Origin of the sequence: Variovorax guangxiensis, from assembly GCF_003952165.1 — a bacterium.
Lineage (GTDB): Bacteria > Pseudomonadota > Gammaproteobacteria > Burkholderiales > Burkholderiaceae_C > Variovorax > Variovorax guangxiensis.
This window is the reverse complement of record NZ_RXFT01000006.1, coordinates 224,115-405,226: the sequence shown is the minus strand read 5'-3', so window position 1 is coordinate 405,226 and position 181,112 is coordinate 224,115. Positions and strand designations below refer to the sequence as shown.

The 181,112-nt window shown below is 66.9% G+C and carries 178 protein-coding genes, 4 tRNA genes, 1 other RNA gene and 1 pseudogene (1 of these 184 only partly in view); 73 read left to right on the top strand and 111 right to left on the bottom strand.

Annotation, left to right across the window (positions count from 1 at the left end; genetic code table 11):
* From EJP67_RS33960 to ompA, 7 genes and pseudogenes are all read right to left on the bottom strand, one after another.
* Positions 1-436 (bottom strand): tyrosine-type recombinase/integrase (locus EJP67_RS33960; protein ID WP_240650686.1); only part of this gene is annotated, 436 nt, incomplete at its 3' end.
* Positions 437-555: 119 nt separating this feature from the next.
* On the bottom strand, positions 556-834 hold the full coding sequence (locus tag EJP67_RS34225; protein ID WP_420824271.1) for a tyrosine-type recombinase/integrase: 279 nt from the start codon (positions 832-834) through the stop codon (positions 556-558).
* Positions 835-944: 110 nt separating this feature from the next.
* Positions 945-1,148, bottom strand: a pseudogene (locus EJP67_RS34220) (Arm DNA-binding domain-containing protein); the annotation flags it as partial.
* A gap of 203 nt (positions 1,149-1,351) precedes the next feature.
* Positions 1,352-1,736, bottom strand: a transfer-messenger RNA (tmRNA) gene (gene ssrA / locus EJP67_RS17185).
* A gap of 14 nt (positions 1,737-1,750) precedes the next feature.
* Entirely contained in the window at positions 1,751-2,419 is a 669-nt protein-coding gene (locus tag EJP67_RS17180; protein ID WP_206169511.1) for an HAD family hydrolase, read from the bottom strand.
* Positions 2,416-3,135, bottom strand: a complete 720-nt coding sequence (gene ubiG / locus EJP67_RS17175) for a bifunctional 2-polyprenyl-6-hydroxyphenol methylase/3-demethylubiquinol 3-O-methyltransferase UbiG (RefSeq protein WP_126022923.1) — start codon at positions 3,133-3,135, stop codon at positions 2,416-2,418. The genes EJP67_RS17180 and ubiG overlap by 4 nt, the downstream gene beginning before the upstream one ends.
* Positions 3,136-3,263: 128 nt before the next feature.
* Positions 3,264-3,914: an outer membrane protein OmpA gene (ompA, locus tag EJP67_RS17170; protein ID WP_126022922.1), complete on the bottom strand. Its 651-nt coding sequence runs from the start codon at positions 3,912-3,914 to the stop codon at positions 3,264-3,266.
* A 224-nt stretch (positions 3,915-4,138) separates the two neighbouring features.
* Here ompA and gyrA point away from each other — a divergent pair, with 224 nt between their 5' ends.
* The 21 genes from gyrA (at position 4,139) to mnhG (ending at position 26,549) form a co-directional block, all read left to right on the top strand.
* Positions 4,139-6,784, top strand: a complete 2,646-nt coding sequence (gene gyrA / locus EJP67_RS17165; protein WP_126022921.1) for a DNA gyrase subunit A — start codon at positions 4,139-4,141, stop codon at positions 6,782-6,784.
* Positions 6,781-7,362: a DUF2059 domain-containing protein gene (locus EJP67_RS17160; protein ID WP_126022920.1), complete on the top strand. Its 582-nt coding sequence runs from the start codon at positions 6,781-6,783 to the stop codon at positions 7,360-7,362. The genes gyrA and EJP67_RS17160 overlap by 4 nt, the downstream gene beginning before the upstream one ends.
* Before the next feature lie 70 nt (positions 7,363-7,432).
* On the top strand, positions 7,433-8,500 hold the full coding sequence (serC, locus tag EJP67_RS17155) for a 3-phosphoserine/phosphohydroxythreonine transaminase (protein ID WP_240650693.1): 1,068 nt from the start codon (positions 7,433-7,435) through the stop codon (positions 8,498-8,500).
* A 24-nt stretch (positions 8,501-8,524) separates the two neighbouring features.
* Positions 8,525-9,649, top strand: coding sequence for a prephenate dehydratase (pheA, locus tag EJP67_RS17150; protein ID WP_126022918.1), 1,125 nt, complete (start codon positions 8,525-8,527; stop codon positions 9,647-9,649).
* Positions 9,650-9,675: 26 nt separating this feature from the next.
* A complete protein-coding gene (locus tag EJP67_RS17145) occupies positions 9,676-10,566 on the top strand; it encodes a prephenate dehydrogenase (protein WP_126022917.1) in 891 nt (296 codons plus the stop codon).
* A 1-nt stretch (position 10,567) separates the two neighbouring features.
* The gene (locus EJP67_RS17140) at positions 10,568-12,580 is read left to right on the top strand and encodes a bifunctional 3-phosphoshikimate 1-carboxyvinyltransferase/cytidylate kinase (RefSeq protein ID WP_126022916.1); all 2,013 of its coding nucleotides are present in this window, start codon (positions 10,568-10,570) and stop codon (positions 12,578-12,580) included.
* 229 nt (positions 12,581-12,809) lie between these two features.
* A complete protein-coding gene (gene rpsA / locus EJP67_RS17135) occupies positions 12,810-14,498 on the top strand; it encodes a 30S ribosomal protein S1 (RefSeq protein WP_019654767.1) in 1,689 nt (562 codons plus the stop codon).
* Between the two features lie 78 nt (positions 14,499-14,576).
* Complete coding sequence (locus EJP67_RS17130) at positions 14,577-14,903, top strand: integration host factor subunit beta (RefSeq protein WP_126022915.1); 327 nt, start codon at positions 14,577-14,579, stop codon at positions 14,901-14,903.
* 57 nt (positions 14,904-14,960) lie between these two features.
* A complete protein-coding gene (locus EJP67_RS17125) occupies positions 14,961-15,314 on the top strand; it encodes a LapA family protein (protein WP_126022914.1) in 354 nt (117 codons plus the stop codon).
* Complete coding sequence (gene lapB / locus EJP67_RS17120; protein WP_126022913.1) at positions 15,304-16,473, top strand: lipopolysaccharide assembly protein LapB; 1,170 nt, start codon at positions 15,304-15,306, stop codon at positions 16,471-16,473. The genes EJP67_RS17125 and lapB overlap by 11 nt, the downstream gene beginning before the upstream one ends.
* A 137-nt stretch (positions 16,474-16,610) precedes the next feature.
* On the top strand, positions 16,611-16,934 hold the full coding sequence (locus EJP67_RS17115; RefSeq protein ID WP_126022912.1) for a ComEA family DNA-binding protein: 324 nt from the start codon (positions 16,611-16,613) through the stop codon (positions 16,932-16,934).
* Between the two features lie 152 nt (positions 16,935-17,086).
* Positions 17,087-18,055 carry a TRAP transporter substrate-binding protein gene (locus tag EJP67_RS17110; protein WP_126022911.1) on the top strand — a complete coding sequence of 323 codons (969 nt, stop codon included), beginning with the start codon at positions 17,087-17,089 and terminating at the stop codon, positions 18,053-18,055.
* Between the two features lie 25 nt (positions 18,056-18,080).
* On the top strand, positions 18,081-18,590 hold the full coding sequence (locus EJP67_RS17105) for a TRAP transporter small permease (protein WP_126022942.1): 510 nt from the start codon (positions 18,081-18,083) through the stop codon (positions 18,588-18,590).
* Entirely contained in the window at positions 18,583-19,884 is a 1,302-nt protein-coding gene (locus tag EJP67_RS17100) for a TRAP transporter large permease (protein ID WP_126022910.1), read from the top strand. Before EJP67_RS17105 ends, EJP67_RS17100 begins: the two co-directional genes overlap by 8 nt.
* A gap of 31 nt (positions 19,885-19,915) precedes the next feature.
* Positions 19,916-20,293, top strand: coding sequence for a fluoride efflux transporter CrcB (crcB, locus tag EJP67_RS17095; protein ID WP_126022909.1), 378 nt, complete (start codon positions 19,916-19,918; stop codon positions 20,291-20,293).
* 87 nt (positions 20,294-20,380) lie between these two features.
* A complete protein-coding gene (locus EJP67_RS17090) occupies positions 20,381-23,329 on the top strand; it encodes a monovalent cation/H+ antiporter subunit A (RefSeq protein WP_126022908.1) in 2,949 nt (982 codons plus the stop codon).
* Positions 23,329-23,679, top strand: coding sequence for a Na+/H+ antiporter subunit C (locus EJP67_RS17085; protein ID WP_126022907.1), 351 nt, complete (start codon positions 23,329-23,331; stop codon positions 23,677-23,679). The genes EJP67_RS17090 and EJP67_RS17085 overlap by 1 nt, the downstream gene beginning before the upstream one ends.
* 41 nt (positions 23,680-23,720) lie before the next feature.
* Entirely contained in the window at positions 23,721-25,406 is a 1,686-nt protein-coding gene (locus EJP67_RS17080) for a monovalent cation/H+ antiporter subunit D (protein ID WP_126022941.1), read from the top strand.
* Positions 25,403-25,894 (top strand): Na+/H+ antiporter subunit E, encoded by a 492-nt coding sequence (locus tag EJP67_RS17075; RefSeq protein WP_126022906.1) that lies wholly within the window; start codon positions 25,403-25,405, stop codon positions 25,892-25,894. The genes EJP67_RS17080 and EJP67_RS17075 overlap by 4 nt, the downstream gene beginning before the upstream one ends.
* Complete coding sequence (locus EJP67_RS17070; protein ID WP_126022905.1) at positions 25,891-26,169, top strand: K+/H+ antiporter subunit F; 279 nt, start codon at positions 25,891-25,893, stop codon at positions 26,167-26,169. Before EJP67_RS17075 ends, EJP67_RS17070 begins: the two co-directional genes overlap by 4 nt.
* On the top strand, positions 26,166-26,549 hold the full coding sequence (gene mnhG, locus EJP67_RS17065; RefSeq protein ID WP_126022904.1) for a monovalent cation/H(+) antiporter subunit G: 384 nt from the start codon (positions 26,166-26,168) through the stop codon (positions 26,547-26,549). The genes EJP67_RS17070 and mnhG overlap by 4 nt, the downstream gene beginning before the upstream one ends.
* Before the next feature lie 22 nt (positions 26,550-26,571).
* On the opposite strand, the gene EJP67_RS17060 is transcribed toward mnhG, so the two are convergent.
* The 7 genes from EJP67_RS17060 to EJP67_RS17030 form a co-directional block, all read right to left on the bottom strand.
* On the bottom strand, positions 26,572-27,594 hold the full coding sequence (locus EJP67_RS17060; RefSeq protein WP_126022903.1) for an XdhC family protein: 1,023 nt from the start codon (positions 27,592-27,594) through the stop codon (positions 26,572-26,574).
* Between the two features lie 17 nt (positions 27,595-27,611).
* On the bottom strand, positions 27,612-28,277 hold the full coding sequence (locus tag EJP67_RS17055; RefSeq protein ID WP_126022902.1) for an SRPBCC family protein: 666 nt from the start codon (positions 28,275-28,277) through the stop codon (positions 27,612-27,614).
* A gap of 33 nt (positions 28,278-28,310) precedes the next feature.
* Complete coding sequence (locus EJP67_RS17050; RefSeq protein WP_126022901.1) at positions 28,311-29,531, bottom strand: vWA domain-containing protein; 1,221 nt, start codon at positions 29,529-29,531, stop codon at positions 28,311-28,313.
* A gap of 7 nt (positions 29,532-29,538) precedes the next feature.
* A complete protein-coding gene (locus EJP67_RS17045) occupies positions 29,539-30,429 on the bottom strand; it encodes an AAA family ATPase (RefSeq protein WP_126022900.1) in 891 nt (296 codons plus the stop codon).
* A 169-nt stretch (positions 30,430-30,598) separates the two neighbouring features.
* On the bottom strand, positions 30,599-31,390 hold the full coding sequence (locus tag EJP67_RS17040; protein WP_126022899.1) for an FAD binding domain-containing protein: 792 nt from the start codon (positions 31,388-31,390) through the stop codon (positions 30,599-30,601).
* Positions 31,391-31,420: 30 nt separating this feature from the next.
* Positions 31,421-33,808: a xanthine dehydrogenase family protein molybdopterin-binding subunit gene (locus tag EJP67_RS17035; protein ID WP_126022898.1), complete on the bottom strand. Its 2,388-nt coding sequence runs from the start codon at positions 33,806-33,808 to the stop codon at positions 31,421-31,423.
* A 10-nt stretch (positions 33,809-33,818) separates the two neighbouring features.
* Positions 33,819-34,316, bottom strand: coding sequence for a (2Fe-2S)-binding protein (locus tag EJP67_RS17030; RefSeq protein ID WP_126022897.1), 498 nt, complete (start codon positions 34,314-34,316; stop codon positions 33,819-33,821).
* Between the two features lie 178 nt (positions 34,317-34,494).
* Here EJP67_RS17030 and EJP67_RS17025 point away from each other — a divergent pair, with 178 nt between their 5' ends.
* Positions 34,495-35,643, top strand: coding sequence for a helix-turn-helix domain-containing protein (locus tag EJP67_RS17025; RefSeq protein WP_126022896.1), 1,149 nt, complete (start codon positions 34,495-34,497; stop codon positions 35,641-35,643).
* A gap of 27 nt (positions 35,644-35,670) precedes the next feature.
* On the opposite strand, the gene EJP67_RS17020 is transcribed toward EJP67_RS17025, so the two are convergent.
* The 8 genes from EJP67_RS17020 to EJP67_RS16985 all read right to left on the bottom strand — a co-directional run bounded on the left by EJP67_RS17020 (position 35,671) and on the right by EJP67_RS16985 (position 43,643).
* A complete protein-coding gene (locus tag EJP67_RS17020; RefSeq protein WP_126022895.1) occupies positions 35,671-36,048 on the bottom strand; it encodes a nuclear transport factor 2 family protein in 378 nt (125 codons plus the stop codon).
* Between the two features lie 140 nt (positions 36,049-36,188).
* Positions 36,189-37,661 (bottom strand): M81 family metallopeptidase, encoded by a 1,473-nt coding sequence (locus EJP67_RS17015; protein ID WP_126022894.1) that lies wholly within the window; start codon positions 37,659-37,661, stop codon positions 36,189-36,191.
* On the bottom strand, positions 37,658-38,914 hold the full coding sequence (locus tag EJP67_RS17010; RefSeq protein WP_126022893.1) for a Zn-dependent hydrolase: 1,257 nt from the start codon (positions 38,912-38,914) through the stop codon (positions 37,658-37,660). Before EJP67_RS17010 ends, EJP67_RS17015 begins: the two co-directional genes overlap by 4 nt.
* 31 nt (positions 38,915-38,945) lie before the next feature.
* Positions 38,946-39,650: an ABC transporter ATP-binding protein gene (locus tag EJP67_RS17005; protein WP_126022892.1), complete on the bottom strand. Its 705-nt coding sequence runs from the start codon at positions 39,648-39,650 to the stop codon at positions 38,946-38,948.
* On the bottom strand, positions 39,647-40,414 hold the full coding sequence (locus EJP67_RS17000) for an ABC transporter ATP-binding protein (RefSeq protein ID WP_126022891.1): 768 nt from the start codon (positions 40,412-40,414) through the stop codon (positions 39,647-39,649). The genes EJP67_RS17005 and EJP67_RS17000 overlap by 4 nt, the downstream gene beginning before the upstream one ends.
* A complete protein-coding gene (locus EJP67_RS16995; protein ID WP_126022890.1) occupies positions 40,411-41,370 on the bottom strand; it encodes a branched-chain amino acid ABC transporter permease in 960 nt (319 codons plus the stop codon). Before EJP67_RS16995 ends, EJP67_RS17000 begins: the two co-directional genes overlap by 4 nt.
* Before the next feature lie 178 nt (positions 41,371-41,548).
* The gene (locus EJP67_RS16990; protein WP_126022889.1) at positions 41,549-42,409 is read right to left on the bottom strand and encodes a branched-chain amino acid ABC transporter permease; all 861 of its coding nucleotides are present in this window, start codon (positions 42,407-42,409) and stop codon (positions 41,549-41,551) included.
* Between the two features lie 28 nt (positions 42,410-42,437).
* Positions 42,438-43,643, bottom strand: coding sequence for an ABC transporter substrate-binding protein (locus EJP67_RS16985; protein WP_126022888.1), 1,206 nt, complete (start codon positions 43,641-43,643; stop codon positions 42,438-42,440).
* A 220-nt stretch (positions 43,644-43,863) separates the two neighbouring features.
* On the opposite strand from EJP67_RS16985, the gene EJP67_RS16980 reads away from it, so the two are divergent.
* A complete protein-coding gene (locus EJP67_RS16980; RefSeq protein WP_126022887.1) occupies positions 43,864-44,628 on the top strand; it encodes a FadR/GntR family transcriptional regulator in 765 nt (254 codons plus the stop codon).
* A 17-nt stretch (positions 44,629-44,645) separates the two neighbouring features.
* On the opposite strand, the gene EJP67_RS16975 is transcribed toward EJP67_RS16980, so the two are convergent.
* Positions 44,646-45,605, bottom strand: coding sequence for a LysR family transcriptional regulator (locus tag EJP67_RS16975; protein WP_126022886.1), 960 nt, complete (start codon positions 45,603-45,605; stop codon positions 44,646-44,648).
* A gap of 106 nt (positions 45,606-45,711) precedes the next feature.
* On the opposite strand from EJP67_RS16975, the gene aptA reads away from it, so the two are divergent.
* Complete coding sequence (aptA, locus tag EJP67_RS16970) at positions 45,712-47,070, top strand: omega-aminotransferase AptA (protein ID WP_126022885.1); 1,359 nt, start codon at positions 45,712-45,714, stop codon at positions 47,068-47,070.
* 24 nt (positions 47,071-47,094) lie between these two features.
* Here the strand turns inward: aptA and EJP67_RS16965 are convergent, their stop codons facing one another.
* Genes EJP67_RS16965 through EJP67_RS16940 form a run of 6 tightly spaced genes read right to left on the bottom strand, consistent with a single transcriptional unit; the run spans position 47,095 to position 52,952 of the window.
* The gene (locus EJP67_RS16965) at positions 47,095-48,483 is read right to left on the bottom strand and encodes an FAD-dependent oxidoreductase (protein WP_126022884.1); all 1,389 of its coding nucleotides are present in this window, start codon (positions 48,481-48,483) and stop codon (positions 47,095-47,097) included.
* 17 nt (positions 48,484-48,500) lie between these two features.
* On the bottom strand, positions 48,501-48,950 hold the full coding sequence (locus tag EJP67_RS16960) for a GNAT family N-acetyltransferase (protein WP_126022883.1): 450 nt from the start codon (positions 48,948-48,950) through the stop codon (positions 48,501-48,503).
* Positions 48,947-49,513: a phosphonate degradation HD-domain oxygenase gene (locus EJP67_RS16955; protein WP_126022882.1), complete on the bottom strand. Its 567-nt coding sequence runs from the start codon at positions 49,511-49,513 to the stop codon at positions 48,947-48,949. The genes EJP67_RS16960 and EJP67_RS16955 overlap by 4 nt, the downstream gene beginning before the upstream one ends.
* Before the next feature lie 6 nt (positions 49,514-49,519).
* Positions 49,520-50,968 (bottom strand): phosphonoacetaldehyde dehydrogenase, encoded by a 1,449-nt coding sequence (gene phnY / locus EJP67_RS16950; RefSeq protein ID WP_126022881.1) that lies wholly within the window; start codon positions 50,966-50,968, stop codon positions 49,520-49,522.
* 27 nt (positions 50,969-50,995) lie between these two features.
* Positions 50,996-52,222, bottom strand: a complete 1,227-nt coding sequence (phnA, locus tag EJP67_RS16945; RefSeq protein ID WP_126022880.1) for a phosphonoacetate hydrolase — start codon at positions 52,220-52,222, stop codon at positions 50,996-50,998.
* 1 nt (position 52,223) lies between these two features.
* Positions 52,224-52,952: a phosphonate utilization associated transcriptional regulator gene (locus EJP67_RS16940; protein WP_126022879.1), complete on the bottom strand. Its 729-nt coding sequence runs from the start codon at positions 52,950-52,952 to the stop codon at positions 52,224-52,226.
* A gap of 158 nt (positions 52,953-53,110) precedes the next feature.
* On the opposite strand from EJP67_RS16940, the gene EJP67_RS16935 reads away from it, so the two are divergent.
* The 5 genes from EJP67_RS16935 to EJP67_RS16910 all read left to right on the top strand — a co-directional run bounded on the left by EJP67_RS16935 (position 53,111) and on the right by EJP67_RS16910 (position 59,924).
* Positions 53,111-54,151, top strand: a complete 1,041-nt coding sequence (locus EJP67_RS16935; RefSeq protein ID WP_126022878.1) for a putative 2-aminoethylphosphonate ABC transporter substrate-binding protein — start codon at positions 53,111-53,113, stop codon at positions 54,149-54,151.
* Between the two features lie 178 nt (positions 54,152-54,329).
* Positions 54,330-55,466 carry a putative 2-aminoethylphosphonate ABC transporter ATP-binding protein gene (locus tag EJP67_RS16925; protein WP_126022876.1) on the top strand — a complete coding sequence of 379 codons (1,137 nt, stop codon included), beginning with the start codon at positions 54,330-54,332 and terminating at the stop codon, positions 55,464-55,466.
* The gene (locus EJP67_RS16920; RefSeq protein ID WP_126022875.1) at positions 55,463-57,196 is read left to right on the top strand and encodes a putative 2-aminoethylphosphonate ABC transporter permease subunit; all 1,734 of its coding nucleotides are present in this window, start codon (positions 55,463-55,465) and stop codon (positions 57,194-57,196) included. The genes EJP67_RS16925 and EJP67_RS16920 overlap by 4 nt, the downstream gene beginning before the upstream one ends.
* A 47-nt stretch (positions 57,197-57,243) precedes the next feature.
* Complete coding sequence (locus tag EJP67_RS16915; protein ID WP_126022874.1) at positions 57,244-58,374, top strand: 2-aminoethylphosphonate--pyruvate transaminase; 1,131 nt, start codon at positions 57,244-57,246, stop codon at positions 58,372-58,374.
* Positions 58,375-58,481: 107 nt separating this feature from the next.
* Positions 58,482-59,924 (top strand): MFS transporter, encoded by a 1,443-nt coding sequence (locus EJP67_RS16910; RefSeq protein WP_126022873.1) that lies wholly within the window; start codon positions 58,482-58,484, stop codon positions 59,922-59,924.
* Between the two features lie 16 nt (positions 59,925-59,940).
* Here the strand turns inward: EJP67_RS16910 and EJP67_RS16905 are convergent, their stop codons facing one another.
* The gene (locus EJP67_RS16905) at positions 59,941-61,230 is read right to left on the bottom strand and encodes an SUMF1/EgtB/PvdO family nonheme iron enzyme (protein ID WP_126022872.1); all 1,290 of its coding nucleotides are present in this window, start codon (positions 61,228-61,230) and stop codon (positions 59,941-59,943) included.
* Between the two features lie 166 nt (positions 61,231-61,396).
* Here EJP67_RS16905 and EJP67_RS16900 point away from each other — a divergent pair, with 166 nt between their 5' ends.
* Both EJP67_RS16900 and EJP67_RS16895 read left to right on the top strand, forming a co-directional pair.
* Positions 61,397-62,032: a TRAP transporter small permease subunit gene (locus tag EJP67_RS16900; protein ID WP_126022871.1), complete on the top strand. Its 636-nt coding sequence runs from the start codon at positions 61,397-61,399 to the stop codon at positions 62,030-62,032.
* A 21-nt stretch (positions 62,033-62,053) separates the two neighbouring features.
* Positions 62,054-63,913 carry a TRAP transporter large permease gene (locus tag EJP67_RS16895; protein ID WP_126022870.1) on the top strand — a complete coding sequence of 620 codons (1,860 nt, stop codon included), beginning with the start codon at positions 62,054-62,056 and terminating at the stop codon, positions 63,911-63,913.
* A 90-nt stretch (positions 63,914-64,003) separates the two neighbouring features.
* Here the strand turns inward: EJP67_RS16895 and EJP67_RS16890 are convergent, their stop codons facing one another.
* The 4 genes from EJP67_RS16890 to xseB all read right to left on the bottom strand — a co-directional run bounded on the left by EJP67_RS16890 (position 64,004) and on the right by xseB (position 68,292).
* Positions 64,004-65,086, bottom strand: a complete 1,083-nt coding sequence (locus EJP67_RS16890; RefSeq protein WP_126022869.1) for a TRAP transporter substrate-binding protein — start codon at positions 65,084-65,086, stop codon at positions 64,004-64,006.
* Positions 65,087-65,199: 113 nt separating this feature from the next.
* Positions 65,200-67,086: a 1-deoxy-D-xylulose-5-phosphate synthase gene (dxs, locus tag EJP67_RS16885; RefSeq protein WP_126022868.1), complete on the bottom strand. Its 1,887-nt coding sequence runs from the start codon at positions 67,084-67,086 to the stop codon at positions 65,200-65,202.
* Positions 67,087-67,108: 22 nt separating this feature from the next.
* On the bottom strand, positions 67,109-68,029 hold the full coding sequence (locus EJP67_RS16880) for a polyprenyl synthetase family protein (protein WP_126022867.1): 921 nt from the start codon (positions 68,027-68,029) through the stop codon (positions 67,109-67,111).
* Positions 68,026-68,292: an exodeoxyribonuclease VII small subunit gene (gene xseB, locus EJP67_RS16875; RefSeq protein ID WP_007829283.1), complete on the bottom strand. Its 267-nt coding sequence runs from the start codon at positions 68,290-68,292 to the stop codon at positions 68,026-68,028. The genes EJP67_RS16880 and xseB overlap by 4 nt, the downstream gene beginning before the upstream one ends.
* Before the next feature lie 264 nt (positions 68,293-68,556).
* Here xseB and EJP67_RS16870 point away from each other — a divergent pair, with 264 nt between their 5' ends.
* The 8 genes from EJP67_RS16870 to EJP67_RS16830 all read left to right on the top strand — a co-directional run bounded on the left by EJP67_RS16870 (position 68,557) and on the right by EJP67_RS16830 (position 77,181).
* Positions 68,557-69,696: an aromatic ring-hydroxylating oxygenase subunit alpha gene (locus tag EJP67_RS16870; protein WP_126022866.1), complete on the top strand. Its 1,140-nt coding sequence runs from the start codon at positions 68,557-68,559 to the stop codon at positions 69,694-69,696.
* A gap of 147 nt (positions 69,697-69,843) precedes the next feature.
* Positions 69,844-70,761 carry a DMT family transporter gene (locus EJP67_RS16860; RefSeq protein WP_126022865.1) on the top strand — a complete coding sequence of 306 codons (918 nt, stop codon included), beginning with the start codon at positions 69,844-69,846 and terminating at the stop codon, positions 70,759-70,761.
* Between the two features lie 43 nt (positions 70,762-70,804).
* Positions 70,805-71,713: a sulfurtransferase gene (locus tag EJP67_RS16855; protein ID WP_126022864.1), complete on the top strand. Its 909-nt coding sequence runs from the start codon at positions 70,805-70,807 to the stop codon at positions 71,711-71,713.
* Positions 71,710-72,288 carry a DUF2796 domain-containing protein gene (locus EJP67_RS16850; protein ID WP_126022863.1) on the top strand — a complete coding sequence of 193 codons (579 nt, stop codon included), beginning with the start codon at positions 71,710-71,712 and terminating at the stop codon, positions 72,286-72,288. The genes EJP67_RS16855 and EJP67_RS16850 overlap by 4 nt, the downstream gene beginning before the upstream one ends.
* A 4-nt stretch (positions 72,289-72,292) precedes the next feature.
* Positions 72,293-73,042, top strand: coding sequence for an ABC transporter ATP-binding protein (locus EJP67_RS16845; protein WP_126022862.1), 750 nt, complete (start codon positions 72,293-72,295; stop codon positions 73,040-73,042).
* On the top strand, positions 73,039-74,301 hold the full coding sequence (locus tag EJP67_RS16840; protein WP_126022861.1) for an ABC transporter permease: 1,263 nt from the start codon (positions 73,039-73,041) through the stop codon (positions 74,299-74,301). Before EJP67_RS16845 ends, EJP67_RS16840 begins: the two co-directional genes overlap by 4 nt.
* Positions 74,302-74,304: 3 nt before the next feature.
* Positions 74,305-74,943: a DUF3299 domain-containing protein gene (locus tag EJP67_RS16835; RefSeq protein ID WP_126022860.1), complete on the top strand. Its 639-nt coding sequence runs from the start codon at positions 74,305-74,307 to the stop codon at positions 74,941-74,943.
* 192 nt (positions 74,944-75,135) lie between these two features.
* Positions 75,136-77,181: a DUF3300 domain-containing protein gene (locus EJP67_RS16830; RefSeq protein ID WP_126022859.1), complete on the top strand. Its 2,046-nt coding sequence runs from the start codon at positions 75,136-75,138 to the stop codon at positions 77,179-77,181.
* 51 nt (positions 77,182-77,232) lie between these two features.
* Here the strand turns inward: EJP67_RS16830 and EJP67_RS16825 are convergent, their stop codons facing one another.
* Positions 77,233-78,498 carry a glutamate carboxypeptidase gene (locus EJP67_RS16825; protein ID WP_126022858.1) on the bottom strand — a complete coding sequence of 422 codons (1,266 nt, stop codon included), beginning with the start codon at positions 78,496-78,498 and terminating at the stop codon, positions 77,233-77,235.
* A gap of 86 nt (positions 78,499-78,584) precedes the next feature.
* The gene (locus EJP67_RS16820) at positions 78,585-79,361 is read right to left on the bottom strand and encodes a helix-turn-helix domain-containing protein (RefSeq protein ID WP_126022857.1); all 777 of its coding nucleotides are present in this window, start codon (positions 79,359-79,361) and stop codon (positions 78,585-78,587) included.
* Positions 79,362-79,563: 202 nt separating this feature from the next.
* On the opposite strand from EJP67_RS16820, the gene EJP67_RS16815 reads away from it, so the two are divergent.
* The 8 genes from EJP67_RS16815 to EJP67_RS16780 are packed head-to-tail and all read left to right on the top strand — an operon-like array spanning position 79,564 to position 89,267.
* Positions 79,564-80,721, top strand: a complete 1,158-nt coding sequence (locus tag EJP67_RS16815) for an NAD(P)/FAD-dependent oxidoreductase (RefSeq protein ID WP_126022856.1) — start codon at positions 79,564-79,566, stop codon at positions 80,719-80,721.
* Positions 80,722-80,770: 49 nt separating this feature from the next.
* Complete coding sequence (locus EJP67_RS16810) at positions 80,771-82,222, top strand: M81 family metallopeptidase (protein ID WP_126022855.1); 1,452 nt, start codon at positions 80,771-80,773, stop codon at positions 82,220-82,222.
* A 49-nt stretch (positions 82,223-82,271) separates the two neighbouring features.
* Positions 82,272-83,864 (top strand): ABC transporter substrate-binding protein, encoded by a 1,593-nt coding sequence (locus tag EJP67_RS16805; RefSeq protein WP_126022854.1) that lies wholly within the window; start codon positions 82,272-82,274, stop codon positions 83,862-83,864.
* Positions 83,865-83,883: 19 nt separating this feature from the next.
* Positions 83,884-84,819 carry an ABC transporter permease gene (locus EJP67_RS16800; protein ID WP_126022853.1) on the top strand — a complete coding sequence of 312 codons (936 nt, stop codon included), beginning with the start codon at positions 83,884-83,886 and terminating at the stop codon, positions 84,817-84,819.
* Positions 84,820-84,844: 25 nt separating this feature from the next.
* Positions 84,845-85,756: an ABC transporter permease gene (locus tag EJP67_RS16795; RefSeq protein WP_126022852.1), complete on the top strand. Its 912-nt coding sequence runs from the start codon at positions 84,845-84,847 to the stop codon at positions 85,754-85,756.
* A 13-nt stretch (positions 85,757-85,769) separates the two neighbouring features.
* Entirely contained in the window at positions 85,770-86,801 is a 1,032-nt protein-coding gene (locus tag EJP67_RS16790) for an ABC transporter ATP-binding protein (RefSeq protein WP_126022851.1), read from the top strand.
* Complete coding sequence (locus EJP67_RS16785; RefSeq protein ID WP_126022850.1) at positions 86,798-87,790, top strand: ABC transporter ATP-binding protein; 993 nt, start codon at positions 86,798-86,800, stop codon at positions 87,788-87,790. The genes EJP67_RS16790 and EJP67_RS16785 overlap by 4 nt, the downstream gene beginning before the upstream one ends.
* Positions 87,791-87,806: 16 nt before the next feature.
* Positions 87,807-89,267 (top strand): N-acyl-D-amino-acid deacylase family protein, encoded by a 1,461-nt coding sequence (locus tag EJP67_RS16780; protein ID WP_126022849.1) that lies wholly within the window; start codon positions 87,807-87,809, stop codon positions 89,265-89,267.
* Between the two features lie 6 nt (positions 89,268-89,273).
* Here EJP67_RS16780 and EJP67_RS16775 read toward each other — a convergent pair whose 3' ends face one another.
* The 5 genes from EJP67_RS16775 to EJP67_RS16755 form a co-directional block, all read right to left on the bottom strand.
* The gene (locus tag EJP67_RS16775; RefSeq protein ID WP_126022848.1) at positions 89,274-89,477 is read right to left on the bottom strand and encodes a hypothetical protein; all 204 of its coding nucleotides are present in this window, start codon (positions 89,475-89,477) and stop codon (positions 89,274-89,276) included.
* A 117-nt stretch (positions 89,478-89,594) separates the two neighbouring features.
* The gene (locus EJP67_RS16770) at positions 89,595-90,494 is read right to left on the bottom strand and encodes a ZIP family metal transporter (RefSeq protein WP_126022847.1); all 900 of its coding nucleotides are present in this window, start codon (positions 90,492-90,494) and stop codon (positions 89,595-89,597) included.
* 117 nt (positions 90,495-90,611) lie between these two features.
* Positions 90,612-91,508, bottom strand: coding sequence for a dienelactone hydrolase family protein (locus tag EJP67_RS16765; RefSeq protein ID WP_126022846.1), 897 nt, complete (start codon positions 91,506-91,508; stop codon positions 90,612-90,614).
* 102 nt (positions 91,509-91,610) lie between these two features.
* Positions 91,611-92,354, bottom strand: a complete 744-nt coding sequence (locus EJP67_RS16760) for an aspartate/glutamate racemase family protein (protein WP_276312258.1) — start codon at positions 92,352-92,354, stop codon at positions 91,611-91,613.
* Positions 92,355-92,389: 35 nt separating this feature from the next.
* Positions 92,390-93,280: a transporter substrate-binding domain-containing protein gene (locus EJP67_RS16755; RefSeq protein ID WP_126022845.1), complete on the bottom strand. Its 891-nt coding sequence runs from the start codon at positions 93,278-93,280 to the stop codon at positions 92,390-92,392.
* Positions 93,281-93,493: 213 nt separating this feature from the next.
* Between EJP67_RS16755 and EJP67_RS16750 the strand changes: the two genes are divergently transcribed.
* Positions 93,494-94,705 (top strand): D-amino acid dehydrogenase, encoded by a 1,212-nt coding sequence (locus EJP67_RS16750; RefSeq protein ID WP_126022844.1) that lies wholly within the window; start codon positions 93,494-93,496, stop codon positions 94,703-94,705.
* Between the two features lie 3 nt (positions 94,706-94,708).
* On the opposite strand, the gene EJP67_RS16745 is transcribed toward EJP67_RS16750, so the two are convergent.
* The 3 genes from EJP67_RS16745 to polA all read right to left on the bottom strand — a co-directional run bounded on the left by EJP67_RS16745 (position 94,709) and on the right by polA (position 99,918).
* Positions 94,709-95,611, bottom strand: a complete 903-nt coding sequence (locus tag EJP67_RS16745) for a LysR family transcriptional regulator (RefSeq protein ID WP_126022843.1) — start codon at positions 95,609-95,611, stop codon at positions 94,709-94,711.
* Between the two features lie 127 nt (positions 95,612-95,738).
* A complete protein-coding gene (locus tag EJP67_RS16735) occupies positions 95,739-97,016 on the bottom strand; it encodes a M20/M25/M40 family metallo-hydrolase (RefSeq protein ID WP_126022842.1) in 1,278 nt (425 codons plus the stop codon).
* A gap of 82 nt (positions 97,017-97,098) precedes the next feature.
* The gene (gene polA / locus EJP67_RS16730) at positions 97,099-99,918 is read right to left on the bottom strand and encodes a DNA polymerase I (RefSeq protein WP_126022841.1); all 2,820 of its coding nucleotides are present in this window, start codon (positions 99,916-99,918) and stop codon (positions 97,099-97,101) included.
* A 97-nt stretch (positions 99,919-100,015) separates the two neighbouring features.
* On the opposite strand from polA, the gene EJP67_RS16725 reads away from it, so the two are divergent.
* From EJP67_RS16725 to EJP67_RS16715, 3 genes are all read left to right on the top strand, one after another.
* Entirely contained in the window at positions 100,016-100,387 is a 372-nt protein-coding gene (locus EJP67_RS16725) for a hypothetical protein (protein ID WP_126022840.1), read from the top strand.
* A 62-nt stretch (positions 100,388-100,449) separates the two neighbouring features.
* Positions 100,450-101,508 carry a homoserine kinase gene (locus EJP67_RS16720; protein WP_126022839.1) on the top strand — a complete coding sequence of 353 codons (1,059 nt, stop codon included), beginning with the start codon at positions 100,450-100,452 and terminating at the stop codon, positions 101,506-101,508.
* 9 nt (positions 101,509-101,517) lie between these two features.
* Positions 101,518-102,357 carry a BPSS1780 family membrane protein gene (locus EJP67_RS16715; protein ID WP_126022838.1) on the top strand — a complete coding sequence of 280 codons (840 nt, stop codon included), beginning with the start codon at positions 101,518-101,520 and terminating at the stop codon, positions 102,355-102,357.
* 40 nt (positions 102,358-102,397) lie between these two features.
* Here the strand turns inward: EJP67_RS16715 and EJP67_RS16710 are convergent, their stop codons facing one another.
* Positions 102,398-104,818 carry a UvrD-helicase domain-containing protein gene (locus EJP67_RS16710; protein ID WP_126022837.1) on the bottom strand — a complete coding sequence of 807 codons (2,421 nt, stop codon included), beginning with the start codon at positions 104,816-104,818 and terminating at the stop codon, positions 102,398-102,400.
* 206 nt (positions 104,819-105,024) lie between these two features.
* On the opposite strand from EJP67_RS16710, the gene EJP67_RS16705 reads away from it, so the two are divergent.
* On the top strand, positions 105,025-106,002 hold the full coding sequence (locus EJP67_RS16705; protein ID WP_126022836.1) for a GMP reductase: 978 nt from the start codon (positions 105,025-105,027) through the stop codon (positions 106,000-106,002).
* Between the two features lie 16 nt (positions 106,003-106,018).
* Here EJP67_RS16705 and EJP67_RS16700 read toward each other — a convergent pair whose 3' ends face one another.
* A complete protein-coding gene (locus EJP67_RS16700) occupies positions 106,019-106,885 on the bottom strand; it encodes an alpha/beta hydrolase (RefSeq protein WP_126022835.1) in 867 nt (288 codons plus the stop codon).
* Positions 106,886-106,975: 90 nt separating this feature from the next.
* On the opposite strand from EJP67_RS16700, the gene EJP67_RS16695 reads away from it, so the two are divergent.
* A tRNA-Ala gene (locus EJP67_RS16695) sits at positions 106,976-107,051 on the top strand.
* Positions 107,052-107,100: 49 nt separating this feature from the next.
* Here the strand turns inward: EJP67_RS16695 and EJP67_RS16690 are convergent.
* On the bottom strand, positions 107,101-107,808 hold the full coding sequence (locus tag EJP67_RS16690; RefSeq protein WP_126022834.1) for an SDR family NAD(P)-dependent oxidoreductase: 708 nt from the start codon (positions 107,806-107,808) through the stop codon (positions 107,101-107,103).
* A gap of 140 nt (positions 107,809-107,948) precedes the next feature.
* On the opposite strand from EJP67_RS16690, the gene EJP67_RS16685 reads away from it, so the two are divergent.
* The 4 genes from EJP67_RS16685 (at position 107,949) to EJP67_RS16670 (ending at position 110,223) form a co-directional block, all read left to right on the top strand.
* A tRNA-Lys gene (locus EJP67_RS16685) sits at positions 107,949-108,024 on the top strand.
* Between the two features lie 223 nt (positions 108,025-108,247).
* Entirely contained in the window at positions 108,248-109,531 is a 1,284-nt protein-coding gene (locus tag EJP67_RS16680; protein ID WP_126022833.1) for a hypothetical protein, read from the top strand.
* Between the two features lie 177 nt (positions 109,532-109,708).
* Positions 109,709-110,014: a hypothetical protein gene (locus tag EJP67_RS16675; protein WP_126022832.1), complete on the top strand. Its 306-nt coding sequence runs from the start codon at positions 109,709-109,711 to the stop codon at positions 110,012-110,014.
* A 29-nt stretch (positions 110,015-110,043) separates the two neighbouring features.
* Positions 110,044-110,223 carry a hypothetical protein gene (locus EJP67_RS16670; protein ID WP_126022831.1) on the top strand — a complete coding sequence of 60 codons (180 nt, stop codon included), beginning with the start codon at positions 110,044-110,046 and terminating at the stop codon, positions 110,221-110,223.
* On the opposite strand, the gene EJP67_RS16665 is transcribed toward EJP67_RS16670, so the two are convergent.
* A complete protein-coding gene (locus EJP67_RS16665; protein WP_126022830.1) occupies positions 110,208-112,085 on the bottom strand; it encodes a hypothetical protein in 1,878 nt (625 codons plus the stop codon). The two genes, EJP67_RS16670 and EJP67_RS16665, sit on opposite strands and share 16 nt — an antisense overlap.
* 290 nt (positions 112,086-112,375) lie before the next feature.
* Positions 112,376-114,514, bottom strand: coding sequence for a hypothetical protein (locus tag EJP67_RS16660; RefSeq protein WP_126022829.1), 2,139 nt, complete (start codon positions 114,512-114,514; stop codon positions 112,376-112,378).
* 126 nt (positions 114,515-114,640) lie between these two features.
* Between EJP67_RS16660 and EJP67_RS16655 the strand changes: the two genes are divergently transcribed.
* A complete protein-coding gene (locus EJP67_RS16655; protein ID WP_126022828.1) occupies positions 114,641-115,267 on the top strand; it encodes an AbiU2 domain-containing protein in 627 nt (208 codons plus the stop codon).
* Here the strand turns inward: EJP67_RS16655 and EJP67_RS16650 are convergent.
* From EJP67_RS16650 to EJP67_RS16510, 28 genes are all read right to left on the bottom strand, one after another.
* Positions 115,264-116,298 (bottom strand): hypothetical protein, encoded by a 1,035-nt coding sequence (locus EJP67_RS16650; RefSeq protein WP_126022827.1) that lies wholly within the window; start codon positions 116,296-116,298, stop codon positions 115,264-115,266. The genes EJP67_RS16655 and EJP67_RS16650 overlap by 4 nt on opposite strands.
* Positions 116,295-118,115 (bottom strand): hypothetical protein, encoded by a 1,821-nt coding sequence (locus EJP67_RS16645; protein ID WP_126022826.1) that lies wholly within the window; start codon positions 118,113-118,115, stop codon positions 116,295-116,297. Before EJP67_RS16645 ends, EJP67_RS16650 begins: the two co-directional genes overlap by 4 nt.
* A gap of 10 nt (positions 118,116-118,125) precedes the next feature.
* A complete protein-coding gene (locus EJP67_RS16640) occupies positions 118,126-119,661 on the bottom strand; it encodes a hypothetical protein (protein ID WP_126022825.1) in 1,536 nt (511 codons plus the stop codon).
* Positions 119,658-120,323, bottom strand: coding sequence for a hypothetical protein (locus EJP67_RS16635; RefSeq protein WP_126022824.1), 666 nt, complete (start codon positions 120,321-120,323; stop codon positions 119,658-119,660). Before EJP67_RS16635 ends, EJP67_RS16640 begins: the two co-directional genes overlap by 4 nt.
* A 4-nt stretch (positions 120,324-120,327) precedes the next feature.
* Positions 120,328-120,762 (bottom strand): hypothetical protein, encoded by a 435-nt coding sequence (locus EJP67_RS16630; RefSeq protein ID WP_240650683.1) that lies wholly within the window; start codon positions 120,760-120,762, stop codon positions 120,328-120,330.
* An 11-nt stretch (positions 120,763-120,773) separates the two neighbouring features.
* Complete coding sequence (locus EJP67_RS16625) at positions 120,774-121,274, bottom strand: hypothetical protein (RefSeq protein ID WP_126022823.1); 501 nt, start codon at positions 121,272-121,274, stop codon at positions 120,774-120,776.
* Positions 121,271-122,533 (bottom strand): hypothetical protein, encoded by a 1,263-nt coding sequence (locus EJP67_RS16620; protein WP_126022822.1) that lies wholly within the window; start codon positions 122,531-122,533, stop codon positions 121,271-121,273. The genes EJP67_RS16625 and EJP67_RS16620 overlap by 4 nt, the downstream gene beginning before the upstream one ends.
* Positions 122,530-123,228, bottom strand: a complete 699-nt coding sequence (locus EJP67_RS16615) for a phage adaptor protein (protein WP_126022821.1) — start codon at positions 123,226-123,228, stop codon at positions 122,530-122,532. The genes EJP67_RS16620 and EJP67_RS16615 overlap by 4 nt, the downstream gene beginning before the upstream one ends.
* A 12-nt stretch (positions 123,229-123,240) precedes the next feature.
* Positions 123,241-124,029: a RyR domain-containing protein gene (locus EJP67_RS16610; RefSeq protein ID WP_126022820.1), complete on the bottom strand. Its 789-nt coding sequence runs from the start codon at positions 124,027-124,029 to the stop codon at positions 123,241-123,243.
* Between the two features lie 71 nt (positions 124,030-124,100).
* Positions 124,101-124,613, bottom strand: a complete 513-nt coding sequence (locus EJP67_RS16605; RefSeq protein ID WP_126022819.1) for a hypothetical protein — start codon at positions 124,611-124,613, stop codon at positions 124,101-124,103.
* 76 nt (positions 124,614-124,689) lie between these two features.
* Positions 124,690-125,976, bottom strand: coding sequence for a N4-gp56 family major capsid protein (locus tag EJP67_RS16600; protein ID WP_126022818.1), 1,287 nt, complete (start codon positions 125,974-125,976; stop codon positions 124,690-124,692).
* Between the two features lie 26 nt (positions 125,977-126,002).
* Positions 126,003-127,001, bottom strand: a complete 999-nt coding sequence (locus EJP67_RS16595) for a hypothetical protein (protein WP_126022817.1) — start codon at positions 126,999-127,001, stop codon at positions 126,003-126,005.
* A gap of 137 nt (positions 127,002-127,138) precedes the next feature.
* Positions 127,139-127,624: a DUF2514 family protein gene (locus EJP67_RS16590; protein ID WP_126022816.1), complete on the bottom strand. Its 486-nt coding sequence runs from the start codon at positions 127,622-127,624 to the stop codon at positions 127,139-127,141.
* Positions 127,621-128,172 (bottom strand): lysozyme, encoded by a 552-nt coding sequence (locus EJP67_RS16585; RefSeq protein WP_126022815.1) that lies wholly within the window; start codon positions 128,170-128,172, stop codon positions 127,621-127,623. The genes EJP67_RS16590 and EJP67_RS16585 overlap by 4 nt, the downstream gene beginning before the upstream one ends.
* Positions 128,169-128,495, bottom strand: a complete 327-nt coding sequence (locus tag EJP67_RS16580; protein WP_126022814.1) for a hypothetical protein — start codon at positions 128,493-128,495, stop codon at positions 128,169-128,171. The genes EJP67_RS16585 and EJP67_RS16580 overlap by 4 nt, the downstream gene beginning before the upstream one ends.
* Positions 128,492-128,911, bottom strand: coding sequence for a hypothetical protein (locus EJP67_RS16575; RefSeq protein WP_126022813.1), 420 nt, complete (start codon positions 128,909-128,911; stop codon positions 128,492-128,494). The genes EJP67_RS16580 and EJP67_RS16575 overlap by 4 nt, the downstream gene beginning before the upstream one ends.
* Positions 128,911-129,249 carry a phage fiber-tail adaptor protein gene (locus tag EJP67_RS16570; protein WP_126022812.1) on the bottom strand — a complete coding sequence of 113 codons (339 nt, stop codon included), beginning with the start codon at positions 129,247-129,249 and terminating at the stop codon, positions 128,911-128,913. Before EJP67_RS16570 ends, EJP67_RS16575 begins: the two co-directional genes overlap by 1 nt.
* A 9-nt stretch (positions 129,250-129,258) precedes the next feature.
* Complete coding sequence (locus EJP67_RS16565) at positions 129,259-131,487, bottom strand: LamG-like jellyroll fold domain-containing protein (protein WP_126022811.1); 2,229 nt, start codon at positions 131,485-131,487, stop codon at positions 129,259-129,261.
* Between the two features lie 9 nt (positions 131,488-131,496).
* Positions 131,497-131,904: a hypothetical protein gene (locus EJP67_RS16560; RefSeq protein ID WP_126022810.1), complete on the bottom strand. Its 408-nt coding sequence runs from the start codon at positions 131,902-131,904 to the stop codon at positions 131,497-131,499.
* Between the two features lie 54 nt (positions 131,905-131,958).
* The gene (locus tag EJP67_RS16555) at positions 131,959-134,277 is read right to left on the bottom strand and encodes a portal protein (RefSeq protein WP_126022809.1); all 2,319 of its coding nucleotides are present in this window, start codon (positions 134,275-134,277) and stop codon (positions 131,959-131,961) included.
* A gap of 9 nt (positions 134,278-134,286) precedes the next feature.
* Positions 134,287-135,825, bottom strand: coding sequence for a terminase (locus tag EJP67_RS16550; protein ID WP_240650682.1), 1,539 nt, complete (start codon positions 135,823-135,825; stop codon positions 134,287-134,289).
* The gene (locus EJP67_RS16545) at positions 135,815-136,423 is read right to left on the bottom strand and encodes a hypothetical protein (protein WP_126022808.1); all 609 of its coding nucleotides are present in this window, start codon (positions 136,421-136,423) and stop codon (positions 135,815-135,817) included. The genes EJP67_RS16550 and EJP67_RS16545 overlap by 11 nt, the downstream gene beginning before the upstream one ends.
* A gap of 119 nt (positions 136,424-136,542) precedes the next feature.
* Entirely contained in the window at positions 136,543-137,088 is a 546-nt protein-coding gene (locus EJP67_RS16540; protein ID WP_126022807.1) for a hypothetical protein, read from the bottom strand.
* Positions 137,085-137,396, bottom strand: coding sequence for a hypothetical protein (locus EJP67_RS33815; protein ID WP_206169509.1), 312 nt, complete (start codon positions 137,394-137,396; stop codon positions 137,085-137,087). Before EJP67_RS33815 ends, EJP67_RS16540 begins: the two co-directional genes overlap by 4 nt.
* Positions 137,365-139,215, bottom strand: coding sequence for a toprim domain-containing protein (locus EJP67_RS16530; RefSeq protein ID WP_240650681.1), 1,851 nt, complete (start codon positions 139,213-139,215; stop codon positions 137,365-137,367). The genes EJP67_RS33815 and EJP67_RS16530 overlap by 32 nt, the downstream gene beginning before the upstream one ends.
* The gene (locus EJP67_RS16525) at positions 139,212-139,493 is read right to left on the bottom strand and encodes a hypothetical protein (protein ID WP_126022806.1); all 282 of its coding nucleotides are present in this window, start codon (positions 139,491-139,493) and stop codon (positions 139,212-139,214) included. The genes EJP67_RS16530 and EJP67_RS16525 overlap by 4 nt, the downstream gene beginning before the upstream one ends.
* A gap of 724 nt (positions 139,494-140,217) precedes the next feature.
* Positions 140,218-140,709 carry a hypothetical protein gene (locus EJP67_RS16515; RefSeq protein WP_126022804.1) on the bottom strand — a complete coding sequence of 164 codons (492 nt, stop codon included), beginning with the start codon at positions 140,707-140,709 and terminating at the stop codon, positions 140,218-140,220.
* Between the two features lie 293 nt (positions 140,710-141,002).
* A complete protein-coding gene (locus EJP67_RS16510) occupies positions 141,003-141,314 on the bottom strand; it encodes a transcriptional regulator (protein ID WP_126022803.1) in 312 nt (103 codons plus the stop codon).
* 115 nt (positions 141,315-141,429) lie between these two features.
* Between EJP67_RS16510 and EJP67_RS34130 the strand changes: the two genes are divergently transcribed.
* Both EJP67_RS34130 and EJP67_RS34215 read left to right on the top strand, forming a co-directional pair.
* The gene (locus EJP67_RS34130) at positions 141,430-141,555 is read left to right on the top strand and encodes a hypothetical protein (protein ID WP_276312257.1); all 126 of its coding nucleotides are present in this window, start codon (positions 141,430-141,432) and stop codon (positions 141,553-141,555) included.
* A gap of 75 nt (positions 141,556-141,630) precedes the next feature.
* The gene (locus EJP67_RS34215; RefSeq protein WP_126022802.1) at positions 141,631-141,870 is read left to right on the top strand and encodes a KTSC domain-containing protein; all 240 of its coding nucleotides are present in this window, start codon (positions 141,631-141,633) and stop codon (positions 141,868-141,870) included.
* Positions 141,871-142,316: 446 nt separating this feature from the next.
* Here EJP67_RS34215 and EJP67_RS16500 read toward each other — a convergent pair whose 3' ends face one another.
* Both EJP67_RS16500 and EJP67_RS16495 read right to left on the bottom strand, forming a co-directional pair.
* Complete coding sequence (locus EJP67_RS16500) at positions 142,317-142,508, bottom strand: hypothetical protein (RefSeq protein WP_126022801.1); 192 nt, start codon at positions 142,506-142,508, stop codon at positions 142,317-142,319.
* Between the two features lie 3 nt (positions 142,509-142,511).
* Positions 142,512-142,724, bottom strand: a complete 213-nt coding sequence (locus tag EJP67_RS16495; RefSeq protein WP_126022800.1) for a hypothetical protein — start codon at positions 142,722-142,724, stop codon at positions 142,512-142,514.
* A gap of 73 nt (positions 142,725-142,797) precedes the next feature.
* Here EJP67_RS16495 and EJP67_RS16490 point away from each other — a divergent pair, with 73 nt between their 5' ends.
* The 3 genes from EJP67_RS16490 to EJP67_RS16480 all read left to right on the top strand — a co-directional run bounded on the left by EJP67_RS16490 (position 142,798) and on the right by EJP67_RS16480 (position 145,261).
* A complete protein-coding gene (locus tag EJP67_RS16490; protein ID WP_126022799.1) occupies positions 142,798-143,184 on the top strand; it encodes a helix-turn-helix domain-containing protein in 387 nt (128 codons plus the stop codon).
* Between the two features lie 531 nt (positions 143,185-143,715).
* A complete protein-coding gene (locus EJP67_RS33810; RefSeq protein ID WP_206169508.1) occupies positions 143,716-144,240 on the top strand; it encodes a helix-turn-helix domain-containing protein in 525 nt (174 codons plus the stop codon).
* A 559-nt stretch (positions 144,241-144,799) separates the two neighbouring features.
* A complete protein-coding gene (locus EJP67_RS16480) occupies positions 144,800-145,261 on the top strand; it encodes a hypothetical protein (RefSeq protein WP_126022798.1) in 462 nt (153 codons plus the stop codon).
* Positions 145,262-145,272: 11 nt separating this feature from the next.
* Here EJP67_RS16480 and EJP67_RS16475 read toward each other — a convergent pair whose 3' ends face one another.
* Positions 145,273-145,893 (bottom strand): hypothetical protein, encoded by a 621-nt coding sequence (locus tag EJP67_RS16475; protein WP_126022797.1) that lies wholly within the window; start codon positions 145,891-145,893, stop codon positions 145,273-145,275.
* 131 nt (positions 145,894-146,024) lie between these two features.
* On the opposite strand from EJP67_RS16475, the gene EJP67_RS16470 reads away from it, so the two are divergent.
* The 7 genes from EJP67_RS16470 to EJP67_RS16440 all read left to right on the top strand — a co-directional run bounded on the left by EJP67_RS16470 (position 146,025) and on the right by EJP67_RS16440 (position 149,990).
* Positions 146,025-146,198, top strand: coding sequence for an Arc family DNA-binding protein (locus EJP67_RS16470; RefSeq protein WP_126022796.1), 174 nt, complete (start codon positions 146,025-146,027; stop codon positions 146,196-146,198).
* A gap of 15 nt (positions 146,199-146,213) precedes the next feature.
* A complete protein-coding gene (locus tag EJP67_RS16465; RefSeq protein WP_126022795.1) occupies positions 146,214-146,903 on the top strand; it encodes an antA/AntB antirepressor family protein in 690 nt (229 codons plus the stop codon).
* Positions 146,904-146,982: 79 nt separating this feature from the next.
* Positions 146,983-148,041 (top strand): hypothetical protein, encoded by a 1,059-nt coding sequence (locus tag EJP67_RS16460; RefSeq protein WP_126022794.1) that lies wholly within the window; start codon positions 146,983-146,985, stop codon positions 148,039-148,041.
* Positions 148,038-148,430, top strand: coding sequence for a hypothetical protein (locus EJP67_RS16455; protein ID WP_126022793.1), 393 nt, complete (start codon positions 148,038-148,040; stop codon positions 148,428-148,430). Before EJP67_RS16460 ends, EJP67_RS16455 begins: the two co-directional genes overlap by 4 nt.
* A complete protein-coding gene (locus EJP67_RS16450; RefSeq protein WP_126022792.1) occupies positions 148,427-148,645 on the top strand; it encodes a hypothetical protein in 219 nt (72 codons plus the stop codon). The genes EJP67_RS16455 and EJP67_RS16450 overlap by 4 nt, the downstream gene beginning before the upstream one ends.
* The gene (locus tag EJP67_RS16445; protein WP_126022791.1) at positions 148,642-148,857 is read left to right on the top strand and encodes a DUF4224 domain-containing protein; all 216 of its coding nucleotides are present in this window, start codon (positions 148,642-148,644) and stop codon (positions 148,855-148,857) included. The genes EJP67_RS16450 and EJP67_RS16445 overlap by 4 nt, the downstream gene beginning before the upstream one ends.
* Positions 148,858-148,859: 2 nt before the next feature.
* Complete coding sequence (locus EJP67_RS16440; protein ID WP_126022790.1) at positions 148,860-149,990, top strand: tyrosine-type recombinase/integrase; 1,131 nt, start codon at positions 148,860-148,862, stop codon at positions 149,988-149,990.
* Positions 149,991-150,259: 269 nt separating this feature from the next.
* On the opposite strand, the gene EJP67_RS16435 is transcribed toward EJP67_RS16440, so the two are convergent.
* The gene (locus EJP67_RS16435; RefSeq protein ID WP_240650679.1) at positions 150,260-150,697 is read right to left on the bottom strand and encodes a hypothetical protein; all 438 of its coding nucleotides are present in this window, start codon (positions 150,695-150,697) and stop codon (positions 150,260-150,262) included.
* Between the two features lie 262 nt (positions 150,698-150,959).
* On the opposite strand from EJP67_RS16435, the gene EJP67_RS33625 reads away from it, so the two are divergent.
* On the top strand, positions 150,960-151,136 hold the full coding sequence (locus tag EJP67_RS33625) for a hypothetical protein (RefSeq protein ID WP_165909637.1): 177 nt from the start codon (positions 150,960-150,962) through the stop codon (positions 151,134-151,136).
* A 97-nt stretch (positions 151,137-151,233) separates the two neighbouring features.
* On the opposite strand, the gene EJP67_RS16430 is transcribed toward EJP67_RS33625, so the two are convergent.
* The 5 genes from EJP67_RS16430 to EJP67_RS16410 form a co-directional block, all read right to left on the bottom strand.
* The gene (locus EJP67_RS16430) at positions 151,234-151,797 is read right to left on the bottom strand and encodes an HNH endonuclease (RefSeq protein ID WP_126022789.1); all 564 of its coding nucleotides are present in this window, start codon (positions 151,795-151,797) and stop codon (positions 151,234-151,236) included.
* 57 nt (positions 151,798-151,854) lie between these two features.
* A tRNA-His gene (locus EJP67_RS16425) sits at positions 151,855-151,928 on the bottom strand.
* A 31-nt stretch (positions 151,929-151,959) separates the two neighbouring features.
* Complete coding sequence (locus EJP67_RS16420) at positions 151,960-152,160, bottom strand: short-chain dehydrogenase (RefSeq protein ID WP_126022788.1); 201 nt, start codon at positions 152,158-152,160, stop codon at positions 151,960-151,962.
* 38 nt (positions 152,161-152,198) lie between these two features.
* Positions 152,199-152,275: transfer RNA gene (locus EJP67_RS16415), tRNA-Arg, on the bottom strand.
* Between the two features lie 373 nt (positions 152,276-152,648).
* Positions 152,649-152,852 (bottom strand): hypothetical protein, encoded by a 204-nt coding sequence (locus EJP67_RS16410; RefSeq protein WP_126022787.1) that lies wholly within the window; start codon positions 152,850-152,852, stop codon positions 152,649-152,651.
* Between the two features lie 154 nt (positions 152,853-153,006).
* On the opposite strand from EJP67_RS16410, the gene EJP67_RS16405 reads away from it, so the two are divergent.
* The gene (locus tag EJP67_RS16405; RefSeq protein WP_126022786.1) at positions 153,007-153,399 is read left to right on the top strand and encodes a hypothetical protein; all 393 of its coding nucleotides are present in this window, start codon (positions 153,007-153,009) and stop codon (positions 153,397-153,399) included.
* 7 nt (positions 153,400-153,406) lie between these two features.
* Here the strand turns inward: EJP67_RS16405 and EJP67_RS16400 are convergent, their stop codons facing one another.
* From EJP67_RS16400 to EJP67_RS16290, 23 genes are all read right to left on the bottom strand, one after another.
* Entirely contained in the window at positions 153,407-153,841 is a 435-nt protein-coding gene (locus EJP67_RS16400) for an acyl-CoA thioesterase (RefSeq protein ID WP_126022785.1), read from the bottom strand.
* A gap of 2 nt (positions 153,842-153,843) precedes the next feature.
* Positions 153,844-154,374, bottom strand: coding sequence for a MarR family winged helix-turn-helix transcriptional regulator (locus EJP67_RS16395; RefSeq protein WP_126022784.1), 531 nt, complete (start codon positions 154,372-154,374; stop codon positions 153,844-153,846).
* Complete coding sequence (locus EJP67_RS16390; RefSeq protein WP_126022783.1) at positions 154,371-155,147, bottom strand: SDR family NAD(P)-dependent oxidoreductase; 777 nt, start codon at positions 155,145-155,147, stop codon at positions 154,371-154,373. Before EJP67_RS16390 ends, EJP67_RS16395 begins: the two co-directional genes overlap by 4 nt.
* 52 nt (positions 155,148-155,199) lie before the next feature.
* Positions 155,200-155,949, bottom strand: a complete 750-nt coding sequence (locus tag EJP67_RS16385) for an SDR family NAD(P)-dependent oxidoreductase (protein ID WP_126022782.1) — start codon at positions 155,947-155,949, stop codon at positions 155,200-155,202.
* Between the two features lie 4 nt (positions 155,950-155,953).
* Complete coding sequence (locus tag EJP67_RS16380; RefSeq protein WP_126022781.1) at positions 155,954-157,543, bottom strand: ATP-dependent acyl-CoA ligase; 1,590 nt, start codon at positions 157,541-157,543, stop codon at positions 155,954-155,956.
* Positions 157,533-158,264: an ABC transporter ATP-binding protein gene (locus EJP67_RS16375; RefSeq protein ID WP_126022780.1), complete on the bottom strand. Its 732-nt coding sequence runs from the start codon at positions 158,262-158,264 to the stop codon at positions 157,533-157,535. Before EJP67_RS16375 ends, EJP67_RS16380 begins: the two co-directional genes overlap by 11 nt.
* Before the next feature lie 82 nt (positions 158,265-158,346).
* Positions 158,347-160,134 carry a branched-chain amino acid ABC transporter ATP-binding protein/permease gene (locus tag EJP67_RS16370; protein WP_126022779.1) on the bottom strand — a complete coding sequence of 596 codons (1,788 nt, stop codon included), beginning with the start codon at positions 160,132-160,134 and terminating at the stop codon, positions 158,347-158,349.
* Positions 160,131-161,186 carry a branched-chain amino acid ABC transporter permease gene (locus tag EJP67_RS16365; RefSeq protein WP_126022778.1) on the bottom strand — a complete coding sequence of 352 codons (1,056 nt, stop codon included), beginning with the start codon at positions 161,184-161,186 and terminating at the stop codon, positions 160,131-160,133. Before EJP67_RS16365 ends, EJP67_RS16370 begins: the two co-directional genes overlap by 4 nt.
* 34 nt (positions 161,187-161,220) lie before the next feature.
* Complete coding sequence (locus tag EJP67_RS16360; protein ID WP_126022776.1) at positions 161,221-162,384, bottom strand: ABC transporter substrate-binding protein; 1,164 nt, start codon at positions 162,382-162,384, stop codon at positions 161,221-161,223.
* Between the two features lie 52 nt (positions 162,385-162,436).
* Complete coding sequence (locus EJP67_RS16355; RefSeq protein WP_126022774.1) at positions 162,437-162,901, bottom strand: aromatic-ring-hydroxylating dioxygenase subunit beta; 465 nt, start codon at positions 162,899-162,901, stop codon at positions 162,437-162,439.
* A complete protein-coding gene (locus tag EJP67_RS16350; protein WP_126022773.1) occupies positions 162,898-164,223 on the bottom strand; it encodes an aromatic ring-hydroxylating dioxygenase subunit alpha in 1,326 nt (441 codons plus the stop codon). Before EJP67_RS16350 ends, EJP67_RS16355 begins: the two co-directional genes overlap by 4 nt.
* A 28-nt stretch (positions 164,224-164,251) precedes the next feature.
* Entirely contained in the window at positions 164,252-165,394 is a 1,143-nt protein-coding gene (locus EJP67_RS16345; RefSeq protein WP_126022771.1) for an ABC transporter substrate-binding protein, read from the bottom strand.
* Between the two features lie 22 nt (positions 165,395-165,416).
* Positions 165,417-166,583, bottom strand: coding sequence for an ABC transporter substrate-binding protein (locus EJP67_RS16340; RefSeq protein WP_126022769.1), 1,167 nt, complete (start codon positions 166,581-166,583; stop codon positions 165,417-165,419).
* A 58-nt stretch (positions 166,584-166,641) separates the two neighbouring features.
* The gene (locus tag EJP67_RS16335; protein ID WP_126022768.1) at positions 166,642-167,376 is read right to left on the bottom strand and encodes an SDR family NAD(P)-dependent oxidoreductase; all 735 of its coding nucleotides are present in this window, start codon (positions 167,374-167,376) and stop codon (positions 166,642-166,644) included.
* Positions 167,373-168,185 (bottom strand): cyclase family protein, encoded by an 813-nt coding sequence (locus EJP67_RS16330; RefSeq protein WP_126022767.1) that lies wholly within the window; start codon positions 168,183-168,185, stop codon positions 167,373-167,375. Before EJP67_RS16330 ends, EJP67_RS16335 begins: the two co-directional genes overlap by 4 nt.
* A 16-nt stretch (positions 168,186-168,201) precedes the next feature.
* The gene (locus tag EJP67_RS16325; RefSeq protein WP_126022766.1) at positions 168,202-169,455 is read right to left on the bottom strand and encodes an SDR family NAD(P)-dependent oxidoreductase; all 1,254 of its coding nucleotides are present in this window, start codon (positions 169,453-169,455) and stop codon (positions 168,202-168,204) included.
* Positions 169,452-170,624, bottom strand: coding sequence for a thiolase family protein (locus EJP67_RS16320; RefSeq protein ID WP_126022765.1), 1,173 nt, complete (start codon positions 170,622-170,624; stop codon positions 169,452-169,454). The genes EJP67_RS16325 and EJP67_RS16320 overlap by 4 nt, the downstream gene beginning before the upstream one ends.
* Entirely contained in the window at positions 170,621-172,246 is a 1,626-nt protein-coding gene (locus tag EJP67_RS16315; RefSeq protein WP_126022764.1) for an AMP-binding protein, read from the bottom strand. The genes EJP67_RS16320 and EJP67_RS16315 overlap by 4 nt, the downstream gene beginning before the upstream one ends.
* A gap of 14 nt (positions 172,247-172,260) precedes the next feature.
* The gene (locus EJP67_RS16310; RefSeq protein WP_126022763.1) at positions 172,261-172,743 is read right to left on the bottom strand and encodes an aromatic-ring-hydroxylating dioxygenase subunit beta; all 483 of its coding nucleotides are present in this window, start codon (positions 172,741-172,743) and stop codon (positions 172,261-172,263) included.
* Positions 172,744-172,861: 118 nt separating this feature from the next.
* Positions 172,862-174,175 (bottom strand): aromatic ring-hydroxylating dioxygenase subunit alpha, encoded by a 1,314-nt coding sequence (locus EJP67_RS16305; protein WP_126022762.1) that lies wholly within the window; start codon positions 174,173-174,175, stop codon positions 172,862-172,864.
* A 20-nt stretch (positions 174,176-174,195) separates the two neighbouring features.
* Positions 174,196-175,188 (bottom strand): PDR/VanB family oxidoreductase, encoded by a 993-nt coding sequence (locus EJP67_RS16300; protein ID WP_126022761.1) that lies wholly within the window; start codon positions 175,186-175,188, stop codon positions 174,196-174,198.
* Between the two features lie 15 nt (positions 175,189-175,203).
* The gene (locus EJP67_RS16295; RefSeq protein ID WP_126022760.1) at positions 175,204-176,712 is read right to left on the bottom strand and encodes an indolepyruvate oxidoreductase subunit beta family protein; all 1,509 of its coding nucleotides are present in this window, start codon (positions 176,710-176,712) and stop codon (positions 175,204-175,206) included.
* A 4-nt stretch (positions 176,713-176,716) separates the two neighbouring features.
* The gene (locus EJP67_RS16290; protein ID WP_126022759.1) at positions 176,717-178,888 is read right to left on the bottom strand and encodes a thiamine pyrophosphate-dependent enzyme; all 2,172 of its coding nucleotides are present in this window, start codon (positions 178,886-178,888) and stop codon (positions 176,717-176,719) included.
* Positions 178,889-179,032: 144 nt separating this feature from the next.
* On the opposite strand from EJP67_RS16290, the gene EJP67_RS16285 reads away from it, so the two are divergent.
* A complete protein-coding gene (locus EJP67_RS16285; protein WP_126022757.1) occupies positions 179,033-179,509 on the top strand; it encodes a MarR family winged helix-turn-helix transcriptional regulator in 477 nt (158 codons plus the stop codon).
* 18 nt (positions 179,510-179,527) lie between these two features.
* On the opposite strand, the gene EJP67_RS16280 is transcribed toward EJP67_RS16285, so the two are convergent.
* Both EJP67_RS16280 and EJP67_RS16275 read right to left on the bottom strand, forming a co-directional pair.
* Positions 179,528-180,403: a quinone oxidoreductase family protein gene (locus EJP67_RS16280; protein WP_240650692.1), complete on the bottom strand. Its 876-nt coding sequence runs from the start codon at positions 180,401-180,403 to the stop codon at positions 179,528-179,530.
* A gap of 5 nt (positions 180,404-180,408) precedes the next feature.
* A protein-coding gene (locus tag EJP67_RS16275; RefSeq protein WP_126022755.1) for an alpha/beta fold hydrolase crosses the window boundary here: on the bottom strand, positions 180,409-181,112 show its 3' portion. The gene runs 97 nt beyond the window's last position; only the last 704 of its 801 coding nucleotides appear in the window; the start codon falls outside the window, past its right edge; its stop codon occupies positions 180,409-180,411.

Sequence of the window (181,112 nt, the reverse complement as noted above, 5' to 3'; positions counted from 1 at the left end):
GCATGTACTGCGTCCGGTTGTAGGCCCGGCCATTGGCATCCTTGACGGCATGCGCAAGCTGGGCCTCAATGACCAATGGATCACAGTCCAGCCGCTCCGCCAACATGGTCCGTGCCGTTGCCCGAAAGCCATGCCAGGTCTGAACCTGCGCGATGTAGCCCATGGCAATCAGTGCCGTCCGAACAGAATTCTCGGAGATCGGTCGTTCATGACTGCGCTCTCCCGGAAAAACGAGAGCACCATGCCCTGTCAGAGGATGTAAGTCACGTAGCACTTTCACGGCCTGCGTCGGAAGCGGAACCAGGTGCGGGCTGCCATGCTCCTTGCCAGCCTTCTCCCGCTTCATCCTCGTAGCAGGAATGGTCCAGAGCGCCGCATCGAGGTCCACCTCTGTCCAGGCAGCGGCTCGCAACTCACCCGGCCGCTGGAACAGCATGGAGCGAGTTGCAGCGCCGCCCGGACGATCGGACCGCCTTTGTAGGCACGAATCGCACGCAACAACTTGCTAAGCTCCGTCGGATCGGTTATCGCGGCGAAATGTCGGCCCCTGTATGGCTATAGCGCCCCCTTCAGGTCGGCCGTGATGTCGCGACTCGCCCTACCGGTAGCCACTCCATAACGCCACACCTGTCGAGCCAGCATCAGGCCTCGATCAGCCGTCTCGATCGCACCACGCTCCTCCGCCTTGCGGAGCGTCGCTAGAAGCCCCACAGGCTCAATCTCGGCCAATCGACGCCCGCCCAGCCAAGGGAACAGGTCACGCTCGAACTGGCGCAGCGCGCGCTCCGCATGGCCGGCGCTCCACTGATCCTTCTGCTTCCCGTACCACTCCATGGCAACCACGCTGAAGGTGTCGCCGCGGGGTTGGTCGCCTTGAGCTTCTGCACTTTACGCGCCTGGATCGGATCGATACCGTCCGCCTTCTGAACCTTGGCGGTGTCTCGGGCCTTTCGCGCCTCCGCCAAGCTCATCGTTGGATAGCTGCCCAGAGCCATCCGCCCCTCTTTCCCATTCGCATAGGTCTTCCAGAACCACCGCTTCGAGCCGGCGGGACTCACCTCCAGATACAAGCCAGAGGAGTCAGTGAAGCGCGCACGCTTCTTGTCTGGCGGACAGGCGGCGTTCTTGCAGTGTTTGTCGGTCAACATGGGTGGGGCAGTCCGAAGATCAGGGCAACCGGGGAACAAATACCCCGAAAGTCTCAAATTCTTCCCTATGTTCCCCGGTCTGTTCCCCGCTTTTGGCTTGGCTGCCAATGGACTTCGTCGGATTTCATCGGACCACCATCGGGCGATCTCCCAATGAAAAAGGGCGTTCACCAGACTTCAGTGAACGCCCTCGGACGTTATGTTGGTGGAGCTGGGGGGATTTGAACCCCCGTCCGCAAGCCTTCATCGCGCAGTTCTACATGTTTAGTGATCTGTTTTGAATCTCGCTTCCGGAGTCGCGCAGTCACACGCTAAACCGGACGCCAGCACCCTATTTTCTCGCCCCGACCCAAGGTACCCGGATCGGAGCCAGCCCATGTAGTTATCCTTGCAGCCGGGAGGTCAGGATTGCTCCAGACCCCCTTGCCCAGCCCATCGGCCAACTGTTGCAAGGCTCACTGGCAATTAAGCAGCGAGTGCGAAACGTTCGTCGTTTGCAGTTAGTTTGTTTGAATCTGTTTTACGAGCGCATTCAGCTCGACATGCCCCGCTGCGACTCCGAACCCACGTCGAAACCAGTGCAGCCCCAAGGAAAGCGTATTTTAGGCGCTATCGAGCAACTTCAAGAGCTCGAGGGGTGAAGTTATCGAAGCATCGGCTTCCCAGAGCGTCGAATCGGCCTGGGTGCCCATGTAGCCGTATGTCGCAGCGACCGTGCGCATGCCCGCTGCACGGCCCGCGATGATGTCGCGCTCGTCGTCGCCCACGTAGATGCACGATTCGGAAGGCACCCCGAGCCGACGCGCCGCCTCATGCAGGGGCTCGGGATGCGGCTTGGCGAACGGCGTGGTGTCGCCGCTCACCACGGCGCCCGCGCTCCCGAAGAGCGGAATGGCCCGCGTGAGCGGATCGGTGAAGCGCATCGACTTGTTGGTGACGACACCCCACAGGAGCCCGCGCTCGCGCAGTGCCTCGATCAGCGCCTGGATGCCGTCGAACACCCGGGTATTGAGCAGCATGCGGCGCTCATAGGCCACGAAGAACTCTTCGCGCAGCCCGGGGAACTCCGGCGACTCCGGCGTGATGCCGAACGCCACGCCAAGCATGCCGCGCGCGCCCGCCCCGGCCATGGGACGGTAGCGCTCCAGCGGGAGAGAGTCGAGGCCGCGATCGGTGCGCATCTTGTCGGCAGCGGCCCCCAGGTCGGGGGCGCTGTCGATCAACGTGCCGTCGAGGTCGAACAGCACGGCCTTTGTCTCGACGCCCATCATCCTTGCGGTCCCGGCTTCTGCGTGGCGAACATGTAGTTGACGCTCGTGTCGTCGCTGAGCCAGTAGCGCCGGGTCAGGGGGTTGTGCTCCAGCCCGCGGGTGTGCCGCAGATCGAGGCCGGCCGCACGGCAGTAGCCGGCCAGTTCGCTGGGCCGGATCAGTTTTGCATATTCATGGGTACCACGCGGCAGCATGCCGAGCACGTACTCCGCGCCCACGATCGCCAGCATGAAGGCCTTCAGGTTGCGGTTGATCGTCGAGAAGAACACCCATCCGCCCGGTTTCACAAGAGAGGCGCAGGCCTGGATCACCGAGGCCGGCTGCGGCACATGCTCGAGCATCTCCATGCAGGTGACGACGTCGAAACTCCCGGGCTGTTCCGCAGCCAGTGCTTCGGCGCTGATCTCGCGGTACTTCACGCCCTTGGTGCCGGCCTCGAGGGCGTGCAGCTGCGCCACCTTGAGCGCCCTGCCTGCCAGGTCGATTCCCAGGACCTCGGCCCCCTTGCGGGCCATCGAATCGGCCAGAATGCCGCCGCCGCAACCAATATCCAGTACGCGACGTTGCGAAATTGGAGCAATACCGTCAATCCATTCCAAGCGCAATGGATTGATTTCATGCAGCGGGCGAAATTCGCTTTCCAAATCCCACCAGCGGTGAGCGAGCTCTGAAAACTTGGCCAGTTCGGCCGGATCCGCATTCAGGTTTTCTGTCATGAAGCGATTATGAAACGAGCGATGTCCGTTAAACATCGGTCAGCCTTTACCGAAGATCAATCGTGAATTCGGCGGCCATAAAAAAACCCCGCCGAAGCGGGGTTTCATTGTCGATGGGAATCGATCGATTAGTTGGCGCGGGTGCCGACCACTTCGATTTCCACGCGACGGTTCTTGGCGCGGCCTTCCTTGGTGCGGTTGTCAGCCACAGGCTGCTTCTTGCCCTTGCCTTCGGTGTAGACGCGGTTGCGTTCGATGCCCTTCGAGACCAGGAAGGCCTTGACGGCTTCGGCGCGGCGCACCGACAGACGCTGGTTGTAGGCGTCGGTACCGATCGAGTCGGTGTGGCCGACAGCGATGATGACTTCCAGGTTGACGCCACGGATCTTCTCGACCAGGTCGGTCAGCTTGGCGCGGCCTTCGGGCTTCAGAACCGACTTGTCGAAGTCGAAGAAGGCGTCAGCAGCGAAGGTCACCTTCGAAGCGGCGACTTGTGCAGCGGGCGGGGGGGTCGGGGCGCCGGGGGTCGGAGCCACGGCAGCGGGAGCCGCAGGAACCAGAGCACCGTCGCAACCGGCGGCAGCCGTAGCAGGCGTCCAGTTGGCATCGCGCCAGCACAGTTCATTCGTGCCGTTCTTCCAAACCAGTTCGCCGGTGCCGTTTTGCCAGTTGTCGATCGTAGGACCGCCGTCCGCAGCGGTGACACGGGTCTGCGCGCCGGCGGCAGTGGCGAGCGCAGCGACTGCAAACATCATCGCCACTTTATTCAGTTTCTTCATGGTTCTCCTCTTGGGGAAAAAGCCGCAGCCGCGCTGCGAATCAAGGACGCTTTAAGTGACCACCACCCAAAACGTTGAGGCGATTGTGCCATAGGGTCTTTGGCAAACAGCCCGCAGGACGGCCCGGAAGCGTAGGACGGAGGCGGAATAGGCGCCTTGTGTTGCGGCGGTGCGACACCCCTCACAGCGTAAAATTTCGCCTTCCTGCCGCCAGCCCCTTGCTCATGACCTCGTTCGCAAAAGAAACCCTGCCCATCAGTCTCGAAGAGGAAATGCGCAGCAGCTATCTCGATTACGCCATGAGCGTGATCGTGGGCCGAGCGCTTCCCGATGCCCGTGACGGCCTCAAGCCGGTGCACCGCCGCGTGCTCTACGCGATGCACGAGCTCAACAACGACTGGAACCGCCCGTACAAGAAGTCCGCCCGTATCGTCGGCGACGTGATCGGTAAGTACCACCCGCACGGCGACCAGTCGGTCTACGACACCATCGTGCGCTTGGCCCAGGACTTCTCGATGCGCCACATGCTGGTCGACGGCCAGGGCAACTTCGGGTCCGTCGATGGAGACAACGCGGCCGCAATGCGGTATACGGAAATCCGGCTGGCCAAAATTGCGCACGAAATGCTGGCCGATATCGACAAGGAAACCGTCGACTTCCAGGACAATTACGACGGCTCCGAAAAAGAGCCCAAGGTGTTGCCGAGCCAGCTGCCGAATTTGCTGGTCAATGGCTCCGGCGGTATTGCGGTCGGCATGGCCACGAATATCCCGCCGCACAACCTGAACGAGGTCGTGGACGCCTGCCTGTACCTGCTGCGCAACCCGCAGGCCAGCATCGACGAGCTGATGGAGATCGTGCCCGCACCCGACTTCCCCACCGCCGGCATCATCTACGGCATCAATGGCGTGAAGGACGGCTACCGCACCGGCCGCGGCAAGGTCGTGATGCGCGCCAAGTGCCACTTCGAGGACATCGACCGCGGCCAGCGCCAGGCAATCATCGTCGACGAGCTCCCCTACCAGGTCAACAAGAAGACGCTGCAGGAGCGCATGGCCGAGCTGGTGCACGAGAAGAAGATCGAGGGCATCAGCCACATCCAGGACGAGTCCGACAAGTCGGGCATGCGCCTGGTCATCGAGCTCAAGCGAGGCGAAGTGCCCGAGGTGGTGCTCAACAACCTCTACAAGCAGACCCAGCTGCAGGACACCTTCGGCATCAACATGGTCGCGCTGGTCGACGGCCAGCCGAAGCTGTGCAACCTGAAGGACCTGATCGAGGTCTTCCTGCAGCACCGCCGCGAGGTGGTTACCCGCCGCACGGTCTTCAACCTGCGCAAGGCCCGCGAGCGCGGCCATGTGCTCGAAGGCCTGGCGGTGGCGCTGGCGAACATCGACGAGTTCATCCGCATCATCCGCGAGTCGCCAACGCCGCCCGTGGCCAAGGCCGAACTCATGACGCGCAGCTGGGACAGCAAGCTGGTGCGCGAGATGCTCACGCGCACGCGCGCCGACGGCGGCGTGGTCAATGCCGACGACTACCGCCCCGAGGGCCTCGAGCGCGAGTTCGGCATGGGCAACGATGGCCTCTACCGCCTGTCGGAAACGCAGGCCCAGGAAATCCTGCAGATGCGCCTGCAGCGCCTGACCGGCCTCGAGCAGGACAAGATCGTTGCCGAGTACAAGGAAGTCATGGCCGAGATCGACGACCTGCTCGACATCCTGGCCAAGCCCGAACGCGTCTCGACCATCATCGGCGATGAACTCGGCACCCTCAAGCAGGAGTTCGGCCAGTCGAAGACCGGTGCGCGCCGCAGCCAGGTGGAGCACAGCGCCTACGACCTCTCGACCGAAGACCTGATCACGCCGACAGACATGGTGGTCACGCTCTCTCACAGCGGCTACATCAAGAGCCAGCCGCTGGGCGAGTACCGAGCGCAGAAGCGCGGCGGCCGCGGCAAGCAGGCCACCACCACCAAGGATGACGACTGGATCGACCAGCTCTTCATCGCCAACACGCACGACTACATCCTGTGCTTCTCCAACCGCGGCCGGCTCTACTGGCTCAAGGTGTGGGAAGTGCCGGCGGGTTCGCGCGGCTCGCGCGGGCGCCCGATCGTCAACATGTTCCCGCTGCAGGAAGGCGAGAAGATCAACGTCGCGCTGGCGCTGACCGGCGACAAGCGCAACTTCCCGGCCGACCAGTACGTGTTCATGGCCACCTCGATGGGCACGGTAAAGAAGACCGCGCTCGACGAGTTCAGCAACCCGCGCAAGGGCGGCATCATCGCCGTGAACCTCGACGAGGGCGACTACCTGATCGGCGCCGCGCTCACCGACGGCAAGCACGACGTGATGCTCTTCAGCGACGGCGGCAAGGCCGTGCGCTTCGACGAGGAAGACGTCCGCCCGCTGGGCCGCAATGCCCGTGGCGTGCGCGGCATGTCGCTCGAGGCCGGACAGGGCGTGATCGCGATGCTGGTGGCCGAGGACGAGCAGCAGAGCGTGCTCACAGCCACCGAAAATGGTTACGGAAAGCGAACAAGCATTACCGAATACACCCGCCATGGCCGGGGAACCAAGGGCATGATCGCGATTCAACAGAGTGAGCGCAACGGCAAGGTCGTTGCCGCCACTCTCGTTCATGCGGATGATGAGATCATGCTCATCACCGACAAGGGCGTGCTGGTGCGCACCCGGGTGGCCGAGATTCGTGAAATGGGTCGCGCGACGCAAGGCGTTACGCTGATCGGTCTCGACGAAGGCGCCAAACTCAGCGGGCTACAACGTATCGTCGAAAACGACGCGAACGGCGAAACCGAGCCTGACGCAGACGATACTTCCTCATCTTCAACGGAGAATCCTCAGTGAAAAAAATCAAACTCGCACTTCTGACGGTCGCCCTGGCAAGCAGCTCGATGGCCGCCATGGCCCAGGACAAGGCCACGCTCATCAAGCAGTTCATCGACATCCAGCGCCCCGGCATCGAATCGCTGGCTCGTGGCCTGGTCGAGCAATCGAGCGCCCCGATCGCACAGGCGGGTTCGCAGTACCTGCAGACGCAGGTGCCTGAAGCCAAGCGCGAAGCAGCCGCCAAGGCAGCCGACGCCGAGCTGAAGAAGTACTTCGACGAGACCTACCCCATCGTGCGCGACAAGGCCGTACAGCTGGCACCGGGCGCCCTGACCCCGCTGATGGAGCAGAACTTCAGCGAAGACGAACTCAAGCAACTGCTGGCCTGGATCAACTCGCCGCTGAGCAAGAAGTACCAGGAACTGAACCCCAAGATGCAGACTGCCCTGACGGAAAAGCTCGTGTCCGAAACGCGCTCTTCGGTCGAGCCCAAGATGCAGGCGCTCGACACCGCCGTCGCCAAGGCACTCGGCGCCCCCACCGACGGTGGCGCAGCCCCCGCCAAGGCACCTGCCAAGGCCCCAGCCAAGAAGTAAGAGAAACGTGACCCAGCAGCAGACGCCGGCCGGCAAGCGCCCCTACAACTTCTCGGCCGGTCCGGCTGCCATGCCGGAGGCGGTGCTGCAGCGCGCTGCCGCCGAAATGCTCGACTGGCAGGGCAGCGGCATGAGCGTGATGGAGATGAGCCATCGCGGCAAGGAGTTCGGCTCGATCTGTACGCAAGCCGAAGCCGACCTCCGCACGCTGCTGGCGATTCCCTCGAACTTCCACATCCTGTTCATGCAGGGCGGCGGGCTCGGCGAGAACGCCATCGTTCCGCTGAACCTGTCGCGCGGCAAGGCCGCGGACTTCGTCATCACCGGCAGCTGGAGCACCAAGTCGCACAAGGAGGCCCAGCGCTACTGCGACGCGCGCGTGGCCGCCAGCAATGCCGACAACCAGCACACGAAGCTGCCCGATCCCGCGACCTGGCAGCTCTCCAAGGATGCCTCGTACGTGCACGTGTGCTCGAACGAGACCATCAACGGCATCGAATTCCAGCAGCTGCCCGACCTGGCCGCGCTCGGCAGCAGCGCGCCGCTGATCATCGATTTCTCCTCGCACGTCGCCTCGCGCAGCGTCGACTGGAGCCGCGTGGGCTTGGCCTTCGGCGGCGCCCAGAAGAACCTCGGGCCCGCCGGGCTGACCATCGTGGTCGTGCGCGACGACCTGCTCGGCCACGCGCTAGAGATCTGCCCGAGCGCCTTCAACTACAAGACCGTGGCCGACAACCAGTCCATGTACAACACCCCGCCGACCTGGGGCATTTACATGGCGGGGCTCACGTTCAAGTGGCTGCTGGAGCAGACCGAGGGCGAGTACACCGGTGTCGCCGCCATGGAGCAGCGCAACATCGCCAAGGCGAAGCTGCTGTACGACTTCATCGACGGCTCCGACTTCTACGCCAGCCGCATCGACCCGAGCTGCCGTTCGCGCATGAACGTGCCCTTCTTCCTGGCCGACGAAAGCCGCAACGAGGCCTTCCTGGCCGGCGCGCGCGAAGCCGGGCTGCTGCAGCTGAAGGGGCACAAGTCGGTCGGGGGCATGCGCGCGAGCATTTACAACGCCATGCCGCTGGCAGGGGTGCAGGCTCTGGTGGCCTACATGCGAGAATTCGAGCGATCGCATGCCTAGGCGCATGCCCAGCCGCTCGCACCGATGACCGCCTCCGCACCCACCCCACCCTCCTCTTCTCCCGACAATTCCGAAAGCCTGGCCGATCTGCGCGTGCAGATCGACTCGCTCGACCAGCGACTGCTGAGCCTGCTCAACGAGCGGGCCCACGTGGCCGAGCTGGTCGGCGAGGTCAAGAAGCGCGAGGGCACGCCGTACTTCCGCCCCGACCGCGTGGCGCAGGTCATCGACAAGATGCAGAAGAGCAATGGCGGCCCGCTCAAGGACATCCACGTGGCCGCCATCTGGCGCGAGATCATGTCGGCCTGCCTGGCGCTCGAATCGCCACAGCGCGTGGCCGTGCTCGGCCCCGAAGGCACCTTCTGCGAACAGGCCGCCATCGAGTACTTCGGGGGCGCCGCAGACCTGATCTACTGCGCCAGCTTCGACGAGGTGTTCCACGCCACCGCCGCGGGCAGCGCCCAGTACGGCGTGGTCGGCGTCGAGAACTCGACCGAGGGCGTGGTCACCCGCTCGCTCGACCTGTTCCTGCATTCGCCCACGCACGTCGTCGGCGAGGTCAGCCTGCTGATTCGCCACCACCTGCTGCGCAGCAGCAACTCGCTCGAAGGCGTCGAGGCGGTGCTGGCCCATCCGCAGGCGCTGGCGCAGTGCCAGACCTGGCTGTCCAAGCATCTGCCCAACGCCGAGCGCCGCGCCGTGTCGAGCAACGCCGAGGGCGCGCGTCTGGCGGCCACCAATCCCAAGTGGGCCGCGCTGGCCGGCGAACGCGCCTCCACGCGCTTCGGCCTGCACATCGTGGCGCACGCGATCCAGGACGACTCGTACAACCGCACCCGTTTCTCGGTGATCTGCCTGCCGCAGACGCTGGCCATGCCGCCGGCCTCGGGCCGCGACTGCACGAGCCTGATCGTCTCGGTGCCCAACCGGCCCGGCGCGGTGCACGACCTGCTTGTGCCGCTGAAGCTCAACAACGTCTCGATGACGCGCTTCGAGTCGCGCCCCGCGCGCACGGGCCAGTGGGAGTACTACTTCTACATCGACCTCGACGGCCACCCCTCGCAGCCCAACGTGGCTGCCGCGCTGGCCGAGCTGCGCGGCCTCTGCGCCTTCTACAAGGTGCTCGGCGCCTACCCCGTCAAGGCCTGAGCGGCAGGCGGACACACAGAGACAGCATGTTCGAACAACTGGGACTGATCGGCTGCGGCCTGATGGGCGGCTCCTTCGCGCTCGCACTCAAGCGCGCGAAACTGGTGAAACGGGTGGTGGGCTACAGCAAGTCGCCCTCCACCACCGAGCGGGCGCGCCAGCTCGGCGTGATCGACGTGGCGGCGCCCTCGGCGCTGCTGGCGGTGTCGGGTGCCGACATCGTGCTGCTGGCGGTGCCGGTGGCTGCTTCCGAAGCTACCTTCAAGGCCATCCGCCATGGCATCTCGAGCGAAACGCTGGTGATGGACGTGGGCTCGACCAAGGGCGACGTGATCGAGGCTGCGCGCAACGGCCTGCAGCGTCAGTTCGCGAGCTTCGTGCCGGCGCACCCCATCGCCGGCAAGGAGCTTTCGGGCATCGAGCATGCCGAGGCATCGCTCTTCGCCGGCCGCCAGGTGGTGCTGACCCCGGTGAAGACCACGCTTCGCTCCAACGTGCAGCGGGCCACGCAGGTGTGGAGCGGCATCGGCGCCAACGTCGTCACGATGACGCACGAGGAGCACGACGGCGCCTTCGCCGCTGTGAGCCATCTGCCGCACCTGCTGGCCTTCGCGTACATCAACGGCCTGGCCGCGCAGCCGCAGGGCGAGCGCTTCCTGAGCCTCGCGGGGCCGGGGTTCCGCGACTTCTCGCGCATCGCCGCGAGCGATCCGGTCATGTGGCGCGACGTGCTGCTGGCCAACCGGGAGCATGTGCTCGAACAGTCGCGCGCCTTCCGCAAGGCGCTGGACGACTTCGAGGCGATGATGACCGCTAGCGACTTGCAGGGCCTCGAACTGTCGATCGCCGCCGCCAGCAAGACCCGGGCGGCCTGGAAGCCGGCCACCGACACCTCGTCGCAGCAGCAGGACAACTGAGATGTTCTCGACGGCTTTCCTCGACCTCCCTCCCCTCGCGGGCGCGGCCGGCACGGTCCGGCTGCCGGGTTCCAAGAGCATTTCGAACCGCGTGCTGCTGCTGGCGGCACTGGCCAGCGGCACCACCACCATCCACGACCTGCTGGATTCCGACGACACCCGCGTGATGCTCGACGCGCTGCGCGCCCTGGGCTGCGGCGTCGATCCGGCCGGCAGTACGCTGCGCATCACCGGCCTCGGCGGACAGCTGAAGCCCAGCGAGGCGCTGCTGCCCCTTTTCCTCGGCAATGCCGGCACGGCGATGCGCCCGCTGACGGCCGCGCTGTCGCTGCTGGGCGGCGAATTCGAACTCAGCGGCGTTCCGCGCATGCACGAGCGCCCCATCGGCGACCTCGTCGACGCGCTGACCCAGCTCGGCTGCCGCATCGACTACCTCGGCAACCCCGGCTATCCGCCGCTGCGCATCCATCCGGTGCCGCACGGCGACCTGGCGCTCGACGCTCCGATCCGCGTGCGCGGCGACGTGTCGAGCCAGTTCCTCACCGCCCTGCTGCTGGGGCTGCCGCTGGCTGCGGCCAACGACATCGTGATCGAGGTGGTCGGCGAGCTGATCTCCAAGCCGTACATCGAGATCACGCTGAACCTGCTGGCGCGCTTCGGCATCCAGGTCCATCGCGACGGCTGGGAGCGCTTCACCATCCCGGCCGGCAGCCGTTACAGCTCGCCGGGCGAGATCCACGTGGAGGCGGATGCCTCCTCCGCCAGCTACTTCATCGCGCTGGGCGCCATCGCCACCGGCGTTTCCGGCAAGGACGGCATCCGCATCGAAGGCGTGGGCGCCGATTCGATCCAGGGCGACATCCGCTTCATCGACGCCGCCCGCCAGATGGGCGCGCTGGTCGACAGCGGGCCGAACTGGCTCGAGATCAGTCGCGGCGCCTGGCCGCTCAAGGCCATCGACATCGACGCCAACCACATTCCGGACGCCGCGATGACGCTGGCCGTGATGGCGCTCTACGCCGACGGCCCGACCACGCTGCGCAACATCGCGAGCTGGCGCGTGAAGGAAACCGACCGCATCGACGCCATGGCCAACGAGCTGCGCAAGCTCGGCGCCACGGTGGAGGCGGGGCCCGATTTCATCCGGGTGCATCCGCTGGCGCAGTCCGGCTGGCTCCCGGCGAGCATCCGCACCTACGACGATCACCGGGTGGCCATGTGCTTCTCGCTGGCGGCGTTCAATCCGGCGGGCGTGCCGGTGCGCATCCTCGATCCGCACTGCGTCGCCAAGACCTTTCCCGACTACTTCGAGACGCTGTTCTCCGTGGCCGAGGCCGCCGAGGTGCCGGTGATCTGCATCGACGGCCCGACCGCCTCCGGCAAGGGCACGCTGGCCGCCGAGGTGGCGCGCCTGCTGGGCTACCACTACCTCGATTCGGGCTCGCTCTACCGGGTGACAGGCCTCGCGGTGCGCCGCGCCGGCCTGAGCGCCGACGCAGAGCACGAGGCCGAAGTGGCGGCCCTGGCCGCCGCCCTGCCCCTGCAGTTCACCGAAGGCAAGGTGCTTCTGGATGGCGAGGACGTGAGCGACGAGATCCGCACCGAAGCCGCCGGCATGGACGCCTCCCGCGTCTCCGCGCTGCCGGCCGTGCGCGAGGCGCTGCTGGCCCTGCAGCAGCGTTTCCGCCAGCTGCCGGGCCTGGTGGCCGACGGCCGCGACATGGGCACGGTGATCTTCCCCGACGCCGCGCTCAAGGTCTTCCTGACCGCCAGCGCCGCCCAGCGCGCCGAACGGCGGCATAAGCAGTTGATTTCAAAGGGAATTTCGACTACACTCGACAGTCTTCGCTCCGACTTGGAGGCCCGTGACGCCAGGGATTCGTCCCGCAGCGTCGCCCCCCTGAAGCCGGCGCAGGATGCCCGTCACCTCGACAACTCGCAGTTGTCCATCGAGCAATCGATCGACACGGTGTTGGACTGGTGGCAGCAGATTCAGCCGTTCAAGCACGCTTGATCGGCCTGAAGTGACAGCCTTTCAGGTCCGCTTGAAAAGCTGGCGCCCGACGGAATATCCGTAGGCGCATACCGCTCCAGCAGGCTCCTTCCGCGCGACAGCGCACCGGCCTGCTGGTTGTTCAACCAACCGGGCTCGCGCCCACCAAACCGCCGTCTACAGACCCACAGCAGCCGCACGCAATTTCGCAAGAGCGCCTGCCAACCCTGCCTGACGGAAGGAAACATAAATGTCTGAATCTTTTGCCGATCTGTTCGAAGAGTCCCTGAAGCGTTCCGAAATGCGCACGGGCGAGGTCATCACCGCCGAAGTGGTGCGCGTGGAACACAACCACGTCGTCGTCAACGCCGGCCTGAAGTCCGAAGCGTATGTGCCGATCGAAGAGTTCAAGAACGACAAGGGCGAACTCGAAGTGCAGGCCGGCGACTTCGTTTCCGTTGCCATCGGCAGCGTTGAAAACGGCTACGGCGACACCATCCTCTCGCGCGACACCGCCAAGCGTCTGGCTTCGTGGCTGGCCCTCGAGAAGGCGCTGGAATCGGGCGACTTCGTCACCGGCACCACCAGCGGCAAGGTCAAGGGCGGCCTGACCGTCCTGGTCAACGGCATCCGCGCGTTCCTGCCGGGCTCGCTGATCGACACGCGTCCGATCAAGGACCTGACCCCCTACGAGAACAAGACCCTCGAATTCAAGGTCATCAAGCTGGACCGCAAGCGCAACAACGTCGTGCTGTCGCGCCGCGCCGTGGTCGAAGCCAGCATGGGCGAAGAACGCGCCAAGCTGATGGAAACGCTGAAGGAAGGCGCAGTGGTGCGCGGCGTGGTCAAGAACATCACCGAATACGGTGCGTTCGTGGACCTCGGCGGCATCGACGGCCTGCTGCACATCACCGACATGGCATGGCGTCGCGTGCGCCACCCGAGCGAAGTCGTTCAGGCCGGCCAGGAAATCACCGCCAAGATCCTCAAGTTCGACACCGAGAAGAACCGCGTGTCGCTGGGTCTGAAGCAGATGGGCGACGACCCGTGGATGGGCGTTTCGCGCCGCTACCCGCAAGGCACCCGCCTGTTCGGCAAGGTCACGAACATCGCCGACTACGGCGCGTTCGTCGAGCTCGAGCCCGGCATCGAAGGCCTGGTGCACGTCTCCGAAATGGACTGGACCAACAAGAACATCGCTCCGAACAAGATCGTCTCGCTGGGCGACGAAGTCGAAGTCATGGTCCTGGAAATCGACGAAGACAAGCGCCGCATCAGCCTGGGCATGAAGCAGTGCAAGGCCAACCCGTGGCAGGAATTCGCGCAGAACACCAAGCGCGGCGACCGCGTCAAGGGCCCGATCAAGTCGATCACCGACTTCGGCGTGTTCGTGGGTCTGGCTGCCGGCATTGACGGCCTGGTTCACCTGTCCGACCTCTCGTGGAACGAAGCCGGCGAAACCGCCGTTCGCAACTACAAGAAGGGCCAGGAAGTCGAAGCGATCGTGCTGGCTGTCGACGTCGACCGCGAGCGCATCTCGCTGGGCATCAAGCAGCTCGACAGCGACCCGTTCACCACCTTCACCACGGTGAACGACAAGGGCCAGATCGTGACCGGCAAGGTCAAGACGGTCGACGCCCGCGGCGCTGAAATCGACCTCGGCGAAGACATCGTCGGCTACCTGCGTGCTTCGGAAATCTCGCGCGACCGCGTCGAAGATGCCCGCAACGTGCTGAAGGAAGGCGACGAAGTCACGGCCATCGTCGTGAACGTGGATCGCAAGACCCGCAACATCCAGCTGTCGATCAAGCAGAAGGACATGGTCGACGAGCAAGGCGCCATGGCCAGCCTGAGCCAGCAGTCGGCACGCGAGAACGCGGGCACGACCAGCCTGGGCGCACTGCTGCGCGCCAAGCTGGACAACAACGACAGCAAGTAAGCTGAGCCGGAAGACAGAGCAGGCCCTGGGGCCGCTCTGTCTTTTTTTTCGCCCACGTTTTTCGTTTATGTTTGGCCTATGACACGCTCGGACCTCGTCGAAGAACTCGCAGCCCGCTTTGCACAGCTCACGCACCGCGACGCCGAATACGCCGTCAAGACCATCCTCGACGCCATGAGCGACGCGCTGGTACGCGGCCACCGCATCGAGATCCGCGGCTTCGGCAGCTTCTCGGTCAACCGGCGCCCGCCGCGCATCGGCCGCAACCCGCGCTCGGGCGAGAGCGTGCAGATCCCCGAGAAGCGGGTGCCGCACTTCAAGCCCGGCAAGGCGCTGCGCGAAGCCGTCGACGCAAAGACGGCCGAACTCGACGCGGGCAAGGAAGCCAAGAGCCGAAAGGCCTGACGCGCGGACCATCGGAATGCCCGCAAACGTAGAATGCTCCCGGCAACGGGAACGGCTATGAAATACCTCCTGTGGCTGCTCAAGGCAGCCATTTTTTTTACGCTCTTCGCCTTCGCGCTGAACAACCAGCACGACGCGACCGTCTACTTCTTCTTCGGTACCTACTGGCGCGCGCCGCTGGTGCTGGTCGTGCTCGCGGCCTTCGCGGGCGGCCTCGTGGTGGGGGCGCTGGGCATGCTGCCAGGCTGGTGGAAGCACCGGGTCGCAGCGGCCCAGGCGCCGTCCGCGGGCGAAGCCGTCCAGCCCTCCTCGACACCGGCCACCGTTGCAACGACCGCAGCCATGGCAACGTCTGCCGCTCCGGCCATCGCCACCACCGACCTTCCCGCCGCACGTCAACATGGACTTTGATCCCAGCTGGCTGCTGATCAGCCTGCCCGTCGCCTTCGTGCTGGGCTGGCTCGCATCGCGCTTCGACATCCGGCAACTCAAGCTCGAGAACCGCCAGGCACCCAAGGCCTACTTCCGCGGACTCAACTTCCTGCTCAACGAGCAGCAGGACCAGGCCATCGACGCCTTCATCGAGGCGGTGCAGAACGACCCCGACACCCAGGAACTGCACTTCGCGCTCGGCAACCTGTTCCGCCGCCGCGGCGAGTACCAGCGCGCGGTGCGCGTGCACGAGCACCTGCTGGGCCGCGGCGACCTGAGCCGCAGCGACCGCGAACGCGCGCAGCACGCGCTCGCGCAGGACTTCCTTCGCGCCGGCCTGCTCGACCGCGCAGAGGCCGCGCTGCAGAAGCTCGAGGGCACGCGCTACGAGAACGAGGCCCGGCTCGCGCTGCTGGCCATCTACGAACGCTCGCGCGAATGGGCCCAGGCAGCCGACGTGGCGCAGAAGCTCGACGAGTCCGACCAGGCCAGCTACAGCACGCGCCGCGCGCATCACCTCTGCGAGCAGGCGACCGAGCGCGTGGCAGCAGGCGACCTGCCGGGCGCCGGAAAGTTGCTGGCGCAGGCCGTCGAACTGGCACCGCAGGCACCGCGCCCGGCCATCGACACCGCCAACCTGCAACTGCGCAAGGGCGAGGCGAACGCAGCCTTCGACACGCTCGCGGCCCTGAGCGAGACTTCGCCGCTGGCGCTGCCGCTCTATGCCGCCACGCTGCAGCAAGCCGCCATGGCCGCACATCGCGAAGCCGACGCGCTCGAACTGCTGCAGCGTCGCTATGTCGAGTCGCCCTCCATCGACGTGCTCGAAGCGCTGATGGCGCTCGGCGGCAAGCCGAGCGCCACCGCCGAAGAACCGAACCCCACGCCGCGCGACGGCTATATCGCGCACCTCGCACAGCAGCCCTCGCTGGTCGCGGCTTCGCGCTGGCTCGCGGGCGAACGCTTCGAGCACGAGCAGTTCCATCCGCAGGTGCAGCGCGCGCTCGACCAGGCCACCCGGCCGCTCATGCGCTACCGCTGCGCGGCCTGCGGCTTCGAGGCGCACCAGTACTTCTGGCACTGCCCCGGCTGCCAGGCCTGGGACAGCTATCCGCCACGCCGCGTCGAAGAACTCTGATCACGTTTCTGAACAATGGTCACATGGAGGCTCGTCGAGCCTTCATGCGTCAACGCCCTCTTCACATACCTCGTTGAGCGCGGGCCGACGATTCCGTCGGCTGTCATTCATCAACGAATAGAGGGAGTTCTCAAATCATGTTCAAGAAGATCCTGGCCACCACCGCCATGCTGTTCGCGATCGCCGCGTCCGCGGCCGTCGATGTCAACAAGGGCACCGAAGCCGATCTCGACGGCATCAAGGGCGTCGGCCCGTCGATGTCCAAGCGCATCCTCGAGGCGCGCAAGGAGGGCGAATTCAAGGACTGGCCCGACTTCATGCAGCGTGTGAAGGGCGTGAAGGAGAAGAAGGCGGCCAAGCTGTCGGCCGACGGTCTCACGGTCAACGGCAAGAGCTTCGGCGATGCGGCACCCGCCGCATCGAAGGATGCGAAGGCTCCGGCCAAGGCCGCCAAGCCCTGATTCCGCTTCGGTAGCAATATGCAAAGCCGCCTACGGGCGGCTTTTTCATGGGTGCCATGGCAGGGAGATGGCAGGGAAATGCCTCAGGAAGTGGTCCGGAATTTGCACGTAAGCTCATTTACGTCCTCACTTCCACACGTTCCGGAGAGCTCATGAATCACAAGTTCGGCATTGCCCTCGCTGGCCTGACCCTCGGCGCAGCTGCCTTCGCACAGACCAAATGGGACCTGCCCACCGCCTACCCCGCTACTAACTTCCACACGGAGAACATCACGCAGTTCGCGAGCGACGTGGAAAAGGGCAGCGGCGGCAAGCTCAAGATCACGGTGCATGCCAACGCGTCGCTGTTCAAGGCGCCCGAGATCAAGCGCGCGGTGCAGGGCGGCCAGGCGCAGCTCGGCGAGATCCTTCTCGTGAACTACCAGAACGAATGGCAGATGTTCGGTGCGGACGGCATTCCGTTCCTGGCCGACAGCTACGACGCCGCATGGAAGCTCTATCAGGCGCAGAAGCCCGCACTGGAGAAGAAGCTGGGCGAGCAGGGCATCGTGCTGCTCTACACCGTGGCATGGCCGCCGCAGGGCATCTTCGTGAAGAAGGAGATCGCATCGGCCGCCGACCTCAAGGGCGTGAAGTGGCGCGCGTACAGCCCCGCGACCGCGCGCATCGGCGAACTCGTCGGCGCGCAGCCGGTCACCGTGCAGCAGGCCGAGCTGTCGCAGGCCATGGCAACCGGCGTGATCGAGTCGTACATGTCCTCGGGCTCCACCGGCTACGACACCAAGACCTACGAGTACATCAAGAACTTCTACGACACGCAGGCCTGGCTGCCGAAGAACGCGGTGCTCATGAACAAGAAGGCCTTCGACGCGCTCGACAAGCCTACGCAGGATGCAGTGCTCAAGGCCGCCGCAGATGCCGAGAAGCGCGGCTGGGAGCTGTCCAAGAAGAAGAACCTGGAATACCTCGACCTGCTCAAGAAGAACGGCATGACGGTGCACGTTCCCTCCGCGCAGCTCAAGGCCGACATGAAGAAGGTCGGCGACACCATGATCAAGGAGTGGACCGAGAAGGCCGGCCCCGAAGGCCAGGCCGTAATCGACGCCTACAAGAAGATGTGACGCGGACTTGAACCGAACGCCCCCGATGCGCAAGACGCTCGATCTTCTCTACATGGGCGCCGCCGCACTGGCGGCGCTTTTCATGATCGGCCTGCTGGTGATGGTGCTGCTGTCCATCCTCGGCCGGCAGCTTCACTTCAACATCCCCGGCATCGACGCCTACGCGGGCTACCTGATGGCCGGCGCGGGCTTCATGGCGCTCTCGCACACGCTCAAGCGCGGCGAGCACATCCGTGTGACCCTGGTGCTGCAGAACCTGCCGCCGGCGGCGCAGCGCTGGCTGGAGCGCTGGGCCATGGGTGCGGCGGCGCTGCTGGCGATGCTGTTCGCCTGGTACAGCATGCGGCTGGCCTGGCAGTCGTACGACTACCACGACATCTCCACCAGCAACGACGCCACCCCGCTGTGGATTCCGCAGCTGTCGATGGCGCTCGGCGCCATCGTCTTCGCGGTCGCGTCGCTGGACGAGTTCGTGATCGAGTGGCGAGGCCGCCCCGCCAAGGCCGCCGAGACGGAGGCGCTTCGCCATGAGTGACATCGCCATCGCGGGCATCCTGATCGCCGCGCTGTTCCTGATCCTGGGCAGCGGCGTCTGGATCGGCCTCACGCTCTCGGGTGTGGCGTGGATCGCCATGCAGATCTTCTCCTCCCGCCCCGCCGGCGACGCCATGGCCGTGACCATCTGGGGCTCGGCCTCGAGCTGGACGCTCACCGCGCTGCCGCTTTTCGTGTGGATGGGGGAGATCCTGTTCCGCACGCGGCTCTCGCAGGACATGTTCAAGGGCCTCGCGCCCTGGATGCAGAGCCTGCCGGGCCGGCTGCTGCACACCAACGTGGCGGGCTGCGCGGTGTTCGCCGCGGTGTCGGGCTCCAGCGCGGCCACCTGCGCCACCATCGGAAAGATGAGCCTGCCCGAACTCAAGCGGCGCGGCTACCCCGACGACATGGTCATCGGCACGCTGGCGGGCGCCGGCACGCTCGGGCTGCTGATCCCGCCTTCGATCATCATGATCGTCTACGGAGTGAGCGCGGACGTGTCGATCGCGAGGCTGTTCATCGCGGGCGTCGTCCCCGGCATCCTGCTCGCGCTGCTGTTCTCGGGCTACATCATGTTCTGGGCGCTGCGCAATCCCGAGCGGGTCCCACCGGCCGACGCGAAGCTGCCCTTCGCGGAGAAGCTCAGGGCCTCGATGTCGCTGATTCCGGTGGCGCTGCTCATCCTGTCTGTGCTCGGGTCGATCTACGCGGGCATCGCCACCGCCACCGAAGCAGCGGCCGTGGGCGTGGTGGGTGCAATGGTCATCTCCGGCGCGCAGGGCTCGCTGACCTGGCACAGCTTCAAGGAGGCGCTGCTTGGCGCCACGCGCCTGTACTGCATGATGGCGCTGATCCTCGCTGGCGCTGCCTTCCTCACGCTGGCGATGGGCTACATCGGCCTGCCGCGCCACCTGGCGGAATGGATCGGCTCGCTCGGACTGTCGAAGTTCCAGCTCATCCTGATGCTGGCGGTGTTCTACATCGTGCTCGGCTGCTTCCTCGACGGCATCTCGATGGTGGTGCTGACCATGGGCGTGATCATGCCGACCGTGAACGCGGCCGGGATCGATCCGGTCTGGTTCGGCATCTTCATCGTGCTGGTGGTCGAGATGGCGCAGATCACGCCGCCGGTGGGCTTCAACCTGTTCGTGCTGCAGGGCATGACGGGCAAGGACCTGCTCTATATCGCGCGCGTCACGCTGCCGATGTTCTTCCTGATGGTCGCGGCGGTGCTCATCATCTACTTCGTTCCGCAGCTGGTGACGTGGCTGCCGCAGCAGATGGCGCCCTGAGACACCCTGAGGCACCCTGACAATCGAGGGCATGCTCCTTCCAATCATCGCCATCTGCATCGGCGCCTCGATCGGCGCCCTGGCCCGCTGGGGCCTCGCCCTCTGGTTCGGCGCAGGCGGCCTCATGCCATGGGGCACGCTGGCCGCCAACCTGATCGGCGGCTACCTCATCGGCCTGGCCGTCGCCACCTTCCAGCTGCTGCCTGACCTCGACCCGGTCTGGCGGCTCGCGCTGGTGACGGGCTTCCTCGGCGGCCTCACCACCTTCTCGAGCTTCTCGGCCGAGGTCACCACCATGCTGCTGGAAGGCCGGCTGGGCGTGGCCATGCTGACCGCCACGGCCCATCTTGGCGGCTCGCTCTTCTTGACATGGCTGGGCATCCGTACGGTGCACGCCTTTTCATCCTGAACCAGATGAAAACTGCGCTAAATCAGCCTTATGTCTTGCGGTTATAGATAAGGCTTTCCATAGGGCCCGCCGATAGAATCGACCCCAATGCCCCTGGTCTTTCTCGTCGCCCTCCCCTTCATCGCCAGCGTGCTGGCCGCGTTGATGCCTTCCAACGCGCGCAACAGGGAGTCGACACTCGCGGGGCTGGTCGCGCTGGGCTGCGCCATCCAGGCCGCATGGTTCTTCCCGCAGATTGCGCACGGCGGCGTGCTGCGCCAGCAGATCGAATGGCTGCCGGCCCTGGGCCTGAACCTCGTGTTCCGAATGGACGGCTTCGCATGGCTGTTCTGCATGCTGGTGCTGGGCATCGGCGCATTGGTGGTGCTGTATGCGCGCTACTACATGTCGGCCTCCGATCCGGTGCCGCGCTTCTTCTCGTTCTTCCTCGCGTTCATGGGCGCGATGATGGGCGTGGTGCTCTCGGGCAACCTGATCCAGATGGTGCTGTTCTGGGAGCTCACCAGCCTGTTCTCCTTCCTGCTGATCGGCTACTGGCACCACCGCCGCGACGCGCGACGCGGCGCGCGCATGGCGCTCACGGTCACCGGCGCGGGCGGGCTGTGCCTGCTGGCCGGCGTGCTGGTGCTGGGGCGCATCACCGGCAGCTACGAGCTCGACAAGGTGCTGGCCTCGGGTGATCTCATCCGCGCGCACTCGCTCTACCCCGTCGCGCTCACACTGATATTGCTGGGCGCCTTCACCAAGAGCGCGCAGTTTCCCTTCCACTTCTGGCTGCCGCGCGCCATGGCCGCGCCCACGCCGGTGTCGGCCTACCTGCACTCGGCCACCATGGTGAAGCTGGGCGTGTTCCTGATGGCGCGGCTGTGGCCCGTGCTCTCGGGCACCGAGCAGTGGTTCTGGATGGTCGGCGGCGCGGGCGCCATCACGCTGCTGCTCGGCGGCTTCATCGCGATGTTCCAGCGCGACCTGAAGGCGCTGCTGGCCTACTCGACCATCTCGCACCTCGGGCTCATCACGCTGCTGCTGGGGCTCAACAGCCCGCTCGCTGCCGTTGCGGCGGTCTTCCATGTGATGAACCACGCCACCTTCAAGGCGTCGCTCTTCATGGCGGCCGGCATCATCGACCACGAGACCGGCACGCGCGACATCCGCAAGCTCAGCGGCCTGATGCGGCTCATGCCCATCACCGGCACGCTGGCCATCATCGCCAGCGCCTCGATGGCCGGCGTGCCGCTGCTCAACGGCTTTCTCTCGAAGGAGATGTTCTTCGCAGAGACGGTGTTCATCCAGGCCACGCCCTGGGTCGACTTCAGCCTGCCGCTGATCGCCACCGTGGCGGGCATCTTCAGCGTGGCGTACTCGGCGCGCTTCGTGTTCGACGTGTTCTTCGGCCCGCCCTGCGGCGACGAGGTGCCCAGGCATCCGCACGAGCCGCCGCACTGGATGCGCGTGCCGGTCGAGCTGCTCGTGCTGCTTTGCCTGGTGGTGGGCGTGGCGCCGGCGTGGTCGGTCGGCCCGATGCTCGCGGCCGCGGCCGCGCCGGTGGTCGGCGGCACGCTGCCTGAGTACAGCCTGGCCGTGTGGCACGGCTTCAATCTTCCGCTGCTGATGAGCTTCGTGGCGCTGGCGGGCGGCGCCGCGCTGTACCTGCTGCATCGCCGCCAGCGCGCGCGCGGCGGCCTCGAACACACGCCGCTGCTGCACCGCTTCGACGGCCAGGTCATCTTCGAGCACATCATCGCGCTGCTGAGCGAGGCCGGCCGGCGCAGCCGCCGCCTCTTCGGCACCAAGCGCATGCAGTGGCAGTTGCTGCTGCTGGTGGTGGTGGCTGTGGCGGGCGCGACCGCCTCCCTGCAGCTCACGCCCGCCGCGCCCGGCACGCGCGAGTTGCTGCCCTTCTCGCCGATGTTCGCCATGACATGGCTCATCGGCGGCACCTGCGCGGTGGCTGCCGCGTGGCAGGCCAAGTTCCACCGGCTGGCGGCGCTGATGCTGGCCGCGGGAGCGGGGCTGGTCTCGTGCGTCACCTACATCTGGTTCTCGGCGCCCGACCTCGCGCTGACGCAACTGGTGGTCGAGGCCGTCACCACGGTGCTGATCCTCCTGGGCCTGCGCTGGCTGCCGATGCGCAGCAAGGACGTGGTGCAACCCGCGCGCGCACGGCTCAAGCCCTGGGGCCGGCGCGGGCGCGACCTGCTGATCGCGGCCGTCGCCGGCAGCGGCATGGCTGCGCTGGCCTGGGCCATGATGACGCGCACCTTCCCGCAGAGCATCTCGCCCTTCTTCCTCGAACGCGCGCTCACCGAGGGCGGCGGCACCAACGTGGTCAACGTGATGCTGGTCGACTTCCGCGGCTTCGACACCTTCGGCGAGATCACCGTGCTGGGCATCGTGGCGCTCACGGTGTATGCGCTGCTGCGGCGCTTCCGCCCCGCCATCGAGTCGATGGCGCTGCCGATCCAGCAGCGGCTGCAGGCCGACGACGGCAGCAGCGACCTGCTGAACCCGCGCCGCGCCAAGGACACCGCCGTCGGCTATCTGATGGTGCCGGCCGTGCTGGTGCGCCTGCTGCTGCCGGTCTCGGTGCTGGTGTCGGTCTACTTCTTCATGCGCGGCCACAACGCGCCGGGCGGCGGCTTCGTCGCGGGGCTGGTGATGTCGGTGGCGCTGGTGCTGCAGTTCATCGTCTCGGGCACCGAGTGGGTGGAAGAGCACCTGCGCATCTACCCGCGCCGCTGGATCGCCATCGGCCTGCTGCTGGCGCTGGCCACCGGCGCCGGCGCGGTGTTCTTCGGCTATCCCTTCCTCACCACGCACACCGCGCACCTGAACCTGCCGCTGCTGGGCGAAGTGCACGTGCCCAGCGCTCTCTTCTTCGACACCGGCGTGTTCGCGCTGGTGCTCGGCGCCACCATGCTGATCCTGACCGCGCTGGCCCACCAGTCGATACGAAGCCACCGCTGGGCCGACGAGCAAAAAGAAAAAGAGGCCGAGGCGACCTCCGCCGCCACCTCCGAGGGAGGAGCCGGCTGATGGAAATCGTGCTCGCACTCGCCATCGGCGTGCTCACCGGCTCGGGCGTCTACATGCTGCTGCGCCCGCGCACCTTCCAGGTCATCATGGGCCTGACGCTGATCTCGTACGCGGTCAACCTGTTCATCTTCAGCATGGGCCGGCTCAAGGTCGACAGCGAGCCGGTGCTCATCAAGGGCCTGACCGCGACGCTGGACAACACGGCCGACCCGATGCCGCAGGCGCTGGTGCTCACCGCCATCGTGATCGGCTTCGCGATGACGGCGCTCTTCCTCGTCGTGATGCTCGCCTCGCGCGGCCTCACCGGCACCGACCACGTGGACGGTGAAGAACGGCAGGAGGCGGAGTGAAAGAGGTTTTCCACCTGCTCGATCAGCTGCTGGAGTTCAGCATGCCGCATCTGGTGGCGGTGCCGATCCTCGTGCCCATGCTCACGGCCGCGCTCATGCTGCTGCTGGGCGAGAACCGCCGGCGCGCCAAGTCGGCGCTGAGCGTGGTCTCGGGCCTGGTCGGCCTGCTGGCCGCGCTGGCGCTGCTGCGCTGGGTGAACGCGCCCGACACCGGCGGCGGCCCCGGCTCCATCGGCGTCTACCTGCCGGGCAACTGGCGCGCGCCCTTCGGCATCGTGCTGGTGGCCGACCGGCTCTCGACCATGATGGTGGCGCTCACCGGCGTGATCGCCTTCGCGGCGTCGATCTACTCCACCTCGCGCTGGGACCGCGCGGGCGTGCACTTCCATCCGCTGCTGCAACTGCAGCTCATGGGCCTGAACGGTGCCTTCCTCACGGGGGACCTGTTCAACCTGTTCGTGTTCTTCGAGGTGATGCTCGCGGCCTCCTACGGCCTGCTGCTGCACGGCTCTGGCCGGCTGCGCGTGCAGGCGGGGCTGCACTACATCGCGATCAACCTCGCGGCGTCTTCGCTGTTCCTGATCGGCGCGGCCATCCTCTACGGCGTGACCGGCACGCTCAACATGGCCGACCTGGGGCTGCGCATCGCAGAGCTCTCGCCGGGCGACCGCGGGCTGGTGCACGCGGCCACGGCCATCCTCTTCACCGCCTTCTTCGCCAAGGCGGGCGCCTGGCCGCTGAACTTCTGGCTGGTGCCGGCCTACAGCGCCGCGGTGTCGCCGGTGGGCGCGGTGTTTGCGCTGCTGACCAAGCTGGGCGTCTACACCGTGCTGCGGCTGTGGACGGTGCTGTTCGCGCCCGATACCGGCGCCTCCGCCGCCTTCGGCCAGCCGGTGCTGGTGGGCGCGGGCATCGCCACGCTCTTCGTGGCGGCCCTGGGCATCCTCGGCACGCAGCGGCTGTCCAACCTCGCGGGCTTCAGCGTGCTGATGTCGGCCGGCACGCTGCTCGCCGCGGTGGGGCTGGGCCAGCCGGCCGTGTGGGCCGGCGCGCTCTTCTACCTGCTGAGCTCCACCCTTGCGGTTAGCGCCTTCTTCCTGCTGACCGACATGATCGAGCGCTGGCGCAACGCGGGCATGAGCGTGGCGCCGCACGAGGTCGCGGGCACCGCGCCCTTCCTCGCCGAAGACCTGAGCGCGCTGAGCGACGTGAACCTCGACGACGACGCGCAGGCGCTTTATGGCCGGGCCATTCCGGCGGGCGTTGCCTTCCTCGGCCTGAGCTTCATGATCTGCACGCTGCTGCTCACCGGCCTGCCGCCGCTGTCGGGCTTCGTCGGCAAGTTCGCGATGCTCTCGGGCCTGATGAACGGCAGCGGCGCCATCGGCACCGCCGGCTGGACCTTCCTGGTGCTGCTGATCGCCTCGGGCTTCCTCGCGCTGATCGCGCTGAGCCGCACCGGCATCCGCCATTTCTGGACCCAGCCGCACGGCAACCTGCCATCGCTGCCCGCGCTCGAAGTGCTGCCGGTGGCCGGCCTCATCGTCGCTTGCATCGCGCTCACGGTCTGGGCCGAGCCGGTGCTGCGCCACGCGCAGGCCACCGCCGAGGGCCTGCGCATGCCCACGGCCTACCGCGCAGCGGTGATGGAGGCGCGGCAGGTGTCGAACCCGGCGCCCGCCGCAAAGACCGAAGTAAATGCCGAAGGAAAGGCAGGCGCGCAATGAGACGCCTGATTCCCTCGCCGCCGCTGTCGCTCGCGCTGTTCGTCATCTGGCTGCTGCTCAACCAGTCGCTCGAGGCGAGCACCCTGCTGTCGGGCGTGCTGCTCGCCATTGCCGTGCCGCTGCTGACCAAGGGCCTGCGGCCGGCCACGGTGCGCATGCGCCGGCCGGGGGTGGCGCTGCGGCTGTGCGGCGTCGTGCTCTACGACATGTCGGTGTCGGTGTTCGCGGTGGCGCGTGCGCTGCTCACGCGCCGCAGCGAGAACATCCAGGCAAGCTTCCTGCGCATACCGCTGGACATGCGCGACCCCAACGGCCTCGCTGTGCTCTCGATGATCATGTGCCTCACGCCCGGCACCGCCTGGGGCGAGGTAGCCTTCGACCGCAGCACCCTGCTGATCCACGTGTTCGATCTCGACGACGAAGCCGCCTTCATCGCGCAGATCAAGAGCCGCTACGAACGTCCGCTGATGGAGATCTTCGAATCATGACGCCCATCCTTTTCTGGTCGCTCAAGTTCGCGCTGTTCCTGCTGGCGGTGGCGATGCTGTGCGCCGTCGCACGCCTGCTGATCGGCCCTTCCGCGCAAGACCGCGTGATGGCGCTGGACTGCCTCTACATCAACGGCATGCTGATGATGCTCGTGCTGGGCATCGTCTACGCGAGCGACGTCTACTTCGGCGCCGCGATGCTGATCGCGCTCTTCGGCTTCGTCAGCTCCACGGCGATGGCCAAGTTCCTGCTGCGCGGGGAGGTGATCGAATGAACGACTTCATCGCGGGTCCGCTGCCGCTTTGGGCCGAGATCGTCACCGCGGTCTTCGCGGTGCTGGGCGCTGCCTTCGCCGCGATCGGCTCCTTCGGGCTGGTGCGCCTGCCCACTTTCTTCCGCCGCATCCACGCGCCCACGCTGGGCGCCACCGGCGGCGTGTGGTCGATGACGGTCGCCACCATCGTCTACTTCTCGGCGCAGGGCCACAGCCTCTTCATGCACGCGGTGCTGATCGTGCTGTTCGTGGCGCTCACCACGCCGGTCACCACCATCTTCCTGATGCGCGCCGCGCTGTTCCGCGAGCGGCAGAAGCACGGCGAGGTGCCGCCGCCGGCGCCGTCGGACCAGGGGCCGATCCCGCCTTACCACGGCTGAGCGGCTGGCCGGGCCGGACGCCTCAGGTCGGCAGCAGCTGCTGCATCTCCTTGGCGCGCGCCACCTCGACCTCGCGCGGCAGCGTCACCGCGTTCTTCACCGCGAGGATCTCCGCCATCACGCTCACCGCGATCTCCGGCGGCGTCTTGCTGCCGATGTAGATGCCGATGGGCCCGCGCAGCCGCGCGAGCGATTCCTCGGTCTGGTCGAAGTGCTCGATCATGCGGTCGCGCCGGGCGTCGGCATTGCGCCGCGAGCCGATGGCGCCGACGTAGAAGGCCTCGCTTTGCAGCGCCTCCAGCAGCGCGAGGTCGTCGAGCTTCGGGTCGTGCGTGAGCGCGACCACGCAACTGCGGCGGTCGGGCCTGAAGGCGATCACCGCGTCGTCGGGCATCTCGGTCGTGATGTGCACGCCGGGCAGCGACCATGCGGTGCGGTACTCGGCGCGCGGGTCGCACAAGGTCACCGCGAAGCCGCTGAACTTGGCCATGGTGGCGAGGTACTCGGCGAGCTGGCCGGCGCCAATCAGCAGCATGCGGTATTCGGGGCCGAAGGTGTTCGTCAGTTCGGTGTCGTTCACCGCGAGCTCGTCGGGCGCGGTCGCCTCGGCGATGCGCACCGCGCCGGTGGCGAGCGTCACGGTGCGCTGCATGAGCTTGCCCTGCTCCAGCTGCGCCACCAGCAGCTCGAGCGAGCCGGCGTCGGGAGCGTATTCGAGCAGCAGCTCCAGCGTGCCGCCGCAGGGCAGCCCGAAGCGGTGCGCCTCGTCGGCGGTGATGCCGTACTTCACGAGCGCGGGCGGCGCGCCCAGCGGCACGTCCTCGGCCTTGCCGTGGGCATGGCTGTAGCGTGCGATGAGGTCGTCCTCGATGCAGCCGCCGGAGACCGAGCCCACCACCGCGCCGTCTTCCGCCAGGGCCATGATCGAGCCCACCGGCCGGGGCGACGAGCCCCAGGTGCGCACCACCGTCGCCAGCAGCGCGCGCTTGCCGGCACGCCGCCAGTCGCGCAGCGTGCGAAGCACCATGACGTCGAGGTTTTCCATGTCGCTGCAGCCCGGGTTCAGGCCGCGTCGCCGCCGGGTGCGGAGGGCGCGTCCTTGTCGTCCTTCTTGCCGAGGCCGATCTTCTTCATGAGGCCGGACATCATCCCGCTCTTCTCGGCAGGCGCCTCGGTGCCTTCAGCGGCGGCCGCCGGGGGAGGACCGTAGCGGCTCTGCATCTCGGCCTCGAAGCGCTTGAAGAAATCGTCGGCCGTGGACTTGGCAGCGCCGTCGATCAGGCGCTGGCCCAGTTGGGCGATCTTGCCGCCGACCTGGGCCTGCACGGTGTAGTCGAGTTCGCAGCCTGCGGACGCGGCGGCTGGTGGAGTTGCCGCACCGGCCTCGTGCGCGGTGGCATCACCCGCAGAGGAGGCCGCCGCTTCGGTGGCGAGCGGCTTGAGCGTGACGCTCGAAGATCCCTTCGCGAAGCCGGCCACGCCGCCCTGCCCCTCGAAGGTGAGCTTGTAGCCGTCGGGCGCCACGATGTCGGACAGCAGCACCTTGCCGTTGAACTTGGCCGAGACTGGGCCGATCTTGACCGCGAGCGCGACGCTGTACTGGTTGTCGCCCACCAACTCGAACTTGTCGCAGCCGGGGATGCACTTCTTCAGCGTTTCGGGGTCGTTGAGCGCGTCCCAGGCCTGTTGTTGGGTGACGCCCAGGCGTCGGTTTCCGAGCATTTCCATGGTGGGTTTCCTTTGTCTTCCTTCCCGGCGCCGCTAGCGGCCGGACCGCATCAGGGCGGCCAGGCTCGCTGCGAGCTGTTCGAGTGCGCTGAGATTGTGAACCGCCAGCATCGCGTCCGCTTGCCGGTGCAATACGGCGGCCCCACGCGCCAGAGGGGCGTAGCCCTCGAAGCGCAGCAGCGGGTTGAGCCACAGCAGGCGGCGCGAATGGCGCTTGAGCCACAGCAGCTCATGCTCCAGCACGGAGGGCTCGCCGGTGTCCAGGCCGTCGCTGATCACCAGCACCAGCGTGCGGCGGCCGGTCAGCCGGCGGGCGTGGGCGCGGCGCAGCTCGGCCAGCGAGGCGCCGAAGCGCGTGCCGCCGGCGAAATCGTCGATGGCGAGGCTGGCGGCGCCCAGCATCGCGTCGGTGTCGGCCAGCCGGAAGGCCGGCGTCAGGTCGGTCAGCCGGGTGCCGAAGGCAAACACGTCGCGGCGGCCGGCACGCCGCGTTGCGGCATGCAGAAAGGCCAGCAGCAGGCGCGCATAGCGCTCCATCGAGCCCGAGACGTCGACCAGCACCAGCAGCGGCAACGGCTGCTCGCGCCGGGCCAGCCGTGGCAGGCGCAGGATCTCGCCGCCCGTGCGCGCCGCCTCGTGCAGCACGCCCGGCCAGTGCATGCGCGCATGCTGGCGGCCCGCATCGCCGGCAGGCCGCAGGCGGCGCGACGGCAGCTCGGGAATGGGCAGGCGGATGTCGCGCGCGAGCCGCTCCACCAGCCGGTATTCGGCGGCGCCGAGCGCGTTGAAGTCGGCATGCTGCAGGCGCTGCCGGTCGCTGGACGTCATGGCGGCATCGAAGTCGATCTCGCGATCGGGCCTGGCCGACTCCACAGGCTTGGCGAGTGCGCGCGGCGCACTGAGGGCTTCGCGCACGCGCGGGCGCCGCTTCGACGGCTCGGCCTTGCCTTCGGCGCTCGGCAGCATCTGGGCGAGCAGCTTGTTGGCCAGCTCCGGGTCGCGGAACCATGCGTCGAAGAGCTCGCGGAACACCATGCGGTCCTGCTCGCGGCTGACCATCACCGCCTCCATGGCCGCGCTCAGGTCGAGCTTGTCTTCGACGCCCACCAGCGTGGCGGCCTCTGCCGCCAGCGCAATGCGCATGGCGTCGGTGCGAACACCCGCCCGGCGCAGCGCCCGGCCGAAGGCCGCGATGTTGCCCGCGAGCTTGCCGCTGCGGACGTCGCCGAGTTGCTGGACGCCGGTGCTGGCCATCGGTCGATCACGCCTCGGGCTTGAGCAGGTCCGACGCCAGCTCCTGCGTCAGCGCGGCCACGTCGTCGCGCTGCTTGAAGAGGATGCCGGCCGTGTCGACCACCACTTCGGGATCGAGCTCCACCGTGTCGAGCGCGATCAGCGCCCTCGCCCATTCGACGCTCTCGGCGATGCCCGGCGCGCGCTGGAAGGCATTGGCGAAGGGCGTCTCGCGCAGCCGTGCGACGAAGGCCGCCACCTGGGCCGACAGTTTCTCGCCGGCTTGCGGCACCTGCGCGCGCACGATGGCCAGCTCGCGTTCGCGCTCGGGGTAGTCGAGCCAGTGATAGAGGCAGCGGCGCTTCACCGCGTCGTTGAGCTCGCGCGTGCGATTGCTTGTGAGGATGGTGACGGGCGGCACCACCGCGCGCACGGTGCCCAGCTCGGGAATGCTGACCTGGTACTCGCCCAGATACTCAAGCAGGAAGGCTTCGAAGGGCTCGTCGGCGCGGTCTACCTCGTCGATCAACAGCACGGCGCCGGGCAGCGGCGTCTGCAGCGCCTGCAGCAGCGGGCGGCGAATCAGGTAGTGCGGCTGGTAGACCTCGGCTTCCACGTCACGGGCCGCGCCAGTGGCCTCGGCCGCGCGCATGTGCAGCAGCTGCGCCGCGTAGTTCCATTCGTAGAGCGCCTCGCGCTGCTCCAGGCCGTCGTAGCACTGCAGGCGCAGCAGTTCGCGGCCCAGCGCGACCGACAGCGCCTTCGCCAGCTCGGTCTTGCCGACGCCGGGCTCGCCTTCGAGCAGCAGCGGACGCTGCAGCTTGAGCGCAAGGAACACGGCCGTGGCCAGGCGCCGGTCGGCGAAGTAGCCGGCCTCCATGAGTCCGGCGGAGAGGGTGTCGATGCTGGGGAAGATCATGGCCTAGGGTAATGCAGGGGCCGCTGCATTCGGGAGCGGACAGCCGAACGCAGAAGGAATACAAAAACCACGCAGAGGTCGCAGAAGAAACCAGATTCGATCTTTTCTGGTCTTCTTTCGCGACTTCCGCGAGAGCTTTGCGACTTCTGCGTTCGGCAATCCGATTTCGTCAGCCCAGCGCCTTGGTCACGGCCCTTTGCGTCAGCACGCTGATCAGGTTCGCGCGATACGCGGCCGAGGCATGCAGGTCGCTGTTGAGATCGCTCGCGTCGATCTTCACTGCAGCCGCTGCGGCAGCGGTGAAGCTCTTGTTGAGCGCGTCTTCCAGCCCGGCATGGCGGAACACGCCGTTGCCCGCGCCGGTGACCGCCACGCGCACGCCGCTGTCGTACTGCGCGAGGAACACGCCGACCAGCGGGAAGTTCGATGCCTTCTGGCGCAGCTTCTCGTACACGGCGCGCTTCGGAATCGGAAAACGGATCGCGGTGATCAGCTCGCCGTCTTCCAGCGCCGTGGTGAAGAGGCCGAGGAAGAAGTCGTCGGCCGCGATCTCTCGCCTGGAAGTGACGATGGTCGCGCCCGAGGCCAGCACCGCGCTGGGGTAGCACGCTGCCGGGTCGTTGTTGGCCACCGAGCCGCCGATGGTGCCCATCGCGCGCACCTGACGGTCGCCGATGCGCGAGGCCAGGTCGGCCAGCGCCGGGTAGGCGGCCTTCACGTCGGCGTTGTTCGCCACGTCGAGGTGGCGCGACATGGCGCCGATGGTGATGGCGTTACCGTTCTTCGTAATGCCGGTGAGCTCCTTGATGCCGCTCAGGTCCACGAGTTGCTCGGGTGCGGAAAGCCGCAGCTTCATCGAGGCCAGCAGGGTCTGTCCGCCGGCCAGCGGCTTGGCGCCGGCGGCCACGAGTCGCGCCGCGTCGGCCACCGAGTCGGGCCGTTCGAGTGTGAAGGCATACATGGTGTGATTCCTTCTTTATTCGTTCTTGGTTCAGGGTTTGGCGGCTGCGGACTGCATCGCCTCCCACACGCGGGCGGGGGAAGCGGGCATGTCGAAATCCTTGACGCCCAGCGGCGCCAGCGCATCGAGCACGGCATTGATCACGGCCGGCGGCGAGCCGATGGCCCCCGCCTCGCCGCAGCCCTTGGTGCCCAGCGGGTTGTGCGTGCACGGGGTGCACACGGTGTCGAGCTTGAACTGCGGGAAGTCGCCGGCGCGCGGCATCGCGTAGTCCATGAAGCTGCCGGTGAGCAGCTGGCCGGTCTCGTTGTCGTAGACGCAGTTCTCCAGCAGCGCCTGGCCGATGCCCTGCACCAGCCCGCCGTGTACCTGGCCCTCGACGATCATCGGGTTGATGATGGTGCCGAAGTCGTCCACCGCGGTGAAGCGGTCCACGCGCACCTCGCCGGTCTGCTTGTCGACCTCGACCTCGCAGATGTAGGTGCCGCCCGGGAATGTGAAGTTGGTCGGGTCGTAGAAGGCGGTCTCGTTCAGGCCCGGCTCGAGTTTGTCGAGCGGGTAGTTGTGCGGCACGTAGGCCGTGAGCGCCACCTGGCCGAACGGGATCTTCTTGTCGGTGCCCTTGACCGTGAACTCGCCGTTGGCGAACTCGATGTCGGCGTCGCTCGCCTCCATCAGGTGCGCGGCGATCTTGCGGGCCTTGGTCTCGATCTTGTCGAGCGCCTTCATGATGGCCGCGCCGCCCACCGAGATGGAGCGCGAGCCGTAGGTGCCCATGCCGAAGGGCACGCGGCCGGTGTCGCCGTGCACCACGTCGACGTTCTCGACCGGAATGCCCAGCCGCGCCGCCACCACCTGCGCGAAAGTGGTCTCGTGGCCCTGGCCGTGGCTGTGCGAGCCGGTGAACACCGTCACGCTGCCGGTGGGGTGCACGCGGATCTCGCCGCACTCGAACAGGCCCGCTCGCGCACCTAGCGCGCCCGCGATGTTCGACGGAGCGATGCCGCAGGCCTCGATGTAGCTCGAATACCCGATGCCGCGCAGCTTGCCCTTGGCCTCGCTGGCCGTCTTGCGCGCGGCGTAGCCGTCGACCTCGGCGAGCACGCGGGCCTTGTCCATGCAAGCGTGGAAGTCGCCGGTGTCGTACTGCAGCGCCACCGGCGTCTGGTACGGGAAGGCGGTGATGAAGTTGCGCTTGCGGATTTCGTCCTGCCCCAGGTTCATCTCCCAGGCACAGCGCGAGACCAGCCGCTCCAGCAGGTAGGTCGCCTCGGGCCGCCCGGCCCCGCGGTAGGCATCGACTGGCGCGGTATTGGTGAACCAGGCGTCCACCTCGACGTAGATCTGCGGCGTGGTGTACTGGCCAGCCAGCAGCGTGGCATAGAGGATGGTCGGCACCGCCGTCGAGAAGGTCGACAGGTAGGCGCCGAGGTTGGCATCGGTATGCACGCGCAGCGCGAGGAACTTGCCATCCTTGTCCATCGCCATCTCGGCATGGCTCACGTGGTCGCGGCCATGGGCGTCGGAGAGGAAACACTCCGAACGGTCGGCCGTCCACTTGATGTTGCGGTTGAGCTGCCTGGCGGCCCAGGTCAGGCACACGTCCTCGGCGTACAGGAAGATCTTGGAGCCGAAGCCGCCGCCCACATCGGGCGCGATCACGCGCACCTTGTGCTCGGGCAGGCCCAGCACGAAGGCCGTCATCAGCAGGCGCTCGACGTGCGGGTTCTGGTTGGACACGTACAGCGTGTAGTCGTCGCCCGCGCGGTTGTAGCTGCCGATGGCCACGCGCGGCTCGATGGGGTTGGGCACCAGCCGGTTGTTGACCAGGTCGAGCTTCGTCACGTGCGCGGCGCTGGCAAACACCGCGTCGACCGCCGCCTTGTCGCCCAGCGCCCACTTGTAGCACTGGTTGTCGGGGGCTTCGTCGTGCAGCGTGACGCCACCGGACTTCTTCGCGGCGTCGGCCACGCTCACCAGCGCGGGCAGCACCTCGTAGTCGACCACCACCGCCTCGGCGGCGTTCCTCGCCTGCTCGACCGTCTCGGCCACCACCATGGCCACGTGGTCGCCGACGTAGCGCACCTTCCTGATCGCGAGGATCGGGTGCATCGGCTCCTTCATCGGGGTGCCGTCGGGGTTGTTGATGAGCCAGCCGCAGGGCAGCCCGCCCATCTTTCCCTCGATGTCCTTGCCGCTGAAGATGCCGACCACGCCGGGCATCTTCAGCGCCTGGGCGGTGTCGACCGACTTGATGAGGGCGTGCGCGTGCGGCGAGCGCACGAAGACCGCATGGCTCTGGTTGGCCAGCGTGATGTCGTCGGTGTAGTTGCCCGCGCCAGTGAGGAAGCGGTAGTCCTCCTTGCGGCGGACCGCCTCGCCGATGTGCGGCAGGTTCGAGAAATCGGAAGCGCCCATGTCGCTCTCCTCAGGCCGCGGCCGTTGCCTTGACGGGAGTGCCCGAGGCCATGGCCTCGCCGCCCATCTTCACTGCCTTGACGATGTTCTGGTAGCCCGTGCAGCGGCACAGGTTGCCGTCGAGCAGTTCGCGGATCTCGGATTCGCTCGACTTGGGGTGGTGGGTGCACAGGTCGATGGCGCTCATGACCATGCCCGGGGTGCAGAACCCGCACTGCAGGCCGTGGCACTCCTTGAAGGCCGCCTGCATGGGATGCATGGTGCCGTCGGCCTCGGCGATGCCCTCGATGGTGGTGATGTCGGCGCCGGCGGCCTGGGCCACCAGCACATTGCACGACTTGACGGCCCGGCCGTTCACATGGACGGTGCAGGCGCCGCACTGGGCGGTGTCGCAGCCGACGTGGGTTCCGGTGAGATGGAGATGCTCGCGCAGAGCGTGTACGAGGAAGGTGTTGGGAGGAGCGTCGACCGTGACCTGGCGGCCGTTGACCTTGAAAGCGACCTGCATTTGGCTGTCTCCGTAAAAGGTGATGGCTGTTTCAGCGAAAGCATCTTGGATGCCGACCTTTGGCACTATCCTAGGCAAAACCCTTGACACTTGCACAGAGCGCGCGAAATTCTCAAAATGAAACAGCTTGCCATCCGGCGGGCCAGGAAAAGCCTGCATACATGCGCGAAAAACCACGATGTCTGTATCAATCGTTTCGCAGCCGCCTGAGCGTTCCCTGGCAATTGCCCAAGCCCGCCGCGAACTGATCGAAGGCGAGCCGGCGCCCCGCGCACGCGGCGCCGCCTGCATCGACTCATGGATCACCCGCTCCTGGCAGCGCTGCATCGAGGCCGGCCGCCAGCCGCAGCAGCGCGTCAACTTCGATCCGGTGAGCCGCTCGGCCAGCATCGACATCGTCGAGCGCAACCGGGCGCTCGTCGCCGCGGCCCGGCCGGTGATAGAGCAGCTCTCCCGCGCCATCGCCGACACCCGCTATTTCGCCGTTCTCACCGATGCCCAGGGCATCGTGGTCGACGTGGGCAACCTGCCCGACGGCACCGATGCGGCGAGCCGCTACGCGCGCGATATCGCCCGCATCGGCGTCGATCTTTCGGAGCGCGCCATCGGCACCAGCGCCATCGGCACGGCGCTGGCCGAGCAGGAATCGGTATGGCTGCACCGCGGCGAGCACTTCTTCGACGACACCAGCGTCTACAGCTGCGCCGGAGCCCCGCTCTTCGGTCCCCGGGGCGACTGCATCGGCATGCTCGACCTGACCGGAGTGCACGTGGTGGAGCGCCCCGAGCTGCGCCACCTGGCGACCCTGTCGGCGCGCAACATAGAGAACATGCTGGTGATGCGCGAGCCCTGCGAACTGCTGCTGCACCTGGCCTGGCCGGGCAGTTCGGGCGGCGAGGCCACCGAGGGGCTGCTGTGCATCGACGCCGTGGGCAACGTGACGGGCGCCAACGCGGCGGCACGTCAGATGCTGCACCAGCCGCTGTCGCGCAGCGAGCACGCCCTGAACTTCAACGACCTGTTCGCCCTGCCACTTCACATGATGTTCGACGCGGCCCGCCGCGGCGACGCCGTGCTCGAGGTGCCGCTGTGGTCCGGCCTGCGGGTGCAGGTGCGGCCGCGGCGCGGCGGCAGCAAGGGCCCGTCCGCCACCTCCCTTTCCACCGACAGCCGGCCGAGGCTGCGCGACGTGGAGACCGCGCTGATCCGCAAGGCGGTGGCCGATGCGCGCGGCAACGTGGCGGAGGCCGCGCGCACATTGGGCATCAGCCGGGCGACCGTCTACCGCAAGCTGTGGCGCGGGCGGCCTGCCGGGGCTCCGGACTGAAGCAGGCCCCGGCCGTTCAGCCTTCGTTCAGGCGCCGACCGGCACCTTGTCCAGGAAGCCCGTCACCGAACGCAGCTTGCCTGCGTCGACCTGCGCGAAGTCGGTACCCTGGATCAGGTCTTCGGCACCGCTCGGTCCCAGCGTCCACGAGAAGCGCAGATGGTCGCCGTGCGAATCGGCCTTGCCCAGCAGGTTGAAGCGGAAGCCCGGGTAGCGCTGGTGAACCGCGCCGACCAGCGCGCTGATCTGCTCGTGCCCGCTGGCCTGCGCGATCGGGTCGACGTAATGCGCGTCGGCGGTCCAGCCGGCCTCGATCAGCGCGGCGCGGCGGGCCGCGTCGGTCTCGTTCCAGACAGCGATGTAGCGTTGGGCAATGGTGGTGGCATCGTGTGCAGCGGTGTTCATGGTGACCATCCTTTGGTGGGTTCCGGCCCGCAACATCGCGGGGTGAAGGAATGGTCGCGCCGCACGCGATCCGGGTCGATGACCTCTCGGGTCATGGAATGCGGCTGCCGGAGGCCATCCTCCCCCACCGCTCCTCGCGATCACATGGCGTCGAGGGGAAAGACCGGCCGGTGCACCTTGCCGAACGGGAACAGGCTGTAGTCAGAACTGGTGACACCGGGGCTGTCGCACTCCACCAGTGCGGCGGAGAGCGGCTCGAACACCGGCCGGCAGTACATGCGCGACTTGAGCAGCAGAAAGCGCTCCTTTCGCGGATCGAGCCCCGCGCATTCGAAGACGCCGATGTCCCACGGCTCCTGCGTGCGCTCGGTCACCACGATGCGCGCCGCGCCCGTGTCGAAGAGCACGGTGCGTCCCATGCTGCTGCGCTGGCCGGTGTAGGTAGGGCCGGTGATGACGTACTCGCCGTTGGAGATGGTGCGCACCGTGCCCGTCAGCAGCACCGGTGTTTTCTCCAGCCCGATGCCCGCGAGCGAGACCTTGTTGCCCAGCGCCACCGTCACTTCCGCGCCCTCGCCGGCCGCGACGAGCTGCGCCACCGCCTCGGGGTCGCACAGCGGACCGACGCCGATGCCGTGCAGCCCCTGCGCCAGCGCTTCCTGCAGCACGTCCATGGTGTCGCAGCTTCCGCCCGACATGCAGTTGTCGCCATGATCGAGCAGCAGCACCGGGCGCGTCGCGCTCTCGGCAATCAGCTTCGCACGCGCGACCGACTCCGCCAGCGGCTCGCTGCGGTAGACGAAGGACTCGCGCTGTGCCCACATCTGCGCCGCGATGCGGTCGGCCGTGGCCTGCGCGCGTTCGGGCGAATGCGCATCGACGGCGATCACGCTCATGCATGGCGCCTCGATGTCCGACAGCGAGAAGCCCGCGAGGATCGACACCGCCAGCGACTCCGCCTTTTCGGCTTCGCGCGCCGCCTCGATGGCCTGCTTCATCGCGCCGGTGAAGGAGGCGCTGCGCAGCGTGTGCGCCACCAGCGGCAGCCGGTGCCAGCGCATGTGCGGCCTGCTGCGCCCCGCGAGCATGTCGAAGAGCAGCCGCCCGGCATGCTCGCCGGTTTCGTACATGTCGACGTGCGGGTAGGTCTTGAAGCCGACGATCACGTCCGCGTTCTCCACCATCGCGGGTGTGACGTTGGCATGCAGGTCCAGCGCCACGCCGATGGGCACGCCCGGCGCCGCCGCGCGCAGGCGCACCAGCAGGTCGCCTTCGCCGTCGGCGCTGTTGTGCGCGACCATCGCGCCGTGCAGGTCGAGCAGGATGGCGTCGCAGCCCGGGGCCGCATCGACGATGCATTGCGTCAGCTGCGTGTAGGCCTGCGCGTCGACCGGTCCGCTCGGGTTGGCCGAGGCCGACACCGGCGTGACCACCGTCGCGCCCGCCGCTTCGGCAAGGTCGATGAAGGCCGACATCGCGGTGCGCATGCCCTTGTTGTCGCGGTAGGCCTGTTCGCCGAAGGTCGGGCCGTCGGGCCCGAAGGCCGAGAGCGGCGTGGGCACGGGCGAGAAGGTATTGGTCTCGTGATTCAGACGCGCGATCAGCACCTTCATTGCGCCACTCCCGCGCTGCGCAGCATCGCCTGCAGCAGCACGTTGCAGCCGGCCTCCAGGTGATCGGGCTGCGCGTCCTCGATCTCGTTGTGGCTGATGCCGTCGCGGCAGGGCACGAAGATCATCGCCGTGGGGCAGACGCGCGCAAGATACACCGCGTCGTGGCCCGCGCCGCTGATCACGTTCATCCAGCTCAGGCCCTGCGCCTGCGCGGCATCGCGCACGGCCGACACCAGCCCGGGCGTGAAGGGCTGCGGCGGGAAGTACACGACCTGCTCCACCGACATCTCGACCCTGGCCTTCGCGGCGATGCGCTGCACGGTTTCCTTCAGCGCGGCGTCCAGCGCCGACAGCACCGTGTCGTCGGCCGCGCGCAGGTCGACGCTGAGCTTCACCCGGCCCGGGATCACGTTGCGCGAGTTCGGGTACGCGTCGATCCAGCCGACGGTGCCGCGCGCATGCGGCGCATGGGCCAGCGCGATGCGGTTGACCTCGATCACGAGTTCGGAGGCGGCCAGCAGCGCGTCCTTGCGCAGCGCCATCGGCGTGGGGCCGGCATGGGCTTCCATGCCCTGCACCACCACGTCGTACCAGCGCTGGCCCAGCGCGCCTTCGACCACGCCGATGACGCGCTCGCTGGCTTCGAGCACCGGGCCCTGCTCGATGTGCGCCTCGAAGTACGCGCCCACCGGCGACGCTGCCGCCGAGACGGATGCGCTGCCCGCATAGCCGATGGCAGCCAGAGCGTCGGAGACGCTGATGCCGTCGTTGTCGCGCTGCGCCAGCGCATGCTCCAGCGTGAAGGCGCCGGCGAACACACCCGAGCCCATCATCACCGGCACGAAGCGCGAGCCTTCCTCGTTGGTCCACACCGCCACCTCGAGCGGCGCTTCGGTCTGAACCCCGGCGTCGTTCAGGGTGCGGATCACCTCCAGCCCGGCGAGCACGCCGTAGTTGCCGTCGAACTTGCCGCCCGTGGGCTGCGTGTCGATGTGGCTGCCTGTGGAGACGGGCGGCAGCGCATCGTTGCGCCCGGCACGGCGCGCGAAGATGTTGCCGATGGCGTCCACGCGCACCTCGCAGCCCGCCTCGCGCGCCCAGCGCGAGAACAGGTCGCGGCCCTGGCGGTCGAGGTCGGTCAGTGCGATGCGGCAGACGCCGCCTTTCTCGGTGGCGCCGAGCTTCGCCAGTTCCATCAGCGAGTTCCAGAGCCGGCGGCCGTCGATGCGGAGTTCGTTGTGAGAGTTCTTCATGGCTTTCGAAAACGGTTGATGTGGAGAGCGCTCAGGCGAGCCCCACGCCCAGGTAGCGGTCTTTCACTTCGTGGTCGGCCATGAAGTCGGCATTGCCGGCCTCGTGCACGATCACGCCTTGCTCCACGATGTAGTGGCGGTCGGCCAGCTGCACGCAGACTTCCAGGTTCTGCTCGACCAGCAGGATCGCCACGCCGGCGGCCTTGATGGTCTTGAGCTGCGCGACGATCTCTTCCACGATCACCGGCGCGAGGCCCTCCACCGGCTCGTCCAGGATCAGCAGGCGCGGATGGTTCATCAGCGCCCGGCCGATGGCCAGCATCTGCTGCTCGCCGCCCGAGAGCTGCCCGCCGCCGTTGCGCCGGCGTTCCTTCAGGCGCGGGAAGATGCGGTAGATGTCGTCCAGCTGCCAGGGCGACTGGCGGCGCAAGCCGAGCAGCAGGTTCTCCTCCACCGTCAGCAGCTTGAAGATGCCGCGGTGCTCGGGCACCAGGCACACGCCGCGCGTGGCGATGCGGTGCGCGGGCATGCCCGCGATGTCGGCGCCCTGGAAGCGCACGCGTCCGCTTGTGGGCGTGACCGCGCCGGCAATGCTCTTGAGCGTGGTCGACTTGCCCGCGCCGTTGCGTCCCAGCAGCGTGACCAGCTCGGCCTCGCCCACGGTCATCGACACGCCCTGCAGCACATGGCTCTTGCCGTAGTGGGCATGCAGCTTCTCGACTTCGAGGATGTTCATGCCTTGCCTCCCGTGATCATGTTGCCCAGGTACGCAGTGCGCACGCGCGCGTCGGCGCGGATGTCGCCCGGAAGCCCCTCGGCCAGCACGCGGCCCAGCTGCATCACTGTCACGGTGTCGGAGATGTCCATCACGATGTTCATGTTGTGCTCGATGAGGACCACGGTGTGCGCGTCGCGCAGGCCGCGGATCAGCTGCTTCATGTCGTCGAGGTCGTCGATGCCCATGCCCGATGTCGGCTCGTCGAGGAAGATCGCCTTCGGCCTCGCCGCAAGCGCCATGCCCACTTCGAGCCGGCGCTGCTGGCCGTGCGAGAGCTCGCCGGCCGGCGTGTTCGCCAGCCGCTCCAGCCCGATGCGCTGCAGCACTTCGTCGACGATTTGGGTGCAGGCCAGTTCGCCGACCGGCGCGCGCCAGCAGTTCATGGCCTGGCGCGGCGAAACGCCCTGCGCCGCCACGCGCAGGTTCTCACGCACCGGAAGGCTCGCGAACAGCGCCGTGACCTGGAAGGAACGTGCCATGCCGCGCTGCACGCGCTTGTGGTCGGGCTCGCGCGTCACGTCGTGGCCGTCGAACAGGATGCGTCCGCCGGTGGTCATGCCGGTGCCGGTGAGCATGTGGAACAGCGTGGTCTTGCCCGCGCCGTTGGGGCCGATCACCGAATGCACGGTGTTGCGCCGGATCTTCAGGTCGACCCCGCCGAGCGCCGCGAACTTGCCGTAGTGCTTGGTGACGCCTACGGCTTCGATAAGGACGTCGCTCATGCTTTTTCTCCTTGGGCGGCAGGCGAGACAGGGTCGGCCGGCGCCTTGCGGAAGATGCGCTTCCACGCGCTCTCGCCCAAGCCCCAGAGCCCGCGCTGCATGCCGATGCTCACACCGATCAGCAGGAGCCCCAGCAGCAGCAGCCAGCGCGGCCACAGCGTGGAGAGCCAGTCGGCCAGCAGCACGTAGAAGGCCGAGCCCAGCACCGAGGCGAAGAGGTTGCCGGTGCCGCCGATCACGGTGATGACCAGGATCATCTCGCTCGTGTGGTACTCGGCGTTCGACAGAGGCGCGATGCCGGTCATCATCGCGTGCAGCCCGCCCGCCAGGCCGGTGACGGCGCCCGAGATGACGAAGGCCAGCAGCTTGAAGCGCTTGAGGTCGTAGCCCACCGCGGCGGCGCGGTCCTCGTTGTCGCGGATGGCAAGCAGCGTGCGGCCGAAGACCGAATCGGTCACGCGCAGCAGCAGGCCGAAGGCGACCAGGAACACCACGGCCACGAAGGCGTAGTACTTCCAGGGCGTGTCCATGAAGCCGGGGCGCGGCACGTCGAGCAGGCCGTTGTCGCCGCCGGTGAGGCCGGTGGCGGTGTAGGCGATGAAATAGAACATCTGCGCGAAGGCCAGCGTGAGCATCACGAAGTAGGTGCCGCGCTGGCGGATGGCGACCCAGCCCACCACGGCAGCACCCAGCGCGCCCATCGCCACGGCGGCGAGCAGCGCGAGCGGCATCGGCAGGCTCAGCCGCGTGAGCAGGATGGCGATGGTGTAGCTGCCCAGCCCGAAGAAGATGCCCTGCCCAAAGGAGAGCAGCCCCGTGTAGCCCAGCAGCAGGTTGCAGCCCAGCGCGGCCAGCGCGTAGATCAGCACCTCGCTGGCGAGCGAGCCCGAGCTCAGCACCAGCGGCAGGCCCAGCACCGCGATCAGCGCCAGGAGGAAAGTGGTATTGCGGGACACGATGGCTCCCTCCTTCAATGGTTCATGTTGCGGCGCATCGGCCCCGAAACGGGCAGAGCGATGCGCGGCCGGGAACGGGTCCGTTCGCAGGCACCCGCGGAACCGGCTCTGCCGGGCCGCCGGGTGCGCCCCTCGAGGGGGATGCGAGCCACACGAAGTGGGCGAGAGTCGGGGTGGCTCATACGCTTCGGCCGAGCAGGCCATGCGGGCGCAACAGCAGCACGGCCGCCATCGCGATGTAGATCATCAGGCTCGCGCCCGGCGGCCAGATGGTGCTCATGAGGCTCTGCACGATGCCGATGAGCAGGCCGCCCACGAGCGCGCCACCGAAGCTGCCGAGCCCGCCGATCACCACCACAACGAAGGCCACGGCCAGCGCCTCGACACCCATGAAGGGCTCGGCGCCGCGGATCGGCGCGGCCAGCACGCCCGCCAGCGCCGCCGTGGCCGCGCCGAGCGCGAACACCAGGCTGAACACGCGGAACACGTTGATGCCGAGCAGCGACACCATCTCCGTCGATTCGCTGCCGGCGCGCACCGCGCTGCCCAGGCGCGTGCCCTCGAGCACCCACCACAGCAGCACCGCGAGCACGGCCGTGAAGCCGATCACGAAAAGCCGGTACTTCGGATAGACGAACGAGCCCCACATCACCACGCCCTGCAGCAGGTCGGGCGTGGCGACGCTGTTGCCCAGAGGCCCCCAGAAAACGATCACCATCTCCTGCACAGCGAGCGCGAGGCCCACGGTGACGAGGATGTGGAACTCGTGCGCCTTGGCGTAGACGCGGCGCAGCAGCAGCTTCTCGGCCAGCCAGCCCAGCGCGCCCACGAAGAGCGGCACGAGCACCAGCGCGAGCCAGAAGTCCAGGCCCCATTGCATGGCCTGGAAGCAGAGATAGGCGCCCAGCAGGTAGAAGGCCCCGTGCGCGAAGTTCACGAAGCGCAGCAGGCCGAACACGATGGACAGGCCGACCGCCAGCAGGAAATACAGCATGCCGATGCCGATCCCGTTGATGGTCTGGAGCAGGTAGACGGACATGGGCGAGTCGGTGTCCCTTGTTGCGTCCTCAGGCCAGCTTGCAGCCGGTCTTGTCCACGGGCAGGAACGACTTGCCCGAGCTCACCACGTCGACATAGTCGGCCGGGTTCGCCATCTTCGACTTGGCCTTGCCCTTGAGCAGGTAGTAGTCCTTGACGACCTGGTGGTCGGCCTTGCGGATTTCCTCGGCGCCGGTGAGTCCGTCGAACTTCATGCCCTCGAGCGCGGCGATCACCGCCTTCTGGTCGACCGAGCCGGCCTTCACGATGCCGTCGATCAGGATCTTGGTGCAGATGTACGAGCCGGCGAGGCTGTAGTTGGGCACGATCTTGAGCTTGTCGGCGGTGCGCTTCACCAGGTCCTTGTTGAGCGGCGTGTCGGCCGTGTGCCAGTACTGCGCGCCGAAGTAGACGCCGTCGCACAGGTCGGCGCCGAGTTCGTCGAACTGCTCCAGGCCCGAGGCCCAGGCCATGAGGATCGTCATGTTCTTGTGCATGCCGAAGCTCACCGCCTGGCGCAGCGCGGCCGACGACTGGGCGCCGAAGTTCAGCAGCAGCAGCACGTCGGGCTTGGCGGCCATGGCGTTGGTGAGGTAGCCGCTGAATTCCTTCTCGGTGAGCGAGTGGTAGCTGTTGCCCACGTGCTCGATGCCCTTCTCCTGGAAGATGGTCTTGGCGGCGCTCAGCAGGCCGTCGCCGAACACGTACTGCGGCGTGATGGTGTACCAGCGCTTGGCCTTCGGCATGCTGGCGATCAGCGGGCGCACCGTCTGCTCGATCGCACCGAAGGTGGGCACCGACCAGCGGAAGGTGGCGGGGTTGCAGTCCTTGCCGGTGATCTCGTCGGCGCCCGCGGTGGTGATGAACAGGCCGCCGGCCTTCTCGGCCTCCTTGCCCATGGCCAGCGCCTCCGACGACAGGATGCCGCCCGCGAAGAACTTCGCGCCCTGCTGCTGCGAGGCTTCCTGCACCTTGCGCACGGCAGTGGCCGGCTTGCCTTCGGTGTCGAGCACCGTGTAGGCCAGCGGACGCTTCAGCACGCTGCCGTACTGCTCGATGGCCAGCTTCATGCCCAGGTCGGCGAACTTGCCGTTGGCCGCGAACGCGCCCGACATCGGGACCGGGCAGCCGAATCGGATCGCGTCGGCCGACTGGGCGAAGGCGGTGCGGCCGCCCAGGAGCGAGGCGGGGGCAGCCGAGAGGGCGGCCAGCTGAAGAAGTTGTCTGCGTTGCATGAGTTCTCCGGTCGTTGGTGGGGAAGAAAGGAAGGGAACCAAGGGAAACGGGTGCCTGCGATTGCCGGCGAATTTAAGCGGATAAATTGGATTAATATGCTGGTAAAAACCCGCTAGCAAGCCCTGTGCCCAAGACCAGACCAATCCCCCGCACGGCGCCGTTTAAGATCGCGCGCTGTTGCGCATCCCGCGCATCTCCCGATGGGCATGGAGCGTTTCAATGAGAGTGGGGCAGAACCGTCCTAAGCGGCAGAAGCTCTCGGACGTCATCGTCGAAGACGTCAAGCGCTGGATCGTGGCGGAGCGCAAGCAGCCCGGCGACCGGCTACCGAACGAGAAGGAACTGATCGAGCTCTTCGGCTATTCGAAGAGCACAGTGCGCGAGGCGCTCAAGGCGCTGGAGGTGCGCGGCCTGATCTCCATCCGCACCGGGCCCGGCGGCGGTGCCTACCTGCAGCAGGTGTCGGTGGAGCACGCGTCGGAGCCGCTGCGCAACTTCCTGCACTTCCACCATCTCGACGGCCATCACATCTACCAGCTGCGCAAGGCGCTGGAGCCCGAGCTGGCCGTGAGCGTGGTGGGCAAGCTGACGCCCGAGCAGTTCGAGAAGCTGGAAGAAAACGTCCGGCTGTGCACGGTCGAGCCGACCAGCGAGGACGAGCTGCGCATCCAGCGCGAGGCCGAACTCGCCTTCCACACCATGCTGGCGGAGAGCTGCCCCAATCCGGTGCTCTCCTTCATGTGCCGCTTCCTCAACGACCTGCTGCGCGACCTCGTGGTCTACAAGAAGGCGCTCGACCATCACCACTTCGGCGAGGCGAACGTCGACTATCACACGCAGCTTCTCGCGGCCTACCGCAGGGAAGACGCCGACGAGGTGCGCCGCCTGATGACCGAGCACATGGTCGACGCCGAGCAGCACATGCACGAGATGGAGGCGCACATCGGCGCCAGGCACCTGCTGCTGCCGAGCGGGCAGCGCTGACCTTTCGCCGACTTCTTCTACTTCCGGTGCGCCTGCTCCAAGCACTCCTGGAACGCCAGCACCGCCCGCGACGGCTTCGGCGAACGCCGCAGCAGGCTCACGAAGCGGCACGCGTAGTTGAAACGCGCCGGCAGCACCGCCTTCATGAGGCCGCGCTCCTCGAACACCTGCGCGTAGTGGTCGGGCAGGAAGCCCAGGAAGCGCCCCGAGAGGATCAGCGTCGCGATCGCCTCCTGGTCGAAGCCCGTGGCCATGCGCGACAGCTTCGCGCGGTGGCTCAGCTCCATGTTGGGCGAGTGGTAGCCCAGCCCCGCGAAATGGTGCTCGCGCAGCCGCGCCCAGGTGAGCTTGTCGTGGCTCACGCCGAAGAGCGGATGCCCCGCGCCGCAGTAAAGCAGCATGGTCTCGTCGAACAGGTCGGCATACACCAGGCTCTTGGATGCGCGGTGCGCCGGGATGATGCCGATCTGGAAGTTGCCCTCCAGCACACCCTGCTCGATGGCGTTGATCGAGCCCACGTGCACCGCCAGCCGCACCTCTGGCGCGATCTCGGTGAAGCGCGCGATGGCATCGCCGATGCGCGCCTGCGGGTTGGTCGCCGTCTTGTCGAACAGCGCCACGTCGAGCTGTCCGCCCATGCGGTTGTGGATGTCGTCGATGCTGCCGCGGAAGGCGTCGACCGAGGCCAGCAGGCGCAGCGTCTCGTCGTACACCCGCTGCCCCTCGGCGGTGAGCGCGAAGCCCGCCCTGCCCCGCCGGCACAGCACCAGCCCCAAACGGGTTTCCAGGTCCTTCACATGGCGGCTCACGGTGGAGGTGCCGATGTTCAGCTCCAGCTCGGCGGCCGCCATGCCGCCGCAGTCGACCACGCTCCTGAACACCTTGAGCAGGCGCAGGTCCATGTCGCTGAGCTGCCCCAGAACAGCGCGGTTGCGGGTGCCGGAGGCACCATTCCGGGCTTTCGCCTTTACTTGCATGAAACGTCAAGTGAACATTGATATTGCGCCATTCTCCACACTGAAGGGCTTGCGAACAATCGGCGCATCCCTTCACCTCCGGAGCCCGCCGCGCGCGGGAATCGACATGACCCTCGCAGCAGCCCCTGCCCTCGAATCCGCATCGGCCGTGCGCACCGACGCCGCCTGGCTCGACGCGCACTGGATGCCCTACACCGGCAACCGCAACTTCAAGGCCGATCCGCGCATCGTCGTGGAAGCCAAGGGCGCCTACTTCACCGACTCCGAAGGCCGCAAGATCTTCGACGGCCTCTCGGGCCTGTGGTGCTCCGGCCTGGGCCACGGCCGCCCCGAGATCACCGAGGCGGTGAGCCGCCAGATCGCCAAGCTCGACTACTCGCCCGCCTTCCAGTTCGGCCATCCGCTCTCGTTCGAGCTGGCCAACAAGATCAAGGAGATGACGCCCGCCGGCCTCGACTACGTCTTCTTCACCGGCTCGGGCTCCGAGGCCGCCGACACCTCGCTGAAACTGGCGCGCGCCTACTGGCGCACCAAGGGCTTGGGCCAAAAGACCCGCCTGATCGGCCGCGAGAAGGGCTACCACGGCGTCAACTACGGCGGCATCTCGGTCGGCGGCATCGCGGCCAACCGCAAGCTCTTCGGCCAGGGCGTGGAAGCCGACCACCTGCCGCACACGCAGCTCGCGTCGAATGCCTTCACGCGCGGCATGGCCGACAACGGCGTCGAGCTGGCCGACCGCCTGCTCGACATCATCGCGCTGCACGACGCGTCGAACATCGCGGCCGTGATCGTCGAGCCCTTCGCGGGCTCGGCCGGCGTGGTGATCCCGCCCAAGGGCTACCTCAAGCGCCTGCGCGAGATCTGCACCGCCAACAACATCCTCTTGATCTTCGACGAGGTCATCACCGGCTTCGGCCGCTGCGGCGCGCTCACCGGCGCCGAGGCCTTCGGCGTGATGCCCGACATCATGAACATCGCCAAGCAGATCACCAACGGCGCGCAGCCCATGGGCGCGGTGGTGGCCAGCAAGGACATCTACGACACCTTCATGGCGGCGGGCGGCCCCGACTACATGCTCGAGTTCCCGCACGGCTACACCTACAGCGCGCACCCGGTGGCCTGCGCCGCCGGCATCGCCGCGCTCGACGTGCTGAAGAAGGAAGACATGATCGGCCGCGTGCAGGCATTGGCGCCGCACTTCGAGAACGCGGTGCACAGCCTGAAGGGCAGCAAGCACGTGACCGACATCCGCAACTACGGCCTGGCCGCCGGCCTGACCATCGCCGCCCTGCCGGGCGAGCCCGCGCGCCGCCCGTACGAGATCGCGATGAACTGCTGGAAGAAGGGCTTCTACGTGCGCTACGGCGGCGACACCATCCAGCTGGCACCGCCCTTCATCGCGGAGAAGGCCGAGATCGACCGCATGGTCAACGCGCTGGCCGACGCCCTCGCCGAAACCAACTGAGGCAGATCAGGGCCGCGCGGGGCATCAGGCCTTGTCGGCCTTGCCCGCGGCGTTGGCCAGCTTGCTGAGCATGCGGTCCACCAGCCACGGCTGGCGATTCTGGTCCTCGGCCAGCTCCTTGCGGCGGATCGCGTTGCGCACCACGATCGAGCCCACGTAGCGCACCGGCTCCGGTGGAAAGTACCCCAGCGGCCCCTGCGTGATCGGACTGCGGGTCCATGCGTTGTCCTGGTCGAGCACCAGCGACGACAGGATCTGCCCGCCCATGTAGGTCGGCCCGACGCCGTTGCCCGAGTAGCCGAAGCCGTAGTAGATGTGCGGCGCGCCGTCGAGCCTGCCGAAGAACGGAAAGCCCGTCACCGAGCGGTCGGACGGACCGTTCCAGCTGGCGGTGATCGGCGTTTCGCTCAATGCCGGAAAGAAGGAACGCAGGGCCTGTGTCAGCTCGGTTTCGTAAGGCGAGCGCTCGTCGAACACCTTGGCCATGCGGCCGCCCCAGGCAAAGGTGTTGCCGCCCTTGCCCAGCATGATGCGGCCGTCGACCGTGCTGCGGTAGTAGTAGACAAAGGTGCGTGAATCGAGCACCGACACGCCGTCGGTCAGGCCGATCTTCTGCAGCAGCTCCGGGCACCGCTCGGTGATGACCATGTCGCTCGACACGATGGCGATGGTCCGCTCGAACTGCGGGAAGGTGCTGGCCATCCATGCGTTCATCGCGAGCACCAGCTTCTTCGCACGCACGCTGCCGGTGGGCGTACGCACCACGACCGGATGGCCGGTGCCGAAGTCCAGCATCGGCGTGCGCTCGTGGATGCGGATGCCCATGGCCAGCGCCACTCGCCGCAGCCCGCGCACCAGCTTGCCGGGGTGCACGGTCGCGGCAATCGGCGAATACACGCCCGCCAGGTTGCGCGCGGAGCCGGAGCGCCGCGCCACCTCTTCCGGCGGCAGCGTGCGGTAGGAATGGATGCCGCGCGCCTCCAGCGCCTGCATCATCGGGTCGAGCGTGCCGATCTGCGCCTGCGAGGTGGCGGTGTAGAGCGTGCCGTCCTGCCGCAGTTCGGCGTCAATGCCGTGTGCGGCGCAGAAGTCGGCGATGTGCTGCACCGCGGCCTCGGATGCCTTGACGAGGCGCACCGCCTCGTCCTCGCCGAACAGCCGGCGCAGCGTGAGGAACTTGGCCGACCATGTGAGCAGACAGCCGCCGTTGCGGCCGCTCGCGCCTGCACCGCAGAGATCGCTCTCGAGGATGACGACGTCGAGCGCGGGCGACTGCAGCTTGGCCTGGATGGCCGTCCAGAGGCCGGTGAAGCCGCCGCCGACGATGCAGACATCGGCGCCCTGCTCGCCCTGCAGCGCGGGCGCAAGGTCGCCGTCGTTGAAGAGAGCCTGTTCGATCCAGAAGGGGCGCATGTCGGGCTCGCAGTTTTTCAGGGCTTGCGCCGCATCTCGTAGGAAAACTCGGACTCGCGCTCGACGACGAACCCGAAGCGCTCGTAGAGCGATTTCGCCGGATTCGCCTTCAGCACGCTGAGCGTGAGGTCGACGCCGGCGCTTGCAGCCTGGTCGATGACTTCGGCCAGCAGCCCGGTGCCGATGCCGCCGCCCTGGTAGCCGGGCGCCAGCTGGATCTGGATGACGACCCATTCATGCGGATCGCGCGACACCTTGAGCAGGCCGACCGGCATCCCCTCGTGCAGCAGGACCTCGGCGCACTCGAAGCGATGCATCAGCCGCGCCATGTGATGCGCGTCGCTGACCTCGGCCCCGGAGGCAATGACGTGGCCGTTCATCGTCTGCTGCCGCAGCGCGAGCAGAAAGGGGATGTCCTGCGTCGTGGCCTGACGTCTGGTCAGTGCGGCCGATGGCGCTGCGCTCATGGCCGTGCCGTAGTCACCGGCTTCGACGCGATCTCCAGGTGACGTGCGTAGTAGGCCAGGTTTGGCGTCTCCGCATCGGCGCACTTGGCCGTGTCGTCCCAGCGCCGAAGGCGGACCGCATCCATCGCATACGGCAAGGCCTCGAAAGCGCTGGCCTGCGCGGAGTCGAACACGCCGCCCTGCAGTTGCAGGCTGCGCTTCGAATCGGGCGACAGTGCTTCGAGATAGCCGGGCGCCCTGACACAGAGGAAGCGCTTGGCATCCACATGCAGGCGGATCGGCTCCAGCGTAGCCGGGCCGAACAACGCGCGAAGAAACGGCAGGCAGCGGTACTGGTGCAGGTCGTCCAGGCCCTGCTGGGTCGGCGTGCCGCCGAAGTCGTGCAGCAGATGGCCCAGGTCATGCAGCAGCGAGGCGGCGATCAGCTCGCTGCCGGCGCCAGCCTGCTCCGCCAGGTGCGCCGACTGCAGCGCATGCTCCAGTTGCGTGACCGGCTCGCCGTCGTACTGCGCGCCGCCCTTGGTTTCGAACAGGCCGACGATGTCGGGAATGCTCAGGCTCATCGTTGTCTACCAGGGCAGCGAATAGGTCTTGGTGTTGGTGAAGCTCTTCATGGCCTCGAGCACGCCTTCCTTGTAGCCCAGGCCGGAGTCCTTGATGCCGCCGAAGGGTGTCAACTCCAGCCGGTAGCCCGGCACCTCGCGCACGTTGACGCTGCCCACGTTCAGCTCGCGGATGAAGCGCGTGATGTAGTCCATGCGGTTGGTGCACACCGCCGACGACAGGCCATAGGCCGTGCCGTTGGAGATGCGGATCGCCTCCTCGATGTTCCTGAAGCGGATCACCGGCGACACAGGCCCGAAGGTTTCGTGCTTTGCCACAGTCATCGCAGGATCGACGTGATCGAGCACCGTCGGCGAATACAGCGCACCGCGGCGCTCGTTGCCGTACAGCAGCTTCGCACCGGCCTTGATGGCCTCGTTGACCACCGCCTCGAACTGGATCGCCGCGGCCTCATCGATCACCGTGCCCATGTCCGTGGCCGGGTCCATCGGATCGCCGTACTTCAAGGCCTTCGTCTTGGTCACCAGCAGCTCGACGAACCGGTCGGCCACCGACTCGTGCACCAGCATGCGCTTGATGGCCGTGCAGCGCTGGCCCGAGTTCTTGTACGACCCGCTGGCCGCCAGCGTCGCGGCTTCCTCGACGTCGGCGTCCTCCATCACGATGATCGGGTCGTTGCCGCCCAGCTCCAGGACCTGGCGCTTGTACACCGCCTTGCCCGCGATGTACTTGCCGATGGCCACGCCGCCGGTGAAGGTGACCAAGTCGACGTCGGCGCTGGTGAGCATCTCGTCGGCGATCTCCTTCGGGTCGCCCGTGACCACCGACAGCATCTGCGGCGGCAGGCCCGCCTCGTACAGGATGTCGGCCAGGATGAAGGCCGTCAGCGGCGTCTTCTCGCTGGGCTTGAGCACCATGCGGTTGTTGGTGGCAATGGAGGGAGCCACCTTGTGAATCACCTGGTTCAGCGGATGGTTGAACGGCGTGATGGCGGTGATGGCGCCCTGCAGCGGCTCGCGCAGCGTGTAGACCTTGCGGCTCTTGCCGTGGTGGGTGAGGTCGCAGGAGAACACCTGGCCGTCGTCCACCAGGGCCTGGTTGGCCGCGAACAGCAGCACGTCGGAGGCGCGGCCCACTTCGTACAAGGAGTCCTTGCGGCACAGGCCCGACTCCATGGTGATGACGCGCGAGATCTCGTCCAGGCGCGAGGCGATGATCTCGCCGGCGCGCATCAGGATCTTGTAGCGCTCGTAGCGCGTGAGCGTGGGCTTGTAGTCGCGCGCGATCTTGTAGGCCACCCGCACGTCCTCCAGCGTGGCCTTGGGCACGGTGGCGATGACTTCGCCGGTGTAGGGGTAGGTGACCTCGATGGTGCGGTCGCGGTGCACGCGCTCGCCGGCAATGCGCAGGGCCTCGCGGTGGACGGTGCCTGGCTTCAGGATGGCTTGGCTCATGGGGAAGTGCTCCGGAAGTCGTTGTCGTTACTGGGCGTGGTTCAGCGCGATGTCCAGCGCATCGAAGTTGCGCAGCCGGCGACCGGCGGCAATGCCGGTGACCGGGCGGTTGCAGATCAGCGGCACGCGCTGCTCCGAGACGCCGCCGTGCGAGCGCAGCGGCACTTCCAGCGCCGAGAGGTCGTGGCGGCTGGCCGAGGTGCCGATGACGGTGCTCTGCTCGCTGACCACCACGATGTCGCCGATGCGATCGGGCGGCAGCTCGAAGCGTTCGGCGGCGTCCTTGCGCGAGAGCACCAGCTCCATGCCGGGGATGCCCTTGATGCGCTCGATCCAGCCGGGCACGCTGGCTTCAGCGGGCGCGTACACGGTGGCGAAGGAGCCGAGCGCGCCGTGGTGCACCACGTAGGGGTCGGTGATCGGCAGGATGACCCGTGCCTCGTCCTGGCCGTACCAGCCGTCGAGCACGTCCTGCAGGTAGATGACCTTGGGCGCGCCGGCTGCGTCGTGCTTGTCGTTCATGCCGTGGTCGGCGGTGACGACGATGGTGGCGCCCAGGGCGTCGAGCTGCGCGAGGTAGCCGTCCATCATGGCGTAGAAGGCGTTGGCGGCGGGGCTGCCGGGGGCGGCCTTGTGCTGCACGTAGTCGGTGGTCGACAGGTACATGAGGTCGGGGCGGCGCGACTCCATGAGCTTGACGCCGGCGGCGAAGACGAACTCCGACAGTTCGGCGCTGTACACCGAGGGCACGGGCATGCCGACCATGTCGAGCACGTTGTCGATGCCGTTCTCCTCCATCGTCACCTGGTCGGACTTCTCCGACGAGAAGCATATGCCCTTCATGCGGTGGCCCAGCAGCTTGCGCAGCTTGTCCTTGGCGGTGACGACGGCGACCTTGGCGCCCGCGTCCGCGAAGGCGGCCAGCACGGTGCCCGCGCGCAGGTACTTGGGGTCGTTCATCATGACTTCCTGGCCGAGCTCGCGGTCGAAGAAGTAGTTGCCGCAGATGCCGTGCACGGCCGGGGGCACGCCGGTCACGATGGACAGGTTGTTGGGGTTGGTGAACGAGGGCACCACGCAGTCGGCCAGCAGGTTGGCGCCGGACTTCCTCATGCGGTCGAAGTACGGGGCCACGCCGGCGGCGATCGCCGCGTCGAGGTACGCGGGCTCGCAGCCGTCGACGCACACCACGACGACTGGGCGCGACATCCAGCGGTAGCTGCGGGCGTTGACTTCGAGTGTCTCCTGTGTCATTTCAGACTTCCTTTTGGGGTGGGTTGTTCGGGGCTTCAATGGGAGCGGAATCGGCGCGGCCGAAGGCCTTGTGCATGCGGGCACGGCTGCCGGCGACGTGCTGGCGCAGCGCCTGCCCCGCGATCTCGGGATTGCCGCTGGCGATGGCATCGACGATGGCGCGATGCTCATCCGCCGAAACGCGCAGGCCGCCGCCGCTGTCGAGCGCGCGCATTCTGAAAAGGTGCAGTTCCTTGACCAGGCGCTTGTAGGTTTCGGTCAGCTTCTTGCTGCCTGCGGTGTCGAGCAGGATTTCGTGGAACTGCAGATTGAGCTGCGCGTATTGCTCCACGTCCTGCGCCTGGGCTGCCGAGCGCATCGCGTCGAGCATGGCGCGCAGGCGCTCGATGGCGTCGGGTTTGATGGCAACCGCCACGCGCCGGCCGATGACTTCTTCCAGCGCCTCGCGCAGTTCGTAGATTTCGTCGGCTTCCTCGAATGCGATCTCTCGCACGAAGACGCCGCGGTTCTTTTCGTTGCGCACGAGGCCGGCCTCTTCCAGCGCCCGCAACGCTTCCCGGATGGGACCGCGGCTGGTGTTGAAGCGCTGCGAAAGCTCGCTCTCGTTGATGCGGCTACCGACGGGAAGCTCGCCCGTCATGATCAAACGCTCGATTTCTTCCTGCATCAGCATCGGCAGCGAGCTGGACTGGAGGAATGCGAGGGCGGCGGAGTGATTGCTGGTGACCATGGGGCGTATTTTCCCGATGAATTGAAAACTGTCAACAATTTTTTATTGACAGTCTTCAATCACCAATCTACATTTTGCTCACCGGAGCTTGGTACAGCCATTGCCGGAGCCCGCCACTCACCTCTTCCAGTGACAGCAAGCCCTCTCAGGAGAAACAGATGACGATGAAACTAAGCACGCGCCGTCTCACGGCGGTTCTGTGTGCGGCGGCGCTAGGCCTTGCGGCCAGCGGCGCCGCATGGGCGCAAAAGACCTCGCTCCTGGTCTACACGGCGCTCGAAACCGACGCCATGAAGCTCTACAAGGACGCCTTCGAAAAAGCCAACCCCGACATCGAGGTGAAGTGGGTGCGCGACTCCACCGGCATCGTCACCGCCAAGCTGCTGGCCGAAAAAGCCAACCCGCAGGCCGACGTGGTGGCCGGCCTGGCCGCCAGCAGCCTCGCGCTGCTGCAGCAGGAAGGCATGCTCCTGCCCTACGAGCCCAAGGGCTTCAAGGAGCTGAACCCGGCCTACTCCGATGCCGCGCGCCCGCCGGCCTGGGTGGGCATGGACGTGTGGGCCGCCACCATCTGCTTCAACCGCGTCGAGGCCAAGAAGCTGAACCTGCCCAAGCCGGAAACCTGGCAGGACCTGGCCAAGCCGGTCTACAAGGGCACGATCACCATGCCCCACCCGGCCTCCAGCGGCACGGGCTACCTCGACGTGTCCTCCTGGCTGCAGAACATGGGCGACGCCGAGGGTTGGAAGTACATGGATGCGCTGCACCAGAACATCGCGCAGTACGTGCACTCGGGCTCCAAGCCTTGCAAGCAGGCCGGCGCGGGCGAGTTCCCGATCGGCATCTCGTTCGAGTTCCGCGCGCACCAGGTCAAGAAGTCGGGCGCGCCGGTCGACCTGATCTTCCCGAAGGAAGGCCTGGGCTGGGACATCGAGGCCACCAGCATCATGAAGACGAGCAAGAAGCTGGACCAGGCCAAGCGCTTCGCCGACTGGATGGCCAGCAAGGAGGCCAACCAGATCACTTCCACCTGGTGGGCGGTGGTGGCCTACCCCGGCGTGGCCTCGAAGCTGGAAGGCATTCCGGACAACTACGAAAAGCTGCTGGCAAAGAACGACATCAACTGGGCGGCAAAAAACCGCGAGCGCATCTTGGCCGAGTGGAGCAAGCGCTACGAAGGCAAGGCCGAACCGAAATAGGGCTCGCCCCCAGGCTTCGCGCACTTCGTGCCGCTACGCCCCCCCTGCCGGGGGCGACACCTGCGGCCCGGCAAAGCCGGTTCCGCGGTGCCCCACGAATCGGCTCGACAGGCCTGCAACCCTTCTCACAACCCGCGACGCCCATCCTTGCGGCGTGCGCCAACGACGAGTGCGAAAAATGGATATGACCGATACCAAGTTCATTGCCAGCCCGGGTCCTGCGAGCGCTCCCGCCGCGCTCGAGATCATCGGCGTGCGCAAGGACTTCGAAGCTTTCAGTGCGCTGCGCGACGTGCACCTGCGGGTGAACCGGGGCGAGATGCTGTGCTTCCTTGGCCCCTCGGGCTGCGGCAAGACCACGCTGCTGCGCATCATCGCGGGGCTGGAGACGCAGACCTCCGGGCAGATCCTGCAGAACGGCAAGGACGTCTCGTGGCTGCCGCCCGACCGGCGCGACTACGGCATCGTGTTCCAGTCGTATGCGCTGTTTCCCAACCTGTCGATCGCCGATAACATCGGCTATGGCCTGGTCAACAGCCGTGCCCGGCGCGGCGAGATCAAGGCCCGCGTCGAAGAGCTGCTGAAGCTGGTCGGCCTGCCGACCTCGGGCAGCAAATACCCCAGCCAGCTCTCCGGCGGGCAGCAGCAGCGCGTGGCGCTGGCGCGTGCCCTTGCCACGCGGCCCGGCCTGCTGCTGCTCGACGAGCCGCTGTCGGCGCTCGATGCGCTGGAACGCATCCGGCTGCGCGGCGAAATCCGCCGGCTGCAGAAGCAGGTCGGCATCACGACCATCATGGTCACGCACGACCAGGAAGAAGCGCTCTCGATGGCGGACCGCATCGTGGTCATGAACCACGGCGTGATCGAGCAGGTCGGCACGCCGATGGAAGTCTATGAACAGCCGGCCACGCCCTTCGTTGCCGATTTTGTCGGCAAGGTCAACGTGCTGCGCGCGGTGGCGCTGGGCAACCAGCGCTTCAAGGTGGGCGACATGGAACTGCAGTGCGATGCCTGCGACGGCGCCTTCGAGCCGAGCGAAGCCGTCAATCTCTACCTGCGCCCCGAAGACCGCGCGGTCGAGCACCTGAATGACGACACGGCCAACCGCCTGCGTGCACTGGTCACCAAGGTCGAGTTCCTCGGCGGCCTCTGCATCGCCGAGGTCACCGCCGATGCGCTGCACGGCCAGACGCTCGGCCTGCACTTCTCGCTCAACCAGCTGCACGACCTGGACATCCGCGAAGGCAACACCATCGACATCGCGCTGCGCGCAAACCGCATCCGCGCCTTCTCCGCCCGCGCACCGAAGCCATGAACACGCTGGCCCGCCCTCTCCCCGCACTCGCCGCATTCAACGCACGCCCCGTCATGCGCTGGAGCCGCGACGAAACCATTGCCCGGGCGATCCTGCTCGTGGTGATGGTGATGCTGTTCGTGTTCCTGATCGCGCCGCTGCTGACCATCCTGGCGCATGCGGTGCAGGACAGGGAGGGCCGCTTCGTCGGCCTCACCCACTTCATCACCTACTTCCAGACGCCCAGCCTGCTGCGCGCGGCATGGAACTCGATCTGGGTGTCGGCGGCCGTGGTGATGATCTCGGTGCCCACGGCCTTCGTCTTCGCGTATGCGCTCACGCGCAGCCGCATGCCGACGCCGCTCAAGGCGGTGTTCCGCCTCATCGCGCTGATTCCGCTGCTGGCGCCCTCGCTGCTGTCTGCCATTTCCTTCGTGCAGTGGTTCGGCAACCAGGGCGCGCTCAAGTTCCTGCTGGGCGGCGCGTCGATCTACGGCGCGCCGGGGATCATCATGGCGGAGGTCTACAACACCTTTCCGCATGCGCTGATGATCCTGGTCACCGCGCTGTCGCTGGCCGACGGCCGGCTGTACGAGGCGGCCACCGCGCTGCGCACGCGGCCGTTCCGCCAGTTCATGACCATCACGCTGCCGTCGTGCAAGTACGGCCTGATCAGCGCGGCCACCGTGGTCTTCACCTACGTGGTGAGCGACTTCGGCGCACCCAAGGTGATCGGCGGCAACTTCAACGTGCTGTCGGTCGATGTGTTCAAGCAGGTGGTGGGGCAGCACAACTTCTCCATCGGCGCGGTGGTGGGCATGCTGCTGCTCGTTCCGTCGATCATTTCCTTCGTCATCGACTACGTGGTGCGGCGCAAGCTGAAGGCGCAGCTCACGGCGCGCTCGGTGCCCTACAGCCCCAAGCGCCGCAAGCTCGCCGATCCGCTGCTGACGCTGTTCTGCACCGTGGTGTGCGGCCTGCTGCTGGCCACCGTCGGCATGGCGATCTACACCTCGCTGATCTCGCTGTGGCCTTATGACCTGTCGCTCACGCTCAAGCACTACCACTTCGTGCTGGTCGAAAGCGACATGGCCGACGCCTACACCAACAGCCTGATCGTCGCCATGGCCACTGCCGTGGCCGGTTCGCTCATCGTGTTCGTGGGCGCCTACCTGATCGAGAAGACGCGCAACCTGGGCCTGATGCGCAAGGGCATGCACCTTATGGCGGTGCTGTCGATGGCGGTGCCGGGCCTGGTGCTCGGCCTGGGCTACGTGATGTTCTTCAACCATCCGGCCAACCCGCTGAATTTTCTCTACCAGACGATGGCGATCCTGATCATCTCGATGGTGGTGCACTACTACACCTCGAGCCATCTCACGGCCGTGACGGCGCTCAAGCAGATCGACAACGAGTTCGAGGCCGTATCGGCCTCACTCAAGGTGCCGTTCTTCAAGACCTTCCTGCGGGTGACGGTGCCGGTGTGCCTGCCGGCGATCCTGGACATCGGGCGCTATTTCTTCGTGGTGTCGATGGCCAGCCTGTCTTGCGCCATCTTTCTCTACACGCCGGAGACCATCCTGGCCTCGGTCGCGATCATGCATCTGGACGACGCCGGCGACATCGGCCCGGCGGCGGCGCTGGCCAGCCTGATCGTCGTCACCTCGACGGTCGTGTGCATCGCCTATTCGCTGCTCACGCGCGTGCTGCTGTCGCGCACGCAGGCCTGGCGCAACCTGAGCCGCGGCTGAAGCCAAGACAACCCTTGCCCCCCGTTCCTTCCTTGCCTGGAGACATCATGAGTCAAGCCGACTACCCCATCCTGCTCACCCCCGGCCCCCTGACCACTTCGGACCGCACGCGCAACGCGATGCTGCGCGACTGGGGTTCGTGGGACGCAGACTTCAACCAGATCACCGCGCGCATCCGCAAGGAAGTGTTGAACATCGTGCACGGCACGGGCACGCATGAATGCGTTCCGCTTCAGGGCAGCGGTACCTTCTCGGTGGAAGCGGCCATCGGCACCGTGGTTCCGCGCGACGGCCATGTGCTGGTGCCGAGCAACGGCGCCTACTGCCAGCGCCTGGCAAAGATCTGCAAGGTGCTCGGGCGCAAGCTGAGCACCATCGACTACACGGAAGAAAAGCAGGTCTCGCCCGCCGACGTCGACCGCGCGCTCGCGGCCGACCCGAGCATCACCCATGTCGCGGTGGTGCATTGCGAGACCGGTGCCGGCGTGCTCAACCCGCTGCACGAGATCGCGCTGGTCGTCGCGAAGCACGGCCGCGGGCTGATCATCGACGCCATGAGTTCCTTCGGCGCCATCGAGATCGATGCGCGCAAGACGCCTTTCGACGCGGTCGTCGCCGCTTCGGGCAAGTGCCTCGAAGGCGTGCCGGGCATGGGCTTCGTGGTCATCAAGCGCAGCACGCTCGAAAAATGCGAAGGCAACTGCCACTCGCTGAGCATGGACCTGTACGACCAATGGGTGTACATGGAGAAGACCACGCAATGGCGCTTCACGCCGCCCACGCACGTGGTCGCGGCGCTCGACACCGCCATTGCGCAGTACATCGAGGAAGGCGGCCTGAAGGCGCGCGGCGCACGCTACGCGCGCAACTGCAAGGGGCTCATCGACGGGCTGGCCGCGCTGGGCTTCCGCAGCTTCCTCGACCCGGCCATCCAGGCGCCGATCATCATCACCTTCCACGCGCCCGACGACGCCAACTACAACTTCAAGACCTTCTACCAGGAGGTCAAGAAGCGCGGCTACATCCTCTACCCCGGCAAGCTGACGCAGGTGGAGACCTTCCGCGTCGGCTGCATGGGGCACTTCGGCGAGGCGGGCATTCCGGGCGCGGTGGCGGCCATTGCCGACACGCTCGAGGCCATGGGCATCCGGCAGGTGTCGGTGCCCGTCGCGGCCTGAACGCCGGGACCCGAACGCCGGGACCTGAACGCCAGAGCCATTCGACCGGCGCATTGCAGCGCCGGTCCTACAACCGTGGAGGCGGCGCGCTTCACATAATTTCGCGCATGACGGCTCTGCGCAGCGACATCCCCGCCCGCCTGGACCGCCTGCCGTGGTCGCGCTGGCATTGGCGCGTGGTGATCGCGCTTGGCGTGGCCTGGGTGCTCGACGGGCTCGAAGTCACGCTGGTGGGCTCCATCGGCGCGGTGCTGGAGCGGCCCGATACGCTGGGCCTCACGGCCGGCGAGATCGGGCTGTCGGGCTCGGTGTACGTCGCGGGCGCGGTGCTCGGCGCCCTGCTCTTCGGCCGGATGACCGACCGGCTCGGGCGCAAGAAGCTCTTTCTCATCACGCTCGCGGTCTATACCGTCGGCACGCTGGCGACGGCCTTCTCGCCGAACTTCGCCTTCTTCGCGCTGTGCCGGTTCATCACCGGGCTGGGCATCGGCGGGGAGTACGCGGCCATCAACTCGGCCATCGACGAACTGATTCCGGCGCGGGTGCGCGGGCGCGTGAACCTCGCGATCAATGGCAGCTTCTGGATCGGTGCCGCGCTGGGTGCGGCGCTCAGCCTCGTGCTGCTCGACGCGCGCGTGATCGGGCCGGTGTGGGGGTGGCGCGCCGGCTTCGCGCTGGGGGCGGTGCTGGCGGTAGCCATCCTGCTGGTACGGCGCCACGTGCCCGAGAGTCCGCGGTGGCTGGTGGCGCACGGGCGGGCCGACGAGGCGAAGCGCATCGTCGATCGCATCGAAGCCGAGGTCGAGGCGCAGCACGGCCCGCTGCCCGCGCCGCAGGGCTTCGTCGTGAACTACACGGCCGCGCGCCCGAACAGCCCGCCGATGCGCCAAGTGGCCCGGGTGCTGTTTCAGCGCTACCCGCAGCGCAGCGTCGTCGCGCTGGCGCTGATGATTTCGCAGGCCTTCTTCTACAACGCGATCTTCTTCACCTACGCGCTCGTGCTCACCCGCTTCTACGCCGTGCCCGAAGGCAACGTGGCGCTCTACATCTTTCCGTTCGCGCTGGGCAACGTGCTCGGGCCGCTGCTGCTGGGGCCGCTGTTCGACACCGTAGGCCGGCGCCGGATGATCGCGGCGACCTATGTGCTCGCGGGCATCGGCCTCGCACTCACCGGCTGGGCGTTCATGCAGGGCTGGCTCGACGCGCGCGGGCAGGCGTTGTGCTGGTCGGCGGTGTTCTTCCTTGCATCGGCGGCGGCGAGTTCGGCGTACCTCACGGTGAGCGAGGTGTTTCCGCTGGAGATGCGCGCGATCGCCATCGCGATCTTCTATGCGGTCGGCATGGGCGCGGGCGGCTTCGCGGCGCCGCTGCTGTTCGGCCTGCTGATAGAGACCGGCAGCCGCGGCGCGGTGATGGTGGGCTACTGCATCGGCGCGGGGCTGGTCATCGTGGCGGGACTGCTGGCGCTGCGCCATGCGGCCGATGCGGAACGCAAGCCGCTGGAGGAAGTGGCGCCGCCTCTGGCCTCCGAGGCCGGCGGGGAGCGCTGAGTGCCCTGACGCCGGGTCAGAGAGCGCAGGTCCGGAAGCCGAAGAAGCCGTCGTCGCGCTCCGGCAGCGCGAAGCCGCGTCGGCGCAGCGACCGCAAACGGGCACGTGTCGCGAACGAAGCGCCGCGCAGCACGCGCGCCCGGCCGAAGGCAGCGGCCGGATCGAACTCGGTGCCCGCGCTCCACGGATCGGCCCGGTAGCCGGGCCAGGGCTGCAGGGTGCCCGAAGTCCACTCGTGCACGTCGGCCCAACGGAAGCCGCGGCGCGCCGCCGTATGGGCGGCGATCTCCCATTCGACCTCGGTCGCCACGCGACGGCCGGCCCAGCGCGCCCAGGCGTCGGCCTCCCACCAGCTCAGGTGCACGGCGCTGTGATGGCCGGCCGCGCGCACGGTAGCGCCAAAGCGCTGCTGCAGCACCGAGCCGCCCGTGCCATTGCGCGCCGCGCCGATCTGCTCGATGTGGCGCGGCCCGCGCCGGCCCTCGATCTGCGCCGAGAGCCAGCGCCAGCCTTCGCCATGCCAGAGCTCCTCGCGGTCGTAGCCGCCGTCCTCGACGAATTCGACGTACTGGTTCCAGGTGACGGGCTGGGCGTCGATCTCGAATTCGGGCACGTCCACCCGGTGCGCCGCGCGCTCCTGCGCGAAGGCGAAGCCGCTTTCGGGCATGCCCAACTCCCAGCGCGTGGCCGGCAGCAGCAGCGGCTCGCGCGTGACGGCGATGGGCGCCTGCTCGACGCCCAGGGGCAGACCCAGCGTCTGCGCCATCACCACGAACTGCTCGCCGCGCATGTCTTCGTGAAACAGCGCGAGACGGTAGAAGTAGAGGCCGGCGTCGGTCTCGGCGGCGTTGTCGAGCAGTTCGAGGGTGCTTTCCAGGGTGTCCAGCAGATAGGCCTTGGTCTGCGCGAGGTCGGGCAGGTCGGCGATGCCGTGCTCCCGCGCCTGGGGCAGCCGCTGCAGGCTCCACCAGTCGTCCGCGCCCGGCTCGATGGACGCCAGCCGCGTCGGGCGCAGCGGGCACTCGTCGCCGAACGCGCGTTGCGTGTTGCGCCCGATCCACCATTCGGCGAACCAGCCGATGTAGCCGGCCAGCCACACCGGCGGCACCACATCGGGCATCGGCTCCACACGCATGTCCCGGCCCAGGGCCTGCTCGAAGAGGGACAGGAGGTGCAAGGTATGGTTGCGCGCGTCGATCAGCGCCAGCGACAGCATGTCGCGGCCGGCCTTGCTCATGTCGGGGGAGTCGATGGACTGGGGCGTTGCCGCAGCCGGGGCCGGTGGTGGGCGCGGTGTCTGGGCCATCAGCCATTATGACCATGCCTCCATCCTCGGGTACGCCCCGAAACGACACTTTCGATTACACCTATAAAATCCGCTCCGCCTCATGCACCCGACCCGCCGGCGCACAACGCCGGTGCGTCGGGTGCGCTCGTATATGGAGGCAATCCAATACAAAAATGGAGATGTGATGCAAGGCTTGCTGAAGCTTTCCCGGGCCATCGACTGGCTCAACGCCCAGGTGGGCAAATACGCGATCTGGCTGATCCTGGCCGCCACGGTGATCAGCGCGCTGAATGCCGTCGTGCGCAAGGTGCTCAATACCAGCTCGAACGCGTTCCTCGAAGTGCAGTGGTATCTGTTCGCCTGGTCGTTCCTCATCGCCGCCGGCTTCACGCTGCTGCACCGGGAGCACGTGCGCATCGACGTGGTCAACAGCCGCCTGTCCAAGCGCAAGCAGGTCTGGATCGACATCATCGGCTTCGCGTTCTTCCTGACCCCGCTGTGCCTGACGGTGCTCTACCTTTCGGTGCCGGTCGTCATCCAGATGTATCAGTCGGGCGAAATGTCCGGCAACTCGGGCGGCCTGATCCGCTGGCCCGTGTGGGCGGCACTGCCGGCCGGCTTCACGCTGCTGCTGCTGCAGGGCTGGTCGGAACTCATCAAGCGCATCGCCTTCCTGCGTGGTCAGGGGCCCGACCCCATGGGCCGGCTGACCGACAAGACGGCCGAGGCCGAGCTGATCGAGGCCCTGCGCCTGCAGGCCGAAAAGGACGCCGCCCAAGCCGCGGCCGAAGCGGGCACCGCGCCCAAGCCACAGCACTGAACAGGCGAGCACCGGAACACCATGGAATTCATCGTCGCCAACTTCGCCCCGATCATGTTCGCGGGGCTGATCTGCTTCCTGCTACTAGGCTTCCCGGTCGCTTTCAGCCTCGGCGCCTGCGGCCTGTTCTTCGGATTCGTCGGCATCGAGCTCGGCGTGTTCCAGCCTTCGGTGATGGCCTGGCTGCCCCAGCGGTTGATCGGCATCATGGCCAACGACACGCTGCTGGCCGTGCCGTTCTTCACGCTCATGGGGCTCATCCTCGAGCGAAGCGGCATGGCCGAGGACCTGCTCGACACGGTCGGCCAGGTCTTCGGCCCGATGCGCGGCGGCCTCGCCCTGGCGGTGATCTTCGTCGGCGCGCTGCTCGCGGCCACCACCGGCGTGGTGGCGGCCTCGGTGATCTCGATGGGCCTGATCTCGCTGCCCATCATGCTGCGCTACGGCTACGACCGGCGGCTCACCAGCGGCGTCATCGCCGCCTCGGGCACGCTGGCGCAGATCATCCCGCCCTCGCTGGTGCTGATCATCATGGCCGACCAGCTCGGCCGCAGCGTCGGCGACATGTACAAGGGCGCCTTCCTGCCCGGCTTCATGCTGATGGGCCTGTATGTGCTGTACGTCGTGTTCCTCGCGATCTTCAAGCCCGCGCAGGTTCCCGCGCTGCCGCCGGAGGCGCGCACCTTCCGCGAGCCCAACGGCAGCGGCGGCTATGCCTCGCTGGTCGGCATCACGGCACTGTCTGCCGTGGTGGCCGTCGTGCTGGCGCGCAACATGGAGGCCGTGCACACCTGGTTCCAGGGCGAGCCCGTCACCTTCGTCGCCACCGACGAGAAGGTCGTGGTCGCCATGTGCGGCGGCGTGTTCGTGGCGCTGGTGATCGCGCTGATCAACAAGGGCCTGAAGCTCAACCTGCTGTCCCGGCTGGCCGAGCGCGTGACCTTCGTGCTCATCCCGCCGCTGCTGCTCATCTTCCTGGTTCTGGGCACCATCTTCCTGGGCGTCGCGACGCCCACCGAAGGCGGCGCGATGGGTGCCGTCGGCGCGCTGATCATGGCCTGGATCCGCCGGCGCATGAACATGCCGCTGCTCAAGCAGGCCCTGGCCTCGACCACCAAGCTGTCGAGCTTCGTGATGTTCATCCTGATCGGTGCCACGGTGTTCAGCCTGGTCTTCCAGGCCGCCGACGGCCCGATCTGGGTCGAGCACCTGCTGTCGGCCCTGCCCGGCGGCCCCGTGGGCTTCCTGATCGCGGTGAACGTGCTGGTGTTCTTCCTGGCCTTCTTCCTCGACTACTTCGAGCTCTCGTTCATCGTCGTGCCGCTGCTGGCGCCGGTGGCCCACAAGCTGGGCATCGACCTGATCTGGTTCGGCGTGCTGCTCGCGGTGAACATGCAGACCTCTTTCATGCACCCGCCGTTCGGCTTCGCCCTCTTCTTCCTGCGCTCCGTGGCCCCCGACAAGCAGTACGTCGACCGCGTGACGCAGAAGGTCATGGAGCCGGTGACCACGATGCAGATCTACAAGGGCGCCATTCCCTTCGTGCTGATCCAGCTCACCATGGTGGGCGTGCTCATCGCGTTTCCGCAGATCGTGACGGGCAGCCTCGACAAGGAGGTCAAGGTCAACCTCGACGACATCGGCGCGCAGATGCGCGAAAGCCTGCAGCCCGAGAACGATGCGACGCCAGCCGACCCCTACGGCGGCACGCCCGAGCCCACGCCGGGGGCGGAGCCCGCACCGGGCGCCGAACCCGCGGCACCCGGCGCCACGGAAGGCGCCGCACCTTCGCCCGCCCCGGCGGAAAGCGGCGCCAGCGACGACCCCATGAAGGCGATGCAGGACGCGCTCAAGCAGCAACAGCCGCCGCAAAAGCCCTGAACGCCGCGCCTCGCGCTCGCGCGAGGCGAACAGCAAAAAGGCCGGCCCGTTCGCACGGGCCGGCCTTTTTTTGCGTGAACCGCGACAGGATCAGATCTTGACGGTGTTCATGTACTGGTTGAACGGGTACTCCGAGAAGCGGTTCCACAGGATCTGGTCGCGCTGGAACGCACGCATGTCCTGGTGGATCTTCTTGAACTCGGGCGACTTGGCTTCGTGCTCGGCGAAGACTGCCATGCAGGCCTTGAAGCCTGCGTCCATCACGTCCTTCGGGAACGGCTTGAGCTGCGTCTTGGCGGCCACGAGGCGCTTGAGCGCCACCGGGTTGTAGGCGTCGTACTTGGCGATCATGTCGCGCGCGGCGACCTTGGTGGCCGCGTCGAGGATGGCCTTGTTCTCGTCCGACAGCTTGGCGAAGGCCTTGTTGTTGATGAAGAACTCGAGGTCGGCGCCGCCTTCCCACCAGCCGGGGTAGTAGTAGTACGGTGCCACCTTGTTGAAGCCCAGCTTCTCGTCGTCGTAGGGACCGACGAACTCGGCGGCGTCCAGAGTGCCCTTCTCGAGCGCCTGGTACACGTCGCCGGCCGGCATGTTCTGCGACACCACGCCCAGCTTGGCCATCGCCTCGCCGAACACGCCGCCGCCCATGCGCATCTTCAGGCCCTTGAGGTCGGCGACCGTCTTGATTTCCTTGCGGTACCAGCCGCCCATCTGCGTGCCGGTGTTGCCGGCGCTGGCGGTGCGGAAGTTGTACTGCGCGAAGAAGGCGTCGAGCAGCTTGCGGCCGTTGCCGTATTCCTTCCACGAATCGGTCTGGCGCGCGGTCAGGCCGAAGGGCACTGCGCAGCTGAACGCGAAGATCGGGTCCTTGCCGGTGAAGTAGTAGGCGGCGGTCTGCGCCATTTCGAGCGTGTCGCCCTGCAGAGCGTCGACCACACCGAAGGCGGGCATCAGTTCGCCGGCGGGGTGCACCGAGATTTCGAACTTGCCGCCGGACAAGGCCTTGACGGTCTTGGACAGCATTTCGGCGCTGCCGAAAATCGTGTCGAGCGAACGGGGAAAGCTCGACGCCAGGCGCCAGCGCACTGCGGTCTGCGCGTGGACGGCGGGCGCGATGCCGGCGGCCAAAACGCCGGCGATGCCGGCGTTTTTGATGAGGGAACGACGATCCATTGAATTCACTCCGGGTTCTTTTAGAAAAACGAAACGCGGCTTGTGACCGCGTTGGGGACTTTTGGGTAAGTCTTCTTGATTGTAAAAAGCGCTTACACGTGTTCGGCCGGGGTTTACCCTGCGACTCCGGCTGCGTCGGCGTGGGTGCTGCCGGATACGAAGCGCTCGCGGATCGACGCCTCGATGCCGATCGAGTCCAACCCGATGGAGGCAAGCAGCCTGGCCGGATCGCCATGCTCGATGAAGCGGTCGGGCAGGCCCAGCTGCAGCACCGGCTTCTGCACGCCGGCGGCCTGCAGCGCCTCGAGCACCGCGCTGCCCGCGCCGCCCATGATCGCGCCCTCTTCCAGCGTCACGATGGCATCGTGCGTGCCCGCGACCTTCAGCAGCAGCTCGACATCGAGCGGCTTGGCCCAGCGCATGTTGACCACGGTTGCATCGAGCGACTCGGCCGCCGTGAGCGCCGGGTACAGCAGCGTGCCGAAGGCGAGGATGGCGATGCCCTTGCCCTCGCGGCGGATCTCGCCCTTGCCGAAGGGCAGCGCGTCGAGCGTGAGATGCGGCGCAGCGCCGGCACCCGAGCCGCGCGGATAGCGCACCGCCACAGGGTGGCTCTGCTCGTAGGCGCTCGTCAGCAGCTGGCGGGTTTCGCGCTCGTCGGCCGGGCAGGCGATGCTCATGTTCGGAATGCAGCGCAGGAACGGGATGTCATAGGCGCCCGCATGCGTCGCGCCGTCGGCACCGACGAGGCCCGCGCGGTCGAGCGCGAACACCACCGGCAGGTTCTGGATCGCCACGTCGTGGATGAGCTGGTCGTAGGCGCGCTGCAGGAAGGTCGAATAGATCGCGACCACCGGCTTCAGCCCCTCGCAGGCCAGGCCGGCGGCGAAGGTCACGGCATGCTGCTCGGCGATGCCGACGTCGTAGTAGCGGTCCGGGAAGCGCTTCTCGAATTCGACGAGCCCCGAGCCCTCGCGCATCGCGGGCGTGATGCCCACGAGACGGCCGTCCGCGGCCGCGGTGTCGCACAGCCACTGGCCGAACACCTGCGTGAAGGTCTGCTTGGGCGCCGAAGCCGGCTTGACCAGCCCGACCTGCGGATCGAACTTGCCGGGGCCGTGGTACGCCACGGGGTCGGCCTCGGCCAGCTTGTAGCCCTGCCCCTTCTTCGTGACCACGTGCAGGAACTGCGGGCCGTCGAGGTGCCTGAGGTTCTCCAGTGTGGGCACCAGCGAATCGATGTCGTGGCCGTCGATCGGGCCGACGTAGTTGAAGCCGAACTGCTCGAACAGCGTGGCCGGCACAACCATGCCCTTGGCATGCTGCTCGAGTCGCTTGGCCAACTCGAACAGCGGCGGCGCGTTGCGCAGCACGCTCTTGCCGACGTTCTTGGCGGCGGCGTAGAAGTTGCCGCTCATCAGCTGCGCGAGGTAGCGGTTGAGCGCACCCACCGGCGGGCTGATCGACATGTCGTTGTCGTTCAGGATCACCAGCAGCTTGCAGTCGCACACGCCCGCGTTGTTCAGCGCCTCGAAGGCCATGCCGGCCGTGAGCGCGCCGTCGCCGATGATGGCCACCGTGTGGCGGTCCTCGCCCTTCTGCTTGGCGGCCATGGCCATGCCGAGCGCGGCCGAGATGCTGGTCGACGAGTGGGCGGTACCGAAGGTGTCGTACTCGCTCTCGGTGCGCTGCGGAAAGCCCGAGATGCCGCCGATCTGCCGCAGCGTGGGCATGCGCTCGCGCCGCCCCGTGAGGATCTTGTGCGGATAGGTCTGGTGGCCCACGTCCCACACCAGCCGGTCGTGCGGCGTGTTGAACACGTGGTGCAGTGCGACCGTCAGTTCCACCGTGCCCAGGTTCGAGCTCAGGTGGCCGCCGGTGCGGGAGACGTTGTCGAGCACGCAGGCGCGCACCTCGTCGGACAGCTGGCGCAGCTGGGCCCGGTCGTATTTGCGGATGGGCGAAGGGTCGTGGAGTGTGGGAAGCAGCGGAGCAGCCATGGGGGAGGTTTGTTCTTTTCTCTCAGCGATCGCGGTCGACGACCATGTGGGCCAGCGCGCGCAACGCCGCGGTATCGGCCAGGCCGCTGCGCTCCAGCGCGGCGAGCGCGTCGGCCAGCAGTTGGCGGGCCTGGGCGCGGGCGCCATCGAGGCCGAGCAGCGACACGTAGGTGGGCTTGTCGGCCGCGGCGTCCTTGCCGGCGGTCTTGCCGAGGGTCTGCGAGTCGGCCGTGACGTCGAGGATATCGTCGACCACCTGGAACGCGAGGCCGATGGCCGCGCCGTAGTCGCGCAGCGCGGCCAGCGCGGCCGGGCTCACGGTGCCGCAGGCGGCGCCCATCTCGACGCTGCCCTGCAGCAGCGCGCCGGTCTTCAGGCGGTGCATCTCGCGCAACTGCGCTTCGTCCAGCGCGATGCCGACGCTGGCCAGGTCGATGGCCTGGCCGCCGGCCATGCCCTGGCTGCCCGCGGCGCGCGCGAGCAGGCGGCACAGCAGGGCCTGGGTGGCGGCGGGAATTTCATCGCCCTCGGGGGTGAGCAGCTCGAAGGCCAGCGCCTGCAGGGCGTCGCCGGCCAGCAGGGCATCGGCCTCGCCGAACTTGACGTGCACCGTGGGCTTGCCACGGCGCAGCACGTCGTTGTCCATGCACGGCAAGTCGTCGTGCACCAGCGAATAGGCGTGGATCAGTTCGGTGGCGCAGGCTGCGCGCAGAGCGGCGGCCGTATTGCCGCCGACGGCCTCGCTGGCGGCAAGCACCAGCAGCGGCCGCAGGCGCTTGCCGCCGTCGAGCACGGCATAGCGCATGGCGTCGCCCAGCAGCACAGGGGCATCGACACCGACCCAGCGCGACAGCGCAGATTCGACATTCGCCAGGTGGGGTTCGCTCCAGCCGGCGAGCGTGCGGGCGTCCCAGGGCGCGGAATTCAGCGTGGCGGCGCTCATTCAGGCGTCCAGACCTTCAGGCTGCCCGAATCGAGCACCTTGATCTGGTCTTCGACCGCCTGCAGCTTGTCGCGGCAGAAGGCCAGCAGCGCCGCGCCGCGCTGGTAGCTGACTAGCAGTTGGTCCAGCGGCAACTGGCCCGACTCGAGTTCCGCGACCAGTTGCTCCAGTTCCTGGAGCCCGGCTTCGTAACTGGCTGGCAGCGGACCCGTGTCGGGCGTTGCCGCCGGGCTGGACGAGGAAGGGGGAGGCACCTTGGGCATGCAAGCGAAACGTGGGTGAAACGAGGCATTTTAGGACCGTGACCGGAACAAGTGGCGGGCGGGCCCCCCCTCGCCCTTGCGGAGACCTATCGCACATTGCGAAATGCCGCGGGAGGCCGGGAGGCCCAAAAAATGGCCCCGGGTACAATGCGAACTTCTCTCGTTGACGACGTTCAACACTGCTCCGGGCCGCCGAATCCTCCTGGCGGCGCCTTCCGTTCTTTTCTTCCTTTTCTCCCTGTGGGGAGCTTGGTCAGGTCCTCCATGTCTGATTTAAGTCTTCAACTGCAGCAGGCCGCGAGCCAACTTCCAGTTTCCGCGTATTTCGACGAGGCGCTCTTCGCCCGCGAGATGCAGAACCTTTTCTCGCGAGGGCCCCGCTATGTCGGCCATCGCCTGGCCGTGCCCGAGATGGGCGACTTCCACACCCTGCCCCAGGAGCACCAGGGCCGTGCACTCGTCCACACGCCAAAGGGCGTGGAACTGATTTCGAACGTCTGCCGCCACCGCCAGGCCCTGATCCTGAAGGGCCGGGGCAAGCTCGAGAGCCAGTCCGGCGGCAACATCGTGTGCCCGCTGCACCGCTGGACCTACGCCGCGAGCGACCCGCGCACCACCGGCACGCTGATCGGCGCCCCCCACTTCGAGCAGGATCCCTGCCTGAATCTGCACAACTACCCGCTCACCGAGTGGAACGGCCTGCTGTTCGAGAAGAACCCCGACGGCTCCGGCCCCGACGTGGCGGCCGACATGGCCGGCCTCGGCCCGCAGGCCGACCTCGACTTCTCGGGCTACGCGCTCGACCGCGTCGAGCTGCACGAGTGCAACTACAACTGGAAGACCTTCATCGAGGTCTACCTCGAGGACTACCACGTCGGCCCCTTCCACCCCGGCCTGGGCAGCTTCGTCACCTGCGACGACCTGCGCTGGGAGTTCAAGCCGCGCTATTCGGTGCAGACGGTGGGCGTGGCCAACCGCCTGGGCCGCGCGGGCAGCCCGGTCTACCAGAAGTGGCAGGAGCAGCTGCTCAAGTACCGAGAGGGCAAGCCGCCGAAGTACGGCGCCATCTGGCTGACCTACTACCCGCACGTGATGGTCGAGTGGTATCCGCACGTGCTCACGGTGTCGACCCTGCACCCCGTGAGCCCGACGAAGACGCTCAACATGGTCGAGTTCTTCTACCCCGAGGAAATCGTCGCCTTCGAGCGCGAGTTCGTCGAGGCCCAGCAGGCCGCCTACATGGAGACCTGCGTGGAAGACGACGAGATCGCCGAGCGCATGGATGCCGGGCGCCGCGCGCTGATGCTGCGCGGCGACAACGAGACCGGCCCCTACCAGAGCCCGATGGAAGACGGCATGCAGCAGTTCCACGAGTGGTACCGCAGCGCGATGCAGAACGCCTGAGCCGATGGCTGCCGCATCGACGGGTGTTCCAGGAACACCACGGAACCGGCTTTGCCGGGCCGTTGGTGTTGCCCCCGGTGAGGGGGTAGGAGAAGCGACACGAAGTGCGCGAAGCCTGGGGGAGAGTCAATAGTGCAAGCGCTGTGGATGGTGCTGGGGGCCTTTTTGTTCGCCACAATGAGCGTGGTCGTGAAAGTCGCCTCGGCGTGGTTCAACAGCGGCGAGATGGTGCTCGGGCGCGGCCTGATCGGCATCGTCTTCCTCTGGCTGCTGGCCCGCAACCGCGGCGTGTCGCTGGCCACGCGCTACCCCGGCATGCACGCCTGGCGCAGCACCATCGGCGTGGTGTCGCTGGGTGCGTGGTTCTATGCCATCGCCCACATGCCGCTGGCCACCGCCGTCACGCTCAACTACATGAGCAGCGTGTGGGTCGCGGCCTTCCTGGTCGGCGGCGCGCTGCTGGCCTGGGTGCCCGTGCCCGGTCGCGACGGCCGCGTGGAGCGCCCGCCGCTGCAGGGCGCGCTGGCGATGACGGTGCTCGCGGGCTTCGTCGGCGTAGTGCTCATGCTCAAGCCCAGCGTGAACGGCAACGAGGGTTTCGCGGGCCTGCTGGGCCTGCTGTCGGGGCTGACGGCCGCCTTCGCCTACATGCAGGTGGTGGCGCTGTCGCGCATCGGCGAGCCCGAACTGCGTACCGTCTTCTACTTCGCGGTCGGCTCGGCCGTGGCCGGCGCCATCGCCACCACGTTCACCGGTTTTTCGGGCGGCACTTCCTGGACGTGGGAGCATGCGCTGTGGCTGCTGCCCATCGGCCTGCTCGCCGCGCTCGGCCAGCTGTGCATGACGCGCGCCTACGCCACCGCCAAGACACAGGCCGGCACGCTGGTGGTTGCGAACCTGCAGTATTCGGGCATCGTGTTCGCCGCGTTCTACGGCGTCGTGCTGTTCGATGACCGGATCGACGCGGCCGGCTGGGCGGGCATGGCCCTTATCATCGCGAGCGGCATTGCTGCAACCGTGTTGCGACAACGGGCCGTGCCCAAGGCCCCGGCCGAGGAGCACTGAAGCAGGCAGCGTGCATTTCCAGATTCCCCAAGGAGCAAGCGCCATGTACGACACCCTCATCTCCGCCGAACAGCTGCAGCAGCTGCAGGCCAGCGGCAAGCCTTTCATGGTGTTCGACTGCAGCTTCGACCTCATGAAGCCCGAAGCCGGCGCGCAGCTGTATGCGGCGGCGCACATCCCCGGCGCGCTCTACGCCAACCTCGACACCGACCTCAGCGCCAAGCACGGCGCTCCCGGCGCGCACGGCGAAGTCGTCGTGGCGCAGGAGGACGGCGTGCCCGCATCGGGCGGACGCCACCCGCTGCCCAGCCGCGAAAAGTTCGCGGCGTGGCTCTCCAGCATCGGCTTCGCCAACGACATGCAGGCCGTGGTGTACGACCGCAACGGCGCCAACTACTGCGGCCGCCTGTGGTGGATGCTCAAGTGGATGGGCCACGACGCGGTGGCCGTGCTCGACGGCGGACTGCAGGCCTGGCAGGCCGCTGGCGGCGAGGTCACCGGCCGCGAGGAACCCGCGCGCTTCCAGTCGAACTTCGTCGCGGGCGAGCCCATCGCGAAGCTCGTGACCACCGAAACAGTGTTGCGCCGGCTCGGCCAGCCTGACCAGAACCTGATCGACGCACGCGCCGGTGCACGTTACCGCGGCGAGATGGAACCTCTGGACCCGATCGCCGGTCACATCCCCGGGGCCCTGAACCGGCCTTTCGCCGACAACATCGGTCCCGACGGCAAGTTCAAGCCGGCATCGCAATTGCGTGCCGAGTTCGAAGCGCTGCTCGCGGGACGTGATGCGGCGACAGTCGTCCACCAGTGCGGCAGCGGCGTGAGCGCCGTGCCCAACCTGCTCGCCATGCAGATCGCGGGATTCGGGACGACCGCGCTCTATGCCGGCAGCTGGAGCGAATGGAGCAACACGCCGGGGCTGCCGACCCGGCAAGGCGCTGAACCATGAAGCACATCCGACTCCGACGCACCACCGGTCTCGCAATCGCAGCCGCGCTCCTCGCGGCAGCACCGTTCCTCACCGCCCAGGCCCAGCAGCAGCACGCCCACGTGCACGGCCAGCTCAAGCTCGACGTGGCCGTCGACGGCCCCACGGTGGTGATCGACATGGAATCCCCGCTCGACAACATCGTGGGCTTCGAGCGCGCGCCCAAGACCGACGCCGAGAAAAAGATCGTCGAAGACGCCGTCGCCCAGCTGCGCGCAGCCGACAAGCTCTTCATCGTCGACCCCGCCGCCAACTGCAAGCTGGGCCCGGTCGACCTGCGTTCCGGCGCGCTGGGTCTCGGCAATCCCGATCCGAACGAACCCGTCGGCCATGCCGACCTCGACGCCACCTTCTCCTTCAACTGCACCAATGCGGCCGCCGCGAAGTTCATCGACCTGAACCTGTTCGGCGCCTTCAAGGGCCTGCGCCAGATCGATTCACAGATCGCCACCGCGCAGGGCCAGTTCAAGCGCCAGCTCAAGCGCCCCGCCGGCGCGCAGGCGGCCCAGCCCGCACGCCTGAGCTGGGGCAAGTGACGCCGTGAGCGACCTCCCTTCGGCGCAGGCCTCCTCGGCCCTGCGCATCGTGCTTGCGGCCGAGGCGCTGCGCTTCACATGGCCTTCGGCCAAGGCCCCGTGCATCGACATCGAGGCCTTTCGCATCTCGGCAGGCGAGTCGGTGTTCCTGCATGGGCCCAGCGGCTGCGGCAAGAGCACGCTGCTGTCGCTGCTGGCCGGCGTGCTGGTGGCCGACGAAGGCCGCGTCACGCTGCTGGGCCACGACTGGTCGAAGCTCTCGGGCACGCAGCGCGACCGCAGCCGCGTGGCGCACGTGGGCTACATCTTCCAGCAGTTCAATCTTCTGCCTTACCTGAGCGTGATCGACAACGTGCTGCTGCCCTGCCGCTTCTCGCAGCGGCGCGAGGCCAATGCATCGCGCAACGGCAGCTCGCGTGGCGAAGCCGAACACCTGCTCGACCAGATGGGCCTGGACCGCAACCTGTGGAACCGCCAGGCGCTGCAGCTCTCCGTGGGCCAGCAGCAGCGCGTGGCCGCGGCGCGCGCGCTCATCGGCCAGCCCGAGGTGGTGATCGCCGACGAGCCCACCTCCGCGCTCGACGAGGACCGGCGCGAAGCCTTTCTCGACGTGCTGCTCACGGCCTGCGCCGAGCACCACAGCGCGCTCGTGTTCGTGAGCCACGACCAGCGCATCGCGCAGCGCTTCGCGCGGCATGTGCTGCTGCCCGAGATCAACCGCGCGGCGACCAGCGCGATGGCGGTGGATGCATGAAAGCGCTCTTCTCCATTGCATGGCGCAGCGCCTGGAACCGGCGCTTCACGCTGGCGCTCACCGTGTTCTCCATCGCGCTCTCGACCTTCCTTCTGCTGGGCGTCGAACGCATCCGCACCGAGCTGCGCGAGAACTTCGCATCGTCCGTCTCGGGCACCGACCTGATCGTGGGCGCGCGCACCGGCTCCACGCAGTTGCTGCTGTACTCGGTGTTCCGCATCGGCGCGGCCACCAACAACATCTCGTGGAAGAGCGTGCAGGCGCTTTCGGCGCATCCGGGCGTCGACTGGGTGGTGCCGCTGTCGCTGGGCGACTCGCATCGCGGCTTCGCGGTGCTGGCCACCTCCACCGACTACTTCACGCACTTCCGCTACGGCGACAGGCAGACGCTGAAGCTGCGCGAAGGCAAGCCCTTCAGCGAGCTGTTCGACGCGGTGGTGGGCGCCGAGGTGGCCGACAAGCTCGGCTACCACGTGGGCCAGAAGATCACGCTCGCGCACGGCAGCGGCGAGCTCAACGTGGCCGAGCATGCGGACAAGCCCTTCACCGTGGTCGGCGTACTCGCGCGCACCGGCACGCCGGTCGACCGCACGGTGCACATCGGCCTCGCGGCCATGGAGGCCATCCACCTCGAATGGGTGGGCGGCGCGCCGATGCCGGGCGTGCACATCTCGCCGGAGCAGGTGCGCAAGTTCGACCTCACACCCAAGAACGTGACAGCCGTGCTGGTGGGCCTGAAGAACCGCGCGGCCGTGTTCGGCGTGCAGCGCTGGATCTCGACCTACACCGGCGAGCCGCTGATGGCCATCCTGCCCGGCGTGGCGCTCGACGAGTTGTGGAGCGTGATCGGCATCGGCGAGAACGCGCTGCTGCTGATGTCGGCGCTGGTGGCGCTGGTGAGCCTCGCGGGGCTGGTGTCGGTGGTGATGGCGGGCCTCAACGAGCGGCGCCGCGAGCTCGCGGTGCTGCGTGCCGTGGGCGCGGGCCTGCGGCATGTGCTGGCCCTGCTCGCGCTCGAAGGCGCGATGGTCACCGTGCTGGGCGTCGCGCTGGGCCTCGTGATGGCGGTGCTGGGCATCGCCCTGCTCTCGCCATGGCTGCAGTCGCAGTTCGGGCTGACACTGAGCCTTTCCGAACCTACACTGAACGAATGGCTGCTGATGGCGAGCCTGCTGGTCGCCGGATGGCTGGCGAGCCTGCTGCCCGGCATCCGCGCCTATCGACTCTCCCTTGCAGACGGCCTCTCGCCGAGGATTTGAACCATGCCCTTCACACACGCGACCTCCACCAGCAAAGCTTTCATGCGGCTTTCAATGCTGATCGCCGGTGCCGGCCTCGCGGCCGCCGCATGGGCCGCGGAGCCCGCGCCCAAGGACACCACCGCCACCAATCCGCTGGGCGGCAAGGCCGCGTCCGCGACGCCGGCCAAGGCCACGCCGGGCCAGCCGCGCCAGATCACCTGGGAAGAGCTGGTGCCCAAGGACTGGGACCCGGCCAAGGAGTTCAAGGGCATGGACCTGAGCGCGCTCGACGACGGCGACCCGCGCGCCAACGAACTGCTCATGAAGATGCAGGAGGTGTCGAACAACGCACCGACCAACCCCGCGATGAACGGCACCGAGATCAAGATACCCGGCTTCATCGTGCCGCTCGAAGAAGCCAAGGGCGAAGTCACCGAGTTCCTGCTGGTGCCCTACTTCGGCGCCTGCATCCACACGCCGCCGCCGCCGGCCAACCAGATCCTGCACGTGGTGCCGCAGAAGGGTGCCAAGTTCCGCGCGATGGACACCGTGTGGGTCACCGGCAAGCTGCAGACCCTGCGCAACGATTCGATGATGGGCGTGAGCGGCTATCACGTGAGCGCGGCCACCGTCACCAAGTACACCGGCGGCTCCAAGTAAGGCCGGCGGCTGCTGCCGCCATCGGGCACCGGAGGCGATGGCCTCCGGGCCGTGTGGTTCTGCGCCGACAGGCTTGACGGCAGGGAGCCGACACAGACCGTTGCATCCACGGCGCAGGCTCTGTCATCGCCTGCAGCCGGGCACCGTTGAAGAAGTTCCGGGCACGACGCCGGCGTCCTCATGGAACTCCAGATGACAAAAAATCTCTCCACCGCCCCGCGGCTGTTGACGATCTCGCTGTGCATCGGCGCCCTCGTCCTCACAGGCTGCGACAAGTCCCCGAGCACGCCCGCTGCCGCTGTTTCGGCACAGGACCCGGCGACCGGCATCCCTGCCCCGTCCGTGCCGCAGACGCAGCCGCCCACGGCCGCTCCTGTTCAGGCCGCCTACACGCCGCCCAGCGCCGAGCAGCTCTACCAGATGGTCGCCCCCATCGCGCTGTATCCCGACAAGCTGGTCGCGCAGATCCTGGCCGGCGCCACCTACCCCGACCAGATCACAGCGGCGCACGATTGGCTCGCGCAGAACCGCAACCTCAAGGCAGGCCCGCTGGCCGATGCGGCCAACCAGCAGCCCTGGGACCCGAGCGTGAAGTCGCTCACCGCGTTCCGCCCCGTCATCGACCAGATGGCCAGCAACATCCCTTGGACCCAGGCGCTCGGGCAGGCCTACTACAACGACCCGGCCGACGTGATGAACGCGATCCAGGTCATGCGCCAGCGCGCGGCGAAGGCCGGCCGCCTCAAGAACAACGACAAGATGCGCGTGGTCACAGCCGCGCCGCCGCCGAACTATGCGCCCGCGCCCGACGTGCAGCCCGTGTATGCGGGCCCCGCGGTGATCGAGCCGCCGCAGGAGTTCATCACCATCGAGCCCGTGCAGCCTGATGTGGTGTACGTGCCCGCCTACGATCCGGAGGTAATCTACGGTGCGCCGCAGCCGGTGTATCCGGGCTATGCCTATGCACCGCCGGTCCAGGTGGTATCGCCGGGCTACAGCAGCGGCCAGGTGCTGGCCGCCGGCGCGCTCGCCTTCGGCACGGGCGTGATCGTGGGTGCCGCGCTGGAGCGCCACAACTGGGGCTGGCACTCGTGGAACATGAACTGGGGCGCACCGCGCTGGCGCGACCGGGGCCCCGCCCCTCAGCCGGCCTTCGCGCGGCCCGCCGTGGTCTACAACAACAGCACCTACGTCTCGCGTTCGACCACGGTGGTCAACAACGTGCGCAACGTCAATGTCTACAACAACAATGCCGGACCGCGAGGCGCGCTGCCTCCGGGAGCGCCGCCCAATTTCGCAGCGGGCCCGGGGGCCGCGCAGCAACTGCAGCAGCAACAGCAACGAGCCCTCTTCGCCCAGCAGCAGCAGCAGCAGGCACAGCAACAGCAGCAACAACGCCTCCAGCAGCAGGCCGCGCTCACCCAACAGCAGCAACAACAGGCTCGTGCGCAACAGCAAGCCCAGCAGCGGCAACAGGAGCAAGTCCGGCGCCAGCAGGCCATGCAGCAACAGCAGGCACAGAACCAGGCCCGCCAGCAGCAACAGCAGGCGCAGCAGCAGGAGCAGACGCGCCGGCAACAACAGGCGCAGCAACAGGCCCAGCAGCAGGCGCGCGACCAGCAGGCTCGCCAGGCGCGAGGCCTGATGCAGCCTCAACAGCAGCAACAGCAAGCCCAACAACAGGCACAGCTCGCGCAGCAACGCCAGCAGCAACAGGCCGCGCAGGAGCAACGGCGCCAACAGCAGGCCCAGCTCGAACAATCACGCAACCAGCAGAGTCAGCAGGAGCAGATGCGCCGCCAGCAGCAGGCCGATCAACAGGCGCGCGCGCAACAACAGGCGCAGCGGCAACAGGAGCAGATCCAGCGCCAGCAGGCCATGCAGCAACAGCAGGCACAGAACCAGGCTCGCCAGCAGCAACAGCAGGCAGCGCAGCAGGAGCAGATGCGCCGGCAACAACAGGCGCAGCAACAGGCGCAGCAGCAGGCCCAGCAGCAGGCCGCGCGCATGCAACAGCAACAACAGCAGATGCAGGCCATGCAGCAACAGCGCCAGCAGCAGATGCAGCAGCAACAGGCCAGGGCCCAGCAGCAGGCTCAACAGATGGCGCACCAGCAACAGCAGCAGGCCCAGCAACAACAGCAGCAGCAACGCATGGCGGCCGCTGCCGCGGCACGCCAGCAGCAACAGCAACACCAGCAGCACCGCCCCGGCGACCCGAGGCAACAGCAGCAATAGCGCGCCCGCGCCGCCTCGACTGCACCGTCGCGGTGGCGCCTATCCGCAGCCTCAGTTCTTGCCGATCTCGGTCAGCAGGCGCGTGACGAGGTACAGGCGCGGCACGATCGAGTCGGCTTCGATGTACTCGTCGCGTGCGTGGTAGCCGAAGCCAGCGAGGCCGAAGCTCTCCACCACCGTGGCCTTGCCCGAGCGGCCCGCGTAGCCCGCGTCGGTGCCGCCGCCGGTCATGGGCGTCAGCGCGAGGTCGCGGTCGATTTCCTTGTAGATGGCCTGCGCCTTCTCGGCCAGCGCGCGGCCCTTGTCGCCCGCGATGAAGGCCGGGCGGCCCACTTCCACCTTCACCGTGGTCTCGGTGTCGGGAATCAGCTTGCCCGACGCGATCTTCGCCTGCAGCGCCTCGGCGAGCTTCTTCTCGGCGCCGGGCTGCGTGATGCGGATGTCGCCCTGCGCCTGCGCTTTTTCGGTGATCTGGTTGAGCGGACCGGTGGCGCGGGCCACGGTCCAGTTGAGCGTGGCGCCGGGAATGTCCTTGGCGAGGTCCTTGGTCTGCAGCATCTGGTACGAGAGCTCGTACAGCGCATTGCGGCCCAGTTCGGGCGCCGCACCCGCATGCGACGCGCGGCCCTTCACCTCGAGCGTGGCGGTGGCGATGCCGGCCGCGCCGAGCAGCAGCGACTCGCCCTTGACCACCGACTTCGCCACCGTCGGCTCGAAGGACAGCACCGTGTCGTGCTGGTCGGCCATGGTCGCGATCAGCTCGCCGGAGCCGAGCGAGCCCACTTCCTCGTCGGGGTTCATGAGCACGGTGAGCGTGTCGTAGTCGCGCCAGCCGGCATCGGCCAGGATCTTCAGCGACGCCAGCATGACCGCGAGGCCGCCCTTGTCGTCGGCGATGCCGGGACCATAGATGCGGTTGCCGTCGACCTTGTAGGGCTGGCTGCCGAGGATGCCCGGCGCGTACACCGTGTCCATGTGGCCCTGCAGCATGATCTTGCGCTTGCCCGTGCCCTTGAGCGTGCCGATCACGATGTCGGCGCCCGCGCCGGCCGTGGCCTTGCGGCGCTCGGTCTTGAAGCCGGCCGCCTTCAGGCGCCCTTCCACCACGTCGGCCATCTTGAGCAGGCCGTCGACGTTGAGGCTGCCCGATTCGATCAACACCATCTCCTTGAGGTTGTCGATCACCGCGGGCTGCGCCTTCTCGGCGGCGGCGAGCAGCTTCGCGTCGGGTGCGGCGTGGGCGGCAGCGGCGCCGAGCACAAGGCCGCAGGCCAGGGCCATGGAGCGAAGCGGGAATGAAGGCAAACGCGAGGTCATGGTCTTTTCTCTGGAGTGGATGACGGCGCACAGCATAGCCATGCGGCCTCGCGCGGCGAGCAAATCGGAGACACGGCCCAGGGCGGCTATGCGCCCCTTGTTGCTGCGGCTTTCCGAGCGGACTTCGACTGCCCCCTCGACGCCTTCACGGGCAACGCCGACGCAACGGACCTCTCGCTCTTGAGGGCGACCGGTGCCGGCATGGCGCGCCCCTCTCCCTCCCGGGCCGACTGCATGTGCCCGCTCTCACCGATGGTCATGCCGACGATGCGCGCCAGTTGCCGGCTCACGCTGATGTACGCGTGGCCCAGGCGGCTGTCGAAGTAGAGCGAATCGCCCTTCGCCATGCGCACCACCTCGCCGTTGTCGAAGTGCACCTCGATCTCGCCGGAGAGCACATAGGCGAACTCCTCGCCGCCATGCCGCACGAAGTCTTCCGGACCGTGGATCTTGCGCGCGTGCACCGTGCCGACGATGGGGCTCATCTGCTTGCCTGCCGCGGTGGTACCGAGGAACTCGTAGGCGATGGACAGCCCCTTGTAGACCACACCCTTGCCCGCGCGCGTGACCACCGGCCCGTCGAGCTGCGCGGGCTTGACGCCGGCGCCCGCGAACATGGCGTTCATGTCCATGTCGAGCGCACGGCCCAGCGCGGTGAAGTTCTCGTAGCCCAGCGCGAGCTGGCCGCGTTCGGCGCGCGAGATGGTGGTGATCGACACGCCCGAGCGCTCGGCCAGCTGCGCCAGCGTCCAGCCGAAGCGCTTGCGCGCGGCGCGCAGGCGGTTGCCGAAGGTGGCGCGGTCCAGCGTGGGCGGCTCGTCCCTGGGCTTCGTTCCCGTCTTGGTCCCTGTGTGTGGATTCACGCTTGGCTTTCTCTTGTGGTGCCGCAGATTCTGCCAGCCGAGAGGGGCGCCATCCATGCCAACCCGCGTGACCCGGGCCCGGAAGTTGCGTATACGCAAATTGCGCGAACGCAAATTTCACCAGCACGGTGCATCATGGTTTCCCCTTGGCACCCCCGAATCAATTTGCGTATCCGCAAATTTCTTCCTACACTTTTCGCCGATGACTTCCAGCACTGCAGAGCCCGTCGTGGCTGACTTCCTCGTGATCGGCGGCGGCATCGCCGGGGCCTCGGTGGCCCACTGGCTTGCGCCGCACGCACGCGTGATCCTTCTCGAGCGCGAATCGCAGCCGGGCTACCACTCCACCGGCCGCTCCGCCGCCCTCTTCATGGAGAGCTACGGCACCGCGCAGGTGCGCGCCCTCACCATGGCGAGCCGGGCCTTCCTCGAGCATCCGCCCGAAGGCTTCAGCGAGCACCCGCTGCTCACGCCGCGCGGTGCGATGATGGTCGCCGGCGCCGAGCACATGGCCGAGCTCGAAGCCCACTGGCAGGTGCTGCGCGACATGAACACTGGCGCCTCGCGCCTGAGCGGTGAAGAGGCGTGCGAGATGGTGCCGGCCTTGCGCCCCGAGCAGGTGCAGGGCGCCGTCTACGAGCCCGATGCATCCGACATGGACGTGCACGCCATCCACCAGGGCTACCTGCGCGGCATGCGTCGCGCGGGCGGCAAGCTGGTGTGCGATGCAGGCGTGACGGCCATCGAGCGCAAGGGCGATCGCTGGCGCGTGGAAGCCGGCGGCGCAATCTACGAAGCGTCCGTGGTGCTCAACGCGGCCGGCGCATGGGTCGACACCATCGCCCAAATGGCCGGTGTGCCGCCGCTTGGCATCGAGCCGCGTCGCCGCTCGGCATTCATCTTCGCGCCGCCCGAGGGCCAGAGCGTGGCGCACTGGCCCATGGTGTTCGGCGCCGACGAAGGCTGGTACATCAAGCCCGACGCCGGCATGCTGCTGGGCTCGCCGGCCAACGCAGACCCGGTCGAGCCGCAGGACGTGCAGCCCGAGGAGATGGACATCGCCATCGCCATGCACCGCATCGAGGAAGCGACCACGCTCGCCATCCGCCGCCCCACGCGCACCTGGGCCGGCCTGCGTTCCTTCGTGGCCGACGGCGACCTGGTCGGCGGCTTCGAGCCCGGCGTGCCCGGCTTCTTCTGGGTGGCGGCGCAAGGCGGCTACGGCATCCAGACATCGGCCGCCATGGGCGAAGCCTGCGCCGCGCTCGCGCGCGGACTGCCGCTGCCCGAGCGCATCGCCTCCTTCGGGCTCACGGCGGAAATGCTGGGCCCCCAGCGGCTGCGCACGGCCGCGGGCTGAGCCCGGCCTGCTCCAACAACACAACAGAACCACCCCACGAGGTCCGACCATGCGCGTCTTCAGTGCTTCCCTTGCCACCGAAACCAACACCTTCGGCCCGATGCCGACGGGCCTCGCCTCCTTCAAGGACCGTGGCTACTTCCCCGCCGGCAAGCACCCCGAGGCGATGACGCTGTTCTCGGGCCCGCTGTGGGCCGCGCGCATGCGCGGCGCCGACAAGGGCTGGACCCTGTTCGAGGGCATGGTGGCCGGCGCGCAGCCCAGCGGCACCACCACGCGCCACGCCTACGAGACGCTGCGCGACGAGCTGCTGAACGACCTGCGCGCGGTGCTGCCGGTCGACATGGTGCTGCTCGGCCTGCACGGCGCGATGGTGGCCGACGGCTACGACGACTGCGAGGGCGACCTGCTGGCGCGCGTGCGGCAGATCGTCGGTCCCGACGTGGTGATCGGCGCGGAGCTCGATCCGCACAACCACCTCACGCCGGAGATGATCTCCAACGCGAACGTGATGATCTCCTTCAAGGAGTACCCGCACACCGACGTGCTCGAACGCGGCCTGGAGCTGGTCGACATCTGCGCCGCCACGGTCGAGGGCAAGGTGCGGCCGGTAGCGGCGGTGGTCGACTGCGACATGATCGTCACGGTGCACACCTCGCGCCAGCCGGCGCGCGGCTTCGTCGAGCGCATGCAGTCGCTCGAAGGAAAGAACGGCGTGCTCTCGATCTCGCTCACGCACGGCTTCTCGTGGGGCGACGTGCCCGAGATGGGCACCAAGGTGCTGGTCTACACCGACGGCGACAAGGCGAAGGCCGACATGCTGGCGCGCCAGCTCGCCGACGAGGTCATCGCCATGCGCGACGGCCTCACCGTGAACTACCCCGGCATCGACGCATCGCTCGACGAGGCCCTGGCCTTCGACGGCGGCCCGGTGGTGATCTCCGACGGCGCCGACAACCCCGGCGGCGGCGCGGCCAGCGACTCCACTTTCATCCTGCGCCGCATGGTGGAGCGCGGCATTGCCAACGCGGCACTGGGCCCGCTGTGGGACCCGATCGCGGTGCGCATCGCATTCGACGCGGGCGTGGGCGCGAAGCTGCCGATGCGCATCGGCGGCAAGATCAGCCCGCTTTCCGGCGACCCGCTCGACCTCGAATGCACCGTGAAGGCTCTGAAGCACGACCTGGTGATGACCGGCCTGGCCGGCACGCCCACGCTGATGGGCGACAGCGCGCTGGTCGAGGCCAACGGCATCGAGATCGTGCTGATCACGCTGCGCAACCAGGCGATGGGCACCGACCTGTTCACGCAGCTCGGTTGCGACCTCGCTGCGAAGAAGATCATCGTCGTGAAGTCCTCCCAGCATTTCTACGCGTCGTATTCCAAGGTGGCGAAGCACGTCATCTACGCGGGCGCGCCGGGCGCCGTCACGCTCGACCTGAACACGCTGCCGTATCGCAAGGCCCGCCTGCCCAAGTGGCCGATCGGCGTCGCGGCCTGAGCCTTTCCTTCCTTTTTTTCTGCTGCCTGCCCTCACCGGAGAACCGACGATGAAACGACGGACGCTTGGCGCTCTCGCCGCCCTGGCCCTTTCCACCGCCTTCGCGGCGAGCCTTCCCGCGCATGCCCAGACGCCGCAGCCCAAGACGCTGAAGGTGGTGGCGCATGCCGACCTGAAGATCCTCGACCCGACCTTCACCACCGCCTACATCTCGCGCAACTTCGGCTACATGGTGTACGACACGCTCTTCGCGCAGGACGCGAGCGGCAAGCCGCAGCCGCAGATGGTGGAGAAGTACACCGCCTCGAAGGACGGCAAGCAGTGGAGCTTCACGCTGCGCCCCAACCTCAAGTTCTCCGACGGCAGCGCCGTCACCTCGGCCGACGCGGTCGCTTCGCTGCAGCGCTGGGCCGCGCGCGACAGCCTGGGCCGCGCCATGACGGCCAGCGGCGCCGAATGGAAGGCCACCGACGCGCGCAGCTTCACGCTCACGCTCGCCGAGCCCTTCGGCATGGTGCTCGATGCGCTGGCCAAGCCCTCGGGCTTTCCGCCGGTGGTGCTGCCCGAGCGGCTGGCGAAGATGCCCGCCACCGCGCCGCTGACCGAAGTGCTGGGCTCGGGCCCCTACGTCTTCAAGCGCGACGAATGGGTGCCGGGCAACAAGGCGGTGTTCGTGCGCAACCCCAACTACGTGGCGCGCAGTGAGCCGCCCAGCGGCCTGGCCGGCAGCAAGAAGAGCAACTTCGACCGAGTCGAGTGGCTCTACCTGCCCGATGCCAACAGCGCAGTGGCCGCCCTCAAGCGCGGCGAGGTCGACATCATCGAGCAGCTGCCGCCCGACTACATCGCGCCGCTGCGCACCGACACGGGCGTGAAGATCGGCTCCGGCGGCGCCTACCAGGGCTTCCTGGTGATGAACCAGCTGCATCCGCCCTTCAACAACCCGAAGGTGCGCCAGGCGCTGATGCAGGCCGTGAGCCAGGAGCGCTTCATGGCGGCCATGGGCTTCCCGCTGGACATGCGCATGGCCTACTGCGCCACCTACTTCATCTGCGGCAGCCCCAACGACACCGCGGCCGGCGCCGAGCCCTACCGCAAGGCCGACGTCGCCAAGGCCAAGAAGATGCTCGCCGACGCCGGCTACAAGGGCGAGAAGGTGGTGCTGCTGGTGCCCAGCGACGTGCCCTACCTGAACGCAGAGGCGCTGATGGCCGCGCAGACGATGAAGAGCATCGGCCTGAACGTCGACGCCCAGACCATGGACTGGGCCTCCATCGGCGCGCGCCGCGCCAAGCGCGACGCACCCGACGCGGGCGGCTGGAACATGTACGTCACCGTGGCCGGCGAATTCGACGCCAACTCGCCCATCAGCAACGCCTACCTGAGCGCGGCCTGCGGCAACACCCTGCCCGGCTGGCCATGCGACAAGCAACTGGACGACCTGCGCACCGCCTGGCTGAAGGAGACGGTGCCCGCCAAGCGCAAGGAACTGCTCGACGCCTTCCAGGCCCGCGCATACGAAGCAGTGCCCTACATCAACGCCGGCCAGTACTCGGCCGCCTTCGCCGCGCGCACCAGCCTGAAGGGCCTGGACAAGCTCTGGTCCGGCATGCCGACGGTCTGGGCGCTCGACAGGCAGTAAGGGCCGGAGGGACACCGCCATGGGCTACATCGTTCGACGCTTCATCGCGACCCTGCCCGTCATGGCGGTGGTGGCCGTGGTGGTGTTCCTGCTGATCCATCTTTCGCCGGGCGACCCGGCCGCGCTCATCGCGGGCGACCTCGCCACCACCGAAGACATCGAGAAGCTGCGTGCCGCGCTGGGCCTGAACCTGCCGCTGTGGCAGCAGTTCGGCCTGTGGATCGGCAAGCTCTTCACCGGCGACCTGGGCACCTCGATCTTCACGCAGATGCCTGTCACGCAGCTGCTGGGCCAGCGGCTGGAGCCCACGGCGTCGATCGCCGCGCTGACGATGCTCATCACGCTGGTGGTGTCGGTGCCGCTGGGCACGCTCGCGGCCTACCGCGCGGGCAGCTGGATCGACCGGCTGGTGATGCTCTTCGCGGTGCTGGCCTTCTCGGTGCCCGTGTTCCTGGTGGGCTACCTGCTGGTCTACAGCTTCGCGATCCAGCTGCCGTGGTTTCCGGTGCAGGGCTACGTGCGCTTCGCCGAAGGCCCGGGCGAGTGGCTGCGCTCGCTGGTGCTGCCCTGCGTGAACCTCGCCCTGGTCTACATCGCGCTGGTGACGCGCATGACGCGCGCCACCGTGCTCGAAGTGCTGCACGAGGACTACATCCGCACCGCCCGGGCCAAGGGCCTGGGCGTGCTGCCGGTGCTGGGCCATGCGCTGCGCAACGCGGCCATTCCCATCGCCACCACCGTGGGCGCAGGCATCGCGCTGCTGATCGGCGGCGTGGTGGTCACCGAGACGGTGTTCGCCATTCCCGGCGTGGGCCGGCTGGTGATCGACTCGGTGCAGCGGCACGACTACCCGGTGATCCAGAGCGTGCTGCTGCTGTCGGCGGGCGTGTACGTGCTGATCAACCTGCTGATCGACCTGAGCTACCGGCTCTTCGATCCGCGCATCCAGTACTGAACCACCCATGTCCTCCGTACTTCCCATGAGCGACATCGATGTGCCCGCGACGCCTGCTACAGCCGCCACCCCGGCAGCCGCGCCGCCGGCCGAGGCCCCCTTCGTTCCGCCGCGCCTGCGCTGGCTGCGCAAGCACCCGACGCTGATCGTCGGCGCGCTGCTGCTGATCGCGGTGGCGGCGCTTTCCATTGCCGCGCCCTGGATCGCCACGCACGACCCGCAGGACATCGACCCGCTCGCGCGCATGCAGCTGCCCTCGGCCGAGCACTGGTTCGGCACCGACGCGCTGGGCCGCGACGTGTTCAGCCGGGCCGTGTGGGGCGGGCGGGTGTCGATGATCGTGGGCGCCTCGGTGGCGCTGCTGGCCACCTTCTTCGGCGTCGCGCTCGGCCTGGTGGCGGGCTTCGTGCGCTGGGCGGACGGACCGATCATGCGCGTGATGGACGGGCTCATGGCCATTCCGGGCATCCTGCTGGCCATCGCGCTGATGGCGGTCACGCGCGCCAGCCTCACGACGGTGATCATCGCCATCACGGTGCCTGAGATTCCGCGCGTGGTGCGGCTGGTGCGCTCGCTGGCGCTCACGCTGCGCGAGCAGCTCTTCGTGGAGGCCGCGCATGCGGTGGGCACGCGCCTTCCGGTGATCCTGGTGCGCCACGTGCTGCCGAACACCGTGGCGCCGCTGATCGTGCAGGCCACCTTCGTGGCCGCGGCCGCCGTGCTGACCGAAGCTGCGCTCTCCTTCCTCGGCGTGGGCGTGCCCTCGCAGACGCCGAGCTGGGGGAACATGATGGCCGAGGGCCGCAACTTCGTGGCAGTGGCGTTCCACATCATCCTGTACCCGGGGCTGCTGTTGGCGGCCACGGTGCTGGCCATCAACCTGCTGGGCGACGGCCTGCGCGACGCGCTGGACCCACGCCTGGCGCGCCAACTCTGAGCGAGGCAGCCTCATGACCATCGCCATGTCCCACGCAGCGCTGGCCCCAGGCGAGCCGCTGCTCGAAGTCGACGACCTGCGCACGCACTTCCTCACGCCCGGCGGCGTGGTGCGCTCGGTCGACGGCGTTTCCTACACGGTGCGCGCGGGCCGCACGCTCGGCGTGGTCGGCGAGTCGGGCTGCGGCAAGAGCGTGACCGCCCTGTCGATCCTGCGGCTGGTGCCCACGCCGCCGGGCCGCCACTCGGGCGCCGTGCGCCTGCGCGGCACCGACCTGATGCGGCTGAGCGAGCGCGAGATGCGCCAGATCCGCGGCAACCGCATCTCGATGATCTTCCAGGAGCCGATGACGTCGCTGAACCCGGTGCTCACCGTGGGCCGGCAGATCGCCGAGACGGTGCAGCTGCACCAGAAGGCCAGCCGCGCCGACGCGATGAAGCGCGCGGTCGAGATGCTGCGCGTGGTGCAGATCCCCGAGCCCGAGCGCCGCGTGAACGAATACCCGCACCAGCTCTCGGGCGGCATGCGCCAGCGCGTGATGATCGCGCTGGCCCTGGCCTGCAACCCCGAGGTGCTGATCGCCGACGAGCCAACGACCGCGCTGGACGTGACCATCCAGGCGCAGATCCTCGACCTCATCAAGCGGCTGCAGAAAGAACTGGGCATGGGCGTGGTGATGATCACGCACGACCTCGGCGTGGTCGCCGAGAGCTGCGACCGCGTGGTCGTCATGTACGCCGGCAAGAAGGTGGAGGAAGCCGACGTGATCGATCTCTTCGACCGCCCGCTGCACCCCTACACCCGCGCGCTGATGGCCTCGATGCCCGCGATGAACACCGCGAGCACGCGACTCACCGAGATACCGGGGCTGGTGCCGGCCGCGCACGAGCTGGGCCGCGGCTGCGCCTTCGCGGCACGCTGCAGCCACGCGCGCGAACGCTGCCGCGCCGAAACGCCGAGGCTGGCGCAGCAAGGCGGCGACCACGTCGTCGCCTGCTTCGCCGTCGAGGAAAACTGGGCCGGTGCCGAGGAGATCGCCGCATGACGACAACCGCTGCAACGCCCTTGCTGCAGGTGCGCAACCTGCGCAAGCACTACACCACGCCCAAGCGCTGGCTGCGGCCGGCCAGGCCGGCGATACAGGCGGTGGACGGCGTCTCCTTCGACGTCGCGCGCGGCGAGACGCTGTCGCTGGTCGGCGAATCGGGCTGCGGCAAGACGACCACGGCCAAGTCGGTGATGCGGCTGGTCGAGCCGAGCTCGGGCTCGGTGCAGCTCGAAGGCCGGGAGCTGCTGTCGCTCTCCCCCGAGGACATGCGCATGCGCCGGCGCGACCTGCAGATCATTTTTCAAGACCCGTACGCCTCGCTGAATCCGCGACTGACGGCGGGCGACATCGTGGCGGAACCGCTGCGCAACTTCGGCATGGGCGCGGCCGCCGAGCGGCGCGAACGCGTGCAGTGGCTGTTCTCGCGCGTGGGCCTGCGGCCCGAGGCAGCGAAGAAGTTCCCGCACGAGTTCTCGGGCGGGCAGCGCCAGCGGCTTGGCATCGCGCGGGCGCTGGCATTGAACCCCAAGCTCATCGTCTGCGACGAACCGGTGTCGGCCCTCGACGTGTCGGTGCAGGCGCAAGTCGTCAACCTGCTGATGGACCTGCAGGCCGAGTTCGGCATCGCGTACCTCTTCGTCGCGCACGACCTCGCGGTGGTTCGGCACATCAGCCATCGCGTGGCTGTGATGTACCTCGGCCACATCGTGGAAATCGCCGACCGCGACACGCTGTTCTCGGCGCCGCTGCATCCGTACACCGAGATCCTCCTGTCGGCCGTGCCGGTGCCCAACCCGCGCACGCCCGCGCGCCGCATGCTGCTGCAGGGCGATCCGCCGAGCCCGGCCAATCCGCCCTCGGGCTGCCGCTTCCACACCCGCTGCCCGATGGCGCAGGCCGTGTGCAAGGAGAAGGCGCCGGAGTTGAGCGAGCGGCCTTCGTCGTCCGCGAACGGAAGCCACCTGGTCGCCTGCCATTTCCGCTGAAGAAAGGATTCATCCCGTGTCCGACAAGCTCCCCCACTACGAACTGCTGATCCGCGGCGGCACCGTGATCGACGGCACCAAGGCACCGCGCTTCGACGCCGACGTCGGCATCGTCGGCGACCGCATCGTCGCCATCGGCAAGCTCGCGGGCCACACGGCGGAACAGACGATCGACGCCACAGGCCGCATCGTGGCGCCCGGCTTCATCGACTCGCACACGCACGACGACCAGGCGGTGCTGTCGCAGGCGCAGATGCCGTTCAAGGTGTCGCAGGGCGTGACGACCGTGGTCGCGGGCAACTGCGGCATCAGCGCCGCGCCGCTGCGCGAGGACATGGAGCTGCCCATGCCGCTGAGCCTGCTCGATTCGCCCGCCGAGGGCCGCTTCACCAGTTTCGCCGCGTACCTCAATGCGCTGCGCGCGACACCGTCGTCGGTGAACGTGGCAGCGATGGTCGGCCATTCGACGCTGCGTGCGGTCGCCATGTCAGACCTCGACCGCCCCGCGAACGAGGCCGAGATCAAGGCCATGCAGGCGATGGTCGAGGAAGCGATGCAGGCCGGCGCCATCGGCCTTTCGACCGGCACCTTCTACCCGCCCGCGGTGAAGGCGACGACCGAGGAGATCATCGAGGTCGGCCGACCGCTGACTTCACGCAAGGCGCTGTACGTGACCCACATGCGCGACGAGAGCGACCGGGTGATGGAGTCGCTGGAGGAAACCTTCCACATCGGCCGCGCGCTGGGCATTCCGGTGGTGGTGTCGCACCACAAGGTTCAGAACACGCGCAACTTCGGCAAGACGAAGGTGACGCTGCCCTTCATCCAGGAGGCGATGAAGCACCAGTGCATCGGGCTCGACTGCTACCCCTACACCGCCGGCTCCACCATGATCCGCACCGACCGCGGGATGATGGAAGGCCGCGTGCTCATCGCCTCGAGCGTGCCGCACCCCGAATGCGCGGGCCGCGACCTGAAGGACATCGCAGCCGAATGGGGCGTCTCGGGCGAGGAAGCGGCCAAGCGGCTGCAGCCCGGCAGCGCGATCTACTTCATGATGGACGAGGACGACGTGCAGCGCATCCTCGCGTTCGACGAGACCATGATCGGCTCCGACGGCATCCCGCTGGGCGACAAGCCGCATCCGCGCCTGTGGGGCACCTTCCCGCGCGTTCTGGGCCACTACAGCCGCGACGTGGGCCTCTTCCCGCTGGAGACGGCGGTATGGAAGATGACCGGGCTCACCGCACGCAACTTCGGCCTGCACGAGCGCGGCACGCTGAAGCCGGGCCACCACGCCGATGTGGTGATCTTCGACGCCGCGACGGTGCGCGACACGGCCAACTACGAATCGCCGATGCAGCCTGCCGAAGGCATCGATGCGGTGATCGTCAACGGAGCCCTGACCTGGCGCAACGGGGTGCACTGCGGGGCGCGCAACGGGCAGGTGATCACGCGGCGCGAAGCGGCTGCCTGAGCGGGCTCAGTCGGGCGCGTTCATGACCCGGTCGAATTCCTCGTCGGCCGGTACGTTGTCCGCGTCGAGTTCGCTCGCATCGGAAAGATCGATCCCCGTTTCCTCCGAGAGATCGTCGCCCAGGTCGGCATCGGGCTCCTCGAAATCGTCGGCGGGCAGGTTGTCTTCATCGTCTTCGGAGGGCGAAGCGGATCGCGCGGTGGCGTTCATGATCTGTTCCTCGGCTTGTTTCTGACAGGCCCCCTATGGTGCGCCTGTTTCGGCCCTTGCGGTTCATCCGGCGCGAGGCTTCGGTGTCGGAAAGTTTCGCGCCGGCCCGAAGGAAGATCAGTCCTTGTGCACGTGCCCATGCTCCCCGTGGCCGGGGTCGTCATGGCCGTGTTCGTGCCCGTGCTCGCCGTGCGCGAGGCGGCTGACCAGCGTGACCAGCGCGATGCCCGCCACCAGCCACAGGATCTGCGCTGCCGTCTGGCGCGCGGGCAGGCGCTTCTGCAGCTGCGGGATCAGGTCGGCCAGCGCCACGTAGACGAAGCTGCTGCCGGCCAGCACCAGGAAGTACGGCAGCAGGCCATGCAGCTGGTCGACCAGCCACCAGCCCGCGATACCTCCTAGCGCGGTCATGGTGCCCGCGAGCGACACCTTCACCAGTGCCGCCCGCTGGTTGGCCGAGCTCTGGCGCAGTACGACGAGGTCGCCGATGTGGTGCGGGATCTCGTGCGCCAGCACCGCCAGCGCGGCCACCAGGCCCAGCCGGATGTCGGCGGTGAAGGCGGAGGCGATCAGGATGCCGTCGCCGAAGCAGTGCACGCTGTCGCCGGTGAGCACGGCCCAGCCGCCGGTGCGGGGCCCGTGGGCGTGGCCGTGGGAATGACCGTGGGCGTGGTCGTGTCCGTGGTGATCGTGGCCGTCCGTTCCGCCCTTCTCTTCACCCTGGTGATGCTCGTGCCCGTGATGCCATAGCTCCGCCTTGTCGAGCAGGAAGAAGAACACCAGCCCGAACAGCAGCACGCCGAACAGCAAGCCGGGCTCGATGCGGCTTTCGAAGGCTTCGGGCAGCAGGTGCATGAACGCGGTGGCGAGCAGCGCACCGGCCGCCAGGCTCAGCAGGTGCTGCGGGTTCACACCGCCCGAGCCGCTGCGCACGCCCACTTTCAACAGAAGGGCCGCGACCCACACGCTTCCGATACCGGCAACCAGGGTCGCCGCGATGATGACTATCAAATTCATAGCTGCTTGCGCAAGAAAGACGGCCGCCGGAACTTTTCCGGGGCCGCATACCGATCATAAAAAGAGAAAGGCCGTCACGAGGACGGCCTTCGGCGGGGATTGGCTGACGGGCGCCGTTCAGGCTACGCCGTTGGCTTTGAACCAGGCCGTGGCACGCTGCCAGCCGTCTTCCGCCGCGCTCCTGACATAGCTGGGGCGGTAGTCGGCATGGAACGCGTGACCCGCTTCGGGATACACGACGAAGCTCGACGCCTTGGCCGCCGGGGTTCCGGTTGCCAGAGCTGCTTTCATCTTATCAACCGTGTCAAGGGGGATGCCCTGGTCTTTCCCGCCGTAGAGGCCGAGCACCGGCGCCTGCAGGCTGGCGGCGACGTCGACGGGGTGCTTCGGCGTCAGCTCGCTGGCCTGGCCGACCAGCCGGCCGTACCAGGCGACGCCCGCCTTGACCTTGCCGGTGGCGGCATAGAGCCACACGATGCGGCCGCCCCAGCAAAAGCCGGTGATGGCGGCCTTGCCGGTGTCGCCGCCGTTGGCCTTGGCATAGGCCAGGGCGCCGTCGAGATCGGCCATGACCTGCGCGTCGGGCACCTTGGAGACGATGTCGGCCTGCAGCTTCGGAATGTCGGTGTAGCCGCGCGGGTCGCCCTGGCGGGCATACAGCTCGGGCGCGATGGCCAGGTAGCCCAGCTTGGCGAAGCGGCGGCAGGTGTCGGCGATGTATTCGTGCACGCCGAAGATTTCCTGCACCACCAGGATCACCGGCAGGCCGGTCTTGCCGGCGGGCGCGGCCGCATAGGCGGGCACCTCGAAGTCGCCGACGGCGTACTTGACCGGGCCTGCCTTCAGGCCGTCGGCCGGGGTGCTGATGGCGGACTGCGCCATCACCGGCATGACCGCTGCCGCGTAGCCGACGCCGATGGCGGCCTTGAGGGCGGTGCGGCGCGTGGCGCCCTGCTCGGTGCTGTCGCCGGGGCGAAGCGAATCGAAGTCGGAACGGCTGTCGTCGAGAGGCATTGATTGGGCTCCGGTTGAATCGTCGGACAAGGGGCGTGGCGCTGTGGAAAAACGCACGCCGCAATGTAGGCGAAATCGGCCGGCGGCCCTATGCCCCGAACTTCATTGGGGTTGGTGCGCCCCGTAGGCCCGCCGGGCCAGCGCCGCCGCCAGCACCTGTGCCGGATCGACCAGGTCCAGCCCCGCCACCGCGGCCGAGCCATGCAGGCCCAGCGGCACCTCGGTGCAGCCCATGATGATGGTGACGGGGCCATGGCGCTCGGCCAGCCTCAGCGCCACCTCGGAAAAGCATTGTTCGGCGAGCGGCATGTTGCCGGCCTTCACGCCTTCGAAGATGCCGCGCGTGATGGTCTCGCGCTCTTCGGGCAGCGGCACATGGCACTCCAGCCCCTCCTGGGCCAGCGCCTGTTCGTAGAGGCGGATGCGGTAGGTGCCTTCGGTGGCCATCAGCGCCACGCCCGTCGCACCCTGTGCCGCGAGGTGGCGCGCCGTCTCGCGCGCCATGTGCAGCAGCTCCACCTGCGGAAAGCGCTCCTGCAGGTTGGCGTGCCAGGCATGTGCCGTGTTGCATGCGATGGCCACCGTGCGGCTGCCGAGCGCCGCCAGCCGGCCCAGCGCCTGCAGCATCGGCTCCAGCGGCTGGTGCGCCCCCTGACCGGCCGAAGCCAATGCCTCGGTACGGTCGGGCACCGGGACCTGCGCGAGCCAGTGCTCGGGAAAGGACTGGTCGCGCACCGGCTCGCCGCGCGCACGCATCTGCTGCGTGCAGGCCTGCACGAAAAGCCGCACGAAGTCGGCGCCCGCCGCCGGGCCCATGCCTCCAAGAATGCCGACAACCTGCGTCACTGCAACTTCCTTTTCTTTCTCTCTCCGCGCCGCTGTCAGGTCGCTGGCTTATCGCTCAGGGCCTTCAGGTTTTCCTTCAGCTGCGGGCTCATCGGCAGGTTCAGCGGCACGTTCTTCGGCGGGATCGGCTGCATGAACCACTTGTTGTAGAGCTTCTCGAACTCGCCGCTCTTCATCATGCCGGCGAAGGTGTCGTCCACCAGCTTCTTGAAGGCCGGGTCGTCCTTGGGCAGCATGCAGGCGTAGGGCTCCACCTGCAGCGAGTCGCCCACCACCTCGTAGTCGCCCGGCGTCTTGGCGTTGGCGATCAGGCCGTAGAGGAGGATGTCGTCCATGGCGAAGGCCGCGACACGGTCGCTCTCGAGCAGCAGGAAGGCGTCGGCGTGGTCCTTGCCGAGCACGATGTCCATGCCGAGGTTCTTCTCGATGTTGTACTTGCGCATGACCAGCACGTTGGTGGTGCCGGTGGTGCTGGCGACGGTCTTCTTCGCGAGATCGGCGTAGTTCTTGATCTTCGACGACTTCTTCACCAGCAGGCGCGTGCCGGTGTAGAAGTGGTTGATGGCGAAGGCCACGTCCTTGCCGCGCGCGGTGTTGTTGGTGGTGGAGCCGCACTCCAGGTCGATGGTGCCGTTGGTGATCAGCGGAATGCGGTTCTGCGAGGTCACGGGCATCAGCGCAACCTGCAGATCGGGCTTGTTCAGCTTCTTCTTCACCGCCTCGACCACGGCATTGGACAGATCGACCGCCATCCCGATCGGCTTGCCGGGGCCCTCGAGGTAGCTGAAGGGCACCGACGATTCACGGTAGGCCAGCGTGATCTTGCCGGACTCGGCGATCTTGGCGAGCGTGTCGGCGGCCTGTGCGCCGGTGGCGGTGAAGAACACCGTGGCGGCCATGGTAGCCATGAGGACGGAGAGTTTCATTCGAGCCTTCATTCGGTTGGACTGAACAGGCGGCCAGTGTAGGAACGGGCGAAACAAAACCACAAATTCCAATAGAAAGCTGATCCATGCCCAAAGGTTATGGGCGGGGGTGCTTTTGGCATTTCCGGTACGGGCCGCGCGCGCCTACAGTCAAAAGCCACCGTTCTGCCGAACATTCATTCAATCCATCCATCTCTCCGGAAAGCTGCCTCCATGCATGTGTGTGTGCTCGGCGCCGGCATCGTGGGCCTGGCGACCGCCTGGCAGCTCGAGCGCCAGGGCCATCAGGTCACCGTGATCGACCGCGCCGCTCCCGGCTCGGGCGCGAGCGGGGGCAACGGCGCGCAGCTGAGCTACTCGTACGTGCAGCCGCTGGCCGATCCTTCGATCTGGAAGCAGTTGCCCAAGCTGCTGCTTTCGTCTGCCTCGCCGCTCAAGCTGCGCCCGCAGCTCGATCCGCTGCAGTGGCGCTGGGGCATGGAGTTCCTCGCGGCCTGCAACGCGCGCACCTCGCGCGACACCACCGCGAGGCTGCTGGAGCTGGCCGCGTCGAGCCGCATCGAGTTCGAGGCCATGCGCGCCGAGCTCTCGCCCGACTGCGATTTCTCCGCCACCGGCAAGCTGGTGCTGTACGCCAGTGCCGCCTCTCTCGAGGGCGCGCGGGCGCAGCTCGAACTGCAGCGCAGGATGGGCAGCGAGCAGCGGCTGGTGACGCCCGAGGAATGCGTCGCCATCGAGCCCGCCCTCGCCAGCTACCGCGACCGGATGGCGGGCGCCGTCTACACGCCGAGCGAATGCGCGGCCGACTGCCTCAAGGTGTGCACGGAGCTGACGAAGGCACTTGGCGCGCGCGGCGTGCGCTTCATCACCGGCACCGACGTGCGCGGCTTCGTGCGCAGCGGACGCCGCATCGCCGCCGTGCACACCGGCAGCGGCGACGTGGAAGCCGATGCCTTCGTGATGGCGCTGGGCTCGGCCTCGCACAAGCTGGGACGTGCGCTCGGCGCGTACCTGCCGGTCTATCCGCTCAAGGGCTACAGCATCACGGTGGACGTCGACCCCGCGCCCGGTGCCGCGCCGCGCGTGAACGTGACCGACAGCGCGCGCAAGGTGGTGTTCGCGCGCATCGGCTCGCGCCTGCGCGTGGCGGGCATGGCCGAGCTGGTTGGGCATGACGCGAGCATTCCGGCCACGCGCATCGAGACACTGGCGGCCGCCACGCGCGCCCTCTTCCCGCATGCGAGCCGGCTCGAGGAACTGCACCCCTGGACAGGCATGCGCCCCGCCACGCCCAAGGGGCTGCCGATCATCGGACGGCTGGAGAGCGCGCCTTCGAACATGCTGTTCAACACCGGCCACGGCGCGCTCGGCTTCACACTGGCCTTCGGCTCGGCGCTGCGCGTGGCGCAGGCCCTGAAAACCTAGGACCTAGATCGTGTCCTGTATCGCCTGCTGCATGCAGCGGGTGATTTCGCGCACCGCCACCGAATCGGGCCGCGCCGCGAAGCGCAGCGCACGGATCGGCACCGGGATGTGCGGCTCCAGCGTCAGCACGTCGACCTTGGCGCGGTCCGCCGAGCGCGCGGTGCAGCCGTCGACCAGCGCCACGCCGATGCCGTGGTGCGCCATCGCCAGCGCCGCGTGATAGGTCTGCACCGTGACCACCGCCTGCTGGAAGCCCACGCCCGCCTGCCGGCAGGCCTGGCTCAGGCTGGTGCCCACGGGGTCGCGGCTGTCCAGGCCGATCACCGGCCGGTCGACCAGGTCGTGCAGCGCCACCGAGCCGTTGCGCACCAGCGCGCGCGGCAGCATTCCCTTGGGCGCGATGCACACCATGCGGCTGTCAGCCAGCGTCTCCTGCGTGAGCGATGGGTGCACCGCCGGGCTGAAGGCGAAGCCCACGTCGGCCTCCTGCAGCAGCAGCGCCGACATGATCTGCGGCGAGTGCAGCGACTCCACCGTGATCGCGTAGCCCGGATGCTTCTCGCGGAACGCTTTCAGCGCGCGCGGCAGGATGTCGTAACTCAGGGCCAGCACGCTCAGGATGCGCAGCTCGCCGGTGTCGCCCGCCGTGCGCAGGTTGGCGGCGAGCCGCTGCACCTCGTCGAGCTGCGCGAACAGCCGCTCGATGTGCGGATACAGCGTGAGCGCCTCGGTGGTCGGCGTGAGCCGTCCCTTGGCGCGCTGGAACAACGGAAAGCCCAGCTGCAGCTCGGCATGCTGCAGCGTGCGGCTCACCGCCGGCTGGGTGATGTTGATGAGCCGCGCCGCCGCGCTCACGCTGCCCGTGAGCATGATCGCGTTGAAGACCTCGATGTGGCGCAGTCGCATGATGATCAGCGGCAGTTCATGCCTTCTTCGCGGAACACCGTGGAACCGGCTTTGCCGGGCCACTGGTGTTGCCCCCGGCGAGGGGGTTGGCGAAGCGACACGAAGTGCGCGAAGCCTGGGGGTGAGCTCACTTTCCTCGCGCGAGGTCCATGACCATCCGCGTGCCGAGGTACAGGCGCGGCTCGATCGAATTGACCAGCACGTACTCCGCATCGGCCGAATGTGCGCCGAAGCCTTGCAGGCCGAAGCGCTCGACCACCGGCGCCTTGGTCTTCAGCGCCGCGAAGGCCGCGTCGGTGCCGCCGCCGGCGGCCTTGTCGTCGGCACCCAGCGGCAGGCCGAGTTCGTCCCTGTAGATCTGCTGTGCATGGCGGGCCATGGCGACCGAGGCTTCGGAGGACTCCAGCGGCGGACGGCGGCGCTCGAACTTCAGCTCGACCTTGGCTTCGGGAATGAGTTGCTTCTTCACGCGCTCGTTCACCTGCTGCTCGATACGGTCGTAGTCGCTCACCTTCAGCACGCGCACGTCCGCCGCGGCGGTGGCGCTGGCCGGGATCACGTTGCGGTTGGTTCCCGACTTGGAGATGGTCCAGTTCATCTTCAGGCCCGTGGCGGGGTCGGACAGATCGCGCATCTGCAGGATCTGGTGCGAGAGCTCGTACAGCGCATTCACGCCGAGTTCGGGCGCCGAGCCCGCATGCGAGGCCTTGCCCGTGACGTTCAGCGTGACCGAGGCGATGCCCGCGGTGGCGAGCGAGAGCTTGTCTTCCTTGATGGAAGCGCCTTCGAAGGACAGCACCGCATCGTGCTCGCTACCCATGCGCGTGATGAGGGAGCGCGCGCCGGGCGAGCTGATTTCCTCGTCGCCGTTGATGAGCACGGTCAGCGTGCCGTATTCCTTGAACTTCATGGCCTGCAGCATCGACACGATGTGCGTGATGACGGCCACGCCCTGCTTGTCGTCGGCGATGCCCAGGCCGTAGGCCTTGTCGCCGTCGATGCGGAAAGGCTGCCTGTTGATCATGCCCACGGTGTAGACCGTGTCCATGTGCGCGATCAGCAGGATCTTCTTCTTGCCGGTGCCCTTGAAGGTGGCGCGCACCACGCGGCCGATCTTCTCGGGCGTGTCCTCCATGCGGTAGGCGTCGGCGCTCGGGTCGATCAGCTCGACTTCGCCGCCCAGCGTCTTGAACTTCGCGGCAATGAGGTCGGATATCTTCTCCAGGCCGTCGAGGTCGCGGCTGCCGGACTCGATGGAGACCAGCTCCTTCAGCGTGTCGAGCAGGGCCGGCTTTTCCTTGGCGGCAAGCGCGGCGATCTTCGCGTCGGGTGCCGCGAAGGCGCTGCCGAGGAAGGCGGCGCAGACTGCGGCAAGCAGGAGTTTGCGGTGAGGGAATCGGTTCATGTTCTTGCGTTTCTTCCTTCTGTGGCTGGCTGGTTGTCTCGTCCTTGTCCGTTCCCTGCTCTCTTCTTCTTGATGTTCTTTCTCAGTGCGCCTTGTCCCAGTTAGGACCGACGCCGATCTCGGCCAGCAGCGGCACCTTCAGCGATGCGACGCCGGCCATGATGCGCGGGATCTCGGTGCGCACCCACTCGACCTCGGCCTCGGGCACCTCGAACACCAGTTCGTCGTGCACCTGCATGATCATTCGGGTCGCGCGCTTCTCCTCGTCAAGCACGTTCTGTACCTTGACCATGCTGAGCTTGATGAGGTCGGCCGCCGTGCCCTGCATCGGCGCGTTGATGGCCGCGCGCTCGGCGCCGCCGCGGCGCGGGCCGTTGGGCGAGTTGATCTCGGGCAGGTACAGGCGCCGGCCGAACACGGTCTCGACGTAGCCCTGCTCCTTGGCCAGCGCCTTGGTCTCGTCCATGTAGGCCTTCACGCCCGGATAGCGCGCGAAGTAGCGCTCGATGTAGGAGGCCGCGGCCTTGTTCTCGATGCCGAGGTTCTTCGCGAGGCCGAAGCTGCTCATGCCGTAGATCAGGCCGAAGTTGATGACCTTGGCGTAGCGGCGCTGCTCGCTCGACACCTGGTCGGGCGTGGAGCCGAACACCTCGGCGGCCGTCGCGCGATGCACGTCGATGCCTTCGGTGAAGGCGCGCAGCAGCGACTCGTCGCCGCTGATGTGGGCCATGATGCGCAGCTCGATCTGCGAATAGTCGGCGCTGGCGATCACGCTGCCCGCCGGCGCCACGAAGGCCTCGCGCACGCGCCGGCCTTCGGGCGTGCGGATCGGGATGTTCTGCAGGTTCGGGTCGTTGCTGCTCAGCCGGCCGGTGACGGCCACGGCCTGCGCGTAGTGCGTGTGCACGCGTCCGGTGCGCGGGTTGGCGAGCTGGCCGAGCTTGTCGGTGTAGGTGCCCTTGAGCTTCGAGAGGCTGCGGTGCTCGAGGATCTTGGCCGGCAGCGGGTAGTCTTCAGCGAGTTTCTCGAGCACCTCTTCGTCGGTGCTGGGCGCGCCGCTCGGCGTCTTCTTGACCACGGGCAGGCCCAGCTTGGTGAAGAAGATCTCGCCGATCTGCTTGGGCGATCCGAGGTTGAAGGGCTGGCCCGCGATCTCGTAGGCCTCCTGCTCCAGTTCCATGATGCGCTTGCCCAGCTCGTGGCTCTGAGTGGCCAGCGTGGGCGCGTCGATCAGCACGCCGTTGCGCTCGACGCGGTAGAGCGCCTCGCTCGAATCCATCTCGAGCTGGTAGATGAAGAGCAGCTTCTCGTCGGCCTGCAGGCGCGGCCAGAGCGTGTTGTGCACGTCCAGCGTCTGGTCGCTGTCCTCGCACGAGTATTCGGCGGCCTTGGCGATGTCGACCTGGCTGAACGGGATCTGGTGCGCGCCCTTGCCGCACAGGTCTTCGTAGGAGATGCCGCTGCGGCCCAGGTGGCGCTCGGCCAGGCTCGAAAGGCCGTGCGGCTTGTGCACTTCGAGCACGTAGCTCTGCAGCATGGTGTCGTGCGCGTAGCCCTGCACCTCGATGCCGTGGTTGGCGAACACATGCCGGTCGTACTTGATGTGCTGGCCGAGCTTCTTCTTCGCGCCGTTCTCCAGCCAGGGCCGCAGTTTCGCGAGCACCTCGTCGAAGGGCAGCTGCTGCGGCGCGTCGGGGTAGTTGTGCATCAGCGGGATGTACGCGGCCTCGCCGGGCGTGACGCTGAAGCTGATGCCCACGATCTGCGCGACCATCTCGTCGAGCGAGGTGGTCTCGGTGTCGATGGCGGCGAGATCGGCCGCCTCGAGCTTCGCGAGCCAGGCGTCGAGCTGTTCCCAGGTCGTGATGGTCTCGTACTTCAGGTTGCTCGCGGGAGAGGCGGCCTCCAGCGCCTGCATTTCGGAGGGCTCGTCGAACAGGCCGCCCTGGTCGGTGTCGGCCTTGCCGGAAGCCGCCTTCTTCTTGAGGTTTTCCTCGATCAGCTCGGGCGGCACGGCCTGCGCCTCGAGCCCCTTGACCAGGCTCTTGAAGCCGAACTTCTCGTAGAACGGCTTCAGCTCGGCCGTCTGCGGCGCACCCACCGGCAGCCCTTCGAGCGAAGGCAGGCCCGCGACGTGGCCATCGAGGTCGCAGTCGGTGCGGATGGTCACGAGGCGCCTGCTCAGCGGCAGCTGTTCCATGGCCTGGCGCAGGTTCTCGCCCGCGGCGCCCTTCACTTCGGCGGCGCGCTCCATCAGCGCGTCGAGCGAGCCGTATTCGAGCAGCCACTTGGCGGCCGTCTTGGGGCCGACCTTGGGAACGCCGGGCACGTTGTCGACCGAGTCGCCCACCAGCGTCTGGTAGTCGATCATCAAGCTGGGCGGCACGCCGAACTCGGCCGTGACGCCGGCCACGTCGCGCCGCTTGCCATTCATCGTGTCGATGATGGTGATGTGCTCGTCGACCAGTTGGCTCAGGTCCTTGTCGCCGCTGGAGACGATGACTTCGACGCCCTGCGAGGAGGCGACCCGGGCGAGCGTGCCAATGACGTCGTCGGCCTCCACGTCGGGCACGCTGAGCACGGGCCAGCCGAGCAGCTTCACCACTTCGTGGATGGGTTCGATCTGGCTGCGCAGGTCGTCGGGCATCGGCGAGCGGTTGGCCTTGTACTCGGGGTACCAGTCGTCGCGGAAGGTCTTGCCGGGCGCGTCGAAGATGCAGGCGGCGTAGTCCGCGCGCACCTCGCGGCGCAGCGCGGTCATCATGTTGATCATTCCGCGGATGGCCCCGGTCGCCGGGCTCTTCGGGTCGCCAGGCACGGCCCGGAGGTCGGGCATGGCGTGGAAGGCGCGGTAGAGGTAGCTCGAGCCATCGACGAGCAGCAGCGTTTTCTTGTCGGTCATCGGGCCATTTTGCCGTGCCCGCAGCGGCGCCCGGAACCACGACGGCGCGAGGTTCCAACCGACGCCCCGGAAGCAGGCGCGCGCCTACAATGCATGCATGCCTAGCTCCACACTCCTGGTCGCCCGCCGCATCCTGCTGGCGCTGGCCTTCGCAACCCCCTTTGCCGCCGTGCAGGCGCAACAGGCCGCGCCCGCCCCCGCGGCGGCTCCGGCCGAGGCGCTCCCAAATCAGGAGCAGGCGAAGGCCGAGGGCCGACGCAACCAGAAAGTGGAGAACATCCACACCGAGGACAGCGGCGCCTCGGTCGACGAGGTCCGCTACGGCGGCCGCACCCAGAGCATCAACGTCAAGCCCAAGTCGAACATGCCCGGCTACGAAGTGCTTCCGGCAGACGCCGCCACGGGTCGCCAGGGTTCGAGCGAAACAGGCGCCAACGGCCCCCGCGTCTGGAACGTGCTGAAGTTCTGACCGCAATGAGGTCTTCCGTTCTGGTTTTCGCGGCAGCAATGCGGCGCTGAGTACCTACCGCCATGGCAGTTTTTACCGAAGTCGGCTTCGGCGAGGCCGACGCGCTCGTCCAGAGCCTGGGCCTGGGCCCGCTGCGCGAGCTGCGCGGCATCGAGGGCGGCATCGAGAACACCAACTATTTCGCGACCACCGAGTCCGGCGAGTTCGTGCTGACGCTGTTCGAGCGCCTGAGCGCCGAGCAGCTGCCCTACTACCTTTGTCTGATGAAGCATCTGGCGGACGCAGGCCTGCCGGTGCCCGCGCCAGTCGCACTGCCCGAGCTCGAAGCCGCCGGCAAGCCGCGCAAGGGCCAGCCGCCGGTGCCCGCCGAGGCTTCGTGCGACCTGCTGCACCTCGTGGCCGGAAAGCCTGCTGCCGTTGTGCAGAAGCTCTCGGGCCGCAGCGAACTGGCCCCCACCGCTGCGCACTGCACCGAACTGGGCTCGATGCTGGCGCGCATGCATCTCGCGGGGCGCGACTACCCCCGCATCCAGCCGAACCTGCGCGGCCTGCCCTGGTGGAACGAGACGGTGCCGGTGGTGCTGCCGTACATCGAGGAGCACCAGGCCGCCCTGCTGCGCGCAGAGCTGGCCTACCAGAACCACGTCGCCGAGTCGTCGGCCTATGCGGCGCTGCCGCGCGGTCCGGTGCACGCCGACATGTTCCGCGACAACGTGATGTTCGCGACCGACGGCGAGCCCGGCGCCGCCCCGCGCCTGACCGGCGTGTTCGACTTCTATTTCGCCGGTACCGACACCTGGCTGTTCGACCTGGCCGTGTGCCTGAACGACTGGGCCATCGACCTGTCCACCGGCCGCCACGACCCCGAGCGCGCAGACGCGCTGCTCTCGGCCTACGAGTCCGTGCGCACGCTGAACGCGCCCGAGCGCGCCCTGCTGCCCGCGATGCTGCGCGCGGCGGCGCTGCGCTTCTGGATCTCGCGCCTGTGGGACTTCCATCTGCCGCGCGAGGCGAGCATGCTCAAGCCCCATGACCCCACGCACTTCGAGCGCGTGCTGCGCGAGCGCGCCACACATCCGCACGCCATGGCGCAGGCCCTCGAGCCGCTGCTGGCTGCCTGACCTTCACACATGAAACTCAACCTCGTGCCGGCGCGAACCGGCGTGGAATGGGTCCGCCTCGGACTCCGGAACTTCTGGCGGCAACCACTGGCCTTCGTGTCGCTGTTCATGCTGTTCATGGCGCTGATCTCGACGATCTCGCAGCTGCCTGTGATCGGCAGGTTCCTTCCGTTCGTGCTGCTGCCCTTCTCCACGCTGGGCTTCATGGTCGCGGCCTCGGTGGCCGACGCCTCGGCGAACGACAAGGCCGCGGCGGATGACGGCACGGCCGGCCCAAGGAGGCCGACCGGCGCGCTCATGTTCCTGTCGGTGGCACAGGCCATGCGGGCCGAATGGCGCTCGCTGGCGGTGCTGGGCGTGATCTCGGCTGTGTATTGCCTGCTGACGGTGTTCGTGACCGCGGTCGTCGATGGCGGCCAGTTCATGCGCAGCTATTTCGCCGGGGAGGCTCCAGCCAAGGAAGTCATGGAGAGCAGCCGGTTCCAGGTGGCCAACCTGCTGCAGATGTGCCTGACGCTGCCGCTGATCGCCGCCATCTGGCATGCGCCTGCGCTGGTCCACTGGCACCGGGTGGAGCCGGTGAAGAGCATCTTCTTCAGCCTGGTCGCGATGTTCCGCAACTTCGGCGCCTATGCGCTGTACTGGCTGGCGTGGTGCGGCGTGCTGCTGCTCGGCCTGCTGGCGGCGGCGCTGGTCGGCACCATCGTGATCGGCGTGGGCTCGCTGGGCTCCGGCAGCGGCGCGATGACGGCCGGCAACCTGCTGATGCTCGGCACGGTGCTGACGCTTGCGGCGATGACGCAGGCGTCGAACTGGTTCACCTTCCGCGACACCTTCTATCCCGACTGAACGCCGCCGACGCAGCAGGCACCCGCCGGGCAGCGCCGGATCAGATCGGCGTGAGCTTGGCCACCGACAGCGCCAGCCACTTCACGCCGTGGCGCGCGAACTTGACCTGCGCGCGCGCATCGTCCCCGGTGCCCTCCAGCGCGGTCACCGTGCCTTCGCCGAACTTGTTGTGGAACACCTGCATGCCCGAGCGCAGGCCGTGCGAAGGCGCGGCCTTCTGCGGCGGCACGGGCGGGCTGGAGAAGGTGTCCTTGTCACGGCTTCCGCCTGAACTGCCGCCGTAGCCGCCACCGTAGCCGCCCGAGCCGCCGCGCGTGCTGCCGTAGCCGCCGCCATAGCCGAAGGCCGAGGGCGCGAAACCCTGGTTCTTGGGCGTGAGCCACTTGAGGGCGCCCTCGGGCAGTTCGTCGAAGAAGCGGCTCTTCACGTTGTAGCGGGTCTGGCCATGCAGCATGCGGGTCTGCGAGTGGCTCAGGTACAGGCGCTTGCGGGCGCGCGTGATCGCCACGTACATCAGCCGGCGCTCTTCTTCCAGCGCCTCGAAGTCGCTCATCGAGTTCTCGTGCGGGAACAGGCCCTCTTCCATGCCGGTGATGAACACGCAGTCGAACTCGAGGCCCTTGGCGGCGTGCACGGTCATGAGCTGCACCGCGTCCTGGCCCGCCTGCGCCTGGTTGTCGCCCGACTCGAGCGCGGCGTGCGTGAGGAAGGCGGCCAGCGGGCTCAGCGTTTCGCCGGTTTCGGCGTCGGGCGCGAGCGGCTCGCCGAGCACCGGACGGTTCGGGTCCAGGCCCTGGCTCGCGGGCGACTGGCGCAGTTCGTCGACCGGCAGCGCCACAGCGTCGCGGCCGAAGCCTTCCTGCGTGACGAAGCTTTCGGCCGCGTTCACCAGTTCGTCCAGGTTCTCGATGCGGTCGGCGCCTTCGCGGTCGGCCCTGTAGTGCTCCACCAACCCGCTGTGGTCGAGCACCAGTTCGATGATCTCGCGCAGGCTCGCGCCCTGGGTCTGCTCGCGCAGCACGTCGATCTTGGCGACGAAGCCGGTGAGGTTGGCGCCCGCCTTGCCGCCGACCACGCTCACCGCGTCGTGCAGCGAACGGTTGGCGGCACGCGCCGCGTCCTGCAGGGTTTCGAGGGTGCGCGCTCCGATGCCGCGCGGCGGGAAGTTGACGACGCGCAGGAAGCTGGTGTCGTCGTCCTTGTTCTCCAGCAGGCGCAGGTAGGCCAGTGCATGCTTGATTTCCGCGCGCTCGAAGAAACGCAGGCCGCCATACACGCGGTACGGCACGGAGGCATTGAAGAGCGCGGTTTCGATCACCCGGCTCTGCGCGTTGCTGCGGTAGAGCACGGCCATTTCCTTGCGCTCGTAGCCGTCGCGCACGAGCTGGCGCATTTCCTCGACCATCCACTGCGCCTCGGCGAGGTCGGTGGGTGCCTCGTACACGCGCACGGGCTCGCCGGGGCCCTGGTCGGTGCGCAGGTTCTTGCCCAGTCGCTTCTTGTTGTGGCCGATGAGCTCGTTGGCGGAATCGAGGATGTTGCTGTAGCTGCGGTAGTTCTGCTCCAGCTTGATCTGGTGGCGCACGTCGAACTCGCGCACGAAGTCGGTCATGTTGCCCACGCGCGCGCCGCGAAAGGCGTAGATGCTCTGGTCGTCGTCGCCCACGGCGATCACACTGTTGTGCTGGCCCGGAACGAACCGGCCCTCGACGGTGTTGCCGGCGAGCATCTTGATCCACGCGTACTGCAGGCGGTTGGTGTCCTGGAACTCGTCGATCAGGATGTGGCGGAAGCGCCGCTGGTAGTGCTCGCGCACGGGTTCGTTGTCACGCAGCAGTTCATAGCTGCGCAGCATGAGTTCGCCGAAGTCGACCACGCCCTCGCGCTGGCACTGCTCCTCGTACAGGCGGTAGAGCTCGACCTTCTTGCGGTCGTCGTCGTTGCGCACCTCGATGGCGTCGGGGCGCAGGCCGTCTTCCTTGGCGCCGGCGATGAACCACTGGGTCTGCTTGGCGGGAAAGCGCTCGTCGTCGACGTTGAACTGCTTCATCAGGCGCTTGATGGCCGAGAGCTGGTCCTGCGTGTCGAGGATCTGGAAGGTGGAAGGCAGGTTGGCCAGCTTCCAGTGCGCGCGCAACAGGCGGTTGCAAAGGCCGTGGAAGGTGCCGATCCACATGCCGCGCACGTTGACGGGCAGCATCGCCGTCAGGCGCGTCATCATTTCCTTGGCGGCCTTGTTGGTGAAGGTCACGGCGAGGATGCCGCCTGCGGAGACCTGGCCGGTCTGCAGCAGCCAGGCGATGCGGGTGGTGAGCACGCGCGTCTTGCCGGAGCCGGCGCCTGCGAGGATGAGAGCGTTGCCTTCGGGCAACGTGACCGCGGCGAGCTGCTCCGCGTTCAGGTTCTGCAGCAGCGGCAGCGCTGGGGGGTTGGCGTCGGCCGCGGGATCGTTAAACAACATCCCCCAATTGTAGAAACCACGGCGTATGCGGGTTATATGACGAGGCGGAAGACCCGGCTTCGCGAGTCCGCGTAAAATCAATCACCGGGCCCAAGTTTCTTGCGCCCGGTTTTTTGTGGGCGTTTCCTTTGCGAAACGCACCGCGAAAGCCGGCCGGACCAAGCGCTCATTCGTTTCTTTCAACGATTCTCTTCAGGAGCCTGGTCATGCAGATTTTCGATTACGACAACATCCTCCTCCTCCCGCGCAAGTGCCGCGTGGAGAGCCGTTCCGAGTGCGACACCAGCGTCACGCTGGGCGAGCGCTGCTTCCGCCTGCCGGTGGTTCCCGCCAACATGAAGACGGTGGTCGACGAGTCGATCTGCCTGTGGCTGGCGCAGAACGGCTACTTCTACGTGATGCACCGCTTCGACCTCGACAACGTCAAGTTCGTCAAGGACATGCAGGGCAAGGGCGTATTCGCCTCCATCTCGCTGGGCGTGAAGAAGGCCGACTACGACACCGTCGACCAGCTGGTGGCCCAGGGCCTCGTGCCCGAGTACGTCACGATCGACATCGCGCACGGCCACGCCGACAGCGTGAAGAACATGATCGGCTACCTCAAGCAGAAGCTGCCGAAGACCTTCGTGATCGCAGGCAACGTCGGCACGCCGGAGGCGGTGATCGACCTCGAGAACTGGGGCGCCGACGCGACGAAGGTCGGCATCGGCCCGGGCAAGGTCTGCATCACCAAGCTCAAGACCGGGTTCGGCACGGGTGGCTGGCAGCTGTCGGCGCTGAAGTGGTGCGCCCGCGTGGCGACCAAGCCGATCATTGCCGACGGCGGCATCCGCGACCACGGCGACATCGCCAAGAGCGTGCGCTTCGGCGCGTCGATGGTCATGATCGGCTCGCTGTTCGCGGGGCACGAGGAGTCGCCGGGCAAGACCGTCGAGGTCGACGGCAAGCTCTTCAAGGAGTACTACGGCTCGGCCAGCGACTTCAACAAGGGCGAGTACAAGCATGTCGAAGGCAAGCGCATCCTCGAACCCGTCAAGGGCAAGCTGGCCGACACGCTGATCGAGATGGAGCAGGACGTGCAGAGCTCGATCAGCTACGCCGGCGGCCGCGCGCTGATGGACATCCGCAAGGTCAACTACGTGACGCTCGGCGGCGACAACGCCGGCGAACACCTGCTGATGTAACTGGCTTCCTCAGGCTTCAGGCTTCCAGGAGCTGCACCGCATGCCGGTGCAGCGCATGCGCCGGATCGGCGAGCGCGTCCACCACGTCGAAGTGGTTGAGCCCTGGAAGCACCTCGCACACCGGCACGGTGTTGCGGCCCCACGCATCGCGGATCATTGCGTTGTGGCGGATGAATTCCTCGCTCTCGGCGCCGCCGGCCACTGCGTAGAGCTGGCCGCGCTTCGGCGCAGGCCATAAGGCGGGACTTGCGCGCAGCACGTCGGCATCGGTCAGCTTCAGCGTGTTCTCGAGGAACGGCGTGCGCTGCAGCGGACGAAGATCGTATAGGCCCGAGATCGACAGCGCGTTGCGCACCAGGTGCGCGGGCAGGTCGGGCGCCACCGCTTTCCAGTCGCAGGCCAGCAAGGCTGCCGCCATGTGGCCGCCGGCCGAGTGGCCAGCCACGGTGATCCGCGACGGATCGCCGCCGTGGGCAGCGATGTGGCGCCACGTCCATTCGAGCGCACGCACCATCTGCAGCATGATGCCGGGCACCGTGACCGGCTGCTCCGATGTGCCGGGGCAGAGCGCATAGTTGGGCTGCACCACGCAGATGCCGCGGTCGTTGAAGGCCGGAGCAATGAAGGAATGGTCTTTCTTGTCCATCGCACGCCAGTAGCCGCCGTGAATGAAGACCAGCACCGGCGCATCGGGCACCGGCGCGGGAAAGATGTCGAGCGTCTCGTTCACGCCCTGGCCGTAGGGCAAATCGATGCGGGCAGGCAGAGTCTCGCGCGCCTCGGCGGATTCCCTGGCCCAGCGCTGGAAGTACGCGGGGTGGTCCTTGACCCGCGCGAGATTGTTGTACATGCCTTCCAGCCAGGCGGGATCGAACAAGGCCATGAGGTCTTTGCTCCGTGTTTTGCGAGGCGCGCATCTTGGCACGGCGACATGCGCCAAAACGGCGGTTTTGGTTAAAATTCGCCCTGCGTTGGGGGGGTAGCTCAGCTGGGAGAGCGCCGCGTTCGCAATGCGGAGGTCGGGAGTTCGATCCTCCTCCTCTCCACCAACCGACACGGAAAAGGCCTTGGCATCCGCCAGGGCCTTTTCTTTTTTGCTCAGGTATCGAGCGTCAGGTGCTGCCCGTGCAGCGCAGCCGCAGCCGGCGACGCGAGGAATGCGATGGTCTGTGCGGCAACCGACGTCGACACCCAGTCGGCAGGATTCGCATCGGGCATCGCCTGCCGGTTTGCGGGTGTGTCGAGCACGCTCGGCGCCACGCTGTTGATGTTGACGCCATGTGGCGCAGCCTCGGCCGCCATGGCTTCCACCAGCCGCTGCAGTGCGCTCTTCGATGCGATGTACGCAGCCATCGCCGGCACGCCGCGCACCGCGACCTTCGCGGTGACGGCGATCACGTTGCCGGCACGCCGCTCGATCATCGAAGGCAGCACCGCCTGCGTCACCGCGACGAAGGACCAGGCGTTGAGATTCATCATCCGGTCCCAGCTCGCACGCGTGAGCGCATGCGTCGCCTCGCCCATCTCGAAGCCGCCGGCGATGTGCACCAGCGTGTCGATGCGGCCGAAGGACTTCAGCGTCTGCTCCGCAAGAGCCGCCATCTCGGTAGTGGAAGTCACATCGCCCGACAGGAGCAGGTGCTGCGAGTTGCCGAGCCCCGGGAACACTTCGGCCAGACGACCCGCATGGTGGTCGACCAACGCAAGGCGCGCGCCCTGATCGATGAAGTGCTGGGCCACCGCGCGCCCCAGTGCGCCTGCGGCGCCGGTGATCAAGATATGTGGCGTGGTGCTGGCGTCGCTCATCGAAGTTCTCCTGGTTGAGGGCCTCTGCCCCGTCGTCGATGACGAATCCTAACGCCGCAAGTCACAAATTTTTTGGACAAGCTCGATTTCTGGGATATACTCGTGGTCTTGCCAGAAAACACTAAACGTTTTCAAAGCAAGGGCTCTTAGCTCAGTTGGTAGAGCAGCGGACTCTTAATCCGTAGGTCGAGTGTTCGAGTCACTCAGGGCCCACCACCAACACTAGGAACTGCGCGGTTTCCGCGCTACTTCCATAAGAGCACTGTTCCGCAATCGCAGAACGTGTTCCGCAAACAGAGAAACCTCCCGTCGAAAGACTGGGAGGTTTTTTCCTTTCCGGACCACCCATCGATCCTCGCGCACACGAAAACAAGCATCACCGATAGTGAGCTTCGAGGGCATCCGGCTACGATGGCAGCCCACTCTCATGTCGAGACTCATGGCCGCCACCGAGAAGCGCCTCCCCCGCGACACGTTCACCAAGAAGCTGCAGCGCATGTGCGAGCGTCTGGATGGCCGCAGCACGCAGACGCTTTCTTTCAAGCACTGGTACTTCGACCGAACAGAGTCGGCGACCTGCACTGTCACTCGCCTCTGGGTCGCCGGCTCGTATGCCAGAGGCGCGCTCGAATGCGGCGATCTGGATGTTGTGGTCAACATCGACATCCAGGGAAGCGAGCCGACGCAGCGGTTGATGATGAGAGCCTTCTTTGGAGCGCCAGCCTACGTTCGCTGCTATTCGGGCACCCCAGAAAAGAATTCCTCTGGAATCGCGCTTCCTAACGCGGTAAGCATCTGGACCGGGCCTGGCTGCGACTGGCGCGAAGCGATAGCCTCGATCTCCCCGGACCCATCCGCCGGCCGCGCGAAACGACCAATCGACGCAATTCCCTTTCGGACAGAACAACTTGGCACCTACGTCGATCGAATGGAGGAAGTGCTCAAGCTCCGCCGCAAGGGGCTGATCGAGTGGAGCTTCATCCCTTTCGACGAAAAGTTGCTTGCGCCAATAGAACCTGGCGGCTTTCTTGAATCCGAAGCTCGCGTCGAACGGTTCATTGAGCATGAGCTTGCTGGGAGGGGAATCCTGCGGCTCCTCCATCCCCTGACCAAGCTGATGCGCAAGCTCGAACCCGGCGGATCTTGGCATTCAGCCCATGGCGCGCGGACTAAGATTCGGTGCGGCGGGACACTGCTCTACCTTGGGAAACCAGGCCTACCGATTCACCGCCTCGACGGCAACGCCACGCTTCAACAGATCGGCATCGTCCCGCACATCAGCACGCGTGGTCCAAATGGGGTGTGGCTCATCCGTCGAGGCCGCAATCATGCCGACATGATCGCGCTTTCAAAGGTTCGAGCCTTCTACTTGGTCTCCGGAGGCTCGCCGACCATCATCCACTGGAATCACTTCGAAGATGGTCGAAGACACTCAGGAAAGGTGCTCGAGCTCTTTCGGACCTACGAAAAGGCGATCGCGGGCGCGAAGCATTGGAAGAAGCTTGCGTCTAGCGAAGGCGAAGCCAAAGACTTCGATGCGAACGAAGTGCGTGGCGCCGATCTGCTCTTCCTAACATCGCTTTGCGACGTCATCGAAGTTGGTAGCGCGGGGATAGCAGTGACGCATGCAGGGCGGGTTCTGACTGGACAAGACGAAGTTTCCACCATTTCTGAGGTCGTGGTATCGCTTACCGGCGAGTCCGAACCTCAAGGCCTCGAATAGCCGGCAAGATCAATGTTTCGCTCAGCTCATCCTCCGCCTGCAGCGCGCCGCCGACACCAGGCTGGCGGCGTTCACGCTCTCGGCGGGTAGCATCACCATGCCGCACACCTCTCTTTAAGTGGGCTTGACACATAATGCCGCAAGATGGGCACGTCGAAATGGCGTGACGGAGAGACAATGAATCTTGCAGAAGCGGTGGATCGGCTCAGCAACATCGATCATGCAACCAGCATCCGAGGTCACATCGAAGCATTTGAACTATGCGCACCACACTACTCGGGCTCCAAGGCGGACGTTGTGATGGTGCGCTCGTCTTTATGGTTTGCTCAACTGCCATTGCCGCCTCGGGCTCGCGCGATCGTGACAGTGATGGCCATCGAAGCTCAGAAGGCCCTGCTTAAGCAGACCATGAGCCCAGTTTCGCCCGCTGTTCAGCCTTCTCAAGTCGCAGTTGCTGCGCTCCCTAGCAAACACAAGATCTGAGAGTTGCAGTTCGCTGCTACATTCGCCCCATGGCACGCGACCCCAAGAACTTCACTGGCGAAAACATGAAAGGCCTCCTAGAGGCTTCCTATCGCGACGAGCGGCTGCGCGAAGGGAACAAGCTAGTCGGCCACTTCGGGCTGGTCGCCATCGGCGCCATCGCGGTTGTGGTGGTCTTCTTGATCGCCGTGGCTCAGTTCTTGCGCTGAGTCTCGCGCTGCGCGCGGATCCGCGCGAGATTCGCGGCCTTCCGCTCCTCGAGCGATTGCCCCTGCGTAGCGGCTGCGGCCGCGCTTACTGGGCCCATAGCGGCATTCACCTGATTGATCTCGGCAGCGGCGCGCACGCGTGCGGGGCTGGTGAGCAAGCGCGCCGCGGCGTTCGTGACAATGGGCGTAGCAAGCGCAGTGCCGATCGCTGCAGCGTTACCTGTGGCCAAGGCCGTACCGAGGCCTGCAGCCCAGCCAATCATGGCGCCTTGGCGCGCTGTACCCGACGGGTTCGCAAATACCTTGGAACCCTCACGCCGCATGTTGGCAACGGCCCCAAGCTGCGTTACCCGCTCCTCCAAGCCAGGGAAGCCGCTGCCACCGAATAACGCGCGACGCGCGGAAGGGCTCATGTTGGCAAGGTTCGTCAGGAAGGTCTCCGAACTGAAGGCGTCTCCGAGCTCGTTCTGCTGGCCCGGCTTCGCACGGCCCAAGCGCTGCAGGACCGCGGCCGTGACCTCGCGCCGGTTCTCCACCGGCATCGATTTCATCACCCGTGCGATCTGCGTGCCGCCTTCCGCCAAGCCAGTGGTAGCAGCTCGGAAGATTTTCTCGGGCGCATCCTTGTTCACCACTGCCTCGAGCTGCTCCAACCGTTCGATGCTGGTGCGTGTGTAACGGTTGGCGCGCTCCCAAGTCTGGCGAGCCTGCGGGCCGGCGGCATTGGCCGCGTCGCCGAGATCTTCGCTCAACGCAGCGTACAGCGCGCGCCACTTGCTTCGCGGCACGTCCGACAACAGTGAGTTGTCGGAGATCTCCCGGCCGACGAGTGAGCGCAGCTTTTGCACAGCCTCATAGGGAAGTTGCCCTGGCAAGGTGGTCGCGCCAGTGCTGGACATGCCCGTAGGTGCCTGCGCGCGGCGAGCTAGTTCAAGGTCATCGCCCAGTGCTCGCTCGATTGAGCCAATGCGCGCATTCTTGAAGAAGTTGCTGATGTTGGGCGCACCGGGGATGCCCTCGTTCAGCGACTCCAGCACTTGCTGCGTCCGACTCACGCCCATCGGCGTCGCCGCAGGGATGTACTTGTCCAAATCAGAGTACAGGCGCTGCTGCACCGTCTTCACATTGTCCTTGAAGGCGTTGACGCCCTTGGCGATGGCTGCGCCCGCGTCAGTGCCAGTCGCGTTCGGCGCCAAGGCGTCGGTGAGCTCCTGAACGCTGCGTTGCATCGCCTCGGCCTGAGCTTCCCCGCGCCGGATCATGATGCCCGAGCCGCCCACGACATTTGACAGGCCGGTCTCGGCTGCCTGGATGGCGCGCGAGCCTGTGGCTTGACCCATCGTGGGCGTGGTGCCGGTCGCCTGCTCAAAGGTCTGGATCCGGTCGGCCATCTCGGCCCGCCCCGCTTCGCCCCCGCGGATGGCGCCGCGAACCGCCGCGCGCGCCGCGAACGGTACAGTGGTAGGAGCCAGGGCGCCGGCAAGACCTGCCACCGTCTGAGCCACCGCGCCGCCGCCGTTCTCGCGTGTCACACCTGCAGCTCCCGCGCCCGTGGCACCGCTCACGACCTGCATGCCTGGCGCCGCGGCAAGCGAATTGCCTACCGCCTCCGCGACGGGTGCGCCTGCTGTCTGGGCGAGTCGAGCAGTGAGTTGGCCCGCAGCCGCGCTAGAAGCACCGCCAGCCATGCCGGCCGCAACGTCCTGCACTACCCGTTCTGTAGCGTTTTTCGGCTCAGGCAGACCTGCACCGCTCATCAGGTTGTCGGCTGCGGCACTCACGCGCTGGAAGCGGAAACCGTTCCCCTCACCGGCTGTGGCATCCAGCCCCGTGTTGATGAGGCCTGTGACCGCATCGGACACCGTCCCAGGAATCGATAGCGCGCCCTTCACGCCCGCACGTGCCGTGAGCCCCACCTGGCGCGCGAGCTCCGCGGGAAGTGAAGAGGGATCTGCCGCCGGAGAGGCCGACGTCGCGGCCGGCGCAGTACTTGCGGGTTGTCCGACCTCTGGATACTGATCCCACCAGTTGCCGGGCGGTGAGCCGGGGTTTGGTGGGCTAGCCTGTGCAGACGACGTCGAAGGCGCAGCGGCTGGCGGTGCTGCGCTCGCAGAGCCGACAACAGGGTATTGGTCCCACCAATTTTCGGCCATTACGGCTTCCTCCGAATCGTTCCATCGGGTGCCTTGAAGGTGGTGCCCGATGAAAGCTTGTCGATCTCCGCCGGGCTACTCACCGCCGGGAGGTATTTCTCATTGAGAGAGCGCACCGTCTGCAGCGCAGCCAGACGCTGCTCGCGAGGGATTGTGGGATCGCCAATCTGCCCGGCCATCTCGCGATAGAGCTGCACGTCTTTGTCCGACTGCGGGCCACTCATCTTCGGCATCTTCGAGATCAGCGCGCCCTGCAGTGCGCCGAGCTGGGCCGTAGCGATCGCGCCTTCCGTGGTGGCACCGAAGGCCTGCGCTGCCTTGTCGAGCGCCACGCCGCCCAGGCTGTTTGTGGCCTTTCCCAGGAGCGGTGTCGCTTGGTCAATGATCCCGAAGATGTCCTGGGTATCCTTTGCCTGCTGCACTCCTTCCTTGTTTTGCTTCAGGTCCGCAGGCCCGCCGGGAATTGCTTCGAGGTTGCCATTCGCGGTGCGTCGGTAGCCTTCCGGTGGTTTGTTGCCCGCCACCTCGCGCCCTTGCATCGCGGCGATGGCCTCCGTGGCCGAACGCCGTTGCTCTGGAGTGCCATTGAGAACCTGGTCCTGCAGTGTGGCCATGCGAGCCTTTTGGCCTTGCTCAGCTGCCGCGGCCACCGCAGCACGATCGTCACGCCTTGCATCCAGCAGGAGTCGCTGCTGGTCAATCTGGTTGGCTTGCTGCTGACGAGCGTCTGCTAAGCGCGCACGCGCGCCCAATCCTTGCTCCGCAATCAGAGCTCGCTGAGTGTCTCCGAGTTCGCGCACGCCGAGGGCAGCCTGTGCCGCACGTTGATCGAGAGGGGACTGGGCTGCGCCGATCTGTGCCGCGTAGACCTGGGCGCCGTTGCGGCCCGGCGGCGCGCCGCGTGCGATCAGCGTCCGTAGGGCTGCGCCGTCATTGAAGTCGGCGTTCCGGTTCGCGCCACCGTTGTCGATGATGGTAAGCCCGCCCTGCGGCACCGCGGCATTCGACGCTTGCAGCCGGGCAAGACGTGTGTTTGTGTCCTCGGTTCCTCCCAGCGACCCAGTTGCGAAGGTGGCAGGCGCGGCAACAGAGTTGCCCGAATAGGCGTTGCCGTTGCGCGTGACGCCGAGGGGCAGATTCGGATCCTGCACCGGGCCCGCGGCTGGCGGGACCGCGCCGAACCCCGTCATGGCGTCGACCAGCGGCTCAGCAGCCGGCGGCTGTGCAACGACGGTATAGACCTCTTTGCCAGTTGGAATTTGGCTGGCGCCTGGTGCCCCAGGCGGTGGCACGGTCGTAGTGACCATCTGCGGAGCCACCGCGGCGGCAGCCGATGCGGGCCCAGCACCAAGCGCGCGCCGGCGCAGTTCCTCATCCGTAACCACGCCGCCATCAGCGAATGCGGGGCGACCGTTCCGATACACGCCCGAGCCAGCGGGCTTGTGGGTCGCCGCGATAGTAGCCTGCACGTTGCTCGGCCCGAGTGCGCGCACGGTATCCGCCGGCAGCACCGCCTCGCCGTTCGACAGCATCGCAGGGATCGAGTCGCTGGTGCCGGTGCCAGGCCCGCGAACCATGCCGCCGTCTCGATACGCCGGCCTCTCGGTGGGTTGGACCTGCGTAGGTGCCGCGGGCTGAACTGATGCTGCACCAAGCTGGACAGTCGGTGCCTGACCGCCCCCAACGAAGAACTGCTGAGCTGGTGATACGCCGACGGCTGGCGCGGCGATCGCCGGAGATGCTGCTGCAGGGGTCCCGAACGGCCGCACAGCACCGAGCGGTGCTTGAGGCGGTTGCACGGCAGGGGCAGTGCGAACTCCCAGCCCTGGCGCGGCCTCGCCGCGCATGCTTGCGATCTGGGCGTTGGTGTCCGCCAAGCTGCCCAGCGCGTTCGGGCGGCCAGCTCCGTTGGCAGGATCGAAAGCTGGTGCCGCAACGGGCCGCGGCGTCCCCGTGGTCAAGGACTGCTGTGGCGGCGGCGCAGGAGCCGGGCCGGTAGAGATGGTGCTGAAAGTACCGGACGGCGCGGCACCGTTGATGGAAACTTGACCGGACACATTGCCGCCGGAATAGCTGTTGCCGACGCGGCGCACTGCACCCAGTTGGGCCCCGCCGTGCGTGTAGAGATCGGTTGCCATAGAAGCCTTTCTGAGGTTCTCAGGCATTCTTCGCGCGCGCCGCCCGCGCGCAAAACTCTACTGGGGTGCTTTGAATAAGTGAAATGCTAGATTCTTTACTCCTCAACCGCTACGAGGCACCAACCGATGTCCATCAGTCTTCTCGATCAACTTGAAACCGTCTCCGCCAGACTTGAAGAGACGCTCTCGGCCTTCCAAATCGCCAAGGTCGTTAACGAGGAAGCCAATGCTGAGGCTAACGCTGCATTGAACGCAGCGATCAACCAACGTTCGCTTTTTTGGACAACAGTGATGAACTCCGCTCAGTCGACGTATTTCATCGGCATGTTCGCTTTACTCGACACAGACAAGGATTCGGCATCGCTCTACTCTTTGATCCAAGAAATTGAGAAGACCAATCCAAATTCGATTCCTGCAGATCTGAAACCCTCGCTGGCAACAATCAAAACTCGGTATAAACAGTTTCGCCACAAACTGTTCGGACACAACGATAAGAATCGGGAGGCGTTTGCGCAGCGCCTGAATGCCGCAGGATTTACATGGACCTCCATCGCGGCGGACATGGGCACCCTTGACCATGCTTTCAAAGTCCTGCATGAACTCGCAAAGGGCCGGCAAGTTCCGGCCCCAGCCGATTCGCAAAAGATGCGTTTCGCCTACAACCTCGCAGTCGAAGGCGTAGTCGAGCACACTCGCGCTCTTCTTCTAGATGTAAGCACAACTCATGGTGCGGCGCAAACCCCAACCCGCTAGAACGAGCTCGAATCCTGCCCGCTGATGCTGGCGCCCGCGTTGATGCCGTTCAGGGAAGCCGCCGCCACCTGCGTGGTCGAATTCAGCGCGGCTATTGCGGCCTGCACCCGATCGCTCAGCGTCTGGTTCTTCGAACGCAGATTCGCCTCGTTGCCGGACTGCTTGATCTGCGCGTCGGCAATGGCCAGGCGCACGCGCGGCTCCAGCGCAGCGCTCTCGGCCTGGTAGAGCGCGACCAGGTTGCGCGCGAGATCGCTGCGCACGCTCACCATGGCGGTGGCGAGGCTCGAGGCGACCTGGTCGCCCTGCAGCAACGTGCGGATGTACTCGCCGGCGCTGGCAATGGCCTTCGTCCACATGTCCAGCGCTTGCCCGACCGCCAGCCGTGCGTTTTCGAGCTCGGCGCGGAAGGCCTCGATGCTGATGTCCCGGCTCTGCTCGGCCAGCTTGTTGCGCATGTCCTGGCGGATGAGTTGCACCTGATGCACCAGCGCGCCCGGCGGCAGCGGGAAGCCGCGGTTGGCGAAAGCCTGCATGGCGTCGTTCTCGGCGCGCATCGCCTCCATGTTGAGCCGCGCGCGGCCGCGCTCGTAGATTTGCGCCTCCACCGCCGCATTCACGCCGGTGCCGCCGGTGGTCAGCGCGCGGTTGATCCAGGCGATGGCGTTGTCGAAGTACGAGCGGTCCGGGAAGTAGGTCTGCAGGTAGTCGACGTAGCCCATGGTGATCTCGTCGTGGATCTCGGCGCGGGCGTCGTCGAAGATCGCCTTCGCGTCGGCCGGGTTGTTGTCCGGCAGCACGGGCTTGATCGGCATCACGTAGCTGGTGTCGAGGTCGATCAGCGGCACCTGGGGCGCCGGGTCGGTGATCTCGATCGCATCGTCGGCCCGCGCCGAGGCCGCGTTGAGCAGCAGCACGGCGTTGCGCCACTTGCCGTTCATGACCTGCGAGACGACCACTGGCGCGCCGGCACCGCCGGTGCTGGGATCGGGCACAGAGACGAGGTCGCCGGGATTGATGGGCGTGGTCATGGGCGGGTCTTTCGCGACAGGGTGGCGACGGAGAACTCGAGGCTGTCGATCTCGAAGTCCTCACCGTTTTGGTTGTAGAGCACGGGCGTCAGGTAGTTGGCCTTGAGACCCTTGCCCAGCTTGAAGCGGTGCTGGCGCAGCTGCTTAGAGCAGCTCTCGGCCTCGTACAGGAACTCGTCGTCGAGCAGGGCCACCTTCAGCACCATGCGCCCCTCTGAGGCGACACCAGCGAAGGCCTCGGCGATGGTCTTCTCCTGCGACGAGCCGAAGTCCAGTTGCCCCGGGCAGATCGCAGCCTGGATCGGGGCGCCGGCATCGCTGTCGCCCTCCAGCAGGAACAGGCCGCCCAGCTTGGCGCCGTAGTAGCGGTCGCCGATGCGCGCGAAGCTGTTGAAGCCGTAGTTCGCGTAGCTGGTGCTGCCGTAGCCGGCCATGTTGACGGCGTGCACCTCCAGGCCGGACCCGGGCGTCGTCAGCGGCACGTCGAAGATGAAGCCGTCGCGGATGTCCACGATCTCGACGCCGCCGGCGATGCTCATCGGGATGTCGAACCCGAAGGCGTCGCGCATGTCGGCGACGTCGACGGTGGTGCCCGTCATCAGCACGTCGAAGCCGAAGCTGTCCCAGGCGTCGGCCTGGTTGAGCGCGGTGGCCAGCATCGGCACATCGAACACGATGCCGTCGAGCAGGTAGCGCATGGTTGCCGATTCGACGCCCAGCGTGCCCACCGCGGCCGGCGCGACGCCCAGGATCTGGCCGCCGTCATGGTCGGACAGGAAGCCGCTCGGCGCTGGCGCAGCGGCCGTGCTGGTGAAGACCTGCCCCGAGAGCACGTTCATGGCGCCCGCGGCGGCGGGCATGGTGCCGATGATCTTGTTGTTGGAGTCGATCACCGGCGTACCGCCGTACATCGCGCCTTCCAGCGGCGGCATCTCGCCGGCGATCTGGGCGGTGTCGGCATCGGCCAGAAAGCCGGCCAGCGCGGGCAAGGTGGCGCGGATGCCGTTGCCCACACCCAGGAAGCCCACGGCGGCCGGCATCTCGGTCACGAACTGGGCTGTGGTGCTGGTCTCGCTGAGCAGGCCCTGCGCGCCCGGCATGGTGCCGACGATGCCGCCCGAGCTGTAGACCGCGATCGAGGGCTCGTCGATGCTGTCGCCGGAGCTGAAGAGCGCCGCCGCCATGAAGAGGTCCGCGCCCGGCGGCACGGCCGAGGCCTCCGACGCGAAGGGTGTCCCGTTCTTGCGGTACGTGGCCAGGCCGCCCGCGGCGACGTCCATCTGGAACTCGTCGCTGGACAGATACGAGGTTAGAAAGGTGCCAGTCAGCGAGCGCACCGAGCCGGTGTTGAAGAGCAGGCCGTGCAGGATGTGCCCATAGCCCGCCGGCGGCGCGCTGGCCTCGCGGGTGACGCCCACCACGGCGCCCATGACAGCCTGCGGCACCACGTAGGTAATGCGGGCCCCGCCGCGCGCCGCTTCGATGGAGTGCGCGAAGGAGGTCCAGCCCTGCGGCGGCACATCGACGGCGAAGGCAGGCGAGCCGATCACCTCGGCCGTGGCCGGATGGAAGACCTCAACGGTGTAGGTGTAGGGGGTCAGCGGCGACAGGTTCACCGGGTAGTTGGGGTCCCAGACGGTGCTGGTGCGGCCCGTCACCGGGTCGGTGGTCGTAACCCAGGCGCCCTTCGAAGTGTTCGGCGGGCCGACGCGCACGGCGGTGCGGGACTCGGTGCTCCAGTACGCCGGGCGCGCCGGCTGGTACGGCACCTCGGGCACCGTGTAGCTGTAGCCGTTTCGGATCAGTTGGTTCGTCATGGGCGAGGTCTCAAATCGGTGGGGCAATGCGGCTGTCCGATGCCCAGGGCGTGCCCGGTGTCGCGCCCGCGGGCTGGCCGTTGCGGCGCAGGAAGGTGAGCGCGGCGAAGTCCTCGAGCTGGAACTTGCCGACGTCGCTCACCGGCGCCGCAGCGCGGTCGGTGAGCACCGCCCTCTTCTGCCAGGTCGCACCGCGGTCGCGGGACTCGAAGAGCGAGTGGGCGCCGTCGTACATCGGCGCCACGATGATCCCCGGCGCGATCGCGGACACCATGCCGATTCGGTAGTTCGGCTGGGGTGCCGGCGGCATGGTGGCGATGGAGACGCCATCGGGCGTGAACAGCAGCACCGGCGGCTCGTTCTGGATGTTGGTGTAGACCGTGGCCAGCGGCCGGGTGACGACGACGGCGCCGCCCTCGACACCGACGCAGCCGCCGCTCCAGAACGCCAGCGCGGCATTCACCTCGCCGTCGAACAGCGTCAGCGTGCTCAATAGCGTGCGGGCGTTGGCGTCGATGATGCCGAGCTTCACCTTGGCCTTCAGCACGAAGTCCGCGCCCGGGTTCGGCGCATAGGGCACCACCACGTAGGCCAGTGCGCGCGAGGCGTTCAGCGGCGCCGCGTAGAAGCCGCAGGCGTTGACCGCAGTGTTGAACATCGTGGCATACGACGGCACCGGCAGCGTCTGGATGGTGTCGAAGAACTCCTGGAACAGCTCGGTGCTGCTGGCCTCGTTCCAGGTCGCGCCAGCGTCATCGGTGAACTGGAAGACCAGGCCGGGGCATGCGGCGGCATCCACGCTGGAGCCGCTGTAGTGCGGCCGGAGGTAGGCGCCCATGAAGACGTGCCGGCCCGGCGCGATGCGCGCTGGCGCCGCGTAGGTCGCCAGCTGGTTCGGCATGTAGAGGGTGTCGCCGAGCACGCGCGTAGTGCCGTCGTCGCGTAGGAAGGCGTGGTAGTGCTGGCCGCTCGGGTCCAGGCTCTGGTAGACGTAGGCGGACTGGAATTTCCGCGCCCCGGGCGGCCCGTAGACCTCCCCGGGCACGAACGTGAACTGGGTGCCGTACTCGAAGGGCGCGAAGGCCGTGAAGTCGTAGAACGCGACGAAGCGGCGGCCATCGCGGGTGCGGTAGGTCTGAAGCTTGTAGGCGTTGCAGGGCTTGCCGTCGAAGTCGGTGGCCGTGCCGAGCAGCGTGGAGGTGGTGTCCAAGCCCAGCCCGCGGCCGTAGTAGCGGATGCGATCGACGCCGAGCAGCCCGTCGTCGGCGATGAAGGTGCCGCGGTCGGTGAAGCGCCCGCGCGCGGTGGCGGAGCCCACCACCCGCTTCTCGCCGTCGATCATGCCGATGCTGTAGAAGCCGTCCTCGAGCGTACCCTCGCGGGTGACCTCCAGGAAGTCGCCGCGCTTATGAGCAACGACCTGGCCGCCGGTCTCAGGATCGAAGCGACGTTTCTTCAGGTAGGGCACCGTCGACGATGTGTCGAGGAAGGTAGCGTCCTTCCCGCCCTGACCGCTGAAGCCGTCGCGGTACTTGACGGGCTTCATGCGACCTCGCGGGTGTTGACGAAGTTGGTCCAGAAATCAGGGGTTGCCGGCGGCGGGCCCGCGGTGTCGATGCGCATGTGCAGCGCCGCCCCGCCGGCGATGCCGGTGTTGGAGCGCTGGATGTCGATGCTGGGGATCAGCTTCGCGACGGTCGGCGCCTGCGGGATGGTGCCGCGCAGCACCCCGGCAGTCCAGACCTCGACCTCGCCGGCGCCCTGGTCGACGCGCATCTCGAAGTCGCACACGGTGCCGACACCGCCCAGCTGTGTCCAGTCCACGGTCTCGATGCTGCCGCTGATGCTGCACAGGAACTGCACGAAGTACTGCGAGCCGGAGCCGGGTGTCAGCGTGAGGCCGATGTAGTCGCCCGACGACCCGCTGCTGGACGTGAAGACCTTCAGCCGCAGGAAGTTCTGCGAAGAGAACGCCGAGGCGGTGTTCTTGATGGAGCCGCTGAGGGTGAAATCGTCCGTGGAGAGGATGTCCGTCAGCAGGTGGATGCCTTCGTCGGCCGCGTTGGCCGACACCACGCAGGCGCCGGCACCGTCGAGCTCGCACTGGCCGGCCGGTGAAAGGCTCGCTCCCCAGGCGCCGCCGGTCGTGACGCGGCCCGCGATGGAGCCCGCCGCACCAACGAAGTCATCCTCGAAGAGCAAAGCCATGGCTTCAGCCGCTCGGCAGCGCCGTGGTGTAGAAATCCACCGCCTGCGGGGCGCCGCTCACCAGCGCGACGCTGGTCAGGACGCCATCGGTGCCGCCGGTGCCCAGCGTGCCCTGGATGCGCTTCTGGCTGGTCGACAGCGTGCCATCGTCGCTCGACAGCACGTGGCGGAAGAACGTGGCGGTGCCGGTCGCGGCGTTGGTGCCGCTCCAGGTCTCGCCGGGCGCCTTGGCCAGCACGCCGCCCGCGGCGGTGGTGTCGTAGTTGATGCCGGCGCCACCGTTCTTGATGGTCACGAGCAGCGTGTTGCCAGACAGCGCGGCGTCGGCGGTCGCCGGCACCGGGCCCGAGTAGATGCGGATCTCGCCGCCGGCCATCGCTGCCTTGAGCGAGCCGGAGTCGAGCATGTAGTTGCGCAGGCCAGTGGAGAGTTTGAGCACGGCGGTTCCTTTCAGGGGGTGGGGGTTGCGGTCGGGCCCGCGAAGATCTGCAGCTTGGAGCCGTTGGCCTGCACCTTGGGCGATGCGAAGCGCACCACGCTGAGCAGCACGCCCGCGGTGCTGCCCTTGGCCGAGGCCGACACCATGAAGGCGCCCATCACCGTCTTGTCGGCGGTGAAGACGAATTCCGACAGGCTGGCGGCGTTGCTGACCGAGCCGCCGGATACGGCGCCCTCGTCGAATTCCTTGCGGGAACCGGTGTAGGCCGTGCATTCGGTGGCGAGGCTGGCGATGGTTGCCGCGGTCTCGCTGCCGTCGGGCGTGTAGTCGCCTTCGTAAAGGCCGATGTACCAGGTCGGCACCTGGGTCACGCTCTTGAAGGCCAGGCCCAGCAGGAAGTTGAGGCCTTCCATGGGGACGCGGTTCAGGCGCGGCGGATCTTCGGCGAGCAGCCGGCCATCCGGGCTCCACGACAGCGCGCGGTAGAGCACGCCAGCTTTCTGGTGGTTCATAGGTCGGTTTCCTTGACGATGGTTTCGACTGCGAAAGATCCCTGCGCCGCGCCGATGGGCCGGGCCGGCTCCTGGCGGGCGCAGAGGATGTGATGGGCGCCGTCCTGCTCGCGGAACAGCGTGGCGCCGGCGCGCGCGGGCCCGAACTTCAGGGCGTTCTCCTGCACGTTAGTGGCGGAGCCATCAGGCGTGCCGATCACGAGGCCGCGCGGCGACAGCCAGAACGCCTGTTGCGTGCCCTGCCCGTCCGGTGTCCGCACCTCGCCGCCGGAACCCTGCAGGCCGCCGTAAGGCAGCACCACGACGGGCGTGGTGTCGAGCAGCCCACCAGCGAGCCAGTAGGTGCGGTCGGCACAGACGAACACGCCGGTTTCGCAAGGCTGCACCACGGTGATCGGTGCGGGGAACGGGATGTAGCCCTTCGACGGGGAAAACAGGCCGTAGTAGTACGGCTCGGAGATCAGCAGCGCGGTGCCGGCGGCCACGAGCAGCGAGCCCTTGTAGTGGCGCACAATCGAGCCCGCGGGCACGTCGGCCAGCAGCAGCGAGCGCAACTCCGGGCCGGTGTTGGTCAGCGCCACGATGTCGCCGCTGTCCGTGGCCGTGGCGTTGAAGACCTCGCCGTTGGCCCCGGTCATGTAGACCACGGTGTCGGCACCGAGGCCTGTGATGCGGATGCCGCTGTTCGCCGGCAGCGTCAGCGCCACCGGCGGTGTCGAGCCGGACTCGCCCAGCGGCCCCAGCTCGGTGAAGGCGACCTGGTAGCGCCCGGCCGGCAGCGCGCCAGCGATGGCCGACACGGTGGGCACGACGACGGGCCGCGGCGTGGCCAGGGGCAGCGCGGTGGTGCCGCGCAGGCGCCCGATACGATGTCCGTTGGACCAGATCACGTCGCCGACGGGCATGCGGGCGTAGCTGATGGGGGCCATCTCCGGCAGGCCGGACAGCACGCTGGTGGGCAGCAGCCCGGAGGGCGTCGGCTCCAGGTGCAGCAGGTCATTGCCGATCGCGCAGTAGCCCTCGGTCTCGTCGCCCCACACCGAGTGTGCGGAGGCGCCGGAGAGCGCGAGGGTGGTGCCGCGGCGGCGCTGCATGTGGCCGCGCCCGTTGAGGTCGATGTTCTCGCCGACGGAAAGAAATGTGGCCTTCGAGCGGTCCGGCAGCGTGCGCGCCAGCTGCGTCGGCGGCAGGCGGTTGTTCAGGCCCGGCGCGAACGAGCCCAGGTTCTCGGTGCGGATGCCAGTTGTGGCCACAGTCACCAAGCCTTGTTGTGGTGCGGCCGGTTGGCCCGCTGATCCTTGCGCAGGTCAGCGTCCGGCCGCAGGCCGAAGTACTGCTCGAAGGCCGCCAGAGCGATCGCCGACTTCTGCGGGTTGTAGACCTCGCTGTCGGGCTTGCTGTAGGCGCGATGCAGCACCCAGTGCACGAGGAAGCGGTGGTGCACCCGGGCGATCTCTGGCGTGGTGCTCTCCGGGTCGCTGTCGGCCGTGATGGGGACCAGCGGCGTGCGGTAGCCTTCCAGCCGCAGGGTGTAGGCGCGGTCCACGATCCCGGGCAGCACGATGCGCGTGTCGTCCTGGATGAACCGTTCGGGGCATCGGCGCTCGTCGCGCCAGCACGGATCGATCGCGTCCAGCTCGTCGCGGTCCGTGATGTACAGATCCTCGACGAATCGCCCGGTGTCGGCGTTGAGCAGCCGGGCCTTTGTGACCTCGAACATGCGGGAGTCCAGCGGATAGGAACTCTGGTTCGCGATCACGTCGATGCTCACGATGGCGAGCGTGTAGTCGTCGAACAGCAGGCGCTTGCGAATGGCCGCTTCCTCTTCGGCCTCACCGAACCAGCGTGCCAGATCCTCGTCCTTGAACAGCAGATCACCATCGCCGCCGCCCATGCTCGAAGGCATGTCGTCGGCGTCGATGCGGAAGGATTCGATGAGCTCGGCGAGGGTCATGGCGCGGCGCTCTTACTGCGGCCCGTACTGGTCGATCAGCGCGATCACCTTCGCGCGGGTTTCGTCCGTGCTCAGGTTGCCGGGCAGCGTCTGCTGGTAGTGGCTCTTGGCGAACTCCTGCAGGCCAGCACGGTTCATCGTGCCGAGCTGCGCCTTGAGCTCGTCCATGCGGGCGACCTCCTCCTCGTGCTCGTTGACCTTCGGCGTCTCGGAGATCGATGCGGCAGCCGCTGCAGCTGCAGGCGACGCGCTGGTGCTGCCCCGCTTGAACACGTCCATGTGCTTGCTCATCTTCGCGGCGAGCGCGGGCGGCACGACCTTGGTCTGGCCCTTCGTCCAGTGCCCGGTCCCGTAGAGGTTGTCGGTGTGCGTCTCGCGGCGGCCGATGTAGGTGACCTCGGTGCCATGCACTTCCGGTGCAGCGTCGCTCGCAGCAGCTGCAGCGCCGGCTTCAGCTGGCATCGACGCCAGGGCATGCACCGTGCCGCGGAACAGATAGTCCTTGGCCTTCTGGTCGGCCGGCAGCTTCTCGTAGGGCATGAAGCACGGGTGCTCCTTCTTGTCGGGATCCTTCACCTTGCCGTAAACCCAGCCTTCGGCGGCCTTCTGTTCGAGCCATGCCTGGTGCGACTGCTCGGGCGTGGCGTCGGGATTGGCCAGGTGCATTTCCACCCCGGCGATGGCGCTCGCGCGCTGCCAGTCGGGTGCGTCTTCCCAGCTGGGCTGCGTGGCGTCCCCGAGGGAGGCGCAATAGGCCCGGTTGACTTCGTGCGCGACACGCGCGATCTGCAGTTTGTTCATGGGGTGTGCTCCGTCGGGTTGAAAAAGAGGCCGAGGCGACCAGCGCCCCGGCCAAGTGGCAACTGCCGGCTTTACAGCTGGCCGCGGTCCACACCCTCGACAAGCACATCCATGGCCGCCACCTTCGCGTTGGCCGCGCCGCCGGTGGTCAGGATGAGGAAGGCATCCTTGGGCAGCGTCACGGGGCGCACAGCGGTGTTGCTGGCGGGGTAGCGGCCGGCAGTGTTGAGAGCGAACGCCGCGCCGAAGTAGTCGTCGTCCTGCGGCACGTAGGGGCGGCTCTGGGCATCCGCCGCCGCCTGGGTGTCGTCCACGCCGTCGGCGTATTCGAAGCCCAGCTTGCCGGTCACGGAGGCCGTGAAGGCGGTCGAGACCAGCACGAGCGCGCCATGCAGCTCGAAGCCGGCCGGGATCTTGCCCAGCCGCACCTTGTCGCCGCTGGCCAGCGCCGCGGTGCTGTCGCCATCGACGACGCCGCCCGACGAGTTGGTGTCCAGCTGGTACTTGTGCACGGTCTTGTTGCCGTACGGCGTGCCACCGAAGATGCGTTGCTGCAGCCCGGTCTTGGAAGTAACGGTTGCCATGGTGTTGGCTCCTTCGAATTGAGGTAATGAGGTGGCTGGTGAGCGCGATGGGCCGGGTTTCCCCGGCCCGGCTGCATCAGTTGTCGGCAGCGGTGAGCGGCACCGCCGTGTCGATGGCGATCACGCCGTTGTCGGTCGGCTGCACGCCGTCGCCGTAGTCGACGTCGAAGCGGATCTTCGACTTGCCGCCGACGGTGCCGATCAGGATCTCGAGCTTGTCGTCGTGGTCGAGCTCCTTCTCGCTCCAGAAGAACGGGTTGCCCGAACGCGACTTCTTGCCCCAGGCCTCGCCCAGCGCCTGGCCGCCCAGCAGCAGAGCGCGGTCGACGGCGAAGGTCGTGCCGAAAGCGGCCGGCACCACGTCGGTGCTCGTCTCCGTCTCGCTGGTCAGGCTGGCGCAGTAGCGCAGCGACTGGCCGGAGTAGAAGCGGATCGGCTTCGGCATCTTGATGAGAAGGATGCCTTCCCACAGGCCTGCGTCGCCGGTGAAGATCGGGTTGTTCTTCGCCTGCGAGGCGCGCGCCATGGCGGCGACCTGCAGCTGGCGGAAGTTGCCCGACTTCTTGAACGACATGTACTGGTTCGGCGACAGCAGCAGCACGCGCAGCGGCACGTCCTCGGCGCCCTGGTCGCCGTCGAACTTCACGGCCGACGGCGGCAGCGCGATGGTGTCGACCACCGTGCGGATCGAGTCGACCACGTCCATGTTCATGGTGTCGGTCGTCGCGATGTTGAGCTCGCCGGCCGTGGCCGTGACACGCTCCAGGCCCGTGCCCGTCGAGAAGTAGTGGCGGTTGCGCGTGGGCGCCTTCACCGGGTTGATCATGATCTCGGGGAAGTCCGGATCGGTCGCGAGCGGTACCGTCCATTCCACGTTGTTGTGGAAGCCGCGCGCGCCAGCCAGGTGCACCAGGGTGCGCTGGTCTTCCAGCCGCATCATGTAGCCGGCGGCCTGGGCGCGTGCCAGCGTGCGCATCTGGTGCGGCGTGCGCTGCTGCGTCATCTCATCGCCAGCGCTGATCGGCTTGCGCGTCTGGTTGATGCGCAGCTTGTCCTGGTCGAAGTCCATCTTCTCGCCGCGACCCTCGGCCATGCGCCCGCCCATGATCGGCTTGCCCTTGATCGGGTTCACGAGGTCGAAGGTCACTTCGTCGCCCGCGACCTTGGACAGGTCCATGCTGCGCACGATCGGGTAGTCCGCGCTCGATTGCACGCGCAGATTCGCTTCAGCATCACTCTGCGTGGGCATCGGTCCAGCCAGGCGGCCGAGGTTGGTGGGGCGCTGCATGGTGGCAGCGAACAGGCCGACCGACTGCGCCTTGAGCGCGAGCGGGCTGCCGTACGGGATGTTGGTCTGGGACATGTGAGAAAACTCCGGTGGTGTGTGGGTCAGACGAGGCGACGGACCATGGCCTCAATCTCCGCAGGCGTCTTGCCCGCGAACTTCGTCATGAGGTCGTTGGTCGACATCTCCGCTATCGCGCCGGCTTCGTCGTGGTGCGCCGCCGAGCCAGCCGGGATGTCCGACAGACTCGATGGCGGCTTCGCCTGGGCCTTTGCGATGACGGCGTCGACCTGCTTGGACACATCCACGGCCGGGGCCGCAGCAGGCTTCGCAGGATTTGCAGTCCGGTAGGTATCCAGCATCTCCACCACCTGGGTCGCGGTCCCCTTCTCCAGCACGACCTTGTAGGCGTCGCGCACGAATGAGGGCTGAGCGTCTACCCACCGGTTGAACTCGGTGCTCTCGACGATCGAACCCACGTCGGGGTGCTTTGCGGTGATGGTGCGGAAGTGCGCCTCGGCGGCCTGAGCCGCCATGTGCTCCTTCAGCGGCTCCAGCTCGGCGGCCATCTCGGACTTCGACTTCCCAGCAGCTTCCGCCGCCAAGATCTGCAAGCCCTTCTTGATGGCCTCGTCGGAGTAGTCGCCGAAGATGCTGCCCGCAGGCTCGGCCGATGGCGTCGCAGGTGCCGCAGCGGCGGGGGTTGCAGGGGCTTTCGCCAGCAACTCCGCCATCTGTGCCCGCAACTGATCGGCTTCCGCCTTTGCTGCGCGCTCCGCTTCTCGCGCCTCGACCAGCTTCTCGTAGCCGATGGTGTGAACACCATCTTTTGCGAGGATCACCGGAGTCGCCTCGCCGGCTGGCGGCGGGGCGGCCTCGGGGGTCTTCGCTGGTTCTGGCGCGGGAGTAGATGCAGGCTTCCCCGCAGCGTCGTCCGGTGCATTGTTCGCGTCGCTGCCGGCGGCGGGCACGCCGGTATCCGCTGGCTGGCCGGCCGCGGTATCGCCCTGATGGCCGCCCGTGAGGAGCTTGGCCATGTCTGCGTCGCTCACGTTGCCGTTGGCATCCGCGTGCGTTTGGATGAACTGCTCGATGTCTTTCATTGCTTCCATTTCCTTGCCACATGTCGCCGTGGCCGCCGAAGGTCTTGGGTGCTGCGCCGGGATGGCTCAGCTGGAAGCAATGGTGTCGGGCGCGCGCTATATCAGCGAACCCTAGTGGGGGGACGCGCGTGCGCGCCCTACTTCGTCAGCGCGTCGTAGGAGCGCTCGCAGGCAATGCCGGCAATCCGGAGCCGGTCAGCGTATTCCGCCAGCTCTCCCGCGCGTTGATCAGCCCGGCCGAGCACGTCAACGAGCAGCCCGAGGGGGTCGTCACCAGGCTGGCGCGCGCTTGCGGTGGCAGGGCAGGAATTCGCGCGGGCTCGACCGGCGGCGCTGGTGGCTGCACTGCGCACGCCGTCAGAAGCAGCACGAGCAGCGGGAAGGCTCGCATCAAGAGCAGCGGTTTGAGTCTGGGCACTGTCGGCCTCCTTCGTGACGGCCGCGGTGCGGCGCTGTTCTTCGGTGCGCTGGGCGCGCTCGGCCAGGCGCTGACTCTCGGCGTCGACTGCGCGGCGTTCGGCGGCGGCCTGCTGCAGCTCGGACACGCGCACCGTCTGCAGGCCCAGCAGCGCCAGCAGGACGCCCACGAGCAGCAGCTTCCAGTTGGCCAGTGCCCAGGTCATGGGAACTTCGCCAATGCTGCGGCAATGGCGCTGCGCGCGTCGCCGCCAAGGAACACCAGCCGCTCAGCCTCGCGGCGGCGATCGAGCCCCTTCATGCGAACGCCACCCGACATGTTCCAGCGCGGGAACTGCGCGGCCGCGCCAGCGAAATCCCCGGTGTTCAGAACCCTCACCAGCGTGGACTTCGACAGCGCGTCGACCCCGGCGTTGTAGAAGATCGAGACGAGCGCATCGAACTGGCGCTGGTTCACCGGCACTTTCACGGCAGCTCGCACGGCAGGCTCGAATTCCAGAGCCATGCGGCGCGCGAAACGCTGGTCGGCCTCCTGCTCGGTGATGGTGAGACCTTCGACCACGTCGGGCCCGGTGTCGCCCCAACCGATGGTCCAGGGCGCACCGCTGAGCTTTCGGCACTCGGATGGCGGCTTGCCTGCACGCATGGCCTTGGCACGCGGCGAACCCGGGTCAGGGTAGGCTTCCAGGCGTAGCTGCTCGAAGTAGTGGCACACCGCGGTGCCGTCTGGCCCGATGCGCAAATCGTCGTTCATTCGGAGATCTCCGGTATGTCGCTCAGCGGCGCTCTGTCCGTGGCTTCGTCTGGCGCCATATCACCAGCCCATGCCCGCGCGCTGCAGAGCAGCACCAGGACGAGCCCATACATGAGCAGCAGCATCCCGGGGCCGGGCCATTCACCGATGAGGGGCAGCAGTGGCACCGTAAAGCCGATGCCAGCCCAGATCGCGTATTCCACGACCACGGGCCAACGGGTGTTCTTCGGCATGGCGTTGAGCCGGCAGGAGGCGATGAAGAAGATGGCGCCGCAGGCTGGCCACAGCGCCACGGCGTAGATGCGAGCGAGATCCCATGTCATGGCGTGTCCTTTTTCGTCGGCTCTTCCTTGCTGCCGCGCACCAGGTCGATGGCGCGAAAGAGCACGCGCACGATGGCCCGCAGCAGCGCGGGCCAGTCGTCACCGACAGCGCCCACGAGCAGCGCCACAGGAGTGATCAGCACGCGCTCGGTGAGCGAGCTGTAGTAGCTGCTGCCGATGCCCGCCAGGCTGACGGTGATGAGCACGGCCAGCCCAGCCACGCGCAGGAAGTACCAGAGCGCGGATAGCCGGTTCGTCTTCTCCCTGCGCTTCAGGGCGAACGATGCCCCGATGACCGAGGCCAGCACGATGACGATGTACGGCCCCACCACGGCGGCGACGTTGGGCGCGTACACGAGGCCCGCGAGGAAGATGCCGAATCCCACAGCATCGGTAACGGACGTCTGCGGGTTCATCAGCGCTCCAGGATCTTGAGGAACACGGACCGGTCATCGATCCGTGGCGGGGTGTTGTTGGTGGTGATGCGGCAGGTCACGCGCAGCTTGTTCGGGCCCGTCGCCGGCTTCGTGCCGCCGGACAGCCAGACCGTGGCCGAGGTGGCATCGAAGGCCTGGTCCACGATGGTCAGCGACGGGTCGACGACGAACTCCGCGCTCGCGATCTGGTCGTCGCCGTTGAGCGCGAGCCACGCCGTCCAGTCGAAGGGGTAGTCGAGCACCGCGTCGGGGTCCTTCGCGATGACAAGATCGCCGACCCGATCAGCGACATAGGTTGTTGGTTTCTGGTTGGTCATGCTCTTCTTTCAATCGGTGAACGCTGCACGTCTTTTCTCGGCCGCGATCAGGAAAGCACGGCGTTCTGCGGTGATCACGTAGGTGCGCTCGTTTCTCGTGAAGGCCATGGGATTCGCGAGCAAGGCGTGTTGTGAAAACGCCCCGAGGACTTGGGCTGCACTGACCTGCGGCACTTGAATTTCGCTGGAAGCTACGGCGATCTGAGCCACATTGCCCAGAGTCTGGGCAGCGGTGGCCGCACTCCGTGCCTGGGCCGTGGAGACTGCGAGGAATGCCTCGAGTTGCTGTGCGGCCGCAATGCTCGCGGCCGTAGGGCCAACTGTCGCCACCTGTTGGAAGCCCTGCAGAACCTGGCTTGCGCTGGCCGATGACACCACAGAGGCCTGGGACACCTGCAAGAAGGTGCCAATTTGCTGCGCCGAAGTCAGGCTCACGCGGGCCGCCGCGTTGCTGGCCTGCGAAAACACTGCCATCGCCTGAGCGGCTGCCGATCGCGCACTGACGGCAGCGGATGCACTCTGCAGAAAGCCATCGATGCTCTGGGCGACCGAGGCGTTGCGATCAGCTGGGTGCAGCACCAATGCAGCCTGAGTGAACGGGACAAGCCCTTGCGGACCATCGACAGGGAACTCCTGAGGAGGCGTGAATCCGCTGGGGTATCGCACACCGCGCCCAGCGCGAAAGCTGCGCATATAGCCGCTGAAGTCCCGGTCGGATCTAAACGGGTCTACCCCGAGCCAGAAGCCGCTGGTGTCGACCACTGGAGTGATGCCGGAACTCAGGATTGCATCGAGCACGCCATTGACGAACAGGCGCATCGAGCCGTTCGGCGTGATGTCGCTGTACAGGTGCGTCCACTGGTTGAGAGGAATCGTGGTGGTCCCGATGGCAGGAATATCGCTGCCGGTGCCGCACTGCTGGTAGGCCACCACTGTCGAGCCGTTCCAGTACAGCCCCATCACGAAGCCCTTGGTGTAGTCAGAGCCCGACCCCGCGCGATAGATATACGTCACCAGGTTGCTCGGCGTCGGGAGCACAGTGGGGTAGATCCATACCTCGCTGTGTACCGCGCCTGCACTGGCATCCAACCCTGCGATGAATGACGTCTGCAGATAGTCGCCCCCGCCGTCCAGAAGGAGAGCGGGTCTTCCGCCGGGGCTGTTCGAAAGCTGCGCCTGATTGAAGGCCGTCCAGGAGCGTCCTGTATCGTCCAGCGTGACGGGGGACTGCAGGAACCTCAGCAGGGTCTCCACCTGCCCTCGGATTGGATCCTGCGTCTGCGAGACCGTGACCGCTATCGAAGCAGCCTGGGTGAAGGCACCAAGCGTCTGACCTCCCTGCAGCCGCGGCGGACCGATCCAAGCATTTTGTGCGAAGACCGCCAAAACCTGCTGCACAGTCGGAGAGCCCACCGAGGCATCGATCTCGTAGTCGATGAGCTTGCGCAGATCCGCGAACATGGTGCCGTCCGACGACGCGCCCAACGCGGTGCTGACTCGAAGGCCGCCAGTGGGCAGGCGCCACATCATGGAGACGCAGGACTGTGCGGCCGCCGTATAGCCAGTCTTGCCGAAGACCATCTCGGGAAAAGCGGGGTAGGAAGAGGTTCCCGCCTTGTCGATGGTGTGTGTGACGTTGTAAGTGCGCGCGTTGGAACCAGTGACCACCATGGTATGGACTTGGGTGCCAGCGACTGCCGCATTGAGCGGTTGCCCTGCCACGGCGAGCATCAGCTTCATGACGTCGGCGACGGACAGCCGCTGCGAAGCATCGAGCCCATACGCATCGTAGAACCCGGCAGTCGACATTCCTAGGGCCGCGGCCTGCGTGTTCATCTCGCTGACAAAGCGCGCGGTCGGATCGCTGCCGCCCCCTCCTCCAGCGATGATCACTGCGCCAACGCCACGTGCGATCGCGTTGGCCGCGTCATTGCCTGAAGGCAGCAACGCCCCGTAGAGCAGGTGCCGATAAGTCACAACGTCGTTGACCTGCAGTCCTGCTGTGTTCCCCCCGATGGTGGTGTCAGCTGAGGTCACTGTCACCATGTCGTCGAGATGGCCGTCATCGATCCATTGCCGCATGACGTAGGCCGTCATCAGCTTGGTGAGTGACGCGGGTTGCTGAGCTGTCGAGATGTCCTGCGAGAACCCGTAGGTGGTCGCATCGGCGGTCGTGCCCGCGCGCACCGACGCGATCGTCGGCACGACAGGGCTGCCAGGGACGTTCCGATCAGCCATGAGGAGCGTTTAGGCGCCGGGAGCGGTGATCGTCCAGCTCGTGATCTGCACGCTTTGGCCCGAGGCGATGCTGGTGTTGTCGATGGTCATGTCGCCACCACCGCCCGTCGCCGTGACGGTCCCCTGCATGTGGGTGGTGGTACCGGCGTTGTCCTTGAACCGGTAGTGCGCGGCTGTACCAGTAGCGCCAGCAGTGGCAGTCTTCGGAAGGCCTGTGAAGGTCTTCACTCCGGCTGATGCGGCCGAAGCCCAATCAGAATCGAGGGTGAACTCGGCCAGCAACGTGCCGCTATCGGCTGCTGCACAGTTGGCGGGCTGAGCACCGCTTCTGATCTGCACCTTTACAGCGGTGCCAGCCGTGGTTTCGATCTGGTCAAGTAGCGCGTTGCGCAGCGCCGTGCTCATCTGGATGGTCATGGGAGGCTCCTTGAATGCCGACATGGTGTCGGCCAAAGAGCGCCCACACGAACCTTACTGGGGTGCTGTCGCTCCTGCCGGCAGGTTGTCGCTGGTGCGCAAGGTCTCGCTACCGGTGCCCGCGCCCTGGTCTGGGCTGAGCGGCTGCTGCGGCACTGGCGGTTGACCCGGGCTCGTGTTCTCCTGCACCGGTGGGATGCCAGCCGTATCGAGTACCGGCGGCGCAGCGCCGGCCGCTTCGAGGTTCGGGTCGACACCGCCCGGCTGCGGCGGCTGGTAGCCCGCGGCCTCGACCACCACGTCGGTCACAGGCGCGAGCGCCGGGTTCATGGCGATGGCTGCGGCCGTCTGGTTCCCCGAATACAGGCCGTCGCCGGTGATCTTGAAGGTTTCGGCCAGCACCTTGCGCACCTGCGCGTCGATGAGCTCCTGCGGGAAGCGGCGGTCGAGCTCGGCCAGCTTGAGGTCACGGGCATCCTTCATGCGCGCCTGGTCGACGGCCTGCGCAATGCGCTGCTGCACCTGCGCTTCTGCATCCTCAGGAGAGGCGCTGCCCATGGCCTGGCGCACGTCGCGGATAACGTCCTCGCGCATCTCGGTCGGCAGGTCCATGAGCGCCATGAGGTACGGCGTGAGCACGCGCTGCACCTCGGGCGGCGACGACTTGAAGGCCTCGGACATGGCCGAGAGCTGCTGGCTGCGGTAGCTGGGTGTGCTGGGCACGTCGTTCAGCGCCACCTTCAGCTTCGTGCGCTCCACGTCGTTGGTCAGAAAGTCGATGCCGTCCTCGGTAGTCGGCTGGTTCAGCACGATTTCCTCGACGTCGCGCAGCGGGTTGCCCTTGATCGTGACCTTCTCGGGCTTGCCGATCATGTCCTCGACCAGCAGCGACAGCAGCAGGTCGCCGACGGTCGCGCGGCCCACCGCGAAGTTGTCGTTGAGGTCGGCCAGGCCCTGCGTGCTCTGCTCGACCTGCGTGGCTTCCTGCACGCCTGATGTCGCGTTGCCGCCGCCGTACTGGAAGCTCGCCGAGACGTTGCTCACCCGCTCGATCGCGACGCGCGCGTCCTGCAGGATCTTCCACTGCTGGTCGTTCAGGGCGAAGTCGCGCTCGACCTTGAAGGTCGCGCCGGGCTTGGCCATGTGCTCGGCGTTCAGCACCACATCGGCGTCGATGCGCGCGATCTCCTGGCGGAACTTGCTGTCCGAGCCTTCCACTGCGCCCTTCGTGCGCGTCGTGCGGACCGCGGAGACGCCCCAGCGCAGCCGCGCGTTCATGGCGTTGATGTTGTCCTGCGAGTAGATCATCCCGCGCACCAGGCCGTAGGGCACGCCCGTGCGGTCCTCGCGGAACCCCCAGAACGGCACGTAGGGGAAGTTCTGGTGCCGGTACGGCGTGGGCTCGTCGCTCAGCTTGTGCGGGCCCAGCCAGTAGGCGCGGCGCATCTTCGGCACCACGGCCCACTCGGGCACCGTGGCACCGATGGCGACGAGCTGCGCGTGCACCGCGTTCTTTTTGTCGAACTCGACCACGCGGCCGTCGGGCGTCTTGAGCACCAGCATGCGCTGCCAGCGGCGATACCAGACCTCGAAGAGGCACACGCGGCGGCGCGTGGTGTCGCGCCACTGCTGCTCCTCGATGCTCCAGCCGCGCTCCGCATCCCAGGCGCTGGCCAGGCCGGTGTCGGTGCCGCCTTCCAGCACGCCGAAGCCGTCGGCGAAGTTCGGCCAGCCGCCCACGGCCTGCCCGATAAGCGTCTTCTTGCCGGGGAACATCAACTTGGCCTGCGAGCCGGCCGTCCAGAGCCGGCGCACGAGCCAGCGAGCGTTCGACAGGTCCGATTCGACGCCGTCGAGCATGTCCCACCAGATCTCATTGCGGTGGATCGCCTTGCAGCGGTACGGGAACTGGAAGGGGTTTGGGTTGCGCGAGACCTCCACCCAGCCCAGACCCACGCTGATCTGCGAGCGGTAGGCGTCCGAGCACGCCTGATCGGCCTTGCTGTGGCGCTCGGCCTGGTTCAGCTTGAAGTTGAGGGCGCGCGCCACTGCGTCGCCGTCCGGGTTGTCGCTGTCGGGCATCACGCGCCAGTCGGCCCGGCTCTTCGCCTCCAGGCCGCAGACCGACTGGATGGCGGGGCCGATGACCGGCTCGATGGCCGGCGGCATGCCCACGGCCTTCAGCTTCTGCACGACCTCGCTGCTGAGCTGGTTGCCGTCCACGTACTCCATTTCCTTGTCGGCCCGCGCGCGCCAGGGCGGCTGCTCCTCCATCTCGCGAAAGATGCGCGTGAAGTCTTCCAGCGACAGCTCGCCGGTATCTTCTTCGGTCTCAGGCTGGGGGCCGTTCAGCTTGGTGGTGTCGACGTTCATGGTGTTCCTCTATCGCCAATCGGGAGCCTCGCGGCGTTCTTCGGTCTGAATGCTGGTGTCGGGGATGCCGGAAATGAAGGTCTGGGCCACCGCGTCGCCCTTATCGGGGGAGCGGCCGATCTCTTCCCGGATCTCGTCCTTGTCGCGCATCTGGAGGGCGGCGAACTTGCCCATCTGCACGACCTTGTAGCGAACCGAGCACAGGTCGACGAGGAGCTCCGGGTCCGGCGGCAGGTAGATTGGGTCTTCGGCGGTGGGGTCCAGCGCCTCGCGCAGGCGCCAATACATCTCGGCGCGCTTGTTGCGGAAGCGCAGGTTTCCGTCCTTGGTCATCTGGCCGCTGGCCTCGGATCCCACCACGGGCACGCAGACCACGCCCAAGCCCTCCAGCGAGTCGAGCGCCGACGAGCCCACGCCGATGGCGTCGACGCACACGGGCGCCCGGTCGCGCAACAGCGGTGCGATGAATGCGGCCGCCTTCGGCCCGGTGTTGGTGACGATGCCCGGCGCTTGCACGAGCTCGTCGAACCACTGGCCATGCCGGCGCGCGGCGGTGCTCTGGTCGATGCCGCCGCGGGCGACGTCGAAGCCCAGCGCGGTCATGCGCTCCTTCTTGTCGCGGGCCTTCCAGCGCGCCTGCGCGGCCTTCACCCAGTCGGTGGGGATGGTCTGCCACACCGGGTCGCTTCGACCGGCCAGGAAGTCGCCGCGCAGCATCTGCGAGCGCAGCGGCTCGGGCAGCGCCTGCAGCGTGGCCTTGTAGCCCGTCATGCTCAGGTAGAGGTTGTCGTCGACGCTAGAGCGGATGAACGTGCGGCTCTTCGCCGTGACCGGGACCGGGTCGCCCTCGATCGGGTACTGGCCGGGCCCAGGAACCTCCTGATCCTTGCCGGCGCCGTCGGTGATGAACCAGCGCAGCTCGCCCGGCTTGGCGGGGTTCGGGTGCTGCGGGTCCAGCCACGGTCCCCAGAAGCGGATGACCCATTCGCCCTCGCTGCTGGTGGGCGGGTTGCCGGCGCAGATCACGCGCTGCCGGATGTTCGGGTTGTCCGAGCGCATCCAGCCGATGAGGGTGCGGAACTGCAGCTCCAGGAAGTGGGTGATCTCGTCGAAGCCCTTGAGGTCGTGCGGCCGGCCTTGGTACTTCATCCAGTCGTCGGGCTCCTTCACGCTGCCCAGCTCGAGCACGCGGCCGCCGGGCAGGCGCCATACGCCGATCGTGCTGTTGTAGCCGTGGCGCGTGCCCAAGATCTTGGTCATGCGCTCTTCGATACCCACCAGCTGCACCGACTCGCGCCGGAAGATGATGCTGTGCTCCTGCGTGGTCAGCGCAGCGCCCAGCAGCAGGTCGGTCTTGCCGCCGCCGGCCTGGCCGCCGTAGAAGATGATGTCCGCCGGGCTGTTCAGCGCTTCGGACTGCGGCCCGATCTGCGGCATCCACAGGGGCAGGCCCTCGGTGAGCAGCGCATCCAGCTCGGCGCGCTCCTCGGCCGTCAGGTACTTCATGGCCTCGGCGATGGCCGCCGGGTCGGTGATGTCAGGCAGCACCAGGGGTCTCCGCTTGGCGCCGCTGCATGGCCAGCTGCAGGATCGCCGCGGCGCGGCTTGCTCGCTCGGCATCGGTCAGGGTGGACACGATGCCGCCCTCGTCCGGGACGATCTTGTCGATGCCGTAGGCCTCGCGCTGGCCACGTCGCAGCCGCTCGTCGATCTCGGAAAGCGTCTTCAGCGCAGAGATGCGCACGGGCAGCGGCAACGGCTCAGGAGCCTTTTCGCCGTCGGCGGCAGGCATGGGCAGGGCTTCCAGCTCACCCAGCTGCTTGTCCCGCAGCTCAGCCAGACGCCTCAGCCCGGCGCGGTGGGCCATCTGGACGTCGAACAGCACCTGCGCATTCGCCTCGACCACCTGGCGTTCAGCCACTTTGGTTCGCGCGCTAACCTCGGCACTAACCGCTGCCGCACTAACCTTCGCGTCTGCCTTGGCTTGGATCTTGGCCTTGAGGTCACGAGACCAGCCATCGCGTTTCGCACGCTTGATGATTGCCGCATCGGACACATCGAACTCGCTGCCGATGTCCTTGAGCGAGCGGATGCCTGCCCGGTACTGGAGTTCAACCGCTTCCCAGTCGACGACTTTGCGCGTCATAGCGTGGCCTCGATGGTGGGCCAGTGGGGAGAGCTGGTGCTGGTCGGGTCGCGCGCGTCTTGCATGGACCGGGATGATTCCCGGGCGCGCGTGCGGGCGCGAACCTTAGTGGGGGGCGGTCAGAACAGCTCGTCCTGCTTCGGAATCTTCTGCAGCCGACGGATAGTCTCGTCCTGCGCCTCGGCGCGGCGCTGCACCGCTTCGAGCTGGCGCTGCAGGTGCGCCACCATGTCGGCCAGGTCGCGGGCGTTCTGGATGCCGGTCATTTCGGCGGCGCGGCCGGCGAGCATGCTGCCGAGTTGGCGCTCCTCGCTCGGCACGAGGTCGACGACGTGCTCGCCGATCTCCAGCTTGCCCATGCCATTGGGCAGCCGCGTGAGGGAGATGGCGCGCGCCGGCGGCAGTTGCTCCACCGGTTCGACGATGCCGGGCGCCACGCGGCGCAGCTTGCCGTCATCGATCGCGCGCTTGATGTGGTCGTCGACCACGGCGTACGACAGCTGGGTGATCTCGACCACGACTTGGCGCGTAGCCATGCGGCCGGCGGCGTGCAAGTCGATGATCGTCTGCATGACCAGGTCGCCGGTGACGCCCGGCGCGCGGCGCTCGCGCGGAAGCGCGGCCTGCAACACAGGATCTGGGAACCAGGTCACTGTCTGGCTCACGCGGAGGGCTCAGAGGGACGGGTTTGCGCTATGCCCGCGAGCACAGCCGCAGCAGTCTCCCGGGCATGGATCACCGGCCTCAACGCGTCCGCCGCTGCGTCAACGACTTCGCGATTGCCGAGTTCGAGGACGACGTAGTCCGAGCTCCGATCCTCCGCAAACGCCTTCCGGTTCGCGTCGAGCATCCGCGCCAAAGGCTCGATGTGAAAAGCGTTCTGACGCTGGCTCCAGAGCAATACCCAGCGCTCGAGCATGTCGCCATGCGAGTTCCGGTCTTCAACGCCAGTGGGTTGAGTCTGATTGGTCATACAGCTCCCGTTCATTCTGTGTTGAAAAGTCGACAAAGCGTAGCGGGAAGCGCCGCTGGCTGGTGCGGTACTGCATCGAGGGCTTGTCGAACCAGAGGACCTGGGTGTAGTCCTGCACACCGTCCTCGCGCTGCTTTTTCAGGATCAACTTCGCGTCGATGTCGCCCTGCATCGTCTCCCACGCGGCCACCGCGTCAGGGTCGTTGGGGTTTGCGGGTGCCTCGTCCTTCTGGGCACGCCAGATGGAGAACACATTGTCTGCGCCGTTGACGATGCCGCCAGCGCCAGCCACCTCCATCTTTCCGGGCGCCTCGGCCTCGTCGCGCAGCTTGCGCGGATGGGCCACGAGGTGGACGTGCACGTTGTGCGTCTTCTTGAACGACACGAGCTTCTGCACCGCTTCGTTCTGCTTGGTGATCGAGCCGGGCCCATCCTGGGGGACATCGATCATCATCAGGCTGTCGATCACGAAGTGCCGCACGCCGTAGCGACGCGCTGCATAGGCGAATACCTCCAGCAGCCGATCCAGCTTCGCGACGCCCACCAGGTCGAAGATCCAGAGCTTTTCGCGCAGCCACGCGCCGACCGCTTGGATGTATTCCCGCGTGGGACGGTCCAGGCCCGTGGCCTGCTTGTGGATTCGCTTCAAGTGGCGAGCAGCGCCCATTTCACCCGAGAAGATCACCACTCGCTCGCCCTGCAGCATCAGGCCCAGCAGGATCTGGTCGAGCATCAGGCTCTTTCCGTGCCCGTTGATGCCAGTCCAGCAGGTGTACTCGGCCATGCGGAAGCGGAACCAATCCAGCTCCTTGTCGATGTACAGGGCCGGCGCGACAGGTGTTCCCGGCGGCGGATAGAACAGCTCGACAACCGCCTGCGTGTAGTCGTCAGCGTTGCGCAGCTCGTCGGGATCGAGCGGGCGAGCATCTTCCATCGCCTGCTGAAAATCGACCGCCTCAGCGCCGTCCTGCAGCCACTGGTTTGCATCCTTGGCACCGAGGCGGACGCGGCGGCATCGCTCGATGCCCAGACGGTTGATGACCTCGGCCGCGCCCTTGTCGCCGGCCTCGTCGTTGTCGAAGCAGATCAGGATGTCCTCGAAGCGCTCCAGCTTCTCCCAGTCCACCTCGATCCACTGGTGATTCCCCGCGCCCTGATTGACCGACAGCGCGGGCACGCGCATCTGATGCAGCGTCATCGCGTCGATTTCGCCCTCGGTGATCGTGACGGTGCGCGCCTTCGGGTCGATCAAGTGCCAGCCGAACAGGCAGGGCGCCGCGCCGGCTTCTTGGCGCATGTCCTTCTTCTCGTCGGCGTTTCGGTACTTGATGTTCAACACCTCGCCGGCGTCATCGACGTACGGGAAGACGGCGTAGGCCTTGCCGCCGCGCAACTGCTCGCCGATCTTGAAAGCCGCCAGCGTCTCCGGCAGCAGACCGCGACCGGTCAGCCATTCATGAACCCGCTGCCTCGGCGTCTGGCATTGCGGCTTCTCGGGCTTACGAAACGTCTTCGCAGGCGGCTTCGGCAGGTCGTCGCGAATTCCCAGGTGCCGCTTGATGTCCCGCAGCGCCTCAACGACGGATTGCCCGCGGCAAGCCATCCACAGATCGATCAGGTCGCCGCCCTCCCCGCTCGCGAAGTCCTTCCACACGCCGGCCTTGTGGCCGCGGATGGAAACCGAGAGGCTGTCGCCCGGCTCGCCGCTGGTGTTGCCGGCCTTCCATTCGCTGCCACGCTGCTTACCCTGAGGCAGCAGCATGCGTGCGATCTCGAGCGCCTGGCTGGCCAGCATGTGCTTCAACTCGGTGACATTCACGCGCTGGCCTCCTGCGCGATGCGCTTGCCGTCGCGGAACTCGCGGAAGTTGCCGATGTGACAGCGGGCGTTCTGAGCTTCGCCCGGATGCTCGAAGCCGGCCACCTGCCACCACCGTTGCCCATCTGCCGTCACAGGCGCGGCCTTGACGTCCTCGGCGCCTTCCCAGCGCCGGTTCCGGATGTAAACGAGGGGGGCCGGGATGTACGCGCCCCCGTCCTTGGTCCAGTCCCGCGAGGCCTTCATGCGCTCGATGTGCCCGATGATCGCGTCAGCCATTTCTTCGCAGTCGTGCTTGCGCCAGAGCTTCAGGCATTCACCCTTCTCGCCTTTGCGGTGATGCGACGGCCAAACGGCCCACATGCGGACGAACCCAGGCGGATAGTCCGACTTGGGGGGCTTGCCCCCCGAAGAAGGTTTCGGAGACGGAGACGGAGACGGAGACGGAGACGGAGACGGAGACGGAGACGGAGACGGAGACGGAGACGGAGACGGAGACGGAGACGGAGACGGGGCACTGCCAGAATCTGCCACTGGCAGTGCCAACTGCGTGCCCGTAGCAGTGCCACTGGCACTTTCTGGCAGTGCTACTGGCTTCTTTTCGTCTGCCAAGCGGATCCGTTCGGCGTACTCGGGCATCATCCGGGCAGCCTCGGCGCGTCCGTACTGCTTGCACAAGGCACCCCATCGGCCTTTTTCCGAGCGCTTCTCCGCGCCTGCGGCCCAGGGGTTGTGCTCCTCCCAGTCATGAAGCCGTCGCATGCCCTCATCCCCATCGAGGAATCGCACGTCTGCGCATTCACGCACGAATGCGCCAAGTTCGCCGCTCCAACCGACGGCCAGTTCGATGTCCTCGTCGGTCATGCCCGATAAGTCACCATCGGTACGATTGGCCGCGGTCCAAAGGAATAGCCGCACGAGATACCACCCCGCGCAATCCCCGAGTCGCCGAATCAGCTTCTTGGTCTTTGGGTGGTCCGGCAACGCGGCGGAGATGCGAGCATCAGCGACCATCTTCGTCGTCGCCCCCACTGTCTGCTCGCCAGATCTCCTCGGCGATGCGCGCAATTTCTTCTATGTCAAACACGCAGGCTTCGGCAGCCGGGTCGTTAGGCAGCTTGACTGGCGCGATCGCAACAGCATCAAGCAATGCTTCGCTCACCATCATGCTGTCCTTGTCGCTCCCAGGCTTGACGTACTTCGCCAAGCGGCCATTTGGCTGCAGGTGCTCAAGGAGTTGGCCGAAGTGCATGGTGCGCCACAGATACGCCTGGGTGTTTTCTACGCCGCGGGCTTTGAGGAATCCGATGGTCGCCATCGCTGAGCGATTGACGGGAATGTCAGCGAGGTAGAGCCCTTTTTGCTTCGGCTTCGATTTGCGCAGCTTGAATTGTCCGCCGGCCTGCCACACGTCGAGCGCACGGCGGAAGATCTCGGGGTCACAGGGAGTGTGAAGGTCGTCGAGCCACTGGGAGTTAGAGGCGGAATCGGTCATAGCGGTCTCCTGAGCAATGGTTGGGATCTGAAGTCTTCCGTGATCAGGGCGGCTTTGTCAGCGCTTGTTTTCATCTACACCTCTTAGGTGACACCTCAAAAGAAATCCTCGGCAGGCAGGAGGTGGAGCTGCTCTTCGGGAGCGACCCTAGCCGCGGATCGAAACTCAGCGACCTGCTCGCCAAGTCCTTCCCTCGTGCTGCATGCACCAGACGGCGCTGGACCATGAGCGGTGAATCCGCAAGTACCAAAGTAAGTGCGCGATGTAGATCACGCGGTTGACGGTGCGGCTCATCAGTCGGCATCCTCAAAGATGAGCTTGGCCGGTGTAGTCATCGACATGGCCTTCTCCCAGAGCACCTGGTATGCCTCGAAGGTTCGTTCGTCTATGCAGCGGTACGAGGCCGGCGTCACCTTAAGTCCGAGATGCGCGAGGAACAGGAGCACCTCGTCCAGGCGCTCGTTTTTGATTCGGCTGATGGTCGACTCGGAAAGGCCCATAGCAGCGGCAACACCGGCCGCTCTGCCAGGTTCTGCAAGGGCGCGGGCCGCGAGAACGACACCCTTTCTCGCCCTTTCAGTAGGGGATGGAGAGACTGCAGACATGCCCTACTCCAACTCGCCCAGACGCGGCCTACCCCACGACCCGGATCTCATCCACTGCAGCACGCGCAACTGCGTCAGCACGAATGCCTGCTTGGATCCAGGCCGCCCGCCTAGCATGGTTCTGCGCACCAGCAGGCTCATCATCCAGTGGGTCGACGGCGACGTGGTCACGAGGTTCTCCTGCCAGTCGGTTGACATCACGCCGAGCGGCCAGCCGCATACACGTCGAGGCCGCGCGTGATCAGCGGACGGTGCCCACCCCCCGCGGGGCAGAATCCGCATCACCACAACACGGACCCCGCGAGGGGTAGACGAAATGGAAGAGACGCGATTCGTTTCGAATGCCTTGGTGAAGGGCACATACGAGCCGACGACGAGTCTGTTGCGGCTCTGGTTCACGAGCGAACCTCATCAGGGCTACGACTACCCTGGAGTTCCTGCGAGCGTGTGGCATGGCCTGTGCTTGGCTCGCTCGGCTGGCACGTACTACAACGAGCACATCCGAGATCAGTACGGCAATGGTTTCCGGCCAGCATTTGGGCCGCGGCGTCGATAGCCGCGATCTCCCGCAGGAAGTTCGTCGTCCAGCCGGTGCCCGGCGCCCGCGGCAGGTCGGGGCGATCTGTGGCCAGCACGTTGTGGTTGGTCACCAGCGCCATGCGCGTCAGCGCTAAGGCCTCGAGGACCGACATCTCGTGCTGTTTGGCAACCAGGTTGAAGAAGCTCGGCTCGCCTTCCGCGAACCGCACTCCGTCGGTGTTCGGACGAGGCTTGTTCGGTGGGTCTTGGACCGCAGGCTCGGGCTCAGGAGGCTCACGAAAGCCGGCAGCGCGGTTAACTGCAGCAGATGCGTCGCGCCATTTGGAGTTGATGACCTGCGCCACATTTCCGGCGGCCCCACGCATGCTCTCCCATCGAATCAAAGCGTTCACGCGGTTGGCTTCCTTCGAGCGGATGAGCGTCGCGCGCCGGCGCCAAGCCAAGGGCTTCTTGGGCGTCATCTCAGGCTCCCTCGGCGTCCATGCGCCTTTCGAGTCGTCCGAGCAGCACGAGGTTCGTCTTGATGCTCTGCACCTTCGCGGCTGCATCGGCATCGTCGACAGCGAAAAAGTTGAGTGCCCAGGTAGACCCGGCATGCCGGAACTCCGCGCAATACTCGGTCTGCGCGCGAAGCGCTTCGATGAAAGGGGCCATCACTCAAGCCGCCTTCGCTTCGGAAGCCGAGCGTTGCGTCAGCACCGCGTGCAGGCTGCACAGGGTCTGGTAACCGGGGTTGTCGATGTGCCCGTTGAAGAATTTCGAAAGCCACGAGTAGCTAACGCCTGAATGCTTCGCGATCGAGAGCCATTCGCCCTTACGCGCGCCCAACAGTTCGCGTACTTCGATGTCCAGAGGTTTTGGTGTGCTCATGCCCAGAACATAGCAAAACTTTGCTGGTCATTCAAGCAATACTTTGCTTACCGCGCCAGCCAGACTCTGTTCAATGGGAAAAATCTCCATCAATACTGTTTTCGCGGCCAATCTGCGCCGAAGGATGGATGCCGCCGGCCTGTCGCAATTGGCCCTTGGGAAGCGCGCGGGAATCGCCCAGCGATCGGTGGGCAACTACCTCAATCCCAAGGAGCGCGAGGCTGGAGCGAAAGGCAAAGAGCCTTCGGCGAAGCTAACCGAGATGGCAATGATCGCTGACGCGTTGGGCGTCGAGCCCTGGGAAATGTTGATCCCGGAAGCATCAGAGCGTGATGCAAGCGTGGAAAAGTTCGTGCTGGAACTGAGTGCACTCTTCCGCGGGATGCCTGCCAAAGCCCAGGAAGCGCTGCTCGAGCAGGCCAGAATACTGCACAAGGCTACACGTTCCGAAGATGCGTGAGAGCTTGTTCGCCCGCAGATCGTTGAGAGATGAGCGCGCATCCCCAGTTGCGGGGATTGCAAAGGTGAATCGTGAGCAAGACGTCAACTTTCTGCATGTGATCGGGATCGTCGCGCCTCCGACGCATGGAAAGAGGGGATGTTGACATGGGCCGCAATTCGCGTCCGAAAGCGAACGCCGCTCCCGCTTCCGCCCCGCTCAGCGACTTTGAAAGGCTGCTCCAGGGCTCAGTGAAGCCCACTTTTACTGTCTGGGAGTTTCGGCTTTGGCTTACCGCGAATGGCAGAAACGACCACGAGAAATGGGACAAGGGACTGTCGGCCAAGGCACGAGCGCGTCGCGATGTGAACATGAAGTTCCTACGAGACAAGCCAGCCACTCAATGGGAACGGCCGGAAGCGAGCCCTTTGGGAGATAACCTTTACGTGATACGGTTCAAGGACGAAAACGGTGCTCAACATAGGTTGTTCGGCTACCACGACCTTGAACATCACGCATACGTGATATGCTTTGAAGGCTTCGAGAAAGACAATGTCTACCAACCAGCCAATTACGAAGAACGGATTCGGAAATGTCGCGCCGAAGTTGACGGTCGATTTGACGAACGAACTGTCGTCTGCCCCTGGCCTGTCGCATAAGCTGACTAGTCTTCTGAAGGAATCCGCCAACACGCTGTGCGACTATCCGATGCCATCGGAATGGAACGATCCTGACTATAGGCGTGCAGCGATGGAAGCGACTGTTGAAAACCTTATCGCTTGGGGGGTGCGTATCAACCGCGAAGCTCAAGGCCTTACGCAGACGCAACTAGCAGAACGTATGGGAACCAAGCAATCCGCCATTTCCAGACTTGAGGACACCGAAGGCGGAGACATCCAACTCTCAACCCTCTCAAAGGCCGCGCATGCTCTGGACCTTGCGCTCTTCGTGAAGCTGGTGAGCTATTCTGACTTCGCGCGCCTGACCCGAGATGTGAGCGCGTCCGCGTTGAAAGGTGAGACTTTCGCCACTCTCTGCGCACGCTCCGCAGAAGCAGCACAAGCCGCCAAAGGATGACTATGGCTACAACCAGAAAGAAGGCTTCGGCCCAAGCAACTCAATCCCCTGCACCAAAGAAAGACACGAAGTCAAAGCGTCCCTCCCCCCAGCAGCGAGATCCTCTACGTTCCCGCATCCCAGATGGCGTGCCCCTGATCTATGCGGACTTGGTGATGGATGCTGTGTACGGCATTCACACCACCAAGTTGATTCTGGGACAGGAGACTGGGAATGGGGCTTCAGGACTTCGGCCAGTCGGTGTAGTAGTGATTCCAACTTCGACGCTCTTGGACCTGTCACGCCAGCTGGTAAAGGATCTCACTCAACCAGGCATTGCCCAAGAAACGGCACAGAGATTTGCGAACATTCTGCGCTCGATGCAGCCCAACGGAACTCTCGAGCAGAAGTCCTGAAAAGCTACCATGGCGTTGTTCAGCCCGCAGCCCGCGGGCTTTTTTGCGGCCTGCGTCAGCGCGACCAATCCCTTGCCACTCGCGGGCGCCACCTTATGAGTAAAGTTTTGCTTGTGCTTTGAGTAAAGTATTGCTATTCTTTGCAGATCTTCAAGGAGATCGGCATGAAAGCAAAGCAAGACTGGACTATCGGAGCCACCGTCAAGGTGGGCTTCCTGGCCCTTACGGTGATCGCCAAGATCCCGACACCCGGCGACTTCAAACCGGACGCCTATGTGCTGGCCAGCCCCAGCAAAGGGACGTTCTACGAATTCGTGCCGCACCACGGACTCAACAAGATCGAACCGCACGAAGCGCGCGAGTTGATCGCACAGAGCAAGCGCTCAGCGGACCAGCAAGCCGCGGGAACGACGCGCATTTCGTTGGGCGCCCCGGTCACCAAACGCGATGGCACGCCGATTTCTGTGGCTTGCGCGTTCAGTGCGCCTTATTGGGTTTGCTCGGAGGGGGTCGTCGTCGCCGAATATGGGAATGACCATCAGGCAGCCCTCGCCCATTACGACCGGTTGCTTCAGTCCCGGCGCAAGGCTCTCGGGATCGCCGAAACGCGTGAGGTGATGGCGTGACCGGCGACCACTCAAAAAGGGATATCCGCGTCCATGTCGTCGAAGCCGCTGCTCGACTTCGGAGGAGTCTTAGGCGTGGCATAGGAAAAAGTCACCCCTCGCGCTTCAAGCTCCTCGTTGATTTTTCGAACCCACGCTGCTCGACCAAGCGGGCCAGCGTTTTGCGCTTCAAGCAAGTCCGACCAGTAGCGCCGCAGGTCCGGCAAAACGCGGTCTTCCAGTGTGGCCCAGTTCCACACGACTTCCCCGCTCCTCGAATTTCTACCTCTGGCTGGGTGCAGGAGTGCCGCGTCATGCAGCATCTTCCAGCGCTCCTGTTCCTCGTGGGTCAAAAGCTCAGGGTATCGGATCGCCAGCTTTACGAATCGCTCGGCCTCGTCGACATCCCACAACAGAGTAGCTGCTTCAGCCACTGTGGTGGACTCGTCCCCGTTGTAGCCCGAACCCTCGTACAGCTTGACGTCCTCCAGGCTTTTCTCGACAGCCCATTCCACGTAGCTCGACAGGGTGCGCCGCTGCTTGCGCGCAGCAATCTCCGCAAGGTATCGCAGCTTGGGGTCAAGACGCACCGTCACGGTTTCCGTCCGCGATGGCTTAGCGCCTCCTCCTCTGCGTTTGGGTTCGTCACTCATAGCAGTCCTGTCAACAGTTCAACTAATTCTAGCTTGCGCGATGAATGAATCAACTTCACAACAAAAAACACTTGCGATGAGACACAAGTCAAAATAGCATTACTCACAACACACAGAAAATGACATCACCCATGAAAGCCCAATCGCAACTTCCCTCCGTCACTCCGATCCGGCTTCCTACCGAGTTGCGCGACTGGCTCAAGCACCAGGCAATCGATAACCGGCGCACCCTAGGCAACGAGATCGTTTTTCGTCTTGAAGAATCCCGCGAGCGGCAACTCGCGGCCCAGCAACCTAGCAAGTAACCCGGGAACCCTAACGTGACCATCAATATCGCCATCAACTCGCGCCAACTCGGCAACGAGCTCAAGCCCACTGTCAACGGCCGTGACCTGCACCGAGAACTCGGCATCGGCAAGGACTACACCAACTGGGCGAAGGCCCAGATCAAGCGCGGCGGCTTCGTCGAAAACAGCGACTATGTGGTTCTCGCCCAAAAGGGCGGAAACCTCGCCGGCGGCCGCCCGTCCACTGAATACTGCTTCACGGTCGAAGCCGGCAAGCACATCGGCATGCTCTCAGGCACGGCCAAGGGCCGCGAGGTACGGGAGTACTTCCTGGAGTGCGAACGCCGCGCTAAGGGTGCCACGCTGCCCGCCGTGCGCGATCCACGTACCGCAGCCCTAATCGAAGCGCTCGTCCGGCAAGACGAGCTCGAGCAGGAGCAAGTCCGCCAAGCCACCGAACTGGCGCGCCTGCAGGAAAACGTGGCGGTCATTGAGGCTCGCACGCAGCCCGAGAACAAGCACTTCACGGTACTGGGGTACTCGAACTTGATCGGGCGCCCTGTGGATGCGCGCACCGCGGCGAATCTTGGTCGAAAGTGCGCTGCTCTCTCACGCGAAAAGGGCCTGGTCATCGGCGACGTTCGCGATCCACGCTTCGGGACCGTGCACAGCTATCACGAGTCCATCCTGCAGGAGGTACTCCAGGCAGCCACCACGAACTAGGCTCATAAAAGGCGAAGCCCCGACGGCGGCAACCGTTGGGGCTTCTGTGACCCGAGAACCCTAACGAGGAACCCAAATCATGGGAAATGTTAGCACGCCCTCACGTAAAACAGCAACTCCTGTTGCCAAAGCCGCGACACCTGTCGCCGCAACCGAACGTATCGCCGAAAGCAACTTCGATCCTGCCCATGGCAGGCCGGTGTTCCGCAAGGACAGCGTCGATCCTGCGAGCCCCTTGTTCATCGAACTGCAGGTGCTGCCCAGGCAGCCTTACTTCGCCGCAGACCACAACGAAGTAGCCAGAAACACAGGCTTCTCTCTGTGCAAGAACGGGGGCGGACTCGCTCTGGCTGATGTGGACACCGGCATTGGAATCGCCTACGTCAGATGGAACGGCTTCACTGCCGCAGTGGGTGAACTCAAGGCGATCGCGATCCACTGCGACCCGGAGCGATGCCCAGTCGAACTTCAAGCTGGCGGCCGCCTGGTCGGCACACTCACCGACTTCAGCCAGCAGCTCGACGGCTACATCGCCGACGGATTGGGCCGAGAACTGGCCGCAGCGGAAATTGCTGCTATCGGCGAACACATCGACTCGATCATGCGCCGGCGCTGGGACGAGATACACGAAGTCGGCGTTCCAATCGATGCCAACACTGTGCGCTTTCGTGGAGCTCTGCCTTTCCAGTTCTACGACCAGGTGTTGGCCCCGAGAAAAAGGATTCCGGAGATGCGAGGACACTTTTTCCCAGCTCATCGCGCGAACTACTATGCCGGCCGTGCAGAGGGCGCTATCCGTGCCCTGCAACTGATCGATTTCAACCTCAACCACAAGATCAAGCGTCCAGCATTTGCAGCGATGCTCGAAGAAATCTTCAAGAGTGGCCAGTGGGACGATCTCGGATTCAACAATGGCAGCGGACATGCAGCGAGCGAATTCGTCGAGATCATTGAAGCGGTTTTCCAGCTCGGTTGCAGCGTCGTCAGCAAAGGGTGGCTGCTCGGGCGTGTTCAGCGCTGGGAGCGAACGGCTGCCGAGTGGGACGAGCACCAAGCCGCATCCAGGGCGGACTTTGTCGAACGCATGCGCGCTGCTCGAGCGGCGAAGAAAACGGCCCGGGAAGGCGGTGCAGGATGAGCGCCGTCGTCGACACGCCGCGGGCCAAGACCAGGCCACACGATAGCCACAATCCGCACGACGTCATGCAGCAGGCGCACGACGTTGCCGAGATTGCTGCCAACAACGAAGGCACCGATCTGTACTGGGGCATCCTCAGTTTGATTGAGAAAGCGATCGAAAAAGTAGAGCGCGCACATTCGGCCCTCTCGGTCGACGCGTACTCGAAAGAGTTACATGACAAAGCCAGTGACGAACTGGCCGGCCTCTTGGGCGTGCTGAACGCCGTGAACACGGACGTGAAGGACGATGGACTGCTTCACGCGGTGGAGACGCTGGTTATCGTTGCAAAGGCACAGATCGACGCAGACAACTTCCAAGCTGTTCGAGCTAGTCAGGTGGCGGCATGACCAACACGAACACTCGCAAGCTGTCGCTCCGGCTCGTGTCCAAACCTGTCGCCAAGATCGACGCCGACTTGGTTGCGTTCGCGGTGATGGAACACATCGACGCCAACTTTCCAGACATCTGGAACGCAGCTCCCGTAAGCGCGCGTGCCAGTATCCGAAACGCTGTGGTCAAAGCTGTTGTCGCTGAAGCCTCTCGCAGTGGAGCGTCCGCGTGACTGCAGCGGACTTCTTCCTGACGGACCCTGAACTTGCGAAGCTCACCGGCTTCAAGATCAAGTCGAAGCAGATCGAGTGGCTACGTGGCCAAGGTTTGCCGTTCCGCGTGAGCGCCACCGGCCACCCTGTTGTCACCCGCTCAGCCGTCGAAGGCCGAGCAGACGAAACTCCAGACGACGACGGGTGGACGCCCGGATTGATCGGAGCTTGAGCATGGGTCGTAAGCCATCGCGGTGGGCCAACCTGCCGCGGGGGATGCGCGCGCGTCCGCGCGGCAACCTCATCCACTACTACCTCGACACCGGTGGCAAGCCCCGAAAGGAAATCCCGCTGGGGTCCGATTACGCCCTGGCCGTGAAACGCTGGGGCGAACTGGCGTCCAAACCAAAACCAGCCTATGCGCCGCCCGTCACTGAAGGCACGCTCGCGGCCGTGGCGAAGGCCTACCGGCGCGACATCCTGCCGACGAAGGCACCCAGGACTCGCCGGGACAACGAGAAGGAGTTGGAGTGGATCCTGAAGTTCTTCAACACACCGCCGGCACCACTCGACAAGATCGAGCCGAAGCACATCAACCAGTACCTGCACTGGCGCGTGAAAGAGGCCGTGAAGATCGCCGAGGCTCTGAATGCCGAGCGGGTTAAGAATGGCCGCAAGATTGTGCCGATCCCGGCGAAGTGGGGCCAGGTGCGCGCCAACCGCGAGAAGGCTCTGATCTCGCACATCTGGAACTATGCCCGGGCGAACGGCTTCACGAAGCTGCCGAACCCGTGCGCCGGCATCAAGGGGTTCCGCGAGACGGCTCGGGATGCCTACGTCGATGACGACATGCTGAAGCGTGTGCTCGAGCATGCCTGTGAGCCACTGCGCTTTGCCATGCGTCTGGCGCACATCACTGGCCAGCGGCCCGCCGATGTGCTCGGCATGAGCGAGGACCACATCCGCGGCGAGTACCTGCGGGTGCGCCAGGGCAAGACCCAGGCGAAGCTGCGGATCGTGGTGGAGAACGCACTGGAAGAATTGATCGAGGAGATCCGCGCATATAAGGCAGCCAGGCCGAAGCAGTCAGCCCCGCTGCTGGTGAACGAGCGCGGTGCCCCGATGACAGCGGCCATGCTGCGCAAGCGCTTCGACAAAGCCAGGAAGAGCGCAGGAATCGACATCGCCACGTTCCAGTTTCGTGACCTGCGCGCAAAGGCGGCCACGGACACCGACGAGTCGGCGGGCATCAAGGATGCGCAGACCCTGCTGGGCCACTCGACCGAGGCGATGACCTCGAAGTACATCCGCCACAAAGTCGGCAAGAAGGTGCGGATCGCGGCGCCGAAGAAGGAGCCAAAATAGGCGCGGGATTTGTTCCGCAATTTCCAAGACACCCGCATGGATGCTGGATTTCGAGACCCCTCATTTTTCTGGTTGCGGAACAAAATCTGAGGGCAAGTTGTTGATTTTGCTCGGGTTGCCCTTGGACTCTTAATCCGTAGGTCGAGTGTTCGAGTCACTCAGGGCCCACCACCAACACCAAAATAGCGCGGTCTTCGCGCTATTTTTTTCGTCAAAGCCTCCTCAAGATCTTCCCTGAGGAGGCTTTTTCTTTGCTGGCTCGCGCCCGGTCACGAACCAGAGCTGGAAGCGGCGCCCTTCCGCGCAATCCAGTCGTCGACGCAGCGCTCCAGCAGATCCTGTCGCTCGCCCACTTCCGCCGCCAGGTATTGGCGGGCATGCGCCTGCGCCAGTTCGCTCGACAGGAACCACTGCTCACGATCCGGGCTCCCTTGCGCCGGCGGTGCTCCCCATGCAGCAGTGCCCAGAAAGGCCTCGGTGACAGGCAATCGCCCATCGGTCTTGCCAAGCTCCGACAACGCATCGCGTGCGCCGCCAAGAAGAATGCGCACCTGCACGACCTCGTCGTCTGCCTCGATCAGCGCACCGAGGCCGCCAGCCTGATGCACCTGCCAGAGCTGTGCTGCAGAAGCATTGCGAACCCAGCTCTCCAGCGCACGCGTCAAACTTTCGAGGATGATTTTCTTGTTCATAAGGGAATATTTCACGATTTACTCCATCAGCTACAAGCAGCTTGCCCCAAAGCTGCAAACGGCGCCCATCTGGCGTGGCATCTTGCACTTGCTGTCACGCAGCGCAACAACAAAGAAAGACACAGGGACATCAACTTCGAAGCCAGACGGCTCGTTCGGCCCGCTCATGCGGGTATTTTTTTGCCCGGCTCGCAGCAACCTCCGCAGCGACGCACGACAGCCACGGAATGCGCCTCGCCCCGGACCGTGCTTTCGGGCGTGAGCTATATTTCCGCCCATGGAAAAGGCGTCCGACATAGGCAAACCCACCGTCCCCATCGACCTGATCGGGCCGGATCACTGGCCCCGTTCGAAGCGCGGCACGGGCCGTGCAACCAAAGTCATTCTGGCGATCGTCGGCGGTCTGGCTGCAGCAGGCGTGATCGCTTACCGCTTCTTCGGTATCGGGCGCTGAAAGGCAGTCTTCCCCACGAACCAAAGCCCGCCGTCCGAAGGACAGCGGGCTTTTTTCATGGGCGCGGCGGTACAGGAAGCTCATCACAGCCCCGCACCTACTGAAGCCGCGAGCCCTTGGGCAGCCGCTTCGCCAGCCATTCGTGCACGTCCGCACGGATGTTGCGGCCTTCCAGCAGGAAGTTCTCATAGCGGCTCGGCACATACGGCAGGTAGACCAGCGGCATGCCCGCCTCCTCCGGCGTGCGCGCTGCCTTGCGGTTGTTGCAGGCGGCGCATGCGCTCACGAGGTTGGTCCAGGTCCATGGGCCTCCGCGCGATTCGGGCAGCACGTGCTCGCATTGCAGGTCGCGCTCGTGGAAGACGCCCGCACAGTAGGCGCAGGTGTGGCGGTCGCGGCGCAGCAGCTTGGTCTTGGTGACGCTCGGAATCACTTCGAAGAGGTTGATCTTCGAGGCGCCGCGCAGCGCGATGATCGGCGCGACCTCGATGCGCGACTGCACGCCGCGCGCCACGTTGAAACCGCCGCGCAGCGTGGCCAGCGGCTGGTCGCCGTCTTCCCAGGCGACCGAGCCGGTCGCGTAGTGCAACACCGCCTGCTCCAGCGAAATCCAGGCTTGCGGCGTGCCCTGAATGTCGAGTTGCAGGACGTGAGGGTGCATGAATCGCCTCCTTTCGCGGCGATGGTTGCGTGGTTGATGAATGAAGGAACGAAGCCATGGGGTACGCGAACGGAATCGAACCGTCGTCAGCGGGACCACAACCCGCGGCTCTGCCATTGAGCTACGCGCACCATGAAGAATTGACGATCGGTAAGAGGCCGATCACCACTCGCCGACGGCGCGAACGCGTTGGTCGAGATCGAGGCCGTCGGACTGCAGCTCGCGACCCGGCGCCTCCTGATTCGCGCCGCGTGCACCGGCGATGAAACCGAAGCGCCGGACCAAGGCCAGCATCGTGGTGCGCTCGCGCGGCTGCGCCGGGCGCACGGTGATCATCCGGATCGGGGTATTGCGCTTGCGCATGGTGACTCCTCGGTTGTGTGACAGCAGGACAAAGAAACTGGCCCCACGTGCACGACTCGAACGTGCAACCCCTTGCTTCGTAGGCAAGTGCTCTGATCCATTGAGCTAACGCGGGTGGTAAACAAAAAGTGTCCGGTTACGAGTTCCGGCGCCGCCCAATCTTTGCGGCCGGTTTCCGCGGGAGGACCATCTGCATGGCCCTGTCCCGCTCGGGTTCGGTGATGTCGTCGTGCCTGGAACGGCTGTCCGCTTTCCATTTCGGTTGTGTCCTCACGCGACGGACAACGCACTGGCGCTGTCCCGTACGACGTCGCTGCACAGGAGTGATCAATTCCTGCACATCCCGCCAGACCGTCTACGCGGTGGGCTCTGGCGGTGTGGTGAAGGCACACCCGAAATGACAAACAGAAAACTGCACGACAAAACAAAAAGGCCCGGAACCTTGCGGTTTCCGGGCCTCTGAACGAGAGAGCTTGGAAGGTGTGCGCCTATGCGCAACCTCCACCCGGTAGCACCTGATCCTCGGTTTTTCCAAAACGCAAGCCGGCTGCGGCTTTCGTGGAATACACGTGGCTCTGGTGCCGGTTCGATCGGACCGACGGCATGCCGTCGAAACCACCGCACGCCCAGACGCGCACGAGCGATCGGCCCGATGCGGGACGAATGCTGGTGAGGATCAGTGCGGTGTTCACGATGGTTCCTGAGTCAAAAATTGCCGCTGTCGGCCGTTAGGGGTTGGAAAAATGGTACGGCTTGGAGCCGCGAGTGAAGGCAACTGTAAATAGTGTTTACGGCGGCGTCAACAACCGGGACAATCTTTTTTTGTCTTGTTGTTGTTTTTGAACAGTGCCCAATATCACCGTCGCGCGCCGCCGCAATGCGCTTGCGCTGCACCGCCGCTTTCTCGAAGAGGCCGTTGCCGCAGGCTTGCCAGCCAAGGGGCTGGACCAGGCGTTCGCGAAGAAGATCGAGATTTCCCCCAGCATGTGGAGCCAGATCAAGAGCTCCCGCCCCATCGGCGACAACCTGGCGAGGCAGATCGAAAGGCATTGCGGCGTCGAGCTGGGCTGGCTCGACGAGGAAGACCGGCCCAGCGAAGTGCCGGATGCCGCTGAGGAGCGCTTCATCGCAGCGGCGCGCGAGGCATGGCGATCGGCCAACGCCAAGGGAAAGAAGGAGCTCAGCGGCTGGCTGAAGAAGCGCGCGCAGGACGCCGGCGGCAACGAGCCTGCACCCTGAAGACGGCTCAGCCCAGCGCGGGCGCGTTGCGCAGGATGGCAGCGCGCATGTCGTCCGGAATGGCAACGGCCCGATGGGTCTCCAGCGACGTGGTCACCAGCACCTGCTGCATCTGCATGCGCACCTCGCCGCCCACCGGCTCGAAGCAGCGCACCTGCAGGGTCATCGAGCGGGAGCCGAGGCGCTCCACGGCCAGCCCCAGCATCACCTGGTCGCCCATGCGGCTCACCGCGCGGAAGTCGACCTCGAGCTTCACCGTGGGCAGGCCGATGCGGCGCTGCGCCACCAGGCCGTGGTAGCTGAGGCCCAGGCCTTCGTTGACCCAGTCTTCGACGAGGCCGTTGAGCATCACGAAGTACTGCGGATAGAAGACGATGCCCGCCGGATCGCAGTCCGAGAAGCGGATCAGCCGCGGTCTGCAGAACTCGCTGTCCTCGGCCATGTTCAGCCCTCCTCGCTCGCCGGCTCGCCGCGCATCACGTGCACGCGCAGCAGGCCGAGCTGTGTGTGCAGCTGCTTGACGGTCTTCATGTCGAGGCCCGAGAACATCTCGAGAATCCACTGCTCGTGCTCGCTCGCCATGGTCTCGAAAGTACGGCGTCCAGTGGGCGTGAGGCTCACGATCCACGCGCGGCGGTCGTCGGGGCTGGGGGCGCGGGCGACCATGCCTTCGCGCTCGAGTTCGTCCGTCAGGCCGGTGACGTTGCCGCCGGTCACCATCAGGTAGCGCGACAGCACGCGCATCTTCAGGCCGTCCTTGTAGCGATAGAGCTGCGCCATGTAGTCGAAGCGCGCCAGCGAGATGCCGAAGCGCTCGCGCAGCCGGCGACGGATCTCGGACTCGATCTGCGTGGTGCTGGCCAGCATGCGCAGCCACAGCTTGAGCACGGCGTGGTCGTCGTGGCCGGCGCGGGCCTCGTGGCCCAGTTCTTCCGCATCGCTCAGCACTGCGTGCGACGCGTCGTTGCGTGTCATGTCACTTCTCCCCCTGAAACCGAAATCGACTGCCCGGTGACCGACGCGGCGCCCTCGCCGCACAGCCAGCGCACGGCGTCGGCCACTTCGGCGGGCTGCACGATGCGCTTCTGCGGATTCACGCTGGAGAACTCCGCAAGCGCATCGGCCTCGCTGCGCCCGGTCTTGCCGACCACGTTGGCGACGCTGTTGCGCAGGATATCGGTGTCGGTGTAGCCAGGGCACACGGCGTTCACGGTGACGCCCTTGCGTGCCACTTCCAGCGCCAGCGAGCGCGTGAGCCCGACTACGCCATGCTTGGCCGCGGTGTAGGCAGCCACGTAGGCATAGCCCTTCTGCCCCGCCGTGCTGGCGATGTTGACGATGCGCCCCCAGCCGGCATCGAGCATGTCCGGCAGCGCGGCCTGCGCGCACAGGAAGCTGCCGGTGAGGTTGACCGACAGCATCCGCTGCCAGAGTTCGAACGATGTCTTGAGAAACGGCGCACTCTCCGCCGCCCCCGCGTTGTTGACTAGCGCGGTGACGGGCCCACGCGCGGCACGGGCTTCGGCGAACGCCGCCTGCACGGCCTCCGGGTTCGCCACGTCTGCCGCAACCACGCCGTGCCTGCTGCCCGCCAGCGAATCCGCCACCCGCTGTAGCGCCTCGCGGTCACGTCCCAGCAAGGTCAGAGTGGCGCCTTCGGCAGCCAGCGTGCGGGCGATCTCCGCCCCGATGCCGCGCGCCGCGCCCGTGACGAGTGCGTGCCGGCCAGTCAGTGAATTTGAGTCCATACCTGAATGATTTAGTTCTGAACCATTTTAGCCGAGCGGCCCGGCAAGGCTGTCAGCGCATGAAACGGCCGCCGTTGAGATCCAGCGTCGCGCCGGTCATGAAGGCCGCAGCAGGAGAAGCCAGATAGACCACGGCCGCAGCCACCTCCTCGGCCAGCCCGAAGCGGCCGAGCGGAATGCCCGCCTGCAACGCGTGCTGGCGCGCAGGCGCCATGGCATCGAGCGAGGGGCTGCGGATCGCGGCCGGCGCCAGCGCGTTCACCGTCACGCCGTGAGGCGCCAGTTCCTGCGCGAACGACCGAGTCAGCGCCAGCATCCCGGCCTTGCTTGCCGCGTAGTGCACGCCTGTCGCGTTGCTGGCCTGCTGCCCAGCCATCGAACCGAGGTTGACGATGCGCCCCTCGCCGCGCTCGCGCATGTGACGCCCCGCGATGCGGCAGCCGAAGAAGGCGCCGCGCAAGTTGATGGCCAGCACGTCGTCCCACTCCTCGGACGCGATGTCCCACAGCGAGGTCGATGGCGTGCGCGCCGCGTTGTTGACCATGATGTCGACTGCGCCGAGGCGCGCCACAGCTGCATCGAAGCAGCTGGAAAACGCCGTCTCGTCGCGCACGTCGAGCTGCAACGCGAGCCCGCCGATCTCCGCCGCCACGGCTTCGGCACTGGCAAGTTCGATGTCGGCGAGGACCACGCGTGCCCCGGCTTCGCTCAATCCCCGCGCGATGGCGGCCCCCAGGCCCTGCCCCGCGCCGGTCACGAACGCCACACGTCCGGAAAGAGGAGGCAGCGCAAGGTTCGCCATTGCCTCAGGCCTTCGCGGGCTTGCCGTCCCAGGTCTGCGGTCCGACTCCGCGCTCCCGCAGCTTGAACTTCTGGACCTTGCCGTTCTCGGTGCGGGGAAGGTCGTTCAGCACGTCGATGTAGCGCGGCACGGCGAAGTACGGCAGCCGGCCTTCGCAGAAGCGCGCGAGCTCGGCGGGGTCGATGGCCGCGCCCTCGCGGGCCACCAGCGCGGCCATCACCTCGTCCTCGGCAAGCTCGGAGCGCACGGGATACACCGCGCACGAAGCCACGCCTGGATGGCTCAGCAGCACTTGCTCGACCTCGAACGAGGAAATGTTCTCCCCGCGCCGGCGGATCGCGTCCTTGATGCGGTCGACAAAACGGAAGGCCCCGTCCGCATCGCGCACCACGCGGTCGCCGGTGTGGAACCAGAGATTGCGCCAGGCCTCGACCGTCTTCTCCGGCATGTTGAAGTAGCCGCTGGCGAAGGCATACGGCTCGTCCGCGCGAAGCAGTAACTCGCCCGCCTCGCCGGCCGGCAGCGCCACGTCGTCCTCGTCGGCCACGCGCGCCTGGAAGCCGGGGCGCAGCCAGCCCATCACACCGCCGCGCGGCGAATCGGGCGCCGTGGCGATGGCGAAGTTGGTCTCGGTCGACCCATAGCCTTCCAGCAGCGATACGCCCGTGCGCGCCTTGAACGCGACACCGGCGGCAGCCGGCACGCCGGGCCCCAGCCCGATGCGCACGCGGTGGTCGCGCTCCCCCGCCCCTCCGGGCTGGGCCAGCAGGATCGGCACCATCGCCCCCAGCAGATAGACCACCGTCGCCCCGCTCGCGCGCATCGTCGGCCAGAAGCCCGATGCCGAGAAGCGCGGCTCGAACACCACTTGCGAGCCCGTCAGCGCGGCCTGCGCGAAGGTGTTGAGTGCGTTGATGTGGAAGAGCGGCAGCGTGGTGCACAGCACGTCGTCGGCGCCCACGCCGAGCACTTCGGCACTGTTCACGCCCCACCAAAAGTACTGCGCGTGCGGGCAGACCACGCCCTTGGCAGGCCCGGTCGTGCCCGAGGTATAGAGGATCGCGAGTGCGTCGCCGGGCTGCACGGATGCCGGCTCGACGGGTTCTCCATGCGCGGGATACGCCACGACACGCACGCCCGCAGGCGCACGCCAGGCGTCCAAAGCTGTCTCGCCGACGACCCAGATTTCGCGCAGCGCGGTACGCCCGAGGTCCGCCGCCGCGAGCCGCTCCACGAAGCCCGCTTCGATCACCAGCAGCTTCGCCTCGCTGTTCGCAAGGAAGTACTCGATCTGCGGCCCCATTGACGCGGTATTGACCGGCACCGTCGAAGCACCCAGCCATCCCGCTCCCAGGAAGCTTTCGAGAAACTCGACGCGGTTGCCGCACATCACCGCGATGCGATCGCCGCGCACCACGCCGGCCGCCGCCAGCGCGCCGGCCCGCGCCGCCGCAACGTGGGCCGCATCGCGGTGCGTCCACTCGCTCCCCGCGATCTTCAGCAGCGCGCGCGAGCCGAACAGTCCGGCCTGCCGCTGCAGCATCGCCGGCAGCGTGCGCTGCGCGGGCGGCACGGCGCGGGGCTCAGTCGTCATCGTGCGTGCCTCCGCCGAGGTAGGTCGCCTGCACCCGCGAGTCGCTCGCCAGTTCGGCCGAGGCGCCAGAGAGCGCGATCTCGCCCGTCTCCAGCACATAGCCGTGGTCGGAGCTTTCGAGCGCGGCGCGCGCGTTCTGCTCCACAAGCAGGATCGACACGCCGTCCTCCCGCAGCTTGCGCACGATGGCCAGGATGTCGCGCACGATCAGCGGCGCCAGGCCCAGGCTGGGCTCGTCGAGCATCAGCAGCCGGGGCGCCGACATCAGCGCGCGCCCCACGGCCAGCATCTGGCGTTCGCCGCCCGAGAGCGTGTCGGCGCGCTGCGAGCGGCGCTCGGCCAGCCGCGGAAAGCGGTCGTACACCGACTGCAGCCGCTTCTTCATCGCGTCGCCGCGCAGGCGCTTGGCATAGGCGCCGAGCTGCAGGTTGTCGAGCACGGTCAGCTCGCCGAAGAGCTCTCGCTTCTCGGGCACGAGGCACAGGCCGCGCTCCACGCGCGCTTCCACGTCGAGCCCCTGCAGGTCTTCGCCCTCGAAGCGCAGCGTGCCCTTGCATGGCAGCAGGCCCATGGCGGCCGCCAGCAGCGTGGTCTTGCCCGCGCCGTTGGGACCGATCACCGAGATGATCTGGCCCGGCTGCAGGTCGAGCGACACGCCGCGCACCGCCTCGACCTGTCCGTAGGACACGTGCAGATCGCCGATCTCCAGCATCGCGGTCATACCCACACCCCCAGGCTCGTCACTTCGTGTACTTCGCGCACCCCCTGAAGGGGGCCCGCGCCTTCGGGCGGCCGTGCGGCGCTCATACGACGCTCCCCAGATAAGCCGCCTGCACGCGCTCGTCCGCGCGCACCGCCGACGGCACGCCCTCCACGAGCTTGGAGCCGAAGTTCATCACCACCAGCCTGTCCACCAGTTTCATCACGAAGTCCATGTCATGTTCCACGATGAGGATGGTCACGCCCTCCTCGCGCAGCTTGCGCAGCAGGTCGCCGAGCGCCATCTTCTCCTTGCGGCGCAGGCCGGCGGCCGGCTCGTCGAGCACCAGCAGCACCGGGTCGGCGGCCAACGCGCGGGCGATCTCCAGGATGCGCTGCGTGCCCAGCGGCAGGCTGCCCGCCTGCTCGTGCGCGCGGTCGCCCAGGCCGATGCGGTCGAGCTGGCGCTGCGCTTCCTGAAGGATCTGCGCCTCCTCCGTGCGGTCGAGCCGCAGGCCGGCCTTCAGGATGCCCGAGCGCGTGCGCGAATGCGCGCCCAGCGCCACGTTGTCGAGCAGGCTCATGTGCGGGCGCAGCTTCACGTGCTGGAAGGTGCGCGCCAGCCCCAGCCGCGCCACCTCGCGCTGCGGCATGCCGGCGATGTCGTGCTCCAGGAAGCGCACCTGGCCCGAGCTCATCGGCAGCGTACAGGTCAGCAGGTTGAACATGGTCGACTTGCCCGCGCCGTTGGGCCCGATCAGCCCGACGATCTCGCCGGCCTTCACGTCGAAGCTCACGTCGTTCACCGCCACCAGCCCGCCGAAGCGCTTGACCGCGCCGTTCACCGACAGCACCGGCGAGCCGCGCGCGGGCAGCGTGCGGTGCGGCAGCGGCTCGACCGCCGGCCCCTCGTGGCGCGAAGGCCCGCGCGCGCCGGCGCGGCGTCGCGTCCAGCGGCGCAGCAGCCCCATCACGCCGCCGCGCGCGAAGTGCAGCAGCAGGATGAAAAGCGCCGCGAAGGCCACCGCCTCCAGCTGGCCCGCGCGCTGCGTGAGCATCGGCAGCACGTCCTGCAGGCCGTTCTTCAGCACCAGCACCAGCGCGGCGCCCACCAGCGCGCCACCCAGCTGGCCGAGCCCGCCGGCCACCGCCATCAGCAGGTACTCGATGCTGGCGCGCACGTCGAAGGGCGACGGGCTCACGAAGCGGTTCATGTGCGCGTAGAGCCAGCCCGCCAGCCCCGCGAGCAGGGCTGCGGTGACGAACAGCGAAAGCCGCACGCGGTACGCATCGGCCCCCACGCTCGCCAGCAGTGTCGCGCCGCCGCGCAGCCCGCGAATCGCGCGCCCCGGCCGCGACTGCAGCAGGTTGTGGCTGAACAGGCAGGCCAGCCCGACCACCGTCCAGATCAGGCAATACATCGCGCGCGGATCGGCCAGCGACCAGCCTGCGATCTGCAGCGGCGGAATATTCGACAGGCCCGTGTGCCGCCCCAGCGCATCGACATTGCCGAACAGCATCGCGATGGAGAGCCCCCAGGCGATGGTGCTCAGCGGCAGGAAGTGCCCGCCCAGCCGCAGCGTCAGCATGCCGATCGCCAGCGCCGACAGCCCCGTGAGCAGCAGCGCGAACAGCAGCCCCAGCCAGGGCGACATGCCCTGCGTGGTGGTGAGCCATGCGGTCGCGTAGGCCGCGATGCCCACGAAGGCCGCCTGCCCGAAGGAGGTGGCGCCGCCCACGCCCGTCAGCAGCACGAGGCCCAGCGCCACGAGTGCGCCGATGCCGATGTCGTTGAGCAGCGAGACGGTGAAGCTGCCCGCGAACACCGGCACCAGCGCCAGCACCACGACGAGCCCGGCGATCCACGCCATGCGTTTGCGATTGCCGTTCATTCGTCCACCTCGTCTTCTTCCTCTTCGGCATGCGCGGCCATGAAGGAGCGCAGCATCAGCACCGGTATCAGCAGGCTGAACACGATCACGTCCTTCAGCGCGCCGCTCCAGAACGAGGCGAAGCTCTCGACCACGCCGACCGCGAGCGCGCCCACGGCCGTCATCGGGTAGCTCACGAGCCCGCCGATGATCGCGGCCACGAAGGCCTTCAGGCCGATGATGAAGCCCGAGTCGTAGTACATCGTCGTCACCGGCGCGATCAGCACGCCGATCAGCCCCGCCAGCAGCGAGGCGCACCCGTACGCCAGCAACGCGGTGCGCACCGGCCGGATGCCGACCAGCCGCGCGCCCACACGGTTGACCGCCGTGGCGCGCAGCGCCTTGCCGGCCACCGTGCGCTCGAACACCAGGAAGAAGAGGCCGCTCAGCACGATGGCCGCCCCCACCATCAGCACCACCTGCCCGCTGACGGTGAAGCCCTCGCCCAGCGTGAACACGGCGCTGGTCAGCGGCGTGGTGCGCGAACCCTCGGGCCCGAAGAACAGCAGGCCCAGGCCCGACAGCAGGAAGTGCAGCGCCAGCGACACGATCAGCAGCACCAGCACCGAAGCGTCGGCGATCGGCTGGAACACCACCCGCGCGAGCAGCGGCGCGATGGGCACCACCAGCAGCACCGCCACCGCGATGTGCACCGCCACCGGCACGCCCGGCCGCGCCGCGAGCCACGCCAGCGCGCAGGGAATGGCGGGCAGCACGCCCCAGGTCAGCACCGCCTTCGGAATGCGCGCGGTCTCGCCGCGCCGCACGAGGCTGCCTACTTCGGTGGCCAGGGCCAGCGCCGCAAGCACCGCGACCATGCCGATGGTCGGCGGCACGCGGCCGGTCTCGAAGGCCGCGAGCGACAGCGCCGCGAAGGCCGCGATGTCACCGAAAGGCACGAACACAACCCGCGTGACCGAGAAGATCAGCACCAGCCCGAGGCCGGCCAGCAGGTAGATGGCACCGTTGGCAAGGCCGTCGGTGAGGAGGATGAGCGCCACGTCCCACGTCATGGCGCGGTCCTCCGGAAAGTCGGGAACAAGAGGTTCAAGGTGCGAGCTTCCATTGGCCGTTGTCGAGCTTGACGATCACCCGGGCGCGCTCATCCACGCCGTAGAGGCTGCCGGGCTTGAAGGTATAGACGCCGTGCGTGCCCACAACCTCCTTGGTGCTGAAGATGGCGTCGCGAAGCGCCACGCGGAACTCGGGCGTGCCCGGCTCCGCCTTCTTCATCGCGCGCGAGGCGGCGTCGGCGAACACCAGCCAGCCGTCGAAGGAATAGGCCGAGAAGGCATCGCTGGTCGGCGCGTTGTTGACCTTCTGGAACACGGCGCGGAAGTCGGTCGCGATCTTCTTCGTCGGGTAGTCGGCAGGCAGCTGCTCGGCCACGATCACGGGGCCGGTGGGCATCAGCGCGTTCTGGCCGGCCGCACCGACCACGCGCACGAAGTCGGGGTTGATGAGGCCGTGCTGGCCGTACACGCCGCCCTTGAAGCCGCGCTCCTGCAGCGCCAGGAAAGGCAGCGCGCCCGGCGTGCCGGCGCCGCCGGTCATCACCGCGTCGGGGCGCAGCGCCACGATCTTCAGCACCTGTCCGGTCACCGAGGCGTCGGAGCGCGCATAGCGCTCGTTGCTCACCACCTTGATGCCTGCGGCGGGCGCGGCCTTCATCAGTGCCTCGTACACCAGGTCGCCCCAGGCATCGGAGAAGCCGATGTAGCCCACGGTCTTCACGTTGTTGCGCTTCATGCGCTCGACCACCGCGTCGATCATCAGCTGCGTGGGCTGGGCCACGGTCATCACCCACGGGTTCTCGTTGGGGTCGAGCAGGATCGGCGTGAGGCCGATCATCGGCGTCTTTGCCTCCTTGCCGACCTGCGCCATCGCTATTGCCGCGGGCACGCCCGAGGTGCCCATGAGCACGTCCACCTTCTCCTCCTCGATCAGCTTGCGCGCGTTGCGCCCGGCCGTGGTCGGGTCGGAGCCGTCGTCGAGCACGACCAGCTGGATCTTGCGGCCATTGACTTCGGGCTTGTAGGCCAGCGCGGCCTGCATGCCCTTGGCGTAGGGCACGCCCAGCGAGGAGTTCGGCCCCGACAGCGACACGCTCAGTCCGACCTTGAGGTCGGCCGCGAATGCGCTGGCAACGCCACAGGCGGTCAGCGCGGCGGCAAGGGCGCCGCGCGTCAATGTCTGCATCAGGCTCTTCATGTCGTAGCTCCGGTGAGGATGGTTGGAATGGACAACGGGTAACTCGGATGGATCAGATGAACAACTGGATGGCGGGCAACGCGCGCGGGGCGTTGAGCAGGTCGACGCGCTTCTCGCGGATTCGCCAGCCCTCAGGAGTGCGCACGAGGTGGTGGCGGGCGGTGCCGCTCAGCAATATCTGCCCCTCGCCGCGCGCCTCGACGTAGAGGAACGGCGTGCGCAGCCAGGCTTCATCGCCATCCTCGCGTTCGATTCGCGAGGGCTGCAGCACATGCTGGCTGTGGCTCGCGGGATGCTGCGAATGCGCGCGCGGGTTCTTCAACCGCTCCACGCGAAGCTGCAGCAGCAGGCGGTCTTCGTAGGCCAGCGAGTTGTGCGAGAAGGGGTCGGCCTGCGCCGCGCCGAGCAGCGGCACCCAGTAGTGGCCGTCTTCCGCGAACAGGGCCAGCCAGTCGTCGAAGCGGCGCTCGTCGAGCAGCGCCGCCTCCTGGGCGGCGAAATCGCGCGGGTCCGTCATGCCGTGGCCTCCATGCCCGCCGCCATGGCCTTCGCCCAGGCGCGGAACTGGTTGCGCATCAGCAGCTCGTTGGTGCCGTTGGTGGTGATCGTGGCCTGCTGCTTCTCGGCCGGATAGAAGTTGCGATGCAGGCTCACCCATTCGTTGCCGCCCGCGCGCAGGCCCTGCTGGATGCTCTCGAACAGGTGCACGTCGTCGTGCGCGACCACCGACATCGGCGAGAACACCAGCCGGTTGTAGCTCATGGCGCGCTCGAAGAGCAGCGCAGGCGCGCCTGCCGCGCTGAAGCTCCAGGCCTCGATCAGCGTGCGGTCTGCCGCCAGCGGACGGATCACGCGGATGGCCAGCGGCGAGCCCTTGACCGACAGGCTCGGAAAGAAGACGGAGTTCTGCGGCGAGCGCTGCAGGATCTCGGCCGCGCGCTCCTCGCCGTGCGCAGCGCGCATGGCGGCCTCGTACTCGGGCAGCTGCGCGTAGTTGGAGTGGATGCTGAAGTTCACCCCCAGCACGCTGTGGCCGTTGGCGAACACGCGCCCGCCCATCCTGTCGAAGAACTCGTAGCCCGAGCCGAAAGGCAGGATCTGCTCCATCGCCATCGGCTTGGGATCCGTTGGCGCATGGCCCTCCCACAGCGCCTCTGCCGCCTTGGTGGCAGATTCGTGCGTGGACATCGGATGCACCGTGTCGTTGATGTTCTCCAGGTACATCTTCCAGTTGCAGTGGACGATGTTGCGCAGCACGCCGCCGCCAACGGCCAGCTTGCCTTCGGGCGAGCGGTCGACCATGTTGTCGATGGCGCCCAGCACCTCGCCGAAGTACTCGTCGAACGAAGGGCCGGTGTCGGAAAGGCGCACGAACACGAAGTCGCGGTACACCTTCACGTTCTTCACCACCGAGAGCCCTTGCCCCGACTCGCAGGCCTTGAGCTGCGTGCCCTCGTAGCCGTTCTTCAGCGGCAGCCCGAGCGGCGCCCCGTCGAGCTTGTAGGTCCAGGCGTGGTACGGGCAGCGGAAGAAGCGGCCGGTGTTGCCGCACTCGTCCGTCACCAGCTGCGTGCCCTTGTGGGCGCAGCGGTTGTAGAGCACATGCACATCGCCGTCGGGCTGGCGCACCATGAGCAGGGGCCGGCCGGCGATCTCCTGCGTCACGAAGTCACCGGCCTGCGGCACCTGGCTCGCATGGCCCAGGAAGACCCAGGTGCCGGCGAACAGGTGCTCCTGCTCCAGCGCGAAAAGCTCGTCGCTCAGGTACAGGTCGCGGTGCACCCGGTCGTCCTGAACCAGCGCCGCGACGAGATCGGGGCGGTTTCGGTAGGTGGTCATGGCAATGCGCTCGGTGGCGTGGCGGGCGCTAGGGGACCAGCTTCCACTGGCCCTTGGTCATCTGCACGATGACCACGCCGCGCTGGTCGGAGCCATAGCGATCGTCGGGCTTGAAGGTGTAGACGCCATGCGTGCCCACCAGCTCCTTGGTGCTCACGATGGCGTCGCGCAACGCCGTGCGGTAGGCCGGCGTGCCCGGCTCGCCCTTGGTGCGCGAGGCCGCGTCGGCCAGCAGCAGATACGCGTCGTAGGTGTACGACGAGAAGGCATCGGTCGGCACCGCGCCGTTGAGCTTCTGGTAGGCATTGCGAAAGCCCATCGACACCTTCTTGATCGGGTTGGCGTCGGGCAGCTGGTCGGCCACCAGCACCGGGCCGCTGGGCACCTGCAGGCCCTCGATGGAGGCGCCGCCCACGCGCACGAAGTCGGCGTTGATGAGGCCGTGCGTGCCGTAGATCCTGCCCTTGTAGCCGCGCTCGGCCAGCGCGATGTAGGGCAGCGCGCCGGGCGTGCCCGAGTTGCCCGCGAACACCGCGTCGGGCCGCGCCGCGACGATCTTCAGCACCTGCCCGGCCACCGACGAATCGCTGCGCGCATAGCGCTCGTTCGCCACCACCTTGATGCCGGCGGCATCGGCGCTCTTCATCAGCGAGTCGTAGGCCAGGTCGCCCAAAGCGTCGGAAAAGCCGATGAAGGCCACCGTCTTCACGCCCGACTTCTTCATGCGATCGACCACGCCCGCCACCATCAGCGGGAAGGGCTGCGACACCGTCACCGTCCACGCGCCCTCGGGCCCCGGAATGGTCACCGGCGTGGGCGAGATCAGCGGCGTGTTGAGCTCGCGCGCCACCGAGGCGATGGCCATCGCGCCCGGCACGCCCGAGGTGCCGATCAGCACGTCGACCTTGTCCTCGGTCACCAGCTTGCGCGCGTTGCGGCCTGCGGTGGTGGGGTCGGAGGCATCGTCGAGCACGATGAGCTGCACCTTGCGCCCGGCGATCTCGGGGTGCTCGGCGATGGCGGCGCGGATGCCCTTCTCGTAGGGCACGCCCAGCGCGGCCACGGGGCCCGAGAGCGAACTGATGAAGCCGATCTTCAGGTCGGCGGCCATGGCCTGCGCTGCGGCCAGCGCGACGGCCGTGGTGGCGAGGATGCGGGCGATCTTTTTCATTGGCGATTTCACGTCGGGGGTTTCAGGGAACCAGCTTCCATTGGCCCTTGTCGAGCCTCACGACGACGCGCGAGCGGTCGTCAGAGCCGTAGCGGTCGGTCGGCTTGAAGTTGTAGACGCTGTGCGTGCCCACCAGCTCCTTGGTGCTCACGATGGCGTCGCGCAGCGCGAGGCGGAACTGCGGCGTGCCGGGCTCGGCCTTGCCGGCCAACGCGCGCTGCGCGGCGTCGAGATAGATCAGCCACGCATCGAAGCTGTAGGCCGAGAAGGTGTCGGTGGGCGGCGCGCCGTTGGCCTTCTGGAAGGCGGCGCGGAAGTCCATCGCGATCTTCTTCATCGGGTTGGCGTCGGGCAGTTGCTCGGCCACCACCACCGGGCCAGTGGGTGCCAGCAGCCCTTCCACCGACGCACCGCCGACGCGGATGAAGTCGGGGTTGATCAGCGAGTGCATGCCGTAGATCTTTCCCTTGTAGCCGCGCTCCTGCAGCGCCAGGTAGGGCAGCGCGCCGGGCGTGCCGGATGCGCCGGTGATCACCGCGTCGGGGCGCAGCGCCACGATCTTCAGCACCTGGCCGGCCACCGACGAATCGGCACGCGCATAGCGCTCGTTCGACACCACCTTGATGCCGGCGGCGGGCGCCGACTTCATGAGCGCGTCGTACACCAGGTCGCCCCACGCGTCGGAGTAGCCGATGTAGGCCACCGTCTTCACGCCCGACTGCTTCATCTTCTCGACCATCGCCCCCATCATCAACGGCGCGGGCTGCGGCAGCGTCACCATCCACGCGCCCTCCTCGCCCGGCAGGTCGGCGTTGGCGATGGATATCAGCGGCGTCTTCGTCTCGCGCGCCACGCCGGCGATGGCCAGCGAACCCGGCGCACCGGCCGTGCCGATGATGACGTCGACCTTGTCCTCCTCGATCAGCTTGCGCGCGTTGCGCGCCGCCGTGGACGGATCGGAGGCGTCGTCCAGCGCGATCACCTGTACCTTGCGGCCGCCGACTTCCGACTTGTAGGCCTGGGCCGCCTTCATGCCCTTGTCGTACGGAATGCCCAGCGACGACACCGGGCCGGACAGCGACGTGATGAAGCCGACCTTGAGGTCGGCGGCCCACGCGCTCGCGGCGCTCAGCGCGCCGAGGCCCGCGGCGATGGCCGCGAATGTGCGAATTCGGTTCAGTACTTTCATGGCGGTGCTCCAGAGGTGGTTTTTTTGGGTGACGAGAACGCGAAAAGATGGATCCGGGTCAGAGGGCCAGGCTGCCGACGCTGGTGCCGCCGCACACGTACAGCACCTGACCGGTGACGAAACTGTTGTCGGCGTCCGCGAAGAAACGCACGGCCCGTGCCACGTCGGCCGACTCGCCCAGGCGCTTGACGGGCACCGAGGCGGCGAGTGCGCGCTCCTTCTCGCTGCCGGCCTCGACCACGTCATAGAACATGTCGGTGCGAATGGGTCCCGGCGCCACCACGTTCACCGTGATGCCGTCGGCCGCAAGTTCCAGCGCCCAGGTGCGCGCCATGCCCAGCATGCCGGCTTTGGTGGCCGAATAGCTGGTGCGCGTGGCCAGCCCCAGCGCGGCGCGCGAAGACAGCAGCACCACGCGGCCGAAGCGCTGCGCGCGCATCGCGGGCAATGCACCTTGCACGAGCTGGATCGCACAGCCCAGGTGCAGGTCGACCAGCGCGTCGAGGTCGTCGAGCTTCACCTCGGGCAGCAGCGCGGCGCGGATCACGCCCGCGTTGTGCACGATGGTGGTGGGCGAGAAGCGCCCGACCAGTTCGCGCACCGCCTCGCCGGTGGCGGCGCGGTCGCTCAGATCGACTTCGATGCTGTGCAGCTTCGGGTGGTCGATCTCCGCCTTGCGGCGAGCGAGCGACACCACCTCGTAGCCCTGCGCGAGCAGGTCTTCGCAGATGGCCTTGCCGATGCCTGCGCTGCCGCCGGTGACGGCCGCGACCTTGGGTGCGGTGCCGCTCATGCCGATGCTCCCACCAGCGCCAGCACGCGCAGCGGACTGCCGCTGCCCTTCTCGATCTTCAGCGGCGGGCAGATCAGCACCGCGCCGGACGGCGGCAGCAGGTCGAGGTTGCTCAGGCACTGCAGCCCGTAGCGGCCCGCACCGTGCATGTAGTAGTGGCACGGGTACGGCGGACGCAGGTGATAGCCCTGCCCCGCGTCGGTGCCGATGGCTTCGGAGCCGAAGCCCAGCACGTCGCGCTGCTCGACGAGGAAGCGCACGGCCGCCGTGCTCGGTCCAGGCGTGTGCTGGCCGGTCTCGTCGAAGTTCTGATAGGCCTCGGGGTCGGTGCGCTTGGACCAGTCGGTGCGCATCAGCACCCACGCACCCTTCGGGATGCGGCCATGCGCTGCCTCGTAGGCCTCGATGTCTTCCAGGGTCAACAGGTAGTCGGGGTCGTCCTTCACCTGCGGCGAGCAGTCGATCACGCAGGCCGGCGCCACGAAGTGCTGCACGGGAATGGTGTCCACCGAGTTGTTCGGCAGGTCGCGTCCCGAGATCCAGTGGATCGGCGCGTCGAAGTGCGTGCCGGTGTGCTCGCCGCAGGAGAAGTTGTTCCAGTACCAGCCCGGGCCGCGCTCGTCGTACTTCGACACCTCCTCGATGCGGAAGGGCCAGCACTGGCCCATTTCGGGCGGCAGCGCGATCTGCGGGAACTCGGGCGTCAGCGTCTGCGTGAGGTCGATCACGCGGATGCGGCCGCTTGCCATGGCGGTCACCAGGCCGCCGAGGATCTCGGCTGCGGACATCAGTTCGGTTGTGGTGGTCATTCGTTCGGCTCCTGTCTCAACCGCCTGCAGCCAGCTCGCGCTCGAGCACTTTCGGGTTGTCGCGCCAGCGCTCCAGCCACTCCTGCGCCACGTCGCCGGGGTACACGTCTTCCACGCCATCACGCAGCGCCTTCACGATGGCGTTGGCCAGCGCCGGGGGCGCGAGCTTGGGCGGCGGCGTGTGCTGGTTCCATTCGTCGTCGATGGGGCCCGGGAACACGTTGATCACGCGGATGCCCGCCGGCCGCATCTCCGCGCGCAGGCATTGCGCGAGCGAATGCGCCGCCGCCTTCGATGCGCTGAAGGTGCCGTGCGGCGGGAAGTTGCTCAGTGCGTAGATCGACAGCAGGTTCACCCACGCCGTCGCGCCCGTCACGCCATCGGCCGAGCGGCCCTTGAGCGCGGGACCGAACTCCTGCGCGAGGCGCAGCAGGCCGAAGTAGTTGATGTCCATCTCGGCCTTGGCCACGTCGGTGCCACGCCGCGCGCCGATGCCGAAGGTGCGGTGCACCTCCGCGTTGTTGATGACGATGTCGACCTTGCCGCCGATGGAGCCCGCGAGCTCCGTCACCTGCCGGCCGTTGGTCAGGTCCAGCGGCACCAGCGTGACCTGCGGCAGCGCCGAGATGTCGTCGAGGCCGTCGCCCATCTTCTTCCAGGGCTCTGCGTGGCCGACCCAGACGATGTCGGCGCCGGCCTTGACCAGCGCGCGCACGATCGCCTGCCCGGTCTCGGTCTTGCCATCGGTCACCAGCACCTTGCGGAACTTGGGGTCGCTGGTCATCTCGCGCAGCATCTTGTCGTCGGCCATGTGGGGACTCCCTTCGTTCGGAAAACCAATGAGAACGGCCTGGCCTGCGCGGTCGAGCCGGGCGCCTACGCGCACCCTCTGCGGCGCGTCGCCGACCTCGCCATGCAGGTGGACCATGAGCGTGGGGCCGGCATCCAGGTGAACCAGGCCCAGCCGCCAGGGCAGCCGCTCGCGGAAGAACAGGTCGTTGCTGTGATGCAGCGTGGTGCTGCCGAGCAGCTCGCCCTCGCCGCTTTGCTGCCGCCAGCGCAGCGCGGCGGAAAGGCATCTGTGGCAGACCTCGCGCGGCGGGTACTGCACCGTGCCGCAGTCGTCGCAGGTCTGGAGTTCGAAGCGGCCTTCGGCCGCGGCAGCGGTGAGACCCAGCGCCACGCGGCCGCGCGCGCCGGGCGGCAGGTTCATCTGCCGGGTGCGCAGCACCGGGTTCTTGCGCGGAGGGCGCATCAGGGGCATCGTCATGCGGGTCTCCCCAGGATCACCGCCCCTGTGCACAGGCAACGGTCGTAGGTCACCATGCCGAAGCCGGCGACAAGGCCCAGCTGGGCATTCGGCACGGCGCGCGCGCCGGCCTGGTCGGTCAGCTGCCGGATCGCCTCGACCATGCCGAGGAAGCCGCCCGCCGCACCAGCCTGTCCGGCCGAGAGCTGGCCGCCGCTGGTGTTGTTCGGAAAGCTGCCGTCGAAGGTCATGGTGTTGGCCTGCACGAAGGCCGGGCCCTCGCCCTTCTCGCAGAAACCCAGGTCCTCGAACTGCATCATCACGATGACGGGGTAGTCGTCGTAGGTCTGCACGAAGTCGAGCTCCGCGGGCCGGGTGTCGGCCTGCGCGTACAGGTCGTCGCGGTCCTTGCGCCAGCCGCCCTGCACCATCACCGGGTCTTCGGCGTAGGCGTTGTGGCGCTCGATGGCGCCGCGGATCACCACATGCGGCAGGCCCAGGTCGCGCGCGCGCTCCTCGCTCATCACGAGGAAAGCGTCGGCGCCGGCGCAGGGCATCACGCAGTCGAACAGGTGGATCGGGTCGGAAATCGGCCGCGCGGCCATGTACTCGTCGAGCGTCAGTGCCTTCTTGAACATCGCGTTCGGGTTGCCCAGCGCGTTGGTGCGTTGGTCGACGCAGATGCGGCCGAAGTCTTCACGCCTTGCGCCGTAGGTGCGCATGTAGTTGGCGGTGATGAAGGCGAAGATCGAGTTGGGGCCGCCCGAGCCGTAGGGGTAGCTCGCATCGCGCGCGAAGTTGCTGAAGCTGCCCAGCGTCTGGCGGAAGGAATCGACGTGGTTGGTGTCGGCCCCCACGCAGGCCACGATGTCAGCATCGCCCGCCTGCACGGCGCGCGCCGCACGGCGCAGGCACATCACGCCCGAGGCACCGCCGGTGGGCACGTGGTCGAGCCAGCGTGGCGACAGGCCCAGATGTTGGGTGACGCCCACCGCCGTATCGGGCGCGAGCGAGAAGCTGCTGAGGCACAGGCCGTCGATCTGCTCCTTGGGCACGCCGCTGGCCTTCACCAGCGCCTCGACCGCCTGGCCGACGAACCAGTGCGCGGTGCGCGTGGAGTAGCGCACGTAAGGCACGGTGACGGGCACCGCGACCGCCACGCCTTCGTAGGAAAGCCGCTTGCCCGTCATGCCTGCCTCTTCTTCATCGAGCGGGTGTCGATGCAATGGGCCTGCCCTGGAAGCGACTGCGCCATCTCGCGCAGCTGCCCGCGCTGGATCTTCTGCGAGGGCGTGAGCGGCAGCGCATCGACGAAGGCCACGTAGCCGGGCGCCTTGTAGTAGGCGAGCTGTGCCAGCGCGTGCTGGACGATACTGGCCGCAGTCTGTTCGGGCCGCGAGGCATCGGCGCCTTCGCGCATCACGATGCAGGCGAGCACCTCGTCTCCGCGCACTTCGTCGGGCGTGGCGGCCACGGCCGATGCCTTCACCGCCGGATGCTGGTTGAGCACGCTCTCGACTTCGACGGCCGAGATGTTCTCGCCGCTGCGGCGGATCACGTTCTTCTTGCGATCGACGAAGAAGAAGTTGCCCTCTGCATCGCGGCGCACCAGGTCGCCGGTGTGGAACCAGCCGTCGGCCCAGGCCTCGCGCGTGGCCTCCTCGTCCTTCAGGTAGCCGGAGAAGAAATGGCGCCTCGGGTCGGAGCCGGCCGAGCGCACCAGCAGTTCGCCCGGCGCATCGACGCCGACTTCACTGCCATCGTCACCCACGAGGCGGATCTCGACGAAGTCCTCCTGCCGGCCGAAGCAGCTGGTGCCCACCAGGCGCGGCTCCCGGTTGGCCATGATGCAGGCGGCCGCGCCGGTCTCCGTCATGGCCCAGGCCTCCACCAGCGGAAAGCCGAAGCGCTCCTCGAAGGGCGCGTGGTTCTTGCGATCCACGCCGGCGCCAAAGCCCCAGCGGATGGCATGGTCGCGGTCGGCCGCCGACGCAGGCGCCGACAGCAGCATCGCGGGCATCACGCCCAGGTAGTGGACGATGGTCGCGCCGCTCTCCTTCGCGCTCGCCAGCCATGTCTTCGGATGGAAGCGGTCGAGCTGCACCAGGCAGCCGCCCGCGACCAGCACCACCATGGTGGAGAAGGCCATCGCGTTCATGTGGTTGAGCGGCAGCGGCGTGATCACGCGCTCCTTGTCGGGCCGGATGCTGCACACACCGTCGAGCGCCGCATACCACTCGCCTGCGCGAAGGAAGTAGGCGTTGCTCAGGATGCAGCCCTTGGGGCGGCCCGTGGTGCCAGAGGTGTAGAGCAGGCCGCACTCGGTGTCGACACCCACGGGTTGGCCAGCGCGCGGCGCAGTTGTCTTCGCGGGAGGCACCGCGTCGTCGGGGCCCATGGTCTCGAAGGCGATGCCTGCCTGTGCGGCCGCCGCGCGCAGGTCGGCAGCGCGTTCGGGCAGCGTTACGCCCAGCCCGATCTCGCTGTGGCCGATCAGGTAGACCAGCTCGGCCGAGCGCATCTCCGAGTTGATCGGCACCACGCTCACGCCCAGCGCGTTCAGCGCGAGCCAGTGGAAGATGAAAGCCGGCCGGTTCTCCAGCAGCAGGCCGACGCGATGGCCGTGGCCGTAACCGGCCTGCGCATAGGCTGCGCGCAGGCGTTCGATCTGTGTTGCGGCCTCGCCCCACCGGATCGCGCCCCCCTCGATGCCGTAGGCGGCGGCGGTCACCGATTCGGTGAAAAGGAATTCGGCTTGCGGCGTGCGTGCCGCGGTGGCTGCGAAGACGTCGTGGACGGTGGCGTGGGGCATCACTCGCGTCCCGGCTAGATGAAGAGCTGCACGGCCGGCAGGGCCGCGTCGCAGTTGAGCAGGTTGACGCGCTTGAGCGTCATGCGCAGCGCGCCGTCCTGCACCGTGAGGTGGTGGAAGAAGGTGCCCACGTAGAACTGGATCTCGTCGCCCTGCGACTCGGTGTAGTGGAACGAGGTGCGCACCACGTAGCGGTTGGCTTCCGCGTCGAACTGCTCGACCACCGGCACCTGCAGCAGGTGGTGGCAGCGGCTCGGCGGCTGCTGCGAGAAGGCGCGCGGGCTCTTCAGGCGCTCGATGCGAAGGTCGCGCAGCAGCTTGTCCTCGTAGAGGTGCGAGGTGTGGTTGAGGCCGTCTTCCTGGTCGGGAATCAACGGTATCCAGTAGAAGGCGTCGTCTGTGAAGAGCCCGTTCCACTCCTCGTAGCGGCGGGTGTCGAGCAGGTACGCCTCGTTCACGACGAAGTCGATCAGGTCCTGATGCGTCACCGATGTCATTCGAGCACCCCCTCATTCGAGGAACACCGCGGAACCGGCTTTGCCGGGCCGCTGGTGTTGCCCCCTGCAAGGGGGCTGGAGAAGCGACACGAAGTGCGCGAAGCCTGGGGGTTGGCCATTACATTGTCTCCGTCATGCGCTGGACCCAGCTGCGGTACTGGTTGCGCATCGGAAGCTCGTTGGTGCCGCCGGTCGTGATCTCGCCGCCCTTCAGCTCGGCCGGGTCGTAGTCGCGGTGGAGGCTGACCCATTCGTTGCCGCTCGCGTGCAGGCCGGCCTGCATGCCGCGATAGGCCTGCAGGTCGTCGTGGCCCACCACCGAGAACGGCGAGTTGATGAGGCGGTTGTACATGGCCGTGCGCTGCAGCAGCTCGGGCGGCGCGCCCTTGAGGCGGAAGGTCCAGCTCTCGATGAGGGTCTTGTCGGCCGAAATCGGCTTGACCACGCGGATCGCCTGGATCGCGCCCTTGATCGTGAGGTTCGGGTAGTAGACGGTGTTGTGCCGCGCCATGCCGAGGATCTGCGCGGTCTTCTCCTCGCCGTAGCGCGCCTTCATCGCGTTGTCGTACTCGGGGATCGCCTTGTACTTGCTGTGGATGCTGAAGTGCACGCCGGTGAAGCTGTGGCCGTTGTCGTAGGTGCGGATGCCCATGTCCTCGAAGAACTTGTAGTCGGACATGAAGGGCACGAACTGCTCCACCGCCATGGGCTTGGGCTCGCTCTCGGGCTTGTCGGCCCACATGCGCTTGGCGGTGCCGGCCGAAGATTCGTGCGCCACCATCGGGTGCATGGTGTCGTTGAGGTTCTCCACGAACATCTTCCAGTTGCACTGGTGCATGAAGCGCAGGCAGCCGCCGGCGATCTCCAGTTCGCCCTCGGGCGAGCGGTCGGCCATGTTGTCGATGGAGCTCAGCGAGTCGCCGAAGTACTCGTCGAAATCAGGGCCGGCATCGTTGATCTTCACGAAGATGAAGCCGCGGTGGCTGCGTACGTTCTTCACGGTGGTCAGGCCCTTGCCCGATTCGCACTCGTGCAGCTGGGTGTTCTCGTAGCCCGTCTTCAGCGGAATCGCCAGGGGCGCGCCATCGGTCTTGAAGGTCCAGGCGTGGTAGGGGCAGCGGAAGAACTTGCCGGTGTTGCCGCAGGGCCCGTTGACGAGGCGCGAGCCCTTGTGGGCGCAGCGGTTCATCATCACGCGCACGCTGCCGTCGGAGTGGCGCACGACGATCAGTGGACGCCCGGCGATCTCGTTGCTGATCCAGTCGCCGGGCTTGGGCAGCTGGCTCTCGTGGCCGACGTAGTTCCAGGTGTTGGCGAAGAAGTGCTCCTGCTCCAGCTCGAAGAGTTCCTGGCTGGTGTACAGGTCGCGGTGCACCCGGTCGTTCTGCACCAGCGCGCGAATGGCGTCGGGGTTGTCTCTGTACGAGGTCATGGCGTTCATGTCTCCTTGCTTCAGATGTCCAGCACCAGGCGCGCGCCCTTGGCGCGCGAGATGCAGATCTGCATGACGGTGCCTTGCGCCTTCTCGCGGGCAGTGAGCACGTAGTCGCGATGGTCGATCTCGCCTTCCAGCACGGGCACTGCGCACACGCCGCATTCGCCGCGCTTGCAGTCGAACATGGGGTCGCAGCCGTGCTCGATGAGGCAGTCGAGGATGCTCTGGTCCGCCGGCACGGTGAAGCGCTGCCCGGACTGGGCCAGCTCCACCTCGAAGGGCTGGTCGCCCTCTTCCGCGACGGGCTCGGTGAAGAGCTCGAAGTGCACGCGGTCGTGCTCCCAGCCGCGCGCCTGCGTGCGTTCGAGCACCGCGTCGAGCATGACCTTGGGGCCGCAGACGTAGAGGCGGTCGCCGGCGGGCACGCTGTCGAGCAGCGTGTCGATGGCCAGCGGCGCGCCAGCCTCGGCATCGGCGTGCACGTGCAGGTCGTCGCCCAGCAGCGCCTGCAGCTCGGGCAGGAAGGCCATCAGCTCGCGGCTGCGGCCGGCGTAGTGCATGCGCACCGCCGCGCCCTCGGCCCGGCGGCGCGCAGCCATGGTGGCCAGCGGCGTCACGCCGATGCCGCCCGCCACGAGCACCGTGCCGCCGGGGCCGGTGTGCAGCGGGAAGTCGTTCTTCGGCGGCTCGATGGCGATGGTGTCGCCTTCTTTCAGCCCTTCGTGCATGAAGCGCGAACCGCCGCGGCCTTCGGCTTCCTTGCGTACCGCGATCACGTATTCGGTCGGTGCGTTGGTGGCGTTGCGCGCCGTGTCGAAGTTGATGAGCGAGTAGTGGCGCCAGTCGGTCTTGCCATCGGCGAGCGACACCTGCACGCGGATGTGGGCGCCGGCCGCGAAGCCGGGCAGCGCGCGGCCGTCGTCGGCGCGCAGGCGCAGCATGCGGATCAGCGGGTTCAGTTGCCGCGCTTCGGTGACGCGCAATGAGAGGGTGGCTGAGGGTGCGGTCATCTTCGGAGTCTCTTCTCAGGCCAATGCGTGCTGCACCAGTGCGGCCCGCAGCTTGTGGCCATGCTCGTCGGCCAATGCGGCGTCGCGCAATTCGCGCAGCGTGGCCGGCGCCAGTGCGTCGCCGGCGCGCTCGAAGGCACGCATGACGGTGTCGTAGTTGCGGATGCCGCGCTCGTGCGTGTCGCTGTAGCCCTTGACGAGGCGCTGGCACTGGGCCAGTTCGACGGCGAGCTCCGGATTGCGCTGCGCGGTGGCGGCGATGCGCTGCAGCCATTCTTCGATGCGGCGGTTCTCCTCGGCGTAGCGCATGGTGGAGAGACGCCAGCGCTTGCAGGCAGCCACCATGCGCAGCATGAGATAGCCGCGCAGCGAACTGGTCTGGATGACGCGGCCGTGCTGCGTGAAGCGTTCGACGATCTTCTTCGGCAGCGTCGAGTTCATCAGCCAGCGGCCGATGCCGCCGGGCAGGGTCTCGCAGATCTCCTGCAGACGCGGGTGCATGTACTCGTTGATGGCGAGTACCTGTCCCGGTTGCACGCGCGCTTCGCCGCGCACGCGCTCGAAGCGGGTGGCGCGAGTCTTGAGAGCCGCGACGCGGGCGGTGTCTTCGTAGGACATCCACAGCGCGAGGTGGCGCGCGGTCTCACGAAGCAGGCGACGATCGCCCGAGGGCAAGGCCGCGATGGAAGCCATGCGGTCGAGGTAGAGGCCGGCGTAGGCCGGGTCCTGGTAGTCGATGAGGCGGCGCACGCCTTCGAGCAGCAGGTCTTGCACTTCGACCGGGAAGCTGTTCTGCACGCGCTCGACCAGTGAGCGCACGGCGGGGTGGCGCGGCTGCGGTGCTGGGGCGGCGATAGGTGCTTCCTTCACCGGCTCGCCATCGTCGCCGCCTTGTGCACGCTCGAACGCCGCACCGAAGGCCTTGAGGCTGGGCTTCACGCCCACGCCGCCGCGTTCGATGGTCGCTTCGAACTGCGCCCGGCTGAATGGCAACACGCCCGAGCCCGCCAGCGCACCGAAGAGCACGGCGCTGATCACGCTGCCCGAAGCCTCGGCGGCCTGGGCCATGTCGAAGCGGATGAAGCGCTTGGCGGCGTTGGCCGTGTGCGCGAGGAGCTGGCCGCTGTCGACGCGGCCGTCGCCCATCGCACTCTTCTCGGCGATGGAGAACACGCGGTGCGTGGAAGCGATCAGCGTGGTGCGTTCGCGCGTGACCAGGCCGCGCTGCACGGCACGGCCGGCTTCCATCAGCTCGGATGCGAGCACCACGTCGACGTCGCCCGGCAGCGGCATCAGCGCGAGCACCGGCGTGCCGCCGTCGTTCTCTGCTTGCGACGATGGGTACAGCTCGACGTAGTAGATGGTCGCGCCGGTGCGCTGGGCCACGCCGGGCACGGAGGTGGTCTGGGCGACGTAGCCATTGGCTTCGCCCATGTCGACGATCCAGTCCGCGAGTACGCCGCCACCCTCCCCGCCCATGGCGAGGATCGCGATCTTGATAGGCTGGGCCCTGATGTTCGTCATCGCTTCAGAAGGCATAGGCTTCACGGCGGCGAGCCTCGCCGCGCTGCATCCAGCCGATGACGGCCGCGCGCACGCGCTCGCGCAGCTGGTCCCAGCGGCTGGGGTTGCTCACGATCTGGGCCTTGTAGAAGGAGGGGCACAGCACGGCGGCGTGCGAGACCTCGCCGCACACACCGCAACCCACGCAGCTGTCGAGCACGGCCGCGACCGGATCGGTGCGAAGCGGATCGGGGTTGGGCTTGATCGACAGCGACGGACAGCCCGACAGGCGGATGCAGGAGTGGTCGCCGGTGCAGGTGTCGGAATCGACGCCGAACTTCTCGCGCACCATGCGCTTGCCGTCGGCGATGGCCTTGCGCACCAGCGGCTTCTCGCGGCGCTGCTTGTTGAGCATGCACTCCGACTGCGCGATCAGCACCTTGGGGCCCTTCTCTTTGGTGGTGAGCGCCTCCTTGAGCGCATCGCGCATGCCAGCAATGTCATAGGTGCGGCGCATCGTCTTCACCCACTTCACCCCCACGCCGCGCACGGCGCTCTCGATCTCGTGGCCGGTGCTGCGCGTCTTGTTGACGGCGTTCGACGAGAGGATGTCCTGCCCACCGGTGGCCGAGGTGTAGTTGTTGTCGACGACGATGGTGAGGTTGTCGCTCTTGTTGAAGACCGCGTTGGCCACGCCGCTGGTCAGGCCGTTGTGCCAGAAGCCGCCGTCGCCCATCATCGAGATCGCACGCTTGCCGGCGGGCGCATTGAGCGCCGCGGCGCCCGCGCCGCCCAGGCCGTAGCCCATGGTGGTGTTGCCGATGTTGAAGGGCGGCAGGATGGAGAACAGGTGGCAGCCGATGTCGGCGCTCACATGGTGCGGGCCGAGTTCGCGCTCGACCAGCTTCATCGCGCTGAAGATGGGGCGCTCGGGGCAGCCGGTGCAGAAGCCCGGCGGACGGGCATGAACCACTTCGCCGAGCGGCGCGACGGGCTGCGCAGGCTCGGCAGCGACCTCGGTCAGCGGGATCACCTTGCGCACGGGTGCGGGCACCGGCAATGGCGCGAGGCGTTCGTAGCGCTCGCAGAAGCTGCGCGCACCCTTGAGCAGCTCGGCGGCCGTGTATTCGCCGGCCACCGGCAGCATGTCCTTGCCGTGCAACACCGTGGAGGACCCGGCCTGGCGCAGGATGGTCGCGAGGTTCTGCTCGACGAAGTTGGGCTGCCCCTCTTCCACAACGAGGACGGCGCGCTTGCCTTCGCAGAAGCGGATCACCTCGCTCTCGATGACGGGATAGGCCACATTCATCACGTACAGCGGCACCCGGGTGTCGCCGTAGACGTCCGCGAGGCCCAGGCGTTCGAGCGCACGCACCAGCGTGTTGTAGCTGCCGCCCTGGACGATGATGCCGATGTCGTCGGCGTCCTCGGAGAAGAACTCGTTGAGCTTGCGCTCCTCGATGAAGCGCACGGCCGCGGGCCAGCGATCCTTCACCTTCTCTTGTTCATGCACGAAGCTCGCGGGCGGCAGCACGATGCGGCCCACGTCGCGCTGCGGGTTCTCGAGCGCGTCCTTCAGCGTGAACTTCGCGCGCTTGTTGTCGCCCGCGACGAAGTGGCCGTGCACGTGGCAGGCGCGGATGCGCAGCTGCAGCATCACCGGCGTGTTGCTGGCTTCGGAGAGATCGAAGCCCTGCTTCACCGCATCGACGATGCTGGGCAGGTTGGGGCGCGGATCGAGCAGCCAGATCTGCGACTTCATCGCGAAGGCGTGGCTGCGCTCCTGCATGATCGAGGAGCCTTCGCCGTAGTCCTCGCCCACGATGATGAGCGCGCCGCCGGTCACGCCGCCCGAGGCCAGGTTGGCCAGCGCGTCGGAAGCCACGTTGGTACCCACGGTAGCCTTGAAGGTGACGGCGCCGCGCAGCGGGTAGTTGACGGAGGCTGCGAGCGTGGCGGCCGCGGTGGCTTCGCTCGCACTGTTCTCGAAGCGGATGCCCTGCTCGGCAAGGATGTCCTGCGCATCGGCCAGCACGTCCATCAGATGCGAGATGGGCGCACCCTGGTAGCCGGCCACATAGGAAACTCCCGACTCCAGAAGGGCCTTGGTGACGGCCAGAATGCCCTCGCCCCTGAAGACTTCCCCACCAGAAAGCCGCAGTTTCTTGACTTCTTCAACGAACGAACGCTCTGCCATCGGGGTCCTTGTTGTCTGTCGTGGGACGATGCGACCAGGAGGTTGCACCGTGCTTTCTATAATGTTGACAAATGAATGTATCCACAATCATGAATTACCCTAGACATGCAAGCAGCGTGCCCGTGGCGACTGTGAGGTGCCTTCATGGCTGATCAACCCGTCGAATCGCATCGCTTCGTCGATGACTACCTTCCTGCGCTGCTGGCGCAGGCCAGCCAGCTGATCTCCTCGGAGTTCCACGAAGTGGCGCGCCAGCAGGGCTTCTCGGTGTCTGAGTGGCGCGTGATGGCCTCGCTCGCGGGCAGCGAGCCGATCAGCATCGGCCAGCTCGCGCAGGTGACCGTGACCAAGCAGCCGACAGTGACGCGGCTGCTGGACCGCATGGAAGCACGGGGACAGGTCGAACGCCTGCCCCATGAGAGTGATCGCCGCATCACGCTGGTGCGCATCACGCGCAAGGGGCTCAAGGCGGTCGAGCATCTGATGGAACTGGCGCGCGAGCACGAACGGCGCGTGCTCGAGCCCTTCGGGCTGCGGCGCGCGGAAGAGCTCAAGCAGACGCTGCGGCAGATGATCGATCTGCACGTGCGCACGCCAGGCGACGAGCCGGAAGAAGACTGAGCCCCGGGGCTCCGCCGTTCAGAGGCGGGGCACGAGAACGGCGCGGCCGCGGTGGCCGCGCTGGGTGATCCAGTCGAGTGCGGCAGCGGCATCCGCAAGCGCGAAGGGCCGCACTTCAAGATGCAGGCGACCATCGGCAAGCCGTGCCAGCAACTCGGGAACCGCTGCACGGCCTTCTGCTTCGCGCCGGAACATGTTGAGGGGCAGCAGCGATACATCCCGCTGCAGGAAATGCGCGATGTCGAGCGACAGCGTCGGGCCCGCTGTGTAACCGACCAGCACTGCCCGGCCACCCGGGCGCACTGCAGGCAGCGTTCGAGCGAGCACATCTCCACCCACGGTATCCACGAGCAGATCGGCGCTGCTGGCTTCCGGCGGCTGCGCATCGGCAGCGACCGCAATCGCGACGCAGCCTGCATCGCGCGCCAACTGCATCACCAGCGAGCCGACGGCGCCGCTGGCCCCGGTCACGAGCACCTGCTCGCCCGCCTTCAGCTTCGCGACTTCATGCAGCGCCACCCACGCCGACGTCGTCGGAGAGAAGAAGGCTGCGCCCAAAGTCATCGGCACGTCGTCGGGCAACAGGCCCAGCGCCTCGTCGGGCGCATCGATCTGCTCGCACCATGTGCCGTCGAAGAGCGTGCCCAGGCCGCTTCCTCGCAGCCAGACGCGCTTCCCCGCCTGGTAGCGGCCGCTCGCGATGACGACGCCTGCGGCCTCCACGCCCGGCGTGTAGGGCAAGGGCGGATGCCTGAGGAAGCTGCCGCGCCACACGGTGCGGTCGATGTGCCCGACCGTCGCGGCCTCCATGCGCACGATGGTGCGCCCAGGCCGTGCCGTGGGCTCGGCGATCTCTTCCAGCACGGGCACGGCATCGAATCCATGGATACGCACAGCTTTCAAGGCTGCTTCTCCAGAAAATCGAGCACCGTGCGAGCAAAGGCATCGGGCATCTGGTCGGGCAGCGGCACCATGCCGCCTTCGATGTCGACGATGCGCGCCTGCGGCAGGTGGTGCTGCAACTCGGCGGCATGCGGAGCAGCGAAAGGGTCGTGGGTCGCGCGCACGATCAGCACCGGCTGCGCGATGCGGCCGATGCGCTCTTCCATGCGGTACGACGCGACGGCACGGTGCCCTTCCTCGACGCGCGCGACCTTCAACGCATCGAGCACGAAGGCTTCGAGTAACTCGGGACGCCCGGCCGGATAGAAGCCCTGGCGCTTCTGCCAGAGCGCGGCGAGATGGCTGCCATCTTCGCTCGGCGCGACTTCGTCGATGGGCGGACGCTGCGCACGCGCCTTGCGAAAGGCTTCGTCGGTGTACGGCGTGGACGACAGCACCAGGCTGCGAACGCGCTGCGGAAACGCCGCTGCAAGCTCGACCGCGATGACGCCGCCGGTGTGATGCCCCACCGCGTCCACCGTCTCGATGCCGAGCGCATCGAGCAGCTCGCAGGCCACGCGCGCCCATTGCTCGATGCTCGCCGACACGCCGCCGTCGGCGGAGTCGCCGAAACCGGCCGTATCCATCGCGATGGCCCTGCGGCGCGCGCCGATCAGCGGCAGCACCGCGCGGTATTCGGCCCAGCTGCGCGGCGACTGGT

Coding starts and splice junctions, on each gene's coding strand:
- EJP67_RS16570 (WP_126022812.1), bottom strand. CDS start 129,249: ATGACCAACCAGAAACCAACAACCTATGTCGCTGATCGGGTCGGCGAT.
- EJP67_RS16645 (WP_126022826.1), bottom strand. CDS start 118,115: ATGACGAACCAACTGATCCGAAACGGCTACAGCTACACGGTGCCCGAG.
- EJP67_RS16525 (WP_126022806.1), bottom strand. CDS start 139,493: ATGGCTGACGCGATCATCGGGCACATCGAGCGCATGAAGGCCTCGCGG.
- EJP67_RS16560 (WP_126022810.1), bottom strand. CDS start 131,904: ATGACCATCCAGATGAGCACGGCGCTGCGCAACGCGCTACTTGACCAG.
- EJP67_RS17085 (WP_126022907.1), top strand. CDS start 23,329: ATGGAAATCGTGCTCGCACTCGCCATCGGCGTGCTCACCGGCTCGGGC.
- EJP67_RS16510 (WP_126022803.1), bottom strand. CDS start 141,314: ATGTCTGCAGTCTCTCCATCCCCTACTGAAAGGGCGAGAAAGGGTGTC.
- EJP67_RS16900 (WP_126022871.1), top strand. CDS start 61,397: ATGCAAGGCTTGCTGAAGCTTTCCCGGGCCATCGACTGGCTCAACGCC.
- EJP67_RS16825 (WP_126022858.1), bottom strand. CDS start 78,498: ATGACCTCGCGTTTGCCTTCATTCCCGCTTCGCTCCATGGCCCTGGCC.
- ompA (WP_126022922.1), bottom strand. CDS start 3,914: ATGAAGAAACTGAATAAAGTGGCGATGATGTTTGCAGTCGCTGCGCTC.
- EJP67_RS16925 (WP_126022876.1), top strand. CDS start 54,330: ATGGATATGACCGATACCAAGTTCATTGCCAGCCCGGGTCCTGCGAGC.
- EJP67_RS16700 (WP_126022835.1), bottom strand. CDS start 106,885: ATGGCCTTGTTCGATCCCGCCTGGCTGGAAGGCATGTACAACAATCTC.
- lapB (WP_126022913.1), top strand. CDS start 15,304: ATGGACTTTGATCCCAGCTGGCTGCTGATCAGCCTGCCCGTCGCCTTC.
- EJP67_RS16615 (WP_126022821.1), bottom strand. CDS start 123,228: ATGACCCTCGCCGAGCTCATCGAATCCTTCCGCATCGACGCCGACGAC.
- EJP67_RS16590 (WP_126022816.1), bottom strand. CDS start 127,624: ATGACCTGGGCACTGGCCAACTGGAAGCTGCTGCTCGTGGGCGTCCTG.
- EJP67_RS16800 (WP_126022853.1), top strand. CDS start 83,884: ATGGGCTACATCGTTCGACGCTTCATCGCGACCCTGCCCGTCATGGCG.
- EJP67_RS17045 (WP_126022900.1), bottom strand. CDS start 30,429: ATGATCTTCCCCAGCATCGACACCCTCTCCGCCGGACTCATGGAGGCC.
- EJP67_RS16515 (WP_126022804.1), bottom strand. CDS start 140,709: ATGACCGATTCCGCCTCTAACTCCCAGTGGCTCGACGACCTTCACACT.
- EJP67_RS16860 (WP_126022865.1), top strand. CDS start 69,844: ATGGTGCTGGGGGCCTTTTTGTTCGCCACAATGAGCGTGGTCGTGAAA.
- EJP67_RS16385 (WP_126022782.1), bottom strand. CDS start 155,949: ATGGCGAACCTTGCGCTGCCTCCTCTTTCCGGACGTGTGGCGTTCGTG.
- serC (WP_240650693.1), top strand. CDS start 7,433: ATGCCGGAGGCGGTGCTGCAGCGCGCTGCCGCCGAAATGCTCGACTGG.
- EJP67_RS17055 (WP_126022902.1), bottom strand. CDS start 28,277: ATGGAAATGCTCGGAAACCGACGCCTGGGCGTCACCCAACAACAGGCC.
- polA (WP_126022841.1), bottom strand. CDS start 99,918: ATGACCGACAAGAAAACGCTGCTGCTCGTCGATGGCTCGAGCTACCTC.
- phnA (WP_126022880.1), bottom strand. CDS start 52,222: ATGACACAGGAGACACTCGAAGTCAACGCCCGCAGCTACCGCTGGATG.
- EJP67_RS16600 (WP_126022818.1), bottom strand. CDS start 125,976: ATGTCCCAGACCAACATCCCGTACGGCAGCCCGCTCGCGCTCAAGGCG.
- EJP67_RS17035 (WP_126022898.1), bottom strand. CDS start 33,808: ATGGGCGCTTCCGATTTCTCGAACCTGCCGCACATCGGCGAGGCGGTC.
- EJP67_RS16775 (WP_126022848.1), bottom strand. CDS start 89,477: ATGAACGCCACCGCGCGATCCGCTTCGCCCTCCGAAGACGATGAAGAC.
- EJP67_RS17050 (WP_126022901.1), bottom strand. CDS start 29,531: ATGGCCAGCACCGGCGTCCAGCAACTCGGCGACGTCCGCAGCGGCAAG.
- EJP67_RS34215 (WP_126022802.1), top strand. CDS start 141,631: ATGGAAGAGACGCGATTCGTTTCGAATGCCTTGGTGAAGGGCACATAC.
- EJP67_RS16305 (WP_126022762.1), bottom strand. CDS start 174,175: ATGACCTCGTACAGAGACAACCCCGACGCCATTCGCGCGCTGGTGCAG.
- EJP67_RS16910 (WP_126022873.1), top strand. CDS start 58,482: ATGACGGCTCTGCGCAGCGACATCCCCGCCCGCCTGGACCGCCTGCCG.
- EJP67_RS17145 (WP_126022917.1), top strand. CDS start 9,676: ATGTTCGAACAACTGGGACTGATCGGCTGCGGCCTGATGGGCGGCTCC.
- EJP67_RS16335 (WP_126022768.1), bottom strand. CDS start 167,376: ATGAGCGGCACCGCACCCAAGGTCGCGGCCGTCACCGGCGGCAGCGCA.
- EJP67_RS17070 (WP_126022905.1), top strand. CDS start 25,891: ATGACGCCCATCCTTTTCTGGTCGCTCAAGTTCGCGCTGTTCCTGCTG.
- EJP67_RS17075 (WP_126022906.1), top strand. CDS start 25,403: ATGAGACGCCTGATTCCCTCGCCGCCGCTGTCGCTCGCGCTGTTCGTC.
- EJP67_RS16680 (WP_126022833.1), top strand. CDS start 108,248: ATGGCCGCCACCGAGAAGCGCCTCCCCCGCGACACGTTCACCAAGAAG.
- EJP67_RS16830 (WP_126022859.1), top strand. CDS start 75,136: ATGACAAAAAATCTCTCCACCGCCCCGCGGCTGTTGACGATCTCGCTG.
- EJP67_RS16455 (WP_126022793.1), top strand. CDS start 148,038: ATGAGCGCCGTCGTCGACACGCCGCGGGCCAAGACCAGGCCACACGAT.
- EJP67_RS16640 (WP_126022825.1), bottom strand. CDS start 119,661: ATGAAGCCCGTCAAGTACCGCGACGGCTTCAGCGGTCAGGGCGGGAAG.
- crcB (WP_126022909.1), top strand. CDS start 19,916: ATGCTCCTTCCAATCATCGCCATCTGCATCGGCGCCTCGATCGGCGCC.
- EJP67_RS16815 (WP_126022856.1), top strand. CDS start 79,564: ATGACTTCCAGCACTGCAGAGCCCGTCGTGGCTGACTTCCTCGTGATC.
- EJP67_RS16785 (WP_126022850.1), top strand. CDS start 86,798: ATGACGACAACCGCTGCAACGCCCTTGCTGCAGGTGCGCAACCTGCGC.
- EJP67_RS16325 (WP_126022766.1), bottom strand. CDS start 169,455: ATGACGATGCCCCTGATGCGCCCTCCGCGCAAGAACCCGGTGCTGCGC.
- EJP67_RS16905 (WP_126022872.1), bottom strand. CDS start 61,230: ATGGCCCAGACACCGCGCCCACCACCGGCCCCGGCTGCGGCAACGCCC.
- EJP67_RS17105 (WP_126022942.1), top strand. CDS start 18,081: ATGCGCAAGACGCTCGATCTTCTCTACATGGGCGCCGCCGCACTGGCG.
- EJP67_RS16300 (WP_126022761.1), bottom strand. CDS start 175,188: ATGACCGCACCCTCAGCCACCCTCTCATTGCGCGTCACCGAAGCGCGG.
- EJP67_RS17090 (WP_126022908.1), top strand. CDS start 20,381: ATGCCCCTGGTCTTTCTCGTCGCCCTCCCCTTCATCGCCAGCGTGCTG.
- EJP67_RS16975 (WP_126022886.1), bottom strand. CDS start 45,605: ATGCAAGTAAAGGCGAAAGCCCGGAATGGTGCCTCCGGCACCCGCAAC.
- EJP67_RS16675 (WP_126022832.1), top strand. CDS start 109,709: ATGAATCTTGCAGAAGCGGTGGATCGGCTCAGCAACATCGATCATGCA.
- EJP67_RS16565 (WP_126022811.1), bottom strand. CDS start 131,487: ATGGCTGATCGGAACGTCCCTGGCAGCCCTGTCGTGCCGACGATCGCG.
- EJP67_RS16380 (WP_126022781.1), bottom strand. CDS start 157,543: ATGACGACTGAGCCCCGCGCCGTGCCGCCCGCGCAGCGCACGCTGCCG.
- aptA (WP_126022885.1), top strand. CDS start 45,712: ATGACCCTCGCAGCAGCCCCTGCCCTCGAATCCGCATCGGCCGTGCGC.
- phnY (WP_126022881.1), bottom strand. CDS start 50,968: ATGAGCCAAGCCATCCTGAAGCCAGGCACCGTCCACCGCGAGGCCCTG.
- rpsA (WP_019654767.1), top strand. CDS start 12,810: ATGTCTGAATCTTTTGCCGATCTGTTCGAAGAGTCCCTGAAGCGTTCC.
- mnhG (WP_126022904.1), top strand. CDS start 26,166: ATGAACGACTTCATCGCGGGTCCGCTGCCGCTTTGGGCCGAGATCGTC.
- EJP67_RS16575 (WP_126022813.1), bottom strand. CDS start 128,911: ATGAACCCGCAGACGTCCGTTACCGATGCTGTGGGATTCGGCATCTTC.
- EJP67_RS16390 (WP_126022783.1), bottom strand. CDS start 155,147: ATGGACTCAAATTCACTGACTGGCCGGCACGCACTCGTCACGGGCGCG.
- EJP67_RS16375 (WP_126022780.1), bottom strand. CDS start 158,264: ATGACCGCGATGCTGGAGATCGGCGATCTGCACGTGTCCTACGGACAG.
- EJP67_RS16715 (WP_126022838.1), top strand. CDS start 101,518: ATGAAACTCAACCTCGTGCCGGCGCGAACCGGCGTGGAATGGGTCCGC.
- EJP67_RS16315 (WP_126022764.1), bottom strand. CDS start 172,246: ATGCCCCACGCCACCGTCCACGACGTCTTCGCAGCCACCGCGGCACGC.
- EJP67_RS16850 (WP_126022863.1), top strand. CDS start 71,710: ATGAAGCACATCCGACTCCGACGCACCACCGGTCTCGCAATCGCAGCC.
- EJP67_RS16840 (WP_126022861.1), top strand. CDS start 73,039: ATGAAAGCGCTCTTCTCCATTGCATGGCGCAGCGCCTGGAACCGGCGC.
- EJP67_RS16960 (WP_126022883.1), bottom strand. CDS start 48,950: ATGAGCGCAGCGCCATCGGCCGCACTGACCAGACGTCAGGCCACGACG.
- EJP67_RS16625 (WP_126022823.1), bottom strand. CDS start 121,274: ATGAACCACCAGAAAGCTGGCGTGCTCTACCGCGCGCTGTCGTGGAGC.
- EJP67_RS17000 (WP_126022891.1), bottom strand. CDS start 40,414: ATGAGCGACGTCCTTATCGAAGCCGTAGGCGTCACCAAGCACTACGGC.
- EJP67_RS16895 (WP_126022870.1), top strand. CDS start 62,054: ATGGAATTCATCGTCGCCAACTTCGCCCCGATCATGTTCGCGGGGCTG.
- EJP67_RS33810 (WP_206169508.1), top strand. CDS start 143,716: ATGTCTACCAACCAGCCAATTACGAAGAACGGATTCGGAAATGTCGCG.
- EJP67_RS16605 (WP_126022819.1), bottom strand. CDS start 124,613: ATGGCAACCGTTACTTCCAAGACCGGGCTGCAGCAACGCATCTTCGGT.
- EJP67_RS16805 (WP_126022854.1), top strand. CDS start 82,272: ATGAAACGACGGACGCTTGGCGCTCTCGCCGCCCTGGCCCTTTCCACC.
- EJP67_RS16585 (WP_126022815.1), bottom strand. CDS start 128,172: ATGAACGACGATTTGCGCATCGGGCCAGACGGCACCGCGGTGTGCCAC.
- EJP67_RS17010 (WP_126022893.1), bottom strand. CDS start 38,914: ATGAAGAACTCTCACAACGAACTCCGCATCGACGGCCGCCGGCTCTGG.
- EJP67_RS16690 (WP_126022834.1), bottom strand. CDS start 107,808: ATGAGCGACGCCAGCACCACGCCACATATCTTGATCACCGGCGCCGCA.
- EJP67_RS16940 (WP_126022879.1), bottom strand. CDS start 52,952: ATGGTCACCAGCAATCACTCCGCCGCCCTCGCATTCCTCCAGTCCAGC.
- EJP67_RS16360 (WP_126022776.1), bottom strand. CDS start 162,384: ATGAAGAGCCTGATGCAGACATTGACGCGCGGCGCCCTTGCCGCCGCG.
- EJP67_RS16345 (WP_126022771.1), bottom strand. CDS start 165,394: ATGAAAAAGATCGCCCGCATCCTCGCCACCACGGCCGTCGCGCTGGCC.
- EJP67_RS16340 (WP_126022769.1), bottom strand. CDS start 166,583: ATGAAAGTACTGAACCGAATTCGCACATTCGCGGCCATCGCCGCGGGC.
- EJP67_RS16750 (WP_126022844.1), top strand. CDS start 93,494: ATGCATGTGTGTGTGCTCGGCGCCGGCATCGTGGGCCTGGCGACCGCC.
- EJP67_RS16500 (WP_126022801.1), bottom strand. CDS start 142,508: ATGGCCCCTTTCATCGAAGCGCTTCGCGCGCAGACCGAGTATTGCGCG.
- EJP67_RS16320 (WP_126022765.1), bottom strand. CDS start 170,624: ATGACGGGCAAGCGGCTTTCCTACGAAGGCGTGGCGGTCGCGGTGCCC.
- xseB (WP_007829283.1), bottom strand. CDS start 68,292: ATGCCCAAGGTGCCTCCCCCTTCCTCGTCCAGCCCGGCGGCAACGCCC.
- EJP67_RS16475 (WP_126022797.1), bottom strand. CDS start 145,893: ATGAGTGACGAACCCAAACGCAGAGGAGGAGGCGCTAAGCCATCGCGG.
- EJP67_RS16890 (WP_126022869.1), bottom strand. CDS start 65,086: ATGGATCGTCGTTCCCTCATCAAAAACGCCGGCATCGCCGGCGTTTTG.
- EJP67_RS16430 (WP_126022789.1), bottom strand. CDS start 151,797: ATGCACCCTCACGTCCTGCAACTCGACATTCAGGGCACGCCGCAAGCC.
- EJP67_RS17125 (WP_126022914.1), top strand. CDS start 14,961: ATGAAATACCTCCTGTGGCTGCTCAAGGCAGCCATTTTTTTTACGCTC.
- EJP67_RS16705 (WP_126022836.1), top strand. CDS start 105,025: ATGCAGATTTTCGATTACGACAACATCCTCCTCCTCCCGCGCAAGTGC.
- EJP67_RS16545 (WP_126022808.1), bottom strand. CDS start 136,423: ATGACGCGCAAAGTCGTCGACTGGGAAGCGGTTGAACTCCAGTACCGG.
- EJP67_RS17025 (WP_126022896.1), top strand. CDS start 34,495: ATGTCTGTATCAATCGTTTCGCAGCCGCCTGAGCGTTCCCTGGCAATT.
- EJP67_RS16985 (WP_126022888.1), bottom strand. CDS start 43,643: ATGCAACGCAGACAACTTCTTCAGCTGGCCGCCCTCTCGGCTGCCCCC.
- EJP67_RS16580 (WP_126022814.1), bottom strand. CDS start 128,495: ATGACATGGGATCTCGCTCGCATCTACGCCGTGGCGCTGTGGCCAGCC.
- EJP67_RS16990 (WP_126022889.1), bottom strand. CDS start 42,409: ATGTCCGTCTACCTGCTCCAGACCATCAACGGGATCGGCATCGGCATG.
- EJP67_RS16285 (WP_126022757.1), top strand. CDS start 179,033: ATGGCTGATCAACCCGTCGAATCGCATCGCTTCGTCGATGACTACCTT.
- EJP67_RS17080 (WP_126022941.1), top strand. CDS start 23,721: ATGCCGCATCTGGTGGCGGTGCCGATCCTCGTGCCCATGCTCACGGCC.
- EJP67_RS16725 (WP_126022840.1), top strand. CDS start 100,016: ATGCCTAGCTCCACACTCCTGGTCGCCCGCCGCATCCTGCTGGCGCTG.
- EJP67_RS16745 (WP_126022843.1), bottom strand. CDS start 95,611: ATGCGACTGCGCCACATCGAGGTCTTCAACGCGATCATGCTCACGGGC.
- EJP67_RS16795 (WP_126022852.1), top strand. CDS start 84,845: ATGAGCGACATCGATGTGCCCGCGACGCCTGCTACAGCCGCCACCCCG.
- gyrA (WP_126022921.1), top strand. CDS start 4,139: ATGACCTCGTTCGCAAAAGAAACCCTGCCCATCAGTCTCGAAGAGGAA.
- EJP67_RS16370 (WP_126022779.1), bottom strand. CDS start 160,134: ATGAACGGCAATCGCAAACGCATGGCGTGGATCGCCGGGCTCGTCGTG.
- EJP67_RS16400 (WP_126022785.1), bottom strand. CDS start 153,841: ATGGCCGAGGACAGCGAGTTCTGCAGACCGCGGCTGATCCGCTTCTCG.
- EJP67_RS17060 (WP_126022903.1), bottom strand. CDS start 27,594: ATGGAAAACCTCGACGTCATGGTGCTTCGCACGCTGCGCGACTGGCGG.
- EJP67_RS33815 (WP_206169509.1), bottom strand. CDS start 137,396: ATGACCAATCAGACTCAACCCACTGGCGTTGAAGACCGGAACTCGCAT.
- EJP67_RS16655 (WP_126022828.1), top strand. CDS start 114,641: ATGTCCATCAGTCTTCTCGATCAACTTGAAACCGTCTCCGCCAGACTT.
- EJP67_RS17110 (WP_126022911.1), top strand. CDS start 17,087: ATGAATCACAAGTTCGGCATTGCCCTCGCTGGCCTGACCCTCGGCGCA.
- EJP67_RS16595 (WP_126022817.1), bottom strand. CDS start 127,001: ATGAAAGACATCGAGCAGTTCATCCAAACGCACGCGGATGCCAACGGC.
- EJP67_RS16490 (WP_126022799.1), top strand. CDS start 142,798: ATGGGAAAAATCTCCATCAATACTGTTTTCGCGGCCAATCTGCGCCGA.
- EJP67_RS16660 (WP_126022829.1), bottom strand. CDS start 114,514: ATGGCAACCGATCTCTACACGCACGGCGGGGCCCAACTGGGTGCAGTG.
- EJP67_RS16810 (WP_126022855.1), top strand. CDS start 80,771: ATGCGCGTCTTCAGTGCTTCCCTTGCCACCGAAACCAACACCTTCGGC.
- EJP67_RS16395 (WP_126022784.1), bottom strand. CDS start 154,374: ATGACACGCAACGACGCGTCGCACGCAGTGCTGAGCGATGCGGAAGAA.
- dxs (WP_126022868.1), bottom strand. CDS start 67,086: ATGGCTGCTCCGCTGCTTCCCACACTCCACGACCCTTCGCCCATCCGC.
- EJP67_RS17115 (WP_126022912.1), top strand. CDS start 16,611: ATGTTCAAGAAGATCCTGGCCACCACCGCCATGCTGTTCGCGATCGCC.
- EJP67_RS16870 (WP_126022866.1), top strand. CDS start 68,557: ATGTCTGATTTAAGTCTTCAACTGCAGCAGGCCGCGAGCCAACTTCCA.
- EJP67_RS16965 (WP_126022884.1), bottom strand. CDS start 48,483: ATGCGCCCCTTCTGGATCGAACAGGCTCTCTTCAACGACGGCGACCTT.
- EJP67_RS16650 (WP_126022827.1), bottom strand. CDS start 116,298: ATGACCACGCCCATCAATCCCGGCGACCTCGTCTCTGTGCCCGATCCC.
- EJP67_RS16720 (WP_126022839.1), top strand. CDS start 100,450: ATGGCAGTTTTTACCGAAGTCGGCTTCGGCGAGGCCGACGCGCTCGTC.
- EJP67_RS16855 (WP_126022864.1), top strand. CDS start 70,805: ATGTACGACACCCTCATCTCCGCCGAACAGCTGCAGCAGCTGCAGGCC.
- EJP67_RS34225 (WP_420824271.1), bottom strand. CDS start 834: ATGGAGTGGTACGGGAAGCAGAAGGATCAGTGGAGCGCCGGCCATGCG.
- EJP67_RS16310 (WP_126022763.1), bottom strand. CDS start 172,743: ATGACATCGGTGACGCATCAGGACCTGATCGACTTCGTCGTGAACGAG.
- EJP67_RS16955 (WP_126022882.1), bottom strand. CDS start 49,513: ATGAGCCTGAGCATTCCCGACATCGTCGGCCTGTTCGAAACCAAGGGC.
- EJP67_RS16610 (WP_126022820.1), bottom strand. CDS start 124,029: ATGAACAAACTGCAGATCGCGCGTGTCGCGCACGAAGTCAACCGGGCC.
- EJP67_RS17180 (WP_206169511.1), bottom strand. CDS start 2,419: ATGATGGGCGTCGAGACAAAGGCCGTGCTGTTCGACCTCGACGGCACG.
- EJP67_RS16915 (WP_126022874.1), top strand. CDS start 57,244: ATGAGTCAAGCCGACTACCCCATCCTGCTCACCCCCGGCCCCCTGACC.
- EJP67_RS16765 (WP_126022846.1), bottom strand. CDS start 91,508: ATGCCTCTCGACGACAGCCGTTCCGACTTCGATTCGCTTCGCCCCGGC.
- EJP67_RS17015 (WP_126022894.1), bottom strand. CDS start 37,661: ATGAAGGTGCTGATCGCGCGTCTGAATCACGAGACCAATACCTTCTCG.
- EJP67_RS16980 (WP_126022887.1), top strand. CDS start 43,864: ATGAGAGTGGGGCAGAACCGTCCTAAGCGGCAGAAGCTCTCGGACGTC.
- EJP67_RS17020 (WP_126022895.1), bottom strand. CDS start 36,048: ATGAACACCGCTGCACACGATGCCACCACCATTGCCCAACGCTACATC.
- EJP67_RS16355 (WP_126022774.1), bottom strand. CDS start 162,901: ATGACGGACCCGCGCGATTTCGCCGCCCAGGAGGCGGCGCTGCTCGAC.
- EJP67_RS16735 (WP_126022842.1), bottom strand. CDS start 97,016: ATGAACCGATTCCCTCACCGCAAACTCCTGCTTGCCGCAGTCTGCGCC.
- EJP67_RS16480 (WP_126022798.1), top strand. CDS start 144,800: ATGAAAGCAAAGCAAGACTGGACTATCGGAGCCACCGTCAAGGTGGGC.
- EJP67_RS17040 (WP_126022899.1), bottom strand. CDS start 31,390: ATGTATGCCTTCACACTCGAACGGCCCGACTCGGTGGCCGACGCGGCG.
- EJP67_RS17130 (WP_126022915.1), top strand. CDS start 14,577: ATGACACGCTCGGACCTCGTCGAAGAACTCGCAGCCCGCTTTGCACAG.
- EJP67_RS16290 (WP_126022759.1), bottom strand. CDS start 178,888: ATGGCAGAGCGTTCGTTCGTTGAAGAAGTCAAGAAACTGCGGCTTTCT.
- EJP67_RS16790 (WP_126022851.1), top strand. CDS start 85,770: ATGACCATCGCCATGTCCCACGCAGCGCTGGCCCCAGGCGAGCCGCTG.
- EJP67_RS16350 (WP_126022773.1), bottom strand. CDS start 164,223: ATGACCACCTACCGAAACCGCCCCGATCTCGTCGCGGCGCTGGTTCAG.
- EJP67_RS17030 (WP_126022897.1), bottom strand. CDS start 34,316: ATGCAGGTCGCTTTCAAGGTCAACGGCCGCCAGGTCACGGTCGACGCT.
- EJP67_RS17140 (WP_126022916.1), top strand. CDS start 10,568: ATGTTCTCGACGGCTTTCCTCGACCTCCCTCCCCTCGCGGGCGCGGCC.
- EJP67_RS16555 (WP_126022809.1), bottom strand. CDS start 134,277: ATGAACGTCGACACCACCAAGCTGAACGGCCCCCAGCCTGAGACCGAA.
- EJP67_RS17100 (WP_126022910.1), top strand. CDS start 18,583: ATGAGTGACATCGCCATCGCGGGCATCCTGATCGCCGCGCTGTTCCTG.
- EJP67_RS16770 (WP_126022847.1), bottom strand. CDS start 90,494: ATGAATTTGATAGTCATCATCGCGGCGACCCTGGTTGCCGGTATCGGA.
- EJP67_RS16835 (WP_126022860.1), top strand. CDS start 74,305: ATGCCCTTCACACACGCGACCTCCACCAGCAAAGCTTTCATGCGGCTT.
- EJP67_RS17005 (WP_126022892.1), bottom strand. CDS start 39,650: ATGAACATCCTCGAAGTCGAGAAGCTGCATGCCCACTACGGCAAGAGC.
- EJP67_RS34130 (WP_276312257.1), top strand. CDS start 141,430: ATGGTTCTGCGCACCAGCAGGCTCATCATCCAGTGGGTCGACGGCGAC.
- EJP67_RS16295 (WP_126022760.1), bottom strand. CDS start 176,712: ATGACGAACATCAGGGCCCAGCCTATCAAGATCGCGATCCTCGCCATG.
- EJP67_RS16440 (WP_126022790.1), top strand. CDS start 148,860: ATGGGTCGTAAGCCATCGCGGTGGGCCAACCTGCCGCGGGGGATGCGC.
- EJP67_RS33625 (WP_165909637.1), top strand. CDS start 150,960: ATGGAAAAGGCGTCCGACATAGGCAAACCCACCGTCCCCATCGACCTG.
- EJP67_RS16420 (WP_126022788.1), bottom strand. CDS start 152,160: ATGCGCAAGCGCAATACCCCGATCCGGATGATCACCGTGCGCCCGGCG.
- EJP67_RS16935 (WP_126022878.1), top strand. CDS start 53,111: ATGACGATGAAACTAAGCACGCGCCGTCTCACGGCGGTTCTGTGTGCG.
- EJP67_RS16755 (WP_126022845.1), bottom strand. CDS start 93,280: ATGAAACTCTCCGTCCTCATGGCTACCATGGCCGCCACGGTGTTCTTC.
- EJP67_RS16670 (WP_126022831.1), top strand. CDS start 110,044: ATGGCACGCGACCCCAAGAACTTCACTGGCGAAAACATGAAAGGCCTC.
- EJP67_RS16710 (WP_126022837.1), bottom strand. CDS start 104,818: ATGTTGTTTAACGATCCCGCGGCCGACGCCAACCCCCCAGCGCTGCCG.
- EJP67_RS16495 (WP_126022800.1), bottom strand. CDS start 142,724: ATGAGCACACCAAAACCTCTGGACATCGAAGTACGCGAACTGTTGGGC.
- pheA (WP_126022918.1), top strand. CDS start 8,525: ATGACCGCCTCCGCACCCACCCCACCCTCCTCTTCTCCCGACAATTCC.
- EJP67_RS16450 (WP_126022792.1), top strand. CDS start 148,427: ATGACCAACACGAACACTCGCAAGCTGTCGCTCCGGCTCGTGTCCAAA.
- ubiG (WP_126022923.1), bottom strand. CDS start 3,135: ATGACAGAAAACCTGAATGCGGATCCGGCCGAACTGGCCAAGTTTTCA.
- EJP67_RS16880 (WP_126022867.1), bottom strand. CDS start 68,029: ATGAGCGCCGCCACGCTGAATTCCGCGCCCTGGGACGCCCGCACGCTC.
- EJP67_RS16920 (WP_126022875.1), top strand. CDS start 55,463: ATGAACACGCTGGCCCGCCCTCTCCCCGCACTCGCCGCATTCAACGCA.
- EJP67_RS16330 (WP_126022767.1), bottom strand. CDS start 168,185: ATGACCACCACAACCGAACTGATGTCCGCAGCCGAGATCCTCGGCGGC.
- EJP67_RS16470 (WP_126022796.1), top strand. CDS start 146,025: ATGAAAGCCCAATCGCAACTTCCCTCCGTCACTCCGATCCGGCTTCCT.
- EJP67_RS16365 (WP_126022778.1), bottom strand. CDS start 161,186: ATGACGTGGGACGTGGCGCTCATCCTCCTCACCGACGGCCTTGCCAAC.
- EJP67_RS16460 (WP_126022794.1), top strand. CDS start 146,983: ATGGGAAATGTTAGCACGCCCTCACGTAAAACAGCAACTCCTGTTGCC.
- EJP67_RS16635 (WP_126022824.1), bottom strand. CDS start 120,323: ATGGCTTTGCTCTTCGAGGATGACTTCGTTGGTGCGGCGGGCTCCATC.